At 68.4% G+C, this 230,686-nt stretch carries 201 protein-coding genes and 1 pseudogene (1 of these 202 cut by a window edge); 128 read left to right on the top strand and 74 right to left on the bottom strand.

Going from position 1 to position 230,686, the window contains the following annotated elements:
• Both CRP45_RS24680 and CRP45_RS24685 read left to right on the top strand, forming a co-directional pair.
• Nucleotides 1-8,621, top strand: an 8,621-nt coding sequence (locus CRP45_RS24680; RefSeq protein WP_143861536.1) for a type I polyketide synthase, incomplete at its 5' end; no start/stop codon positions are given.
• A gap of 11 nt (nt 8,622-8,632) precedes the next feature.
• Nucleotides 8,633-24,868 carry a type I polyketide synthase gene (locus CRP45_RS24685; protein ID WP_097247222.1) on the top strand — a complete coding sequence of 5,412 codons (16,236 nt, stop codon included), beginning with the start codon at nt 8,633-8,635 and terminating at the stop codon, nt 24,866-24,868.
• Between the two features lie 46 nt (nt 24,869-24,914).
• Here the strand turns inward: CRP45_RS24685 and CRP45_RS24690 are convergent, their stop codons facing one another.
• Together CRP45_RS24690 and CRP45_RS24695 are read right to left on the bottom strand one after the other, a co-directional pair.
• A complete protein-coding gene (locus CRP45_RS24690; protein WP_097247223.1) occupies nt 24,915-25,673 on the bottom strand; it encodes a thioesterase II family protein in 759 nt (252 codons plus the stop codon).
• Nucleotides 25,666-26,523 carry a class I SAM-dependent methyltransferase gene (locus CRP45_RS24695; RefSeq protein WP_097247224.1) on the bottom strand — a complete coding sequence of 286 codons (858 nt, stop codon included), beginning with the start codon at nt 26,521-26,523 and terminating at the stop codon, nt 25,666-25,668. The genes CRP45_RS24690 and CRP45_RS24695 overlap by 8 nt, the downstream gene beginning before the upstream one ends.
• A gap of 496 nt (nt 26,524-27,019) precedes the next feature.
• Between CRP45_RS24695 and CRP45_RS24700 the strand changes: the two genes are divergently transcribed.
• The 3 genes from CRP45_RS24700 to pgfA are packed head-to-tail and all read left to right on the top strand — an operon-like array spanning nt 27,020 to nt 29,026.
• On the top strand, nt 27,020-27,802 hold the full coding sequence (locus CRP45_RS24700; RefSeq protein ID WP_097247225.1) for an Rv1157c family protein: 783 nt from the start codon (nt 27,020-27,022) through the stop codon (nt 27,800-27,802).
• Between the two features lie 28 nt (nt 27,803-27,830).
• Nucleotides 27,831-27,998 (top strand): DUF2613 domain-containing protein, encoded by a 168-nt coding sequence (locus tag CRP45_RS24705; RefSeq protein ID WP_084482598.1) that lies wholly within the window; start codon nt 27,831-27,833, stop codon nt 27,996-27,998.
• Complete coding sequence (gene pgfA, locus CRP45_RS24710) at nt 27,995-29,026, top strand: cell envelope lipid trafficking protein PgfA (RefSeq protein WP_097247226.1); 1,032 nt, start codon at nt 27,995-27,997, stop codon at nt 29,024-29,026. Before CRP45_RS24705 ends, pgfA begins: the two co-directional genes overlap by 4 nt.
• Before the next feature lie 282 nt (nt 29,027-29,308).
• Here pgfA and CRP45_RS24715 read toward each other — a convergent pair whose 3' ends face one another.
• Together CRP45_RS24715 and CRP45_RS24720 are read right to left on the bottom strand one after the other, a co-directional pair.
• A complete protein-coding gene (locus CRP45_RS24715) occupies nt 29,309-30,292 on the bottom strand; it encodes a DMT family transporter (protein ID WP_245910411.1) in 984 nt (327 codons plus the stop codon).
• 131 nt (nt 30,293-30,423) lie between these two features.
• On the bottom strand, nt 30,424-31,011 hold the full coding sequence (locus CRP45_RS24720; protein ID WP_097247227.1) for a TetR/AcrR family transcriptional regulator: 588 nt from the start codon (nt 31,009-31,011) through the stop codon (nt 30,424-30,426).
• A 116-nt stretch (nt 31,012-31,127) separates the two neighbouring features.
• Here CRP45_RS24720 and sigK point away from each other — a divergent pair, with 116 nt between their 5' ends.
• The 3 genes from sigK (at nt 31,128) to CRP45_RS34010 (ending at nt 32,777) form a co-directional block, all read left to right on the top strand.
• Nucleotides 31,128-31,790 carry an ECF RNA polymerase sigma factor SigK gene (gene sigK / locus CRP45_RS24725; RefSeq protein WP_097247228.1) on the top strand — a complete coding sequence of 221 codons (663 nt, stop codon included), beginning with the start codon at nt 31,128-31,130 and terminating at the stop codon, nt 31,788-31,790.
• The gene (locus CRP45_RS24730) at nt 31,787-32,506 is read left to right on the top strand and encodes an anti-sigma factor (RefSeq protein WP_097247229.1); all 720 of its coding nucleotides are present in this window, start codon (nt 31,787-31,789) and stop codon (nt 32,504-32,506) included. The genes sigK and CRP45_RS24730 overlap by 4 nt, the downstream gene beginning before the upstream one ends.
• 97 nt (nt 32,507-32,603) lie before the next feature.
• Complete coding sequence (locus CRP45_RS34010) at nt 32,604-32,777, top strand: hypothetical protein (protein ID WP_179831005.1); 174 nt, start codon at nt 32,604-32,606, stop codon at nt 32,775-32,777.
• Between the two features lie 3 nt (nt 32,778-32,780).
• Here the strand turns inward: CRP45_RS34010 and CRP45_RS24740 are convergent, their stop codons facing one another.
• On the bottom strand, nt 32,781-34,430 hold the full coding sequence (locus CRP45_RS24740) for an alkaline phosphatase D family protein (RefSeq protein WP_097247231.1): 1,650 nt from the start codon (nt 34,428-34,430) through the stop codon (nt 32,781-32,783).
• Nucleotides 34,431-34,504: 74 nt separating this feature from the next.
• Nucleotides 34,505-34,756 (bottom strand): hypothetical protein, encoded by a 252-nt coding sequence (locus CRP45_RS24745; protein WP_097247232.1) that lies wholly within the window; start codon nt 34,754-34,756, stop codon nt 34,505-34,507.
• Between the two features lie 104 nt (nt 34,757-34,860).
• On the opposite strand from CRP45_RS24745, the gene CRP45_RS24750 reads away from it, so the two are divergent.
• The 3 genes from CRP45_RS24750 (at nt 34,861) to CRP45_RS24760 (ending at nt 36,912) form a co-directional block, all read left to right on the top strand.
• Nucleotides 34,861-35,538, top strand: a complete 678-nt coding sequence (locus tag CRP45_RS24750; RefSeq protein WP_097247233.1) for a PAS and ANTAR domain-containing protein — start codon at nt 34,861-34,863, stop codon at nt 35,536-35,538.
• A 79-nt stretch (nt 35,539-35,617) separates the two neighbouring features.
• Nucleotides 35,618-36,097: a Dps family protein gene (locus CRP45_RS24755; protein ID WP_097247234.1), complete on the top strand. Its 480-nt coding sequence runs from the start codon at nt 35,618-35,620 to the stop codon at nt 36,095-36,097.
• Nucleotides 36,098-36,153: 56 nt separating this feature from the next.
• Entirely contained in the window at nt 36,154-36,912 is a 759-nt protein-coding gene (locus CRP45_RS24760; protein ID WP_143861537.1) for an ATP-binding protein, read from the top strand.
• Nucleotides 36,913-36,989: 77 nt separating this feature from the next.
• Here the strand turns inward: CRP45_RS24760 and CRP45_RS24765 are convergent, their stop codons facing one another.
• Nucleotides 36,990-38,636: an AIM24 family protein gene (locus CRP45_RS24765; RefSeq protein WP_097247235.1), complete on the bottom strand. Its 1,647-nt coding sequence runs from the start codon at nt 38,634-38,636 to the stop codon at nt 36,990-36,992.
• A 509-nt stretch (nt 38,637-39,145) separates the two neighbouring features.
• On the opposite strand from CRP45_RS24765, the gene CRP45_RS24770 reads away from it, so the two are divergent.
• Both CRP45_RS24770 and CRP45_RS24775 read left to right on the top strand, forming a co-directional pair.
• The gene (locus tag CRP45_RS24770) at nt 39,146-39,442 is read left to right on the top strand and encodes a hypothetical protein (RefSeq protein ID WP_097247236.1); all 297 of its coding nucleotides are present in this window, start codon (nt 39,146-39,148) and stop codon (nt 39,440-39,442) included.
• 302 nt (nt 39,443-39,744) lie between these two features.
• Nucleotides 39,745-40,698, top strand: a complete 954-nt coding sequence (locus tag CRP45_RS24775; RefSeq protein WP_097247237.1) for a DNA polymerase domain-containing protein — start codon at nt 39,745-39,747, stop codon at nt 40,696-40,698.
• A gap of 27 nt (nt 40,699-40,725) precedes the next feature.
• On the opposite strand, the gene CRP45_RS24780 is transcribed toward CRP45_RS24775, so the two are convergent.
• Entirely contained in the window at nt 40,726-41,541 is an 816-nt protein-coding gene (locus tag CRP45_RS24780; protein ID WP_245910413.1) for an SAM-dependent methyltransferase, read from the bottom strand.
• A gap of 94 nt (nt 41,542-41,635) precedes the next feature.
• On the opposite strand from CRP45_RS24780, the gene CRP45_RS24785 reads away from it, so the two are divergent.
• Entirely contained in the window at nt 41,636-42,814 is a 1,179-nt protein-coding gene (locus CRP45_RS24785) for a cytochrome P450 (protein WP_097247238.1), read from the top strand.
• Here CRP45_RS24785 and CRP45_RS24790 read toward each other — a convergent pair.
• The 3 genes from CRP45_RS24790 to CRP45_RS24800 form a co-directional block, all read right to left on the bottom strand.
• Entirely contained in the window at nt 42,801-43,250 is a 450-nt protein-coding gene (locus CRP45_RS24790) for a MerR family transcriptional regulator (RefSeq protein WP_097247239.1), read from the bottom strand. The two genes, CRP45_RS24785 and CRP45_RS24790, sit on opposite strands and share 14 nt — an antisense overlap.
• A 32-nt stretch (nt 43,251-43,282) precedes the next feature.
• Complete coding sequence (locus CRP45_RS24795) at nt 43,283-43,837, bottom strand: class I SAM-dependent methyltransferase (protein WP_097247240.1); 555 nt, start codon at nt 43,835-43,837, stop codon at nt 43,283-43,285.
• Between the two features lie 61 nt (nt 43,838-43,898).
• Complete coding sequence (locus CRP45_RS24800; protein WP_097247241.1) at nt 43,899-45,062, bottom strand: lactate 2-monooxygenase; 1,164 nt, start codon at nt 45,060-45,062, stop codon at nt 43,899-43,901.
• A gap of 112 nt (nt 45,063-45,174) precedes the next feature.
• Between CRP45_RS24800 and CRP45_RS24805 the strand changes: the two genes are divergently transcribed.
• The 3 genes from CRP45_RS24805 (at nt 45,175) to CRP45_RS24815 (ending at nt 48,388) form a co-directional block, all read left to right on the top strand.
• Nucleotides 45,175-46,215, top strand: a complete 1,041-nt coding sequence (locus CRP45_RS24805) for an Lrp/AsnC family transcriptional regulator (protein ID WP_097247242.1) — start codon at nt 45,175-45,177, stop codon at nt 46,213-46,215.
• Nucleotides 46,216-46,377: 162 nt separating this feature from the next.
• A complete protein-coding gene (locus tag CRP45_RS24810; RefSeq protein WP_067781416.1) occupies nt 46,378-46,932 on the top strand; it encodes a type 1 glutamine amidotransferase domain-containing protein in 555 nt (184 codons plus the stop codon).
• Nucleotides 46,933-47,035: 103 nt separating this feature from the next.
• Nucleotides 47,036-48,388: a cytochrome P450 gene (locus CRP45_RS24815; protein WP_097247243.1), complete on the top strand. Its 1,353-nt coding sequence runs from the start codon at nt 47,036-47,038 to the stop codon at nt 48,386-48,388.
• Between the two features lie 128 nt (nt 48,389-48,516).
• Here the strand turns inward: CRP45_RS24815 and CRP45_RS24820 are convergent, their stop codons facing one another.
• The gene (locus CRP45_RS24820; protein WP_097247244.1) at nt 48,517-49,053 is read right to left on the bottom strand and encodes a hypothetical protein; all 537 of its coding nucleotides are present in this window, start codon (nt 49,051-49,053) and stop codon (nt 48,517-48,519) included.
• A 179-nt stretch (nt 49,054-49,232) separates the two neighbouring features.
• Between CRP45_RS24820 and CRP45_RS24825 the strand changes: the two genes are divergently transcribed.
• Both CRP45_RS24825 and CRP45_RS24830 read left to right on the top strand, forming a co-directional pair.
• The gene (locus tag CRP45_RS24825; RefSeq protein WP_097247245.1) at nt 49,233-50,009 is read left to right on the top strand and encodes an ABC transporter permease; all 777 of its coding nucleotides are present in this window, start codon (nt 49,233-49,235) and stop codon (nt 50,007-50,009) included.
• Between the two features lie 105 nt (nt 50,010-50,114).
• A complete protein-coding gene (locus CRP45_RS24830) occupies nt 50,115-51,167 on the top strand; it encodes an alpha/beta fold hydrolase (RefSeq protein ID WP_245910415.1) in 1,053 nt (350 codons plus the stop codon).
• 33 nt (nt 51,168-51,200) lie between these two features.
• Here CRP45_RS24830 and CRP45_RS24835 read toward each other — a convergent pair whose 3' ends face one another.
• Together CRP45_RS24835 and CRP45_RS24840 are read right to left on the bottom strand one after the other, a co-directional pair.
• Complete coding sequence (locus CRP45_RS24835) at nt 51,201-52,031, bottom strand: SDR family oxidoreductase (protein WP_097247592.1); 831 nt, start codon at nt 52,029-52,031, stop codon at nt 51,201-51,203.
• A gap of 37 nt (nt 52,032-52,068) precedes the next feature.
• Complete coding sequence (locus tag CRP45_RS24840) at nt 52,069-53,202, bottom strand: AI-2E family transporter (RefSeq protein ID WP_097247247.1); 1,134 nt, start codon at nt 53,200-53,202, stop codon at nt 52,069-52,071.
• A gap of 167 nt (nt 53,203-53,369) precedes the next feature.
• Here CRP45_RS24840 and CRP45_RS24845 point away from each other — a divergent pair, with 167 nt between their 5' ends.
• Both CRP45_RS24845 and CRP45_RS24850 read left to right on the top strand, forming a co-directional pair.
• Nucleotides 53,370-53,981, top strand: a complete 612-nt coding sequence (locus CRP45_RS24845; protein WP_067781434.1) for a flavodoxin family protein — start codon at nt 53,370-53,372, stop codon at nt 53,979-53,981.
• A 73-nt stretch (nt 53,982-54,054) separates the two neighbouring features.
• Complete coding sequence (locus tag CRP45_RS24850) at nt 54,055-54,381, top strand: plasmid stabilization protein (protein ID WP_067781437.1); 327 nt, start codon at nt 54,055-54,057, stop codon at nt 54,379-54,381.
• Here CRP45_RS24850 and CRP45_RS24855 read toward each other — a convergent pair.
• Nucleotides 54,378-54,965, bottom strand: coding sequence for a TetR/AcrR family transcriptional regulator (locus tag CRP45_RS24855; RefSeq protein ID WP_097247248.1), 588 nt, complete (start codon nt 54,963-54,965; stop codon nt 54,378-54,380). The two genes, CRP45_RS24850 and CRP45_RS24855, sit on opposite strands and share 4 nt — an antisense overlap.
• Before the next feature lie 62 nt (nt 54,966-55,027).
• On the opposite strand from CRP45_RS24855, the gene CRP45_RS24860 reads away from it, so the two are divergent.
• Together CRP45_RS24860 and CRP45_RS24865 are read left to right on the top strand one after the other, a co-directional pair.
• Complete coding sequence (locus CRP45_RS24860) at nt 55,028-55,552, top strand: hypothetical protein (RefSeq protein WP_143861538.1); 525 nt, start codon at nt 55,028-55,030, stop codon at nt 55,550-55,552.
• Between the two features lie 17 nt (nt 55,553-55,569).
• A complete protein-coding gene (locus tag CRP45_RS24865) occupies nt 55,570-56,115 on the top strand; it encodes an SRPBCC family protein (protein WP_097247250.1) in 546 nt (181 codons plus the stop codon).
• A 197-nt stretch (nt 56,116-56,312) separates the two neighbouring features.
• Here CRP45_RS24865 and CRP45_RS24870 read toward each other — a convergent pair whose 3' ends face one another.
• From CRP45_RS24870 to CRP45_RS24890, 5 genes are all read right to left on the bottom strand, one after another.
• Nucleotides 56,313-57,176 carry an NAD-dependent protein deacetylase gene (locus CRP45_RS24870; protein WP_097247251.1) on the bottom strand — a complete coding sequence of 288 codons (864 nt, stop codon included), beginning with the start codon at nt 57,174-57,176 and terminating at the stop codon, nt 56,313-56,315.
• A 26-nt stretch (nt 57,177-57,202) separates the two neighbouring features.
• Nucleotides 57,203-57,790, bottom strand: a complete 588-nt coding sequence (locus tag CRP45_RS24875; protein ID WP_097247252.1) for a TetR/AcrR family transcriptional regulator — start codon at nt 57,788-57,790, stop codon at nt 57,203-57,205.
• A 64-nt stretch (nt 57,791-57,854) separates the two neighbouring features.
• Nucleotides 57,855-58,379: a DoxX family protein gene (locus CRP45_RS24880; protein ID WP_097247253.1), complete on the bottom strand. Its 525-nt coding sequence runs from the start codon at nt 58,377-58,379 to the stop codon at nt 57,855-57,857.
• Between the two features lie 139 nt (nt 58,380-58,518).
• Nucleotides 58,519-58,764: a microaggregate-binding protein 1 gene (gene mbp1, locus CRP45_RS24885; RefSeq protein ID WP_097247254.1), complete on the bottom strand. Its 246-nt coding sequence runs from the start codon at nt 58,762-58,764 to the stop codon at nt 58,519-58,521.
• Between the two features lie 128 nt (nt 58,765-58,892).
• Nucleotides 58,893-60,062 (bottom strand): thiolase family protein, encoded by a 1,170-nt coding sequence (locus CRP45_RS24890; protein ID WP_097247255.1) that lies wholly within the window; start codon nt 60,060-60,062, stop codon nt 58,893-58,895.
• Nucleotides 60,063-60,276: 214 nt separating this feature from the next.
• Here CRP45_RS24890 and CRP45_RS24895 point away from each other — a divergent pair, with 214 nt between their 5' ends.
• A complete protein-coding gene (locus tag CRP45_RS24895; RefSeq protein WP_097247593.1) occupies nt 60,277-61,173 on the top strand; it encodes a bile acid:sodium symporter family protein in 897 nt (298 codons plus the stop codon).
• A 64-nt stretch (nt 61,174-61,237) separates the two neighbouring features.
• Here CRP45_RS24895 and CRP45_RS24900 read toward each other — a convergent pair whose 3' ends face one another.
• Nucleotides 61,238-63,952 carry a discoidin domain-containing protein gene (locus CRP45_RS24900; protein ID WP_097247256.1) on the bottom strand — a complete coding sequence of 905 codons (2,715 nt, stop codon included), beginning with the start codon at nt 63,950-63,952 and terminating at the stop codon, nt 61,238-61,240.
• A gap of 217 nt (nt 63,953-64,169) precedes the next feature.
• Here CRP45_RS24900 and CRP45_RS24905 point away from each other — a divergent pair, with 217 nt between their 5' ends.
• From CRP45_RS24905 to CRP45_RS24935, 7 genes are all read left to right on the top strand, one after another.
• Complete coding sequence (locus CRP45_RS24905) at nt 64,170-65,075, top strand: NADP-dependent oxidoreductase (protein ID WP_097247257.1); 906 nt, start codon at nt 64,170-64,172, stop codon at nt 65,073-65,075.
• 24 nt (nt 65,076-65,099) lie between these two features.
• Nucleotides 65,100-66,596 carry a bifunctional phosphatase PAP2/diacylglycerol kinase family protein gene (locus CRP45_RS24910; RefSeq protein ID WP_097247258.1) on the top strand — a complete coding sequence of 499 codons (1,497 nt, stop codon included), beginning with the start codon at nt 65,100-65,102 and terminating at the stop codon, nt 66,594-66,596.
• Nucleotides 66,597-66,681: 85 nt separating this feature from the next.
• Nucleotides 66,682-68,046 (top strand): glutamine synthetase family protein, encoded by a 1,365-nt coding sequence (locus tag CRP45_RS24915; RefSeq protein WP_067781465.1) that lies wholly within the window; start codon nt 66,682-66,684, stop codon nt 68,044-68,046.
• Complete coding sequence (locus tag CRP45_RS24920) at nt 68,027-68,776, top strand: gamma-glutamyl-gamma-aminobutyrate hydrolase family protein (RefSeq protein WP_097247259.1); 750 nt, start codon at nt 68,027-68,029, stop codon at nt 68,774-68,776. Before CRP45_RS24915 ends, CRP45_RS24920 begins: the two co-directional genes overlap by 20 nt.
• A 14-nt stretch (nt 68,777-68,790) precedes the next feature.
• Nucleotides 68,791-70,152, top strand: a complete 1,362-nt coding sequence (locus CRP45_RS24925; RefSeq protein WP_097247260.1) for an aldehyde dehydrogenase family protein — start codon at nt 68,791-68,793, stop codon at nt 70,150-70,152.
• Nucleotides 70,153-70,195: 43 nt separating this feature from the next.
• Nucleotides 70,196-70,960, top strand: coding sequence for a 3-oxoacyl-ACP reductase (locus CRP45_RS24930; RefSeq protein WP_097247261.1), 765 nt, complete (start codon nt 70,196-70,198; stop codon nt 70,958-70,960).
• Nucleotides 70,961-71,281: 321 nt separating this feature from the next.
• A complete protein-coding gene (locus CRP45_RS24935) occupies nt 71,282-72,553 on the top strand; it encodes an MFS transporter (RefSeq protein ID WP_179831036.1) in 1,272 nt (423 codons plus the stop codon).
• A gap of 9 nt (nt 72,554-72,562) precedes the next feature.
• On the opposite strand, the gene CRP45_RS24940 is transcribed toward CRP45_RS24935, so the two are convergent.
• Both CRP45_RS24940 and CRP45_RS24945 read right to left on the bottom strand, forming a co-directional pair.
• Complete coding sequence (locus tag CRP45_RS24940) at nt 72,563-72,928, bottom strand: hypothetical protein (protein WP_097247263.1); 366 nt, start codon at nt 72,926-72,928, stop codon at nt 72,563-72,565.
• A gap of 92 nt (nt 72,929-73,020) precedes the next feature.
• Nucleotides 73,021-73,590 (bottom strand): TetR/AcrR family transcriptional regulator, encoded by a 570-nt coding sequence (locus tag CRP45_RS24945; protein ID WP_097247264.1) that lies wholly within the window; start codon nt 73,588-73,590, stop codon nt 73,021-73,023.
• Between the two features lie 102 nt (nt 73,591-73,692).
• Between CRP45_RS24945 and CRP45_RS24950 the strand changes: the two genes are divergently transcribed.
• Together CRP45_RS24950 and CRP45_RS24955 are read left to right on the top strand one after the other, a co-directional pair.
• On the top strand, nt 73,693-74,130 hold the full coding sequence (locus tag CRP45_RS24950; RefSeq protein WP_097247265.1) for a DoxX family protein: 438 nt from the start codon (nt 73,693-73,695) through the stop codon (nt 74,128-74,130).
• A 108-nt stretch (nt 74,131-74,238) separates the two neighbouring features.
• Nucleotides 74,239-74,565 (top strand): hypothetical protein, encoded by a 327-nt coding sequence (locus CRP45_RS24955; RefSeq protein WP_097247266.1) that lies wholly within the window; start codon nt 74,239-74,241, stop codon nt 74,563-74,565.
• Between the two features lie 47 nt (nt 74,566-74,612).
• On the opposite strand, the gene CRP45_RS24960 is transcribed toward CRP45_RS24955, so the two are convergent.
• The 3 genes from CRP45_RS24960 to CRP45_RS24970 form a co-directional block, all read right to left on the bottom strand.
• Nucleotides 74,613-75,824, bottom strand: a complete 1,212-nt coding sequence (locus tag CRP45_RS24960; protein WP_097247267.1) for a transcription termination factor Rho, short form — start codon at nt 75,822-75,824, stop codon at nt 74,613-74,615.
• Between the two features lie 897 nt (nt 75,825-76,721).
• Nucleotides 76,722-77,123 (bottom strand): PaaI family thioesterase, encoded by a 402-nt coding sequence (locus CRP45_RS24965; protein ID WP_067781745.1) that lies wholly within the window; start codon nt 77,121-77,123, stop codon nt 76,722-76,724.
• Nucleotides 77,124-77,241: 118 nt separating this feature from the next.
• The gene (locus tag CRP45_RS24970; protein ID WP_245910417.1) at nt 77,242-77,607 is read right to left on the bottom strand and encodes an Rv1352/Rv1906c domain-containing protein; all 366 of its coding nucleotides are present in this window, start codon (nt 77,605-77,607) and stop codon (nt 77,242-77,244) included.
• Between the two features lie 272 nt (nt 77,608-77,879).
• Between CRP45_RS24970 and CRP45_RS24975 the strand changes: the two genes are divergently transcribed.
• From CRP45_RS24975 to CRP45_RS24995, 5 genes are all read left to right on the top strand, one after another.
• Nucleotides 77,880-78,386 (top strand): sigma-70 family RNA polymerase sigma factor, encoded by a 507-nt coding sequence (locus CRP45_RS24975; protein WP_097247268.1) that lies wholly within the window; start codon nt 77,880-77,882, stop codon nt 78,384-78,386.
• A gap of 81 nt (nt 78,387-78,467) precedes the next feature.
• Nucleotides 78,468-78,875 carry a QcrA and Rieske domain-containing protein gene (locus CRP45_RS24980; protein ID WP_097247269.1) on the top strand — a complete coding sequence of 136 codons (408 nt, stop codon included), beginning with the start codon at nt 78,468-78,470 and terminating at the stop codon, nt 78,873-78,875.
• Nucleotides 78,876-79,163: 288 nt separating this feature from the next.
• Nucleotides 79,164-80,558: an N-acetylmuramoyl-L-alanine amidase gene (locus CRP45_RS24985; RefSeq protein ID WP_097247270.1), complete on the top strand. Its 1,395-nt coding sequence runs from the start codon at nt 79,164-79,166 to the stop codon at nt 80,556-80,558.
• A 74-nt stretch (nt 80,559-80,632) separates the two neighbouring features.
• A complete protein-coding gene (locus tag CRP45_RS24990) occupies nt 80,633-81,679 on the top strand; it encodes a CobW family GTP-binding protein (RefSeq protein WP_097247271.1) in 1,047 nt (348 codons plus the stop codon).
• A 183-nt stretch (nt 81,680-81,862) separates the two neighbouring features.
• The gene (locus CRP45_RS24995; protein ID WP_097247272.1) at nt 81,863-82,054 is read left to right on the top strand and encodes a hypothetical protein; all 192 of its coding nucleotides are present in this window, start codon (nt 81,863-81,865) and stop codon (nt 82,052-82,054) included.
• 4 nt (nt 82,055-82,058) lie between these two features.
• Here the strand turns inward: CRP45_RS24995 and CRP45_RS25000 are convergent, their stop codons facing one another.
• The 4 genes from CRP45_RS25000 to CRP45_RS25015 form a co-directional block, all read right to left on the bottom strand.
• Nucleotides 82,059-83,063, bottom strand: coding sequence for an AraC family transcriptional regulator (locus tag CRP45_RS25000; protein ID WP_097247273.1), 1,005 nt, complete (start codon nt 83,061-83,063; stop codon nt 82,059-82,061).
• A gap of 95 nt (nt 83,064-83,158) precedes the next feature.
• Nucleotides 83,159-83,593 carry a molybdenum cofactor biosynthesis protein MoaE gene (locus CRP45_RS25005; RefSeq protein WP_067781504.1) on the bottom strand — a complete coding sequence of 145 codons (435 nt, stop codon included), beginning with the start codon at nt 83,591-83,593 and terminating at the stop codon, nt 83,159-83,161.
• Entirely contained in the window at nt 83,580-84,590 is a 1,011-nt protein-coding gene (moaCB, locus tag CRP45_RS25010; RefSeq protein ID WP_097247595.1) for a bifunctional molybdenum cofactor biosynthesis protein MoaC/MoaB, read from the bottom strand. The genes CRP45_RS25005 and moaCB overlap by 14 nt, the downstream gene beginning before the upstream one ends.
• 43 nt (nt 84,591-84,633) lie before the next feature.
• The gene (locus tag CRP45_RS25015) at nt 84,634-85,842 is read right to left on the bottom strand and encodes a molybdopterin molybdotransferase MoeA (RefSeq protein ID WP_097247274.1); all 1,209 of its coding nucleotides are present in this window, start codon (nt 85,840-85,842) and stop codon (nt 84,634-84,636) included.
• Between the two features lie 114 nt (nt 85,843-85,956).
• Between CRP45_RS25015 and moaA the strand changes: the two genes are divergently transcribed.
• From moaA to CRP45_RS25040, 5 genes are all read left to right on the top strand, one after another.
• Nucleotides 85,957-87,015, top strand: coding sequence for a GTP 3',8-cyclase MoaA (gene moaA / locus CRP45_RS25020; RefSeq protein WP_097247275.1), 1,059 nt, complete (start codon nt 85,957-85,959; stop codon nt 87,013-87,015).
• Nucleotides 87,008-87,250, top strand: coding sequence for a MoaD/ThiS family protein (locus CRP45_RS25025; protein ID WP_067781513.1), 243 nt, complete (start codon nt 87,008-87,010; stop codon nt 87,248-87,250). The genes moaA and CRP45_RS25025 overlap by 8 nt, the downstream gene beginning before the upstream one ends.
• A gap of 221 nt (nt 87,251-87,471) precedes the next feature.
• Entirely contained in the window at nt 87,472-87,840 is a 369-nt protein-coding gene (locus CRP45_RS25030) for an iron chaperone (RefSeq protein ID WP_097247276.1), read from the top strand.
• 104 nt (nt 87,841-87,944) lie between these two features.
• Nucleotides 87,945-88,655 (top strand): YciI family protein, encoded by a 711-nt coding sequence (locus tag CRP45_RS25035; protein WP_097247277.1) that lies wholly within the window; start codon nt 87,945-87,947, stop codon nt 88,653-88,655.
• Nucleotides 88,656-88,657: 2 nt separating this feature from the next.
• On the top strand, nt 88,658-89,962 hold the full coding sequence (locus CRP45_RS25040) for an RNA polymerase sigma factor (protein ID WP_097247278.1): 1,305 nt from the start codon (nt 88,658-88,660) through the stop codon (nt 89,960-89,962).
• Nucleotides 89,963-89,964: 2 nt separating this feature from the next.
• Here CRP45_RS25040 and nadE read toward each other — a convergent pair whose 3' ends face one another.
• Together nadE and CRP45_RS25050 are read right to left on the bottom strand one after the other, a co-directional pair.
• Complete coding sequence (gene nadE, locus CRP45_RS25045) at nt 89,965-90,789, bottom strand: ammonia-dependent NAD(+) synthetase (RefSeq protein WP_097247279.1); 825 nt, start codon at nt 90,787-90,789, stop codon at nt 89,965-89,967.
• A 6-nt stretch (nt 90,790-90,795) separates the two neighbouring features.
• Nucleotides 90,796-91,416 (bottom strand): TetR/AcrR family transcriptional regulator, encoded by a 621-nt coding sequence (locus CRP45_RS25050; protein WP_179831037.1) that lies wholly within the window; start codon nt 91,414-91,416, stop codon nt 90,796-90,798.
• 142 nt (nt 91,417-91,558) lie between these two features.
• Between CRP45_RS25050 and CRP45_RS25055 the strand changes: the two genes are divergently transcribed.
• The 4 genes from CRP45_RS25055 to nrdE all read left to right on the top strand — a co-directional run bounded on the left by CRP45_RS25055 (nt 91,559) and on the right by nrdE (nt 95,546).
• Complete coding sequence (locus CRP45_RS25055; protein ID WP_067781528.1) at nt 91,559-92,128, top strand: NAD(P)H-dependent oxidoreductase; 570 nt, start codon at nt 91,559-91,561, stop codon at nt 92,126-92,128.
• 530 nt (nt 92,129-92,658) lie between these two features.
• On the top strand, nt 92,659-92,892 hold the full coding sequence (locus CRP45_RS25060) for a redoxin NrdH (protein ID WP_067781531.1): 234 nt from the start codon (nt 92,659-92,661) through the stop codon (nt 92,890-92,892).
• A gap of 45 nt (nt 92,893-92,937) precedes the next feature.
• Nucleotides 92,938-93,399, top strand: a complete 462-nt coding sequence (gene nrdI, locus CRP45_RS25065) for a class Ib ribonucleoside-diphosphate reductase assembly flavoprotein NrdI (protein WP_097247280.1) — start codon at nt 92,938-92,940, stop codon at nt 93,397-93,399.
• Nucleotides 93,400-93,464: 65 nt separating this feature from the next.
• The gene (nrdE, locus tag CRP45_RS25070; protein ID WP_245910480.1) at nt 93,465-95,546 is read left to right on the top strand and encodes a class 1b ribonucleoside-diphosphate reductase subunit alpha; all 2,082 of its coding nucleotides are present in this window, start codon (nt 93,465-93,467) and stop codon (nt 95,544-95,546) included.
• Nucleotides 95,547-95,783: 237 nt separating this feature from the next.
• Here nrdE and CRP45_RS25075 read toward each other — a convergent pair whose 3' ends face one another.
• From CRP45_RS25075 to CRP45_RS25085, 3 genes are all read right to left on the bottom strand, one after another.
• Nucleotides 95,784-96,776, bottom strand: a complete 993-nt coding sequence (locus tag CRP45_RS25075) for an LLM class F420-dependent oxidoreductase (RefSeq protein ID WP_097247282.1) — start codon at nt 96,774-96,776, stop codon at nt 95,784-95,786.
• Nucleotides 96,777-96,983: 207 nt separating this feature from the next.
• On the bottom strand, nt 96,984-97,442 hold the full coding sequence (locus CRP45_RS25080) for a hypothetical protein (RefSeq protein ID WP_143861539.1): 459 nt from the start codon (nt 97,440-97,442) through the stop codon (nt 96,984-96,986).
• 41 nt (nt 97,443-97,483) lie between these two features.
• Nucleotides 97,484-98,257 (bottom strand): response regulator, encoded by a 774-nt coding sequence (locus CRP45_RS25085; protein WP_097247284.1) that lies wholly within the window; start codon nt 98,255-98,257, stop codon nt 97,484-97,486.
• A gap of 171 nt (nt 98,258-98,428) precedes the next feature.
• Between CRP45_RS25085 and CRP45_RS25090 the strand changes: the two genes are divergently transcribed.
• From CRP45_RS25090 to mgtE, 3 genes are all read left to right on the top strand, one after another.
• Entirely contained in the window at nt 98,429-98,641 is a 213-nt protein-coding gene (locus CRP45_RS25090) for a type II toxin-antitoxin system VapB family antitoxin (RefSeq protein ID WP_067781546.1), read from the top strand.
• A gap of 76 nt (nt 98,642-98,717) precedes the next feature.
• Nucleotides 98,718-99,242 carry a hypothetical protein gene (locus CRP45_RS25095; protein WP_179831006.1) on the top strand — a complete coding sequence of 175 codons (525 nt, stop codon included), beginning with the start codon at nt 98,718-98,720 and terminating at the stop codon, nt 99,240-99,242.
• Between the two features lie 277 nt (nt 99,243-99,519).
• Nucleotides 99,520-100,884, top strand: a complete 1,365-nt coding sequence (mgtE, locus tag CRP45_RS25100) for a magnesium transporter (protein ID WP_097247285.1) — start codon at nt 99,520-99,522, stop codon at nt 100,882-100,884.
• 4 nt (nt 100,885-100,888) lie between these two features.
• On the opposite strand, the gene CRP45_RS25105 is transcribed toward mgtE, so the two are convergent.
• The 3 genes from CRP45_RS25105 to CRP45_RS25115 all read right to left on the bottom strand — a co-directional run bounded on the left by CRP45_RS25105 (nt 100,889) and on the right by CRP45_RS25115 (nt 104,175).
• Entirely contained in the window at nt 100,889-101,812 is a 924-nt protein-coding gene (locus tag CRP45_RS25105) for a peptidase (protein WP_097247286.1), read from the bottom strand.
• A gap of 183 nt (nt 101,813-101,995) precedes the next feature.
• On the bottom strand, nt 101,996-102,955 hold the full coding sequence (locus tag CRP45_RS25110) for a peptidase (RefSeq protein ID WP_143861540.1): 960 nt from the start codon (nt 102,953-102,955) through the stop codon (nt 101,996-101,998).
• 263 nt (nt 102,956-103,218) lie between these two features.
• On the bottom strand, nt 103,219-104,175 hold the full coding sequence (locus CRP45_RS25115) for a hypothetical protein (RefSeq protein WP_097247288.1): 957 nt from the start codon (nt 104,173-104,175) through the stop codon (nt 103,219-103,221).
• A 472-nt stretch (nt 104,176-104,647) separates the two neighbouring features.
• Here CRP45_RS25115 and nrdF point away from each other — a divergent pair, with 472 nt between their 5' ends.
• A complete protein-coding gene (nrdF, locus tag CRP45_RS25120) occupies nt 104,648-105,610 on the top strand; it encodes a class 1b ribonucleoside-diphosphate reductase subunit beta (RefSeq protein ID WP_067781560.1) in 963 nt (320 codons plus the stop codon).
• A 205-nt stretch (nt 105,611-105,815) separates the two neighbouring features.
• On the opposite strand, the gene CRP45_RS25125 is transcribed toward nrdF, so the two are convergent.
• The 3 genes from CRP45_RS25125 to CRP45_RS25135 all read right to left on the bottom strand — a co-directional run bounded on the left by CRP45_RS25125 (nt 105,816) and on the right by CRP45_RS25135 (nt 108,890).
• Complete coding sequence (locus CRP45_RS25125; RefSeq protein ID WP_097247598.1) at nt 105,816-106,667, bottom strand: dioxygenase family protein; 852 nt, start codon at nt 106,665-106,667, stop codon at nt 105,816-105,818.
• Between the two features lie 261 nt (nt 106,668-106,928).
• Nucleotides 106,929-108,017 (bottom strand): ABC transporter substrate-binding protein, encoded by a 1,089-nt coding sequence (locus CRP45_RS25130; RefSeq protein WP_097247289.1) that lies wholly within the window; start codon nt 108,015-108,017, stop codon nt 106,929-106,931.
• Between the two features lie 69 nt (nt 108,018-108,086).
• Nucleotides 108,087-108,890, bottom strand: a complete 804-nt coding sequence (locus tag CRP45_RS25135; protein ID WP_097247290.1) for a VOC family protein — start codon at nt 108,888-108,890, stop codon at nt 108,087-108,089.
• Between the two features lie 263 nt (nt 108,891-109,153).
• Here CRP45_RS25135 and ctaD point away from each other — a divergent pair, with 263 nt between their 5' ends.
• The 9 genes from ctaD to CRP45_RS25180 all read left to right on the top strand — a co-directional run bounded on the left by ctaD (nt 109,154) and on the right by CRP45_RS25180 (nt 119,189).
• Nucleotides 109,154-110,896: an aa3-type cytochrome oxidase subunit I gene (ctaD, locus tag CRP45_RS25140; RefSeq protein WP_084482625.1), complete on the top strand. Its 1,743-nt coding sequence runs from the start codon at nt 109,154-109,156 to the stop codon at nt 110,894-110,896.
• 164 nt (nt 110,897-111,060) lie between these two features.
• Nucleotides 111,061-112,296, top strand: coding sequence for a phosphoserine phosphatase SerB (gene serB, locus CRP45_RS25145; protein ID WP_097247291.1), 1,236 nt, complete (start codon nt 111,061-111,063; stop codon nt 112,294-112,296).
• 143 nt (nt 112,297-112,439) lie between these two features.
• The gene (locus CRP45_RS33040; protein ID WP_179831007.1) at nt 112,440-112,877 is read left to right on the top strand and encodes a protease inhibitor I42 family protein; all 438 of its coding nucleotides are present in this window, start codon (nt 112,440-112,442) and stop codon (nt 112,875-112,877) included.
• Nucleotides 112,878-113,654 carry an aminoacyl-tRNA hydrolase gene (locus CRP45_RS25155; protein WP_097247292.1) on the top strand — a complete coding sequence of 259 codons (777 nt, stop codon included), beginning with the start codon at nt 112,878-112,880 and terminating at the stop codon, nt 113,652-113,654.
• 242 nt (nt 113,655-113,896) lie between these two features.
• Nucleotides 113,897-114,730, top strand: coding sequence for an ABC transporter ATP-binding protein (locus CRP45_RS25160; protein WP_067781767.1), 834 nt, complete (start codon nt 113,897-113,899; stop codon nt 114,728-114,730).
• Nucleotides 114,731-114,892: 162 nt separating this feature from the next.
• Nucleotides 114,893-115,663 (top strand): NUDIX hydrolase, encoded by a 771-nt coding sequence (locus tag CRP45_RS25165; RefSeq protein WP_179831038.1) that lies wholly within the window; start codon nt 114,893-114,895, stop codon nt 115,661-115,663.
• A gap of 145 nt (nt 115,664-115,808) precedes the next feature.
• The gene (locus CRP45_RS25170) at nt 115,809-116,585 is read left to right on the top strand and encodes an enoyl-CoA hydratase-related protein (protein ID WP_097247294.1); all 777 of its coding nucleotides are present in this window, start codon (nt 115,809-115,811) and stop codon (nt 116,583-116,585) included.
• 438 nt (nt 116,586-117,023) lie between these two features.
• Nucleotides 117,024-118,001: a class I SAM-dependent methyltransferase gene (locus tag CRP45_RS25175; RefSeq protein ID WP_067781591.1), complete on the top strand. Its 978-nt coding sequence runs from the start codon at nt 117,024-117,026 to the stop codon at nt 117,999-118,001.
• Nucleotides 118,002-119,189 (top strand): THUMP-like domain-containing protein, encoded by a 1,188-nt coding sequence (locus CRP45_RS25180; protein WP_097247295.1) that lies wholly within the window; start codon nt 118,002-118,004, stop codon nt 119,187-119,189.
• Here the strand turns inward: CRP45_RS25180 and CRP45_RS25185 are convergent.
• Together CRP45_RS25185 and CRP45_RS25190 are read right to left on the bottom strand one after the other, a co-directional pair.
• On the bottom strand, nt 119,186-119,725 hold the full coding sequence (locus CRP45_RS25185) for a DUF1697 domain-containing protein (protein ID WP_097247296.1): 540 nt from the start codon (nt 119,723-119,725) through the stop codon (nt 119,186-119,188). The genes CRP45_RS25180 and CRP45_RS25185 overlap by 4 nt on opposite strands.
• A 51-nt stretch (nt 119,726-119,776) precedes the next feature.
• Nucleotides 119,777-120,526, bottom strand: coding sequence for an acyltransferase (locus tag CRP45_RS25190; protein WP_067781601.1), 750 nt, complete (start codon nt 120,524-120,526; stop codon nt 119,777-119,779).
• Between the two features lie 226 nt (nt 120,527-120,752).
• On the opposite strand from CRP45_RS25190, the gene CRP45_RS25195 reads away from it, so the two are divergent.
• Nucleotides 120,753-122,084, top strand: a complete 1,332-nt coding sequence (locus CRP45_RS25195; protein ID WP_245910420.1) for an outer membrane protein assembly factor BamB family protein — start codon at nt 120,753-120,755, stop codon at nt 122,082-122,084.
• Nucleotides 122,085-122,130: 46 nt separating this feature from the next.
• Here the strand turns inward: CRP45_RS25195 and CRP45_RS25200 are convergent, their stop codons facing one another.
• The 3 genes from CRP45_RS25200 to CRP45_RS25210 are packed head-to-tail and all read right to left on the bottom strand — an operon-like array spanning nt 122,131 to nt 125,782.
• Nucleotides 122,131-123,393: a glycosyltransferase family 4 protein gene (locus tag CRP45_RS25200; RefSeq protein ID WP_097247297.1), complete on the bottom strand. Its 1,263-nt coding sequence runs from the start codon at nt 123,391-123,393 to the stop codon at nt 122,131-122,133.
• Nucleotides 123,390-124,976 carry a 1,4-alpha-glucan branching protein domain-containing protein gene (locus CRP45_RS25205; protein ID WP_097247298.1) on the bottom strand — a complete coding sequence of 529 codons (1,587 nt, stop codon included), beginning with the start codon at nt 124,974-124,976 and terminating at the stop codon, nt 123,390-123,392. Before CRP45_RS25205 ends, CRP45_RS25200 begins: the two co-directional genes overlap by 4 nt.
• The gene (locus tag CRP45_RS25210) at nt 124,973-125,782 is read right to left on the bottom strand and encodes a class I SAM-dependent methyltransferase (RefSeq protein WP_097247299.1); all 810 of its coding nucleotides are present in this window, start codon (nt 125,780-125,782) and stop codon (nt 124,973-124,975) included. Before CRP45_RS25210 ends, CRP45_RS25205 begins: the two co-directional genes overlap by 4 nt.
• 191 nt (nt 125,783-125,973) lie before the next feature.
• Between CRP45_RS25210 and CRP45_RS25215 the strand changes: the two genes are divergently transcribed.
• From CRP45_RS25215 to CRP45_RS25230, 4 genes are all read left to right on the top strand, one after another.
• Entirely contained in the window at nt 125,974-126,759 is a 786-nt protein-coding gene (locus CRP45_RS25215) for an electron transfer flavoprotein subunit beta/FixA family protein (RefSeq protein ID WP_067781613.1), read from the top strand.
• A 38-nt stretch (nt 126,760-126,797) separates the two neighbouring features.
• Nucleotides 126,798-127,754 carry an electron transfer flavoprotein subunit alpha/FixB family protein gene (locus tag CRP45_RS25220; protein WP_097247300.1) on the top strand — a complete coding sequence of 319 codons (957 nt, stop codon included), beginning with the start codon at nt 126,798-126,800 and terminating at the stop codon, nt 127,752-127,754.
• Between the two features lie 139 nt (nt 127,755-127,893).
• Entirely contained in the window at nt 127,894-128,463 is a 570-nt protein-coding gene (locus CRP45_RS25225; protein ID WP_218841190.1) for a DUF4365 domain-containing protein, read from the top strand.
• A complete protein-coding gene (locus CRP45_RS25230) occupies nt 128,460-129,614 on the top strand; it encodes a hypothetical protein (protein WP_218841191.1) in 1,155 nt (384 codons plus the stop codon). The genes CRP45_RS25225 and CRP45_RS25230 overlap by 4 nt, the downstream gene beginning before the upstream one ends.
• A gap of 17 nt (nt 129,615-129,631) precedes the next feature.
• On the opposite strand, the gene CRP45_RS25235 is transcribed toward CRP45_RS25230, so the two are convergent.
• Nucleotides 129,632-130,489, bottom strand: a complete 858-nt coding sequence (locus tag CRP45_RS25235) for a LysR family transcriptional regulator (RefSeq protein ID WP_067781618.1) — start codon at nt 130,487-130,489, stop codon at nt 129,632-129,634.
• Between the two features lie 112 nt (nt 130,490-130,601).
• Here CRP45_RS25235 and CRP45_RS25240 point away from each other — a divergent pair, with 112 nt between their 5' ends.
• The 7 genes from CRP45_RS25240 to CRP45_RS25270 all read left to right on the top strand — a co-directional run bounded on the left by CRP45_RS25240 (nt 130,602) and on the right by CRP45_RS25270 (nt 139,101).
• Nucleotides 130,602-131,873: an NAD(P)/FAD-dependent oxidoreductase gene (locus CRP45_RS25240; protein WP_097247302.1), complete on the top strand. Its 1,272-nt coding sequence runs from the start codon at nt 130,602-130,604 to the stop codon at nt 131,871-131,873.
• Between the two features lie 229 nt (nt 131,874-132,102).
• Nucleotides 132,103-132,927 carry a GNAT family N-acetyltransferase gene (locus CRP45_RS25245; protein ID WP_097247303.1) on the top strand — a complete coding sequence of 275 codons (825 nt, stop codon included), beginning with the start codon at nt 132,103-132,105 and terminating at the stop codon, nt 132,925-132,927.
• Nucleotides 132,924-134,051: a lysophospholipid acyltransferase family protein gene (locus CRP45_RS25250; RefSeq protein ID WP_245910422.1), complete on the top strand. Its 1,128-nt coding sequence runs from the start codon at nt 132,924-132,926 to the stop codon at nt 134,049-134,051. The genes CRP45_RS25245 and CRP45_RS25250 overlap by 4 nt, the downstream gene beginning before the upstream one ends.
• Before the next feature lie 1,307 nt (nt 134,052-135,358).
• Nucleotides 135,359-135,514, top strand: a complete 156-nt coding sequence (locus CRP45_RS34015; RefSeq protein WP_179831008.1) for a hypothetical protein — start codon at nt 135,359-135,361, stop codon at nt 135,512-135,514.
• 33 nt (nt 135,515-135,547) lie between these two features.
• Nucleotides 135,548-135,838 (top strand): cupin domain-containing protein, encoded by a 291-nt coding sequence (locus CRP45_RS25255; RefSeq protein ID WP_097247304.1) that lies wholly within the window; start codon nt 135,548-135,550, stop codon nt 135,836-135,838.
• Nucleotides 135,839-137,259: 1,421 nt separating this feature from the next.
• The gene (locus tag CRP45_RS25265; RefSeq protein ID WP_179831009.1) at nt 137,260-137,697 is read left to right on the top strand and encodes a nuclear transport factor 2 family protein; all 438 of its coding nucleotides are present in this window, start codon (nt 137,260-137,262) and stop codon (nt 137,695-137,697) included.
• Nucleotides 137,698-137,754: 57 nt separating this feature from the next.
• Nucleotides 137,755-139,101, top strand: a complete 1,347-nt coding sequence (locus CRP45_RS25270; protein ID WP_097247307.1) for a flavin monoamine oxidase family protein — start codon at nt 137,755-137,757, stop codon at nt 139,099-139,101.
• 85 nt (nt 139,102-139,186) lie between these two features.
• Here CRP45_RS25270 and istB read toward each other — a convergent pair whose 3' ends face one another.
• From istB to CRP45_RS25310, 8 genes are all read right to left on the bottom strand, one after another.
• Nucleotides 139,187-139,984, bottom strand: coding sequence for an IS21-like element helper ATPase IstB (istB, locus tag CRP45_RS25275; RefSeq protein WP_097247308.1), 798 nt, complete (start codon nt 139,982-139,984; stop codon nt 139,187-139,189).
• A complete protein-coding gene (gene istA, locus CRP45_RS25280; RefSeq protein ID WP_097247603.1) occupies nt 139,984-141,225 on the bottom strand; it encodes an IS21 family transposase in 1,242 nt (413 codons plus the stop codon). Before istA ends, istB begins: the two co-directional genes overlap by 1 nt.
• A gap of 76 nt (nt 141,226-141,301) precedes the next feature.
• Entirely contained in the window at nt 141,302-142,036 is a 735-nt protein-coding gene (locus CRP45_RS25285; RefSeq protein WP_097247309.1) for a TetR/AcrR family transcriptional regulator, read from the bottom strand.
• Nucleotides 141,978-142,667 (bottom strand): TetR/AcrR family transcriptional regulator, encoded by a 690-nt coding sequence (locus CRP45_RS25290; protein WP_097247310.1) that lies wholly within the window; start codon nt 142,665-142,667, stop codon nt 141,978-141,980. The genes CRP45_RS25285 and CRP45_RS25290 overlap by 59 nt, the downstream gene beginning before the upstream one ends.
• A gap of 34 nt (nt 142,668-142,701) precedes the next feature.
• Nucleotides 142,702-143,634 carry an NAD(P)-dependent oxidoreductase gene (locus CRP45_RS25295; RefSeq protein ID WP_097247311.1) on the bottom strand — a complete coding sequence of 311 codons (933 nt, stop codon included), beginning with the start codon at nt 143,632-143,634 and terminating at the stop codon, nt 142,702-142,704.
• 133 nt (nt 143,635-143,767) lie between these two features.
• Nucleotides 143,768-144,997: a PucR family transcriptional regulator gene (locus tag CRP45_RS25300; protein ID WP_097247312.1), complete on the bottom strand. Its 1,230-nt coding sequence runs from the start codon at nt 144,995-144,997 to the stop codon at nt 143,768-143,770.
• A gap of 154 nt (nt 144,998-145,151) precedes the next feature.
• Nucleotides 145,152-146,606 carry an APC family permease gene (locus CRP45_RS25305; protein WP_097247313.1) on the bottom strand — a complete coding sequence of 485 codons (1,455 nt, stop codon included), beginning with the start codon at nt 146,604-146,606 and terminating at the stop codon, nt 145,152-145,154.
• 117 nt (nt 146,607-146,723) lie between these two features.
• Nucleotides 146,724-147,590: a phytanoyl-CoA dioxygenase family protein gene (locus CRP45_RS25310; RefSeq protein WP_097247314.1), complete on the bottom strand. Its 867-nt coding sequence runs from the start codon at nt 147,588-147,590 to the stop codon at nt 146,724-146,726.
• A gap of 332 nt (nt 147,591-147,922) precedes the next feature.
• Between CRP45_RS25310 and CRP45_RS25315 the strand changes: the two genes are divergently transcribed.
• The 13 genes from CRP45_RS25315 to CRP45_RS25375 all read left to right on the top strand — a co-directional run bounded on the left by CRP45_RS25315 (nt 147,923) and on the right by CRP45_RS25375 (nt 162,813).
• Complete coding sequence (locus CRP45_RS25315) at nt 147,923-149,527, top strand: flavin-containing monooxygenase (RefSeq protein WP_097247315.1); 1,605 nt, start codon at nt 147,923-147,925, stop codon at nt 149,525-149,527.
• A 2-nt stretch (nt 149,528-149,529) separates the two neighbouring features.
• The gene (locus CRP45_RS25320; protein WP_097247316.1) at nt 149,530-150,594 is read left to right on the top strand and encodes an alpha/beta hydrolase; all 1,065 of its coding nucleotides are present in this window, start codon (nt 149,530-149,532) and stop codon (nt 150,592-150,594) included.
• A 53-nt stretch (nt 150,595-150,647) separates the two neighbouring features.
• Nucleotides 150,648-151,400 carry an enoyl-CoA hydratase/isomerase family protein gene (locus CRP45_RS25325; protein ID WP_097247317.1) on the top strand — a complete coding sequence of 251 codons (753 nt, stop codon included), beginning with the start codon at nt 150,648-150,650 and terminating at the stop codon, nt 151,398-151,400.
• Nucleotides 151,401-151,431: 31 nt separating this feature from the next.
• On the top strand, nt 151,432-152,235 hold the full coding sequence (locus CRP45_RS25330) for an SDR family NAD(P)-dependent oxidoreductase (protein ID WP_179831011.1): 804 nt from the start codon (nt 151,432-151,434) through the stop codon (nt 152,233-152,235).
• Nucleotides 152,236-152,259: 24 nt separating this feature from the next.
• Nucleotides 152,260-152,637, top strand: coding sequence for a cupin domain-containing protein (locus CRP45_RS25335; RefSeq protein ID WP_097247318.1), 378 nt, complete (start codon nt 152,260-152,262; stop codon nt 152,635-152,637).
• Between the two features lie 16 nt (nt 152,638-152,653).
• Nucleotides 152,654-153,757: a Zn-dependent alcohol dehydrogenase gene (locus tag CRP45_RS25340; RefSeq protein WP_097247605.1), complete on the top strand. Its 1,104-nt coding sequence runs from the start codon at nt 152,654-152,656 to the stop codon at nt 153,755-153,757.
• A gap of 65 nt (nt 153,758-153,822) precedes the next feature.
• Nucleotides 153,823-154,986 carry an NAD(P)/FAD-dependent oxidoreductase gene (locus CRP45_RS25345; protein WP_097247319.1) on the top strand — a complete coding sequence of 388 codons (1,164 nt, stop codon included), beginning with the start codon at nt 153,823-153,825 and terminating at the stop codon, nt 154,984-154,986.
• Between the two features lie 9 nt (nt 154,987-154,995).
• A complete protein-coding gene (locus CRP45_RS25350; protein ID WP_097247320.1) occupies nt 154,996-156,483 on the top strand; it encodes an aldehyde dehydrogenase family protein in 1,488 nt (495 codons plus the stop codon).
• A gap of 72 nt (nt 156,484-156,555) precedes the next feature.
• Nucleotides 156,556-158,121 carry a class I adenylate-forming enzyme family protein gene (locus CRP45_RS25355; RefSeq protein ID WP_097247321.1) on the top strand — a complete coding sequence of 522 codons (1,566 nt, stop codon included), beginning with the start codon at nt 156,556-156,558 and terminating at the stop codon, nt 158,119-158,121.
• A 21-nt stretch (nt 158,122-158,142) separates the two neighbouring features.
• Nucleotides 158,143-158,898: an SDR family oxidoreductase gene (locus CRP45_RS25360; RefSeq protein ID WP_097247322.1), complete on the top strand. Its 756-nt coding sequence runs from the start codon at nt 158,143-158,145 to the stop codon at nt 158,896-158,898.
• 229 nt (nt 158,899-159,127) lie between these two features.
• Complete coding sequence (locus CRP45_RS25365) at nt 159,128-161,083, top strand: oxidoreductase (protein WP_097247323.1); 1,956 nt, start codon at nt 159,128-159,130, stop codon at nt 161,081-161,083.
• Nucleotides 161,084-161,440: 357 nt separating this feature from the next.
• The gene (locus CRP45_RS25370; protein WP_245910426.1) at nt 161,441-162,073 is read left to right on the top strand and encodes an MspA family porin; all 633 of its coding nucleotides are present in this window, start codon (nt 161,441-161,443) and stop codon (nt 162,071-162,073) included.
• A gap of 74 nt (nt 162,074-162,147) precedes the next feature.
• Entirely contained in the window at nt 162,148-162,813 is a 666-nt protein-coding gene (locus CRP45_RS25375; protein ID WP_097247606.1) for an MspA family porin, read from the top strand.
• Nucleotides 162,814-163,420: 607 nt separating this feature from the next.
• Here CRP45_RS25375 and CRP45_RS25380 read toward each other — a convergent pair.
• Nucleotides 163,421-164,323 (bottom strand): amidohydrolase family protein, encoded by a 903-nt coding sequence (locus CRP45_RS25380; protein ID WP_097247325.1) that lies wholly within the window; start codon nt 164,321-164,323, stop codon nt 163,421-163,423.
• A 679-nt stretch (nt 164,324-165,002) separates the two neighbouring features.
• On the opposite strand from CRP45_RS25380, the gene CRP45_RS25385 reads away from it, so the two are divergent.
• From CRP45_RS25385 to CRP45_RS25400, 4 genes are all read left to right on the top strand, one after another.
• The gene (locus CRP45_RS25385; protein WP_097247326.1) at nt 165,003-166,394 is read left to right on the top strand and encodes a purine-cytosine permease family protein; all 1,392 of its coding nucleotides are present in this window, start codon (nt 165,003-165,005) and stop codon (nt 166,392-166,394) included.
• A gap of 53 nt (nt 166,395-166,447) precedes the next feature.
• Nucleotides 166,448-167,851, top strand: a complete 1,404-nt coding sequence (locus CRP45_RS25390; protein ID WP_097247607.1) for an MFS transporter — start codon at nt 166,448-166,450, stop codon at nt 167,849-167,851.
• A 382-nt stretch (nt 167,852-168,233) separates the two neighbouring features.
• Nucleotides 168,234-168,782, top strand: a complete 549-nt coding sequence (locus CRP45_RS25395; protein ID WP_097247327.1) for a GNAT family N-acetyltransferase — start codon at nt 168,234-168,236, stop codon at nt 168,780-168,782.
• Nucleotides 168,783-168,998: 216 nt separating this feature from the next.
• The gene (locus CRP45_RS25400; protein WP_245910482.1) at nt 168,999-169,640 is read left to right on the top strand and encodes a DCL family protein; all 642 of its coding nucleotides are present in this window, start codon (nt 168,999-169,001) and stop codon (nt 169,638-169,640) included.
• 638 nt (nt 169,641-170,278) lie between these two features.
• Here CRP45_RS25400 and CRP45_RS34020 read toward each other — a convergent pair.
• Nucleotides 170,279-170,437: a hypothetical protein gene (locus tag CRP45_RS34020; protein WP_179831012.1), complete on the bottom strand. Its 159-nt coding sequence runs from the start codon at nt 170,435-170,437 to the stop codon at nt 170,279-170,281.
• Nucleotides 170,438-171,143: 706 nt separating this feature from the next.
• Here CRP45_RS34020 and CRP45_RS33505 point away from each other — a divergent pair.
• The gene (locus CRP45_RS33505) at nt 171,144-171,323 is read left to right on the top strand and encodes a hypothetical protein (protein ID WP_143861541.1); all 180 of its coding nucleotides are present in this window, start codon (nt 171,144-171,146) and stop codon (nt 171,321-171,323) included.
• Nucleotides 171,320-171,823, top strand: a complete 504-nt coding sequence (locus tag CRP45_RS25410; RefSeq protein WP_097247330.1) for a hypothetical protein — start codon at nt 171,320-171,322, stop codon at nt 171,821-171,823. The genes CRP45_RS33505 and CRP45_RS25410 overlap by 4 nt, the downstream gene beginning before the upstream one ends.
• Before the next feature lie 50 nt (nt 171,824-171,873).
• On the opposite strand, the gene CRP45_RS25415 is transcribed toward CRP45_RS25410, so the two are convergent.
• Nucleotides 171,874-172,224 (bottom strand): hypothetical protein, encoded by a 351-nt coding sequence (locus CRP45_RS25415; RefSeq protein ID WP_097247331.1) that lies wholly within the window; start codon nt 172,222-172,224, stop codon nt 171,874-171,876.
• Between the two features lie 411 nt (nt 172,225-172,635).
• Here CRP45_RS25415 and CRP45_RS25420 point away from each other — a divergent pair, with 411 nt between their 5' ends.
• On the top strand, nt 172,636-173,058 hold the full coding sequence (locus tag CRP45_RS25420) for a hypothetical protein (protein ID WP_097247332.1): 423 nt from the start codon (nt 172,636-172,638) through the stop codon (nt 173,056-173,058).
• Complete coding sequence (locus CRP45_RS25425; protein WP_097247333.1) at nt 173,055-174,197, top strand: hypothetical protein; 1,143 nt, start codon at nt 173,055-173,057, stop codon at nt 174,195-174,197. The genes CRP45_RS25420 and CRP45_RS25425 overlap by 4 nt, the downstream gene beginning before the upstream one ends.
• Nucleotides 174,198-174,885: 688 nt before the next feature.
• Here CRP45_RS25425 and CRP45_RS25430 read toward each other — a convergent pair.
• Entirely contained in the window at nt 174,886-175,065 is a 180-nt protein-coding gene (locus CRP45_RS25430; RefSeq protein WP_097247334.1) for a hypothetical protein, read from the bottom strand.
• On the opposite strand from CRP45_RS25430, the gene CRP45_RS25435 reads away from it, so the two are divergent.
• From CRP45_RS25435 to CRP45_RS25460, 6 genes are all read left to right on the top strand, one after another.
• The gene (locus CRP45_RS25435) at nt 175,064-176,293 is read left to right on the top strand and encodes a cysteine desulfurase family protein (protein ID WP_097247335.1); all 1,230 of its coding nucleotides are present in this window, start codon (nt 175,064-175,066) and stop codon (nt 176,291-176,293) included. The two genes, CRP45_RS25430 and CRP45_RS25435, sit on opposite strands and share 2 nt — an antisense overlap.
• Nucleotides 176,293-177,408: a tRNA 2-thiouridine(34) synthase MnmA gene (mnmA, locus tag CRP45_RS25440; RefSeq protein ID WP_097247336.1), complete on the top strand. Its 1,116-nt coding sequence runs from the start codon at nt 176,293-176,295 to the stop codon at nt 177,406-177,408. The genes CRP45_RS25435 and mnmA overlap by 1 nt, the downstream gene beginning before the upstream one ends.
• Before the next feature lie 286 nt (nt 177,409-177,694).
• Complete coding sequence (locus CRP45_RS25445) at nt 177,695-178,732, top strand: methionine synthase (protein WP_245910484.1); 1,038 nt, start codon at nt 177,695-177,697, stop codon at nt 178,730-178,732.
• A gap of 70 nt (nt 178,733-178,802) precedes the next feature.
• Nucleotides 178,803-180,905, top strand: a complete 2,103-nt coding sequence (gene ligA, locus CRP45_RS25450) for an NAD-dependent DNA ligase LigA (RefSeq protein ID WP_097247609.1) — start codon at nt 178,803-178,805, stop codon at nt 180,903-180,905.
• 200 nt (nt 180,906-181,105) lie between these two features.
• Nucleotides 181,106-181,798, top strand: coding sequence for an SDR family NAD(P)-dependent oxidoreductase (locus CRP45_RS25455; protein ID WP_097247337.1), 693 nt, complete (start codon nt 181,106-181,108; stop codon nt 181,796-181,798).
• Nucleotides 181,799-181,919: 121 nt separating this feature from the next.
• Entirely contained in the window at nt 181,920-182,993 is a 1,074-nt protein-coding gene (locus CRP45_RS25460; protein WP_097247610.1) for an S-adenosylmethionine:tRNA ribosyltransferase-isomerase, read from the top strand.
• 315 nt (nt 182,994-183,308) lie between these two features.
• On the opposite strand, the gene CRP45_RS25465 is transcribed toward CRP45_RS25460, so the two are convergent.
• On the bottom strand, nt 183,309-183,662 hold the full coding sequence (locus CRP45_RS25465; RefSeq protein ID WP_097247338.1) for a hypothetical protein: 354 nt from the start codon (nt 183,660-183,662) through the stop codon (nt 183,309-183,311).
• Between the two features lie 124 nt (nt 183,663-183,786).
• A complete protein-coding gene (locus CRP45_RS25470) occupies nt 183,787-184,335 on the bottom strand; it encodes a Uma2 family endonuclease (RefSeq protein WP_097247339.1) in 549 nt (182 codons plus the stop codon).
• A gap of 191 nt (nt 184,336-184,526) precedes the next feature.
• Here CRP45_RS25470 and CRP45_RS25475 point away from each other — a divergent pair, with 191 nt between their 5' ends.
• The 3 genes from CRP45_RS25475 to CRP45_RS25485 all read left to right on the top strand — a co-directional run bounded on the left by CRP45_RS25475 (nt 184,527) and on the right by CRP45_RS25485 (nt 186,832).
• Nucleotides 184,527-185,771 (top strand): AAA family ATPase, encoded by a 1,245-nt coding sequence (locus CRP45_RS25475; RefSeq protein WP_097247340.1) that lies wholly within the window; start codon nt 184,527-184,529, stop codon nt 185,769-185,771.
• 163 nt (nt 185,772-185,934) lie between these two features.
• Nucleotides 185,935-186,279 carry a hypothetical protein gene (locus CRP45_RS25480; protein WP_097247341.1) on the top strand — a complete coding sequence of 115 codons (345 nt, stop codon included), beginning with the start codon at nt 185,935-185,937 and terminating at the stop codon, nt 186,277-186,279.
• Nucleotides 186,280-186,325: 46 nt separating this feature from the next.
• Nucleotides 186,326-186,832, top strand: a complete 507-nt coding sequence (locus CRP45_RS25485; protein ID WP_097247342.1) for a GNAT family N-acetyltransferase — start codon at nt 186,326-186,328, stop codon at nt 186,830-186,832.
• A 99-nt stretch (nt 186,833-186,931) separates the two neighbouring features.
• Here the strand turns inward: CRP45_RS25485 and CRP45_RS25490 are convergent, their stop codons facing one another.
• Nucleotides 186,932-187,582 (bottom strand): ACT domain-containing protein, encoded by a 651-nt coding sequence (locus CRP45_RS25490; RefSeq protein WP_067781705.1) that lies wholly within the window; start codon nt 187,580-187,582, stop codon nt 186,932-186,934.
• Between the two features lie 364 nt (nt 187,583-187,946).
• Here CRP45_RS25490 and gatC point away from each other — a divergent pair, with 364 nt between their 5' ends.
• Nucleotides 187,947-188,246 (top strand): Asp-tRNA(Asn)/Glu-tRNA(Gln) amidotransferase subunit GatC, encoded by a 300-nt coding sequence (gene gatC, locus CRP45_RS25495; protein ID WP_067781792.1) that lies wholly within the window; start codon nt 187,947-187,949, stop codon nt 188,244-188,246.
• Nucleotides 188,243-189,715, top strand: coding sequence for an Asp-tRNA(Asn)/Glu-tRNA(Gln) amidotransferase subunit GatA (gatA, locus tag CRP45_RS25500; RefSeq protein ID WP_097247343.1), 1,473 nt, complete (start codon nt 188,243-188,245; stop codon nt 189,713-189,715). Before gatC ends, gatA begins: the two co-directional genes overlap by 4 nt.
• A 69-nt stretch (nt 189,716-189,784) precedes the next feature.
• On the opposite strand, the gene CRP45_RS25505 is transcribed toward gatA, so the two are convergent.
• From CRP45_RS25505 to CRP45_RS25515, 3 genes are all read right to left on the bottom strand, one after another.
• The gene (locus CRP45_RS25505; RefSeq protein ID WP_097247344.1) at nt 189,785-191,029 is read right to left on the bottom strand and encodes an SGNH/GDSL hydrolase family protein; all 1,245 of its coding nucleotides are present in this window, start codon (nt 191,027-191,029) and stop codon (nt 189,785-189,787) included.
• A 91-nt stretch (nt 191,030-191,120) separates the two neighbouring features.
• Nucleotides 191,121-191,567, bottom strand: a complete 447-nt coding sequence (locus tag CRP45_RS25510) for an SRPBCC domain-containing protein (RefSeq protein WP_067781711.1) — start codon at nt 191,565-191,567, stop codon at nt 191,121-191,123.
• A gap of 161 nt (nt 191,568-191,728) precedes the next feature.
• Nucleotides 191,729-193,153: an alpha/beta-hydrolase family protein gene (locus tag CRP45_RS25515; RefSeq protein ID WP_097247345.1), complete on the bottom strand. Its 1,425-nt coding sequence runs from the start codon at nt 193,151-193,153 to the stop codon at nt 191,729-191,731.
• 30 nt (nt 193,154-193,183) lie between these two features.
• Here CRP45_RS25515 and CRP45_RS34765 point away from each other — a divergent pair.
• The 4 genes and pseudogenes from CRP45_RS34765 to CRP45_RS25535 all read left to right on the top strand — a co-directional run.
• Nucleotides 193,184-193,276, top strand: a pseudogene (locus CRP45_RS34765) (GMC oxidoreductase); the annotation flags it as partial.
• Nucleotides 193,277-193,834: 558 nt separating this feature from the next.
• Complete coding sequence (locus CRP45_RS34025; protein WP_179831013.1) at nt 193,835-193,981, top strand: hypothetical protein; 147 nt, start codon at nt 193,835-193,837, stop codon at nt 193,979-193,981.
• Nucleotides 193,982-194,182: 201 nt separating this feature from the next.
• On the top strand, nt 194,183-195,379 hold the full coding sequence (locus CRP45_RS25530; protein ID WP_097247346.1) for a sensor histidine kinase: 1,197 nt from the start codon (nt 194,183-194,185) through the stop codon (nt 195,377-195,379).
• Nucleotides 195,380-195,431: 52 nt separating this feature from the next.
• Nucleotides 195,432-196,097 carry a response regulator gene (locus CRP45_RS25535; protein WP_097247347.1) on the top strand — a complete coding sequence of 222 codons (666 nt, stop codon included), beginning with the start codon at nt 195,432-195,434 and terminating at the stop codon, nt 196,095-196,097.
• Here the strand turns inward: CRP45_RS25535 and CRP45_RS25540 are convergent, their stop codons facing one another.
• The gene (locus tag CRP45_RS25540; RefSeq protein WP_245910430.1) at nt 196,098-196,994 is read right to left on the bottom strand and encodes a serine hydrolase; all 897 of its coding nucleotides are present in this window, start codon (nt 196,992-196,994) and stop codon (nt 196,098-196,100) included. It lies immediately after the preceding gene.
• Between the two features lie 283 nt (nt 196,995-197,277).
• Here CRP45_RS25540 and CRP45_RS34770 point away from each other — a divergent pair, with 283 nt between their 5' ends.
• On the top strand, nt 197,278-200,589 hold the full coding sequence (locus tag CRP45_RS34770) for a serine/threonine-protein kinase (RefSeq protein ID WP_097247348.1): 3,312 nt from the start codon (nt 197,278-197,280) through the stop codon (nt 200,587-200,589).
• A gap of 89 nt (nt 200,590-200,678) precedes the next feature.
• Here the strand turns inward: CRP45_RS34770 and CRP45_RS25550 are convergent, their stop codons facing one another.
• The 3 genes from CRP45_RS25550 to CRP45_RS25560 are packed head-to-tail and all read right to left on the bottom strand — an operon-like array spanning nt 200,679 to nt 204,272.
• Entirely contained in the window at nt 200,679-203,171 is a 2,493-nt protein-coding gene (locus CRP45_RS25550; RefSeq protein WP_097247349.1) for an ABC transporter permease, read from the bottom strand.
• The gene (locus CRP45_RS25555) at nt 203,168-203,917 is read right to left on the bottom strand and encodes an ABC transporter ATP-binding protein (RefSeq protein WP_097247350.1); all 750 of its coding nucleotides are present in this window, start codon (nt 203,915-203,917) and stop codon (nt 203,168-203,170) included. Before CRP45_RS25555 ends, CRP45_RS25550 begins: the two co-directional genes overlap by 4 nt.
• Before the next feature lie 34 nt (nt 203,918-203,951).
• A complete protein-coding gene (locus tag CRP45_RS25560; protein WP_067781816.1) occupies nt 203,952-204,272 on the bottom strand; it encodes a hypothetical protein in 321 nt (106 codons plus the stop codon).
• Nucleotides 204,273-204,463: 191 nt separating this feature from the next.
• Between CRP45_RS25560 and CRP45_RS25565 the strand changes: the two genes are divergently transcribed.
• The 8 genes from CRP45_RS25565 to gatB all read left to right on the top strand — a co-directional run bounded on the left by CRP45_RS25565 (nt 204,464) and on the right by gatB (nt 214,152).
• A complete protein-coding gene (locus CRP45_RS25565) occupies nt 204,464-205,870 on the top strand; it encodes a sensor histidine kinase (protein ID WP_097247351.1) in 1,407 nt (468 codons plus the stop codon).
• Nucleotides 205,843-206,556 carry a response regulator gene (locus tag CRP45_RS25570; RefSeq protein ID WP_067781822.1) on the top strand — a complete coding sequence of 238 codons (714 nt, stop codon included), beginning with the start codon at nt 205,843-205,845 and terminating at the stop codon, nt 206,554-206,556. The genes CRP45_RS25565 and CRP45_RS25570 overlap by 28 nt, the downstream gene beginning before the upstream one ends.
• A 51-nt stretch (nt 206,557-206,607) precedes the next feature.
• On the top strand, nt 206,608-208,632 hold the full coding sequence (locus CRP45_RS35000) for a serine/threonine-protein kinase (RefSeq protein ID WP_281256218.1): 2,025 nt from the start codon (nt 206,608-206,610) through the stop codon (nt 208,630-208,632).
• A gap of 49 nt (nt 208,633-208,681) precedes the next feature.
• Nucleotides 208,682-209,509, top strand: a complete 828-nt coding sequence (locus tag CRP45_RS25580; RefSeq protein ID WP_245910431.1) for a class A beta-lactamase-related serine hydrolase — start codon at nt 208,682-208,684, stop codon at nt 209,507-209,509.
• Between the two features lie 93 nt (nt 209,510-209,602).
• A complete protein-coding gene (locus CRP45_RS25585; RefSeq protein ID WP_067781831.1) occupies nt 209,603-210,637 on the top strand; it encodes an ATP-dependent 6-phosphofructokinase in 1,035 nt (344 codons plus the stop codon).
• Nucleotides 210,638-210,669: 32 nt separating this feature from the next.
• On the top strand, nt 210,670-211,098 hold the full coding sequence (locus CRP45_RS25590; RefSeq protein ID WP_097247354.1) for a hypothetical protein: 429 nt from the start codon (nt 210,670-210,672) through the stop codon (nt 211,096-211,098).
• 103 nt (nt 211,099-211,201) lie between these two features.
• Nucleotides 211,202-212,581: an alpha/beta hydrolase family protein gene (locus CRP45_RS25595; RefSeq protein WP_097247355.1), complete on the top strand. Its 1,380-nt coding sequence runs from the start codon at nt 211,202-211,204 to the stop codon at nt 212,579-212,581.
• 65 nt (nt 212,582-212,646) lie between these two features.
• On the top strand, nt 212,647-214,152 hold the full coding sequence (gene gatB, locus CRP45_RS25600; RefSeq protein ID WP_097247612.1) for an Asp-tRNA(Asn)/Glu-tRNA(Gln) amidotransferase subunit GatB: 1,506 nt from the start codon (nt 212,647-212,649) through the stop codon (nt 214,150-214,152).
• Between the two features lie 198 nt (nt 214,153-214,350).
• Here the strand turns inward: gatB and CRP45_RS25605 are convergent, their stop codons facing one another.
• Nucleotides 214,351-215,454: a PQQ-dependent sugar dehydrogenase gene (locus CRP45_RS25605; protein ID WP_067781839.1), complete on the bottom strand. Its 1,104-nt coding sequence runs from the start codon at nt 215,452-215,454 to the stop codon at nt 214,351-214,353.
• A gap of 145 nt (nt 215,455-215,599) precedes the next feature.
• On the opposite strand from CRP45_RS25605, the gene CRP45_RS25610 reads away from it, so the two are divergent.
• Entirely contained in the window at nt 215,600-216,442 is an 843-nt protein-coding gene (locus CRP45_RS25610) for a DoxX family protein (protein ID WP_245910433.1), read from the top strand.
• A gap of 170 nt (nt 216,443-216,612) precedes the next feature.
• On the opposite strand, the gene CRP45_RS25615 is transcribed toward CRP45_RS25610, so the two are convergent.
• From CRP45_RS25615 to CRP45_RS25630, 3 genes are all read right to left on the bottom strand, one after another.
• Nucleotides 216,613-217,488, bottom strand: coding sequence for a hypothetical protein (locus CRP45_RS25615; protein ID WP_097247356.1), 876 nt, complete (start codon nt 217,486-217,488; stop codon nt 216,613-216,615).
• Between the two features lie 417 nt (nt 217,489-217,905).
• The gene (gene ilvD, locus CRP45_RS25620) at nt 217,906-219,747 is read right to left on the bottom strand and encodes a dihydroxy-acid dehydratase (RefSeq protein ID WP_097247357.1); all 1,842 of its coding nucleotides are present in this window, start codon (nt 219,745-219,747) and stop codon (nt 217,906-217,908) included.
• 460 nt (nt 219,748-220,207) lie between these two features.
• A complete protein-coding gene (locus tag CRP45_RS25630) occupies nt 220,208-220,756 on the bottom strand; it encodes a PH domain-containing protein (RefSeq protein WP_097247359.1) in 549 nt (182 codons plus the stop codon).
• A 347-nt stretch (nt 220,757-221,103) separates the two neighbouring features.
• Here CRP45_RS25630 and CRP45_RS25635 point away from each other — a divergent pair, with 347 nt between their 5' ends.
• The 3 genes from CRP45_RS25635 (at nt 221,104) to ilvC (ending at nt 224,728) form a co-directional block, all read left to right on the top strand.
• Entirely contained in the window at nt 221,104-223,038 is a 1,935-nt protein-coding gene (locus tag CRP45_RS25635) for an acetolactate synthase large subunit (protein ID WP_097247360.1), read from the top strand.
• The gene (gene ilvN / locus CRP45_RS25640; protein WP_067781857.1) at nt 223,035-223,538 is read left to right on the top strand and encodes an acetolactate synthase small subunit; all 504 of its coding nucleotides are present in this window, start codon (nt 223,035-223,037) and stop codon (nt 223,536-223,538) included. The genes CRP45_RS25635 and ilvN overlap by 4 nt, the downstream gene beginning before the upstream one ends.
• A gap of 188 nt (nt 223,539-223,726) precedes the next feature.
• A complete protein-coding gene (gene ilvC, locus CRP45_RS25645) occupies nt 223,727-224,728 on the top strand; it encodes a ketol-acid reductoisomerase (RefSeq protein ID WP_174554791.1) in 1,002 nt (333 codons plus the stop codon).
• A 60-nt stretch (nt 224,729-224,788) separates the two neighbouring features.
• Here the strand turns inward: ilvC and CRP45_RS25650 are convergent, their stop codons facing one another.
• Nucleotides 224,789-225,091, bottom strand: coding sequence for a hypothetical protein (locus tag CRP45_RS25650; RefSeq protein WP_143861542.1), 303 nt, complete (start codon nt 225,089-225,091; stop codon nt 224,789-224,791).
• A 549-nt stretch (nt 225,092-225,640) separates the two neighbouring features.
• On the opposite strand from CRP45_RS25650, the gene CRP45_RS25655 reads away from it, so the two are divergent.
• From CRP45_RS25655 to CRP45_RS25675, 7 genes are all read left to right on the top strand, one after another.
• Nucleotides 225,641-227,005 carry a DUF2252 domain-containing protein gene (locus CRP45_RS25655; protein ID WP_097247362.1) on the top strand — a complete coding sequence of 455 codons (1,365 nt, stop codon included), beginning with the start codon at nt 225,641-225,643 and terminating at the stop codon, nt 227,003-227,005.
• Between the two features lie 57 nt (nt 227,006-227,062).
• Nucleotides 227,063-227,269, top strand: a complete 207-nt coding sequence (locus tag CRP45_RS35345) for a hypothetical protein (RefSeq protein WP_425436966.1) — start codon at nt 227,063-227,065, stop codon at nt 227,267-227,269.
• Between the two features lie 278 nt (nt 227,270-227,547).
• Nucleotides 227,548-228,024 (top strand): hypothetical protein, encoded by a 477-nt coding sequence (locus CRP45_RS25660; RefSeq protein ID WP_097247363.1) that lies wholly within the window; start codon nt 227,548-227,550, stop codon nt 228,022-228,024.
• A gap of 95 nt (nt 228,025-228,119) precedes the next feature.
• Complete coding sequence (locus tag CRP45_RS25665; protein ID WP_179831015.1) at nt 228,120-229,061, top strand: HNH endonuclease; 942 nt, start codon at nt 228,120-228,122, stop codon at nt 229,059-229,061.
• A gap of 297 nt (nt 229,062-229,358) precedes the next feature.
• Entirely contained in the window at nt 229,359-229,487 is a 129-nt protein-coding gene (locus tag CRP45_RS35005) for a hypothetical protein (protein ID WP_281256219.1), read from the top strand.
• Between the two features lie 158 nt (nt 229,488-229,645).
• Nucleotides 229,646-230,527 (top strand): AAA family ATPase, encoded by an 882-nt coding sequence (locus tag CRP45_RS25670; protein ID WP_097247365.1) that lies wholly within the window; start codon nt 229,646-229,648, stop codon nt 230,525-230,527.
• On the top strand, nt 230,524-230,686 hold the start of the coding sequence (locus tag CRP45_RS25675; protein ID WP_097247366.1) for a vWA domain-containing protein. It continues 1,253 nt past the right edge of the window; only the first 163 of its 1,416 coding nucleotides appear in the window; the start codon lies at nt 230,524-230,526; its stop codon lies off the right edge, out of view. Before CRP45_RS25670 ends, CRP45_RS25675 begins: the two co-directional genes overlap by 4 nt.

Raw genomic sequence — 230,686 nt, forward strand, 5'->3', positions numbered from 1 at the left:
TGTCGCTCGAGGATGCGTGTGTGTTGGTGGCCGCGCGTGGTCGTTTGATGCAGGCGTTGCCTGCTGGTGGGGCGATGGTGGCTGTCGGTGCGTCCGAAGGTGATGTGCTGCCGCTGTTGACCGGTATCGATGGGGTGTCGATCGCAGCCGTCAACGGCCCGTCGTCGGTGGTGCTCTCTGGCGTCGAGGACGCGGTCCAGACTGTTGTCGACGCCTGTGTGGAACATGGGTGGCGGACGCATCGCCTGCGGGTCTCGCACGCGTTCCATTCGGCCTTGATGGAGCCGATGCTCGCCGAGTTCGCTTCGGTGGTCGAAGGTTTGGTGTTCGACCGCCCGAGCATCGCGCTGGTGTCGACGGTGACGGGTGCGCGGATCACCGAGGAGATGACCGATCCGGGGTACTGGGTCGGCCAGGTTCGTGACACGGTCCGTTTCGCCGATGCCGTTGCCGCGATGGCGGAGATGGGTGTGTCCCGGTTCGCCGAGGTCGGCCCCGACGCGGTGCTGACCCCGATGATCGCGCAGATCGCCGACTCCGGGCAGCTGACCGCGACTCCGGCGATCGTCCCCTTGGCGCGTCGGAGTCGGGCCGATGAGTCCGCGGTGTTGGGTGGGGTTGCCGCCCTGTTCGTGGCCGGTGCGGACGTGGACTGGGCCGGTCTCCATCCCGGCGGACGACGAATCGACCTGCCCACCTACGCCTTCCAGCACGAGCGGTTCTGGCTCGATCCCCGGCACATGCTGGCGAAGTCGTGGCTGGGCGCCGAACTGGGTGGGGTCGGCTCGGCCGGCCTGGACGCGGTGGAGCATCCGCTGCTCGCGGCGATGGTGTCGCATCCGGAGTCGGGTGAGGTGAGTTTCACCGGCCGGTGGTCGGTGGACTCGATGCGGTGGTTGGCCGACCACAGCGTGCTCGGCGTGGTGCTGCTGCCTGGCACCGGGTTCGTGGAGCTGGCGAGCTACGTCGGCGGCGTCCTCGGCTGCGAGGTGGTCGATGAGCTCGTCCTGCATACCCCGTTGACGATGCCCGCCGAGGGCAGCGTCGCGGTACAGGTCGTGGTGGCCGGCGCGGACGAGTCCGGTCGCAGGCGGCTGACCGTACATTCGCGGCAGACCGCCGAGGTGCCGTGGTCGCTGCACGCCGAGGGTGTTCTCGCACCGGGCGAGACGGCGGCCGATTTCGATCTGGCGGCGTGGCCGCCCGCGGGTGCGCAGCCGACTCCCCTCACGGGCGTCTACGACGAACTGTTCGATCTCGGGTACGGCTACGGCCCGTTCTTCCAGGGCTTGCAGGCGGCGTGGCGGCGCGGTGACGAGTTGTTCGCCGAGGTCACGCTGCCGGATCCGCAGGACGGCAACGGCTTCGGAGTTCATCCGGCGTTGCTCGACGCGGCGCTGCACGTCGGTATCGTGCACGGCCTTCGGGACGGTGTCGGCGACTTCCCTGCCCTGCCGTTCACCTGGAACCGCGTGGTGTTGCACGCTGCGGGCGCGGCTGCGGTGCGGGTTCGAATCGTGGTCGACGGCACCAGGTTCACCGTGCAGTTGGCCGATGACCATGGGCGCCCGGTGCTCTCGGTCGGCGCGCTGGTATCCCGACCGGTATCGGCCGATCGCCTGGGTGCCGACCGTGCCGCGGAATCCCTCTTCCGCGTGGATTGGAGCACTGTCGCCCCACCGGCGGCGCTCGCGGAGCCCGGCCGACTGGCTGCGCTCGGCTGGGGCCGAAGTTCCGGTGAAGTGCGTGGCTACGGCGACCTCGCGGCGCTGATCGCCGATCTGGACGCGAACCCGGACGCGGTCGTACCCGAGATCGTGCTGCTGGAGTGCCCGGTCGAGGACGGTGCGCCGCCGCAGGCCGCACGCAAGGTGGCGAACCGGGTCCTGGACACCGTCCAGGGTTGGCTGGCCGAAACTCGTTTCGCCGGTTCCCGTTTGGTGGTGACGACCAGAAACGCTGTGGCCGTGGACGATTCCGATTCGGTGCGGCTGGACCAAGCCCCCGTCTGGGGTTTGGTGCGCGCCGCGCAGGCGGAGAACCCGGGTCGTTTCCAGCTCCTCGACCTGGACGGCGACCACGATCCGGTCTCCGTCGCGACCGCGGCGATGGCCGCGGAACCGGAAGCCGCGCTGCGTGAGCAGGAAGTGCTGGTGCCGCGCTTCGGCCGCCACGCATCCGATGCGGTCGCTCGGCCGCTGCCCCCTGGCACGGTCCTGGTGACCGGAGGCACCGGCGGTCTGGGTGCGGTGATCGCCCGGCATTTGGTGACCGAACACGGTGTGCGCCAACTGATCCTGACGTCACGGCGTGGCCTGGATGCTCCAGGCGCTACGGAGCTGCGCGATGAGCTCGTCGAGCTCGGGGCGCAGGTCGCGGTCGCCGCTTGCGATGTGTCGGATCGGGCCGCGGTGGCCACACTGCTGGACGGCATCTCGGCCGAGCATCCGCTGGTGGGTGTCGTGCACGCGGCCGGAATCGCCGACAACGGTCTGATCGAGTCGATGACGCCGGACCGGCTCGGGAATGTCCTCGGGCCCAAGGCCGATGCCGCGTGGCATCTGCACGAGCTCACCCGGGACACAGCGCTGTCGCTGTTCGTACTGCTGTCCTCGGCGGGTGGGCTGGTGCTGGCCGCAGGCCAGGCCAACTACGCTGCGGCGAACGTCTTCCTCGACGCCCTCGCGACGCATCGTCGAGAACTCGGATTGCCAGCTACCGCAATCGATTACGGACTGTGGGCGCGGTCGACCGGTCTCGGTGCCGAGCTGTCCGAGGACGACTTCGATCGGATGCGGAGACTGGGCTTCCCGCCGTTGACCGAGGCCGAAGGCCTTGCGCTGTTCGATGCGGCGATCGCCGCCGAGGCGGCCCAGGTGGTGGCGCTGCGGGTCGACGCGGCTGTGCTGCGCACCCGGGGCGAGCAGATCCCCGCCTTGCTGCGGGCGATCGCACCCGCGCCCGTGCGCCGGGCGACTCGGACCGCGGCCGGGCAGGCGTTCGCGCAGCGGCTGGCCGGGCTCTCCGACACCGATCGCGCCGCCGCACTGCTCGAACTCGTCCGAGGCACCGCAGCGGAAACCCTCGGCCACGCCTCCGGCGCTGCCGTCGAGCCGCAACAGGCCTTCCAACAGCTGGGGTTCGACTCGTTGAGCGCCATCGAGTTCCGCAACAAGCTCAATACCGCCACCGGTCTGCAACTGCCCGCCACGCTGATCTTCGACTACCCCAACCCGCAGGTCGTCGCCGAGTTCATCGATGCGCAGTTCACCGGCACCAGCCAGGACATCGAAATCACCACTGGCACAGCCATCGGCGACGACCGGATCGCCGTGGTGGCGATGGGCTGCCGTTACCCGGGTGGCATCGCGTCGCCGGAGGATCTGTGGCGGCTGGTCGCCTCCGGTGGGGAGGCCATCGGAGAGCTGCCGGACGATCGGGGCTGGGATATCGACGGCATCTACGATCCCGAGCCAGGCAAGGCGGGTAAGACCTACACCCGACACGGCGGATTCCTGTACTCCGCAGCCGATTTCGACGCGGACTTCTTCGGGATCAGCCCGAACGAGGCGACGGTGATGGATCCGCAGCAGCGGGTGCTGCTCGAGGTCTCCTGGGAGGCGCTGGAACGCGCCGGTCTCGACCCCTCGGTGCTGCGCGGCAGTTCGACCGGCGTGTTCACCGGCGTCATGTACCACGACTACGCCCAGGGCGCGGGCACCGGCAACAACGCGGGCGGCAGCCTGGTCTCCGGTCGCATCGCCTACACGCTTGGTTTGGAAGGCCCTGCGGTTTCGGTGGATACGGCGTGTTCGTCGTCGCTGGTCGCCCTGCATCTGGCCGCGCAGTCGCTGCGCTCGGGTGAATGCGATCTGGCGTTGGCCGGTGGTGTGGCCGTGATGTCGGCACCGGATATGTTCCTCGAGTTCAGTCGCCAGCGTGGGTTGTCCCCGGACGGTCGCTGCAAGTCCTTCGCGGACGCGGCCGACGGTGTCGGCTGGTCCGAGGGCGCGGGTGTACTGGTGCTCGAGCGGTTGTCCGACGCCCGGCGCAACGGTCATCGGGTGCTCGCGGTGATCGCGGGTTCGGCGGTGAATCAGGATGGCGCGTCGAACGGTTTCGCCGCGCCGAACGGCCCGTCCCAGCGGCGGGTGATCCGCCAGGCTCTCGCCAATGCAGGGGTCTCGCCGGTCGACGTCGACGCGGTGGAGGCGCACGGCACCGGCACGACGCTGGGTGACCCGATCGAGGCGCAGGCGCTGATGGCCACGTACGGCCGAGATCGGGATGCCGCTCGGCCGTTGTGGTTGGGGTCGTTGAAGTCCAACATCGGTCACGCTCAGGCCGCCGCGGGTGTGGGTGGCGTGATCAAGATGGTCATGGCCATGCGGCACGGGCTGCTGCCGCAGACCCTGCACGTGGATCAGCCTTCTACGAAGGTGGATTGGTCCGAGGGTCAGGTCCGCCTGTTGACCGAGCCGGTGGCGTGGCCGGAGGCGGATCGGCCGCGTCGTGCGGCGGTGTCCTCGTTCGGTCTCAGCGGTACCAACGCGCACCTGATCATCGAACAGGCGCCCGTGGTGGACCTGGCTCCGGAGGTCGAGACCGCTCCGGTCGGCGGAGTGCTGCCCTGGGTGCTCTCCGCTCGCAGTGGAGCGGCGCTCGCCGATCAGGCTGCCCGCCTGGCAGCGCAGGTGGGCGACCACGAGGACGACCCGATCGATGTCGGCTTCTCCCTTGTCGATTCGAGGATGCTGTTCGATCACCGGGCCGTGGTCTTCGCGACCGACCGTGACGCGCTGCTGGCCGGAACGCATGCGCTGAGCAGGGACGAATCCCTTCCGGGTGTGGTGTCCGGTCGGGTGGTGACGGGGTCGACGGGTGTGGTGTTCTCGGGTCAGGGTGCGCAGTGGGCCGGTATGGCGGCCGAGTTGCGTGCGGTGTATCCGGTGTTCGCCGAGCACTTCGATGCGATTGTCGCGCAACTCGATCCGATGCTGGACCAGCAGATTGCGCTGAATACCGCTCTGTCGGACGAGGATTCGGTCGATCGGACGGTGTTCGCGCAGGCGGGGTTGTTCGCGTTCGAGGTGGCGCTGTTCCGGCTGCTCGAATCGTGGGGAGTCCGGGCCGACGTTGTGGCCGGTCACTCGATCGGTGAGGTTGCTGCCGCGCATGTGGCGGGTGTGTTGTCGCTCGAGGATGCGTGTGTTCTCGTGGCGGCGCGTGGTCGTTTGATGCAGGCGTTGCCTGCTGGTGGGGCGATGGTCGCTGTCGGTGCGTCCGAGGTAGACCTGCTGCCGTTGCTGTCCGGCGAGGTGTCGATCGCAGCGGTCAACGGCCCGTCGTCGGTGGTGCTCTCCGGAATCGAAGACGATGTGCTCGCGGTGGTCGCGAAGTGCACCGAACAGGGCTGGCGCACACACAGATTGCGTGTTTCGCATGCGTTCCATTCGGCGTTGATGGAGCCGATGTTGGCCGAGTTCGCCTCGGTGATCGAGGGTTTGACCTTCGGTCGGCCCACCATCCCGTTGGTGTCGACGGTGACCGGTGCTCGGATCACCGATGAGATGACCGATCCGGCGTACTGGGTCGGTCAGGTGCGGGACACGGTCCGGTTCGCCGATGCCGTTGCCGCGATGGCGGATATGGGTGTGTCCCGGTTCGCCGAGGTCGGACCGGACGCCGTGCTCTTCCCGATGGTCAACCAGATCATCGATGGGGCCACGGCGACCACGGCTCCGACGGTGGTGGCGCTGGCGCGTCGGGGCCAGGCGGACGCGTCCGCCGTGATGGCCGGGACGGCCGGGTTGTTCGTCACCGGCGCTCACGTCGATTGGGCTCGCCTGTACGCCGGCACCGGAGCTCGGCGTATCGACCTGCCCACCTACGCCTTCCAGCGTCAGCGCTATTGGATGGCCGCCGGCACGGCCACGGGTGGCGACGCCAGGTCGATGGGTTTCGCGGCCAGCGAGCACCCGCTGGTTTCGGCCGTGGTGTCGCAACCGGAGTCCGACGCGATCGCACTCAGCGGACGATTGTCGGTGCGGACGCAGCCCTGGCTGGCCGACCACGCGGTCATGGACACCGTGTTGTTCCCCGGCACCGGTCTGGTCGAACTCGCCATGCACGCCGGAGAACAGCTCGGCTGCGCGGTGCTCGACGAACTGGTACTGCGGGCGCCGCTGGTGCTGTCGGACGCGGCCGGGGTCGCCGTGCGGGTGGTGGTCGACGCCGAGGACGTGGCCGGTCGCCGTCGGGTGCGGATCTTCTCCCGCCTCGACGACACAGTCGAGACGCCGTGGACGTTGAACGCCGAAGGCGCGCTAGCACCGGAAGATGACAGTGCCGCAGTGGATCTGGTGTCGTGGCCGCCCGCGGACGCGGTCGCGGTGGATATCGACGGTGTCTACGACGCCCTCGATGCGCAGGGTTATCACTACGGTCCGGTGTTCCAGGCCCTGCGGGCGGTGTGGCGCGGAGCCGATGGGGTTTATGCCGAGGTCGAGCTGCCCGAGGCAGCGCGAGGCGAGGCGGGGCGGTTCGGTGTCCATCCGGCGTTGTTGGATGCGGCGTTGCACGCCTTGCGTTTTGCCGATGAAACCGGGTCGGAGGAGTCCGGCTTGGTGTTGCCGTTCGAGTGGTCGGGTGTGACGGTGCATGCGGCGGGGGCCGATGCGTTGCGCGTTCGGTTGACTCGTATCGGCGAGCGGGGGGTCGCGCTGGATTTGGCGGATTCGACCGGTGTCGCGGTGGCGACGGTGCGGCATTTGGCGTCTCGGCCGGTCGATGCCGCGCAGCTGACGGCGGGCACGTCGATTGCTCGCACTGCGGTCTTCGATGTGGACTGGACGCCGATCACGGTGTCCGAGAACGAGGTTGCCTCGGTGGCATGGGCGGATCTCGGAGACGTGGGAGAGCCCGTCCCACCGGCGGTGGTGCTGGACTGCCCGGCGGGAAATGACCCCGACACGGTTCGTGCCGCTACTCATGGTGTGTTGCAGGTGCTGCAATCCTGGTTCGCCGAGCCTCGGTTCGGTGAGTCGGTGTTGGTTGTTCGGACCGGTGGCGCGGTATCGGTGTCCGGGGAGGGTGTTTCGAATCTGGCCGGTGCCGCTGTCGGCGGCCTGGTTCGGGCCGCACAGACGGAGCATCCCGGCCGGATCGTGCTGATCGACAGCGATTCCGAGCTCGGCGGTCTGCTGGGCGGAATTCTGGCTGCCGGGGAACCACAGGTGGCCGTCCGCGCCGGGCGGGTGCATGCCGCGCGACTCGCGCGGGTCGTCGCCACCGACACTCCGGCCACCGGTTCCTTCGATCCGGACGACACCGTCCTGATCACCGGTGCCAGCGGCTACCTCGGTGGGTTGTTCGCCCGGCATCTGGTGGCCACGCGCGGTGTTCGCCGACTGTTGCTGCTGAGTCGACGCGGTGAATCGGCCACGGGTGCGATCGAACTGCGGGAGGAGCTGCGGCAGCTCGGCGCCGAGGTCGAGTTCGTCGCGTGTGATGTCGCCGATCGCGGCGCGCTCGCGCGGGTGCTGGTCGGTATCCCCGCCGACCACCCGCTGACCGGTGTGTTCCACATGGCCGGCGTGCTCGACGACGGTGCGATCGCTTCGCTGACTCCGGCCCGCATGGACGCGGTGTTCGGACCGAAGGTCGATGCGGCGCTGCACCTGCACGAACTGACCGCCGAGCTGCCGTTGCGGGCGTTCGTGCTGTTCAGTTCGGCGGCAGGTGCATTCGGTAATGCCGGCCAGGGCAACTACGCCGCGGCCAACGCTTGCCTGGACGCGTTGGCGGCGCACCGCAGGGCCTCCGGGCTGCCCGGCACCTCGCTGGCCTGGGGTCTGTGGAGTATGGACGGCGGTATGGCGGCGGAGCTCGGTGACACCGAGCGGCGCCGGATGTCCCGGTCGGGCATGCTGCCGCTGTCGCAGGAGCAGGGTCTGGCGCTGTTCGATGCGGCGACCGCGCTGGAGACGCCGGCCCCCATCCTTGCCCGCTTGGATCTCGAGGCCATGCGTGGCGCGGGATCCGAAGTGCCGGCGCTGTTTTCCGGGCTGGTCCCGCAGCGCCGGAAGGCAGGCGCGAATGCGTCGGCGGCGCTGCGGGCGCGGTTGGCGAGTACCCCCGACGGTGAACGCCTCGGCGTTCTGGTGGAGATCGTGCGCGGTCAGGTCGCGGCGATTCTGGGTCATCGGAATGCCCATGTGATCGCACCCGACCGGCCGTTCAGCGAGTTGGGCTTCGATTCGATCTCCGCTGTCGAGTTCCGCAACGCCCTCGCGACCGCGACAGGTTTGCGGTTGCCCGCGACCGCGGTGTTCGACTATCCGTCGCCGCAGGCGCTTGCCGAATACCTGGCAGGCCAGTTCGACGGCCATCGGGATGCGGAGCAGGTAACGGAGCTGTCGGAGAACAGCATTCGCAATGCCCTCCAGACGATCCCGCTCGCCCGTCTCCGCGAAGCGGGCCTGCTGGACGCCCTCATGAAACTCGCGAATGGCCAGGACAGCCAGGACGACACCGATCAGACCGTCACGGACGAGTCGATCGACGAGCTCGATATCGACGGCTTGATCGACCTGGCCTACAACAACTCCTCCGAGGACTGAAGGACCGATTGATGACCAAGCCCGACGACAACACTCAGAAGCTGGCTCAGGCCCTCCGTGTCTCGCTCAAGGAGACCGAGCGGTTGCGTGCCCGCAACCGCAAGCTCGAGTCGTCGCTTCGTGAGCCGATCGCGATCGTGGGTATGGCGTGTCGGTATCCGGGTGGGGTGCGTTCGCCGGAGGAGTTGTGGAACCTCGTTGCCGCGGGGACCGACGCGACGTCGGAGTTCCCGGCGAATCGCGGCTGGGACATCGAACGGTTGTACGACCCGACCGGTGAGACGCCTAACTCGGCATACACCCGCGAGGGCGGCTTTCTGCATGACGCAGGCGAATTCGATCCGGCGTTCTTCAACATCAGCCCCAATGAGGCGGCGCTGATGGATCCGCAGCAGTTTCTGCTGCTGGAGACATCATGGGAGGCGTTCGAGCGGGCCGGTCTCGATCCGGGTTCGTTGAAGGGCAGCCGGACCGGTGTGTGGGTCGGCATGATGTATCACGACTATCCGGCCAATGCGAATACGGGATCCATTGCCTCGGGCCGTGTTTCGTATGTGTTCGGTCTGGAGGGGCCATCGGTCACGGTGGACACGGCGTGTTCGTCGTCGCTGGTGGCGATGCATTCGGCCGCGGCGGCGTTGCGGTCGGGGGAGTGCGATCTTGCCTTGGCCGGTGGTGTCGCGGTGATGGCGACTCCGGAGACGCTCGTCGAGTTCAGCAGGCAGCGGGGTTTGTCGCCGGATGGCCGGTGTAAGTCCTTCGCGGACGCGGCAAATGGCGTCGGGTGGTCCGAGGGCGCGGGAATGTTGGTGTTGGAGCGGTTGTCCGACGCCCAGCGCAACGGTCACCACGTGCTCGCGGTGATGACCGGTTCGGCGGTGAATCAGGATGGTGCGTCGAATGGGTTGACCGCGCCGAATGGTCCGTCGCAGCGGCGGGTGATTCGTCAGGCGTTGGCCAATGCCGGTGTATCGCCGGTCGATGTCGATGTGGTGGAAGCCCATGGCACGGGTACGACTCTGGGTGACCCGATCGAGGCGCAGGCGCTGCTCGCCACGTATGGCCAGGAGCGTTCTGCGGATCGTCCTTTGTGGCTGGGATCGTTGAAGTCCAACATCGGTCATGCTCAGGCGGCGGCTGGTGTGGGTGGTGTGATCAAGATTGTCATGGCGATGCGCCATGGCACTCTGCCGAAGACGCTGCACGTCGATCGGCCGAGCACCAAGGTGGATTGGTCCGAGGGGCACGTGCGCTTGCTGACCGAACCCATGGCGTGGCCGGACGCGGGTCGGCCGCGTCGTGCGGGAGTCTCGTCGTTCGGTATCAGCGGCACGAATGCGCACGTCCTCATCGAGCAGGCGCCGGTGGCCGAACCGACAGTGGAACAGTCTCCAGAACGAGAGATTGTGCCGACGGGCGGGCTTCTGCCGTGGGCGGTCTCTGCGCGCGGTAGCGAGGCGCTGGCCGCACAGGCCGCCCGCTTGGCGTCTCATGTCGCTGATCAGGGCTTGGATCCAGCGGATGTCGGTTTCTCACTGGCGTCGACGCGTGCGGTGTTCGATCATCGCGCGGTCGTGGTGGCCGAGGATCGTGATGGGCTGCTGGCGGGTATGCGGGCCTTGGGGCGCGGCGAAACTGCTCCCGGTGTGGTGACCGGTCGGGTGGTGCCGGGTTCGACGGGTGTGGTGTTCTCGGGTCAGGGTGCGCAGTGGGCTGGTATGGCGGCCGAGTTGTGTGCGGTGTATCCGGTGTTCGCCGAGCAGTTCGATGCGATTGTCGCGGGGCTGGAGCCACTGCTGGGGCAGCAAATTCCCCTGAATGTGGCCTTGTCGGACGAGGATTCGGTCGATCGGACGGTGTTCGCACAGGCGGGGTTGTTCGCGTTCGAGGTGGCGTTGTTCCGTCTGCTCGAATCGTGGGGCGTGCGTGCGGATGTGGTGGCTGGTCACTCGATCGGTGAGATCGCTGCCGCGCATGTGGCTGGGGTGTTGTCGCTCGAGGATGCGTGTGTGTTGGTGGCCGCGCGTGGTCGTTTGATGCAGGCGTTGCCTGCTGGTGGGGCGATGGTGGCTGTGGGTGCGTCCGAGGGCGATGTGCTGCCGTTGTTGGCCGGTGTCGATGGGGTGTCGGTCGCGGCGGTGAATGGTCCGTCGTCGGTGGTGCTGTCCGGGGTCGAGGACGCAGTTGCCGCTCTGCTCGAGGCTTGTATTGAGCGTGGTTGGCGCACGCACCGTTTGCGGGTTTCGCATGCTTTTCATTCGGCGTTGATGGAGCCGATGTTGGCCGAGTTCGCCTCGGCGATCGAGGGTTTGGCCTTCGGTCGGCCCAGCATCCCGTTGGTGTCGACGGTGACTGGCGCTCGGATCACCGATGAGATGACCGATCCGGCGTACTGGGTCGGTCAGGTTCGTGACACGGTCCGTTTCGCCGATGCCGTTGCCGCGATGGCGGATATGGGTGTGTCCCGGTTCGCCGAGGTCGGCCCCGACGCGGTCCTGAGCCCGATGATCGCCCAGACTCTCGACGACGAGACCGCTGCGGTGGTGGCGTTGGCGCGCCGTGACAGTGCCGACGCGTCCACGCTGTTGGCTGGGGTGGCGGGGTTGTTCGTGGCCGGCGCCGAGGTGAACTGGGCCGGTCTCCACACCGGAGGTCGGCGCGTCGACCTGCCCACCTATGCCTTCCAGCATCAGCGTTTCTGGCTGGATCCCAAAGAAGCACTCACCATGTCGTGGCTGGGCGCCGAACTGGGCGGTGCAGGCTCGGTCGGGCTGGACGGGGTGGAGCATCCGCTGCTGGGTGCGGTGGTGCCGCATCCGGATTCGGGTGGCGTGAGTTTCACCGGCCGGTGGGCCGTGGACTCGGTCGAGTGGCTTGCCGACCACAGCGTGCTCGGCACCGTATTGCTGCCTGGCACCGGATTCGTCGAGCTGGCGAGTTACGTCGGCGGTGTGCTCGGTTGCGCCGTGGTGGACGAGCTGGTCTTGCAGGCCCCGTTGACGATGCCTGCCGAGGGCAGCGTCTCGGTACAGGTCGTGGTGACGGCGGCGGACGAGGTCGGTCGCAGGCGGTTGAGTGTGCATTCGCGGCAGGCCAGCGAGGGGCCGTGGTCGCTGCACGCCGAAGGTGTGCTCGCACCCGACGAGGTGGTGGCCGATTTCGATCTTGCCGCGTGGCCGCCGACCGGTGCCGAGCCCCTTGGCATCGACGGCGTCTACGACGAGCTGCTCGACATCGGGTACGGCTACGGCCCGTTCTTCCAGGGGCTGCAGGCGGCGTGGCGGCGCGGTGACGAGTTGTTCGCCGAGGTCGCGCTGCCGGATGCGCAGGACGGCAAGGGATTCGGCATCCATCCCGCACTGTTCGACGCGGCGCTGCACGCCGGGATCGTGCACGGTATGCGTGGCGGTGTCGAGGGCTTCCCGGCGCTGCCGTTCACCTGGCACCGGGTGGTGCTGCATGCGGCCGGTGCGAGCGCGGTGCGGGTGCGCATCGTGGTCGACGGCACCAGGTTCGCGCTGCAGTTGGCCGACGAGCAAGGCGGGCCGGTGATGTCGGTGGGGGCCTTGGTTTCTCGGCCGGTGTCGGCCGATCGCCTCCAGGCGGATCGGGTGGATGATGCCCTCTACGGCGTGGAGTGGGTCGCGGCCGCGCCCTCGCAGGCGAGCGTCGAGCCGGGCCGGGTGGCGGTACTGAACGGTGACCTCGCGGCGCTGATCACCGAGTTGGATGGGGCCGGGGCAACGGATGTTCCGGAGACCGTGCTGTGGGAGATCCCCGTCCACGACGGTGCGCCGCCGGAGGCCGCCCGCCGGATCGCGATCGGTGTGCTCGACACACTGCGGGGTTGGCTGGCCGAACCGCGTTTCGCCGGTTCGCGTTTGGTGGTGCTGACCAGACGTGCGGTGGCCGTTGACGACTCGGAGCGGGTGGATCTGGGTCAGGCGCCGGTGTGGGGTCTGCTGCGTGCCGCGCAAGCGGAGCATCCTGGCCGATTCCAGCTGCTCGACCTGGATCGGGACGAGGATCGTGACGCGCACGCCATCGCCGCTGTGGCCGCGACGGTCGCGCTGGAACCCGAGGCCGCGCTACGTGGTTCGACACTGCTCGTGCCGCGATTGAGTCGTCACGCACCTGGTTCGAAGCTTCGGTTGTCCGAGCCGGGCACGGTGCTGGTGACCGGTGGTACGGGTGGTCTGGGTGCGGTGATCGCTCGGCACTTGGTGGTCGGACATGGTGTGCGTCATCTGCTTTTGACGTCTCGGCGTGGCATGGATGCCCCTGGTGCAGCGGAGCTGCGTGCGGAGCTGGCTGAACTCGGTGCCGAGGTGACTGTTGCCGCGTGTGATGTGTCGGATCGGTCTGCGCTTGCCGCGTTGCTGGACGGCATTTCGGCAGAACAACCGCTGGTCGGTGTGGTGCACGCGGCGGGTACGGCGGACAACGGTCTGGTGGAGTCGATTACGGCCGAGCGGGTCGATTATGTGTTCGGGCCCAAGGTCGATGCGGCGTGGCATCTGCACGAGCTGACTCGTGACGCCGCGTTGTCGCTGTTCGTCTTGGTGTCGTCCGCGGGCGGGTTGGTGCTTGCCGCCGGGCAAGCGAACTACGCCGCGGCGAACGTGTTCCTTGATGCCCTTGCCGCACATCGTCACAGCCTGGGATTGCCGGCAACAGCCATCGACTACGGGTTGTGGGCGCGATCGACCGGGCTCGGTGTCGAGCTGTCCGAGGCCGAATTCGATGTGCTGCGCCGACAGGGTTTCCCGCCGATCTCCGAGGCTGAGGGTCTCGCGCTGTTCGATTCCGCGATCGCCACCGATACCCCGCAGCTGGTGGCGCTGCGGATCGATCGGGCGGTGCTCCGGACGCGGGGCGAGCTGATCCCGGCCCTGGTCCGCGGCCTCGTGCCGACCCCGGTGCGCCGCGCCAACCACGGCGCGGCTGGTCAGGCTTTCGCCCGAAAGCTGGCCGGTTTGTCGGACGCGGATCGTGCGCGGGCTTTGCTCGATCTCGTCCGTTCGGTGGCCGCCGCGACTTTGGGGCATGCGTCGGTGGATGCTGTGGAGCCGCAGCAGGCGTTCCAGCAGCTCGGTTTCGATTCGTTGAGTGCGGTCGAGTTCCGCAACAAGCTGAATGCCGCGACGGGTCTGCAACTGCCAGCGACGCTGGTCTTCGACTACCCCAACCCGCAGGTCGTCGCCGAGTTCATCGATTCCCAACTCGCAGGCACGAGCCAGGATGTCGCGGTCACTGCCAGCCGGGTGGCCGGCGACGATCCGATCGCGGTGGTGGCGATGAGCTGCCGCTACCCGGGTGGTGTCGCGTCTCCCGAAGACCTGTGGAGGCTGGTTGCCGAAGGCATGGACACCACGGGTGACCTGCCGTCGGATCGTGGCTGGGATCTCGAGGGTATCTACGATCCGGAGCCCGGTAAGGCGGGCAAGACCTACACGCGACAGGGTGGATTCCTCTACGACGCGGCGGATTTCGATGCGGACTTCTTCGGGATCAGTCCCAACGAGGCGACGATGATGGATCCGCAGCAGCGGTTGCTGCTGGAGATCTCGTGGGAGGCGCTGGAGCGGGCCGGTGTGGATCCCGGTGTGCTGCGGGGCAGTTCGACCGGTGTGTTCACGGGCGTCATGTATCACGACTACGCCCAGGGGACCGGCAACAGCGTCGCAGGCAGCCTGGTGTCCGGTCGCATCGCCTACACGCTTGGCTTGGAAGGTCCCGCGGTGTCGGTGGATACGGCGTGTTCGTCGTCGCTGGTGGCCATGCATTTGGCGGCCCAGTCGCTGCGGTCGGGCGAGTGTGATCTGGCGTTGGCCGGCGGTGTCGCGGTGATGTCCACCCCGGAGATGCTCGTCGAGTTCAGCAGGCAGCGGGGTTTGTCGCCGGATGGTCGGTGTAAGTCGTTCGCGGATGCGGCCGATGGTGTCGGGTGGTCCGAAGGCGCCGGAATGTTGGTGTTGGAGCGGTTGTCCGATGCGCGTCGTAATGGTCATGAAGTGCTCGCGGTGATCGCTGGTTCGGCGGTGAATCAGGATGGTGCGTCGAATGGTTTCTCGGCGCCGAATGGTCCGTCGCAGCGGCGGGTGATTCGTCAGGCGTTGGCCAATGCCGGGGTGTCGCCGGTCGAAGTCGATGTGGTGGAAGCTCACGGTACTGGTACGACTTTGGGTGATCCGATCGAGGCGCAGGCGCTCTTGGCGACGTATGGCCAAGCTCGTGATGCGGATCGTCCGCTGTGGCTCGGATCGCTGAAGTCCAACATCGGTCACGCCCAAGCGGCGGCTGGTGTCGGTGGTGTGATCAAGATGATCATGGCGATGCGCCACGGTGTGCTGCCCATGACGCTGCATGTCGACCGGCCGAGCACGAAAGTCGATTGGTCCGAAGGGCATATCCGCCTGCTGACGGAGCCGGTTGCGTGGCCCGACGTGGATCGGCCGCGTCGCGCGGGTGTCTCCTCGTTCGGCCTCAGCGGCACGAACGCCCACCTCATCGTCGAACAGGCGCCTGCGGCCGACCCGGTTCCGGTGGTCGAGTCCGCGCCGACTGGCGGGGTGCTGCCGTGGGTGGTCTCGGCGCGCAGTGCCGAGGCACTGGCGGAGCAAGCCCGGCGACTGGCCTCCCATGTCGGCGACCACCATTCGATCGACATGGGATTCTCGCTCGCCACCTCGCGCGCGTTGTTCGAGCATCGTGCCGTGGTGTTCTCGCCCGAGGACGACGCCCTGCGGGCCGGTATCCAGGCCCTCGGGCGCGGCGAAATCGTTCCGGGTGTGGTGACCGGCCGCGTGGCGTCGGGATCGACGGGTCTGGTGTTCTCGGGTCAGGGTGCGCAGTGGGCCGGTATGGCGACCGAGTTGTGTGCGGTGTATCCGGTGTTCGCCGAGCACTTCGACGGGATCGTCGCGAAGCTGGATCCGCTTCTGGAGCAGCCGGTTTCGCTGGCCACCGCGTTGTCGGACGAGATTTCGATCGATCGGACGGTGTTCGCGCAGGCGGGGTTGTTCGCGTTCGAGGTGGCGTTGTTCCGTCTGCTCGAATCGTGGGGTGTGCGTGCGGATGTGGTGGCTGGTCACTCGATCGGTGAGGTAGCTGCCGCGCATGTGGCTGGGGTGCTGTCGCTCGAGGATGCGTGTGTGTTGGTGGCCGCGCGTGGTCGCTTGATGCAGGCGTTGCCTTCGGGTGGGGCGATGGTCGCCGTCGGCGCCTCGCGGGCGGACGTGACACCGCTGCTGACCGAGGGAGTGTCGATCGCGGCGGTGAACGGTCCGTCGTCGGTGGTGATCTCCGGTGTGGAAGCCGATGTCATGGCTACCGCCGAGGCTTGTGCCGAGCGTGGTTGGCGGACACATCGATTGCGGGTCTCGCACGCCTTCCATTCGGCCTTGATGAACCGGATGCTGGCCGAGTTCGCCTCGGCGATCGAGGGTTTGACCTTCGGTCGGCCCACCATCCCGCTGGTGTCGACCGTGACCGGCACCCGGATCACCGAAGAGATGACCGATCCGGCGTACTGGGTCGGCCAGGTCCGGGACACCGTCAATTTCGCGGATGCCGTTGCGGCGATGGCGGATATGGGTGTGTCCCGGTTCGCCGAAGTCGGCCCCGACGCGGTGCTGACCCCGATGGTCGCGCAGACTCTCGACGACGAGGCCGCCGTGGCGGTCGCGTTGGCGCGCCGTGACCGTGCCGACGCGTCCACGGTGGTGGGTGGGATCGCCGGATTGTTCGTCGCCGGCGCCGAGGTGAACTGGGCCGGTTTCTACGCCGGGACGGGGGCGCGGCGCATCGACCTGCCCACCTACGCCTTCCAGCACCGGCGCTACTGGATATCCGAAGGTGCCGCGGGCAAGGGCGACGCCCGGTCGATGGGTCTCGTCGCGACCGGTCACCCGCTGGTGTCGGCGGTGGTGTCGCAACCGGATTCCGATGTGGTCGCCGTCAGCGGCCGATTGTCGGTGCGGACGCAGCCCTGGTTGGCCGACCACCGGGTCATGGACACCGTGTTGTTCCCCGGCGCCGGGCTCGTCGAACTCGCACTGCACGCCGGTGAGCGGGTGGGCTGCTCGAGCCTGGACGAGCTGATTCTGCGTGCCCCGCTGGTGTTGCCGGAGTCCGGTGGTGTCGCGGTGCGGGTCGTAATCGGCGCCGCGGACGAGGGACGCCGCGGGGTGCGGATCTTCTCCCGCCCCGACGACGACGCCGAACCGGAGACGTCGTGGACTTTGCACGCCGAAGGTGTCCTCGTGTCGGGAGCCGACGACACACCGGCGGACCTTGCGCAGTGGCCGCCCGCCGACGCCATCGCGGTTCCCGTCGAGGACCTCTACGACTCTCTCGATGCGCAGGGCTATCATTACGGTCCGGTGTTCCAGGCGCTCCGGGCGGTGTGGCGCGGAGCCGATGGGCTCTATGCCGAGGTCGAGTTGCCAGAGGCGGCGCGAGGCGATGCGGAACGGTTCGGTGTGCATCCAGCGTTGTTGGATGCTGCATTGCACGCCTTGCGTTTCGCCGATGAAGCCGGGTTGGAGGGATCCGGTCTGGCGTTGCCATTCGAGTGGTCGGGTGTCACTGTGCATGCGGCGGGGGCCGATGCGTTGCGCGTTCGGCTCACTCGAATCGGTGAACGCGGAGTCGCACTGGATTTGGCGGACTCGACCGGTGCTGCGGTGGCGACGGTGCGGCACTTGGCGTCTCGGCCGATCGATCCCGCACAGCTGACCGCGGGCACATCGATTACCCGCACCGCCGTCTTCGATGTGAGCTGGACACCGATCACGGTGAGCGAGAACGAGATCGCCTCGGTGGCATGGGCGGATCTCGGGGACATGGGGGAGCAGGTCCCGCAGGCAGTGGTGCTGGACTGCCCGGCGGGCAATGATCCTGCGTCCGTTCGTGCCGCTACCCATCGGGTTTTGGAAGCACTGCACTCCTGGATTGCCCAGCCTCGGTTCGGTGATTCGGTGTTGGTGGTCAGGACCGGTGGTGCGATATCGGTGTCCGGGGAGGATATTTCGAATCTGGCCGGTGCCGCTGTCGGCGGCCTGGTCCGTTCGGCACAGGCCGAAGGGCTCGGCCGAATCGTGTTGGTGGATACCGATTCCGAGCTCGGCGGTCTGCTCGGCGGGATTCTCGCGTCGGAGGAACCGCAGGTGGCGGTGCGTGACGGGCAGGTGTACAGAGCGCGACTCGGGCGGGTCGTCGCCACCGACGCTCCGGTGATCGGTTCCTTCGATCCGGACGAGACCGTCCTGATCACCGGTGCCAGCGGCTTCCTCGGTGGGCTGTTCGCCCGGCACCTGGTGAACGCCCATGGCGTGCGCCGTCTGCTGCTGCTCAGCAGGCGCGGCGAATCCGGTCCCGGCGCAACGGCATTGCGAGAAGAGTTGCAGCGGCTCGGTGCCGAGGTCGAGTTCGTCGGATGCGATGTCGCCGATCGCGGCGCGCTCGCCGAAGTGCTCGCCACTGTTCCTGCCGCACAACGGCTTACGGGCGTCTTCCACCTCGCCGGTGTGCTCGACGACGGTGCGATCGCATCGCTGAGTCCGGAGCGGATGGACGCGGTGCTTGCCCCGAAGGTCGACGCCGCACTGCACCTGCACGAGCTGACCGCCGACCTGCCGTTGAAGGCGTTCGTGCTGTTCAGCTCGGTCGCCGGTGCGTTCGGAAGCCCCGGTCAGGGCAACTACGCCGCGGCCAACGCCTGCCTCGACGCGCTGGCCGCGCACCGCAGGGCCTCCGGGCTGCCCGGCCTATCGCTGGCCTGGGGGCTGTGGAGCACGGACGGAGGTATGGCCGCTGAGCTCAGCGACGTCGACCGGCGCCGGATGTCCCGGTCGGGCCTGCTGCCGCTGTCGGCGGACCAGGGTCTCGCCCTGTACGACGCCGCGACGGCAATGGACACGGCGGCCCTCGTCCTCGCCAGGGTGGATCTGGATGCCATGCGCTCCGCGGAATTCACAGCGCCCGCGCTGTTCTCCGCACTGGTCCCGCAGCGCCGCAAGGCCGCCTCGGGTGCGTCGGCGGCGTTGCGTGCTCGGCTGTCGAGCACTCCCGACGGCGAGCGTTTCGACGTGCTGCTGGAGATCGTGCGCGGTCAGATCGCCACCGTCCTCGGCCACGAGAACATGAACGCGGTGGCAGCGGACCGGGCCTTCAACGAGTTGGGCTTCGATTCGATCACCGCTGTCGAATTCCGTAATGCGCTGAAGGCCGCCACCGGTCTGACGCTGCCCGCGACCTTGGTGTTCGACTACCCCACACCCGAGGCTTTGGCGCGGTACCTGGCCGACGAGTTCGCCGGGACGAGCCGCGATGTCGAGGTCACTGCCGTCAGGGCTGTCGACGGCGACCCGATCGCCGTGGTCGGCATGGCCTGCCGCTACCCCGGAGGGGTGACGTCCCCGGAAGAACTCTGGGAACTCGTGCGCACCGGCCGGGACGCGATATCGACGTTCCCGGTCGACCGAGGCTGGGACCTCAACGGCATCTACGATCCGGAACCCGGCCGCGCGGGCAAGTCCTACACGCGCGAGGGCGGATTCCTGCACACCGCTGCCGATTTCGACGCCGACTTCTTCGGAATCGGCCCCAACGAAGCGGTGATGACGGATCCGCAGCAGCGGCAACTGCTCGAAACTACGTGGGAGGCTTTGGAGCGCGCGGGTGTGGATCCCGCTGTGCTGCGCGGTAGTTCGACCGGCGTCTTCACCGGCGTCATGTACCACGACTACGCCCAGGGGACCGGCAACAGCGCGGCAGGCAGCCTGGTGTCCGGTCGCATCGCCTACACCCTCGGTTTGGAGGGCCCGGCCGTGTCGGTGGACACGGCGTGCTCGTCGTCTTTGGTGACAATGCATTTGGCGGCGCAGTCGCTGCGGTCGGGTGAATGCGATCTGGCGTTGGCCGGTGGCGTGACGGTGATGGCGACTCCGGAAACTCTGGTGGAGTTCAGTCGGCAGCGCGGTTTGTCGCCGGATGGCCGCTGCAAATCCTTCGCGGACGCGGCCGATGGTGTCGGTTGGTCCGAGGGCGCCGGAATGCTGGTGCTCGAGCGGCTGTCCGATGCCCGCCGCAACGGCCATGAAGTGCTCGCGGTGATCGCCGGTTCGGCGGTGAATCAGGATGGTGCGTCGAACGGGTTGACGGCGCCGAACGGTCCCTCGCAGCGACGCGTGATCCGGCAGGCGTTGGCCAATGCCGGTGTGTCGCCGACCGATGTCGATGTGGTGGAAGCCCATGGCACCGGTACGACTCTGGGCGATCCGATCGAGGCCCAGGCCCTTTTGGCCACCTATGGGCAGGGTCGCGATGCGGATCGGCCACTGTGGCTCGGTTCGTTGAAGTCGAATATCGGTCACGCCCAGGCCGCCGCCGGTGTCGGTGGTGTGATCAAGATGGTCATGGCGATGCGCCACGGACTGTTGCCGAAGACCCTGCATGTCGATGCGCCCAGCACCAAAGTCGATTGGTCCGAAGGACATATCCGCTTGCTGACCGAGTCGGTGGCGTGGCCGGAGGTGGATCGACCGCGTCGTGCGGGTGTCTCCTCGTTCGGTATCAGCGGCACCAACGCCCACGTCATCATCGAACAGGCTCCGGCGCCGACGGCGCCGCCGGAGCCGGTGGTCAAGTCCGCGCCTGCGGGCGGGCTGCTGCCATGGACCGTCTCGGCTCGCAGTGCCGAGGCACTGGCCGCGCAGGCCGACCGCTTGGCATCGCGTGTGGGCGAACACGATCCGATCGATATCGGCTTCTCGCTGGCGTCGACACGCGGTGTTTTCGAGCATCGCGCTGTGGTGATGGCCGGTGACCGTTCGGGGCTGTTGGCAGGTGTCGGGGCCTTGGCGGCCGGTGCGCAGGCGCCCGGTGTGGTGACCGGCCGCGTGCTGGCGGGTTCGACGGGTGTGGTGTTCTCGGGTCAGGGCGCGCAGTGGGCAGGCATGGCCGCAGAGCTGCGGGCGGCCTTCCCGGTCTTCGGCAACCACTTCGACGCGATCGTCGCCGAGCTCGATCCGCTGCTGAAGCAGCCTGTTTCGCTGAGCACGGCATTGGCGGACGCCGATCTGGTCGACCGGACCGTGTTCGCGCAAGCGGGTCTGTTCGCCTTCGAGGTGGCGTTGTTCCGGCTGCTCGCATCATGGGGCGTGCGCGCGGATGTGGTGGCCGGTCACTCGATCGGCGAGGTCGTCGCCGCGCACGTGGCCGACGTGCTGTCGCTGACGGACGCCTGTGTGTTGGTGGCCGCGCGTGGTCGGTTGATGCAGGCGCTGCCCTCGGGTGGCGCGATGGTCGCCGTGGGCGCCTCCGAGGCCGATGTTCGGCCGCTGCTGACCGGTATGGTGTCGATCGCGGCGGTCAACGGCCCGTCGTCGGTGGTGCTCTCCGGTGTCGAAGCCGACGTCGTCGCCCTCGCCGAGGCCTGTGCCGAACACGGTTGGCGCACACACCGACTCCGGGTTTCGCACGCGTTCCATTCGGCATCGATGGACCCGATGCTGGCCGAATTCGCCACGGCGATAGCGGGTTTGACGTTCGCACGCCCGCGTATCCCGCTGGTGTCCACCGTGACCGGCGCCCGGGTCGCCGACGAGATGTCGGATCCGTCGTACTGGGTCGGTCAGGTCCGGGACACCGTGCGGTTCGCGGACGCCGTCGCGGTGATGGCGGGTCTAGGTGTGGCCAGGTTCGCCGAGGTCGGCCCCGACGCGGTGCTGACCCCGATGATCGCCCAAACCCTTGACACCGCAACGACTGTCGCGCTGTCCAAACGTGACTCCGCGGACCCCGCGACCGTGCTGACCGGCCTCGCCCGACTGCACGTCTCGGGTGCGACGGTCGATTGGACGAGCTACTACACCGGCACCGGCGGCACGAAGATCGACCTACCCACCTACAGCTTCCAGCACCGCCGCTTCTGGTCCACCGGCCCGCTGCACACCGGGGAGGCGCACGCACTCGGCCTGCGCTCCACCGACCATCCGATGCTGGGCGCCCTGGTGGCGCAGCCGGAGAGCGGCGGCGTCCGATTCACCGGCCGCCTGTCCACGAGCACCCATCCCTGGCTGGCCGATCACGACGTGCTCGGCACGGTGTTGCTGCCGGGCACCGGATTCGTCGAACTGGCCGCCCACGCGGGCGACCAGGTCGACTGCCCGGAGCTGGCGGAACTCACCCTGCTCGCGCCACTGGTGTTCCAGGGGCAGGGCGGCGCCGACATCCAGGTGATCGTCGGCGACGGCGACGACACCGGCCGCAGGCGGCTCGACATCTACTCCCGGCGGGACGACGACGATCCGTCGGCGCCGTGGACGCACCACGCGCAGGGCACGGTGAGTCCGACCCGGGAAGCCGAAACACCGGACGGCTGGACGGACTTCGCGCAGTGGCCACCGGCCGGTGCCACGGACATCGAGCTGGCAGGCGCCTACGACGTACTCGCCGACCACGGCTACAACTACGGGCCCGCCTTCCGCGGACTGGGAACCATGTGGCGGCGCGGTGACGACCTCTTCGCCGAGGTCGCGCTGCCCGAATCGACCGCAACCCAGGGCTACGGCATGCACCCGGCGCTGTTGGACGCGGCCATGCACGCGCTGTCCTTCGGCCTCCCGCAGGGCGTGGACGAGCAGGCCGAGCGGCCCACCCTGGTGCCGTTCGCCTGGTCCTCGGTGCGGGTGCACGCCGACGGCGCCCGGCGGGTGCGGGTTCGATTGTCCTGGCTGAACCAGGGCGAGGTCGCCTTGGCGATCGCCGATGCCGGTGGGTCGCCGCTGTTGTCCGTCGGGTCGCTCGCGCTGCGCCCGATGTCGCTCGAATTGCTCTCGGCCGCAACTCGTTCCGCACCGGACGGGCGGTACGAGGTGAGCTGGCGGCCCGGTCCTGAACTGGGCTCGGCGGGTTCGTGGGCCGAGTGGGGGTCGTCCGAGTCGGCCTCGGTCGTGGTGTTCCGTCCCCCGGTCGACGGCGCCGACGAGCCGGTCCGATTGCGTACCGCGCTGCATCGGACACTCGTGGTCGTGCAGGAGTTCCTGCGCGAGCAGCGTTACGCGGCAAGCACTTTGGCGGTCGTCGCCGACGCCTCGTCTGGCCCGGCCGCGGCTGCGGTGTGGGGCCTGGTGCGCGCGGCGCAAACGGAGCATCCCGGGCGCATCGTGCTCGTCGAGGCCGCAGCCGAGATCACCGCGGATCACTCTGCCGCCGCGGCGATGTCGGGCGAACCGGAACTGGCGGTCCGGGAGGATGGGACGTGGGTGCCGCGGCTGGTGCGTGCCGCGCTACCCGAGTCGGCCGCGCGGGCGCCGTGGGATCCGGAACGGACGGTACTGATCACCGGCGGCACCGGCGGAATCGGCCGTCACCTTGCCAGACACCTGGTGAGCGAGCACGGTGTGCGGCACCTGCTGCTGGCCGGGCGCCGCGGACCGGATGCCGCCGCGGATCTCGTCGCGGAACTGACCGATCTCGGTGCCAGGGTGCGGGTGGTCGCCTGCGATGTGGCGGACCGAAACGCGTTGCGAGAACTGCTCGCTTCGGTCCCGGCCGAGCATCCGCTGGGTGCGGTCGTGCACGTCGCGGGCGTTGCCCACAACGGGATGGTCGAGACACTGACGCCCGAGCAGATCGACTACTCCCTCGCCGCCAAGGCCGACGCGGCCTGGTATCTGCACGAGCTCACCCGGCCTGCCGGGCTGTCCGCCTTCGTGCTGATCTCCTCGGTCGCGGGCTCCATCCTGCCCGCAGGCCAGGGCGGCTACGCGGCGGCCAACGTATTCCTCGACGCGCTCGCCACCCACCGGCACGCCGAAGGCCTGCCCGCTACCGCGCTCGCCTACGGGCTGTGGGATATCGAAACGGGCCTGTCGCAGTGGCTCGGCGAGGCAGACCGGCAGCGCATGCGCCGCCAGGGTCTGCCGCCACTCGCCGCGCACAAGGCGCTCGAATTGTTCGATGCCGCAGTGGCTTCGGCGGCTCCGGTGAGCATCCTGACCGAGATCGACCTGCCCGCCCTGCGAGCTCGGGATGTGGTGCCCGCGCTGCTGCGCGATCTGGCCAAGCGAGCAGGGCGGCGACAGAGCGCGGGAGCCAAGGACGCGAGCGCACTGCGCAGGCAGCTCGCACAGCTCCCGGAGTCCGAGCAAGAAGAGTGGCTCCGCAAGCACATTCTCGAGACCGCTGCCAGGCTGCTGGGTCATGAGAGCGTCGACGCGCTCGACCCGGAGCGGGACTTCCTCGAATCGGGCTTCGACTCACTGGCCGCCATGGAGCTGCGGACCAGGCTCAACGCGTCCACCGGTCTGACGCTGCCGACGGCCGCGATCTTCGACCACAAGACGCCGGCGGCGCTGGCTCGATACCTGCGGACGGAACTCGCCGCGACCGCACGACGCGGCGATGCGCCTGCCGCCGAGGACGACTCGCTGTACGGGATGTTCCGTGGCGCGGTGGAGAGCGGCCGGTTCGTCCAGGCCTTCGACCTGTTGCGGGTGACGGCGGAGCTGCGCGAACAGTTCACCGCCGCACCGGAACCGGACCGGCTGCCGGTGCCGACGCGGCTCGCCGCGGGATCCGCGCTGCCGCGGATCATTTGCCTCACACCGCCGCTGGCGACCGGGGGCGCGCATCAGTACGCCCGTATCGCCTCGCACCTGGGCGGTGCGCGGGACATCGTGGCGGTGTCGCCGATCGGCTGCCGAAAGGGAGAGCCACTTCCGGCGACGCCGACGGCGGCCGCGGAAGCCATCGCGCGCTCCGTCCTCGCGGCGGCGCAGGGAGAACCGTTCGTTCTGCTCGGCTACTCCTCGGGCGGCCTGCTGGCCTACCGCGTCACCGAGCACCTGGAAGCGGCCGGTGGCCCAGCGCCCGCAGGCGTGGTGATGCTGGACACCTACAAGGTGCACGACGACGGCAATTGGTTGCTGCGAGCGATGGCCGAACACATGGTGTCGGACGAAGCCACCTTCGGTCGCTTCGACCGGGATCGGTTGACGGGTATGGGCCGGTACGTGCAACTGCTACAGCAGATGATGCCCGGCTCCGTCACCACGCCCACGCTGTTCATCCAGTGCGCCGAGAGCTTCCTGGGTAGCTCGTCGGATCGCGTGGACTGGCGGGCCGAGCCGTGGGATCCGGCGCACACCGTTGTTTCGGTTGCGGCCGACCACTTCTCGATCCTCGAGGACGGTTCGGCCGATGTCGCCGAAGCGATCGAGGGCTGGCTCGCGCGCTAGGAACGACGACCGGGTGGGCGAGTCGGCCCACCCGGTCGTCGCGGCTCTAGCTGGAGAGCGCTCGGGCGCAATGATCGCGAATCAGCTGTCCTATCGGGTGCCGATTCGCATCGATGAAGAAATGACCGCCCGGAAACGATTTCGCGAAGAAGCTTCCGGTGGTGTGCGTGCCCCATGCCTCGATTTCCGCGAAACTCGCATCGGGGTCACGGTCACCGACAAGCGCGACGACAGGGCTGCTGACCATCGCGTCCGCACTGCACTCGTAGGTCTCGATGGCTCGATAGTCGTTCCTGACGACCGACAGGATCAGCTGTCGGAATTCGGGATCCTCGAGCAACGCCGCCGGTGTGCCGCCGAACCCCAGTAGGTGCTCACCGAGCTCACGATCGCTCAGCAGGTGCACTCGCAGCGCGGGCAGCGCGGCCGAAGGCGCGCGCCGACCGGAGGCGAACAGCACCCGCGCGCTCACCCCCGATTCCTGCTCGAGCCGCCTGCACGCCTCGAAAGCCACGACGGATCCCATACTGTGCCCGAACAAGGAAAAGCCCTCGGCGCCCTCGGCTGCTTCTTTCAGCTCGGGAAGCAGGCCGTCGACGAGGTCCGGAATATTGCCAACGAGCGGTTCGCGTCTTCTGTCCTGCCGCCCCGGATACTGGACAGCGAGGACCTCGAAATCCGTCCCGAGGGCTTCGGCCAATGGCCCGAAGGATATGGCGGAGCCGCCGGCGTGCGGAAAACAGAACAACTTGTGGGACCCGTCCCCTGCGGAGGGGGACAGGCGACGTAGCCAGCTATTACCCATGGGTTAGTCGCACCACCGAACTCCAAGGCTTCCAAGCGCTTCGGATCGGCTTGCGGGGATCCGGCGGCGGGAAGAGCGTCATCGGTTTCATGAACCAGGGCAGCCGGTGGAACCGGTGCGCCGCCGAGGTGAGTGCTTCCACCTCGTCGGCCGTCCAGTCGAGGTCGGCGAAGAAACGCAGCGGATCGACCGGACCGAAGTGCCAGGGAGCGTTGGCGAGCAGTTCGGTGGTGGCCTTGCTCATCCGCTTCACAATCGCCTGATTGTTGACATCCAGTGCCCACCAAGCGATTTCCGGCCGGGCCAGCGCGGCGGCCAAGCTGGTCACCTCGTCTTCGGTGAGGTAGTAGATCAAACCCTCGGTGAGCACAAGCGCCCGCTGTGCACCCGCGAGTGCCTCGTCGAGGAACCGGCTCCGCGCCTCGGGATCGGCGAGATCCACCGCCGTGCGGGTGAGCGCGCAGCGCGGCGACTCCCCGGCGAGCAGCTTGTCCTTCTCCTCGACCAATGCGGGGAGATCGGCCTCGATCCACACGAATTCGGCGGGCAGGTCGAGCCGGTAGGGGCGGGTATCCATCCCCGCGGCCATATTGAGCACCCGATCGCAGCCCTGCTCGATGGTCTTCATGATCAGGTCGTCGATGAGTTTGGTGCGGGTGACCAGATTCCAGCCGTTGTGCATCAAGAGCGGAGTGCGGCCGGCTATGGCGCGGCCCCGCTCCCCGGCGACCCGGTCGGCGAGCGGATCGTGGAAAAGCGCGTCGGGGCGGGCGGATTCGACAGCGCGGAAGGCGGCCACCCAGCGCGCGGTGTCGGAAACGTTCGTAACTAGTTCAGCGGTTTCGGCCACCGATGCAGTCTCGCACAGCGAACGAAACGATGCTCAACGGCCGGATTCGGCTGCGGCGGCGCTCAACTCGACGACCGCGGTTCGCCGACCTGTCGAGCCGCGACCGAAGCCTTCTGCGGTGTCGAGGTCGCCGAGCGGGCCGCCGCGGGCGTGTGCGAGCCGAGGGCGTTCGATCACGAGGCATTGTGAACGTTCCCAGTGCGGTTCTGGTCGGTCGATCAGCGTCGGCTATGCCGGTTGATCTGGGATTTTTCAGCCGGGTTCGGGGTCGTCGAGGCCGATCGCGACCGGTGCCGATTCGTACCCGTCAGTAGATCGGGAGCGACTGTGATGATTCACAAAGTATTGCCGACGGCTTTCTGGATCGCACGAAACGCTGGCTCGAGACGGGTCGGATGCTGTTTCATCATGGTGCGCTGGGGCTCGAGCAGCGGCGGGAAAGGACGTCCTTTCTGGGTTGCTCCACCTATCCCACAGAAAGAAGGACGGCTGACATATGCTGCCCACCCGAGGATCGCGGACCGCTGTGTCCGCTCTCGTACTAGCGGCGAGTGCCGCACTCGTCGCGCCGACGCCGAGCACGGCCGCGCCGCGGCCTGCCCCGGCACAGCAGGCCGTTCCGGCCATCCCGGAGAACGTTCCCTCCGAGGCGCTGGCCGCGCTGGCGCCGACGATCATCGGCGCCATCTCCGCGCCCGGCCCCATCGCCGACGGCGGACAAGCCGCGATCCTCGCCCAGGCGCGGGCGCTGCTCGCGACGCCCGGCATCCCCGCGCAGGTCAAGGCGACCCTGGAGCGGGTCATCACGTTCCTCGACGGTAGCGGTGGCGGTGGCCCCGAGCTCCCGCCGTCGGACGGTGCGCGGATCGCCCAGTTCCTCTACCCGACCATCGGCAAGGGCTGCATCGGACCGACCTCCGATTCCGTCGGCACCGCGCTGGCCGTCCCCGGCCCCGCCGAACTGCCGCCGCCGGGACCGAAGGCGGGCCAGACCGGCTTCGTCTTCACCGCGCTCGGCACCAAAACCCCTGCGGCCGTGCAGAATCCACCGCTGACCGTGCAGTGGGTCAACCTCGACACCCGTCGTTCGGGTGTGCAGCCGCTCACCGGCGAGGCCGAGATCAACACCGACGGACCCGCCACCCTGTCGGCCATGGTCGACACCGGCCCTGGCCGCGTCGCCGCCGTGATCTCCGGCTCGCTCACCACCACGACCGCCGATTCCGGCGCTCGTACCTGCACCTTCGCGCCGACCCTCGGGTTCTTCACCGTCGCCTGAGTCGACGCAACGTATTGGAGTCATATCTATGAAATTCGCCGTTCCCGGCTTGGTCAGCGGGCTAGCGGGCGCGACCCTCGGTGTGGTTGCCGTACTGGGCATCACCGTTGGCGCGCAACAGAATTCGATCCCGGCCCCGGAGACGATCGTCGACCCGGGTTCGTCGCCGGCCAACATGCCGTACGGCAGCCGATGAGCAACGGGCGCAGGACCATCGCCTGCTTCCTCGTCGGTCTCGGCGCGCTGCTGCTCGTGGCAGCGGTCATGATTCCCAGCTACACCGTCGGCAAGGTGGCCAAGACGCCGCTCGACCTGCGGATCACCACGATCGCCAAGAGCGTGCCCGGCGAGGAAAGCCTTGTGCTGGACGCGAAGTCGCTCACCTCGCCAGAGGGCTCGGCCAAGGTCGACACCAACGTGCCGATCGTCTCGCAGCGCTTCCTCACCGTCGAAGAGCCCTCCGACGCCGACCAGATGACGGTGCAGGCGGGCCAGACGCTGCGTCGTGACGACCGCGAGGGCGACACCGGTCTGCTCACCGCCTCGATCGACCGCGTCACCATCGACCGCAAGACGGGCGAGCCGATCCCGGTGTCCCCCAACGGTTCCATCGCCGTCTCGGTCGACAGGACGGGCGCGTCGGTGGCCGACCCGTCGCAACGGGCCGGTCTGCAGTACCGCTTCCCGATCGGCACCGAGAAGAAGTCCTACCCCTACTTCGATCTCAACGCCCGCGCCACCTACGACATCGACTTCGTGGACGAGGCCGAGATCAACGGCGTGCCGGTCTATCACTTCCGCCAGACCATCCCGGTCACGAACATGTGGGATGTGGTGCAGGCGCCGACCAACAAGCTCACCCTCCCCGCCGCCAAGTGGGGCCTCGAGGGCGAGGAGCCGGTCACGATGACCCGCTTCTACACCAACACGCGCGACGTGTGGGTCGAGCCGAGGACCGGCGCGGTCCTCAAGGGCGGCGAGCAGATCCACCTGTTCTACGGTCGCAGCGCCACACAGGTCGACGTCACCGCCCTCAAGTCGCACATCGTCTTCGACGAGAAGACCATCGATGCCCAGCTGGCCGTCACCCAGGAGAGCCTCGACCGGCTCACCCTCTTCGGCCAGACCCTCCCCATCGCCCTGGGGATCCTGGGCGCCATCGCCCTCATCGGGGGCATCGTCCTCGGCGTCCTGAGCGGCGGATCCCGGGGCCGCCGGACCTAGAGGTTCCAGCGAAACCTGTACCACCACCTCGGCCTCCCTGTGTCCAACAGGGAGGCCGAGGTGTTACGTCCCCCGGCTTGGCTTGTGCTGCGGCCCAGGGACACGACGTGAATGCTGTCGCCCCGAGTTCTGGGGTACGGACCGCGACCGCTGCGACCGTGCTTGCGGGAGGCCGGCTTTCACCTCATGCGGCTCGACGTACGCCTCGCCGTCCGGAGTGCGCTCGACAACTGTGCGGCGGACGCCCACGGGTCAACAACCGGCGGGACGTGCGCCGACCGATCACAGGCGGGCGCGTTCGAGCGCGCGATCGGAGGACGCGCGCGCCATCGTGCGTCCCCGCCACGCGGGCGAGGTGAGGACGGCGAGGCAGCCGAGGACGAGCGCGATACCGACCCAACCGAGCGGTGGCAGACGTTCCCCGACGACCACCACCGCCAGCACGGCCGCACCCGCCGGTTCCAGCAGCGACAGAGTGGTCGCCGTGCTCGCGGTGACGTGCGCGAGCCCCCAACCGAACAGGACGTACCCGGCGAACATCGGAACCACCGCCATGTACGCGCCCACCGCGGCGTTGCCCCAGGAGCCGACGAGAGGCCCGCCGGTGGCGATCAGGACGGGAACCAGACCCAGTCCGCCGAGGCCGAAGACCGCGCCCATGGCCGCGCGGGCGCGGATCCCGCCGGTGATCAGGCGATGGGCCGCCCAGGAGTACACCGCGTAGGTCGAAGCGGCGAGCAATCCGAGACCGACCCCGAGCGCGGCGGCGCCCGCCGAATCCGGACCCGACGCGTGGCCGGTGGCTTCGGCCACGCAGATCGCGACAGTGCCCAACAGGCCGAGGGCCGCGCCGAATCGCCAACGGCGCGTGAGCCTTCGCCGGTCGGCCACCCGCTCGATGACGGCCGAGGCAAGCGGCGCCATGCCGACCGAGACCGCGGTGCCCACCGCCACCCCGGCCAGCCGCATCGAGCTGTAGAACGCCAAAGGGTAGAGAGCCACCGAGATCGCGCCGACGAGTACGGTGCCACGGCGGTCGCGCAACTGCCGCGCGTGGCGGGCGATCGGTCCCGCGGCGAGCAGCGCCTGGAGCAGGCCGCCGACACCCATGGCCATCGCCCCGACGGCGAGCGGTCCCACGTCGGGGGCGAAGCTCGCCGCGGTGCCGGTGGTGGCCCACAGCAGCGACGCCGCGAGCACGCACACCGCACCCACCCGCGCCGACCCGAGCTGCGCGGCGCCCGTCGGAAACCGCGCGCGGCTCACCCTGCTACGCCGCGCCGCTGTGGCGCGCCCCGACTGATCCGCCCGGTACCCAGACCCGCCTCCCGCGTGGCTGACGTTGTCGCGGCCATCGACCTCCTCGGCGCCGGTGCGCGCCCCCTCACCGTCGCGGTTCACAGCTTGCCCAGCAGGTCGGCGGCGATCGCGCGCGCACGGTCCAGGCGGGCGCCTCCACCCTCCAGCCCGGCTCGCGCTATCGCGCCTTCCAGCAGAAACGACAGGTGCTCGGCCAAAGCCTTCGCGTCCTCGCCACGCCCGGGAAGCAACTGCTCGAGGTGACCACGCAGCAGCGACTCCACCTCTTCCTTGTGACGGCGCACCGCCGCACGACCTTCGTCCCCGGCCGGTAATTCCGCCGCCGCGTTCAGCAGCCCGCACCCCCGGAAGCCGTGCTCGTACGCCAATGCCGCGTGGTCGGCGTAGGAGTCGAAGATCGCCAGCACACCCTCGGCCGGACCCTCGGCACGCTCCAGCCGCGCCCGGTACAGCCCGAGCCATTCCTCGTGACGGGCGTCCAGATACGCCCGAACGAGCTCCGCCTTCGACGCGAAGTTGTTGTACAGGCTCATCTTCGCCACGCCCGCATCGGCGGTGATCGTGTCGATCCCGGTCGCCGCCACCCCGTCGGCGTAGAAGCGCCGCGCCGCCGCCTCCAGCAGACGCTCCCGAGCCGGTCGACGCCGCTGACCGGATATTTCCATGCCGCACCTCCAATTAGGTAGGTCAGTCTACCCAGTTAGACCTCGACTCGGTTATCCAAAACCCATCCGAATTCCGGTCCGCAGCGAAGCACCTCTTATGCGGGAGAGGTCGAAGCATGTCGGATGACGAGGAGAAACGCGGCGTCATCCGGTTGCGCAGGGACCCGGCGGCGAACGGGGCGGGACCGCAGTGCTCCACGCGCGCCGAAGGCACGGCCGCCGAACGCAGCCGCTGGCTCGCGGACCTGCTGGCGGCCGTCGCCGACGGCGACCGGGACGCGTTCACCGACTTCTACCGCGCGACCAGCTACCGCGTGTTCGGTCTCGCGATGCGCATCGCGCGCAGCAGGGCCGCGGCCGAGGAGATCACCCAGGAGGTGTACCTCCAGGCGTGGTCGACGGCCGCGACGTACGACCGCAACCGGGCCAGCCCCATCGGCTGGCTGATGATGCTCACGCACCGGCGCGCGGTCGACCGTGTCCGCGCCGAGCAGTCCACCGCCGACCGCGACATCGTGTACGGCCACAGCCACCTGGGCCGAGACCACGACATCGTCGCCGAGGAGGTCGGCCAGCGTCTCGACGAGCAATCCGTGCTCGACTGCCTTGGCACCCTGACATCCATGCAGCGCGAAGCCCTCGCGCTGGCCTACTACAGTGGCCGCACCTACCGCGAGGTCGCCGACCAGCTCGACGTCCCACTGCCCACCGTCAAAAGCCGCATCCGCGACGGCCTGCGGCGCCTCGCGACCTGCCTGTCCGGAGGTGAATCCAGTTGATCGACGCCGAGTCTCCCGACCCGGAACTGCTCGACCTGGCTTTCCCCTATGCGATGGACGCTGTCACCGACGGCGAGCGCGCGACCATCGAAGAACGCGTCGACGCCGCGGACCCGACCACGGCCGCCGCCTTCGACGACACCGTCCGCGGCGTCCGTGAGACGGTGGCCGCGATGACGGTGACCGACAGTGTCGCGCCGCCCGCCGAACTGGAGGCGGCGATCCTATCCGCGATCGACGGTCCCGCCGGAGACGGTCCGCGCCGCACAGGGACGCGATGGCTGGCGGCAGCCGCCGCGCTCGTCGTCGCGGTGGGCGTTGGGGTCGGCGCGGCGGTCTTCCTCGGCCGCGAGCCGGTCCCGACCAGCCCCGACATCACGGCCCAGCTGGTGCAGGAACAAACCGACACCAGGACCCGCGCAGCGGCGGTCGAGGGTGGCGGGACGCTGCTGGTGACCACCTCCGCGCAACTGGGCGCCGCGACGGTGGACTTCGCCGGCGTGCCCGCGCCCGAACAGGGACGGTCCTATCAGCTGTGGCTGGTGCCGCCGGAGGGCCCGCCGCGCTCGGTCGGGGTCCTCGCGCAGCTGCCGACCTCGGACGCGCCGTTCATCACGCGGTTCCACCCGTCGGACGCCCTTGCGATGACGATCGAACCGCCCGGCGGATCGCCGCTGCCGACGTCGACACCGGTCGCCACGCTCGCCCTCGGCTGATCGTTCCGGGAGGCGATCGCCGATTTCGGCTCCGCGGGCCCGTCCCCGCACGTATTCTGGCCCGAATTCGGCCGACCTCACCCACGAGGAGGTGACGATGCGGCGGCGCCTGTCCATCCTGTCGCGGCACCTGTTGCGCGGACTGCTGCTGTACGGCGCGAGTGTCGGCGGTTCGACCCGCTGCCACAGCGAATGGGTCGCCGCGGACACCGCTGCGCGGCGGTGGGATTGGTCGATACCGCACCGCTGGTACGACGCCGCGCACCGCTGAGCGTCAGCGCGTTCCCCGCGTCGGTCCCGCGACGATGTCGGAACCGGGGATCGGCTCGGCGGGAGCCTCCGGACGCCACGCTTCCCGGACACCGGGCACCCCGTCCTGCACGACGAAACTCGCGCGGGTGTCGATGGGCGCGCCCGGGCGGCGGATGTACGGCACGACACGGAAGTCGTTGCGCCACAACCCGTGATCGAGTTCGACCCGGACGTAGCCGCGCTGGGCGTTGAAGAACTCGAGATCGGGATTGGCGGCGAGCAGGCGCCGTCCGACGTCGTTCATGTCCGCGCCGTCGCCACCGCTGGTGATCGAGGTGCCCGTGAATTCCGAAGCGACCACCGGTGATTCGGGATCGGCGTAGTCGCGGCGCAGGTGGGCCGCGTGGTTCTGGTGCCGGTCGCCGGTGATCACCACCAGGTTGCGGACACCGCGGTCCGCGGCCGCGCCGAGCACGGTGTTGCGATCGGCCACGTATCCGTCCCAGGAGTCGGTGGACACCGCCAGTTCCGGTCCGGGATCGCTGTCGGTCTGGCTCATGCCCACCTGGTTGCCGACGATCTGCCAGCGCGCCGGCGAGGACGCGAAGCCGTCGAGCAGCCAATCGCGTTGCGCGGCACCGAGAATGGTGCGGTCGGGATCGAATCGATCGGTGCAACCGGCGCTGACGTTGCCGCCGCAGGCCTGCGGCGTGCGGTACTGCCTGGTGTCGAGCATGGTGATCTCCGCGAGATCGCCGAACCGGTAGCGGCGGTGCAGGTGCATGCCGGAACCGCGCGGCAGCTGCGCGAGCCGCAGCGGCTGGTGTTCGTACATCGCCTGGAAGGCGGCGGCGCGGCGGCGACGGAACAGCGCGGGAATCAAATGGATGTCGATACCGAGACCGGGCGAGCCCGCCGCCCAGTTGTTGTCGACCTCGTGATCGTCCATGGTGACCAGCCACGGGAACGCGGCGTGCGCGTCGCGCAGCGGCTGCTCGGCCTTGTACAGCGCGTAGCGCAGCCGATAGGTCGGCAGGTCGACCGCCTCGTCCTGGAACTCCGTGCCCAGCGAAAGTCCTTGGCGGCCTTGGGTCCACGCGCGCTCGTAGATGTAGTCGCCGAGGTGCACGACCAGGTCGAGGTCCTCTTGGGCGAGGTGCTCGTAGGCGGTGTAGTAGCCGGAACTCCAGGACTGGCAGGAGGCGAACGCGAAGCGCATGCGCGCGGTCGGATGTCCGTGCGGCGGCGCGGTGCGAGTGCGCCCGATCGGCGAGATCACCGACCCCGCGCGAAAACGGTAGTAGTACCAGCGATCCGGCGCGAGTCCACCGACCTCAGGGTGCACGCTGTGCGCGAGTTCACGGGTGGCGACGGCCGAACCGCGGGCCACCACCCGGTGGAAGCGCTCGTCGTCGGCGACCTCGTAGTCGATCGTCACCGGGTGGTTCATCATGCCGCCGTGGCCGTCCGGCGCGAACGGGTCCGGCGCAAGCCGGGTCCACAGGACGACGCCGTCCGGAGTCGGGTCGCCAGAAGCCACCCCGAGTGTGAACGGATCCGCCGACCAGCGCGGTGTGCGGAACCGCCCGCTGCTCGCCGCCGACGCGCCGACGAGCACCGCGGCCGACCCCGCGGCGCCGAATCGCAACAGCTGCCGCCGAGACACGCCCATAAATCACGGTACATCGGTTCGGGCGCGACTCCGCGCCGCCGATCGCGGGGCGTTCGGCGGGAAACCGGCGCGTGTCAGGCGCCTTGCAGCCGGATCTCGCTGGAGAGTTCCGCCGCCAGCTCGCTCAACTTGGTCCGGTCCGGATCGGCTCCGGCGCGGCCCGCGATCTCGTCCCTGGTCGCGATGGTCAGGCCTTCCGCGGAGCCCTCGGCTATCTCGACGCGACCCTCGAGCAGCACCAGGCAGGCGTCGGCGCTCGCTCCGAGCAGGTCGCGCAAATCGCTCTCGGTGACGGTGGTGTGCGGGCGCTTCGCGTTGTCGTCCATGCCCACCGGGTGCCCGGCCCGCCGGGCGGGAAACCCGGATGCCAAGTGTTTGCTGTGGAGGTCGGGGTCGGCCTGGCAAAGGGCATACTTGTTCCGTGACGGACATGGATGAGCTGATCCCCGAGACCCCCGCGGGTGTGGTCGCGCATGTGGTGAGCAGCGGTCGTCCGCAGGTCGCGGGGACTTTCCGCTTCTGGTTCGCCGACCAGCGCTGGGAGTGGTCCGACGAGGTCGCCCTCATGTACGGGTACACGCCGGGCAGCGTCAGGCCGACCACCCAGCTGTTGCTGTCGCACAAGCATCCCGCCGACCGCGAGCTCGTCGCCGACACGATCGCCAACGCGCAGCGCAACGCCGCGCCGTTCTGTAGTAGGCACCGCATCGTCGACACGACCGGTCGAGTGCATCCCGTGCTGGTGCTCGGCGACATGATGACCGACGGCGACGGCCACCCCATCGGCACCGCGGGCTACTACATCGATCTCACCGACGCCATCGATGAGCAACGCAGGGAGACACTGGACGAGGCGCTGCCCGAACTGTTCGAGGCCCGCGCGGTGATCGAGCAGGCCAAGGGCGTCCTGATGAGCGTCTACAGCATCAACGCCGATCAGGCCTTCCGCGTGCTGCGTTGGCGGTCCCAGGAGACCAACATCAAACTGCGCACCCTCGCCGCGCGGCTGCTCACCGAACTGAGCACGTTGCCGCCGGTGCGCCCCGGGGTGCAGACCGAGTTCGATCACCTGTTGCTCACGTTGCACCAACGCATCGCGCCGGAGTAAGGGGCGCCGGTCCGATTCGACGCCGCGAAGCTGGGTAGCCCGTCGTTGACACGGACCGACGACGAGAAAGGCACGAGCGATGACTCAGCCCATCACGAGCACCCTCGATCCGGAACAGCAGCGCATCGCGGGCGATGCCCTGCGCGGCACCGTGGTCGATCTGATCGACCTCTCGTTGATCGCCAAGCAGGCGCACTGGAACGTGATCGGCCGGAACTTCCGCTCGGTACATCTGGCATTGGACGAACTGGTGACCGCGGCACGCGAGTTCACCGATTCGGCGGCCGAGCGCGCCACCGCGGTCGGCGTGAGCCCGGACGGACGGGCCGTGACCGTTGCCGAGAAGTCCGGCGCGATCGGCTTTCCCGACGGCTGGCAGCAGGACACCGACGTCATCGACGCGGTGGTCGGCAACCTTGCCGCGGTGATCTCCCGGCTGCGCGAGCGGATCGATGCCACCGAGAAGGCCGATCCGGTGACCCAGGATTTGTTCATCGAGATCGCCGCGCGCCTCGAGCAGCTGCACTGGATGTGGCAGGCGCAGCTGGCGACGGCGTGAGCGGGATAGGCCACCGCTCGCGCGCCGCCGACCGGCGCGGGGCGGATGGAGGGCAGATGTCCGGGTCCCGTCGTGGCGCACTGCTTTGGCGCCCTTCCGAACTGGCCGGTTGCACGGTTCTCCGGCCGAGCGGAGTGCTGGACTGGGACGGATACCGCCGATTCGGCGACGACCTGGTGCGGTACGCCGTCGAGCGGCCGCGCGCGGTGATCGTGGTGGTCGACGATCTCGATCTGGTCGAGGACGCGGTGGCGACGGCGTGCGCGTCCGCCCGGGTGCGGGTCAGCGACTGGCCGCACGTGCCGATCGTGCTGGTGGCCGCCGGGCTGGCGAACCCGACGGCGACCGTCGCGGCCAGGCATCGGGTGCCGACGTTCCCGTCCATCGAGGACGCGCTGCGGAGCCTGCCACCTGCGCCGCCGCGGCGCGAGGCGTCGATCGAACTGGCGCCGAGCACGGTCTCCTCGATGCACGCCCGACAGTTCGTGACCCGCGTGTGCGATCGCTGGGAGGTCGGCCCGGTCCGCACGGACGCGCTGCTTGTGGCCACCGAACTGGTGGAGAACGCGCTGCTGCACGCCTTCGGCGAGCTGCTGCTGCGCCTGGAATGCCAGGGCAACTCGCTGACGATCGCGGTGGCCGACGCCGATCCGCAAGAGGCGATGTTGCGTGAACCGGCCGCCGGGCATCCGGCCAGGTTCGGTTTGCACGTGGTGGCCTCGCTGGCGCGGGCGTGGGGTTGCGCGCCGCGCTGGCCGGTCGGCAAGGTGGTGTGGGCGACGCTGGCGGATCAGCGGCGCTCGCTGCTGTTGTGAGTTTGTCGAATGTCGGCCCCGGCCGCCGCGCTCCCATCCGGTGAGCACGGCGGCCGGGATCGGCCCGACGGGCCGTTTCAGCCGAACAGGCCGCCGAGCACGCCGCCGCTCTGCCCGGCCTGCTGCCCGCCGCCCGCGCCGCCGATCAACCCGCCGGGCGGCAGCTCCGAAGGCTGCACGATGACGAAGCCGCGGCCCGAGAACGCCAGCGTCAGGCCTTCGCCGGTGCTGCGGCCCATCAGCCTGCCGAGACCGAACGACTCGTTGCGCTTGATGCCCGTCTGCAAGCTCGACGACCACGCCACCGCCGCCTGCGGATCGGCGTAGGTCGGCTGGTCGACGTTCAGCACCACCGGCGTGCCGTGGGTGGTGATGGCGATCCGGCCACGTCCGGTGAACACGCAGTTGAAGAGCCCGGCGTTGCTCGCGAATCCGGCCGCGCCCTGCACCATCTTGATGTCGTAGCGCAGCGTGGAGTCGAAGGCGAGCACATTGGCGCCGTTGATGGTCAGGCCGTCGCTGCCGTCCAGATCGATGATGTGCACGTCGGCGGCGGCGTTGGCCAGGAACAGGTCGCCGCGGCCGGAGACCTTCATCAGCGGAACGCCCTCGCCGGTCAGCCGCTGCTGGATGGCGCGGCCGATGCCGCCGGAGCCCAGCGCCTGGAACTGGAGTTCACCCTGGTAGGCGACCATCGACCCGGCGCGAGCCATGACCTCGCCCGCGAGGCCGACCTTGACCATCTTGCCGCCCTGTTTCTGGATGCCGACACCGCCGACCTCGGCGTGACTCGGGTTGAACAGATCGCTCTGCATCGGCAGCGCTCCTTGCTGGGGTGTCGACATCGGCGGGGGAGGTATCGCGCCGGGCGGAGGGGAGGTGGGGCTCGCGGGTGAGCCGTACGCCGGCGCGTTCGGATAAGTCGGAGGCGGGGTTGTCTGCGGGCCGTAAGCGGGGCCCGAAGGCGGGGCGCTGTAGCCGGACGGTGGGGGCGGGCTTGTCGGCGAACCGTGCGTGGGGCCCGAGGCGTTGTAGCCGCCGGACGGTGCGGGTGCGGCCGGGTATGCCGGGGGCGGACTTGTCTGCGGGCCGTACGCGGGGCCCGAGGTCGGGGCGCCGTATCCACCGGAGGCTGGTGGAGGTGCGGTGGGGTACGCCGGGGGTGGCGCGGCGGGTGAGCCGTACGCGGACGACGGCGCGGCCTGGGACGCCGCGGGCGGTGCGGGTTCGTCGTCGACGTTCACGCCGAACGCCCTGGCGATCCCGGCGAGCCCGTCGTCGTAGCCCTGGCCGACGGCGCGGATCTTCCACGCGCCGCCGCGGCGGTAGATCTCCACGCACACGACGGCCGTCTCGGTGCTGAGGCCGGTCATCGGGAAAGTGACCGTGCCCGAATCGGATCCGATCGTCGCGGTGAGCGAGCCTGCGCCCGCGAAGGTGGGCGGGCCGCTGCCGTCCAGGCTGGCGGTCACGACGACCTTGTCCACGTCGGCGGGCAGCGCGGAGGTCCGCACGTCGACCATGTCGCCCGCGCCGCGCCCGTGCCGGTAGGTGACGCCGGGCCCGACGGGTTGGTTGAAGAAGACGAAATCGCCGTCGGACCGCACCCGGCCCGCCGCGTTCAGCAGCAGCGCGGACACGTCGACGGGTGCGGTGCAGGTGACGGTGACTGTCATCCGGTCGGCGGGCGCGGGCCGGTTCTCGCCACGAACCAACGCGGTCACGCCGGGCCCGCCGTCGCGCTGGGTGGCCAGGACATCGAACTCATGGTCACGAGTGTGTCTCGCATCCGTGCCGTTCGCCACCGTGCCCCCCGGATCAGGCCGGACACACCCGCCGCCGCACCGGCTCGACGAAGCGCGGCACCGGTTCGAAGTGCGCCGCGCACTCGAGTCCCGCCGCACGGGCAGCGATGGGCGCATCGCGAGATCGGCCCTGCCGCAGGCCGATACGCGAACGTGGCGATATTCGCGCCGCGCACCCGAATGGTCTTGATGCCGGTATTGTCGGAAATAGCAAGATCGCTTTTATGTGCCCGATCGCCACATTTTCGCTGGAGTCGACTTCTAGTTAATGGCCAACCGCGTTACCTTGGTAAAACACTCTGTTAGCCAATTATTAACGGTGATAATTCGCACAATCACAGAAGTGGATTTGTGGATTTCTTTTTCATAACGTTGTTGGTGCGCGCCGCTGGCGTGACGAACCAGTCCGTGAAAGGAAAGCCCCACACATGTTCTCTCGCAAGACCTTCGCCGCCGCCGGTGCTACCGCTGTCGCTGCCACCATGTTCTTCGGCCCTGTCGCGGTCGCTTCCGCCGAGGAGTCCACCGGCTCCGGCACCGGCTCCGCCGAACTCGCCACCGGCTCGGCTGGCTCGTCCACCGGCTCGGCCGGTTCGTCCGCCGGTTCCAGCATGCTCGACTCCGGCAGCTCGGCCCTCGACGGCGGCACCTCGGCCATCGTCAACATCATCGAGGCGATCACCGGCGTCCGCGACCTGACCGCGCCTGCCGAGCCCGCTGCCTGATTCGATCGCGGTCGAGCACTGCTTCGTCGGCCTCTGGATTTCCCCGAGTCGCGACATCTCGGCGTCGCCGCCGTCATTGCAGTGGATTTGCCGTAATTGATCTTGTCATCCGCCGCTCCCGTATGGGGGCGGCGGATGATCTGTTTTCAATTGCGTTAGCTGGCAAAGAAAATGGCCCGCAGCCCTTCGGGCGCGAGGACTTCGAAACATCGGTCGAGTGCCGTCCCGCGAACCCGTCGGCGAAAGGACGACCTCGAGAGTGCGGGGTTGACCGCGTCGAGACCGCGGGGCAAGGTGGGCCGATGGGCAGCGACGAGATGCGCGCGGGCGTCACGCTGACGAATCTGGACAAGCCGCTGTTCGACGGTGCGGCGGCGACCAAACGGGATCTGATCGACTACCTGGAGTTCGTCGGTGACCGGTTGGTGAACCAGCTGCGCGACCGACCGCTCTCGGTGGTGCGGATCCGGCCGGGGCAGGAGCCGTTCATGCAGAAGAACCTGCCCAAGTACACGCCGGAGTGGGTGCCCCGGGTGACGCTCTGGGCCGAGAGCGCGCGCCGCGAGGTCACCTACGCCCTCGGCGACGACGTGCGCACCCTGCTGTGGTTCGGCAATCAGCGCGCCGTCGAATACCACCCGACGCTGCTGCTCGCCGACCACTCCGCAGGGCCGACCCACCTGGTGCTCGATCTCGACCCGTCACCGGGGCAGACCTTTCGCCACGCGGTGCTGGGCGCCGAACTGATCCGCGCGGCGCTTGCCGCCGACGGACTGGCGGGCGCGGTGAAAACCAGCGGCGCCAAAGGCGTTCACGTGTTCGTTCCCGTCGTCGCGGGCACCGACATCGAGGACGCCGCCGCGGCAACCCGGGCGATCGCGGCCCGCGCCGAGCGCCTCGACCCCGACCTGGCCACCACCGCGTTCATCCGCGAGGATCGCGAAGGCAAGGTCTTCCTCGACTCCACCCGTTCCGGCGGCGCGACGGTCGTGGCGGCCTACAGCCCCCGCATCCGCCCCGGCGTCCCGGTCTCCTTCCCGATCGGCTGGGCCGACCTCGCCGACGCGAGCCCGACCGATTTCACCCTCCACACCGCCCCCGACCGCCTCGGCGACCGCGACCCGTGGACCGAGGAAATGCCCGCGCCCCAAACCCTCCCCGAAGATCTCGTCGCCGAAGGCCACACCATCCCGGTCGCCCGGGTGCAGGCCATGCACGAAGGCAAACGGCGCGCCCGAGCCCGCCGCGCCACCTGACCGCTCCCACCGCACGGGTCGGTGGGATCAGGGGATGCGGGCGACGGCGCCGAGCATGGAGACGGCCTCCGGGCGGGGGTGCGGGCGCCAGACTTCCGGGCGCCAGGTCATCACCGAGCCGATGCCGGGACGCACCAAGTCGAAACCGGTGAAGAATTGCCGGAATTCGGCGGTGGAGCGCAATTGGAAGGGGACGCCGCTGCGCTTGTTGGCCAGCTTCGTCTCGGCGAGATCCTCGTCGGTGAGGTGATCGTTGGTCGCGTGCGTCATCACCAGGTAGCTGCCGGACGGCAGCGCCTCGCAGAGCTGGCGCACCAAACCGTAGGGCGCCTCGTCGTCGGTGATGAAGTGCATGATGGCCACCAGCATCAACGCGACCGGCTCGGTGAGATCGAGGGTGCCGGTGAGGTCGGGGTGGGTCAGGATTCGGTCGGGGTCGCGCAGATCGGCGTCGAGGTAGGCGGTCGCGCCTTCGGGCGAGCTGTTCAGGAGCTCACGGGCGTGTACGAGCACGATCGGGTCGTTGTCCACGTAGACGATGCGCGATTCGGGTGCGATGCCCTGCGCGATCTCGTGCACGTTGCCCGCGGTGGGCAGGCCGGTGCCGATGTCGAGGAACTGCCGGATGCCCGCCTCGGCGGCCAGGTACGTCACCGCGCGGCGCAGGAAGTTGCGGTTCTCCACGGCCGCGAGCCGCACCGTCGGAAACGCCTCGGCCACCGCGTCGGCCGAATCCCGGTCCGCGGGAAAATTGTCCTTCCCGCCGAGCCAGTAGTCGTACCGGCGCGCGGGGTGCGGTTTACTGACATCCACCCTGGCTGCCGCCGATTCCGAGTCCACCACGCCCTCAATTCATCTCGACTAGGGTCATCATGTCAGCTCGAGTTGCGAACCGGTAGCGAGGGTGAAACTCGCACGGCCCCCGGAAGGCTCCGTCATGCAGTTGCAGTACAGCCCGTACGATTTCGACGTCCACCGCGATCCCTATCCGTACTACGCAAGGCTACGCGCGCAGGCGCCGGTCTTCCACAACCCGGACGACGACTTCTACGCCTTCTCCCGCTACGCCGATATCGTTGCCGCACTGCGTGATTCGGACCGATTCTCCAGCGTCAACGGACTGCGGATGGAGCCCGCGTTCTGGGGGCCGCAGGCCGAACAGTTCTTCTCCTTCGTCGCGATGGACCCGCCCAAGCACACCCGCCTGCGCGGACTGGTGGCCCGCGCGTTCACCAATCGCAGGGTGCAGGAATTGCAGCCCCGACTACGGGAGATCGCGCGCGGGCTGTGGCAGCCGCTGCTGGAGCGCGAAAGTTTCGATCTGATGGCCGATTTCGCGGGCCCGTTCCCCACCGACGTGATTTCCGAACTGGTCGGCGTCCCGGAGGCGGATCGCGACATGATCCGCAAACTGGGCATGGAGATCATGTACACCGACGAGGAGTCCACCGATCTGCGCCCGGAAGCGGTGCAGGCCATCGGCACCCTGGTCGGCTACTACACCGAACTGACCATCGAACGGAGCAAGACCCGCCGCGACGATCTGCTGTCCGGCCTGCTCGACGCCGCCGACGGCGACGACCGGCTGACGCCCGAGGAGATCGTCGGCGTGCTGATCCTGCTGGTCGGCGCCGGCATCGAGACCACCATGCTCACGCTGGGCAACCTCTGGCACGTCGCGTGGCAGCACCCCGACCGGCGCCGCGAGGCCTTCGGCGGGCGCATCGACGAGTGGATCGCCGAGGGCATGCGCTACGAACCCGCCACCCAGACCCAGCTGCGCAGCACCACCGAACCGATCTCGCTGCACGGCGTCGACATCCCGGCGGGCGCGCGCATCCTGCTGTTGACCGCCTCGGCCAACCGCGACCCCGAAGTCTTCACCGACCCCGACACTTTCGACCTGGACCGCGACACGGGCGCCGCGCTGTCCTTCGGCAGCGGCCGCCACCACTGCCTCGGCGCGAACCTCGCCCAGCTGGAACTGCGCGTCGCGCTGGAGGAGATCATCGGCACGATCGCCGATTACGACATCGACGCCGCGAACCTGCGCCGCGTCCACTCCTCCAACAACCGCGGTTTCGCCAGCCTGCCCACCACGGTCACCGCCCGCTGAACGGAACGTCGACGGGGTGGCCGACCACCCCGTCGACGCCGAGCCGCAGCGCCTCGTCCACCTTGCCGCGGAAATGCGGACAGGAGCGGAAATCCAATGCGCCGCAATCCAATGCGTGCTCGATCGTGTGCAGCGCCGCGGTGGCGGCGGCGATCCGCGCGGCCAGCTGGTCGCGGTGCGCGCGCAGCAGCTCGCGGCGTGCTTCGCGATCCGCGGCGCTCTCGACAAGCCGCGCGATCTCGGCCAAGCTCAGCCCGACCCGTTTGCCGAGCAGGATGACGGCAACCGTCTCGGCGTCGTCCGCGCGATACACGCGGCGACCGCCGGAATCGCGGCGCGGCGCGAGCAGGCCGAGATCCTCCCAGTGCCGCAGCACGTGCGTGGCAAGGCCGAACCGCGCGGCCAGCTCGCCGATCGTCAACCCGGAATCGGACATACCAGCACTCTAAGCTCGACCGGTCGTCGCGATCAGGCCGCGCGTGCGGTCCACTGCGCGTACAGCCCGAACGGGTATCCGCGCGGACGCACCACCTTCCTGCGTATCGTCGGTTCGGCGAAACGCGCGCCCAGCGCGGTGCGCATCGACGCGTCGCGCACGAAGCGGAAGTCGTAGATCGCCAGCGTCCCGCGCGGGCGGAGCACCCGCCCGAGCTCGGCCGCCGCGGCGACCGGATCCGGCCACTCGTGCATGCTCAGGCTGGAGACGACGAGGTCGAAACTGTTGTCCGGGTAGGGAAGCGCACCCACGTCACCCACCGACAGTTCGACCTCGTGCCCGGTCAGATTGGTTCGGGCGTGCGCGATCATGTGCGGCGAGAGGTCCACCCCGTGCAACAGCAGATCGGGTCGTCTGCGCGCGAGGTGGGCCAGCAGCAAGCCGGGGCCGGTCCCCACGTCGAGCACCGCCTCGCCCGTCCCGGTGGACGCGGCCACCTCGTCGGCGATGTGCCGGTACAGCCCGCCGAGCAGTTTGGTGGCGCGCCGGTCGTAGCCGCGGCTTTCCTGTTCTCCGAAACCGGTCATCTCATCCCTTTCCTCAGGTCGACCCTCAGCGTGCGAGTTCAGGTCGACCTGAAGTCAAGGGCTAGACGGCGACTCGGCGCAGCGCGTCCCTGGTCAGCTCACCGAGATCGCGGTACCCGTCGACGGCCATGATCAGGTCGGCCTCGGCGAGCAACGCGCGCAGCACGTGCACGATGCCGTCGGCGCCGCCGAGCGCCAGGCCGTAGGCGTAGGGCCTGCCGACACCGACCGCCGACGCGCCCAACGCCAGCGCCTTGACGATGTGGTCGCCGCCGCGGACGCCCGAGTCGAACAGCACCGGCAGGCCGTCGGCCGCGTCGACGACTTCGGCGAGCATGTCCAGGGCGGGCAGTCCGCCGTTGGCCTGGCGGCCGCCGTGGTTGGAGCAGTAGATGCCGTCCACGCCACCGTCTTTCGCGCGGCGCGCGTCGTCGGGGTGGCAGATGCCCTTCACGATCAGCGGCAGCGTGGTGAGTTCGCGAAGCCACGGCAGGTCGGCCCAGGTGAGCGGATTGCCGAAGAGCTGGACCCAGCGCAGCACCGCGGCCTGGAGGTGTTCTTCCGGCGGGCCGGGCAGACCCGCGCGGAACACCGGATCGGTGAAATAGTTCGCCAGACAGTGCCCGCGCAGCTGGGGGAAGTTCGAGACGCCGAGATCGCGCGGGCGCCAGCCGGTGATCCAGGTGTCGAGCGTGACGACGATGCCCTTGTACCCCGCCTGCTCGGCCCGCTTCACCAGACTCGCGGCGAGATCCCGGTCGGTGGGTGTGTAGAGCTGGAAAAAGCCTGGCGTGTCACCCATTTCGGCGGCCACCTGCTCCAGCGGATCCACCGACAGCGTGGAGGCCACCATCGGGACGCCGGTGCGCGCCGCCGCGCGTGCGGTCGCCAGATCGCCGTGCCCGTCCTGGGCGCACAGACCGATCACGCCGATCGGGGCGAGGAAAACCGGTGCGGGCCAGCGCATTCCGAACAGTTCCACGGAGAGATCGCGCTCGGCGGCGCCGACGAACATGCGCGGCACGAGTCCCCACTGGTCGAACGCGGTCACGTTGGCGCGCTGCGTGCGTTCGTCACCGGCCCCGCCCGCCACGTACGACCACACCGAGGGCGGCAGCGCCGACTGCGCCTTGGCCTCGAGTTCGGCGAAGGACATCGGCAGCGTCGGCTGCACGCCACCGAGCCCGCGCAGGTAGATCTCGTTCTGGTAATCGGCGAAGGCCATTCGGGTTGCCCTTTCGTCTTCGGGCGCTGCACCGCGCCGCCGGGAGAAAGCATGCGGGCCCGGTCACTCGCCGCGACTAGAATGCAGGAATCAGGCACGATGGGAACCGCTGATGCAGGATGACGCCGCACTCCTGAGCGAGGACGAGCTCGCCCTGATCAACGCGTTGCAACTGCGACCGCGCGGTTCCTGGTCGGAACTGGGGCACGCGCTCGGCGTCGATCCGGTGACGGTGGCCCGGCGCTGGCAACGGCTCACCCGGCGCGGGGTGGCTTGGGTGAGTCCTTCGCCAGGTCCTCGGCTGCTCGACCAGATCACCGTCGCCTATGTCGAGATCGGCTGCACCGCCGACGCCGCGGCCGCGGTCAGCCGCAGCCTGTGCGAGCACCCGCACATGGTCACCGTGGAGCGGTGCGCGGGCACCTACAACCTGTTGGCCACCGTCGGCGCGCGCGATCTGGCCACCATGTCGCACTACACGCTGGACGTGCTGCCCGCCATCCCGCACGTCGCGGCGGTGCGGGCGCGGATCGTCACGCACATGTTCACCGAGGGCGGCCGCTGGCGCATCGACGCGCTCGCACCCGACCAACGCGCCGAACTGGACACCCCGCCGCCGCCACCGTCGGCGCCGGTGCGTGCGGTGAGCATCGATGACGCCGACCGCGCGATGCTCGCCCAGCTCGCCATGGACGGCCGGGCCTCGCACCAATACTTGGCGACGGTGGTCGGCGCCAGCGCCTCGACGGTGAAGCGCAGGCTGGACCGGCTCACCCGGCTCGGCCTGCTCCAGTTCCGCTGCGATTTCGCCCGCCCGCTCGGCGGCTGGCCGGTCGCGGTGACCCTGTGGCTGGACGTGCCGCCGGATCGGCTCGCCGAGATCGGCGACGCGATCGTCCGGCTTCCGCAGACCCGCAACTGCGCCGCCATCAGCGGCGGTCACAACCTGCTCATCCAGGCCAACCTGCACAGCCTGGCCGATATCCCGCGCCTGGAAGCCGGGTTGGCAGCCGCCCATCCCGCGCTGCGCATCGCGGAGCGCACCGTCACGTTGCGCCACGACAAGCTGTTCGGGCACATCCTGGATCCGCGCGGGCGCAGCAGGCGCGTGGTGCGTCCCGACATCTGGAGCGAGCCCGCGTCCGCGGGGTGATCCAGGCGTAGCGCCTTCGTTCCGGCTGTGCGCAACTCGTGCTCCTGAGGTCGGCGGTGGTGCGGAGCGGGCGCGGTGCGGTGGTGCGGCGAATGTTTAACGGCGGGGAATCGCGGCATGCCGACCAGGGGAGGGGTGCAGCGATCGCGAGAGGAGTTGCTCATGGCTGAATTGGACGGTGCGCGGGTGCTGGTCGTGACCTCGAACACCGGCGTCGAGCACGACGAGCTGCTGGTACCGCGCGACGAACTACGCGAACGCGGCGCGCGCGTGACCCACGCGGCGCCGAAATCGGAGGCGGTGCAGACCTTCCGGCACGACGTGGACAAAGACGAGGTGGTCTCGCCCGACGCCGCGCTGGACGCGGTGGACACCGACGACTTCGACGTGCTCGTGGTCCCCGGCGGCACCGTGAACGTGGACAAGCTGCGCGCCGACGATCGCGCCGTCGCGCTGGCCAAGGAATTCGCCGGTGCGGGCAAGCCGGTCGCCGCGATCTGCCACGGGCCGTGGCTGCTCGTCGAGGCGGATCTGCTGCGCGGCAAGACGCTGACCTCGTACCACTCGCTGCGCACCGATGTCGACAACGCGGGCGGCGCGTGGGTCGACGAGCCCGTGGTGCGCTCGCCCGAGAACGGCTGGACGCTGATCACCTCGCGCGCGCCCGGCGATCTGAGCGATTTCGTCGGCGCGATCTCCACCGAGTTGCGGGCGTAGCGGCGGGCGGTTCGACGCGCGCGTCGCCCGTTTCGGCCCGGCGGCCTCGGGTACGCGCTCGACGTCAGCCCTCGCGGAGGGCAGCGAAGCGGGAGGAGGCTGTATGGCAGGCACACACGGCAACCGGCTGGTGGGTGCGCGAGCGCTCGCGACTTTGGCCGACCTGGGGTTCGCATCGATCGCCTCGGGGGTGATCGCCCGCAGACGCGCGGTCATGGGCGTGCTGGAACGGACGCAGGCCGATCGGCGCGCGGTGGCGCGCATGCGCCGGTTGCGCGCCGAATTCGGCGCGGGCCCAGTCGAATTGGTGCTGCCGGGCCGTCGCGTCGTGATCGTGCTCGACCCGGACGACGTCGGAAGGGTGCTCGCGGACGCGCCGCGGCCGTTCGATCCCGCCAATCGCGAGAAGCGCGCCGCGCTGCGCCAATTCCAGCCGCACGGCGTGCTGCTCTCGGAGGGGCCGGTGCGCGCGCAGCGGCGGGCGGTGAACGAGGCGGCGCTGGACACCTCCGCGCCGTTGCATCGCCTCGCCGAACCGTTCGCCGAGATCATCGCCGACGAGGCACGCGACCTCACCGCGTCGGCGCTGCGCCGCGGCCACCTGAACGCCGACCAGTTCACCGCGGACTGGTGGCGGCTGGTCCGCAGGCTGGTGCTCGGCAGGCGCGGACGCGACGACGAGGCGATCACCGACGAACTGTGGAAGCTGCGCTCGGCCGCCAACTGGTCGTTCCTCGCGCTGCCGCAGCGCGGACGGCGGGATCGTTTCACCGAACGGCTCTACCGCTATGCGGAAGCGGCCGATCCGGACAGCCTGGTCGGCGCGCTGGCGGCGACCGCGGCGGGCGGCGCGGTGGATCCGGTCGGTCAGATTCCGCACTGGCTCTTCGCATTCGACGCGGCGGGGATCGCCACGAGCCGAGCCCTCGCGCTGCTGGCCACCCATCCGGATCAGCACGCCCGGGCGACCGCCGACGCCGTGGACCCGCACACCCCGCAGACCCGCGACTACCTGCGTGCCTGCGTCCTGGAGTCGGTGCGGCTCTGGCCGACGACGCCGGTCATCCTGCGCGACATCACCGAGGACACCCAGTGGCGGACAGGCGCGGACCGGTTCACCATCGAGGGCGGCGCGGCGCTGATGATCGTGGTCTCCGCGTTCCATCGCGACACCGAGCTGCTGCCCTTCGCCGACCGGTTCGCCCCCGACCTGTGGTTGGAGGGACTCGCGGAGCAGTACCCGCAGCTGGTGCCGTTCAGCGCGGGCCCGGCGGTGTGCCCCGGCCGCAACCTGGTGCTCTTCACCACCAGCACCCTGCTCGCCCACCTGGTGGACGCCGCCGACTACCGGCTTCGCTCCACCCCGTCGCTGTCGCCCGAAAGCACACTTCCGTTGACCCTCAACAACTTCGGCCTCGACTTCGCGATCACACCCGCGGTGACGCGCGCCAGGTGACCGGTCCTGAGCGCCGGGCGGTGCTGCCTCAGGTCCGTGGTGCGCGAATGGTTCGGAGCACTGCGCTGTGGATCACGTCCGGGCTCGCGGGTGGCTCCGCGCGGCGGCTCAGGAAACGGGGTGCCGGCTCAGGCGTACGCGGTGCGCAGGGCGAACCAACCGGTGGTCGGGTCCGCGAAGCCGTGGTAGACGAGCGGCGCGCGCTGGTCGAGAGCGAAGTGCCGGTAGACCGCGAGCATGGCCTGCCGGATGGACTCGGCCTGGAAGTCCTCGCTGCGGCGGAAGCCGATGCGGCGTTCGGGCAGCAGCGCCAGCCGGGCCACCTCGGCGCGGTCGCCGAGATCGAGTCCGAACGGATCGATGATCAGGTGGTCGTGCAGGATCGCGTGCAGCCGGTCGGGGTCGGGCAGGTGCGTGCTGCACGGGCGCAGCTCGGCGTGGATCGATGGTTCGGAGCGGCCGGGCACGGTCGGCGTCTCGAGCGAGTCGACGAGCGCGACATCGGGCCGCGGCGGCGCGTCGGGATCGTCGACGGTCGCCTGTTCCAGCAGATGCACGATGTTCCCGCCGGGCATCAGGGGTTCCGCGACGAGGAAGACGGTGACCGAGGGGCAGCGGCAACCCTGGCCGGTGAGACAGACCTTCGCGGGAAGCGGATAGGACATGTGTCCTCCTCCGGAAGCGGACGAGCGATCGGCGAGGGGCAACTGCATTGCGAGCCCACATTGCATGGTAATCCGCGACGAAGGCCGGTGACAGGGGTTCGCGGCGGGCCCGTTCAACGGCTGCGCGGCGGTCACCTCGTGTGTGATCGTTGGACGGTGAGCGCCCTCGCGGAGCACGGATGAACGCGGTGATACGGCCCGACCTCGGCCTCGCGGCGTTGTGCGTCGCGCTGGCGATCGGGGCGGCCGCGGTGTATCGGGTGGCGCGGCTGGGTTCACCGTTCGTGGCGCCCCGCGCGGCTCTTCGCGGCGCCGTGCAATTGGCGGTTGTCGCGCTCGTGTTGGCGGCGGCGCTGGCCAACCTGTGGTCGGCGATCCTGGTGCTCGCCGTCATGTTCGTCGCCGCGGTGGTGACCTCGGCGCGGCGCTCGGGTGCTGGGAAGTCCGCGCCGGGGCTGGCGCTGGCGCTTGGCGCTGGCGTCGGAGCGACGCTGCCGCCCATGTTGCTCAGCGGTGTGGTCCCGATGACGGGCGTGGCGGTGGTGCCGGTCGGCGGGATCGTTCTCGGCGGCGCCATGACCGCGACGTCGCTGGCGGCGCGGCGCGCCCTCGACGTGGTCGACCAGCGGCGCGGCGAGGTCGAAGCAGCGCTGAGCCTGGGCTTCACCGAGCGGGACGCGCGGCTGGAGGTGATCCGCCCGACCGCCGTCGACGCGCTGCTGCCCGGCGTCGACCAGACCCGCACGGTCGGATTGGTCACGCTGCCCGGTGCGTTCGTCGGCGTGCTGATCGCCAGCGGCTCGGCCATCCAGGCGGGCGCGGTCCAGATCCTGGTGCTCTCGGGTCTGTTGCTCGCCCAGACCTGCGCCGTCGCGGTCACCATCGAACTCGTCGCCCGCCATCGCGTCACCCGACAGTCGGGCGCGCACGTCGCCGGGGCGGGGAGCGGCCGGTGAAATCGGCCACCTAAATTGTAACTTCGAGTAACAGTTACTTACACTCGGTGCTGCTGGGAACGATCCGGCGATCGACTCGAATCCATCCGTGCACTGAGGAAAAGCGTGATCTTCACCGAGCTGGCGCGTGCGCTCGACAACGGCTGGGCGCTCACCTTCGGCGGTGGCGTCGAACCCGCCAACCCGACCCCCTCTACGGTGCTCTACGACGAGCCGCACCGGCAGCTGCGCCGCTACGAGGGCGCGCACGGCTCCGGCAACCCGGTTCTGCTCGTGCCGCCGCTCGCGGTGCACAGCTCCTGCTTCGATCTGCGCCAAGGGCAGAGCCTGGCCCAGTTCCTGCTCGACACCGGGCGTGCGCCCTACATCGTCGACTACGGCCGGATCACGTTCGCGGACCGGAATCTGGGCTTCGAGGAGTGGATCGACGACATCGTCCCGACCGCCATCGCCCGGGTCAGTGCCGAGCACGGCGGGGCCGAGGTCGATGTCATCGCCTGGTCGCTCGGCGGCACCCTGGCGCTGCTCACCGCCGCCGAGCACGCGGACCTGCCGATCGCCTCGGTCACCGCGCTCGGCACCCCGATCGATTACCGGCGCCACCCGATGCTCGCGCCATCCCGGCTGCTCGCCCGCGTGACCGGTGGCCGCGAAGTCGCCTGGTCCACCGCGTTGTTCGGCGGCATTCCGGCGTTCGCCGTGCAGCTCGGGTTCCGCGGCATGGCGCTGCCGCGGGAGCTCATGCGCCCGTGGTTCATCGCCCGCAATCTGGGTCGCAGCGAGGCCCTGGCGCGGATGGAGGCGATCGACCGGTTCATCGGACGGATGCCCGGCTATCCCGGCCGCCTGTACCGGCAGAACCACCGGCTGATGATCCTCGGCAACCACATGGCGAAGGGCAGTATCCCGCTCGGCCCGGATCGGGTGATCGAGATGGCCAAGGTGAGCTGCCGGGTGTTGCTCGTCGGCAGTCCCTCGGACAACATCGCGCCCGCCGCCACGGTCGCGCCGGGCGTGCGGGTGCTCACCGGCGCGGCCGAGGCCCGCTATGTCGAAGTGCCGCGCGCCAGCCACCTCGGGCTCGTCGCCGGGCCGGAGGCGGCCAGCTGGGCGGTCATCGACGAATTCTTGGGCAGTACCGTGCTCGCGAACCGCTGAGGTCTTCCCGGTCCCCGAGCGAACAGGGGACCCTCAGAGCCCCACCAGTCGGGCGCTCACCTCGTCCAATCGCTCGGCGAGCGCGTCGTCCTGAGCGCGGCGCGACGGAGTCTTGAGCGCGTTGTTCTGGAAATAGCGTCCGCTGTGCTCGGCGGGTTCCGGCGCCGTGGCGAGATAGGCGAGCCTGCGCCCGCCCTCGGCGGCCGGAAGCATGAAGAGCCGCTTGGCGATCGCCGCGAACGGCCTGCCCCACCACGGCATCGCGTCCCAGATCCCGGTCGCCACCGCACCGGGGTGGAAGGCGTTGACGGTCACCCCGGTGCCCTCCAGCCGCCGCGCCAGCGCGCGCACGTAGAGGATGTTGGCCAGCTTGGACTGGCTGTAGGCCTTCTCGCCGGAGTAGCCGCGCGACATGTTCAGGTCGTCGAAATCGAGGTTGGCGCCGTAGTGCATGACCGACGAGGTGAACAGGATGCGCGAGGGCGCGCTGCGCCGCAGCAGGTCGAGCAGCAGCTCGGTGAGCAGGTAGCCGCCGAGATGGTTGACCGCGAAGGTGGCCTCGATCTCGTCGTCGGTCAAGACGCGCTGCGGATAGAAGCCGCCCGCGTTGTTGGCGAGCACGTCGAGGCGGTCGTAGTTCGCGAGCACCTTTCCGGCCAGCTCGCGCACCGCGGACTGGCTCGCGAAATCGCACACCAGCGTGTCCACCTGTCCCGCGCCCGCTTCGCGGACCAGTCGTGCGGCACGGTCGAGCTTCTCGGGATTGCGTCCGACGAGTATCAGGTGATCGCCCGCTTCGCCCAGTTGCCGCGCGGCTTCCAGACCGATACCCGACGTCGCCCCCGTGATCAGGATCGTCTTCATGAAACCCACACTGCCACAGCGTCATGCGTCGCGGGGCTCACCGCGCGGGTTCGGTCTCCGTCTCGTCGTCCGGTTCCGGCGGCTGCGTCGCCTCGTCGATCTGCTCGCCCACGTAACGCAGCACGACCGCGACCATGGCGGCGACCGGCACCGCGAGGAACGCGCCGACGATGCCGTACAGCGAGCCGCCCGCCGTCACGGCGAGCAGCACCACCACCGCGTGCAGCTGCATGCTTCGGCTCTGCAACACCGGTTGCAGCACATTGCCTTCCAGCTGCTGCACGGCCAGGATGATGCCGAGCACGATCAACGCGGTCGTCACGCCGTTGGCGACCAACGCGACCAGCACCGCGAGCGCGCCTGCGACGAACGCTCCGACGATCGGGATGAAGCCGCCGAGGAAGGTCAGCACGGCGAGCACCGCGGCGAGCGGGACGCCGAGAATCACCAGGCCCGCGCCGATCAACACCGCGTCGATCAGGCTGACCAGTGCCTGGGTGCGGATGAAACCGCCGAGGGTGACCCAGATCCGGCTCAGCACCTCCTCGAAGTGCCTGCCGCCGCGGGACCCGGTCACGCTGTGCAGCCAGGGCATGAAGCGCGGCCCGTCCTTGACGAAGAAGAACGCCAGCACCAGCACAAGGAACAGGGTCACCAGCGCCGAGGTGGCGGTGGTGACGCCGCTGAAGACGCCGGTCGCGATCTGCTCGGCGCTGGACTGCAACCGGGAGACGATGGCGTCCACCGCGGAATCGAGCTGCTCGTCGCGGACGTTCAGCGGCGGGCCCTGCAACCAGTGCCGGACCCGGTTGACGCCCTCGGTCGCCTTGTCGGCCAACTCCGGCGCCTGATCCACCACCGAGGGCACGATCAGCGCGATCACTCCCGCGAGCAGACCGAGGAAGCCGAGTATCGACAGCGACGCGGCGAGCGCGGGCCGCAGACCGTGTTTCGTCAACCACCGGGTCGGCGGCCACAGCACGGTGGCGACGACGACGGCCAGCGCCACCGGCAGTACAACCACCCACAGGCGGGCGACGAGGAAGCCGAGCACCCAGGCGCCCGCGGCGATCGCGACTATGCACAGCGACCATTTGGCCAGCCAGAGCAGTCCGATGCCGATCACATCTCCGCGCTCGGGCGGCTCGAGTGTCTTCTTCGGCTCGGTCACGACATGCCCTCCACTCGCTGACGCCTCACCGGGCCAGTCTCGCACGATGCCGCCCGCGCGGCCGATCACCGGCCGGTCGCGGTGGCGGCGGCCCGGATTGCCCTGCGGATCTCCGGGTAGTGCCTCGAAGTAGGAGCAGGCCGAACGCGAACCGAGGAGGCCCGATCATGGCAGCACCGACCGCGCTGGCGCTGGTGTGCACGTTGAAGAAGTCACCGGGGGAATCCAGCAGCGAGCTCATCGCCAGGCAGGTGCTGGCGCGGCTGGCCGAGCACGACGTGAAGGGCGAGGTGCTTCGGCTCGTCGACTACGACATCCATCCCGGCATCACCGACGACGAGGGCGCGGGCGATCAGTGGCCGCGGGTACGCGAACAGATCATGGCCGCCGACATTCTGCTCGTCGCCACTCCGACCTGGCTCGGGCACATGTCCTCGGTGGCGCAGCGGATGCTGGAGCGGCTCGACGCCGAGCTGTCCAACACCGACGAGCAGGGGCGGCCCGCGATGGTCGGCAAGGTCGGGCTTGCCGCGGTCGTCGGCAACGAGGACGGCGCGCACAAGATCGTGGCCGATATGTTCCAGGCGCTCAACGACATCGGCTTCACCATCCCGGCGCAGGGCTGCACCTACTGGAACGGCCGCGCGATGGAGACCGTCGACTACGCGGACCTCGACGAGGTGCCCGAACCGGTCGCGAGCGCCACCGCCGCCATGGCGCGCAATGCCGCGCACCTCGCCCGGCTGCTCGCCGACCAGCGCTATCCCGCTTACAAGTAGTGGATTTCTCTCGGCGAGAGCAGGTTTCTCCGGCATATCCCGGGTATCCGATGGACGAGGAGGTGTGTGTGACATGCCGAAGGAATGGACCGACAAACAGGAACGGCAGTACGAACACATCAAGGACTCGGCGCAGGACCGCGGCGCGAGCACCAAGCGCGCCAAGGAGATCGCGGCCCGCACCGTCAACAAGAACCGCGCGCAGTCCGGCCAGAGCAAGACCGCGAGCCGGTCCTCGGTCAAGGACAAGTCGCCGCAGCAGCGCGGCGGGCAGCGTTCGGGACGCAGCGGCCCGAAGGGTCCGACCAGGGACCAGCTGTACAACGAGGCCAAGAAGCGCAATATCAAGGGCCGCTCCAAGATGACCAAGAAGCAGCTGGAGAGCGCACTCGGCCGTTAGTCCGGCGCGCCGAGCAGCGCCGCGGCGGCCTGCTCGGCGAGATCGGCGGCGTGGTCCGGAATCTCCTGTCCGGCACGTAGATACCGCCGGACCAGGGCGTAGGGCAGGTCGACCACGGCGAGCAGCACGCGGTCGGTGGCTCGGGCGCCCTCGTCGCCGGTGCGCGCGATCAACTCGGTCAGCGCGTTCTGTATCGCGGCATTGGCCCGCGCGGTGTCCGCGCGCGCCGCTTCGCTCCAGTCCAGTTCGCCCAGTTCCCGCGCCCCCGCGAGCAACACGGCCGCCTCGCGGGGGTTTCGCCGTGCCCAGTCGAGGGTCGCGCGTGCGCCGCGGCGGATCGCCTCCTCGGGCGGATCGATGGTCAACACGGCGAGCAGTTCGTCGCGGAACCGGCCCAGCGTGCGGGTCCACAGCGCGGCGAGCAGCGCGGGCCGATCCGGAAACCGGTGGTAGACCGACCCGCTCGGCGCGCCGACCGCCTTGGCCACCGCCGACATGGTGACCGCGGCAGGCCCCCCCGCGGCGAGGAGTTCGGCCGCGGCGTCCAGCAGCCGGTCGGCGTCGTGCTTCGGGGGTCTTCCCATGTATTGGAGGATATGCTCTAATTCTGTTTTAGAGATAACTCTCTAAAACGGAGGTGGATCGGATGGTGCTGGACACCGGGATCGAACCGCCCGCGTGGGCCCGATGGGCGGCGTGGGGAACCGTCGCGGCCGTCGCGCCCTCGGCGGTGTGGCGGGTGCTCGTCGGGATCGGTGTCGATCTCGGGTGGAGCGACGAGCAATTGGCTTTCCAACACATTCCCGGCGGCGGGACGGTGTACGTCATCGGGTTGAGCGTGGCGTCGTTGTCTTGTGCCGCACTGACTTTCGCGTTGGTGTCGCCATGGGGCGAGCGGTTCCCGCGCTGGTTCGGGTCCCTCGCGGGCCGTCGGGTGCCGCCCGCGCTGCCCGCGGTCACCGCGACGGCGGGCGCGGTGGCGGTGCTGCTCATCGTCGCGATGAGCGCGCGGAACTGGGACCGGGTCAGCGGTTTCGCGGATCGGCCCGACTCCGGCTGGGCCCGGTTGATGGTCGCCTGCTACGCGCCCGCCGCACTGTGGCCGGTCCTGCTGTTGGCCGTCACCGCCGACTACTGGAGGCGCCACCGCCGCCTCTCCGCGCACGGCTGAAGAAGGAGCGAAAAACCATGGCCGTCATCAATATTCACGTGCGGCGCCTGCCCGCACCCGCCGCGGAGGTCGGGGCGTTGCTCGACTCGCTGGCGAGTGAGGGCGATCGCCTGTGGCCCGCCCCTGCCTGGCCGCCGATGCGCTTCGACCGCCCGCTCGGGGTCGGCGCGGTCGGCGGGCACGGCCCGGTCCGCTACACCGTGGAGCACTACGAACCCGGGCGGTGGGTGCGCTTCCGGTTCACCGGTCCCCGCGGCTTCGACGGCTTCCACGAATTCACCGTTCAACCGGCCGATGGCGGTACCGACCTGATCCACCTGCTCGCCATGCACGCTCGCGGGCCCGCCCGCCTCACCTGGCCGCTGGCTTTCCGCTGGATGCACGACGCCTGCCTGGAGGACAGCTTCGACCGTGCCGAACGCGCTCTCACCGGCTCGGTTCGTCACCCTGCCCGGTGGACCCTGCTCGTTCGCGTCCTCCGCTGGATCGCCGAGCGGGCGGAAGGATCCGAACCGGTTGCACCCGAGTCCGTTTCGGCCATAAAGGCAGCCGCCGCCGGTTAGCGGTCGCGCCGACCCCGCCCGTCTCGAGTCCAATCCGGCGGCTCCGCTGCACAGATCGCCGCCAACCGCGTCGTCGTCGGAGGCGCAGCCCTCGTATCCGGGGATGCAGCCCAGACAGTGCTCGGGCGCGGCAGTCGGGGCCTCCGGAGCACGCTCGTGCCACGAGATCGTGCCGAATAAGCAACAGCTACAACGGTTTACATTCGCCCGGGCGCCTGTGCCCCGCCGGCTGCCGCAGCGAGCGCGTCGAGGGCTTCTGAGCATCCGGTGTCGAGTGTGTGCGTGGCGTATTCGTCGCCGCGGGTCCGGCCGCGGTTGACGATCACCACCGGACAGCCGTTCTTCGCGGCGCGACGGACGAAGCGCAGACCGGACATGACGGTGAGGGAGGAGCCCGTGACCAGCAGCGCGTCGGCCTCGTCGACGAGGTCGAAGGCGGCGGCGACGCGCTCCTTCGGCACGTTCTCGCCGAAGTAGACGATGTCGGGCTTGAGCATCCCGCCGCAGCGGGCGCAGTCGACCATGCGGAAGCTCTCGGTGTCGGCGACCACGGCGTCGGCGTCCGGTGCGACCTCGATGCCGGTGGCGGTGGCGGCCTCGGCGAAGCCGGGATTGGCCGCTTCCAGCCGGTCGGCCAGCGTCATCCGGGAGATCAGCGCGGAACATCTGAGGCACCGCACGCGAGCGTAGGTGCCGTGCAGGTCGATCACCCTGCGGTGACCCGCCTTCGTGTGCAGCATGTCGACGTTCTGTGTGATCAGGCCGGTGACGACGCCGAGCCGTTCCAGCTGGGCGAGCGCCCGGTGTCCCGCGTTGGGCCGGGCGGCGTCCATTCGGCGCCAGCCGATGTGATTGCGCGCCCAATAGCGTTGGCGGAAGGCGGCGTCGCCGACGAACTGCTGGTAGGTCATGGGATTGCGGGGCGGCGAATCGGGGCCGCGATAGTCGGGGATGCCGCTGTCGGTGGACAGGCCCGCGCCCGTCAGCACCGCGACCCGGCGATCGGCGAGCACCTCGGCCAACCGCTCCAGCTCAGCGTCGGTCGACGTGCTGCGCGACATGGTCGCATCGTAGGTGACGTCGGAGGTCAGGCGTGCACGGTGATGCTCAACCGGGGGCGCTCGGTCTCGTCCGGCGCGGCGACCCGCTCCCACACCGCCTCGACCAGCGGCGCGAGCAGCAGCTCCCCGAGCTGCCTGATCAGCATCGAGACGACCTGCGTCGACTCGCGGCGGTCGGTGGAGGCGACGCCGGCCTCGCGCAGTCCGATCACTTCGCGGCGGGTCAACTCGACCAGCGACTCGAGCAGTTCGGCCCGCGTCCCGGACGGTTCGAGCACCGCGCGCCGGATGTAGTTCACCACCGCCGGATTGGCCGCCAGCATCCGCCGCACCGCCTCGTCCCGCGCGGCGGCGACCTGCGCAGTGTCGCCCTCCACCGGCACGGCCGCGACGGTGTGCGCGAAATAGTCGACGATCAGCTGATCGACCGCAGCCTCCAAGCCCGCCTTCGTCTTGAAGTGGTGCTGGACCAGGCCGAGCGTGACGCCCGCCTCGGCCGCCACCGCGCGCAGCGACACCCGCTCCGCGCCGTACTGGGCGTACAGGTCCATGGCCGCGTTCCTGATCCGCGCCTTCGCGGTCAAATCCTCGTTGGTCGCCCGCGGATCAACCATGTGCCCTCGCCTCGTCGTGCCTGCTTCGGTGGCGGCGATTCTACGGTCGAGGGTGATCTGCGAATCAGTCGCGCACGAGCAGCACGATGGCCGCCGTGATCAGGCCGAGGGCGATCGCGGCGAACCCGTAGGCCACGCGGTAGGGGCGCAGGAAAGGCAGTGCGCTGTCGACGGCGAAGCGGCCGGGGCCGGTCAGCGCGATCGCGGCGGCCGAGCAGGCGATCAGCACTTCGTATTCGATGCCGCCCTTTTCGCCGAAGAACCCGCCGCCCCATTTGACGGCGATCGCGTTGATCATGACGCCGAGGATGGCCGCCGCGCCCAGCGGAGTGAACAGGCCGATGGCCACCGCCAAGCCGCCGAAGGCCTCGGACGCGCCCGCGAGAATCGCGGCGGCCTTGCCCGCCGGATAGCCCTGCGAGGTGAAGAACGCGGCGGTGCGGTCCAGGCCGTTGCCGCCGAACCAGCCGAAGAGCTTCTGCGCGCCGTGCGCGGCCATCGTCAGGCCGAGGGCGAGGCGCAGGACGAGCAGGCCCAGGTCGATGCCGAGCGTGCTCGCGGTTGTGGTCGGTGCTGTCGTGGTCGTCATGGCGAGGTCCTCTCTCGTCCACAAGCTGCCTGACCTAACGCAACGGTACGCCCGGGGCACTGCCCGATGTGCCGAATCCGGCCCAGAACGCGCTGGTGGGCGGGTCGTGCGACCCGCCCACCGAGCGATGCGTCAGCGATCAGTCGCCGCGCTGGTACGCCTGCTGGCGCGCCTCGTCGACCTTGGCTTCCGCCCGTGCCTTCTCCGCGGCGGCTTCCTTTTGTGCGGCCTCACGCTGGGATTCGGCCTTGTCCTGCTGGACGCGGCCTTCCTTCTCCAGGTCCTGGTTGCCGGTGACGATGCCCGCGGCCTCCTTGACCTTGCCCTTGACATCCTCGACGACGCCCTTGACACCTTCGCGGGGACCACTTTCGTGCTTCGACACGATGTCTACCTCCGAAATATCGGTTGTCGGCTGACACATGCCGCATACCCGGTCTCGAGGACCTCAATCGCCGTCCAGCTCGTCGCGCTTCCACGCGCCCGTGAGCAGCAACGGAAGCGCTGCCTGGATCATCCGAGGCGCTCGATGACGGTCGCGTTGGCCAACCCGCCCGCCTCGCACATGGTCATCAGGCCGTAGCGTCCCTGCGTCTGCTCGAGATGGTTGACCAGGGTGGCCAGAATGCGGGTGCCGGACGCGCCGAGGGGGTGGCCGAGGGCGATCGCGCCGCCGCGCGGGTTCAGCTTGGCGGCATCGGCGCCGAGTTCGTGCTGCCAGACCAGCGGCACCGGCGCGAACGCCTCGTTCACCTCGTAGGCGTCGATGTCGTCGATGCCGAGCCCGGCGCGCTCCAGCACCTTGCGGGTGGCCGGGACGACGGCGGTGAGCATCAGCAGCGGATCGTCGCCGAGCACGGCGAAGGAGTGGAACCGGGCGCGCGGGCGCAGACCCAGCTTGGTCGCGGTCTCCTCGCTCATGATCAACGCGGCCGAGGCGCCGTCGGTCAGCGGCGACGAGTTGCCCGGGGTGATCGACCATTCGATCTCGGGGAAGCGCGCCTTGTACTGCTCGTCGACGAAGGCGGGACGCAGTCCGGCAAGGCCATCGGCGGTGGTGGTGGCGCGGATGGTCTCGTCGGCGGTCAGCGTGCCCGCCGCGACCAGCTCGTTGTCGAATCCGCCCGCGGCGGCGGTCTCGGCGGCAAGCCGGTGCGAACGCGCCGCGAATTCGTCGAGCGCGGCGCGGTCGAACTTCCACCGGGCGGCGATCACCTCGGCGGAAATGCCCTGCTGGACGAGGCCTTCCGGGTAACGATGGGCGATCGGGCCGCGGTTGGCGTCCTTGCCCTGCGCGTTGGAGAACATCGGCGCCCTGCTCATCGACTCCACGCCGCAGGCGATGGCGATGTCGTAGGCGCCCGCGATGACGCCCTGCGCGGCGAAGTGCGCGGCCTGCTGCGAGGAGCCGCACTGGCGGTCCACGGTGGTGGCGGGCACCGACTCGGGGAAGCCCGCGGCGAGCACGGCGGTGCGCGAGATGTTGAACGCCTGCTCACCGGCCTGGGTGACGCATCCGCCCACCACGTCGTCGACCAGCGCCGGATCCAGATCGTTGCGCGAGACGAGCTCGGCGAGCGCACCCGCGAGCAGCGTCGCGGGATGCACGTCCGACAGACCTCCGCCCGGCTTGCCCTTGCCCGAGGGGGTGCGGACGACGTCCACGATGACGGCGGACCTCATAGCTGTCTCCGATCAACTAAGTTAACTCGCATTCTCCTCTAAGTTAACACGGATTCACCTACAGCCGTAATGGTGACCAAGGTATTGGGGGCAGCGAAGCCGCCCGGCGCGGCCGAGTAGCCGCGCGGATCTACGAGACCGGCACGTAGCATCGTGCTACACAGGTTCGGTGGCCGGCGGGGATGTTGGGCCGCATCGACATGACGAGGTGTTCGTGGACAGCTGGCCGGTCACCGTCGCGTTGCCGATGGTCTTGGCGCTCATCATGTTCGGGCTCGGGCTCGCGCTGACGGCGGACGATTTCACCAGGGTGGTGCGGTATCCGCGCGCGGTGGTCGTCGCGCTGACCTGCCAGCTCGTCGTCCTGCCCGCGATAGCGTTCGGGCTGGTGATCGCGGTGGGACTCGGCCCGGCCCCCGCGGTGGGGGTGATGCTGCTGATGGCCTCGCCGGGCGGCGCGACGGCGAACCTGCTCAGCCACCTGTTCCGCGGCGACGTCGCGCTGAATGTGACGCTCACGGCGGTGAATTCGGTGCTCTCCGTGCTCACGCTGCCGTTGGTGACCAACTTCGCGCTCGGCTATTTCGCGCCGCCCGGCGCCGACGGCATCGGCCTGCAATTCGGCAAGGTGGCCCAGGTCTTCGCGTTGGTGTTGATTCCGGTCGCGGCGGGCATGGTGGCCAGGCGGCTGCGGCCCGGTTTCGCCGACCGGATGGACCGGCCGGTGCGGATCGTGTCGGTGGCGTTCCTCGCGGTGGTGACGCTCGCGGCGCTGGTGGCCGAACGCGGGAACGTGCTCGGCTATCTGGCGGCGGTCGGCCTCGTGGTCGCGCTGCTGTGCGTGACCAGCCTCGGCGTCGGCTACTTCGTGCCGAAGGCGTTCGGTGTCACGCGCAGCCAGGCCATCGCGTGCTCGATGGAGGTCGGTATCCACAACAGCGCGCTGGCGATGACCATCGCCATCAGCGTGCTCGGCGACATCAGGATGGCAGTGCCTGCGGGCGTCTACGGCATCGTCATGCTGCCCATCGCCTACGTCGCGGGCTCGGCGATCAGCCGCAGAATCCGGCGCGAGGAGACCGTCGAGCCCGCGGTGATCTCGGGTACCTGAGTTCCCGGCTCAGTCGGAGGAACTGGAGACCTCCGATTCCGGACCCCGCGCCTGAGCTCCCGGTTCAGTCGCGGGAACCGGAGACCTCCAATTCCCGGACCCCCGGCGACGCGGCCGGGTCCGCGCCGGTCACCTCCAGCCGGACGTATCGCGCGGAGACCGGTTCGGTGAGCGCCCCGCTCGCGGGATCGGCGGCGACCGTGGCCCACTCCCGCCCGTTCTCGGACACCGCGACCGACGACGCGACCGGCGCGGGATCGGCCCAGCGGGGCAGTACCCGCTCGACGCGCGCGGCCGCGCCGAGATCGACGGTGAGGCTGCCGTGCGCGCCGTCCGGCGCCCATCCGGTCGCGGTGCTGCCGTCCACCGCGGCGTCCGGATAGCGGCCCGGCTCGGTGGAGCTGCTGGTGACCGGACGGCAGCGCGCGAGGTTGCCGGTGGGTGCGAGATCGGGACGGCGGGTCTCGATCGTCACGGGCGCGCCGGGTGCGACGGTGTGCGTACCGGACGGCGTCCGCAGCGGCATCGGCGCACCTCCGGTGAGCGTCACCGTCGTGCGTTCGGCGCCGATTTCCGCGTCGAAAGTGCGACCCTGCCAGTGCATTCCGCGGATCGTCATGCCGCGTTCGAATTGCGGCGGCAGCGTCGGGTTCACCTCGACGGCGTCGCCGCGCAGCCGCAGTCCGAGCAGGCCGCTGGTGAGCGATTGCAGGAAGCCGCCCGCCGCGGTGGCGAACGTGAACGCGGGCGCACCGGCCAGCGGGTCGCGCGCACCGGCTTTCGCGCCGCGTGCCTCGGCGAACTGCGCGAACGGCGGCCGCACGAACGGACGCGCCGCGCGGTCGAGGAAGGTGTTGGTCGCGCAGCCGGGTGCGCCGAGGTGCGCGGCGTCGATGGCGTGGACGGAGTCGGTCATCGCAGGGCCGTCGGGATCGGTTCGCGCGGAATAGTATTCGAGGACCCGGGTGGCGACGTCGGTCGGCATCGGCCATTCCAGCGGGTAGATGAGCAGCACGGTGTCGGCCTGTTTGATGGGAGTGCCGGTGTAGCCGTCGAATTGGGCGAAGACGCCGTTCGCCGCGTCGAACGGCATGCGAAGGCCGTCGGCGACGGTGGTCCACTCGGGCGGGTGTGGCGCGCCGAGGATCTCGGCGGCGCGCACCGCGTTGCGCAGCGCGAGCGCCGCGACCGCGTTGGTGTAGACGCCGTCGTCGACGCCGTTGCTGTACTCGTCGGGGCCCGCGACATCGCGCAGCGAGAAGCCGCCGTCCGGGTTGGGTGTCACGCGCGCGGCCCAGAATTCGGCGACCGCGCTCATGATGGGCCAGACCCGCTCGCGCAGATATCCGGCGTCGCCGGTGGCGAGGTAGTACTGCCAAGCGGCCAGCGAGATGTCGCCCTGGAGATGAATCTGATTCAGGCAGTGCGGCGGATCCCAGCTGTGGCACTCGTCGAGTTCGCCGTCCGTCGCGCTGGTCCACGGGTAGAACGCGCCGGGGAAACCGAGTCGCCGGGCGTTGGCCTTCGCGGCGGGCAGCGTCCGGTACCGGTACTCCACAACGGTTTTCGCCAGGTCCGGCGCGAAATGCAGGAGGGCGGGGAACATCCAGATGTCGGCGTCCCAGAACACCGCGCCCGAGTAGTTGTCGCTGCTGAGCCCGACCGGCGAGAGGCTGTTGTCCTGCGAAGGATTGCTCGCCGAATACAGCGAATACAGCGCGCCGCGCGTCCACGATCGCACGTCGGGTTCGCCGGGGATCTCGACCTCGCCGCGCCACAGGCCCGTCCACACTTCGGTGGTGTCCGTCAGCAGCGCGTCCCAGCCCGCGCTCGCGGCGCGCCGCGCGGCGGCCAGTGCGGAGGCGGCCGGATCGGCCGAGGTGCGCGCGGTGTCGACGCCGACGAACTTGGTCGCGGTGTAGGACTCGCCCTCCCGCACCGGGATCCGGGCTTGCTGGCTCGCGGTCAGGTCGTCACGCGAAGGCGACGGCGCGATCGTCGCGCCGGGCCCTGCTTCCAGGACGGACACGACCGAACCGGTGATTTCCGTTCCCGCCGTGCGGAATCCGACGCCTACGGTCGCTTCGCCGCGCTGCCCCGCGCCGGTCGGCACGATACGGCGGGCGCCCGCGCCGTCGAGCAGATCGGTCAGCACCAGTTCGCCGGACCAGCGCGGCCGCAGGCTGAGGCGCACCGCGCCGACGTGCTGATCGGAACGGGCGGCGAACACGTCGTACACCAGATCGGTGGCCCGCCCGTCCGCTGTCGTCCAGGTCGCCCTGGTGCGGACCAGTCCGCAGCGCAGGTGCAGGGTCTGCTCGAAGCCGGTGATCCGCGCGGCGGGGGTGGCGGGGGAGTACGTCTCGTCGCCGACGCCGACCAGCAGGCCCGACCAGTTCGGGATGGCCGCCGCGACTTCGCGGTCGTCGGCGACGTCCGGGCTGTGCCCGTACAGACCGGCGACGAACGCGCCGTCGTAGGCCGGGGTGTACAGCGGCCAGCCGGTGGGCTCGTCGGTGCCGAGGTAACCCGTTCCGCGCGGCGGCACGCGCAGTCCGAGATAACCGTTGCCGACGAAGGGATGACCGTCGATCGGCGCGTCCACGTCGGTATTGGACGGCGCCCATCCTGCGGTCTCCGCGACGCCCGGGCACGCCGAGTCCGACCACTCGCCCTCCTCGCGCACCACCACCAGCGCCACCCCCGTCACCAGCGCCAGCACCGCCACCAAGGCGATCACGAGCAGTATTCGTCGGAAGGGCCGGGCCGAGAACGACATCGCACCTCCCGTCGTGCGCGGCGCGCACGCTCGATTCACTCGGACGACTCGTTGGCGGGCCGGACCCCGCTCGGCCCGGTCTCGCGATGATGCCTGTGCACGAGGATTTCCCCGTTCCCGCCGATCGACACCCGGCGCGCGGATTCGGCGCGGGCATATCCTGTCGCCTGTTGTTCTCCATCGACCGCGGCCGCCTCGGCCGGGAAGGCAGGCGAGGATGCGCGCCATCGCGTTCTACGAGTTCGGCGAACCGGACGTGCTTCGGGTCGTGGACGTACCGGTCCCCGAGCCGACCGGCGCACAGGTGCGAATCGCGGTGCGCGCCGCTGGAGTCAACCCGGCGGACTGGAAGATCCGTTCGGGCGCATTGGTTTTCGGCGAGCCGACCTTCCCGCAGTTCCCGGGCGCCGAGGTCGCGGGTGTGGTGGACGCGGTCGGGCCGGAGGCGGCGGGCGTCGCCGTCGGCGACGAGGTGATCGCCTGGACGCGCGGCGGTTACGCCGAGTACGCGCTGAGCGCCGACGTCGCGGCCAAGCCCGCGGGGCTGGCCTGGGCCGACGCCACCGCGCTTCCGGTCGCGGTCAGCACCGCGGCGAAGGTGCTTGATCTGCTGCGACCACGGGCGGGCGAGACCCTCCTGGTCAACGGCGCGTCGGGGGCGGTCGGTTCGATGGCCGTTCAGCTGGCCCGCGCCGAGGGCGCCACCGTCATCGGCACGGCCGCGCCCGCCAACCAGGACCTGGTGCGCGCGCTCGGCGCGACGCCGACACCGTACGGCGACGGACTGGTCGAGCGGGTGCGCGCACTCGCGCCGGGCGGTGTCGACGCGGTGTTCGACGCCGCGGGCCACGGCGTGCTGCCCGCCGCGATCGAACTGCGCGGCGGCACGGATCGCATCGTCACCATCGCCGACGGCGCGGCCGCCGACCTCGGCATCGCGTTCCCGACCGGTCCCGGCCCGCGGTCGACCGCCCTGCTCGGCCACGTGGCGCAGCGACTCGCTCGCGGCGAATTTCGCCTGGCAGGCGCGGCGCGCGTCTTTCCGCTGGCCGAGGCCGCCGCGGCGCAGCGGGAAATGGAGCACGGCCGCGGACCGGGGAAGGTCGTATTGATCGTCGAGTGAGCCGGTCGTAATTAGGCTGGAACGATGCGACTGCCTCGGATTCGCAAACCGACGCCACCGCCAGGATTGGCCAGCAGTCTCGACGTCTGGCTGGTCGGCAGGAGCGCGCGAGTACGCCCGACGCCCGCCGACCGGATGCTGCGCGGTCTCAGCACGAGCGCGAACCACAACCGGCTCTGGCTCGGCGTCGGCGCGGGCCTCCTCCTGCTCGGCAACCGGCCGCTGCGCCGCGCGGGCGCGCGCGGACTTCTCGCGGTCGGACTCGCCAGCGGTATCGCCAACGGCATCGCCAAGCCGCTGTTTCCCCGCCGCCGTCCGCCCGACGAATCGGTGCCGTTCGTCCGTCGGCTGGTCCGGCCGCCAGTGTCCTCGTCGTTCCCCTCCGGACACGCCGCCTCGGCGGCCGCCTTCGCCACCGGCGTCGCGCTGGAGAGCCCGGCGACGGCCGCGGCGATCGCGCCGGTCGCCGCGGCCGTCGCCTACTCCCGGGTCCACATCGGCGTGCACTGGCCCTCCGACGTGGTCGCGGGCATGCTGCTCGGGACCGGGGTCGCACTGGTCACGCATCGGTGGTGGGCGGTGCGCCCCGACGAACCCGCGCTGCTCGGCCACGCCGAGCAGGTGGACCCGGTGCCGCACGGGCGCGGCCTGCTGCTGGTGACAAACCCGCTCGCCGGAAGCGGCAACGGCGCGCTCGCCTCGGCGCAGCTGCGCGCCGGGCTGCCCGCGGCACACATCGTGCAGATCGATCCCGACCGCGACCTCGACGACCAACTCGCCGAACGGCTCGACCGCGCGGACATCACCGCGCTCGGCGTCTCCGGCGGCGACGGCACGGTCTCCTCGGTGGCCGAGATCGCGGTCCGGCACGGGGTGCCGCTGGCCGTCTTCGCAGACGGCACCCTCAACCACTTCGCCAGGGACGCGGGCGTCGACGAGGCCGAGCAGACGTTCGCCGCGCTCGAGCACGGCACGGTCGTGCGGGTCGACGCCGCGGACGTGCGGTTCGACGAGGACGGCTCGCGCGTCTTCGTCAACACCGCAAGCCTCGGCGGCTACCCCGACTTCGTCCAGCTGCGGGAGCGGTGGGAACAGCGGCTTGGCAAATGGCCCGCCGCGGGCATCGCGATGATCCGGGTCCTGCTCGGCGCGCAGCCGCTGCACACCGTCATCGACGGCGCCCCGATGGCCATCTGGATGCTGTTCGTCGGCAACGGCCGCTACGACCCGGCCGACCAGGTCCCGATGTCGCGACCCGAATTGCACCGCGGCACCCTCGATGTCCGCTACCTGCGCGCCGACGTCCACTTCTCCCGCACCCGCCTGATCTGGGCCACCCTCACCGGCACCCTCGGCAACTCGGCCACCTACGTCCGCAAGGAAGTGCCGCGCCTCGAAGTCCGCGTCATCGAGGACTCGGTCTCCCTCGCGACGGACGGCGAAGTGGATTCGCGCGGAAAGCATTTCGTCTTCACCAGCCGGCCGTCCGCGCTTGCCCTTTTCCGGCCTCCGGAGGAGTAGCCGCGACCCATTTGCGTGTCCCCGCACGCGCGGTCGGTTTTTGATCTAGCGTGAGCCACGGGTCGACGCCGAGAGGGGCCGTGGGATGCGAACGGGGATGCTGGGGCTGGCGGAGTTGCGGGAGCGGGTCGAGTCCGGTGAGCTCGACACGGTGCTGGTCGCGATGACCGACATGCAGGGACGGTTGCAGGGGAAACGGTGCGCGGCACGGTATTTCGTCGACGAGGTGCTCGACCACGCGACCGAGGCGTGCAACTATCTGCTCGCGGTCGACGTCGAGATGACGCCCGTGGACGGGTACGCGATGTCGTCCTGGGACAACGGCTACGGAGACTTCGTGCTGCGCCCGGACCTGAGCACGCTGCGGCTCGTACCGTGGCTGCCCGGCACCGCGCTGGTGCTCTGCGATGTCGAACAGGTGCATCCGGAGGGCACGCCGGTGGCCGCCTCGCCGCGCCAGGTGCTGCGCAAGCAGTTGGACCGGCTCGCCGAACACGGACTCCGCGCCTACGTGGGCACCGAACTCGAATTCCTGGTCTTCGACGACAGTTACGAATCGGCCTGGGAGCGCGGCTACCGCGACCTGCGCCCCGCCAATCAGTACAACGTCGACTACTCGATGCTCGGCACCTCCAGGATCGAACCACTGCTGCGCCGCATCCGCAACGAGATGGCCGGTGCCGGAATGTATGTCGAGTCGGCCAAGGGTGAATGCAACCCGGGCCAGCACGAGATCGCCTTCCGCTTCGACGAAGCCATGGTGACCTGCGACAACCACAGCATCTACAAGACGGGCGCCAAGGAGATCGCGGCGCAGGACGGCCGCAGCATCACCTTCATGGCGAAATACAACGAGCGCGAGGGCAACTCGTGCCACATCCACCTGAGCCTGCGGAACGAGGCGGGTGAGCCGGTGTTCGCTGGCGACGGCGAAGGCGGCGCCTCCGCGCTGATGCGGCACTTCCTGGCGGGCCAGCTGGATTGCCTGCGCGAGTTCACCTACTTCCTCGCACCGAACATCAACTCCTACAAGCGTTTCGTCTCGGGCAGCTTCGCGCCCACCGCGCTGGCCTGGGGCAGGGACAACCGCACCTGCGCGCTCCGGGTGGTCGGCACGGGCGCTTCGCTGCGGGTGGAGAACCGGATTCCGGGTGGCGACGTGAATCCCTATCTCGCCGTCGCGGCTTCGATCGCGGCCGGGCTGCACGGCATCGAGCGGCGGCTGCCGCTGGAGCCGGAGTTCCACGGCAACGCCTATCGTTCACAGCGTCCCAGGGTGCCGAGGACCCTGCGGGAGGCGGCGCGGCTGTTCGGCGAGAGCGCCGTGGCCCGCACCGCGTTCGGCGCGGAGGTGGTGGAACACTATCGGAACGCGGCGCAGGTGGAGCTGGACGCCTTCGACGCCGCCGTGACCGATTGGGAGCGAACCCGTGGATTCGAACGACTCTGACCCCGCCGCCCCGCGCCCCGTCATCGGGCTGCCGACCTACGTGGAGCAGGCGCGATTCAGCACCTGGGATACCCGATGCGCGGTGTTGCAACACGATTACATCCACATGGTCGACCGGGCGGGTGGTATCCCGGTGCTGCTGCCGCCCGTCGGAGAGCCGCGACCCGAATTGATCGACCGGCTCGACGGCCTGGTGCTCACCGGCGGGGCGGACATCGACCCGGCTCGCTACGGCGCGCGCCTGACCGACGCGGCCCTCGGCTACACCCGAGCGGACCGCGACGAATCCGAGTTCGGCCTGTTCACGCTGGCCCGCGCGGCGGGTGTGCCGATTCTGGCGGTGTGCCGCGGGCTGCAACTGGTCAACGTGGCGCTCGGCGGCACCTTGATCCAGCACCTGCCCGACGCGGTCGGTCACGAAGGGCACTCGGGCGGAAGCGGGTCGTTCGACGTCAACGAGGTGCTGACCGAGCCGGGCACCCAGCTGGCGGCGCTTGCCGGGCCGCGGCTGGAGGCGCATTGCCACCATCACCAGGCGATCGACGACCTCGCGCCGGGACTCGTGGTGAGCGCGCGCTCGGGCGACGGGTCGATCGAGGCGGCGGAACTGCCTGGCGAGCCGTTCCTGATCGGCGTGCAGTGGCATCCCGAGGCCAATCGGGCCGATGATCGTCTGATGCGGGCACTTGTGGCCGCGGCCGCGGCCTATCGGCGGGCACGAGTCGGGTGAGAGGAGCGGACGACATGGCGGCAACCCAGGTGGTGAACCCCGCGACCGAGCAGGTCGTGGCGTCGGTGGAACCGACGGACGCGGCGGCGACCGACGCCGCCATCGAGCGCGCGCGGCGGGCGGCGTCGGAGTGGCGCGAGGTCGCGCCCGGCGACAGGGCCCGGCTGCTGCGTCGCTTCGCCGAAGCGGTCGACGCCGATGTGGAGCGGCTGGCGCGACTGGAGGTCGACAACGCCGGGCACACCATCGGCAACGCCCGCTGGGAGGCCGGAAACGTCCGCGACGTACTGCATTTCGCGGCCGGGATGCCGGAACGCTTGTCCGGCAAGCAGATTCCGGTGGCTGGCGGCTTGGACGTCACGTTTCAAGAGCCGCTCGGCGTCGTCGGTGTCATCGTGCCGTGGAACTTCCCGATGCCCATCGCGGCGTGGGGATTCGCGCCCGCGCTCGCCGCGGGGAACGCGGTGGTGCTCAAGCCCGCCGAGCTGACGCCGCTGACCGCGCTGCGGCTCGGCGAGCTGGCAAGGGAAGCGGGCCTGCCCGAGCACGTCTTCCAGGTGCTGCCGGGCAAGGGGTCGGTGGTCGGGCAGCGGTTCGTCACCCATCCCGCGGTGCGCAAGGTGGTGTTCACCGGGTCGACGGAGGTCGGCAAGCAGATCATGGCGGGCTGCGCGGAGCAGGTGAAGCGGGTGACCCTCGAGCTGGGCGGCAAGAGCGCGAACATCGTGTTCGCCGACGCCGATCTGGAGCGGGCGGCCGCCACCGCGCCGTACGGCGTGTTCGACAACGCGGGGCAGGACTGCTGCGCGCGCTCGCGAATCCTGGTGCAGCGGAGCGTCTTCGATCGATTCCTCGAACTGTTGGAGCCCGCGGTGCGCGGCGTGCGGGTCGGCGATCCCGGCGCGGAGGACACCGAGATGGGCCCGCTCATCTCGGCCGCGCACCGCGAGCGGGTCGCCGCGTTCGTGGAGCCGTCGACGAAAGTGGCTTTCACCGGCCATCGTCCGGAGGGTCCTGGGTTCTGGTACCCGCCGACCGTCGTGCTGCCCACCGCGCCGACCGACCGGGTGCTCACCGAGGAGGTGTTCGGTCCGGTGGTCGCGGTGCTTCCGTTCGACGACGAGGCGGAGGCGGTGCGCCTCGCCAACGACACCGAATACGGTCTGTCCGGCTCCATCTGGACCAATGATCTCGGCAGGGCGCTGCGGGTCTCCCGTGGCGTCGAGGCCGGAAACCTGTCGGTGAACTCGCACTCCTCGGTGCGGTACTGGACACCGTTCGGCGGGTTCAAACAGTCCGGCCTCGGCCGCGAACTCGGACCGGACGCCGCGCTGGCGTTCACCGAGACCAAGAACGTCTTCATCGCGACCCAGTGATCCATCGAACCCACGTGATTCACCGCACCGAGAAGGAGATGCGTTGCAGCGCTTACAGGATCGAGTAGCCGTCGTCACCGGCGGCGGCAGCGGGATCGGGCTCGCCACGGTGCGCCGCTTCGCGGCCGAGGGCGCCAAGGTCGTCGTCGCCGACATCGACGCCACCGCGGGCGAGGCCGCCGCGGCGGAGGTCGACGGCCTGTTCGTGAAGGTGGACGTCACCGACGAGACGCAGGTTCGGGACATGTTCGAGGCCGCGGTCGCGGCGTACGGCGGACTGGACATCGCCTTCAACAACGCGGGAATCTCACCGCCGGAAGACGATTCGATCCTGACCACCGGCATCGAGGCGTGGCGGCGGGTGCAGGAGGTGAACCTGACCTCGGTCTACCTGTGCAGCAAGTACGCCATCGAGCACATGCTGGTGCGCGGCAAGGGCTCGATCATCAACACCGCCTCCTTCGTCGCGGTGCTCGGCGCGGCGACCTCGCAGATCTCCTACACGGCGTCCAAAGGCGGCGTGCTGTCCATGAGCCGGGAGCTCGGCGTCCAGTTCGCCAGGCAGGGCATCCGGGTGAACGCGCTGTGCCCTGGTCCGGTGAACACCCCGCTACTTCAGGAGCTGTTCGCCAAGGACCCGGAGCGCGCCGCGCGCCGCCTGGTGCACATCCCGGTCGGTCGCTTCGCCGAGCCGGAGGAGATCGCGGCCGCCGTCGCCTTCCTCGCCAGCGACGACGCCTCGTTCATCACCGCCGCACAGTTCCTCGTCGACGGCGGCATCTCCGGGGCCTACGTCACGCCGATCTGAGGCGTTCCACCCGACCGGACGGGCTGTTCGAGTCCGTCCGGGGTCGCTCCATCGATCAGGTCACATTCGAAACCGTGTGACGACAATCACATTCGCTGATTGCCGTGCAGGTAGCTGGGTGTGCGCTGTCCGGTGGGGCGGGTCCGCCGCTGTTTGGTCCTCGCGAAACCTGGGTATCGGTTTGTTCCGTGCCCGGCCCCGTTTCCGGGGTGGGCCGGATGGACGAATCGAGGCTCGCCGGGACGGGCCGGTGAGGAGGCGGGCGTGACCGATCGTGGACAGGACTCGACGCGTCTACGGCGTTCGGTGGCCGCGTCGGCCATGGGCAACGCCACCGAGTGGTTCGACTACGGCGTGTACGCGGCGACGGCGACCTATCTCACCGACGCGTTCTTCCCCGGCGAGCTCGGCACCCTTGGCACCATGCTCGGCTTCGCCATCTCGTTCGTGCTTCGCCCGCTCGGCGGCATGGTGTGGGGTCCGCTCGGCGATCGCCTCGGCCGAAAGGCCGTGCTGGCCACCACGATCCTGCTGATGTCGGCCGCGACCGGCGCGATCGGCCTGCTGCCGACACACGCCTCGGTCGGCATGCTCGCTCCGGTGCTGCTGATCGCACTCCGTGTCCTGCAAGGCTTCTCGACGGGCGGCGAATACGGCGGCGCGGCAACGTATTTGGCGGAGTGCGCGACCGATCGGCGGCGCGGTTACCTCGGCAGCTTCCTGGAATTCGGCACGATGGCCGGTTTCGTCGGCGGTTCGGCCGTCGTGCTCGCCTGTCAGCTCGCGCTCGGTTCGGACGCCATGCACGACTGGGGCTGGCGCATCCCGTTCCTGCTCGCCGTGCCGCTCGGCCTGACCGGCTGGTATCTGCGCGCCAGGCTCGACGAATCGCCGGTGTTCCAGGAGGTCGCCGAGAACCCGCACCCGCCGACCGGGCTGCGCGAGCTGCTCACCGGCTACCGACGCGAGATCCTCACCCTCGGCGGCCTGGTGATCGCGCTCAACGTGGTGAACTACACGCTGCTCACCTACCAGCCGACCTACCTGCAGAAGACCGTCGGCATGTCGGAGTCGGCCACCACCGCCATGATGCTGACCGGTCAGCTGGTGATGATGCTGGTGCTGCCGCTGTTCGGCATGGTCTCCGACCGGGTCGGCAGGCGGCCGATGTGGTTGTTCTCGCTGATCGGTCTCGCGGTGCTCGCGGTGCCGATGTACTGGCTGATGGGGCAGGGCACCGCGTGGGCGATCATCGGTTTCGTCGTGCTCGGCCTGCTGTACGTGCCGCAGCTGTCCACCATCAGCTCCACGTTCCCGGCGATCTTCCCGACGCACGTGCGCTTCGCCGGTTTCGCCTTCGCCTACAACGTCTCCACCGCGGCGTTCGGCGGCACCGCGCCGCTGGTGAACGAGGCCGTGATCGGATCGACCGGGTGGGCGCTGTTCCCCGCCGTGTACATGGTCGGCGCGTCCCTCATCGGGCTGGTCGCCTGGGCCTACCTGCGCGAGACCGCGGGCACCTCGCTGCGCGGCACCAAGGTGCCCGATGCCGACAGCGCACCGCTCCCAGCGGTGGCGCAGCCCGCGACCTGACGCGGGCCGCTATTCCTCCTCGCGATCGTCATCGGTCGGCCAGTCATCGGCGACGATCAGTCGACCGGTGCGCAGCATCTCGTCGTACTGTTCGGCGATCAGTGCGGCCGGGTAGGTCGGCCAGTACGAGACCGCGCCGGTGGCCTTGTCGATGACGCTGACCGTCCCGCCGATCACCGGCGGCGGTAGTGGTGAACTGGTTTCCGGAATCGGTCCTCGGACCGCGACGACGACGAAGCCGCCGTCGAATTCCGTGACCCGGTGCGTGATTTCGCTGCCGTGCTCCGTGACGGACAGGTACCGCGCGGCGATCTGTTGCGCCGCAGCGAGATCCACCGGCGTGGTCGCCGAGGTGGGGTAGGCGTGGACTTCCATGGTGCGGTGGCGGGATCGACCGGCGATCGACCGCCTGCTCCTTTCGTCGTTGCTGTGCAAGAAGATACGCCGCCCGCCGTGTGGTGGCCGTCTCAGTCGAACTGGACCGTGGCCAGCATGGCGCGGGCCAGTTCTTCCGGGTCCGTCGTGTCGGCCAGCGCCGAATCCGTCAGCGCCCCCTCTCGCCACAGCGCCGCGAAGCCGTGGACCAGCGACCAAGCGGCCAACTGGGTGGCGCGTTCCCGTCCGTCGGTGCGTTCGGGGCGGAGGTCGGCGACGCCTGCGCGCAGCGCGGCGCCGGAGCGGGTGCGCGCGGCCCGCAGCTCGGGGTCGTCGGCGCGCAGCAGATCGCGGCGGAACATCACGTCGAAGTGTCCGGGATGGTTCAGCGCGAAACGGACGTACGCGACCGCGACGTCGCGGAAATCCGGTCCGGCGCCGTCGAGCTCCGCGCCGAGCAGGTCGTAGCCCTCGGTGGCCAGCGCGGTGAGCAGACCGGCGCGATCGCCGAAGTGGTGGGCGGGCGCCGCGTGAGAGACGCCCGCGCGCCGCGCGAGCCCGCGCAGGGAGATCGCGTCGACGCCGTCGGCGGCGATCTGTTCGGCCGCCGCGGTCAGCATCGCGGTGCGGAGATCGCCGTGGTGGTAACCGCTCTTCGCCATGCCTCGATAGTGGCCGACAATCTTGTCATTGACAAGTTCTCGGCGTCGGCTTTAATCTTGCCAGTGTCAAGATTGGTTCGTGTCCTACCTCGGGAGATACTCATGGCCCCCTTCGTCGTCCTCGCCGCCGTCACCGCGCTTGCCCGCCTTCTCGGCTGGTTCATCGACGTGACCTGGCTCGATTCATGGTCGGACGCGGTCCGTTTCGGCCTCGCCACTATGTTCGGGCTGACGGCGAGCGCGCACTTCCTGCAGCCGCGCCGCTCGGCACTGATCGAGATGGTGCCGCCGCAGTTGCCCGCCGCACCCGCCCTGGTCACGTTGACCGGCGTGCTCGAAATCGCGGGCGCTGTCGGCCTTTTGATCCCCGCCACCGCGGACCTGGCGGCGGCAGGCCTCGCGGCACTACTCGTGGTGATGTTCCCTGCCAACGTGTTGGCCGCGCGAAAAGGCGTGGGCGCCAAGACGATGCCGCTCCCGCTGCGCACCGTGTTGCAGGTGGTGTTCCTCGGGGCGACCGCCTTGGTGATCGCCGGGTAGTTCGAGTGTCGCTGCTGCGCCGGGTGCAGGGCGGCAGCCGATGTTCTCCGCGGGATGCGCGAGAGACCGCCCGGACGCGGTTCGGCCGACACCGGAGAGGATGTAGCGATGTCCTTCACGGTTCCCGGCGGGCCATACCTCCCGCCGGCGCACGAGGGCGCGGACAGCCTGCGCGAACATCCGGGCGAACTCGATCGCTTCGCGCATCGACTGGTGCTGGCGACCACCGCACGCAAGACCGGTGTGCCGCCCGGAAACCGCAGGGGCGCAGAACTACGCGGGCTGAGCACGCGGGACTTCGATGCCGATCTGCGGCAACTGCTCGAGCTGTCTCGGGCGTGGGCGCGTATGCGGGCTTCGGGGATGCCGTCTATCGAAAGCGCCCGGCCGACCCTGTACCCCCCTCCTGGAACAGGCCCGGCCGGGCTGAAATAAACAATGCCTTGGGGGGCTTGACAGCGGCTTAAAGGGGACTTAAGGGGTCAATTCCGGGGGAATTGGGTGAGGAATTCGGCGTTGGACTTGCTCTGCCGCAGGCCTTCCAGCAGAAGCTCGGTGGCGTGGTTGCCGTCGACGGCGGCGAGGGTGCGGCGCAGGTGGTGGGTCGCGGCGAGTTCGGCTGGGGTGAGCAGGAGTTCGTCCTTGCGGGTGCTGGACTGGGCGATGTCGACGGCGGGGAAGACGCGGCGGGCGGCAGTGGCGCGGTCGAGTTTGAGTTCGGCGTTGCCGGTGCCTTTGTATTCCTCGAAGATCACCGTGTCGGCGAGCGAGCCGGTTTCGACCAGGGTGGTGGCGACGATGGTGAGCGAGCCGCCGTTCTCGAAATTGCGTGCGGCGCCGAGGAAGCGCTTGGGCGAGGCGAGTGCGGCGGCGTCGACACCGCCGGAGAGGACGCGGCCCGAGGTGGGCGCGGCGTTGTTGTAGGCGCGGGCGAGGCGGGTCAGCGAGTCGAGCAGAACCACCACGTCGCGGCCGGTTTCGGCGAGGCGTTTTGCGCGTTCGACGGCGAGTTCGGCGAGTGCGATCTGATCGCCGGGTGAGCGGTCGAAGGTGGCGGCGGCGACATCGGCGGGGACCGTGCGCGCGAGGTCGGTGACCTCTTCCGGGCGCTCGCCGACGAGCACGAGCATCAACTCGCATTCGGGGTGGTTCTTCGCGATGCCGTGCGCGATGGCTTGCAGCACAGAGGTTTTGCCCGCCTTGGGTGGTGCGACGACCAGCGCACGCTGGCCCTTGCCGATCGGCATGACGAGGTCGGTGACGCGGGTGGTCAGCTCGTGCGGCTCGGTTTCCAGGCGCAGGCGCTGGTTGGGGTAGAGGGGGACCAGGTTCTCGAAGACGGGTCGCTTGCCCGCGTGCTCGGGGGTCTGGCCGTTGACGGTCTCGACGCGGAGGAGGGGGTCGAGTTTCGCGCCGTGCCGGGATGATTGCCCGTTGGCCCGAGCCGATCGCGCATCACGCTCGACCGATTGCGCGTCGCGCTGCGGGGGCCGCGCCAGTCCGGTGACGAAATCACCTCGGCGCAAATGGTTCTCGCGGATCAAACGAGGAGCGACGTGCAGGTCGTTGTCGCCGGGAAGGTAGCCGTCGACGCGCAGAGTCGCGGTGTTGCCGACGATGTCGAGGACGCCGGAGACCGGGCGTTCGGCTTGGTCGTCGTGCGTTGACGAATGCTGAGAAGTGTTGTTTTTCATCGGTTTTCCTTACTGGGATGCAGGTGAGGGAGATGGCGAAAGCCATGAGTGCGGTAGAAATCGCTCGACCGCGACGCGGAATCGGCGCTCTGCGTCGCCGGTGCGGTTGAGTGGGTCCCGTTCATCGCGAATCCGATATCGCGGAAAAGGGGAGATCCGAGTTCGTCCGTAGGAGACATCGTCTACAACCACCGACAGCGCCGAGGCTACCCGCCGCGATTCGATTCGCGCAAGGATGAATCCGTCGAGTGCGCGTCACGTCTCAGTTCGGACTGGCTACTCGACCCTCGCCGACCTGCTGCTTCGGCGATCCGCCTGCGCGGCAGATCAGCGGCACGCATCGAAGTCGGCGCGCAGCAGATCAGCGGCGTGCACCGGGTCGGGGCGCAGCAGAGCGGCGACCACGGTCGGCAGCGCAGACGTAATTCGGGCGCCGCCGCATGGGCTCGCGGTGGGTGGTGCCGAGGTCTCTCCGGCGCTTGGTAACCCCGGCTGGCATCGCCGGACCTGCTTCGAGTCGAGGGCCTAGGGCTGATGTCGTGGTAAGCGGCCGAAATTGGGCACTCGACTTGCTCGGCCGGTCTCGTGGCACAGCCGATCTCAGTCGCTATCGTTGCTGCGCAACAGCTTCCGCATTCAGCGCAGCGGCGTCGCCCCGCCGCGCGCAGGGGGCGAACCACCAAAGAGGCGAGCTGACGCTCAGCGCAGCACGCGGGGTCCTACCCAATCTTTGCCAACGCGGTCGGAATGCTCTCGCGGACGATCGTCCGCCTCCCTCAACGACCCGCGTCGGAACAATATTCCCGCCGCCGTTACCCCGGTACCCACCCGACCGCGCGGCGCGGTCCAGGGGCGAGCACGCCGGGCTCATCCGGCGCACGACCAGTGAAGCGACTCTCAGAGCACGGCCTGCGTCTGCGTCACCTTCGCGACGAGCTTGTCCGCGTCGTCGCGAATCTCGGTCTCGACGACGATGAACGAGCGTCCCGCGTGCAACGGCCGCGCGCTGGCGACGGCGTGGCCGGAGCGCACGGCGCGCAGGAAGTTGGACTTCGACTCCACCGTCGTGGTGCCCTGCTTGCCCTCGGGCAGATTCAGGAAGGCGCACACCGCGCCGGTCGCGTCGGCGAGCGACATCAGCACGCCGCCGTGCAGCATGCCGCCGAGCGTGCACAGCGACTCGTCCCAGGCGATCCTGCTGCGCACCAGTTCGGGGCCGTGCTCGAGCACCTCGACGCCGAGCCGCTCGGTGAAGGGCATGGACTGGTGGAAGAGCTTGGTGCCGGTCTCGTCGATCATGCCGATCATGCTGCCGTCCGGGAGCGCGCCGGTCGATTACCCCGGAGGTAATCGGCGTCGATCCACGCGCGGTTGGCGCGAATCCGCGCGTCCGACGGGGACGCCGAAACAGGCGGGATCAGAAGCCGAACGAACCGGTGGGCGGCGGGGACTGCACCATCCGCCACGCGCCGCAGTTCACGGTCTTGAAGGCGACATCTGTCGGCTTGATCTCCACGCGGACCGGGCTCAGTCGGGTGAAGTTGTTGGCGATGATGTTTTGCATGTTCGTGTTGTCGCCCTCCACTTTCCACAGCCTGCGCCAATCGCAGCCGTACGCGGGGTCGGGGGTTCCCGGCGCTTCCCATATGCCGGGGAGGATGTCGACGCCGACCATGTAGAGGCCGTCGCCCGCCATGTAATTCGCGGGCTCGGCGGCCGCGGTTCCGGCTCCGAACAAAGTCGCGGCGGAGGCCATCGCCCCCGCGATCACGAGCATGCGCATGCGCTGTGTCTCCTCGATATTCGCGCCCAACTGGACGGCTGACCTGCGAAGATCCCCGCATCTTCGTGGCCAGATCTACCAGAGTCCGTCGCGAGAGCGTGGGTGTTCGAGAGATTTCTGTCACATACACACCGCGTTCGCACGAATTCGCCGTTATCGCGGATCGGTGTGTCATCGGCTCGAACCGCCGCGATATCGATGGTGTGAGAGGTATTCGATCATTGGGTGCGCTCACGGAGCGGAGGCGTACGTGTGGCGCCCATTGTGCGGGCTTGTGCACCGACGAGGGTTTGGCTCGAGTACTCGCCGCCGATTGGGGGTTGCTGCACTGGCGCGCGCGGCGCGGTCTGGGGGATGCGGGCTTGGCGGAGCACGCGGTGCAGGAGACGCTGCTACGGGCTTGGCGCTCGTGTTCCCTCTTCGACGCGCGCCGCGGCAGCGTGCGCACCTGGCTGCTGGCCATCGAGCGCAACGTCATCATCGATATCGCGCGCGCCCGCGCGGCGCGGCCGTTCGACATCGCGTGGGACGAGATCGGCGACACCGGCGGGCCGCCGATCGCGGACCCGGATTTCGCCGACGGGCTGATCGACGGCCTGCTCGTCGCCGAACTGCTGTCCAGGCTGCCCTCGGCCCAGCGCGAGGCCGTCGTCGAGGTGATCCTGCGCGACCGCGCCTACCGGGAGGTGGCCGCGGACTTCGGCGTCCCGGTCGGCACCGTGAAGACCCGCGTGCACTACGCGCTGCGATCGCTGCGGCAACTCCCGCGCGGCGCCTGATCCCGGCGATCCGGTTCACGTTCGAACACTCGGTCCCCTTACCGTGGTCGGCAGTGTCCGAACCAGGCGGGGAGTTGACCGATGCCGACCGAAGACCGCGGTGACCTGCGAATCGACCGACGAACCGCACTGGCGGGTGCCGGTGTGGCCGCCGCCGTGACGGTGGGCGCCTGCGCGTCCGCCGAACCGTCCGCGCGCGAGGTCGCGCCGGGCACCGAGGTCGCGAAGGTGGCCGACGTGCCGGTCGGCGGCGCCGTGATCGCCGGCGGCACCGTGGTCACCCAGCCGCGAGCCGGTGTCTTCCAAGGCTTTTCGGCCGCATGCACGCACCTCGGGTGCACTGTCTCGAAGATTCAGCGCGAGACCGTCGTCTGCCGCTGCCACGGCAGCGCGTTCCGATTCGACGGCACGGTCGCCACCGGACCCGCCGAACGACCGCTCGCGCCGCGCGCCGTCCGGGTCGACGGCGACCGCATCGTGACCGCCTGACGGGCGATCGGTTCGACCGAAGGCGTCCGCGAGTCGGTCGGCGAGACCGAATGTCACCTTCGATCGGGACTTGCCCAGTGGTCTGCCTGATGTAAGCCGATTGCCGCTCGGCGGCCCTTTTTGTGGCGGTTTCGGTGCCTCTGACCAGCCTAGATATTGCCAGCAACCCAGGTAACAGTTCGGTAACTGGACTTGCCTCGCCGCGCGCCGCGTTGCAAGAGTGAACCACTGGGTTTGGTGTTACTAGTGGGAAGGGAGGGGTGCTCCGTCCCGGGGCGCCGACCGAACATGAAGCCAAGCATCATCAAGGCCGGTATCTCCACCACCGTCACGGCCGCGGTGACCGCCACTCTCGCCGGGCTGTTCCCGGTCGCCGCGACGGCCGCACCGGCCGCGCCGGGGATGGCGGGCAAGCTCGCAGGCAAAACGGTTTTCCTCGACCCCGGCCACCAGGGGTCGAATCACTCCGAGGACCTGGGCAGACAGGTGAACAACGGCCGCGGCGGCACCAAGGACTGCCAGACCACCGGCATGACCTCCGTCAACGGCGTACCCGAACACACCATCACCTGGAACGTCGCCCAGCTGGTCAAGACCTCGCTGGAGAGCATCGGCGCGCAGGTCGTGCTCAGCCGCCAGGACGACAGCGGCTGGGGCGGCTGCGTCGACGAACGGGCCCGCGCGGCCAACCAATCCGGCGCCGACGTGGCGGTGAGCATCCACGCCGACAGCGCGCCGCCCAATCTCCGCGGCTTCCACCTGATCGTGCCCGCGCTCCCGGTGCCCGACCCCAAGGTCGATCAGGTCCAGTCCGGGCCGGGTCTGGCCGTGACGAAGGCAGTGCGTGACGCCTACCTGCAGGCCGGATTCCCGGCGGCCACCTACGCCGGGGTTCAGGACGGATTGCAGACGCGCTCCGATATCGCGGGACCGGCGCTGACCGCGGTGCCGAACGTGTTCCTCGAAATGGGCAACGGCGCCAACGCGGAAGACGCCGCGCTGCTGGAGAGCCCCGACGGTCAGCTGAAACACGCCATCGCGGTCACCACCGGAGTGGTGAGCTACCTGCTCGGCACTTCGCCAGCGACGAACGGATCGGCCACCGACCGACCCGCCTCTGCACCCGCGCAGTCCGCACCCGCGGAAACCGTTCCGGCGCAATCCGTCCCCGGACAGCAATCCGTTCCCGCGCAGCAGTCCGCGCCCGCGCGGTCCGCGCCGTACGGCTCCCCCGAGGACAACGGCTCGCCGGAGAACGGCACGCTGGAAGACGTTCCCAACGGTTCGATGCCGAGCCCCAACGGTTCGGTCCCGCAGGCGCAGGCCCTGCCGGGCACCGTGGATCCGTCGACACCGGGCGGTCAGTCGAACCTGGGTTTCGACCAGGGCACTCAGGCGAGCCCCGGCAGCCGGTTGACGCCGAACAGCCCGTCGACGCCGGGAACCTACGCATTGCCCGGCACCTACACACTGCCCGACGGCCCGTCGACACCCGGCACCCAGTCGACTCCGGACTACCGGTCCAACTCGGAGACCCGCACGCTCGGCGTCCTCGCGAACACCGTGCTCGAGATGCTCATGCCGCTGGCACGGACGCTCGGCATGGACGACACGATGATCACCGCGGAGCTGATCAACCTGGCCTACACCTTGGCCAGCACCCTGTTCGGCCCCGCGAAGTAATCGCATCCGCCACCGAACGCCACCCGATCCGTCGGGTGGCGTTCGGCCGTTCCGACGCCCTTCGCGGGCCGACTATGGTGGTCCGGGTGGCTGACCGGATTCCTGTGCTGATCGTCGCCGGCTTTCTCGGCTCGGGGAAGACCACCCTGCTCAACCACCTGCTACGCAACAATCGGGGGACCCGAATCGGCGTCGTCGTCAACGACTTCGGCGCGATCAACATCGATTCCATGCTGGTCGCCGGGCAGGTGGACGCGATGGTCTCGCTCGGCAACGGTTGCGTCTGCTGCGCGGTCGACGTCACCGAGCTGGACGAGCTGTTCACCCGGCTGGCGCAGCCGAGGGCGAACATCGATGTGATCGTGGTGGAGGCCAGCGGTCTCGCCGAGCCGCGCAACCTGATCCGCATGGTGGTCGGCAGCGACAACCCGCGCATCCGCTACGGCGGTCTGGTGGAAGTGGTCGACGCCGAACAATTCCCGGCAAGCCGCGAGCGGCACCCCGAACTGCTTACGCACCTGCGGCTGGCCGATCTGGTCGTGGTCAACAAGGCCGATCGGGTCGGCGCCGCCGAACTGGAGACGCTGCGCGGCGAGATCACCGACCTGGTCGGCACGGTCCCGGTCTACGCGACCACCCGAGGACGCATCGATCCCGGCCTGCTGTTCGACGAGCCGCTGCGCGCGACCCGGCGCGGCGCCGAGCAGCTGAGCTTCGACGAACTGCTGGCCGAGCACGACCACGAGCACGACGACGAGCACCGCCACCTGCACGACGACTACACCAGCGTCTCCTTCACCAGCGAGCGGGAACTGGATCCGCGCAGGCTGATCGACTTCCTGGAGGACCCGCCGCCCGGTCTGTTCCGCGCCAAGGGCTTCGCGGCCTTCGGCGTCGCGGCCGAGCGCCGGAAGTTCCTGCTGCACATGGTCGGCAGGCACATCGTCTTCGAGCCCGGCGCGTGGCGGCGCGGCGAACCGCGCACCAGCCAGTTGGTGCTGATCGGCGCGGGCATGCCGTCCGAGCCCACGCTCTCCCGCTTGCGCGAAACCGTGCACAACGCCGACGATTTCCTGGACGAGCGAGCGATGCTCGGCGTGTGGCGGTACACACCGCACTGAACGTCGCCGCGGATTGGCGCGTTTTACCGCGACCTGGCGCGTTCGGCGCTTCCCAGACGGCCGAGTTGTCATGAGACTGTCTCCACGCCCGCCGTGTCGGGGTCGGCACTCTGCGCCGAGCGCGGCGTCGGTCAGTGAACCGTGATCGACCGTATCGATGATGTGCGACCGAGGGAGAGTTCGGTGTCCGAGACGTGGGAGAGCGCCACCGCTTACGTGATCGCCGCGCTGGAGGCCAAGGGGACCGCCACCCGCGACGATTTCGACGTACCCGCGATCGTCGCCGCGACAAGAGACCTCGCCGACGGCTGGGATTTCCGTGCCATCGAGGACGCCGCCTTCTGGCGCATCGCGGCCAGCTTCCTGCGGGTATGAGGTGTCAGTCGAACCGCTCACATCGGTGCGCGTGTTCGGCGATGCTCCAGCGTCGCGCCGCACGGCGCATCGAAGCGGCGTCGGCGTAGCCGAGCAGCTGCGCCTGCCGCGACCGGCTCAGCGAACCCGTCGAGGCAGCCTGCCGCAATCGGGCATCGCGCGCCCGGTCCAGTTCCTTGCGCCACGTCGTACCCGCCTCCATCAGCCTGCGCTGCAAGGTGCGCGGACTGGTCGCCAACCGGCGGGCGACGCGATCCAGCGAGGCGTCGCCCGTGGCGAGCGCCTCGGCCAGCGCCTCGGCCACGCGCTGCGGCCACGCCGAGGGCAGCGGCGGTGGTGGCGGCAACGCGTCGGCCAAGGGACGCAGGATCTTCGCCAGCACGGGGTCGGCGGTGGTCAGCGGGATATCCATGTCGGCGGCGCGGAAGGTGATCGAGTCGGCCTGCGCGTCGAATTCGATGGCGGCCGTGCCGAACACCTCGATATAGGCGCGGTGATCGGCGGGCGCCTGCTGGCGCAGCGTGACCCGGAGCGGCACCAGCGGTTCGCTGACCACGCGCCGAGCCCGGCTCAGTACCGCGCTCAATCCCCAGAGCTGGGTCAGATCACGTCCCACGCCCTCGCCGTCGATGATCTCGAGGTAGAGCGTTGCCTCCCGCTCATCGGCGATCAGGTCGAAGCGATGGTTGGTGGTGACCGCGGCGACGTAGGGTCCGCAGGTCGCCAAACCGGCGCCGAGGGTGGGCGCCGTCGAGAACAGATAGTCGTAGAGGCCGAGACTCGTCAGCTCGTAGCGGCTGGCCACCTGCAATGCGACGGCGGGATCGCCGAGCGTGTGCGCGCCGATTTCCCAGAGCCGGGAGAAGGTGTGGCTCGGCAGGTGCATGTCGTCGCCCGCCATCGTCCACTCCGGTAATCCGGTCTCCCGTATCAGCTTGTCCCGATCGGCTCCCGCAGCGGTGAGCTGCGAGATGACGAAACGGTGCAGCAAAACCTGGTCGGTACCCACGCGTCCTCCCTGCCCCACATCCGGTTGAAGACTCTGGGCGAGAACGCTAACGGCGCGGTGATTGATTCGTCATCCGATTCACATCACGAGATGGTCTACCCGCAGGCGTTGACCCACTCGGACATGCCGTCGGCGAACAGCTGCCGCTTCCAGATCGGCACCTCGTGTTTGATGCGGTCCACCAATTCCGCGCAGGCAGTGAAGGCTTCGGCCCGGTGCGGGGCGGCCACCGCGACCACGATGGCGAGATCGCCGACGGTCAGCGCGCCGATCCGGTGCACCGCAGCGACCGGAAGACCGGTTGACGCGGTGGCGGCCGCGCAGCACTCGCGCAGGAAGCGTTCGGCCTCCGGATGGGCCGAGTACTCCAGCGCGGAAACCGCCTGACCGCCGTCGTGATTGCGGACCTTGCCGGTGAACACCACCACCGCGCCGTACTCGGGGCCGGTGACCGCGGCCTCCACCTCGGCGGGGTCGAGCGGCTGGTCGCTGATGCGGGCCACCCGCACCGTGGTCTCAGGTGTTGTCATGAGCGCCGCCTCCGGCTACTTGTGCGAGCAGATGATCGAGGAGCGGTTCGAGCACCGCCATACCGTCCTTCACCCCGCCCGGCGACCCGGGCAGGTTCACGATGACCGACCGACCGGCGAGTCCCGCGACCCCGCGGCTGAGCGCGGCGAGCGGGAACTTCGCGGTGCCGCGCTGCCGGATCGCCTCGGCCACACCGGGCAGCTCGCGGTCCAACACGGCCAGCGTCGCCTCGGGCGTGGCGTCGGTGGGGGACGCGCCGGTGCCGCCGGTGCTGATCACCAGCGCGGGCGCGAACCGCAGGGCGTCGGCCAGGCCGACACCGACCTCGGCGTCGGCGTAGACGAGCGGGCCGCGCACCGAGAAGCCGAGTCCGGTCAGCCATTCGACGAGCACGGGACCGGTGGTGTCCACCCTGGTGCCCGCGGCCGCGCCCGTCGAGGCGACGAGCACGACCGCGGATCGGTCCGTGTCGTCGGGGCTTTCGTTCTGTTCCACCGCGGTCGTCTCGGCGTCCTGCTCCGATTCGCCTGGCCGCTGCCAGTGACCGCGTTTACCGCCCTCCTTGGTGAGCAGCCGGACACCGTCGAGCGTTGCCGCCGGGTCGACCGCCTTGACCATGTCGTGCAGGGTCAGTCCGGCGACGGCGACCGCGGTCAGCGCCTCCATCTCCACACCCGTCGGTCCCTTGGTCTTCGCGGTCGCCTCGATGGTGATGGCGGTCTCGGTGAAGCCGAATTCGACCTTCACCGAGGACAGCGCCAGCTGATGGCACAGCGGAATGAGCTCGGAGGTCTTCTTGGCGCCCGCGATCCCGGCGATCCGCGCGGTGGACAGCACGTCGGCCTTGGGCAGGTCGTCGGCGCGGACCAGCGCGACGACCTCCGCGGTGGTGTGCAGCGCACCGGCCGCCACGGCGACGCGGGTGGTGTCGGCCTTCGCGCTCACATCGACCATGCGGGCGCGACCTTCCTGGTCGACATGGGACAACTCGGTCATGAGAACCAGCCTGGCACAGTGCCGCGGTGCGGCGCGCATCCGCTCACAGTTCGTGGACGAGCACCGGTGCCCCCGCGGCCAGCTCGGTCGTCTCGGCGGGAATGTCGATCAGCACGTCGGCCCACGCCATACCCGCGATCAGGTGCGAGCCCGCACCGGAGAACGGTTCGACGCCGTCCGCGGTGAGCCGTCCGCGCAGGAACTGCCGCCGCCCCGCGGGGGAACGCACCGCCTCGCACAGCGTCACCTGGCTGGTGCGCACCGGCGGCAACCCGGACAGGTGGCGCAAGATCGGCCTGGCGAACACCTCGAACGACACCATGGTGCTCACCGGATTGCCAGGAAAGCTGAGCACCGGGACTCCGTCCAGCACCGTCAGCCCCTGCGGTCCGCCCGGCTGCACCGCGACCGAGCCGAACAGGCCGCCGTGCGCCGCGAGCACGTCCTTGACCACCTCGAAATCGCCCTTGGACACGCCGCCGGAGGTGAACACCAGATCGGCCGAACGCGTTGCGGAGGACAGCAATCGGCGGAACACCGCGGGATCGTCGGTGCTGTGCTCGACCGAGACGACCGTCGCGCCGTTGGCGGCCAGCGCGGCCGCGAGGGCGATGCCGTTGGAGTTGTAGATCTGTCCGGGGCGCAGCGGTCGGCCCGCGGGGACAAGCTCGTCGCCCGTGGTGATCACCGCCGCCCGCACCGGCTGGAAGACCGGCACCGACGGGACACCGACGGCCGCGAGCGCGGCGATGTGCCGCGGCGTCAGCGCGACGCCCGCGGGCACCAGCAGCGCGCCCGCGCGCACGTCGGTGCCCGGCTCGCGCACGAATTCGCCTGCGGAACGGCCGCGTTCGACGGTGACCGCGCCGCCGCCGTCGACGCGCGCGTCCTCCACCGGGACGACGCAGTCCGCGCCCGGCGGGATCGGCGCGCCGGTCATCACCTTCAGCGCCGCCCCGACGGGCAACGGGGCCCGGCCCGGCTGGCCCGCGGCGACCACACCGGCCAGCGGCAGCGTCACCGGGGCGACCGCCACATCGTCGGCGCGCACCGCGTAACCGTCCATCGCCGAATTGCGGAACACCGGCAGATCGATCGGCGAGCGGACGTCGGCGGCCAGTTTGCGGCCCAGCGCGGCGGGCACCGCGACGGACTCGACCGGGCGTGCCGCGAGGGGGCGCAGCAGCTGTTCGATGCCGTCGCGATAGTCGTCGACGGTCCGGGCCGCAGCGCTGGCTGGCCGAGAATTCATAGCGGAAAGCATAGTGGTCACGCCTGATCTCACGCCCTGACATGGGTGTTTGTGAGATCCACCGAACCGGGCGCTGCCCGTGATGCGGGGTGGGCGACGCGTCATACTGGAAGGGTGACGTTGGTCGAGATGGGCATACCCGCCGTGCGATCAGGGCGCCCCTCGCTCGACGGACGCCCCGACACGCCTCTGCTGATCGACCGCTTCGGGCGGGTCGCTCGCGACCTACGGGTCTCGATCACCGAGAAGTGTTCGCTGCGCTGCACGTACTGCATGCCGGAGGAGGGGCTGCCGCCGATCCCGAAGGACGAGCTGCTGACCGTCGACGAGATCGTGCGGTTGGTGGTGCTCGCCGTCGAACAGCTCGGTGTGCGCGAGGTCCGGTTCACCGGCGGCGAACCGCTGATGCGCCGAGACCTGGAACAGATCATCGCGGGCTGCCACGACCGTCTGCCCGGCATTCCGATGGCCATGACCACCAACGGCGTCGGTCTCGAGCACCGCGCCCACGCGCTCGCCGCCGCCGGGCTGAGCCGGGTGAACGTCTCGCTGGACACCGTGGACCGCGACGGTTTCGCCAAGCTCACCCGCCGTGACCGCCTCGACTCGGTGCTCGCCGGTATCCGCGCCGCTCGCGCCGCGGGCCTGGCGCCGCTCAAGGTGAACGCGGTGCTGATGCGCGAAACCCTTTCCGGCGCGGCCGATCTGCTCCAGTGGTGCCTCGCCGAGGAATGCGAGCTGCGGTTCATCGAGGAGATGCCGCTGGACGCCGACCACGAGTGGGCACGCGCCAACATGGTGACCGCCGCCCAACTGCTCGACGTGCTCGGCGCTCGGTTCACCCTCACCGAGGCCGGTCGCTCGGACCCGTCCGCGCCCGCCGAGAAGTGGCTCGTCGACGGTGGCCCCGCCACGGTCGGCATCATCGCCACGGTGACGCGCAAGTTCTGCGACACCTGCGACCGCACCCGGCTGACCGCCGACGGCATGCTGCGCTCCTGCCTGTTCAGCGATCAGGAGTTCGACCTGCGCCAGGCCATCCGGTCCGGCGCCGACGACGCCGAACTGGCCACCATCTGGCGCGGCGCGATGTGGAACAAATGGGCGGGCCACGGCATCGACGCCGAGGACTTCGTCCCGCCGGAACGCACGATGGGAGCCATCGGTGGTTGAGGTCCGCTATTTCGCCGCCATCGCGGACGCCGTCGGCAAGGACTCCGAACGCCTCGATCTGCCCGCGAGCGCCACGGTCGCGGATCTGCGCACCACCTTGGCCGCCGCGTACGGACCCGACCTGGACAAGATGCTCGCGGTCTGCGCCTACCTCATCGGCGACGAGCTCACCCGCGACCCGTCCGCGGCGCTCAGCGGTCGCGTCGACGTGCTTCCGCCGTTCGCGGGCGGATAAGGCGTACCTCCGCCTTCGCTCCGGCCGTGCGCGGCTTCCGACGGACTTCGTCCGGCTGCGTTGACTAGGCGTACCTCCGCCTTCGCTCCGGCCGTGCGCGGCTTTCGACGGACTTCGTCCGGCTGCGTTGACTAGGCGTACCTCCGCCTTCGCTCCGGCTGTGCGCAGTCCGAGGATGGCTTACGGCGCCGATCGAGCCCGCGTCCGGCTACAGTCGAGCCGTGGTGCAGAGCGAGGCGAGCGATGTGGACGGCTACCTGGCCGAGGTGCCGGAGGCCCGGCGCGCCGCGGTGACCAGGCTGCGCGAGCTGTGCCGTGCGGAACTGCCCGGCTTCACCGAGGTCATGGCCCACGGCATGCCCTGCTACGAACGCGACGGCGTGGGTGAGGTCGCGTTCGCGAACCAGAAGCAGTACATCTCCGTCTATCTGCTGCGCACCGACTTGCGCGAGGCGTTCGCCGAGCGGTTGGCGCGCCACGACATGGGCAAGGGCTGCCTGCGTTTCCGCAAGCCGGAACTGATCGATTTCGACCTGGTCCGCGACCTGATGCGGGCGACGGCGGCCACCCGGGGCGGGCCCGTCTGCTGAGCGCGCCGAAAGAATTCGCCGCCGCGATGTAGAGGAACCGGCGCGCCGTTCGTCGTCCGAGTAGAAGGGGTATCGGGCCCCTCGAGACGAGGAAGGATGACGCGATGCATTACTTGGCGACATTGGTGGGACGCGAGGAATCGGGCGTCGACCCCGGAACACCGGAGTTCGACGCCGAGGTGGCGAAGTACGCGGCGTTCGAGGAGCGCGCGGCCGACGCGGTGGCGGGCGGAGCCGCGCTCTTCCCCTCCGCCGAGGCGATGCACGTCCGGCGCGATGGCGGAAAGACTCTGGTCACCGACGGCCCGTTCGCCGAGCAGGCGGAGGTCGTCGGCGGGTTCTACGTGTTCGACGCGCCCGATCTGGACGCGGCGATCGAGCTCGCGCGCCAGCTGCCCGCCGCCGAGCAAGGCACGATCGAGCTGCGGCCGATGGTCATGTGGTCGCCGCACGAGACGCCACGCGCGGACTGGTGGCTCGCGCTGCTGTGGGAGTCGCCGGACGCGGTGATCGCGCCTGGCACGCCCGAGTGGGACGCGGCGGTGGCCGAGCACGAGCGGTTCGGCGCGAAGTACGCGGCCGCGATCCGGGGCGGCGGGGCGCTGCAACCGCCGTCGTCGGCGACCACGCTGCGGGTCCGCGACGGCGAACTGCTGCTCACCGACGGACCGTTCCCGGAATTCGCGGAGGTGGTCGACGGCCTCTACCTGTTCGCGGCGGCGAGCCGGGCGGAGGCGGCGGAGATCGCGGCCGCGATTCCGCTCGGCGAGCGCGGGCGCACCGAGGTGCGTCAGGTCGTCGACCTGGGCGACTGACGGTGAGTACCGGCCCGGCCGCGGGAATCGACGCCGTCTATCGCGCCGAGTTCGGCCGGGCCGTCGCCACCGTGGCCGGGATGGTCGGCGACATCGCCCTCGCCGAGGACGCGGTGCAGGAGGCGTTCGCCGACGCGCTGCGCACCTGGCCCGAGCGCGGCGCGCCCGCGAATCCGGGCGCCTGGATCACCACCGCGGCCCGGCATCGGGCCCTGGACCGGTTGCGGCGCGAATCGGCAAGGGCGGTCAAGGAATACGACGCCGTCGCGGCGCGGGCGCCGATCGAGGAGGTCGAGGTGTCGCCGGTGGCCGACGACCAGCTGCGGATGATCTTCACCTGCTGTCATCCCGCGCTGTCGCCGCCGTCGCAGGTCGCGTTGACGCTGCGGCTGGTGTGCGGAATGCGAACCGCGGAGATCGCCAGGGCCTTCCTGCAACCGGAACACACTGTGGCGCAGCGCCTCTCCCGCGCCAAGGCGAAGATCCGGCAGGCCGGCATCCCGTTGCGGGTGCCCCCGGCGCACCTGCTGCCCGAGCGGCTGCCCGTCGTGCTGGCGTGCGTGTATCTGGTGTTCACCGAGGGGTATTTCGCGACCTCCGGACCCTCGGCAGTGCGGGACGAGTTGTGCGACGAGGCGATTCGGCTCGGTCGGCTGCTGTGCGGGTTACTGCCGCAGGAGCCGGAGGCGCGGGCGCTGCTGGCGTTGATGCTGTTGCAGGACAGTCGGCGTGGGCAACGGCGCGGCGCGGGTGCGAGTTCGGCCGCGGAACGCGGTGCGGGGGAGATGCTCGACGCCGAAGGGAAGTCTGGCGATGCGGGGGACCGGTCCGAGCTCGTTCCGTTGGAGGAGCAGGACCGGTCGGCCTGGAATCACGCGGCCATCCGGGCCGGTCTGGCGTGCCTCGAATCCGCGGCGGCCGACGGTGCCGGACCGTATCTGGCGCAGGCCCGCATCGCCGCGGCGCACGCGACGGCCCCCAGTTGGGCCGAGACGGATTGGGACGCCATCGTCGCCGGCTACGACCAGCTGCTGCGCTACTCCGCCTCACCCGCTGTCCGGGTGAATCGCGCGGTCGCCGTGGGCTTTTCACGCGGATTCGAGGCCGGGCTCGCCGCACTGGACGAAGTGGCCGACGATCCGCGCCTGGCCGGAACCCACCTGGTCCCGGCCACCCGCGCCGACCTGCTGCGCCGAGCCGGGCGGCGGCGCGAGGCGGCCGAGAGCTATCGCGCCGCATTGGATCTCGCGGCCAACGACCAGGTCAGGCGATTTCTGGCGCGGCGGCTTGCCGAAGTCGAGGGATAGGTTCAGCGCCACCAGGTGTCGAGCGGCGTCACCGGAACCGTGCGCTTGTGCCTGGTGTTGTGGAAGATGGTCTCCACCCGCTGGGCCACCTCGGGCGTGACGTCCTTGCCCTCGAGGTAGTCGTCGATCTCGCTGTAGCGCAGGCCGAGCGCTTCCTCGTCGGGCAGCGCGGGCCGGTCGTCCTCGAGATCCGCGGTGGGCACCTTCGACCAGACGCTGGCGGGCGCGCCGAGTTCCTGGAGCAGCGCCGCGCCTTGGCGCTTGGTGAGACCGGTCAGCGGGGTCATGTCGACGCCGCCGTCGCCGTACTTGGTGAAGAACCCGGTGACCGCCTCGGCGGCGTGGTCGGTGCCGACCACGAGCAGGTTCTCCTGACCGGCGATGGCGTACTGGATCACCATCCGCTCGCGGGCCTTGATGTTGCCGCGGACGAAATCGCTCAGCTTGCTCACCTTCAGGCCGGACGCGGTCTCGGCGGCCACCGCGTTGGCGCCGGGGCGGACGTTGACCACGACGGAACGGTCCGGCGCGACGAAGGTCATTGCGATCCTGGCATCGGCCTCGTCGGACTGCACGCCGTAGGGCAGACGCACCGCGACGAAGGTCGCGTCGAAGCCTTCCGCCCGCAGCTCCTCGGCGGCGAGCTGGCACAACCGCCCGGCCAGCGCGCTGTCCTGGCCGCCGCTGATGCCGAGCACGAAACCCTTTGCGGGCGTTGCGCGCAGATACTCCTTGAGGAAATCGACCCGGCGGCGCACCTCGAGCTTCGGCTCGATCGTCGGCTGGACACCCAATTCGCTGATGATCTGTTCGCGCAGACTAGCCATGGCTCCTCACTCTACTGGCGCGGCGGCCGGGACCACCCGGCGAACGAAGGCTTCCCAGTTGTCCCCTATCCGCTTCGCGTCGTATTCGAGCACGTTCAACTGGTACATCACCAAGGGAGCGGCGAGCGTGGCGAGCAGGCTGTCGGCGAGCAGCGGAATGTCCCCCGCCGCGCCCGCCTGCCGCAGCAGCACCGAGACGTGCGTCTTGAGCAGGTTGTACGGCCTGCCCGTGTAGCGATTCTCGGCTTCGCTGATCTCGGCCGCCCGATACAGCTCGCCCTCGACCTCGATGTCGACCAACCGGGCGCGCCCGAACGCGACGAGCCGGTCGACGGGAGGCGCGCCGGGGCCGAGCGGCGGCGGTCCGAACATGAAGGCGGCCTGGTACTTTCGCTCGGAGTGGTCGAGCAGCGCGTGCATCAGGCCGGAGCGGTTGCCGAAGCGGCGGAACACGGTGCCTTTGCCGACGCCTGCTCGCTTGGCGAGTTCGTCCATCGTCAGGCCGTCGACGCCGTGTTCGCGGACCAGATCCTGCGCCGCGTCCAGCAGCAGCTGCCTGTTGCGCGCCGCGTCGGCGCGCTCGGTGGGCTCGGCGATGCCCGGCAGGGAGGCGCCGAGGCGAAGCAGCGGTCGCTCGCGCGGCGGTTCGCCTGCCGGTGGAGTGGGGTAGTTCACAGCCCTCTCACGGTCTTGTGGGAAGTAATCGGACCGCAGTCCGGTTAGTGTCAGATGTCAGTCGGACACCACATTCAGTACACCAGGAGTTGTCATGAGCAAGACCCGGATCCTCACTCTCGTCGGAAGCCTGCGCGCCGCCTCGATCAACCGACAGCTCGCCGAGACCGTCGTGCAGACCGCTCCGGACGATGTCGAGGTGACCATCTACGACGGCCTCGCCGACATCCCGTTCTACAACGAGGACATCGACGTCCCCGGCGCCGTGCCCGCCGCCGCGCAGCGTTTGCGCGACGCGGTCGCCGCCGCCGACGGCGTTCTCCTGGTGACCCCGGAATACAACGGCACGCTGTCCGCGGTGCTGAAGAACGCCATCGACTGGACCTCCCGTCCCTACGGCGCGGGCGCGCTGAAGGACAAGTCCGTCGCCGTCATCAGCGCCTCGATCAGTTCGAACGCGGCGCGCTGGGCGCACGGCGACGCGGTCAAGGCCGTCGGCGTCGCGGGCGGCAAAGTCGTCGAGGCGGCGCACGCCCACTTCGGTGTGATCGGCGAGCGCTTCGGCGCGGCGCATCCGCGCGAGGACGCCGAGGCGCTGACCCAGCTCGGCGCGACGCTGCACGAGCTCGTGGACGCCGCGCGCGGTCAGCTGGTGTCCGCCTGAGTCGTCCGGCGTCCGACGCAGCGCCAGTCCCCGATGCCGCCCCCGCTCTCTTTCGAGGCGGGGGCGGACTCGTGTTTCCGATGTGTCGCGGTGCTGCAGGAGGGGTAGACGATGCGGTGGTGACAGGTGTGACACAAGGGTTTGCTGAGAGAGCGCTACGGTACGGAATTGTGATCTGCACCACGGCCGTGTCGGGTTGCGAATCGAGCGTCCTGGTACTTCTCTCGGTGGAATTACACCTATGCGACTCGCAACATGTCGTGTCGTTTCTTTCTGTCGGCCACTAGGTGTAGTGTCTTCGGTGCTGGAAGGCGGCGCGGAACCCACCGCGAGGAGCTATCGTCCGCAGCGGCGCTAGCAGGGGTTTCGAGACCGGATCCAGGAGTTTGCGCAGCGTACGTCGGATCACGCACTGCATACGGATCACCGGCTGTGGATCAGGCTCGCGATGTGAGCTCGGGCCCGGAGGCGGAAGCCTGCGTAACCAGGCCGCGAACATCGCGGATTAGGCACAGGAGAGAGGGACATCAATGACCATCACCGTGTACACCAAGCCCGCTTGCGTCCAGTGCAATGCCACCTACAAGGCCCTCGACAAGGCCGGGGTGGACTACGAGGTCATCGACATCTCCGAGAACGACGAGGCGCGTGACTACGTCATGGCCCTCGGTTACCTCCAGGCTCCGGTCGTCGTCGCGGGCGAGGACCACTGGTCCGGCTTCCGGCCCGACCGCATCAAGGCCCTAGCCGTCGCGGCGGCCTGATCGGCGCCACATTTTTCCTGTTCGTCCGATGGGAGAGGAGAAGCGATGTCCGCGGGGACCGCGCTGGTCTACTTCTCCAGCGCCTCGGAGAACACACATCGTTTCGTCGAGAAGCTGGGACTCCCGGCCACTCGCATACCACTGCACACCGCCGATTCGCTGCGCGTCGACGAACCCTACGTGCTGATCGTCCCCACCTACGGTGGCGGTCGGCACGTTCTGGGGGGTAACCGGTCCGACAAGGACTTCGTGCCGCGGCAGGTCGCCAAGTTCCTCAACGATCCGCACAACCGCGCGCTGCTTCGCGGCGTCATCGCGGCGGGAAACACGAACTTCGGCGATACCTATTGCTTTGCGGGAGAGGTGATCTCGCGCAAGTGCGGGGTGCCGTACCTGTATCGCTTCGAACTCATGGGAACCGCTGAGGACGTCGACCGCGTCCGAGAGGGATTGGGATTGTTTTGGCAACAGCAACGACAGCGCCTGCTGGAAAGACAGCTCGCTTAGAGCAGCCCCCGGTGCGCGGCGCCGACGCCACGGGCGAGGTACTCGACTACCACGCCCTCAACGCGATGCTGAACTTGTACGGACCGAATGGCGAGATCCAGTTCGACAAGGACCGCGAGGCCGCCCACCAGTACTTCCTGCAGCACGTCAACCAGAACACCGTCTTCTTCCACAACCTGGACGAGAAGCTGGACTACCTGGTCGACGAGAACTACTACGAGGCAGAGGTTCTCGAGCAGTACAGCAGGGCGTTCATCAAGAGCCTGTTCAAGCAGGCCTACGCGCACAAGTTCCGGTTCCCGACCTTCCTCGGCGCGTTCAAGTACTACACCTCGTACACGCTCAAGACCTTCGACGGCAAGCGCTACCTGGAGCGCTTCGAGGACCGCGTGTGCATGGTGGCGCTGACCCTGGCCGCCGGTGACGAGACCCTGGCGCGTCAGCTGGTCGACGAGATCATCGACGGCCGCTTCCAGCCGGCCACCCCGACCTTCCTGAACTCGGGCAAGAAGCAGCGCGGCGAGCCGGTGTCCTGCTTCCTGCTGCGCATCGAGGACAACATGGAGTCCATCGGGCGCTCCATCAACTCGGCGCTGCAGCTGTCCAAGCGCGGCGGCGGAGTCGCCTTGCTGCTCAGCAACATTCGCGAGCACGGCGCGCCGATCAAGAAGATCGAGAACCAGAGCTCGGGCGTCATCCCGATCATGAAGCTGCTCGAGGACTCGTTCTCCTACGCCAACCAGCTCGGCGCGCGGCAGGGCGCGGGCGCGGTGTACCTGCACGCGCACCACCCGGACATCTACCGCTTCCTGGACACCAAGCGGGAGAACGCGGACGAGAAGATCCGCATCAAGACGCTCTCGCTCGGCGTGGTGATCCCGGACATCACCTTCGAACTGGCGAAGAAGAACGAGGACATGTACCTCTTCTCGCCGTACGACGTGGAGCGGATCTACGGCAAGCCGTTCGCCGACATCGACGTCACCGAGAAGTACTACGAGATGGTCGACGACAAGCGCATCCGCAAGTCGAAGATCAAGGCGCGCGAGTTCTTCCAGACCATCGCCGAGCTGCAGTTCGAATCGGGCTACCCGTACATCATGTTCGAGGACACGGTGAACAGGGCCAACCCGATCGCGGGCAAGATCACCCACTCCAACCTGTGCTCGGAGATCCTGCAGGTCTCCACCGCGTCGGAGTTCAACGACGACCTGTCCTACAAGAAGGTCGGCAAGGACATCTCCTGCAACCTCGGTTCGCTGAACATCGCCAAGACGATGGACTCGCCGGACTTCGCGCAGACCATCGAGGTGGCCATCCGCGCGCTGACCGCGGTGTCGGACCAGACGCACATCTACTCGGTGCCGTCGATCGAGCAGGGCAACAACGAGTCCCACGCGATCGGGCTCGGGCAGATGAACCTGCACGGGTTCCTGGCCCGCGAGCGGATCCACTACGGATCCGAAGAGGGCATCGACTTCACCAACATCTACTTCTACACCGTGGTCTACCACGCGATCCGGGCGTCGAACCGGATCGCCATCGAGCGCGGCGCGTACTTCGGCGGCTTCCCGGAGTCCAAGTACGCCAGCGGCGAGTACTTCGACAAGTACACCGACCAGGCGTGGGAGCCGAAGACCGACCGGGTGCGTCAGCTGTTCGAGGACGCAGGCGTGCACATCCCGACCCAGGACGACTGGCGCGAGCTGAAGGCCTCGGTCATGGAGCACGGCATCTACAACCAGAACCTGCAGGCGGTGCCGCCGACCGGCTCGATCTCCTACATCAACCACTCCACCAGCTCGATCCACCCGGTGGCGTCGAAGATCGAGATCCGCAAGGAAGGCAAGATCGGGCGCGTCTACTACCCGGCGCCCTACATGGACAACGACAACCTCGAGTACTACGAGGACGCCTACGAGATCGGCTACGAGAAGATCATCGACACCTACGCCGCGGCCACCCAGCACGTGGACCAGGGCCTGTCGCTGACCCTCTTCTTCAAGGACACGGCAACCACCCGTGATCTGAACAAGGCGCAGATCTACGCCTGGCGCAAGGGAATCAAGACGCTGTACTACATCCGGCTGCGGCAGATGGCGCTGGAAGGTACCGAAGTCGAGGGCTGCGTGAGCTGCATGCTGTGACATTTGGCGGTACCTGCGGCGCCGCGTGTTCGCGGCCTCTATGTCTCGCGGCCGAGCGATCGAGACTCGCGCCTTCGGCGCATGCGCTTCGAGCGCTCGTCCGCGAGACGGCCGCGAACGGTCGCTCGTCGGGCTCGCTCCGTGGTGGGGGAGTGGGAGCCCGCGTTGCTGTTCGGTTCAGGTGTTTCCAGCGCCAGGGGCGGCTTCCATTGGGCGGCAGCCCTTTTGGCGTGTCGATCAGGAAAGGGCCGGGATGACCTCGCGCTCGAAGAGTTCGATGCCCGAGGTGTCGTAGGCGGCTTCGGGGAAGTTCAGGATCGCGTAGCCGAGGCCGAGATCGCGGACCTTCGTGAGGTTGTCGACGATCTGCTCCGGGGTGCCGACGGCGGCGGTGCCGCGGAACAGGTCGTCGATTTGCTCGGCGGCCTGCTCGGCGCCGACGAACGGCGCCAGCCGATCACGCAGGGCGGCGAGGCGGTCTTCCACCTCGGCCTCGGTGGCGCCGATGGCGACGTTGAAGTTCGAGGAGCGGACAATGGCGTCGAAATCGGTGCCGACCTCGGCGCAGTGTCCGCGCAGGATTTCCGATTTGCGCGCGAACTCGTCGGGGTTGCCGCCGAAGTTGGTGTAGTTCGCGTATTTCGCCGCGATGCGTAGTGTCTTCTGTTCGCCGCCGCCCGCGATCCACAGCGGAATCCCGCCTTCCTGCAACGGAAGCGGACGGACGATCGCGCCGTCGACCTGGTAGTGCTTGCCGTCCAGGGTGGCCTTGCCCTCGGTCCACGCCTGCCGGAAGATCCGCACGCCTTCGTCGAGGCGGCCGAGGCGCACGCCCGCGGAGGGGAAGCCGTAGCCGTAGGCGCGCCACTCGTGCTCGTACCAACCGCCGCCGATGCCCATATCGACCCGGCCGCCCGAGATCACGTCCACCGTCGCGGCGACCTTCGCCAGGTAGGCCGGATTGCGGTAGCTGATCGCGGTACACATCTGGCCGAGCCGCACCCGGGATGTGGTCGCCGCGAACGCCGACATCAGCGTCCACGCCTCGTGCGTCGCCTCCTCGGTGGGGATCGGAACCGTGTGGAAGTGGTCGTACACCCAAATCGACTCCCACGCGTCGTTCGCGTCGGCCCGCTGCGCCAGCCCGCGCATCACCTCCCACTGCGCGGCGGGCTCGATCCCCACCAGATCCAACCGCCAGCCCTGCGGGACGAACAATCCGAAGCGCACAGACTTCTCCTTCGTATCTCCGAGCGACCCCTATACCGGCCATCCTGCCCCGAACCCGCCCCACTCTGCCGACTCCCGCCCCCGACCTCAACCATTCCCCGCAGCCCGCGCCGAAGTCCGTTTCGCCGCCGAATGCCGGAGGCGCTCCGCCCAGCGGCGCTTCCTATCGGTTCAGTCGGTCTGCAGGTCACCCCGTTTCGCGCCCATTCATTCCCCCACCGGTTCGGATACCGGCCCGAAATCGTCGTCGAGCGGGCCGGAGAGTTCGCGGGCGAGCGTGGGGTCGGCGTAAATCGCCGCCGTGCTACGCCATTCGTGCACGGTTCGCTCCAGTACCGACCATTCGCCGAGTTCGGCCGAAGCCTGGAAAGCGCGCGCGAAATCGGCGACGAAACGGACCTGTGCCTCTTCGGGAAGCACGTCCACCCAGGGGAACTCGTCGATCAGGGCGCGGGCGGCGACATCGTGGGGGAGGTGGACCAGCACGTTGCGCAGCGCGCGAGCGGCGGTGATCGACCCCTCCGACTCCGACTGGGCGCGATCCTCCCTGATCAGCAGCAGCGGAGCGCCGTCGCGGCGGCGGACGCGAACGGCTCCCTGATCGGCGAGCTGCGCGACCTGCTTGGGGTCACGTTGTAGCTCGCTCCACTGCACTTCGGTAACCATGAAACTATTCTGAATTTTTTCAGAAGTCTGCGCAAGTGCGGCTATCGGGGGAGGAGGCCGAGGGTGGCCAGTTCGCCGGTGAGGTCGGTGGGGGAGGAGGTGACGGTGCGGGCGCCTGCGGCGAGGGCCCGGTCGCTGTTGTCGCCGCAGGCGGTGTGGGCGCTGGTGAAGACGAGGATGGGGGTGGTGAGGCCGCGGGCGCGGACGGTTTCGGTGAGGCGCAGGCCCGCGTCGGGGACTGCGGTGCCGTTTTCGGTGCGGTTCATGTCGGTGAGGATCACGGCGTAGCGGCGGGTGGACAGCAGGTCGGTGGCGGCCGCGGTGGTGAGGGCGGTGTCGACGCGAATTCCGTTGCGTTCCAAGCGGTCGATGAGGAAGGCGTTGTTCGAAGGGTGGTCGTCGACCCACAGGATCGCGCTTGCCGCAGGTGATTCCGGAAGGGGGTGGGGCGGCGGGGTCGCGCCGAAGGCCGGGCCGAGGTCCAAGGAGTTGCCGACGTCCGTAGCGGCGCTGGATCGGGTGTCGCCACCAGGTGCACCAACTCGGGCCGAGCCGGTGCCGAGCGCACGTTCGGCGGTGAGCTGATCGACCTGTTCGCGCAGCCTGCGAACCTGCGTCTGCAGATCCTCGATCATGCTTTCCTGCTGCTCGCTGACCTGTTTCATGTCCAGCTCCTGCCCGCCGATGCGCAAGGTGAACTGCCTGCGCGCCGCCGAACTGATCACCCGCGCCAACGGGCCGCGAAACATACACAGCGCAGCTGCCGCGAGCAACGGCCACAGCAGCCCCGCGACAGCATCGATCGTCTCGTTCACAGCTCCCCCTTGTGACGTATCCCGAACGAGCACAACATTTTTCGCCAGAACCGCGCCCGACTATATGGTGTCCGCGCATCACTCACAACCCGGACGACGGCGAATACCCCTGTCCACGGCGCGGAAATTCGGCCTACGATTCGAAGAGGGGCCGATTTGTGGGAGGTGCGCATGTCGCAGACATCGATCGATGTGGATGATGCCGCCCTTGCGGTGGTAGGCGTGCTGCTCGGCACGACGAACACCGAGGACACGGTGAACGCGGCACTGCACGAGGTGATCGCGCAACGCAAGCGGCTGGCGATGCTGGAGCGGATGATGGTCCGTTCCCGTGAGAAGGTCGACCAGTCGCCCGACCCGTGGCGCAAGACCGCCTCCTGGTAGCCCGGAACGCGCGAATGCCCAGCGCTGGAACGAAATTCGGTGGCCGGGCAGCTCGGCCGAGGTCATGCTTGGTGCGATGAACAACGAACGACAGTATCGACTCGGCGTGGATTTCGGCCGGGTCATCCAGGGCGCCGCGCTGCCCTCCGGCGACGCCGACACCGTCTTCCTCGGCGGCGGCGACGCGGACGCCATGCGAACTCCGCCGAGCCCCAACGCTTTCGAGGTGCTCGCGCGATTGGTCGCGCTGTTCGATGGGCGCGCCTGGATCATCTCGAAATGCGGTCCGCGCGTGGAACAGCGCACCCAGCGGTGGCTCGACCACCACGATTTCTACGAGCGGACCGGAATTCCGCGCGGCAACCTCCGCTTCTGCCGGGAACGCGCCGACAAGGCGATTCACTGCGCCGAACTCGGCATCACGCACATGATCGACGACCGTCTCGACGTGCACCGGGCGCTGCGCGGTCTGGTGCCGCATTTGTACCTTTTCGGCGTGCAAACCGGACCGATCCCCGAGTGGGTCCAACACGTCCCGACCTGGGCGGAAACCGAACCCGCTGTGGTGGCCACGATCACGCCGCGACCCGCGGAAGGGTGACGACACGCCGCTCGCCGTGAAACATTGGGTTGAAACATGTATCCTTCACGAGGACGCAATCGCGTTCGAATTCTGTCGACCAGGTAGACGGCGCGCGACCGGTCGGTCGCGGCGGGAACGATCAGGAGGTGGGTTGCCATGCGCAGTGAACCTCCCAGTCGAAGGCCGCGCGGCGCCGCCCCTTCGCATACCTGGTAGGTCTGCGTCGCCCGGGTGGGCGCCTCGCGGTGTGAAACTTCGTGCACTTTTCACCCCCACGCTGTGCTGAGGACCTCCCATGTCGCAGACCGATCTCATCGAAGCACGCCCGGTTCCGGCCGAGTCCCTGCTGGACTTCGTCGCCGAGCACCGTGTCGACGCCGCCCTCGACTGGCTCGACAACCACCCACCGCACTTCATCGCCGACCAGCTGGCCAGGATGGACGCCGTCCAGGCGGGCATGGCGTTCCGCCTGCTGGACAAGGATCTGGCGCTGGCCGTCTTCGAGGAGCTCGAGCCGGTCGACCAGCAGCAGATCCTGCAGGGCCTGCGCGATCAGAGCTTCCGCGAGCTGGTCGAGGGCATGGCCCCGGACGACCGTGCGCGCATGCTGCGCGAGGCGCCCGCCAAGGTCGCCAAGAAGGTGCTCGCCGGTCTGAGTCCGCGCGAGCGGCGGATGACCGCGGCCCTGCTCGGTTACCCCGAGGGTTCCGCAGGCCAGTACATGACGCCCGAGGTGGTCGCGTTGCCGCGCAACCTGACCGTCGCGGAGGCGCTGGCCATGGTGCGCGCCAAGGGCGCGGGTGCGGAAACGGTGTACACGCTGCCCGTCGTCGACGCGGGACGTCGGCTCACCGGCATCGTCGAACTGCGCGAACTGGTGCTGGCCGGACCCGAAACCATGGTGTCCGAGCTGGTCGTCACCGAGCCCGCGTTCGCCCGCGCGACCGACTCCGCCGAGAAGGCCGCCCGCCTGATGCGCGAGACCAACGACATCAACCTGCCGGTCGTGGACAGCGAGGACCGCCTGGTCGGCCTGCTCACCATCGACGACGCCGTGGAGGTCATCGAGGCCGCCGACAGCGAGGACGTCGCCCGCCAGGCCGGTTCGGCGCCGTGGGAGGGCCACTACATGGCGGCGGGTGTCTTCCAGCTGGCCCGATACCGCGCGCTGTGGCTGATGCTGCTGCTCTTCGCGGCGACGCTCACGGTGAGCGTCACCGATTTCTTCGAGGGCACCCTGGAGCAGGCCGCGCACCTCGCGCTGTTCATTCCGCTGCTGATCGGCGCGGGCGGCAACGCGGGCGCCCAGGCGGCCACCGCGTGTGTCCGCGCACTCGCCGTCGGCGAGGTGCGAGTCTCGGACCTGTTCAAGGTGATCTGGCGCGAATGCCGGGTCGGTCTTGTCCTCGGATCCCTTTTGGCCAGTGCGGGTTTGGTGATCGGCGGGCTGTTCGTCGGTCCGCGCATCGCGGTCGTGGTTGCGATCACCCTTGTGCTGATCTGCGCGTGGGCCGCCACGATAGGCGGCACCATGCCGCTGCTGGCCAAGAAGCTGCGGATCGACCCCGCGGTGGTGTCGGCGCCGATGGTGACGACGCTGGTGGACGCCACCGGACTGATCATCTACTTCACGACGGCCAAGCTGGTCCTCGGAATCTGACCCGTCATCGTTCGGGGAACAGGGCGAGCACCTGGGCCGCGACCTCGGCGGCCACCCCGTCCGAGGCCGAGGTGACCTCGATGACGGGGACCCGAGGACCGTGGGCGGTGCTTCCCGCGGGTAGCGCCGGGCCGACTTGGGCGGTGAAGATCGGAATGGTGTTGTCGTAGAGCGAGACCGAGCGACGGACGGGGCGGCCATCGATGCGCACCTCGGTGCCGAGCCGGGCCAGGTAGTCGGGAATCCGGTACTCGTAGCCGACGGTGACGACCTCGTCCCGGTAGCGGAACCGGCACGCGGTCAGGCGCGGTTCGCCGACATCGGTGGTGCCGGACAGCCGCGTACGCACTTCGCAGGGGTCGGCGCCGAGCAGGACGGTGCGCACGGTGTCGGGTGACGTGCCCTGGACCGGCCCCGCACGCCAGCGGTCCAGCATTCCGGGGGTGAGTTGCTCGGCCAGTGCGCAGGGATCGTTGGCCGTGACGCCGAAGTAGAGGGCGGCGCCCGCCGGGAATCGAGAGGTGATGCCGCACGCTCGCGCCGGTCCGGTCTCGGTATCGGGGACGACGCGCGCGGTCACGTCACCGATCTGCTCGGTCGCGCCGGTCACCTCGGCCAGCAGTGTCGGCGACCAGTACGCCTTGACGGCACCCCCCTCGCGCTCGACCTCGGCGGTGCAGGAGTACAGGTCGGTCGTCACCTCGCGCACTTCGCCCAGGGCGGCGAGGACGTCGCGGGGGAGCAGAGCGCACACGTCGATCTGCCGGGCGCCCCTGGCGACCTCCTGCTTCTGCTGTTCGGTGTGTGCGGGCTGCGACCAGAATTCCGGAGGATGCGCGGGCGGGCCGGAAACGGCTTCCTCGCTCGAATCGCCGCCGCAGCCCGCGGCGAGCAGCATGGCGGCGGTCAGGGCGAGTATGCGGTGCATCGGATCCTCCGTCCGCGATGGCCGTGCCCGATCGAGTGCTCGCCTATCGAGTCTGCCGCCGGAGCAACCCTCGCGCAAACATCGCCGTCGTCAACGGAACGAGGCGGGCACCTGACTCGTCGTCTTTGGGCGACCCTCGTCGGTTCCCGCGCGGACGCGGCGCCGGGATCTGTCGCGGCCGGATCAGTCGAACAGCGAAAGCGCTTGCCGCATGACTTCTTTCGCCACATCGTCGGATTCGGCGTGGACGCTGACGATTGGCACCGGCGGGCCGAACACCCCCGCGGGTTCGGCCTGCGGCAGTTCGGGGCCGACCGGCGCGTTGTAGCTGCGGATCGGGTCGTTGTCGCCGGACGGATTGGACCGGTAGACGTTGTGACCGTCGAGCGTGAGGGTGGTGGCGGCGGCGGTGAGCACGCCCCGGTTCCTGTTCTCGTAGCTCAGGATCACCTCCTCGCCCCGGTAGGTGAAGGCACAGCCGTTCAGCGTGCGCTTGATGCCGAACTCGACGGTGTCCGCCAGCTTGCCGCGCACCGCGCACGGGTCGGCCCCGTGCAGCGCGGTGCGCACGGTATCGGGCGACGTTCCCTGCGGCGGCGCCGAACGCCATCGGTCGAGGATGCCGGGAACCAGGCCTTCGATCGCCGCGCACAGATCGGTCGGCGTCTTCGTCTCGATGTCGAGGTAGACGCCGACTCCGGCTGGGAACTTTGCGGTCACACTGCAGTGCTGTTCCGAGGCGACGGTCCAGGTCGTCACATCGCCGAGCTGTCGAACGGTGCCTCGGTCCTGCGGGAACGGGTCCGGCAGTGCGTTGGTGGACCACTTCAGCGCGGTGCCCTCGCCATAGCCTGCGGGTCCGAGCGCGGCGTTGCACGCGGTCGGCTGATCGTTCTCGACCGCGCGCAACGCGCCGAACGCGGTGAGTTGGCCGAGGGTCTCGCGCGGAAGCAGCGCGCACACATCGATCCTGCGGGTGTGTCGCAGCACTTCGCCGCGCTGCTGATCGTCCTGCGGGACCTTGGACCAGAAGCTCGCTGCCACAACAGGTTCCGTGACAGCCGCCGAGTTCGTCGCCGGTTCGGACTGGCATCCGGCGGCGGTCAGGGCGATCGCACCCACCAGCAGTAGTCGACGCAGCATCGAGTCCCCCTTCATCGCAACGGATCCCAGTCGGGATTGTGGCCCGACTCCCGCGAACCATCGCCGCCGAGTGTGCCCGTAGATCCGCCGTCTCGCAAAACGAGGATTGCGTTGTTCCGGAGCGAGATCCATGCACGCCTGCGGCCAAGGCGATCAGGCTTGCGGGAAATTCATTGCGGCGCAGCGCCCTTACGGACCGCCGCAGCCACAACGCCCGAGGCGGCACCGCCGTCCCAGCGCGTGCGGGTGGATTCGGCCCCGCGTCAGGCGGCGGGGAACAGCGCGGTCGCCCGGCGCAGGACCTCTTCCACCGCGGCCTCGTCTCGGCCGAACACGCTGACGACCGGGAGCTTCGGTCCCATCGAGGACGCGGGTTTGGACGAGGGCAACGGTGGGCCCACTACCGCGTTGTACGAATGGAATTCGTCGGAGCTCGGATCGCCGTACCCCGGATGCCCGTTGATGGTGAAAATCGGTTCGCCCTGGGCGATCAGTCGCTCTTTGTCATAGGTGTACCGGACTTCGATGGTGTCGCCGCGATACGGAAAGGAGCACTTCCAGTCGCGCTGGTCCGCTACCGCCGGAGTGACGCCGAGTTCGTTCGCGACCGCGCAGGGATCGCGGCCGAGCAGGACGGTCCGCGGGGTGTCGGGCGAAGTGCTGTGCCGGGGTTCCTTGTCGAGCTGAGCGAGAATGGTCGGCAGTACCGCGTCGGCGACCGGGCACGGTTCGGTGCCCAGTGGTGTCGTGACGAAGATCATCACGGCCGCGGTCGACGGGAAGCTCGCGCTCGCGGTGCAATTGCGCTCGACCAGCTTGCCCTGGAGGTCCGGGTTGGAGTCGAGATCGCTGACCGTGCCGACCGTGACGGCGCCGATCTTCGTTGTGCGCCCGCGCTCCGACCGTTGGATGCCATTCGGCGCTACGGACAGCGTCCAGCTCAGCGCGGTTCCCTTGCCGTGTTCGGTCGGGCCCATCCGCGCTTCGCACCAGCTCGGCATGCGGACATCCACCCAATTCACCGTGCCGATCCGGGCCAGTTCGGTGCGCGGGACGAGCGCGCACGGATCGATCGCCTGAACCTTGCGGAGCACTTCCCAACGCTGCTCGTCGGTCTCCGGTGCGGTGACCCAATAGCCCTCGGAACCGGCGGGCGCGGGCGGCAGATCCTCCTGACAGGCGGTGACACTGAGCAGAACAACAGCGGCTGCCGCGACCATCCCGAACCTGCGTAGCACAGTAACCCCCCTTGTGCGGCGCGCCGACTGCGCGCTTCTGGCCCAGCAGTCTGCCCGCTCCCCGGCGCGCGTCGCAACCGGCCGCTATGCGTCGCCGAATCCGGCGGGCTCCTTCGGTTCGGCTCGGCGGGTCGCGGCGCGGATTCGGTACCGGCAAACCGGCGACGTGGGGTCGACCACGGGCGCTCGTCGCTTCGGCGTCGACGGCTAACTACTGGCGATGGCTAACTGCTGGCGATCGATCGCGTCGCACCGAGGACCGCTGCGGTCGCGCGCGGGCGGGTGCCGCACAATGGGTGCCGCGCGCGGTGGTCTCACGGCGAAATGGTTGTCCGTGACGTGCGCCGCAGCGACACAAGGTGTTGTGCTGCATGGAGTTCTGAGCCACTAGGAGTAGTGTTCGGTGGTAGGAACTCCGTGACGGCAGCGTGCTCGGGAAAGGTGTGGAGGCAGGATGAAACTGATCGATCGGGTGTCGGCCATCAACTGGAATCGGGTGCCCGACGAGAAGGATGCCGAGGTCTGGGACCGGCTGACCGGCAACTTCTGGCTGCCGGAGAAGGTTCCGGTGTCCAACGACATCCCCTCGTGGAACACGCTGACCGCCGACGAGAAGCAGCTGACCATGCGGGTCTTCACCGGCCTGACCCTGCTCGACACCATCCAGGGCACCGTCGGCGCGGTGAGCCTGATCCCGGACGCGCTGACCCCGCACGAGGAAGCGGTGCTCACCAACATCGCGTTCATGGAGTCGGTGCACGCGAAGAGCTACAGCTCCATCTTCTCCACGCTGTGCTCCACCAAGGAGATCGACGAGGCGTTCCGCTGGTCCGAGGAGAACCGGAACCTGCAGCGCAAGGCCGAGATCGTCCTGGCCTACTACAACGGCGAGGATCCGCTCAAGCGCAAGGTGGCCTCCACGCTGCTGGAGAGCTTCCTGTTCTACTCCGGCTTCTACCTGCCGATGCACTGGTCCTCCCGGGCCAAGCTGACCAACACCGCCGACATGATCCGCCTGATCATCCGCGACGAGGCCGTGCACGGGTACTACATCGGCTACAAGTACCAAAAGGGCCTCGAACTGGTCTCCCAGGCCGAGCGCGACGAGCTGAAGAACTACACCTTCGAGCTGCTCTTCGAGCTCTACGACAACGAGGTCGAATACACCCAGGACCTGTACGACGAGGTCGGCCTCACCGAGGACGTCAAGAAGTTCCTGCGCTACAACGCCAACAAGGCGCTGATGAACCTCGGCTACGAGGGCCTGTTCCCGAAGGACGAGACCGACGTGAATCCGGCCATCCTCTCGGCGCTTTCGCCGAACGCCGACGAGAACCACGACTTCTTCTCCGGTTCCGGATCGTCGTACGTGATCGGCAAGGCGGTCAACACCGAGGACGAGGACTGGGAGTTCTGATCCACCGTTCCCGAGCCGGGGCTCCGCCGCTGCGGGGCCCCGCGTCGTTTACCGGGTGCACGTGGCTCAGCCGCTTTCCGGGTTCGCAGCGGGCTTCCGGGTTCGCACAGCTCAGGGTCCCTGGGTTCACGGCTCAGCGGGCTTTCACGGCGTAGCGGGGCTTTCCGAGTTTTCGCGGCTCAGCCGTTTCACCGGTGCCCGCGGCTCAGCGGCCTGGCGGCGGACCTCCGGGGCGGCCACCGGGCGGCGGGCCGAAACCGCTTCCGGGAGAAGAGTTCTCGGATTTCGCGGCGACGCCGATGGTGAGTGCGACCGTGAGACCGGAGGCGGGTGTACCGGTGACGGTGGCCAGCTCGGCGTCCCAGCCGTCACCGAACACCGTGTCCGAGGCGAGCGAGACGCCGGACATGTTGCGGATGCTCTGCGCGTAACCGGAGTCGTGCGCGAAGACGGCCTCGCACACGTCCTGGGGGAGTGCGATCTGCGAGGTGAGCCGGGCGTTGCTGCCCGCGACCGCGGTCTCCAGCGAGTCGTAGACCTCGAAGTGGATGTGCGGCCAGCGGCCCGAATAGCAGGCCGGGAAGATCGAGGTGAACGTCACCGCGCCTGCCGCGTCGGCGACCTGCACGCCGCGCAGGTAGTTCTGTTCGGTGACGCCCGGGCTGTAGAGCGAATACGCGCCGGATCGGTCGCAGTGCCAGACGTAGACGGCCATGCCAGCGCCCGCGGCGCCGTTCCCGGCGAGATCACGTAGCGAGAGTTTCAGCGTCATCGGAACACCTTCGGCCACACCGGAATACGAGCCGAAGCTGGTGGTGATGTCGGAGCGGACCACGCCGGATTCGATGAGCACATTGGGCCCGTTGGAGCCGTCGCCCGGGTACGGTCCCGCCGTCTCCTGCGGCGCCGCGCCCACCGCGCTCGCGTCGCTCGCCGCCGCGCTCGTCGCAGTGCTGGTTGTGCTCGACGCGCCTGTTCGCGTCGTCGTCGCGCAGGCGGTCACGGCCGTCGCCACTCCGACGATCCCGAGAAAACTCACCGCTCGCCGCCGCGACATCACCCGCAGATCGTGCGCCAACCCGAGATCGTGCTCATGCGCCCCACCATTCCCGTCCACCGCGTTCCTCCTCTGCTCGTTTCGCGTCGGAAGCGACGGTAGGGAGCCGTACTCGGACCGAACTGGGACAACGCTGGGAGTCCGCTGTGAGCGGTTCTGCCGACTTCGGATCAACCGACTGAATGTCACCTCCACCCCGTCGGACAGGGTCGGGGAGACATTCGGTCAGGATCTTGCAGGCGCACCAGCAGAAGCGAGCGCTCAGTCGGTGACGTACCCGTTCAACGTCTTCTGCACATCGCTGAGCAGGGCGCGGGCGGCGGTGAGTCCGTCGCCGTGCCAGACGCTGTCCTCGACCGCGAAGACGCGGCGGTCGCCTGCGGCGCCGAGTTCCTTCCATTCGTCGCCGCGCATGACCTTCTCGCCCTGTTCCTTACCGGATTCACCGGCCAGGACGACATAGACGACGTCGCCTTCGACCTTGGTGTCGAAATCGCCCGCGGCGACGTCGAAGGACGCGCCGCGCTGGGCGGTGGGGCGCTGGACACCCACGTCGGCCAAGACCCGGCCCGCGAAACTCTCGCTGCCCTGAACCTGGATGGCGTCGCCGGTGAACCGGACGACCGAAGCCTGACTCTGGTTGGCTGCGATGGCGTTTCCGATGTCGGCGGCCTCGGTGCGGTAGTTCGCCAGCGCCGTGCCGGCCGCGCCGCTGCGGTCCAAACCCGCTGCGAAGGCGCTGAATTCGGCCTGCCAGCTGTTCGACGCCCCGACGAGCACGGTCGGCGCGATGGCCCGCAGCGCGTCGAAAGTGGCCGCGCCCGAGGGCTGTTCGCCGATGATGACGTCGGGACGCAGTTCCGCGATCTTGGCCAGGTCCGGCTCGGCGGCGGTGCCGACGCTCGGGATCTTCAGCACGCCGGTGCCGAGGAAGGTGGGCTGCGGACGTTCCCCGTCCACGGTCACCGCACCGACCACGCGCTCCCACAGGCCCAGTGCACAAGTGGCGTCCAGCGCGGAGGTGGTCAGCACGACGATGCGCTGCGGATCGGCGGGCACCTCGGAGACACCGGCGGCGTGCGTGACGCTGCGAGTGCCCGACGCCTGATCGGGCGCGCTCGGCAGGGCGCAGGCCTTCGTCGTGTCCCGCTCCAGCCCGATGACGCCCGCACCCGCGATATTGGTGGTGGTGCGGATGATCGAACTCGTGTCGTCGGTCTGGCTACCGCACCCGACCAGCGCCGCGGCGCAGACGGCCGCGACCGCGACAGCGCCGCTACGGACGACGACAGCGCCGTAACGGGTGGCGACAACGCGATTTCGGGTGCGTACGAGTGCGCTCACCGGCATGCCGGAGAGGGTACAGGCGTCCGGCGGCGCGGCCGAGGCGCGGGGCCGGGCCGCGCCTCGGCGAGCGAGCTATCCGGCGACGTCGCCGCCGAGATTGAAGATCGCGCCGGTCGGATCCGCGACGGTGGCCATCCGCCCGTACGGGGAGTCCTGCGCGGCAGAGACGACCTTGCCGCCGAGCGCGACGACCTGGGCGACCGCCTTGTCGACGTCGTCGGCGCCGAAGTACACGGTCCAGCCCGCGGGCGCACCGGGCGGCAGGAAGTCCGAGGCGTCCATCACGCCGCCCAGCATCGGACTTGTCGAATGGATGGTGGTGTAGCGGAACTCCGGCGCGCCTGGCATCTCGAAGGTGTCGGACCAGCCGAACACCTCGCGGTAGAACGCCAGCGAGCCCTCGTACGAGCGGGTGTGCAGCTCGAACCAGGACGGCGCGCCCGCGTGATCGCGCCACTTGCCGCCCTCGACGAGGGCCGCGGTCTCGAGCCCGCCGAACGAGCCCGCCTGCCAGACGCCGACGCCCGCACCGCCCGGATCGGCGAGCACCGCCATCACGCCGAGATCGCCGACATCCATCGGCTCGACGATCACGGATCCGCCGTGCGCGGTCGCGGCCGCGGCGGCGGCCCTGGCGTCCGGCGCCGACAGATAGACGGTCCACCGATCCGGTCCGGTGTCGCCGTCGTCGTCCATCCTGCCCATCCCGCCCGCGACGGCCTTGCCGTCCTTGCGGAAGGTCAGGTAGCCGCCGAATTCCGCGCCCGCGCGGTCGACGGTCCAGCCGAACAGGTCGCCATAGAAGGCGATGCTGCGCTCGGGATCGGCGGTGTAGAGGTCGACCCAGACGGGGTCGCCCGGCTTCGGGGTGGTCATGATCGGTCTCCTCGCAGGTGACGAAGGGTTGTCATGGATAGAGACGACCGCGGCCTCGTGAACTCATCGGCGTAGGCCGTGGGACATCCCGCGGCTGACCGGTGACCAACGAAATACGACGCAGAGTAGGACCCGCTCTGTCGGCCGTGACGGCACCGTTTACGATCTCAGGAGCGCAAGCGAACTGTCCGCTGTCTCGGGAACGGGATGAAGGCGAGCAGCGGAGCTCGCGGAGCGACCTAAAGGCATCTTCAGGAGGATCAGTGACTGCGGTAGAGCCCAGACCAGTCCCTCAGTTGGAAGCGACTCGACCGTATCCGGCTCGGACCGGACCCAAGGGTTCTTTCCTCTACAAGATGGTCACCACCACGGACCCCAAGGTGCTCGGCACCATGTACCTGGTGACGGCGATCAGCTTCTTCATGGTCGGCGGTCTGATGGCCCTGCTGATGCGTGCCGAGCTGGCGCGCCCCGGCCTGCAGTTCCTCTCGCCGGAACAGTTCAACCAGCTGTTCACCATGCACGGCACGATCATGCTGCTGTTCTACGCGACCGCGATCGTGTTCGGCTTCGCCAACATCATCCTTCCGCTGCAGATCGGCGCCCCTGACGTCGCCTTCCCGCGTCTGAACGCGTTCAGCTACTGGCTGTACCTGTTCGGCGGCTCGATGGCGACCGCGGGCTTCGTCACCCCGGGCGGCGCCGCCGACTTCGGCTGGACCGCGTACGTCCCGCTGACCGACATCCTGCACTCGCCCGGCGTCGGCACCGACCTGTGGATCCTCGGCCTCGCCGTCTCGGGTCTCGGCACCATCCTCGGCGGCGTGAACATGCTGACCACCGTGGTCTGCCTGCGCGCGCCCGGTATGACCATGTTCCGGATGCCGATCTTCACCTGGAACATCGCCGTCACCAGCGTCCTGGTCCTGCTCGCCTTCCCGCTGCTCACCGCGGCGCTGTTCGGCCTTGCCTACGACCGCCACCTCGGTGGCCACATCTACGACCCGGCCACCGGCGGCATCCTGCTCTACCAGCACCTGTTCTGGTTCTTCGGCCACCCCGAGGTGTACATCATCGCGCTGCCGTTCTTCGGCATCGTCTCGGAGATCTTCCCGGTCTTCAGCCGCAAGCCGATCTTCGGTTACACGACCCTGGTGTACGCGACCCTCGGCATCGCCGCGCTGTCCATCGCGGTGTGGGCGCACCACATGTACGCGACCGGAGCCGTGCTGCTGCCGTACTTCTCGTTCATGACCTTCCTCATCGCGGTGCCCACCGGCGTGAAGTTCTTCAACTGGATCGGCACCATGTGGCGCGGCCAGCTGACCTTCGAGTCGCCGATGCTGTGGTCGCTCGGCTTCCTCGTGACCTTCCTCTTCGGTGGTCTCTCGGGCGTCATCCTTGCCTCGCCGCCCATGGACTTCCACGTGTCCGACACCTACTTCGTGGTCGCGCACTTCCACTACGTGCTCTTCGGCACCATCGTGTTCGCCACCTTCGCTGGCATCTACTTCTGGTTCCCGAAGATGACCGGCCGCATGGTGGACGAGCGCCTGGCCAAGTGGCACTTCTGGGCGACCTTCGTCGGCTTCCACACCACCTTCCTCGTGCAGCACTGGCTCGGTAACGAGGGTATGCCGCGTCGCTACGCCGACTACCTGCCGACGGACGGTTTCACCACGCTGAACACCATCTCGACCATCGGCGCGTTCGTCCTCGGCGCCTCGATGCTGCCGTTCATCTGGAACGTCTTCAAGAGCTACCGCTACGGCGAGGTCGTGACGGTGGACGACCCGTGGGGCTACGGCAACTCGCTGGAGTGGGCCACCACCTGCCCGCCGCCGCGGCACAACTTCTACGAGCTGCCGCGCATCCGCTCCGAGCGTCCCGCGTTCGAGCTGCACTACCCGCACATGGTGGAGCGCATGCGGGCCGAGGCGCACGTGGGCTGGGGCTCCGGCAAGCACGCCACCGCCGTCCACGAGGGCGAGCTGGCGAAGCACTAGTCCGCAACGCAACACGCATGCACCCGCTGGTTTCAGCGGGTGCATGCGCGTTTACCCGGCGTCGACGGCTCCCGGCTGATGCCCCGTTGTGCACGCTGCCGCTGCCGCGGGACCTCGGCGTCCAATACGGTAGAGCTCAGCGGCGCCGCCAATCGAACACAGACATGGAGCACACAGACTTGGCCGACACCACCGTTCTCGTCACCGTCACCGGACCCGACCGGCCCGGTGTGACGTCCGTGCTGCTCGCGGCGATGTCGCGGCACCAGGTGAGCCTGCTGGATGTGGAGCAGGTCGTCATCCGCGGCAGGCTCACCCTCGGTGTGCTGGTCACCTGCCCGAACGATCCGGAAGAACTTCAGGACGAGCTCGAAGAGGCGATGAACACCGTCGGCATGACCGTCGACGTGGAGGTGGGCGCCGCCATCGGGCGGGCGCCGATGTCCACGCACGCGGTGGTCGTCCTCGGCGCGCCGGTCACCGCACGGGCGTTCAGCGCGGTGTCGCGGCAGCTCGCCGCGCTCGGCGCGAACATCGACACCATCCGAGGCATCGCCGACTACCCCGTCACCGGGATGGAGCTGCTGGTCACCGCGACCGACACCGGCGCGGACACCGACTCCAGGCTGCGCACGGCGCTGGCCGAGGTCGCGGTCGCCGAACAGGTCGACGTCGCGGTGGAGCGGGCCGGGCTGGCTCGGCGGGCCAAGCGGCTCATCGTGTTCGACGTCGACTCGACGCTGATCCAGGGCGAGGTCATCGAGATGCTCGCCGCGCACGCGGGTGTCGAGGAGCAGGTCCGCCAGGTCACCGAGGCCGCCATGCGCGGCGAGATCGACTTCGCCGAATCGCTGCGCCAGCGCGTCGCGACCCTGGAGGGTCTGGACGAATCGGTCATCGAGGAGGTCGCCGACCGGATCGAGCTGACCCCCGGCGCGCGCACCACCATCCGCACCCTGCGCCGCATCGGCTTCCGCTGCGGCGTGGTGTCCGGCGGTTTCCGCCAGGTCATCGAGCCGCTCGCGCACGAACTCGAGCTCGACTTCGTGCAGGCGAACACGCTGGAGATCAAGGACGGCAAGCTGACCGGCCGGGTCGTCGGCGACATCGTCGACCGCGCCGCCAAGGCGACCGCGCTGCGCAAGTTCGCCGCCGAGGCCGGGGTGCCCATGGAACAGACCGTCGCGGTCGGCGACGGCGCCAACGACATCGACATGCTCAACGCCGCCGGGCTCGGTGTCGCGTTCAACGCCAAGCCCGCGCTGCGCGAGGTCGCCGACACCGCGCTGTCGCACCCGTACCTGGACGCGGTGCTGTTCATCCTCGGCGTCACCCGGCACGAGGTGGAGGCCGCCGACGCCCGCGACGGGTTGATGCGCCGGGTGCCGCTGGTTCGGTAGGCCGCGCGGCCTTGTCGTCGATGGGCGTGCCTTGGTGCGAGGGGTGCCGGTGCGACCGGGCCGAGCCGCTGTGTCCAGGGGCTCCTCGGCAGCGCCGACTACGCTGGTCGCGGACAGTGATCATTCGGCGATCGGAGAACGCGGTGCGTAAGTCCCTGGTTGTGCTGCTGCTCGGAATCGCGCTCGCCGCGTGCGGCACCGACGATCACGAAGGACACACGCCCGCGACGACCACCACCCAGCGTTCGGGAGACGCCATGGACGTGACCGAGGCCGACAGCGGGCAGAATCGCGAGCTGCGCACCGGGCAACAGCTGATCGTGACCTTGCCCGCCAACCCGTCGACCGGGTACGGCTGGCGGCTCGCCGCGCTGGACCAGAACGTGCTCCGGCCCGAGGGCGAGCCGGATTACCGGCCGGATGCCGACCGGCCGATCGCGCCCGGCTCCGGCGGCAGCGCGGTGTGGACGTTCGTCGGGAATGCCGCGGGCGTCACCGAGCTTGCACTGGAGTACGCGCGCCCGTGGGAGCACGGCGTCGAACCCGCGCAGAAGTTCACGTTGAGGGTCGAGGTGGAGTGAATGAGCAGTCCGGAGAGCGGCATCGTGGACGAATTGTCCACGGGGGAAGAGGGATTCCGCATCCGGCACGCGGAACTCGCCCTCGGCTACGGCGGCGCGGGCGATCCCGACGACCCCGATCAGGTGCAGGCGATGCAGATGGTGCTGCACCTGCCCAAGGCCGAGCCGCCCGCGCGCAGCGCGTTGCTCGCCGCCGCCGCGGCCTCGGCGGTCGCGCTGTGCCTGGACGAACGTGTCGGACCGGATGGCCCATGGGCGCGGCGGTATCTCGCGTGGAAGCGCTCCCGAATCCGCAAGGTGGCGCGGCGCGCCCGCGGTGCGCAGTGGCTGGCGGCGAACGAGGTCGACGGCGTCACCGTGCAGATCGACGGCGCGCAGGCGCGGGCTTTCGTGCCGAGCGCGGTCGGCGCGGTTGACCCGCGGATCAGGAAGCTCCAGATCGGCGGCACCGACCTCGACCACGACGACCCAGGGCCCGCGGACCCGAATCTTCCTGTGCTGTGGGTGAACTCGGCGCTCGGCATGACGCTGGGAAAGAGCGCGGCGCAGGTCGGCCACGCCAGCATGCTGCTCGCGGCGGCGCTGAGCCCCGAGGACGCCTATCGGTGGTCGCTCCGCGAATTCCATTGCGCGGTGCGCGAAGCCGACCCCGCACAGTGGCAGGCGCTGAGCGACCGGGTGCGGGCGGGCGGCGCGGTGGCCGTGCGGGACGCGGGTTTCACCGAGATCGCTCCGGGTTCGCTGACGGTGATCGCGGTGCCGCCCGAGGCCTGGTGATCGGCTCGCCGAAGCCGACCATTCCGGTGTGGGCGATAGGGTATTCGAGTGTCGGAGACGGGACAGTGCCGCGCCCTGATCGTCGCTAGGACGTTCCGGCCGACCGGTAGGCCGCCGTTGGATCGACCATGCCCTGCACGAGCCAGGTGGTGCGCCTTCGTGGCCCGCGTGGCCTTCCGGATGCCCGGGTTCCGTGCGAGCGATGTGGGTCGGTCGGACAAACCCGGCGCATGTGGGCCAAGATGGAGCGCGTGCCGCAACCGGATCCCGATCTGCTCATCGATTTCACCGACGTGACCGTCCGACGCTCGGGGCACACCCTCGTCGGTCCGGTCACCTGGCAGGTCGAGCTCGACGAACGCTGGGTCGTGCTCGGCCCGAACGGCGCGGGCAAGACCTCCCTGCTGCGCATGGCCGCCGCCGAAATGCACCCGACCTCGGGCGTCGCCCACCTGCTCGGTGAGGTGATCGGCAAGGTCGACGTCAACGAGCTGAAGCCGCGCATCGGCCTCTCCTCCGCGGCGCTGGCCAATCGCGTGCCGCTGGACGAGAAGGTCAGCGACCTCGTGGTGTCCGCGGGGTACGCCGTGCTCGGCCGCTGGCGCGAACGCTACGACGACGTCGACACCGACCGCGCCATCGACATGCTGGAAAGCCTAGGCGCCGAACACCTTTCCGACCGCACCTACGGCACCCTGTCCGAGGGTGAGCGCAAGCGGGTGCTCATCGCCCGCGCGCTGATGCCCGACCCGGAACTGCTGCTGCTCGACGAGCCGGCGGCCGGTCTCGACCTGGGCGGTCGCGAGGAACTGGTCGAGCGCCTCGGCGATCTCGCCGCGGACCCCGAGGCGCCCGCCATGGTGCTGGTCACCCACCACGTGGAGGAGATCCCGCCCGGCTTCACCCACGGCCTGCTGCTCAACGAGGGCGAGGTGGTCGCCCAGGGCCTGCTCACCGACGTGCTCACCTCGGAAAACCTCAGCGACGCCTTCCGCCAGGCCATCGCCCTCGACCGCGTCGACGGCCGCTACTTCGCCCGCCGCGCCCGCCGCGCGGGAAAGCACCGCTCCCGCTAGGGCGGCCGCGAATCAAGCGCGGTGTAGCTCCGCCTGCGCTCGCCCATACGGGCTGGGGTGGCGATACCAAGCGCGCGTTAGGGTGCAAGTGTGAGTGAGACAACGACGTCGGCTGGCGCGCAGCCGCAGGAACCCTCGGCCCCGAAGGACGCGTCCACGGTGATGTTGGTGCGCGACGGGGCGAACGGTCCCGAAGTGTTCCTGCAGCGACGAGTCGGGGCGATGGCCTTCGCCGCGGGCATGACGGTGTTCCCGGGCGGCGGCGTCGATCCCGCCGACAGCACCGTCGAGATCGACTGGGCGGGTCCGGATCCGGCCTGGTGGGCCGAGCGGTTCGCGACCACCGAGCCGCGCGCGAAGGCGCTGGTGTGCGCGGCGGTGCGGGAGACCTTCGAGGAATGCGGTGTGCTGCTCGCGGGCCCGACGGCCGACACCGTCGTCGAGGACACCGTCCCGTACCGCGCGGCGCGCGGCAAGCTGGAGCGCCGCGAACTCTCCCTCGCCACCTTCCTGGCCGAGGAGAAGCTGGTGCTGCGCGCGGATTTGCTGCGGCCGTGGGCGAATTGGATCACTCCGGTCATCGAGCCGCGCCGCTACGACACCCACTTCTTCGTCGCCGTCCTGCCGCAGGGTCAGCTGGCCGATGGCGCGACGTCCGAGGCCGCCGAGGTGCAGTGGCGCACCCCGGCCGAGGCGCTCGACCGCTGGCGCGCGGGCACCGACATCCTGCTCCCGCCGACCTGGTCCCAGCTGGACGCGCTGGGTCGCTTCGCCTCCACGGCGGAGATCTTCGCGGCCGAACCGGTCATCGACGCGATCATGCCGGAGTTCATCGATGCCCACGGCACCAAGATGCTGAGCTTCCCCGACAACGACCGCTACTTCGCCGACCTCCCCGAACCCACCAAGCTCAAGGGCTCGGCCAGGCGGTAGCAGTTCCTCGCAGGCCTTGTGCACGCTTCACAAAGGGTGCGAGCGCTGCGAGGCGTACACAACTTCTGCGAGGGCCGCGGGTCTGCGGGCGTATGGCCGGGCGGGGATGCGGGACGCGGCGGGGGTGCGAGGTAGCGTGCGTGCCATGGCCGAATTCGTGACCTTGGAGCTGCCGGAAGGGGATGGCGCGCGGGGCGTCGCCGTTCTGCGGATCGCTCGTCCGCCGATGAACCTGCTCAACGTTCAGGTGGTGCGGGAGGTGGCCGAGGCCGCGGCGGCGGTGGCGGCGCATCCGCGGGTCGCGGCACTGGTGGTGTACGGGGACGAGCGGGTGTTCTCCGCAGGTGACGACGTGGCCGAGCTGGCCGCCCTGGACGCCGATCAGGCCGAGGCCATGGCCGCCGACGTGCAGTCCGCGCTGGGGTGCCTCGCCAAGGTTCCGCAGCCGACCGTCGCCGCGATCAGCGGGTACTGCCTCGGCGCCGGGCTGGAGCTGGCCCTCGGCGCCGACCGTCGCGTCATCGGCGACAACGTCAAGCTAGGCCTGCCGCAGATCCACGCGGGACTGATCCCGCTCGCGGGCATCCGGCGGCTCTCGCTGCTGATCGGGCCGGGCCCGGCCAAGGACCTCGTCTACACCGGGCGTTTCGTGGAGCCGGACGAGGCGCGCGCGCTCGGTCTTGTCGACGAGGTCGTCGCGCCCGACGACGTCTTCGCCGCCGCGCTGCGCTGGGCCGAACGCTTCACCGACGGCCCCGGCCGCGCGCTGGCCGCGGCCAAGGCGGTCTTCGAGGCCGGCCCGCACGGTCTCGACCGCGCCCGCGGCGAGTGGGCCGGGCTGTTCGCCACCGAGGACCGCCGGATCGGCACGGAATCCTACGTCGCCGACGGTCCGGGTTCCGCGGTCTTCGTCGGTCGCTGAACGGGCGGCGTCGGCCCGGAATCGAGTCACCGCCGCCGCACCGAAGTTCGTCGCGACGCATCCGTCGAGTCCGTCGCGACGCCGTGCCGATAGCGCCGTGCGGCCAGCGTCGACTGTGCTCCGGGTCCGCGCCGAGCCCGTCGCGATGCATCCGTCGAGTTCGTCGCGACGTCGTGCCGAGGGTGCCGTGCCGCCCGCGTCGACTGCGCTCCGGGCCCGTCGCGATGCCTGTGCCGAGTGCGTCGTGGCACGCCCCGAACGGGTCGTAGCACGGAGTTGAAGGCGCCCGCCTGCACGAATGTCGATCGGTCTGAAACGGGTGTGCCAGGAGATTGCCCTGATAGGAACACGTTCTCATTCGGCCACCGGTCCGGTACCCCGCGAGAAGCACGGGCCGACAGCGGGCTTCATCTGGGGATTTATGTAGGCTAGGCGACCATGACGGTACGTCCCGACGACCCCGCGCCGAACCCGCATGCCACCGAGGCCGAGGTCGAAGCAGCGCTGAAGGATACGAAGCTCGCCCAGGTGCTCTACCACGACTGGGAAGCGGAGACCTACGACGACAAATGGTCCATCTCCTATGACGAGCGCTGCATCGAATACGCCCGTGGCCGCTTCGACGCCGCGGTGGGCCCCGCGCCGCTGCCCTACGAGAAGGCGCTCGAGCTCGGCTGCGGCACCGGTTTCTTCCTGCTGAACCTGATGCAGGGCGGCGTCGCCAAGTCCGGCTCGGTCACCGACCTCTCGCCGGGCATGGTGAAGGTGGCGCTGCGCAACGCGGAGAACCTGGGTCTGGACGTGGACGGTCGAGTCGCCGACGCCGAGACCATCCCCTACGACGACGACACCTTCGATCTGGTCGTCGGTCACGCTGTGTTGCACCACATCCCGGATGTGGAGCTGGCGCTGAAGGAGTGCCTGCGGGTGCTCAAGCCCGGCGGTCGCTTCGTCTTCGCCGGCGAGCCGACCACCGTTGGCAACTTCTACGCCCGCTGGCTCGGCCGCATCACCTGGAAGGCCACCACCTCGGTCACCAAGCTGCCCGCGCTGGCCGGCTGGCGTCGTCCGCAGGAGGAGCTCGACGAGTCCTCGCGTGCCGCGGCGCTGGAGGCGGTCGTCGACCTCCACACCTTCGATCCCCGCGACCTCGAGTCGATGGCACGGTCCGCTGGCGCGGTCGAGGTCAAGGCGAGCACCGAGGAATTCGCCGCCGCGCTGTGGGGCTGGCCGGTGCGCACCTTCGAGGCGGCCGTGCCCGCCGAGAAGCTCGGCATGGGCTACCGGATGGCGATGTACCGCGCCTGGCTCGGATTGAGCTGGGTGGACGAGAACATCATGCGCCGCGTGGTGCCGCGCCAGTTCTTCTACAACGCCATGATCACCGGCGTGAAGCCGGGCGCGTCCGCCAAGTAGGTGGGCTACCGCTTCGGTCGCGCGGACATCGCCTTCCTCGCCTCCGCGGCAGGGCGTGCCGCGCTGGCTGAGGTGGACCGGCTGGAACTGTCCCCCGCGACGCACCTGCGCGATTTGGCGCGGGTGCGTCGCGACAACGGGGAGCACGCCGCCGCCCTCGTGGAGACCGTGCGGCTGCGCCGAAAGGCCGCCGCCAAACTGCACGGCGCGGGGGAGTGGCTCTTCACCGACGACGCGCTACAGCAGGCGACGCCGACCACGGTCGCCCGGCACCGGGCGGCCCGGTTGGCGGGGCGGGCCGTGCACGACGTCACCTGCTCCATCGGCGCCGAACTCGTCGAGCTGGCCGAGGTGTGCCCGGCCGTCGTCGGCAGCGACCTGGACGAGGTGCGGCTGGCGATCGCCGCGCACAATCTCGGTTCGCGGTGGTCGCCGCTCTCCGGCCCCGGAAATGTGTTGCTGGCCAAGGCCGATGCCCTAGTGCCGAGCAGCAGCGGCACGGTGATCATCGCCGATCCGGCACGCCGCTCGGATGGTCGTCGCACCCACGACCCGGCCAAGTTGCAACCTCCGTTGCCCGACCTGCTCGACGCCTACGCGGGTCGCGACATCGCCGTGAAGTGCGCGCCCGGACTGGATTTCGACCGGCTCGACTGGTCCGGCGAGATCGAGGTGGTCTCGCTGGACGGCGCGGTGCGCGAGGCGTGCCTGTGGTCGGCCGGCCTCGCCGAATCCGGCGTCACCCGTCGCGCCACCGTGCTGAGCTCGCGCGGCGCGCCGCAGGTCCTCACCGACGCGGAGCCGGACGAACTTCCCGGCCGACCGCCCGGCGAGTGGATCATCGATCCCGACGGCGCGATCGTCCGCGCCGGGCTGGTCCGGCACTACGCGGCGAAACACGGCCTGTGGCAACTGGATCCGCACATCGCCTACCTCACCGGCGACTCCGTCCCCTCGAATGTCCGCGGTTTCCGCATCGAGGACCGGCTCGAGCTACGGGAGAAGACGTTGCGCCAAGAGCTGGCTCGCCGCGACTGCGGGACGCTGGAGATTCTGGTGCGCGGCGTGGACGTCGACCCGGACGCGCTGCGCAAACGGTTGAAACTCAAAGGCAGCGTTGCCTATACGCTCGTGATCACTCGAATCGGCCGCGCCGCCACGGTATTCGTCTGCACCGCGCACACCTAAGACTCCAGCTTCTTCACGATCCGCTGCACCGTCAACCAGGTGCGGGTGGTGATGTCCTTGCCGTAGGTCTTGTCCAGCCACGCCATGAAGTCGGGGGTCTTCGGCGTGCTGTTGTCGATGACGGTGAGAAAGGCGCGAGCCTCGGCGTCGTAACCGATGATCCTGGTCAGCTCGTCGCCGGTGTCGGGATGCTCCACGGTCGGGTTCTGGTCCTTGAAGAAGGTGACCGTGAGGTACGAGCCCCGTTCGTGGGTGAGGCCCTCGAACGGGTCGCGATCGAGCAGCTCGCGCAGTTCCTCGTAGCTGCGCACGATGGTCCCGCCCGGAATCCCGAGCTCCCGGTTCAGCGCCTCCTGGATCCGATCCTCCAGCGCCGCCGCGTCGGTATCGGCGCAGCGGAACACCACGTTGCCGCTGGACAGGATCGTCGCGACCTTCTCGAACCCGAGTCCCTCGAACACCGCGCGCAACTTCTCGTTGCGCATGTTCGGGTTGGACGGCATGATCCCGCGCAGCAGCGCCGCGTACCTGTTCATGCCGACGACCGTACTCGAGCGGACCGACGACTTTCCGTCGAACGCGGCGAACTACGCCTGCTGGGTGACGCCGTTCTTCTTGCGCTCGATGTCCTCCAGCGCGGCGATGTACTTCGCCCGCTCCTCGGCGCCAGCCTCCCAGGTGGCCTTGCGGTTCTTGACCACCTTCGCCGGTGCGCCGACGGCGATGCTGTAGTCCGGGATCTCGCCCTTGACCACCGCGTGCGCACCGAGCACGCAGCCGCGGCCGACCCGGGTCTCGCGCAGCACGGTCACCTTGGCGGCGATCCACGTGTCGGGGCCGATCCGGACGGGGCTCTTCACGATGCCCTGGTCCTTGATGGGCAGCGTGATGTCGTCCATCTTGTGGTCGAAGTCGCAGATGTAGCACCAGTCGGCGACCAGCGTCGATTCGCCGATCTCGATGTCGAGATAGGTGTTGACGACATTGTCCTTGCCGAACACCACCTTGTCGCCGATGCGCAGCGAGCCCTCGTGGCAGCGGATGGCGTTGCCGTCGCCGATGTGCACCCAGCGACCGATCTCCATCCGGCTCAGCTCCGGGGTCGCGTGGATCTCGACCCGGCGGCCGAGGAACACCATGCCGCGCAGCACGATGTGCGGGTTCGCCAGCTTGAACTTGAACAGCCGGTAGTAGCGGACCAGATACCAGGGCGTGTAGGCGCGGTTGGCGAGCACCCAGCGCAGCGACGCCACGGTCAGAAATCGCGCCTGCTGCGGATCCCGGCGGCGCGAACCCCGCCACCGCGAGCGCAACGGTGCGCCCCACATGCTCGTCACGAACCGTTCTCCCGTCGTGTTCCCGGGACCGGCGACCCGGGGGATGTCTTTGGCTACACAGCGTACTTTCGCGCTCTACCACCCCCGGCCCTACCCTCACGTTCACGCTGCGGAAGGTCCGCCATGCGAGACACCAGGGGGCCGCGAACCCGCCGTGCCGCAGGCGCGGCAAATTGAACACAGGCTAGTCTTGCGAGCGCCCACCGACCAGAGGGGAGAACAGCAGGTGCGAACCGGTAGCGTGCGGGCTGTCGCCACACAGCCGCGATCCCGGGTGCGTGCGGTGGCCGCGCTTGCCGCCATGGGCGCGCTCGCGCTGACCGCCTGCGGCACCGACGTCGACGACATCACCGTCGGCCCCGGGAAAGGTTGGCCCGCCGCGCACCACGACGGTCGCAACAGCGGCGTCAGCCCCGTGACCGGCGCGCGCTCGCTGACGCTGAGCTGGTCAAGGCCCGCCGCCGGTCCCATCGAGCAGCCGGTCACCATCGGCGCCGAGGGTCAGCTGTTCTTGACCACCCGCACCCCCAACGGTTGCGCCATCCTGTCGTTGCAGATGCCGACCGGCCGCAAGCGTTTCTGTGATGTGCTCGGCCCCAACACGATTTCCTCGCCCACCGCGGTGGACGGCGCGAGCAACGTCTACGTCGGCGACGACGGCGCGATGAACTCCTACAACTACCTCGGTCAGCCGCGCTGGCGCACACCCGTTGCGGGCGTTCCGGTTTCGGTGCAGTTCACCGGTGACAGCAGGCTGCTCACCATCACCCAGTCCGGCCAGGTGGACGTGCTCGACCGGCAGACCGGCCTGCGGACCGTGCCGACCGTCCAGCTGCTCGGCGAGCCCGACCTTTTGGAGCACCCCAACCTGACCAGGCCTGCCTCGGGCCAGGGTCTCGACGACTGTGGCACCGGCGGCCCGCAGTGCCCGGTCGCGAACATCTCGGCGATCGAGAAGTCCACCGGTCGCTTCTACGTCACCGTGTGGCAGCCCGGTTCGCCGAACGCCGCGTTGGTCGCTCTGCGCTACGCCGACAACAAGATTCAGCAGGAGTGGCGCGCGGAGATCCTGACCGAGGGCAGCGCAACCGGTCCCGCGCTGTCCGCGGACGGCGGCACCGTCTACGTCGGCGACAACACCAAGCGACTGATCGCCGTCGACACCGCCGACGGGCGCACCAAGTGGGTGCGGCCGCTGGGATTCACACCGAGCGGCGGGATCTCGGTCTCCGCCGACGGTCTGATCATCCCCGCGGGCGACGAGGGTTACCTGCTCGCCTTGCGCGACACCGGTGAGACCGCCGAAACCGTCTGGGAGCGCAAGGATCTGGTGCTGCGCGGCGTGCCGGTGCAGACCGATGGCGGCACCGGCTACACCGCGGCGGCGATCGGCGAGGGCCTGAGCCTGATCACGTTCGACACCGCCAGCGGCGCGACCATCGATGCCGATGTGCTGCCCGGCGCGCAGGGCAGCACCACCGGCACCTCGGTAAGCGCCGAGGGCGAGGTGGTGCTGGCCACCCGGATCGGCGAGGTCTTCGTCTTCAAGCCGGAGTAGGCGTACCTCCGTCTTCGCCGCAACGGTCCGCTCTCGGCGACGCCGATCAGATCGGGTTGTTCGGATCCCGTTCCGGCAGTGGACGTTCCACGATGACCGGCCTGCCGAGCGGATTGCGCACCCGCCGTTTGGCTTCCGAGTACACCTGTGCGGTCTCCGCCGCGACGACGTCCCAGGCGAAGTCCGCGGTCAGGCGCTCGCGTGCGGCGTAGGCGCGGTCCTGTGCGGCGGCGGGATCGTCCAGCGTCGCGCGCACCGCATCCACCAGACCGTCCACGTCGGCGGGTTCGAAGGAGGCGCCGGTGACGCCGTCGATGACCGCTTCGCCGAGCCCGCCCGCGGTGGAGGTGATCAGCGGGGTGCCCGCGGCGGCCGCTTCCAGCGCGACGATGCCGAACGGCTCGTAGCGGCTCGGCAGCACGATGGCGTCGGCGCCGTGCAGCCAGCCGAGCAGTTCCTGATGGTCGAGCTGACCGGCGAAGGTCACCGCGCGCGCGACGCGGTGCACCCGAGCCCGTTCTCGCAGCCATTCGAACTGGGTGCCGACGCCCGCGACGGTCAGCGTGGTGCCCGGGTGGGCGCGGCGGATGCGGGGCAGCGCGGCGATGGCGTCCTGCACGCCCTTCTCGTATTCCAGCCTGCCGACGTACAGCAGCCGCGGTGGGCCGGAACGCGGTGCGCGGGGGCGGAAGGTCCACGCGCCGACGTCGATGCCGTTGCGGATGACGGTCATCGGGATGCGCTCGGGACCGTAGAGGCGCTGCACCTCGTCCTGCATCGAGGTCGAGCAGGTGATCAGCGCGTCGGATTCGTTGGCGAGCCACCATTCGACCGAGTGCACCTGCTTGTTGACCTTGCCGGCGACCCAGCCGCTGTGGCGGCCCGCCTCGGTGGCGTGAATGGTCGAGACCAGCGGCACGTCGTAGTACTCGGCGAGCGCGATGCCGGGATGGGCGACCAGCCAGTCGTGCGCGTGCACGACGTCGGGCGTCCAGCCGTCGCCGATGCCCGGCTTACCGAGCGCGACGCCCGCGCGCACCATCGCGTGGCCCATGGCCAGGGTCCAGGCCAGCATGTCCTCGCCGAAGTCGAAGCAGGGCGGATCCTCGGCGACCGCGACCACCAGGACGCCGTCCTCGATGAACGAATGCGTCGGGTGGGTGGCGGAATCGGTGCCGGACGGGCGGCGGGACAGGACGACCACTTCGTGGCCCGCCGCGGCGAGCTCGGTGGCGAGGTGATGCACGTGCCGACCCAACCCACCGACCACAACCGGCGGGTATTCCCACGACACCATCAAGATCTTCATGCATGTCCTTCATAGGCAGGGCCGTCCGCGGCCGGGCCTTGCGGGCCCCGGTCCAGGGTCCCGGTGGGGTCGGCACTGGGGAGCCGTCGCGCATCCAATCCGGGGAAGAATCCGTCGGCCGCGTACCATCCTGCCGCCAACTGCCGCGCTTTGGCGACTTGACCCGCGCCGACCGCCGCCGCGATCTCCCGCACGGCATGCGCGTGCTGGTGGGCCCGCTCCCGCGCGTAGCCCGCCGCGGAGTCCTTGCTGACCATGAACGCCCAGTCGCTGGACACCGTCAGGATCGCCTCGCGCAGCAACTGATCCGCGACCGGATCGCGCAGCGCGGAGGTGGCTCCCGCGCGCATCTTGTCCAGGGTGTCCAGCGCCAGTCGCACGACCTCGTCGTTGAGTTCGACCAGATCCCGCACCTGATCACCGGCCCACACCCGCCAGTCCTTGCCGGACCCCCATGACGAATCGGTCAGCTGCACGGGCTCACCGACGAATCCGCGTTCGCGCGCGTCGGCCAGGGTGCCGACGGTGACGCCCGCCTCCGGCAGCGCGCGCAGGACCTGGGCCAGCCACTGCGGACCCTCGTGCCACCAGTGCCCGAACAGCTCGGTGTCGAAGGCGGCGACGACGAGCGCGGGACGGCCGATGCGTTCGGACTCGGCGACGAGTCGATCGCGCACGGTGCGCACGAAGTCGTCGACGTCGCGGACCACCGCCGCGGCCGCCAGCTCCGGGTCGTACGGGGCCTTGTCGGGCCCGGCGACCGTCTTGCCGGTGACGCGGGCGGGTTTGAGACCCGTCGCGTGGTCGTAGTGATGAAAGTCACGGTACTGCGCCTGGCCGGGATAGCCGGACTTCGGCGACCAAACCCGGTAGCTCACCTGAAGATCGCGCCCGAACGCCACGACGTCGGTGTCGCGCACCGGGCGGCCGAGGCTGCTGTCGCCGCGCAGCGCGGGTCCGTCGACCATGAAATGCGTCACACCTGCGGCGGCGTAGCCGACCTCCATGCCCGGCGTGTATCCGCACTCCGGCGCCCAGATGCCGGTCGGGGTGTGGCCCCAGCGCTGGCGGGCGTCGGCCAAGCCCTCGCGCAGCTGGAACTCGCGCAGCCGCGGGTCGAGCAGCGGCTGGAACGGGTGCGCCAGCGGGCCGCCGAGCAGCTCGATCGTCTGCGCGTCGACGAGTTCGCGCCAGACCGGCGCGGCGCCGTGCCGCCAGCGCAGCTCGAACTCGGTCAGCGCCGCGGCGGCGAGCCGGTGCTCGTGCCTGCCCAGCGCGACATTGCCCGCCATGGCGGCCTCGTCGGCGCGCAGCTGCCAGTTGCCGAGCCAGTGGTGCATGCCCGCCAGGCAGTGCGGGTCGTCCAGCTGGGCCGCGAGCACCGGTGTGATGCCGAGGCTCAGCAGATGCGAACGACCTTCCGCCGCAAGGGTTCTCAGTACCTCGACGACCGGGAGGTAGGACGCGGCCCAGGACTGGTAGAGCCATTCCTCGCCGACCGGCCAGCGGCCGTGGTTGGCCAGCCACGGCAGATGGGAGTGCAGGACCAGGGTGAACTGGCCGGGTACCGCGTTGTCGGTCAACGCTTCACCGCGATGGCCACGAGGTCGAGGCTGGCGTCGATGTCCTCGGTGATCAGGTCGAAGTCGTCGATGGTCACCGCGGCGACGTCGGCGGTCAGCTCGGCGGGCCACGGCTCGCCTGCGAGCGCGCGCTGGATCTGCGCGTCGATGAACGAGCCACCGTGCTTGGCGTCCAACGCTTTCAGCGTCGCGCCGTGGTGCACGCCGGTCATCAGCGCGACCTCGAAACCGGCCTCGACGAGCAGTTCGGTCAGCTCGTCCGCGTTCAACTCGCGGGTGTGGAACGGGTTGAGCGGGGTGTCGCGGCCGGGCGAGAAGGTGATCCGATTGGGTGTGCTGATCAGCAGCTCGCCGCCGGGCCGCAGCACCCGAAGGCATTCCCGCAGGAACTGGCTCTGGTCCCAAAGATGTTCGATGACTTGGAAATTCACCACGACATCGACCGAGGCGTCATCGAGCGGCAGGGCGGCGAGGTTGCCCTGGATCATCTCCACGCGCGGGTAGCGCGCCCGCACGTGCGCGACCGCGCTCGCGTCGTAGTCGAGGCCGATCACCTTGGTGGCCACCCCGGCGATCATATTGGCGCCGTAGCCTTCGCCGGAACCCGCCTCCAGCACGGTCTTTCCGGCGCACCGGTCGAGCAGCCGGGCGTAGACGATCTCGTGCCTGCGGAACCAGTAGTTCTCCTCGGCGATGCCGGGGACGGTGCGCTCGCCGGTCAGCGGCAATGGTTCGACGGCACCGGCGTTTTCCGCAGTTATGACCCTCGGGTCGCCCACTGCGGCAGGGATCACAGCCTCGCTCATCACACCGACGTTACTGGTAAGGGTCGCGCACGATATCGCCCGGACCGGTGTATTGAGAGAGAAGCCACTAAGTTACCCACGAGTAACTTAACGTAGGGTAGTGTCACGCCCTGAGCTACCTCAAAGGACGTACGGCCCAGCTCGTGCGACCACCAGATAACGCCCCCAGAACAGGAGGTCGACGAAGACCGATGCCGAACATCGTCGTACTCATCAAGCAGGTCCCTGACACCTGGTCCGAGCGCAAGCTGTCCGATGGTGACTACACCCTGGACCGTGAGGCCGCGGACGCCGTCCTCGACGAGATCAACGAGCGCGCCGTCGAAGAGGCGCTGCTGATCAAGGAAGCCCAGGGCGGTGAGGTCACCGTGCTGGCCGCCGGTCCGGACCGCGCCACCGAGGCCATCCGCAAGGCGCTCTCGATGGGCGCCGACAAGGCCATCCACATCAACGACCCGGCGATCCACGGCTCCGACGCCGTGCAGACCGCGTGGGTGCTGGCCAGCGCGCTCGGCCAGGTCGAGGGTGTCGAGCTGGTCATCGCGGGCAACGAGGCGACCGACGGCCGCGCCGGTGCGGTGCCCGCGATCATCGCGGAGTACCTGGGTCTGCCGCAGCTGACCCACCTGCGCAAGCTGACCGTCGACGGCGACAAGATCACCGGCGAGCGCGAGACCGACGAAGGCGTCTTCAAGCTGGAGGCCACCCTCCCCGCCATCGTCTCGGTGACCGAGAAGATCAACGAGCCGCGGTTCCCGTCCTTCAAGGGCATCATGGCGGCCAAGAAGAAGGAAGTTCAGGTCTTCACGCTGGCCGACCTGGGCGTCGACCCGTCGACCGTGGGTGTCGCCAACGCGGGCACCACCGTCACCGCGTCCACCCCGAAGCCCCCGCGCACCGCGGGCGAGAAGATCGCGGACGAGGGCGACGGCGGCACCAAGATCGCCCAGTACCTCATCGGTCAGAAGATCATCTGATCCGCCCGGCTGACGAGACTTCCTAGGAGAGAACACAAATGGCTGAAGTACTTGTGCTCGTCGAGCACGCCGACGGTGCGATCAAGAAGGTCAGCACCGAACTGCTCACCGCCGCCCGCACCCTGGGCACCCCGGCCGCCGTCGTGCTCGGCGCCGCGGGCACCGGCGAGAAGCTGGCCGACGCGCTGGCCGCCGCGGGCGCCGAGAAGATCTACATCGCCGAGTCCGACGATGTGGAGAACTTCCTGGTGACCCCGAAGGTCGACGTGCTCGCGGGTCTGGTCGAGTCGGTGTCCCCGGCCGCCGTGATCGTCGCCGCCTCCGCCGAAGGCAAGGAGGTGTCGGGTCGCCTCGCCGCCCGCATCGGCTCCGGCCTGCTGGTCGACGTCATCGGCGTCAACGAGGACGGCTCCGTCGTGCACTCCATCTTCGGTGGCGCCTTCACCGTCGACGCCAAGGCCACCGGCGACGTGCCGGTCATCTCGGTTCGCCCGGGTGCGGTCGAGGCCGTGGCGCAGGCCGGTGCCGGCGAGAAGGTGACCGTCGAGGTTCCCGCGCAGGAAGAGGGCGTCGTCAAGGTGACCTCGCGCGAGCCGGTCGTCGCCGGTGACCGTCCGGAGCTCACCGAGGCGAACATCGTCGTCTCCGGTGGTCGCGGTGTCGGCTCGGCCGACAACTTCGCGGTCGTCGAGGCGCTGGCCGACTCGCTCGGCGCCGCAGTCGGCGCCTCGCGCGCCGCCGTCGACTCGGGCTACTACCCGGGCCAGTTCCAGGTCGGTCAGACCGGTAAGACGGTCTCCCCCCAGCTGTACATCGCCCTCGGCATCTCCGGCGCCATCCAGCACCGCGCCGGCATGCAGACCTCGAAGACCATCGTCGCGGTCAACAAGGACGAAGAGGCCCCGATCTTCGAGATCGCGGACTACGGCATCGTCGGCGACCTCTTCAACGTCGCCCCGCAGCTCACCGAGGCGGTCAAGGCCCACAAGGGCTGAAACCCTTTCGGCGAGTAGCTGTTACGAACGACCCCGGCTGGAAACAGCCGGGGTCGTTCGCGTTTCACTGCGGTGCTGGTGTGCGGGCTCCGCGATGCGTTACCGTGTGCCGGTCCGGTTCGGCGGGTGCAGGGGGTGCATGGCAATCGATGACAATGGTGGTCTGCCGACCGCGTTCATGACTGAAATGCCCGACGACGGCGGGCTTCCGGTCAACGCCCGGCAGGAACAGTTCAGTCTCGCATTCGTGCGTATGATCGCCGCTGCCGCAGGTTGTTCGATCAAAAGCCACGAAACCGACTACGACGGTGTCGATATCACGATCGTGGCCTCGCGGGAGTATGAGAGATTCTATTGCCCTGAGTTCGAGCTGCAGCTGAAGTGCACTACGCAACACAGCCGGCTCAAGGCAGATCATTTGGCTTGGCCTCTGGAAAAAGGTCCGTTCCTGAAACTGGTGAGCCCGAAGCGATTCGTTCCGGCCCTGCTCGGCGTCCTGCTCATACCGGAGGAGCCTGACGAACTGCTCGATCTGTCCGAGGCTGGCTTGACCAGCTCGAGCCGCATGTATTGGGAGTACGCGGCGAAGCTGGGCGGAATAGCGGACGGCAAGTCCAGCACGACAGTCCACCTACCCAGAAGTAACCTGTTCGATGTAGCCGGGCTCCAAGAGATCATGCACAGAATCGGCGAAGGAGGCCAGTGGTGAAGGAGATTCCTGTCGGCGACCTTCGCGACATCGCGCTTGCCTTGTCGCCGCCAGCGGTATCGCAATACCTTGCCGCGCACGATTGGGAACTCGAGGCTCGCGTTCAGGACGTGAAAGAGATCTGGCGGCTGCCGGGCGAAGACGGTCCAGTGGGTCGAATTATGTTGCCGCTGGCCACCGATTACGTGGACTTTCCCCGGCGCTTCCGAGAAACGATGCAAACGCTCGCGACCATCTACGACTGGGACCCGGCGCAACTGGTCGAACGCATCGCCGCCGCACGTGCCGACCTGTTCTTCGTGCGACTCGACCAGGAAATGATCGACGGCACGATTCCCTTCCGGCAGGCGGAAACGACCTTGGAAGCCTTGTTCCGGATGATGAAGGCGGCCGCGACCACCGCGGACGACCCGACCCATTCGCACCGAGGTCGTCGATCGGCCACCGTGACGGAATTCCTCGAGGAAAACATCCGTCTTGGGCATACCAAGCGGGGCAGCTTCGTGTTCACGGTCGTATCCCGCCTCGGTGATGTGATGTCCACGGAGACAGATGGAATGCCGCAGGTGTCGTTCCCCCGCGCGGCGATGGCGACGCTCGCCAAGGGCCTGCAATCGACGCGCACGCTGGCGTTGCAGTGGGACGATCGCGCTCTGGAGCGCTCCGGCGAGTTGGGATTGAGCGCCAACTTGGTGGAGTCGGTCTGGGATCTCACTCAGTCGCCGGACTTACGGGCGTTGGACCTGTCGTTCGACTGGGCAGCGGGCGAGCCGGCGCCGACGCTGGAAAGTTCACGGATCGTCATCGATCGTGACGCGATGGCCGGATTGCCGCGGGTGCGTGAGCGCTTGGTTCGCAGCGAGGAACCGCCGCGGTACGAATCACTACTCGGTATCGTCCGAACGTTGAACCGTGACGACCTAGGGGACGGGGGCGAGGGGGCCACCAGCATTGTCCTGTCCACACACGTAGACGGACGCTCGCGGAAGGTCCATGTTCCGCTGGCCGGTACCGACTACGAATGGGCGATCGCCGCACACCAGTCCAAGAGGCCGCTCGTGGTTTCCGGCAATTTGTCGTTCGAACGGGGAGCTTGGCGTCTGACCGGCGATATCACTGTGGACCGCAGGCTTTCGGAGCGTTCCAGCTGACACCTCACCGCATTCGGTCAGCTGCTATGCAACGTGGTGAGCAAGGTGGTGAGGATGGGGGAGCGGCGGGTGTCGTCGCGGAGGACGGCGCAGACGGGGATGCGGAGGCGGTGTTCGGCGAGTTGGAGGACGACGAGTCCTTCGGTGGGGCTCTGGGCGTAGAGGACGGTCCATGCTTCCGGGCGGTTGATCAGTTCCATGGTCGCGGTGTGGTCGGGCGGGATCGGCGGGCCGAAGGTGGGGCCGACGGGCAGGTCGGCGAACGCACTGCGAATGATGTTGTGCAGCAGCACCTGTTCCTGTTCGGGCGGCAGCAGCAGCGGGTAGGAGCTGAGGTCGTTGAGGGTGACGGTGTCGCGGGTGGCCAGCGGATGATTGCTCGAGGTGGCGATCACGAGGTCCTCGACCCAGAGCTGTTCCACCATCAGCCCCGGCTGGTCGACGCGCCCGCGGATCAGCGCGAGATCGCAGTCACCGTCCGCGACGGCCGTGATGCGTTGGCGGAAGGGCTTGATCACGAACTCGATCTCCGCGTCCGGGTGCGCGGCGCGCGCGGCCGCGATGGCGGACAGCGAGCGGCTCGCGAAGGACATGTTGGCCGCCAGCCGGATTCGCGGCCCGGAGGCCCGAACCGCCGCGCGGATGGCGGATTCCAGGCTCAGCATCTGCTTGGCCAGGGGAAGTAGCCGGGTGGTCGCGTCGGTGGGGACTACGGCCCTGGTAGAGCGCTCGAACAGCGGCACGCCGAGGTCGCGTTCGAGCCGGGCGATCTGATGACTGATCGCCGACTGCGAGATGAAACATCGGGCCGCGGCCCTGCTGAAGCTCAGTTCTTCGCAGACCGCGACGAAGTACGCCAGCTGCCGAAGCTCCACGACTAGCTCCTATTCATGAGCAATCCAGATAAGAGTCATCTCCATTATGCGCCGTAACGGCTGAAATATCTGCGTTCCCGATGACGGTTGGTAATGAGAGAAGGAGGCTGTCATGGAACACGCAGATGTGGTCGTCGTCGGATCGGGATTCGGGGGGCTGGCCGCCGCCAAGCAACTCGCCAAGTCGGGAATCGACTTCGTACTCATTTCGAGCACGCCGGAGCACCTGTTCCAGCCGTTGCTCTACCAGGTCGCGACGGGTGTGCTGGCATCGCACGAGATCGCGCCGCCGATCAAGTCGGTGCTGCGCAGGCACAAGGAAGCCGATGTGCGCCTCGGCAAGGTCGTCGCCATCGATCCGGACCAGGCGATCATCACCTACGAGAACGATGGTGTGCGCCACGAGATTCGGTACGGCTCGCTGATCGCGGCCACCGGCGCCTCGCAGTCCTATTTCGGCCGTGACGATTTCGCCGAGAAGACCTTCGCCCTCAAGACCATCGACGACGCGAAACTGCTTCGCGCCCAGATCGAACGCGTCTTCGCAGAGGCCGCGACCGCGGACCCCGAGACCAAGAACAGGCTGCTCAGCTTCGTGGTGGTGGGCGCGGGCGCGACCGGTGTCGAGGTCGCGGGCCAGCTGAAGGAGCTCGCGAAAAGGTACTACCACCAGGAGGTTTCGGTCACCCTGGTGGAGGGCGCCGGAGAGGTGTTGCCGCCCTTCGGTGGTGGGCTCTCGGAGTACGCGAAGAAGTCGTTGACCGGAAGCGGCGTCGAGGTGCTCGTCGACACGTTCGTCACCGACATCGAACCGGGCAAGGTCACCGTCAAGGACAAGGCGGGCGTGGAGCGGAAGATCGGCGCCGAGACCGTCGTCTGGTCGGCGGGTGTGCAGGCGGGCGGGTTCGCGAAGATCCTGGCCGAGGCCACCGGCGTCGAGACTGACCGCGCCGGACGGCTGCTGGTCAACCCCGACCTCACCGTCGCGGGCTACGCCGACATCTACGCCATCGGCGACATGACCTCGCTCAACGGCTACCCCGGCCAGTCGCCGGTGGCCATGCAGGAGGGCAGGCACGCCGCCGACATCATCCGTCGCAAGAAGCAGCCCGGCACCCCGTTCAAGTACTGGGATAAGGGCAGCATGGCGGTGATCAGCCGGTTCAGCGCGGTGGTGAAGCTCAACGAGAAGATCACCTTCCGCGGCGTGATCGCCTGGGTCATGTGGCTCGCGGTGCACCTGCTCTACCTGGTCGGCTTCCGCAACCGCTTCGCGGCGGTGGCCTCGTGGCTGGTCGCCTTCATCGGCAGCGGCCGCCCCGGTTTCGACGAGGTGGAATCGAGCCCGACGCAGGCCCGCGCACCGGAACGCGCCGCAGCCTGAGCGCGCCCGAACCGATCGCACCGATGCGCGCGCATCGGTGCGGTTGCCGTTTCCGGGCGCTGAAAGGTTGCGTAAGCAGGGGAAAGGCGACTCCACGACGCGTCGATGCTAACGCTGTGCGTCGGGTCGGTGAACCTTGGGTGTGACCGGCGTCTCGTTAACCTAGCCTGCATCGGCGCGCAACTTCGAGGTTGCCCCGGCGCAGTGTCGGACTGGCTTCATCACGGATATGACTATTTCGTCCGTGCTGACAGCCCCGGCTCCGACGGACTCGGGGGTGGAACGGTCGCGCTATTCGCTGGTCGTCTCGTCCGACGCCGAGCACAGGGAGGCGGCGCAGCGGCTGCGCTACGGCGTGTTCGCCAACGAGCCGGGCTTCCGCATCCCCGACAACGGCACCGGGCTTGACGCCGACCGCTTCGACGAGCACTGCGACCACCTGCTGGTTCGCGACGACGTCACCGAGCAGTTCGTCGGCTGCTACCGGATGCTGCCGCCGGACAAGGTCGCCGCGGCGGGCGGGTACTACACGGCCACCGAATTCGACCTCGCCCAGCTGGATCCCGAGGGTCAGCGGATCGTCGAGATGGGCCGGGCGTGCGTGGTGCCCGACCACCGCAACGGCTCGGTGCTCACCCTCATGTGGGCGGGCATCCTGCACTACATCCAGCTCACCGGATACGAGTGGGTGATGGGCTGCGTGTCGGTGCCGATGCAGGACTCCCCGGCGGATCCGGCGGGCGTCAACGTGCGCGGCGTGCGGGACATGCTGCTCGGACGGCACGCCTCCGACCCGGAGCGACGGGTGCACCCGCACCGTCCGGTGGTCGTCGACGGCAAGACGCTCGACGAGCTGACCCCGCCCTCCCGGCCCAAGCTCCCGCCACTGCTGCGCGGCTACCTGCGCCTCGGCGCCGAGATCTGCGGCGAGCCCGCGCACGATCCCGACTTCGCGGTCGCCGACTTCGTCGCGCTGCTCGGCCTGGACACCATCAACACGCGATACCTCGAGCGACTACAGGGCGCTGCCGCGGCCCTCGACGGGGGGCGGTGAGGACCGTGGTCTTCGAGGCGCCGCCCGCACAGGCCGTGCACGCGTGGATGCCGTCGAGCCCCTGCGGGCCCGGCTGCATCGAGCCGATCGGTGAGATCGGTACGGCGCGGGTGGTCGCCCGCGCGCTCGGCGTCGCCGGGCTGCTGCTGACCTATCCGATGTGCCACCTCGCGACGCCCGCCGGACGGCGCGACAACCTCCAGCGCGAATACGCTCGGCTGCTGCTGCGCTGTCTCGGGATGCGACTGCGGGTGGTGGACAAGCGAATTCCCACCGATCCGGTGCCCGCCGAGCGCGCCATCGCCTCCCGCGTCGGCGCCGAACGCGCCGCGTCCGCGGCCGCCACCGCCGATGTCCGCTACGCCGATCGCGGCACCGGCGTGCTCGTGGTGACCGGGCACATCGGCTGGACCGACGTCGTCGCGCTGGCCGCCGTACAGCCGCTCGGGTTCGTCGCGCGCGCCGATCTGATCGACTGGCCGCTGCTCGGCGGGTTGGCGAAGCTGATGCGCGTCATCCCGATCGAACGCGAGCGGCTGCGCCAGCTGCCCGGCATCGTCGCCCAGCTCGGCGAACGCCTCGCCGCGGGCGAGCGCGTCGCCGTCTTCCCGGAGGGCACCACCTGGTGCGGCCGCGCCTACGGCACCATGCGGCCCGCCCTGTTCCAGGCCGCGATCGACACCGGTACCTTCGTGCAGCCCGTACGCCTGCGCTACCTCGACGGGCACGGCGACCGCTGCACCGTCCCCGGCTTCGTCGGCGAGGATTCCTTCGGCAACTCGGCCCTGCGCGTCTTGCGTTCCCGCGGCATGATCGCCGAGATCGTCCTCGAGCCGCCGGAGTACCCGGGCCTTGACCGCAAGGATCTGGCCCGCCGCTGCGAGCTGGCCGTGCGCGGCGACGAAATGTCCCGCCACGGAATGAACGACACCCGGTGGATCGAGGCCACCGCGACCCGGGTGGAGGACCCGGCGCCCGCCGAACCGACGGCGCCCGCGGTCACGCACAGCGGCGTGGATCGGCGCGGACTGCGCAGCCGCGCGGTCGCGGTCTTCCGCGGTCGGGGGCGTGCACCGGAGCACGCGCCGCGCACCGAGGCGGCGTCCGACAGCGCCCGCGCCTGACGCGGTCGACCGCCGCTGCGACCTCGGTCAGGTCCGCGCGGCGGCGAGTTCGAGTTGTCCCGGCTCGGCGTTCCACGTCCGGCGGCCGAGCGAACGCTCGCCATCAATTCGTCGACGGCCGCGCCGCCGGGTGCCCCACCGAACACGGTCGACCAACGGCGCCATCCGCCAGGACTCGGCCTCGGCACCTGCGGCCGCAACGCTTTCGCGATCGACCGTCCCGTGCTCGTGCTGCCAAGTGGCCCGAGTTCCGCACGCTCGACTGGACCAGCCTCGCGGCCGACGTCGACCGTGCCGTGATCGTGGACACCGAAACCTGCTAGACGAGCACCTGCTGGGCGGGACCGGTTCCCCCTCCTCGGCGCAGGTACCGGCGAGGTTTCCGGAGACGCGTAGGGCCCCGAGGCTCGGGCTGCGGGAATATCGGATCGCCGCCAGTGGTTTGCGGATTGTGGGTGAATCGTAGACAAATCGTGGAAAGCAGGGGGGACGCCCCGAAGATGTGCAGGTCAACGGTGGGATAGGCTTTGTCGGTCATGAATTAGGCACAGCATTTTCGCAGGTTCCCCAAATTGCTCGAATGTTCCCGATATTTCCCTGTTTATGCAGGTAGATGGCTATTTGGAAGTCCTGAGGCTGCTGGACCCTTCCCGAAAAGCCCCGTGCAAACCCGCGCGCAAATCGTAGGAAAATCGTAGAAATACGTCTGCGATGGAGACAGGCGGCGGGGTAGAGCTGCTGCCCGTGGTGGTAGGTCCGGTGCCTGATCGGCGACCCAGCAGCGATACCCTTCTGTTGTCATACCCCGCGGCGCCACATCGAAGAAGATCGGAACGCGTGCGAGCTTCGAATGCGTTCGAGTCGACTGGTAGTCGAAGCGGATTTCACCCTGGGTTGGGGAGGAGCGGGTGATCATCGTCGGTGGCTACTTGAAATCGCGAACCTGCTGCTGATTGGGTGACTGGGGGACTGGCTGCGTGGGGGCGGGGCTGGAGTCCCCTTAGCTCCACAGACGTAGCAGGTCATGCCCGGTCTAGGACCGGGCATGACCTGTTTTTGTGTCTGTCCCCCCGTTTATCCCCGATTTGTTGTGCGTCGTGTGTGGCCGGTGTAGCAATCCCGTTTGTGTTGGTCCTCCCGAGAGCTGTTGGTGCGGCTGGTGGCCCGCGCCTGACGCGGTGGATGTGGCACGGCGGTCGAGTCGTGTTCACCGAACACACTTCGAGGGGCCACGTGGCCTGAATTGGTTGGATCGTTCGTGGTCGAACCGTGGCCGGTTGTCGCTGAAATCATCTGGTTCGAGCGGTATGTGGAAGGCGGGGATGGTGCGCGGTTCGTCGGGAAGTGTCGCGGTTCCGTTCGACGCACCGGTCGATTCGCTCTCGGATGTGCTGGACACGATCCGGCTGCGTGGTGAGCAGCTGGCCGTGGCGCGTGGCGTCGATATCGCCGGGGTCGGCTAAGCGGCCGGGAGCCGGTCGAGCTGGAGGTGATCGGTGTGGACCGGTTGCGGCTCGAGCGCGGTGATCTGGTGTTGCTGGCCACCGCGCACCTGGTGCGGCCCGGTGATGACGGGGCCTTTGTTGGGCGGCCGTGGCGATCGGCGCGCTTGGAGTGGCCGGTTTCTGGTGGAGGAGAACGCTGCCGCGCCGCTGCTGGCGGTGTTGCCGTCAGCCAGTGTGATTCGCGCGGCCGATACGGAGTTCGACTGGCTGCCGCCCGGTGCCGGTCTACTCACCGCCGAGCTGGCCGATCCGACGGCGGGGTCGCGGGCGATTGTGTCGTGATTGCTGGATCTGCTGTTCATCCTGGTCGGCAACGGTTAGAGCGGGCCGCCGATTCCCCCGGTCCCTCCGCAATAGCTGCCACCGCCAGGCGACGGGAAACTCCGTACGCTCGGGTATGAAGATCCGGACCCACCTCCGCCGCTTGGTGTGTTGTTCTGTTGCTGCTGCGCGGCGCCGGCTGTTTCCGTCTCCCCGTGTCGGGTGATTCGTCGCACCACCGCGCGCACGGTGTAGAGGACGATCATGATAGGCAGCCAGATCCCGCCGTACAGCACCACGATTACTGCCAGCAGCCCGACCCAAACCGGCTGGCCCTCAATCCAACTCCCCATGTATCAACGGCAAGCCACGAACGTTGGCCGTGCACCAGGCAATTTGGGATCAGCGTTCACTGGTGAGGCCGGGCGGTAGCGACGGGCACGGCCAATGAAATCCCGATCATGTCATCAGGGCAACACTAGCCGGGCGGTCGAGCTCACCGATGCCGCGTTCGCGGTAGAGAGCACACCCGATCCTGGGCATCTACGCCTCCTACCAGTGCGCTGAACTGCTCGCCGTCCGCGGCGAGCATCGCCAGGCCGGGGAAGGCGCTGGCCAAGGCCGACCACGCTGCCGAGGGCGTGCCATTGCCAGCCTTCGGCTACTGGTACACCCCGGGGTTCTGGGAGTGCAGCGCGGCATCGGGTTGGCGCTGATTGGCCAAGGCACCGCCGCGCTGCGGGAGGCCGGGGCACGGATCGCTACCGCCTGCGGCGCGTCGGGCACGGGGTGGCTGACCTTGATCCGGCACACCTCGCGAATTGCGAGCAGCTACTCCAGATCCCTGGCACTTTGTATCTGCGCTGCCACCCACGTCTGTGGGACCGGCGCGAAGTAGTGGGCGTGCCGCGCGATGAACGCCTCCCGCGCAGTGGTTCGCAGGTCCGAGTCCTCGGGGGCAACGAAGATGGGAACGCGGAGGACGTGCGGTATTCGCGCGGTCAGTTAAGGATCGAAGCCAACTACGGGCTGTAGGCGGGCCCAGTGGTGAGCGTGAGATGCCCGAACTGCTGAGTGGGGGTCAGGGTGCGTTGATCGGCGCGGCGTCGCCGGAGGCAGAGATCAAGTCGACGAGGTCGGTGTGCAAGTGCTGGGTCATTGTGCCCCTTCCCGCGCGACGGTCGTGTGCCAAGACAACGGCACAGCCTCGCGGGTTGTCTCGCTCCCCCCGCTGGATGTGCAGGTTGCACCACACGCAGAATTAAATAGCAGCTAGCTGCCCTATACCGGCTTGCGCCGGGGTCCTATCGTGAGAGCTACGCCACATTGGAGGATGCGTCCACAAGGCGGACAGCGTGCGCCACCGGCTTACGTCCTTGCCGGGGGGTGATCCGTTGTTGGAAGAATTCGAACTCTCACCTCGAGGAACTCTTATGTCAAAAATGAGGAACCAGGTCGATGTCTCGACCTGTATCGAGCTGATAACCACCATGTCCGCTGCCGTGGGTGCGCGCGACATCGACGCAGTGCTCTCCTATTTCGATGACGATTGTGTCTTCGTCAATGGTGTCACGGGCGAAACGTCGGCGAAGCCCGATCTCGTCACCTTCCTTGCTGAAACATGGTCGGCCTTCCCGGACTACACGCCGAGGCCGGTCGCGACCTATCTTCAAGAGAACACTTTGGGTGTCTTGTTCGAGATTTCCGCAACGCCTGCGGGCTCCGAGGGTGGGGTATCGGCCCGCAAGGCACAGTGGATGGTGGCGGCGTTCTCCACCTTCGATCCACTTTCATTGAAGATCATTCGAGATTCGTACTACGTCGACGAAGCGATGATCGAAGAGAAAGTCGCGCACGCTCAGGGATTCGTACTCGACTGATTCGGGTGATCCGGTACTCATCGGCAATCGAACCGACATACTAAATTGGAGAAATAGGTGCAGAACTCGAATTACGACTATGACACGGTAGTCATCGGCGGCGGATTCGCCGGCGTCAGGGCATGCCGGGACCTGTCTGAGCAAGGCTATTCGGTGCTCTTGCTCGAGGCGCGTGACAGGCTGGGTGGGCGAACCTGGTCCAAGCATTCCAAGGTCGGCGTCTTCGAAGGCACGGTCGAGTTGGGTGGTCAGTGGGTGTGGCCGGATCGGCAGGTCAACATGATGGCGGAGATCAAGAGATACGGACTCACACTGACGCGCAGCGCGACACCCGAGTCGTACCCTTCCTATGTGGCCGGCGTGCACAATCCTGGGCCGCTGCCGGTGCCGCTCGAGGACATCTACGATTTCGAGCGCGCGGCGTTCGCGCTCCTGACCGACGCGCACCGGATCTCGCCAGGCATTCCGCTGGACCAGCAGAATGTCGGTGACCTCGACATTCCGTACGGCCAGTACTTGGACGCACTGGGAGTCAGCCCGGCGACTCGAGGATGGTTCACGTTCTTCGGCAGCGTCTTCACTGCCCGGTACCCCGAGGAAATCTCGGCGCTCGGCCCCCTCACCTTCATCGCGCAAATGGAACACAGTCTCATCCGTGCCTGGGGAATTCTCGACGAATACCTCGTTGAGGGCACCGGTGCGCTGATCGGTGCGATGGCTTCTGATTCACACGCCGATATCCGGTTCGAGACCCCAGTGGCCAATGTCACTCAGAATGCCGACGGAGTCACGGTCACCACCGCCGCGGGCAACGTTTTCACTGCCCGCACGGCGGTTGTCGCCACACCGCTGGCAACATGGGCGGACATTGATTTCGACCCGCCGCTAAGCGAGGCAAAGAGTTCCGCATCGCGGGAGCGGCACATGGCCTATCCGGTCAAGGTGCTGATGCAGGTCAACAACGCACCACGTTTTCCGTACCTGCTGGCGGATCCGGATAACGCCGGCGGGGCGATTCTTCTCGTTGCCGAACAGGAACTCGACCAAGGCGGCCAGATGATGACCGGCTTCTATGTCAACCATCTGGAGCGCGAAGACAGTTTCGGCACCGACTTCGCCGGAGTTGAACGGTTCTTGAAGACTCTGTGCCCGGAAGCAGAATTGGTGGACTTCCAGTGTCATGAATGGGCAACCGACCCTTGGGCACGGGGGTTCGTCGCATACAAGCCGGGTCGGCTGAGTAAATCTCACACCGAGCTGGCCGCGCCACAGGAGCGCGTCTTCTTCGCCACCGCCGATATCGCGACGACATTTATGACCTGGATGGAAGGTGCGCTCGAGTCAGGTAAGAAGGCTGCGGTGGATGCCCACCGGCACATGGCTCAGCCTGCGAGCAATCCCTGAGTTCTTAGCTGCGGGCACGCTTGTCAACGTCGGTTGAATCGTGACCCAGCTAATCCGGTTGAAGGCTGACCCACCCTTGGTTTGGTTAGTCGTTGGTCTTGGCCGCGGGAACGCGGCCAAGGTCTCGGTCCTTGAGTCGGTAGCTGTCTCCCTTCATTGAGATGACTTCGGCGTGGTGGACGAGGCGGTCGATCATCGCGGCGGCGACAACATCGTCGCCGAACACCTCTCCCCACCGGCCGAAAGGTTTGTTGCTGGTCACGATCAGACTCGCCCGTTCGTAGCGGGACGACACCAGCTGGAAGAACAGGTTGGCGGCTTCGGATTCGAAGGGGATGTAGCCCACTTCATCAACGATGATCAGCGGAATCCGGCCGAGCTTTATCAGCTCTGCCTGCAGTTTTCCGGCGTGGTGAGACTCGGCCAGGCGCGAGACCCATTCGGCGGCGGTGGCGAACGCGACGCGGTGTCCGGCCTGGCAGGCGCGGAGTCCGAGCCCGATCGACAGATGCGTTTTGCCGGTTCCTGGCGGTCCGAGGAACACCACGTTCTCCTTGGCGGTGATGAAGTCCAGGGTTCCGAGGTGGGTGATCGTGTCGCGTTTGAGGGAACGTTGATGGTCGAAATCGAACTCCTCCAATGACTTTCGGGAGGGGAATCGAGCACCGCGGATGCGTCCTTCGCCGCCGTGGGATTCGCGGGCGGCAACCTCGCGTTGCAGGCAGGCGGCGAGGAACTCTTCGTGACTCCAGTTTTCGGAGCGGGCGCGTTCAGCCAGTCGCTCGACCGCGCTGCCGAGCGTCGGTGCCTTGAGAGCTCTTGCCAGATAGGCGATTTCGGAGGCGAGATTGCGTGAACCATTGGCTGAGGTCTTGGTGGCCATCAGGCGATTTCCTCGCTGCTGCTCGCCTCGTCGAGGTCGAACATGCGGTCGTAGTCGGAGAGGCTTCGGTGCTCGACATCGGTGTCGATCGCGGGGACCGCACTCAGGCGCCGAGCGTTGCGCAGGTCAGCGGCCGCAGCCGCATGGTCGGGGCCAGTGATCGACTGGTGATCGGCCCAACACCGTTGATGCCGAGCGAGTTCGGCGCTGGCCAGAGTGATCACCACCTGGTCGAGATCAGCACGGACTTCGACGCGACGACCGATCGCGGCCGGATGCACCGAGTAGTCGTTGGAATCCAAGCGGACGTAATGATCACGAGGCAGCCGGGTGGTGAACCGCCACCCGACCACCGGATCGACCGGCGGCAGCTCGAGCATCGAGCACCGGTCGGCCTCCCACCGATCGACCGGACGACACCCCAAGCGGCGATGGTGACGCTGGTTGGCCTTCACCAACCACTCGCCGAGCTGCGCGTTGAAATCGGTCGGGCTGGTGAACAACCTGCCGGGCAGAAACGACGTCTCCAGATAGCCGTTCGCCCGTTCCACCAAGCCCTTGGCTTCGGGATCGCGAGGGCGGCACTGGAGGACCCTGATGCCCAGCGACCCGCGGAACGCGTTCATCGTCTCGGTCAGCTGCGGTTTGCCACCGCGCCAATGCCCGACCGCGGACTCGTTGTCCCACACCAGTGTTCGAGGAACACGGCCCCACCTGTCGATCAACGCCCAATGCCCGGCCAGCAGATCTGGGCTTTGGCGGGTCGGGATCATCGTCGCGGCGATCATCCGCGAATACCCTGACACCATCACCAACACCGGCGGTCGACCCGCATGCCCGAATCCCAGGGGAATATCTACCGGCGGGAACCACAGATCGCACTGAGCGAGCTCGCCAGGCTGATACTCAGTGCGCGAGGCCGGATCCACCGGCTTGAACAACGGCCGCAACTGCTGCACCCGCTCGAAGAACACCGTCCGGCCGCGCTGCCAGCCGACCCGCTCCATGATCACCGTCGTCGGCATATCCGGAAACTCGCTCAGCAACGCCCGGATCTGCGGCTCGAACTCATCCACCGCGGACCCCCGCGGCTCGCGCTGATACTGCGGCGGCGCATGCGAGGCCAGCGCCTTCTTCACCGTGTTCTTCGAAACGTTCATCCGCCGAGCTATGGCCCGGATCGCCATGCCCTCAGCGCGATGCAACCGGCGGATCTCCGCCCAGTCCTCCACGTTCAGCACCTCATGATCGTTCACAGGGTGGGTCAACATTCACCCGGAATCAGAGGGTCAGTATTCAGCCGGAAGCGACACAGATCTACCTTTGGGTGTGGTGGCACATCGCCGGGATTCCCGCGCAGAAGGAATCTGCGGAGGCAGCTACACGTGCTCGGTCCTGATGCGAGGTCCATTGCAAGACAAGACCATCGAAGACACTGAGGATAACAGATGCGAGATTCTCGATGGCCGCTGCTGACACGGACGGCTTCGCCGCGCGCCGAAGCACTTCTGTTGTAGCCCTCAGTGATACTGCGTACGACTTGGCTGCCAGATCTGGCCGGTGTCGCAACATCCACAGGTATAGATCGAACTGAGCCAACGCGTAGTCCGAATGGTCGGTTACCCATTGCACCGATTGACGGACGAGGTGTGCTGCGGTGATGTCGAGCTCGGCTGGTTCGATGGCGTCGAAAATCCTAGTGGCTTCTAAGGCAAGATGTTCGAAGACCGCGAGATAGAGGCCATCCTTGTCTCGGAAGCAGTAGTGCAGAGATGCCAGCGGAGCGCCGGCCGCGTCGGTGATCCGGCGTGTGGTCGCATTCGCGACTCCGTGCTCGGCAATGACACGGACTGTCGCCTCGATGATCTGCACAGAGCGTTCTTCTGTTGGCATATGGGCCAACTCGTTCTCCTCATTTGCTCGTCTGGAGCGTACTGGAAGCCATACCCACGGTTCGCGGGTTGTCACCCCGGCGACGAAGCGGACCTGCCATTTATCGGGGTTCGTGCCGCGACCCGCATCCTTGACGACGAGCCCGGGTGGGTAGTGCATAGTCGAGCTGTCGTGGGCCGGAGGCGGTCGCGGCGTGGGACAGCGGGGCGAGAAGGCGCAGCCACCGTTCAACCATCTCTTGGGGTGCCTTGTCTGGACGCTCACTCCACCAGGAGATGGTGGTCGAGATCGTGCTGAACCACAGTGCGTGAAGTAGTGAGCGGTCGTCACTGTCGGCGTCAGCGATGGTATCGGGCAGGCACAGCGCGCTCATGGTGGTGAGCACGTGTTGGAACTCCTGTGCCGCGGCGTAGCCGGGGCTCGACCGGGGGAGGGTGTGGTCGTAGATGGTCGACCAATACTGTGTGCGCCTCTCCAGCGCAATGAATATCGTTGCCAGCGGCGAAGGGTAATCGCCCTGAGCGCCGGAATCGGACCGGACGCGGGACAGCGAGTCGATGAGGATCGAGCCCGCCTGCCGGACACATGCGCTGTGTAAACCGTCGCGGGATCCGAAATAGGCGTATAGCAATGGCCTGGACACGCCGGCGGCCGATGCGATGTCGGTGAGTGAAGCGTAAGCATATCCACGCCGCCCGAACTCGACGGTGGCGGCGTCGAGGATCTGTCGTTCGCGTTCTGCCCGGGACATTCCCTGCGCTCCTGATGCTGAACGGCCCAGCGTGGACATGCAACTCCTCGATGATGTGGTGTCCGAACCGGCGCTAGGTGCGTGATTCTCGGCGGAGGTGACGGTAAATCGCTGACATGGCGAGGTCCCGATGTCCAGCTGTGATTGCCGATCCCAGGATGTTCGACGCGGCATCAGTGAGTGTGCCGGTCTGACCGATTTCGGCGAAGCCGGATTTCTGAATCAGGACTGTGTCGTAGTGAACGCCGATGGTGGACTGGTCAGTTCGGTAGTCGCCGGATTCGATGTGGTCTATTCCGTCGCTGAACGCACGCGCGCAAACGTCGAAACCGATGTCTGCGGTCAGGTGGTACAGGTTACGGGCGTCGATCCCATGGTGGGCAGCGTATGCGGCCGCTTCATAGAATCCGAGCACCGCAATATTGTGAAATAACGCGCCGGCCATGCCGAGTGCGTTTGCCGCTGCTGGGTTGGTGCCTTCGAATCGGGCGCGTGCCAAGATCGAGAGCAGAGTGGCGTGGTCGTCGAACGCGGCTTCGTCCCCCGAGTACAGGATCAGGGCGTCCGGCCCCATGTTGGCCGGATAGTCGAGAATCGCGCCGTCGAGGTAGCGTCCGCCGTTAGTCTCCACCCAGTCCCTGGCTTCGGTTGCTTCCTCGATCGTGCCCCAGGTGAGGTTGACGATGGTGCGGCCGAGGAGCCCACCGGCGGATTCGGCCGCGGTGCCGAGAACATCGCGGACCTGGGCGTAGCGTTCCAGACAGATGACAACGACCTCCGAGCGTTGCAACGCTTCGGTGGTGTCGACGGCGACGTGGGCGCCGCCGTCAGCGAATGGCCACGCCTTGGACGATGTCCGGTTCCATACGGTGACATCGGCGTCGGATCGCAGGAAAAGGGTGGCGAGTGCGGCGCCCATGTTGCCCAATCCGAGTACTGACACGGTGCTGTTCAAGATCGTGCTTCCTTTCTGGGGAGTGGGACCCGGGCGTTCCCGCCGCCACATCGAGATCCTCAGACGCAGTGATCACGAGTTGCAAATCACTGTGCTCCGGTACCGCGGGCGCTTCCAGGGCAGTCGTGAACACGATCCCGGCCGATTGGGGTGCACTGTGCACCGGTGCGCTCGTGGTCGGCGATCAAGCCCCGTGCTTGATGTTCAACAGGGTGAGCGCGGCGACCACGCTGGCAGGGTCCTGCGAGAGTGGTCTCGGCAGCAGCTCATCGACGCGCGCCAGCCGCCGATCGATAGTGTTTCGATGGGTGAAGAGCTTTTCAGCGGTGCCGGATCGATTGAAACTCTCGCCGACGAAGGCAAGCGTTGTCTGGTGCAGGACCGGATCGGCCGCAACCAGGTCGCCGAGCGTATCGGCGATGAACTGGTCGGCGAGGGCGATATTGGTTGACAGCAGATCGGCGAGCTGGACGTCTTCGTACCTGACGACTCGAAGGTGTGATCCCAGTCGCGCCAGCAACCGTTGCGCCGCTGCGGCATCCATATGGGTTCGACGGAAGCCCGCGATGTCTGCGGCCGGTCGGCCGAAGGCGACGCGGGCGCCGTCGAGCCCCTTTAGCCGCGCAACGATGTCCGCGACCGGGGGGACAGCGGGGATCGGCAGCCACAGCCATAATCCGGCGGTACCTGCCACCACGGTCAGTCGTTGCCCGGCACCGCAGACCCGCATGACCTGCTCGGCTGCCGTTTCGAGGTGTGTGACATCGTCTTCGGAATCGACCCAGACGATCACCGCGACATGTTTTCCGGTCAAGGCATAGCCCAGTTGTGCTTCGGCCCTTGCACGTTCGATGCTGGCGCCCTGCAGGAGCAGTTCGACAGTGGCGTAGCGCTGTAGTTGGGCGCCGCCGGCCAACTCGTCGCGGACCTTCTCGATGTTCCCGGCCATCTCGGCGATGGAGTCATCGACGAACACCGTCATCGAGTTCGCCGACACTTCGACGAGTTCACGCAGTTCATCGCGGTCCTCGGTAGCCTCGAAGCAGGCGTCGAGCCACCAGTGCAATGCCTCGCGTGAGGCGGCGCGCCAGGAATGCAGGTCATTGGTCGTCAGGCCACGCAGGACGACATCGCGCGCGTAGACCAGGGTCTCCGGACTCGAGTGCGTGGGAACCCGCATTCCGGGGTGCTGAATGTTCGAGGCGAGCCACTGCTTGAGATTGGCGCTGTTGAGACGTCGGTCGGCTTCGGCCAAGACCGGATCGTCGGCGATCACCCGGAACTCCGGGCCACGCAGCGACGCTGCCCATAGCTGCTCGAGAACCTCCTGGTATCGGCTGACGAGGTCCTCGGCGATCGCGCTGATCAGCTCACGGACACGCCGTGAGGGGATAGGCCAGAGTTGTTCCACCAAATCGGGTCATGACTTCCGTTGCGTTGTTGTTCAGGGAGTGCGGTATCGACCCCGTGAAAGTCCCAATCGCGATGAACTGGGACATCCACGCAGGTGACTGTACTGCCGTTGCCCGACGGCGGCCTGGGATCGGCCGGGTCTGGGGTGTGAATCGTTACGGTCTGGCCCGCTGTGGTTCGTCGATGTCGTCGTCTGATGCAGGAGGCCTGTCGCCGCGACGTACGTTGACCAAGATCAGGCCGATCACGAAGATGATGGCGAGCCCCGCGACCCAGATCATGGCATCTGCGGGTGGTGCGGGCGGATTGATGATCCCGTTGGCATAGGCCCAGATCATCGTCGCGGCTCCGACGGCGGCGGCGATCCACAATCCCGGCCTGAACTCCTGGCGCCGGACGGCGAGTACGATCGCGCCCACACAGATGATGATGTAGGGAATCACCCACAGGTAGACCAGCAGTGTGGCGTTCGGTGTGTATGCCGACACGATGTCGCCGGTCCAGACCATCAACGCGGTGATGGTGGCAAAGCCCGCCAGCGAGATGACCCCCACCGCGACATAGGGGCTCCGATACCGCGGATGGATCTTGGCTGCGGGGGCGGGGAGCAGCCCGTCCTCGGCAAGGGCCGCGATGAATCGGGCGCCATAGTTGACGAAACCGACCAACGACGCGAACGAGGCGACGGCCAGGACGATATCGGTCGCCGAGGCGACGGTATGGCCGAGTCCGGATTGGATGGCCAGCGCCGCGGGGGCGGAAACGCCCGCGGCGAGCTGGTCGGCCGCCGCGGTAAGTCCGGGAACCTGCAGGATCGTCATCACCGGGAACAGGCCACCGATCACCACGGGCACGGCCATGATGGCGATCGGGACGTTGCGACGCGGGTCGCGGGTCTCGGTGGCCAGCGCCGCGCAGCTCTCGAAACCGACGAGGAAGGCCGCGCCGACCGCGATTCCCCGCAGGGTGTCAGCCATGCTGAATCCCGCGAAGCTCAACTGGTTGCTCAGGTCGATTCCCGTGTGGGACGCGCTGCTGAACGTGATGACGAGCACCAGCGGCAGCGCGAGTGCGGCGAGGACGACCGCGACGATCACCGAGGTGTCCAATCCCCGAAACGCGACCGCGGCCGCCAGTAGCAACGCCGCGCCGAACACGAATATCTGAGTGCCGAGGTTCAGGGCGGAATGAACTCCCTGTGCGTACAGGAAGCTGCCGACGAAGACTCCGACCACCGCGGCCAGTGCGGCGACGCCGACGATGAAACCCGCCAGCAGCGACGCGGCGGTCACATAGCGCGCCCACGGTCCGAACACCGTTCCGACGTAGGAGTACAGCGACCCCGATGCGACGTAGCGGCGGGCGAACTCGATGACGGCGCGGCCGATGCAGATCACTGCGACAGAGGATAGGAGCGAGGCCTGCCATGCGGAGGTACCGCTGGTGGTGAACACCAGAAAAGGGACCATGGCGAAGGAGACAGCGGGGATGTAGGTCGCCAGCGAGAGAGAGATCAAGGCCGAGCGGCTCAAGCGCCCTGCGGTCTCGTCTCCGGCGCCGTCCTCGGCGGGCAGCGCACGTGCGGGCGGTTCGAAGGCATCGTTGCTCATGGCTGGCGCCTGCTTCTACTCGAGTCGAAGAAGGCCGACGTCAGCTGGATGCCTCGGCAACAACCGGACATAGGTGGACCTAGTTTCTTTGTGCGGGTATCTGGACGGGCGAGGCTGTCAGTGGGACGCCAGGTAGTCGGCGAGTTCGAGGTAGTCGACCATCCAGAGACCGGGTGAACCCTTCGGGTACTGGGAACGGAATCCGATGAGCTGCTGGACCCGGGGGGACAACGTGGCGGCGAGGTCGCGGTCGACGAGGAATGGGTAGGCCTCTTCGCCGACGAGGAATCCGGGGTTGAGAGCGAAGCCGAGCGCGCGGCGGTATTCACTCGAGGTCTGGTTCGCGCCGCCACCGTGGACGGTCTTGCCGCTGAAGAACAGTGCGTCACCAGCCTTCATCTCCGCGGCCACCGTCTGCTCAGGAGTCCCACGATCTTCGAAGTCGGGCCAGTGATTGCTGCCCGGGATGACCCGGGTGGCGCCGTTCTCTTCGGTGAAGTCGGTCAAGGCGATGAGGAAGTTGACGATGACCTCCGGCCCGGCCGGCCCCATGCCGACGAACGGAAACCAGTTCTCCAGGTCACGGTGCAGCATCTGGGCCTTGTTGCCAGGACCGATCTCGATGACCTGGGATGTTGTCATCCAGTAGGTTCCCGATTCCTCGAGGAAGACCGCATCGCACAGTGAGTGCACCAGATCGTGATCGATGATCTCTTCGCGGTAGACCTTGCTGCGGCTGATCACGTTGGTCAGCCGCTTGGTGTTGGCGCCGTGGAATTCTTTGGCGATCTCGTCGGCGTGGGTACTGCCCGGGGCGAGCTGGGCCAGGTCGGCATCGATGTCGGTGTTGAACCGGGCGACCTGATCGGCCGTGAGCAGGCCTTCGAGGATCACTCCGCCGTCTTCGTTGACGACGGTCAGAATGTCATTGATCGGAGCCGTGCTCGGAACTCGCCGCAGACCGGGCGCAGGGGTGGCGTTCATCGGAATTGACCTGTCCTTCTCTCTACCGGGCGGCTCAGGGATGGATCCGAGCGAGCCGCCATTGTGTCGTAGGTCTCACTGTGCGCCCGTTGTGTGCGCGGACTCAACGGCAACCCTCAACACGATCCGAGGCGATGCGGTGCAGATTGCACCTCGTGCGGTTCGGTTCTCCCTGCGGGGATGAGTTGACCAGCGGCGCGGCTGCCCAGCGGTTCAAAGTGCACCTTCCCTGCGGCAAAGAGGTTGCAACCCGTTATGGCGTGCCCTACACAAGCGCGGCCATTGTGATGAGCATCAACATTTCGCCGAATCCACGCCAAGGAGCATTGAGGATGAACACTCCGGCAATCGCGACAGAGCGATACGACATTGTGATCATCGGCGGCGGAATCTCTGGTATCGGCGCTGCCCGGTACATTACGGAGGCGTTCCCCACCAAGTCGGTCGTCCTTCTGGAAGCTCGCGACAACATCGGAGGGACCTGGGACCTGTTTCGATATCCAGGCATTCGATCCGATTCGGATCTGCACACCTTCGCCTACGAGTTCAAGAGCTGGCGCCACCAGACCGCGATCGCCGACGGCGAGCTGATCCGCGACTATCTGCGTGAGACGGTCGACGAGTACGACCTCGGCCGGTTGATCCGGTATCGCCACACCGTGGTCGCCGCGGATTGGGTGAGCGATGACGCCGAATGGACATTGACCGTAGATGCCGCTGTGGGCGATTCGGTCGAGCGCCAAGTGATCAAAGCAGGCTGGGTTTTCGGCGCTACCGGGTACTACCGATACGACGAGGGCTACACCCCGGAGTTCGAGGGCCGGGCCGACTTCGCCGGTGACATCATCCATCCCCAGCACTGGCCGGAGGGCTACGACTACTCGGGTAAGAAGGTCGTGGTGATCGGCAGTGGCGCCACGGCGATCACGATGGTGCCGGCTATGTTGTCGGGACCCGGTGCAGCCCATCACGTGACGATGCTGCAGCGCACCCCCACCTACCTGCTCTCGATGCCCCGCATCGATTCCGTGGCACTGGCACTGACGAAGCTGTTCGGCGAACGACGCGGCTATCTGCTCACCCGGTCCAAGAACGTGTGGACCGACTGGGCGATTGTGAAGTTCCTCTCGCGGTTCCCACGTACCGGACGCAAGCTGATCCGCTACCTGAACACCAAGGAACTCCCCGAGGGATTCGATGTCGATCGGCACTTCAATCCGCCCTACGACCCATGGGATCAGCGGCTGTGCTTGGCCCCGGACGGCGACTTCTTCGCATCGATCCGGGAGGGGCGGGCCTCGGTAGCCACCGACAAGATCGTGCGATTCACCGAACGCGGCATCGCGCTGGAGTCCGGCGAAGAACTCGAAGCGGACGTGATCGTCACCGCCACCGGGCTGAACATGCGGTTCTTCGGCGGGATCGAGCAGACGGTCGACGGACGCCCGGCCGATCTGTCGTCCTCGCTCGTATACCGCGGCATGTTGCTGTCGGGTCTGCCCAACTGGCTCATGGCCATCGGCTACACGAAGTCGTCGTGGACGCTGAAGATCGGTCTGCTCGGCCGCAACTTCTGCGAGCTCCTGCGCCACATGGACACCCACGGTTACGACACCGTCGTCCCTGTCGCCGAGCCCGGCGCCCGCACGCGCTCGATCCTCGATCTCGGCTCCGGCTATATGAAGCGTGCCGAGTCCTCGCTGCCCAAGCAGGGCGAAGCGGCACCGTGGCAGATGAAGCAGGTGTTCCTCGAAGACCGAAAGATGATGCGCGGCCCGCTCATCGACGAGAACCTGCGATTCAGCTCGGCACTCGATCGTGAATCGAAGCTCTACCGCGAGAAGACCGCGACGAAACAAGCTGCCGACATCACCCAGGAGCCAGCCGTGGCGCCACCTACTCGTCGGCGGGCCACCGCCGCGCCATCGAAGGGCTGATCATGGTGTCGACAACCTCTCGGGTAACCAGCGCACGCCATCCGAAAGCGTTGACGCTGTCCGAGCGGGTTCAGCGAGCCGCCTTCATCGCGCTGGGCCATCTTCCACCCAGACTCCTGAACAGCCTCGCCCCCGCACCCACCAACGCCGACGGCGACCGGATGGCCCCGGAAATTGCCGCGGTCATGAAGCTGGCTGAGGCGGCGGGCGACTTCAGCGACGGCAGTGTCGCCGAGGCCCGCGAACTCGTCGAAGACGAGGGACGTATCTACGCCGAACACTTCCCACCCTTTGTCATCGACGAAGATCTCGAGCTACCCGGTGGCCTGCGTGCCACTAGATACCGAGCCACCGCCGAGTCGCGCGGAATCGTGCTGTTTTTCCACGGCGGTGGGTTCGTCCTCGGCAGCCGCGCCAGCTATGACGGTCCCGCTCGGCTCATTGCCGAGCTGGCCGGAGTCGATGTGGTGTCCGTCGAGTACCGGCTCGCCCCGGAAGCGCCATTCCCCGCGGCTGTCGAGGATGCGCTTGCGGCGTGGCGATTCACGGTGGACAAGGCGGCCGAGTGGGGCCACCGGGCCGATCGGATCGTGTTGCTCGGTGACAGCGCCGGTGCGAACCTCTGCGCGGTGTTGGCACACCAGCTACGCGGGGCCGCAGTGCAACCCGCATTGCAGGTGCTGATGTATCCGGTCACCGATGTCGGTTCGGAGCTGGGCTCGCGCACTGAGTTCAGTGACAACCCAGCGCTGACGAGTAAACAGATCCGATGGTTCACCGAGCAATACGTCCCCGATCATCGGGACCGGACCGATCCGCGCGTGTCACCGCTGCGGGACGAGGACCTCTCAGGTCTTCCGCCGACCGTCGTCACCGTCGCGGGGTTCGACCCGCTGCGCGATGAGGCGATCGCCTACGCCACTCGGCTGCGCGCGAGCGGTGTTCCGACGCGGCTGCTACGCGAAGGCGGCCTCGTCCATGGATACATCTCCATGACCAAGTTCAGCCCCGCGAGCCGGGCTGCCGTCGACCGCGTCGTCGATGCCGTGGCCGACGCGTTCAACTGAGCCCTCCGTTCCTGGAACTCGCCGGGTTCCTCTCTCCTACAGAAAGTTTCGCAATGACCGACCTCACCGTCGAATTCATCGATGGCGTATACCGCCTCGAGCTCAACCGCCCGCATCGGCTCAACGCACTCAGCGACGCGATGCTCGACGCACTGCATGACGAAATCAACGCGGTTCCCGACGATGCGATCGCGATCGTCATCCGCGGTGCGGGCAAAGCATTCTGCAGTGGCCACGATCTGAAAGACGCGGCCGACGCAGGCCCGCTCAACACCGTCACCGCGCGCGCGGTGGCCGAACGCATGCAGCGCGTCGCGGTCGCGATGCGGGAGTGCCGCGTGCCGATCATCACCCAGGTGCACCGCTATGCCATCGGCGGCGGGGCGGAGATCGCGTTGAGTGGCGACATCGTCATCGCCGCCGACGACACCACCTTCCAGTTCACCGAGGCCGCCGTCGGGCGTGTGGTCACCAACGGCTTCACCAACCTCCTGCCCCGCACTGTCGGCCCGGTGCGGGCCAAACAGCTGTTCCTGCTCGGTCGGCCGATGCTGGCCGACGAAGCATTCCAATGGGGACTGCTGACCGAGGTCCACCCTCTCGACAACCTCGACGCGGCAGTCGAGCACGTCATCGCCGAGCTGCGAGAGAAGTCGGGCTGGGCACTCGGTGCCGCCAAGACTCTGGTGAACCGTGGCCTGCAGGCGAGCTTCGAGTCCTCCCTCGACTTCGAGATCGGGGCCGCCATCGAGGCGGAGCTCGGTCCCGATGCCGTCAAGGGCGCCTCGGAATTCGCCGATAAATAGCTCATCCTCACCGAACGGAGAACGACACCCCATGCCTGTCAGCAACGCCTTGACCGAATCCGAAATCAGCCGCGAGATCTTCTCCCTGAATGGACGACGCATCCTGGTGACCGGAGCGTCGAAGGGCCTCGGCCGCGAGATCGCCATCGGACTCGCGCGTTTCGGCGCGACGATCGCCCTCGTCGCCCGCAGCAAGGACGGCCTCACCGAGACCGCCGCCCTGATCGAAGAAGCGGGCGGTGCCACTCCCATCGTGCGCGCGGTGGACCTGCGCGACCCGGACAACATCGAAGAGACCGTCGAGTCCGTCGTCGCCGAATTGGGTGGGCTGGACGTGCTTGTGAACAACGCGGCCGACGACCACGACTCCCCGATCGAAGACACTTCGCTGGAGACCTGGCAGCGCGTGATCGACCTCAACTCCCGATCGGTCTGGTTGCTGTCCAAGGCTGCCGGACCGCACCTTCGTGCCTCCGGCGGTTACGGCAAGGTCATCAACGTCGCCTCGGTTCTCGGCATCGTCGGTGTTCGCGACAACACCGCTTACGTCATGTCCAAGCACGCGGTCATCGGCCTGACCAAGGCGCTTGCACTCGAATGGGCGCGCAAGGGCGTACAGGTCAACGCGCTCTGCCCGGGCTTTGTTGTCACCGAAATGACCACACATATGCACGCCGACGAGGCGGGCAACCGGTGGGTCGTCAAGCAGACTCCGATGGGCCGCTGGGGCCAGACCACCGATTTTGTCGGCAGTGTCGTGTTCCTGTCGTCACGGGCATCGGACTTCATGACCGGGCAGGCCTTGCTCGTCGACGGCGGCTACACCACCCAGTAGAGACCTCAGAACTCAGGAGCGAACATGTCCGAACCGAAAGTGACGCTGGCACCGTCGAACCCCAAGTTCAGCTTCGACAACGGACCGATGGTCGTCGACTTGCGGACACCCGGTAAGGGGTTGTCTGAACTCGGTGGCGGAATCATCCGATTCGACAGCGGCGGCAGCACGGATCCGTGGCGGCTGCCCTACGAAGAGATCATCTATGTGATCGCCGGCGAGCTGACCCTGCACATCGATGGTGGCGAAACGATCTCCGTACCCGCGGGCGAGGTCGTGACCATCGGCAAGGGCGCCAAGGTCGTCTACGAAGGCGCGCCGGGTACCCAGGGCTTCTTCGCTCTGACGCCCGCCGACTGGCACAAGACCTACCCGCACGGCCTGCCCGACGCGGAAATCTGAAACAGAGGATATGACCATGAAGGTGACAGCGGCAGTCTTCGAAGGCGTCGGCAAGGATCTGTCCATTCAGGAGCTCGAACTCGAGGACCCCAAGGCAGGTGAGGTCCAGGTCCGCTTGGCGGCCGCCGGCGTATGCCACAGCGACTACCACGTCGTCAAGGGCGAGTGGGAGGCCAGCGGTCCGCTCGTGCTCGGACACGAGGGCGCCGGGGTGGTCGAGAAAGTGGGCCCCGGCGTAGAGAACGTGCAGGTCGGCGACCACGTCGTGCTGTCCTGGTTGCCTTACTGCGGGCACTGCTCCTATTGCATCAAGGGCCGCCCCGCGCTGTGCCCACGAGTACTGGAGACCGCGTACGCGAACCTGATGGCGGACGGAACGACCCGCCTGTCACGTGCGGGCGAACCGGTGTATTCCTACCTCACCACCGGAGCTTTCGCCGATGTCGTGGTCGTGCCCGCCTCCGGTGCGGTCCCGATTCGCAAGGACGCTCCGCTCGACCGGGTCGCTCTCATCGGATGCGCTGTCGCCACCGGTGTCGGTGCGGTCACCAAGACCGCGAACGTGCGGCCCGGCGACACTGTGCTGATCATCGGCTGCGGTGGAGTCGGCCTCTCCGCGGTGATGGGTGCCGCACTGGTCTCCGCCGGTGAGATCATCGCCGTGGACCTCAGTGACGAATCACTCGAACGCGCAAAGGCTTTGGGCGCTACCGCGACTGTCAATCCCGGTCGGGACTCAGTTCCCGAGGTGGTCCGCTCGATCGTCGGTGAAGATGGTGTCGACTGGGCGTTCGAAGCCATCGGCCTGAAGCCGACGCTGGAACAGGCCTACGAACTGACCAAGCCCGGCGGCACGACCGTCGTGGTCGGACAGTCGGCCGACGGTGTCACCGTCGAGGTCAGCCCCATGATGATGTCCGATCGCGAGAAGTCGCTGATCGGCAGCAACTACGGATCCTGCCACCCGGCCGTCGATTTCCCGCGCCTGGTCGACCTGTACATGCAGGGCAAGCTCGATCTGGACCAGCTGATCTCGCGCCGCTCGTCGATCAACGAGATCAACGAGGCTTTCGCCGCGATGGGCAGTCGGCAGTCAGGCCGCACGATCATCACGTACTGATCCGATGGGGTCGCTCAGTGCCCACATCTCCTGAGCGTCCATCACGGACGAAGTAGGAGCTATCAGTGGACAAAGCGCGCATCGTCGTCATCGGTGCCGGTGCGGTCGGCCTGGCTACAGCGCTGGAGCTGTCGACATCGGATCGCTACGACGTGACAGTTCTCGACCGCGAGCACATCGCGGAGGGCTCGTTGAGCCGATCGGTCGGGATCATCGAAACCCAGTACATCGACGAATTCGATATCAGGGTCCGAGCTTTCGGCCTTCGCTTCGCCCGAGACCTCGCGCAGCGAGCGGGACTGCACCTGACTGCCAACGGCTACCTCCGGCTGGCGGAATCAGATCAGACGATGGCGGCGTTCGCCCTCAGCGTCGAACGGCAACACCGGCAAGGGATCGCTGACGCTCGGTTGCTCTCCCGCGCCGAGATCACCGACCTGATCCCCTTCCTGGACATGGCCGATCGTGTGGGCGGACTGCTCGGACCCAGCGACAGCTATGTCGACGGGCACCTGTTCGCCCATGTCATGGCCGATCTCGCCAGGCACTGCGGGGTCAGGATCAGACAGCGCACAAAGCTCCTCGGCGCATCGTCGACCGGTCACGGCGCCGTCGAATTGTCCACTGACCAGGGCGATTTCACCGCAGACTATGTCGTCAACGCGGCAGGCGCCTGGGCCGGTCAGGTGGCTGACACCCTGGGAGCACCCGTCGCTGTGCACCCGCAGCGGCACCAGGCCGTCACAGTCATCCTCGACGAACCGTTCCAGCGGCGGATGCCGTCGGTGATGGACTATGTGCCCGGCAGCGGCCGGACCGGACTGTACCTGCGGCCCGAAGGCGACCGCAGGCTGTTCGCCGGCCTGCACTCCGAAGAGTCCTTCCACGACACGGCGGACCCGGACGACTACTCGAACACCACCGACGCCGACTTCATCGAGCAGATCGCGGAAGCGCTGGACACGCGCCTCGCCGGACTGGAAACCGCCCAGCTCGGCCAAGGATGGGCGGGCCTGTTCCCGATGTCGTTCGACGCCCAGCCCGTCGTCGGGCCCCACCCAGACAACCCACAGGTCATCTGTGCGCTCGGTGCCGGTGGCAACGGAATTCAGCTCGCACCGGCGATCGGTCGCACCGTCCGCGAGTACCTCGACGGGGTGCGCCCGAGCCTGGCCGGGCCGGGATCGAAATGGGACCCCGCCCGGATGGCCAGTCCACCCTCGATTTAGGAGAACCACATGATCACCCCCGACGTCATCGCGGCCGCGGAGGATCGCATTCGCGAAGTCTCGCGCACCCACTTCATCGGCGGGCAGTTCCGCCCCACCGACAGCACCGAGACGATCTCGGTGACCAACCCCGCCACCGAGGAATCGCTGGGCGCGATTCCCAACGGCACGCGCGACGACATCGACGCGGCGGTGGCGGCGGCCAGGTCCGCGCTGCCCGACTGGAGCAGGCGAACTCCCGCAGCCCGGGCCGAAATGCTGTTCGCGCTGGCCGATGTGGTCGATGCCAACCTCGATCTGCTCGCCGCGGTCGAATCGATCAACGGGGGCAAGCCCTTCGCCGCGGCACTCGAGGAGATTCCGGTGGTCTCCGACGGTCTGCGGTTCATGGCCGGTGCCGCGCGCACGGCCCAGGCACCAGCTGCCGCCCAGTATGTGCCGGGCATGCTGTCCTACATCCGGCGTGAACCGGTCGGCGTCGTCGGCGCGGTGGCACCGTGGAACTTCCCGCTGATGATGGCCGGGTGGAAGATCGCGCCAATTCTGGCCGCGGGTAACACCCTGGTCCTCAAGCCTTCCCAGCTCACGCCGTTCTCGATCCTGGTGCTGATGGAGTTGGCAGGCGATGTCCTGCCTCCGGGCGTTCTCAATGTGGTTCTCGGGCGCGGATCCGACATCGGCAAGGCGCTGAGTGAGCATCCAGGCATCGACATGATGGCGGTCACCGGCAGTCTCGCCTCCGGTCAGGCCGTCGCGCGTGACAGCGCCGCCGGTGTCAAGCGTGTCCACCTAGAACTCGGTGGAAAGGCGCCGGTGGTCGTGTTCCCCGACGCCGACATCGACGACGTCGCCCAGACCCTGGTCGCAACCGGCTACACCAACGCGGGTCAAGACTGCGGCGCCGCTACCCGAGTGGTGTGTCACCACGACGTGCACGACCTCCTGGTCGACAAGCTGGTCACGGCGGCCGAGAACCTGGTGATGGGCGATCCCTGCGCGGAGGAAGGGGTGCAGTTGGGTCCGGTAATCGGCGCTGCCCAGCGCGATCGCATCGCCGCTATGGTCGACCAGGCCCGCAAGGACGGCGCGAAGGTCGTGACCGGCGGCGCTGTTCCCGACCGCGCCGGCTACTTCTATCCGCCGACCGTGATCACTGATGTGGCCCCTGGCACGGAGATGGCGCGCGAGGAAGTGTTCGGGCCGGTCATTTCGGTGGAGACCTTCGGTACCGAGGCCGAGGCGATCGCAAAGGCCAACGATGTCGAATACGGCCTCGCGGCTTCGGTATGGACCGCAGATCAGCGCCGGGCGCTGCGCGTGGTCGAGCAACTCGAGTTCGGATCCGTCTGGGCCAATACGCATCTGGCCTTCACCACCGAGATGCCGTGGGTGGGATTCGGAAAGTCCGGCTATGGGCGAGACAACTCGATCTACGCCCTCGACGACTACACCCGCACCAAGCACGTGATGCTTCCCATGGACGCATCCGCCGAATAATCCATTCCGCCGGACACCGGTTCCGCGCGGACAGTGGAGCCACCCATCGGGACCGACCATCGAGAGACAGCGATGACAGCATCCACCCTGCACCGCACCCTCGGCGCGACGATCACGCGCGCCGCCACCACCTGGCCGGACCGGATCGCCGTCCGGTCCAACGGTGAGGGGATCACCTTCGAGCAGTTGCATCACACAGCGTTGCAATACCTGCACCAACTCCAGACACTCGCGCTCGAGCCTGGAGATTCGGTGCTGATCATGCTCGACAACGATGCGACCGTTCCCGCGGTGTCGATCGGCGCGGCACTCGGTGGCATCGTCACCGTGCCGATCAACACCGAGTACCGAGGGGAGACGCTGCGGCACATCCTCGCCCATTCCGGCGGCGCGGCGATCGTCACCTCGCGTCGGTTCCTGCACCGGATCCTGGAGGTGCGGCCAGACACCGTGGACACCATCATTCTGGTCGACGCCGACGTCGCTGCCCCAGCGGAAAAGGGCGTCCGCCCACTGAGTCTCGGCGCCCTGGGCCACCCCGTCCAGCGCACCGAACTCGACGAGCTGGCGATCATGTACACCTCGGGCACTACCGGCCGCGCGAAAGGCGGGGTTGTCTCCGAGCGGCATGCGTTCGAATACGCGCACAGAGTCGCGGAGATCCTCGAACTCGATAGTGACGATGTGTATTACGCACCGCTACCGCTGTTCCACATCGCCGGTCTCTGGGCGGCTCTGTACGCGTGCCTGCAGCGGGGAGCGACGTGTGTGCTCGTGCCGCGATTCTCGGTCTCGCGCTTCTGGTCTGATTGTCGCGAGGTGTCCGCGACAAAGACCTTCCTGCTCGGGGCGATGGCACAGTTTCTGCACCGTGCCCCCGATGACCCCGCGGCCCAGGGAAACAACCTGCGGCGGATGATCATCGTGCCCCTGATCGACGATCTCGACGGCTTTCGACGCCGGTTCGATGTCGAGGTGACGACCTGCTACGCCTCCACCGAGGTCAATGTGCCCCTCGCGGCGCCGATCGGTGCATCGGTGTCCACGGCCGGCGGTGTCGGGCGGCCGAACGAGGGATTCAGTGTCCGCGTGGTTCGCGAAGACGGCACAGACGCGGCCGTCGGCGAGCCCGGTGAGCTGTGGGTGCGGCACCACGATGCAGGCGTGCTGCTGCTGCGCTATCACGATGATCCGGACGCCACGGCCGACCTCATCGTCGGCGAATGGCATCACAGCGGAGACACTTTCAAGGTAGACGAGCACGGCAATTACCATTTCGTCGACCGGCTCAAGGACGCACTTCGCAAACGAGGCGAGAACATCTCCTCGTTCGAGGTGGAATCCGAGGTTCGAGCGCATCCGCAGGTCATCGAGTGTGCGGTCGTCGGCGTCGCCTCCGGGGATACCGAACAAGAGGTGTACGCGTACGTCCAACTGCGTCCCGGCGCCGCGACGACAGCGACCGAGATCAAAGAATTCGTCGCCTCTCGCGCCCCGAAGTTCATGGTCCCTGACCGCGTCCATTTCGTCGCGACGTTCCCGACCACCCCCACCGGGAAGATCCAGAAATTCAAGTTGCGCGAGCACGCATCCGGATCGGTGCAGAGCCCGGCCGGACTGCAAAGTTCCGGTGCTTGACGTCGAACAGAAAGTGATCGTATGAGTACCTCCAACACTGCGATCGTGACCGGCGCCGCTCGTGGCATCGGCGCGGGTGTCGCCCGAAGGCTGGCCGCAGACGGGCTGGCCGTGGCCGTGCTCGACCTCGATGAGGCGGCATGCGCGTCAGTTGTCGAGGAGATCGAGAACAACGGCGGCCGCGCCATAGCGGTCGGGGCGGATGTCGCCGACGAGTCCGCCGTCGAGGCCGCGGTCGAGCGGGTCGGCGCAGAACTGGGCCCGCCTACCGTGCTGGTGAACAATGCCGGCGTTCTGCGCGACAACCTCCTCTTCCGGATGACCGCTACCGACTGGGACACCGTGATGAACGTGCATCTGCGAGGTTCGTTCCTCATGAGCCGCGCCGCCCAGAAACACATGACCGCAGCGGGTTTCGGCCGAATCGTAAATCTGTCGAGCACCTCGGCGCTCGGCAATCGCGGGCAGGCGAATTACGCCGCGGCGAAGGCGGGTCTGCAGGGGTTCACCAAAACGCTCGCGTTCGAACTCGGCAAGTTCGGCGTCACAGTCAATGCCATCGCGCCCGGATTCATCGAGACCGAGATGACCGTCGCCACCGCAGAACGCATGGGGATTCCGTTCGAGGAGTTCAAATATGCTGCGGCGGCGCAGATTCCGGTGGCACGCACCGGTGTGCCCGCTGATGTCGCGCACGCGGTGTCGTTCTTCGCCAGTGCGGGCGCTGGATTCGTTTCCGGGCAGGTGCTCTACGTCGCTGGTGGTCCGACGGCATGAGCACCTTCGAGAACCTCGGTGTGGCCGCAGTCGCGGCCATGTGGTCGACCTCGTCGCGTTGACAGTGCCCTGACTCGCCGCCCACATCCGTATCGAACGCCCTGTCATTGTCTGGACGGAAGGACTGAGCATCCCGACAAGTCTTTCACCTCAATCACAAATCGCCCCCGCGGCGCGTTAGCTGCGGTCCGATACCGGCCGCTCTGTCCCTGATAACGAGGAATTCCTGATGACGAACCCGACCGATGATTTCCCACTGTTGTTCTCGCCGCTGCAGGTCGGACCCATGACCTTGCGGAACCGAATCGTCAACGCGCCGCATCAGACCGGCTTCGCTCGCGACAAGGGCTACTCGCCGCAGCTTGTCGAGTATCACCGGGAACGAGCACGTGGCGGCTCGGCGCTGATCATGTCGCAAGCGACCTCGGTTGTGCCGGGCTACCTGGACATGCACAACGTCTCCGACGACATCGTCGGGCAATACGTCGATGTCACGAAAGCGGTCGGCGAATTCGGTGCCCATTACGGCGTGGAGCTCTATCATCCGGGCAGCCAGGGCAGCTACGAAGGACAGGGAACGGACGTCTTCGTCGGTCCGTCAGCGGTGGCTGCGGACTATTTCCACGCGGGCTGGCGGGTGCCGCACGCACTGACCGAAAGCGAAATCCTGTCCATTGTGGACGCTTTCGCCGCCGCGGCCGGGCGATGCGCCGCCGGAGGCGTCTCGTCGGTCGAAGTCCACCTCGGACACGGCAACCTCATCGAGCAGTTCATCTCGACGAGGACCAATCACCGGACCGACGACTGGGGTGGGTCGCTCGACAACAGACTCCGCTTCGCCGAACTGATTCTGCGCGCGGTCCGCGCGGCGGTAGGCCCCGATGTAGCCGTCGGCGCGAGGATGACCGCCACCGGCCTGGACGCGGACGATCCCGGCGTGATGGATTCCGCCGAGATCATCGGCACCGTCGGTTCGTGGGACCTGCTCGATTACGTCTCGCTTACGATGGGCCGCTACTCCGACGCGCTCAATACCGCTCGCAACATCCCGAACATGACTTTCCCACCGGGGCTGTGGCAGCGCTACGGACGCACCATCAAGAGCGTTCTGGAGGTACCCACCTTTCTGGTCGGGCGGGTCAACCATCCACGTACCGCGGAGGAGATGCTCGAGGCGGGCAGCTGTGACGCCGTGGCGATGGTCCGTGCGCTGATCGCCGATCCCTATCTACCGGAGAAATCGCGGACCGGGCGGGTGGACCACATCCGGCCGTGCGTCGGTGCGATGAACTGTCTGCACCGGCTGGATCAAGGCCGCGGCATCCGGTGCATCCACAACCCAGCGGTCGGCCACGAAGGCGATCTCTCCGAGGACGTCGGTGTATCCACCGAACCACGAAGGATTCTCGTAGTCGGCGCCGGACCCGCGGGTCTGGAGTACGCCCGTGTCGCGGCCCGTCGCGGGAACCAGGTCACGGTGTTCGAGCAATCGAAGATCGGGGGCCAGGCCTTCGCCGCGTCGAAGGCGCCTACCCGCTCGGAGCTGTCCTCGATCACCGACTGGCTGCATCAAGAGTGCCTCGATGCCGACGTCGAGTTCCATACCGACACAACGGCATCGGTGGCCAACATTCAGGCCTTCGCGCCGGACCTCGTCGCCATCGCGACCGGCTCACACCTACCGGCGAACCCGTTCGCCGACGGCCCCCTGCCGACCATCGATCCGGCACACATCCTGTCGACCCGGTCGTTCGCCGGTCGCATCGCGGTCTACGACAGTTTCGGTGATTGGCAGGGCATCAGCCTGTCCCACGCCCTGGCGCAGAAGGGTGCCGAGGTCGTGTACGTCTCGCCCACGCCGTACCCAGGCAGTGCGCTCGAGATGACCAACTGGCGTATCGAATACGAACTGCTCGCCGAAGCGGGTGTGGAATTCCATCCGATCACGCAGGTGACCGGTGTCGCTCCCACGGCGCTGAAGGTCAAGGTCGGCTTCGCCAAACGGGAATCGGATATCGGCGATCTCGACGCACTGGTCTGGGTCGGACCGCCGGTCGCGGAAGATTCCCTGTACCACCAACTGCGGGACAGCGGTTTCGTACTAGACCTCGTCGGCGACGCCTACGCACCGCGGGGAATCGAGCAGAGCATCTATGAGGGACGCCATGCCGCGCTGCAAATTTAGTCGACTACGTATCAAATAAGGGATCTCTATTTCGGCAATGGTTTGGAAAAGATGAACGAGCGACTGGTGGGTCGCCCGGTAGTTGTGATGTCTGAATACATTGCCTGACCAGGAAAAATTGATCAAAACAATTGTTGTGGAAGTCTTCTCGGATCGCTAAAGTGATGTGGGCCACGTCGGGACGATCTACCAATCGAGATCGATAATTCCCACCGTCGGCCCCATCTGCGACGCCACCGGAAATCCTTCGAACGGACCACACTCCGGAATTCTGATAAATGGATGTCGGCGTTCTGAAATCAAGAGGAGATTCTGATCAACATGAGTTCTCGTTGGGCAACGGCTCGCGCGGCCGGAATGCTGGGTGTTTCCGGCATCGTCGCGATGTCATTCTGTATTGCGACCTCGGTATCAGCGGGTGCCGATGTGGTCGTCCCGCTCCCCGACGGCGCCAAGTCGGGGAGCGGTGTCACGGTGTCACGTACCGGTGAACGCGCCGTCGTCTCGCCGTCGATGGCGTCCAATGGGGCAGGTCGGGTGGTGTGGGTATCCGGTCGGGCGAGTGCGGATGTCGCGGTCACCCCCGAAGGTGAGGTCGGCCCGACCAACGGCCCCGCCGGTGTGCCCGGGAGCAACAATTCCTCCACACACGGTGCTTCGCAGCTGAATACCGGTTACATCGTCGGCTGTCAGGTGAGCATCGCTGATGACGCGATCGGCGCCGGGATCTCCGGCGGTATCTCGACCGGAGGGGTGAGTGCCGGCGGATCGATCGGGGTCAACCTCGGTCCCGGCGAGGTGAAGTTCGTGCAGATCGACTACAAGGACATCCTCGAGCCGGGGGTGTACTCGGTGGAATACCGCGACGCCGAGATCGAGATTCAGGGCTGCGCGGGCTATGCCCAGGCCCGTGCCTACACCGTGGTCGAGATTATCGGGGACCACTACTCCAAGACCACGCTCTACGGTGCGCCCTTCAGCATCGGCTGACCGGCGATCGCTCTCGCTCGAACCAGCATCCGCCACTTCGCATCGCGAAACTCAATCCCACCAAGGTGAATTCGATGTTCAACCGTAAGTATCTCGCGCGACTCGGCTTCGGCGCCGTCGCGTCCCTCGCGCTCGGCCTGGCCACCACATCCACGTCGACCGCCGACACCTTCGTTCCACTGCCCGGGGGTGAGCTCGTGGAAACCCTGTCCGACGGCACCGTTGTGACCGTCCGGCTCACCGGCGAATCGGCGAATATCAGTCCCTCGCTCGGCTCGACCCCCGTGCATCGAAACGCCTGGGTCTCGGGTTCGGCCCAAGTCGAACTCGCCGGTACCGGCGCCGAGGTCGGTGGCATCATCTCGCCGGGGTACGTGGTCGGTTGTCAGGTGAACATCGCCGGTGGCGGTGTCGGCGGGGGAGTGGAAGGGGCCTCTGACTGGGAGGGCAACGGCAGTGCCGGTGCCAGTACGAGCGGCGAGCTGTCGCTCGGTCCAGGCCAGACGCAGTCGTTCTACATCCTCGACCGGGAGAAGGCCGACGACTTCGGCAACGAGTCGCACAAGGCCTACAACGTGTTCTCCGGTGGCAGTGGGTCGGTGACCTGGTCCGACCAGACGATCGGGCTGTCGGGCTGTGGTGGCTACGCGCAGGCGCGGGCGTTCGTCAGTGTCGAGATCGTGACCGATCGGGTAACCAGCTGGGTGACGCTGTGGGGTCAGCCGTTCAGCCTCGGCTGAGCACTGTCGGAGGGAAGTCCCGCTGCCCCGGTCCGGCGCATCGGACCGGGGCAGCGGGCTGTTCGATCAGGGGTGTGCGGGCAGCGCGCTGATCCTCTGTTCGATCGCGGCCTCGTCTACGAAATACGAGTCGCGCACGATCTTCAGCGAGACCGGGTCGAACGTGGAGAACCCGGTGGCCATTCAGCGGACCTTGCTCGCGAAAGCTGAGGATGTGACATGCGAAGGCGTCGCGGTGATCTCGGGCAAGACCCCAACGTATTGTCCTGAAAGTGGGTCGCGACCAGTTTCGGACTGTATCTCAAGGTAGGGTCCGCCGCGGATGTCCGTCCACGCCTGCACGCCGCAGGTTATGGAATCGCGTGGTGCACTGTGTACTTCGTCGTCGAAGCCGGTCTCGGCACTGCTCGAACAGGGCGAGGCGGGTGGTATTGGCCAATGCGGAGGATGCGGCACGTCGACGGAGCAAAAGCCGCAGGCGAGCGTGGAACTGTGTGGAGGTCAGGCCGAAGCGCACGAAGGCCTCGGCGTCGTTGCCACCATAGGGAGCCCACTCGGCGGCGAACTCCAACATCTCGATCTCGAGCTGGTCCACCCGTTCGCTCTCTCAGACGGATTCGGTACGGGCAGCGGCGCTTCGGCGTTCGACGAGGTCGGTTCCCCACACCTTGTCGATCAGGCTCGCCGCGTTGCCCCAGGTGTATTTGCGGTAGGATTCCGGGCTCAGCTCGAGGTAGTCGAGCTCCGGGATCAGCCGGTCGTGGCGCATCATCGGCCAGTCGGTCGCCATGAGCACCTGGTCGGCGACCATGGTGTTCATCCAGTGCGCCACCGGCTCCCAGCCGCCCTTGCTCCCGACCATCCGCTTGGGAGCGATCGCGCCGAAGTCGGCGTACACGTTGCGGTGCTTCCACAACACGGCGAGGGTTTCGGTCACCCACGGCCATCCGCCATGGCTGCACACGATGGTGAGTTCGGGATAGGCGCAGGCGATGTTGTCGATCGCGGCGGGGTTGCCGAACGAAATCGGCCCGGTCTCACTGAAGTTGATGCCGGTGTGGACTGTCACCGGATGGCCGTTGTCCTGGCAGTAGGCCAGAATCGGTGCGGCACTCGGGTCGTCGGCGGCGACCTTGAGGAAGCCGGGCTGGAAGTTCCAGCCTTTCAGGCCCAGGTCGTCGTGGGCGGCCTTCAGCACTTCGAGCGCATCGGGTCGGCGCGGATCGGTGGTGGCGATGCCGCCGAGGAACCGGTTGGGGTGGGCGGTCACGGCGTCGTGTACCTGCTGATTGATTTCGACGGGGTCACCGTCTTCCCACTCGGCCTGCATGACGCCGAAGACGTTCAGCGATTCCATCTCGGCGACCAGGTGCGTCAGGGAACGGCCAGCGGTGAACTCGTCGCCGTAGATGCGGGTGTATCCCTCGCTGTCGGTGCCGTCGAGGTCGACGCTCTTCCAGTCGCCGGCGGGCCGGATCCGGAAGTCGATGTACTCAGTCGCGTTTCCCACTGCTTCCTCGATTCGTTGTTGGTATGCGGGGGCGCTGCACCACGCGACGCCGCTCTACCTGGCGGCCGTCAGAGCGAGATGCTGCACGCGGTCGTCGAATTCGACAGCAGGACTCACCGATCACGCGCCAGCGGTCCGGCCGCGGCGCCGACTCTCGGCAGGCATCGGGCGTGATGCGCGTAAGGGATTGAGGCTAGCCTGCCGGTACCTGCTCGGTCACGGTGCACGATGCACCGGCTGGCCCGCGAATATGTAGCAGTTTTGTCTGGATGAGCACATGACAAATAGCGCAACATGGTGTGCGTCACATCGAGGTGGTGCGAACGGGATTCTGTCGTACGTCAACGCATTCTGATCGGAGCTGTCCTCGCCGAGATGGTCCGACGGCCGGTAATCACGGCCGCACGGTGACGACGAAACCCGGTCACGGTCGCCCGGCATTTATCGCGATGTCCATCGGCACGTGCGTCCGGTCTTCGGTCCGCACGTCGGCATCGCCATCGGAATGACGTGCACCGCTGAGGAACGGCATCCAGTTTTCGCGGACAGAGGAAATCATGTGATCGAGTGCGCTCGCCGTGAACGCTGCTCGATGGCGCGGCGCGGTGGCGACTGGGATCCGCGATGAATGCCGGAGACGCCGGCAAAGAAATAAAAGAGATCGATGAGGGAGTTCGCGATGAAGGTCGAGAGTCACGGCATAGAATTCATACCGGAATCCGAACGCTACGGGCATCCGCGCCGATTGTTCAGTATCTGGTTCAGTTCTAACATGCAGGTGACGGCGATGGTCGTCGGTGCGTTGGGCGTCGTCGCCGGACTCGGGCTGGGCTGGGTCATCCTGGCGTTGATCCTGGGCAACCTGGTCGGCGGGATCTTCATGGCCGGACACTCGGCGCAGGGGCCGCACCTCGGCATTCCGCAGATGATCCAGAGCAGGGCGCAGTTCGGTGTGTTCGGCGCCGGTATTCCCTTGATCGCCGTGGTTGTGGCGTACGTGTTGTTCTTCGCGGCGAACGCTGTCATGATGCGCGACGCGGTGAAGCGGGTGTTTCCTGTCGCGGACGACACCGCGCTGATCCTGTTCGGCGCTGTGACTCTCGTCATCGCCTACTTCGGCTACGAACTGATCCATCGCCTCGGCACCCTCATGACATGGGCCTCCGCCGTGTTCTTCGCGGCGGTACTGGTCGTGGTGGTCTACGGCGGAAGCGAGGGAACCGCGGTCATCGAAGCCGTTCCGGCCACCTCCTTCTCGCTCTCGATCTTCGTTCTGGTGTTCACACAGGCGATGTCGTGGTCCCTTGGATTCGGCCCGTTCGTAGCGGACTACTCGCGGTACCTGCCTTCGAGCGTTTCCTCACGAGCGACCTTCGGCTACAGCTACGCGGGCCAGGTACTCGGCGCGTCCATCGTGATGGTAGTCGGCGCTGTGGTGACCACCGCGGCGATCGATGTCCAGGCGAGCCCCGCGATCAGCCTGGCAGACCTGTTCGGGCCGTTCGGTTCCGTCGCGCTGATCGTCATCCTCCTCGGCGTACTGGTCTTCAACGTGCTGTGCCTCTACAGCGGATACATGTCCACAGTGGCGATTTTCAGCAGCATGCGCGGATCGACATCGATCAAGCCCGGAACCAAGCTCGCGATCATGTCGGTGATCGCCGCGGTGGGCACCTCTGTCGCGATCTCAGCTCAGGATGATTTCTACTCCTTCTTCGGCGACATCTTGATCGCACAGGTGTATGTCCTGGTGCCATGGACGGCGATCAACCTGATGGACTTCTACGTCGTGCGGAAGGGGAACTACCGGATCAGCGACGTGTTCGATCCCGACGGAATCTATGGCCGGTTCAATACTCCGACAATCGCCGTATTCGTGTTGAGCATTCTCGCCCAGGTGCCGTTCATGAGGATGAATGTCTATCAGGGGCCGGTCGGTGCCTTCCTCGGTGTTGACATAAGCTGTGTTGTCGGACTCGTGGTAGCGATCGTCCTTTACCTCGCACTCGCCCGCATTGTGCGATTCGATTCGGAGATTTCATCGGAGAAGGCCCCATCGAGGCAGTCGTAATCGCATTGACAGTTGTTGGGTTTATATCGTTTCAGCGCATATAGGGAGTGATGATGTCATCGGTCGAGAGCTCGACGGGGAATACCCCCATATCTTCTACTGGTACAACGAAGTTCCGTCGCAATTTCCTTATCCGGCTAACTTCGGTGCTGATCGGCGGCGCATTCCTCGACGGCTACATCCTCGGCATCATCGGACCCGCCACCTCGCCGATTCAGGATTACCTGAACGTCAATGACCTGTGGATAGGGTTGATCGCGGCCGGCACCCTGTTCGGCATCTTTATCGGTGCGCCGCTCGGCGGATGGTTGACCGACAGGTACGGCCGCAAGCCGATGTTCCTCGCTGACATGGGACTGTTCGTGGTTGCCTCGTCCCTGCAATTCTTTGTCGCCGTCGGACCCTTCACTGCTACCGTCGGCGCTGTTCAATTGTTCATCATCCGGCTGCTGATGGGTATCGCGATCGGCGGCGAGTACTCGATCGGCTTCCCGCTGATGACCGAATTTGCACCCGCCCGCCTCCGCGGGAGGCTACTCGGGCTGACTTTGGTCGGCTGGTGGGTCGGTTTCATGGTCGCGTTCATCGTGGCCCACGTCCTGATGGATGCCGCGGTCGACTGGCGCATCATCATCGGCAGCAGCACGGTGATCGCGGTCCTGGTGTTTCTGGCCCGGTTCGGTTTGCCCGAGTCGCCGCGCTGGCTGATTCAGCAGGGACGGCACGAGGAAGCTTTCGCCATCGCGAACGAATACATGGATCTGGAGGAGGCGGCGTCACTGGCCCGCGAAAGTGAAGGAGGTGCCGGAAAGCCTGTCGAGAACGGCACATTCGCCATGCTGTTCAACAAGCACAACTGGCGAGCGACGGTGTTCACCGCGGGATTCTGGTTCTGTGCCGTGACTCCCTTCTACGCCATCGCCACGTTCGCCGACGCCGTGCTCGATCAGTACGGCATGGGTTCCGGCCTGGCCAGTGGCGTCGGGCTTTCCGCATTGGCCTGCCTCGGCGGCCTCGTCACGGCGCTGCTGCTGGACAAGGTCGGCCGCAGGGTGCTGACGGTACCGACACAGTGGCTGTGCACCGCCTTGCTGGCGGTCATCGCGTTGTGGAGCGGCATGCCGGCGTGGGCCGTACTGACGATGTTCCTGATCTACTCGTTCGTCAGCGCCAGCTTCACCTCGCTGACCCAGGTATATCCGGGTGAGGTATTCCCGACCGAGGTTCGCGGCATCGGGACCGGCTTCGCTGCCGCGTTCAGCCGAATCGGTGCGGGAATGGGCACCTTCTTGCTCCCGTGGTCCATTGCGCACCTCGGCATGTCCGCCACCTTGCTAGTGGCGGCAGTCATCGCCTTCATCGGCGCCGCGCTGTCGCACTGGCTGGCTCCTGAGACCGCGGGTAGGAGCCTGGCTGTGACCTCGAACAGTCTGGCTGTCACCCTCGAGATGGACTGACATCGTCTGTCCCCCCTGATAAGCGCGGAGATCGTGGTCGCAGGTTTGTCCCCTCGGCGGGGCACATCGAAGATGGTAACGCAGGCGACCTGGGATTTCTCTCTGGGCAACTCGTGATCGACGCCGAATTTGCCCTTGATTGATGCAGCTGGTGCGCCTGGTGCCTTCAACGCCGTGCGCATTGCTCAGTTGCGCCGGGCGGGTGAGTTGCCGGAACCGGCACGTCTCGTCCATTCGGTGATCCGGCCGCTCGTCTTCGCTTCTCAGGCGGCAACGGCCGGGCGGCGGACGCACCGCCGTACTAGGCAAGTTGTGGTGCGTTTGCTATTGAGCGGAGGGGGCTGTTGTCGGAGTTCGACTCCGAACCCCGACAATCTGAGATGTGCACACCGTCACCCTGGCTCCGGCCGCCGCCGAGGAACTTGACGCCGTCGACCGATGGCTCCAGCACCCAGGGATTCTCCAATGGCTGGGCAGTTACACGACCAGGACGGACCTCGCCAGGATGACCAGGCACCCCGACGATCTCCGAAGGTTGTACCTGGCGCGCGTGGAACGACTGGTGGTTCGCGATAATCCGCACTCCGGGAATGCGCCGGTGGCCTATGTGTCCGCAGCGGTGTACGGAGTGGAGCGGTCCGATCATGAAACCGGCACCACCGAGGACACCGCGCCCTTCCATGCCGTCTTGCTGTACGCGGTGCGCCCTGACCGTCAGAAGCAACGTATCGGCACCGCCCTGATACCGGCAGTGCTGGCGTATCCCGGCCTCGCCAGTGTTGAGACGTTCTCCGCAGGCATTGCGCGAAAGAACATGGGCAGTCAGATCGTAGCGATGGCTGCCGGATTCATCGCGGATCCAGACGCGCCAGCAGACCAGACGCTGGTGTATCGGTATCGCCGTCCGGCGGCCAGCCCCATGCCCAGATAGCCGAGTCTCCTCCATACTCTGCGCATGGACCCGGTTGCCGCAGCTACAGACCGGTGGGCTCCACGTCAGCGCGTGCCGGAGTCGGCTGTGACTGCGGCGTCTTCATAAGGGGCGAGGTCATGGTGCGGCATCCGGCACTCGCGAGCATCGAGAAGAGACGCTGAGAGAGAAGCGCCACTGTCACCTGCAAATCGGAGGAGTCGAAGATTGCCTGAAGTGTGGATCGGCCCGCGTCGCTTCGCGACAAAGAAAGCCTCCCAGGAGGCTGTACAGGCGGTTCTGGGCCGCTACCAGCGCGGGCAGGTGGTGGACCAAGCAGACGACGACATGTTCCTTCGGGATCTGCTGGACATGCACCCCGACGCGGGCGAGAAGGTCGGCCCAGGGGTGGACCACTTCCGCATCATTGCCACCCCACGCGGCAACCATAAAGGCCCCCAGGCGGTTCTGGTCGATGGACGGAAGGTGCCTTTCTCCTACCAGAAGTGCCTCGACGCGCCCACACATCAGCAGCGGGTACTGGCGGCCATGCGCACCGAAATCGAGCCACAGATCAACAACTACTACGTGTCCCGGAGGGCCTCCCACACTCTGGAGTCCGACGAGAGCGGTCAGCCGCTGGCCTCCGGTGACGTGCACGTCTCCTACTTCCGTGGGCCAGGCTTTCACGAAATCGCGACGCAGTTCGTCCAGGAATACGGCGGCTTCGATGCCGTCGATCTGACTACCAGCACGGCTCGGGGACTGGCTCTGTTCACCGACCGGGCATTGGCGGAGCGTTGGAAGTTGTACCACCAGGAACTCGCGGTTCTCGGGCTGCTGTCGGTCAAGGAGAACCTGCGACGGCCGCACCCGTGAGGGCCAGGGAAGGTTTTAGTTCGCGAACAACGCCGCACCCCGGTCCGGCCCCAGGTAGGAGGGCCGGACCGGCGATGTGCTTTGGGTAATCGGCCGCAGTGGCACAGCACAAACTCGCCCTGTGCGAGTCGATGGCCAGACTACGCTCCGGTGCAGCTTTCAACCGGTGGTTGCTGGGCGCGTGAACTGCGGTTGATCACCGTGCCGGGTCGTCGTCGACCCAGGTACCACAATCGGTGAGTTCGGCAGTGCCCGCAGCGACTGCTATCGAGCGCAGCTGAGTGCGGGCCGCTGCAGCGGCCTTCTAAGCGTCCCGCTTGCCGACGGCATGTTGGGGATGTGATCGGGTCTCGGTGCTCAGGTCAGCGTCTGATGCTCGGCAAGTCTTCGCAGGAATGTGTACTTGGAGAGGTAGCCCGACTGTGCAGTAGTCGCGTGGGTGGCCAGATGTCGGGTCGTCCAACCGCGTAGCGGGTGTAGGGGATCGGCCTGGGCCGAGTCCTCAGAGCGAAACGTTCGTCGACGGGCCGCCGGGCCCACAGCGCGTTCATCGTCGGCAGCTTCCAAGGCTTCCGCGCGAGGTAGACCTCGCCAAGAACACCTAGGTGGCACCCGACCTGGAGGCGTCGGCCGCTCAGTCAGGAGACGAACTGCATTAGCCACGGGACCCCTTTCGCGACGAGATCAACCACAGCGGCGATCGCGGCCGCGGCGTAAATGCCCTCACGGATGTGTTGCCAGCGCGAGCGCGGCGGCTCAGGAAACTGTTCTGAAGATTCGATGGACGAGGTGCTCATCGCGCGGCCTCCGGTGTCGATGACGACGCCCGGCCCGGAGCCAGCAGCATTTCACATGAAGATAGTCGACCGCGACGCGCAGAAGGAAGCACGTAGCTTCGGCATCGGTACCACGGCATCGCGGACTCCTTGAGTAGAGCCCGGCCCGCGGCCAGCGGCGAATCGACGTTCGGCACCGACGATAGTTCGACCGAGAACCGAAGCCGCGCAGGCGCCGAGCGACGAGGCAAACCCGAGTCCCCCGCCCGAACGCCAAACACCGGTCAACGCCTTTGCCCGGATCGGTCACGACCGGCGACGCGGCATCGAACGAGACCGTTGACCCCAGATCGCTTGGGGTGGGGCGGGTGACCGGTGTAGAGCAAACTCTTCCTTTCGGATGTCCCGCACGGATGCGTTACGAAATGTGTGACGGCGGACACATATCGCGGATTGTGGCGATGGCCTGCGCTTATTTAGGGTGGGGCGACTGGACTCCCGGGCGTGTAGAACGCTACTATCGCCGTACACGGGCACGGGTGTGCCCAAAGCCTCAGACGCACTGCGACTGAGGCTTTCGCTGTTTCTACGTCCATACTGTTCAAGCCCTCAGCAGTTGCTGGGGGCTTTTTTGTGCCCGGAGGCGCCTGTGCATTCCCCCGTTCCCGCTGTCGTCGCATCCGTCCTTGCGGCGGGCTTATGGCCGCTGCTGATCTTGGTCCTCGCGGTGGTCACCGTGACCATCGTTGCTCTGGTTCGAGCCGAGAGGTGTGACATCCCGGTGGTGTTCGGGGCGTTCGCTCGGGCTTTCGGCTTTCACGCCAACGTCGCCGAGCGCGAGGAGAAGCTCGATACTGAGCAGATGGGTCCTGCCGAAGAGACCGACCAGCCTGGCGAGGCAGCATGACGCCCCGCCGTCCCATCCGTCGGCGCGCTGTCGAGAAGGACGCCACCGCCAACGTCGACATCGCCGACCTCTACGCAGTCGCCACCCGCCGGTACGGTTCGCCCGCGACGGCCTCCGAGCAAGTTGAACGGATGTGCACGGATCTGGAGCGGATAGCTCTCAACCCCGACGGAAGCATTGGCGCCGCCGGCTATCTCCGGGTCGTCGCCGACGAGCTGTGGCTCGACTCGGTGGACAGGCCCGACTCTGAAGATCTCGCTCGTACGATGGCCAAGATCGTCCAGCGCACGAAGGACAAGAAGGGCCTGCTCTGGTGCGCCTCACACGGCTGGCAGGAGCCATTCCTGTGGGGAAAGTGCGCCGAGTGCCCTTGTCAGATGTCCGAATACCAATCCTCGCGGACGCGGGACGCTGGTCGCCCCCGCGTCTACTGCAGTAGTGCCTGTCGGCAACGCGCGTACCGGCGCCGCCGAAAGGGACACCGCAGCGCACACGACTGAACTCCAGGCCCTGTCACCAGGGGCCACGGCGCGTTGCCCGATAACTATGTCTATCCCGCTGCCGTCAGTCTCCAGTTGTTATATCGGCTCCACCATTCAGCGGTCAGGCCCGTACCCTCCTCGCGGGTGCTACCGCGCAGGCGGCCATCATCGAACCAGGATCCCTGGTAGACACCGGTTTTCCCATCAGACCACTTGATAGTGAATCTGATCAACCGCCCCTGGATCTGACCGTTCTTGAAACTTCCGGAATTGGTCAGGGTGTTGACGTCGCCGTGGAAGGTCAGAATCGTGTTAGCCGCGTTGGTCTCGCGATGGGTGACCTTGACGTGGAATCCGAGCGGGTCATCGGTCGTACCCGCCGGGCGCTGATACACATCCCATTCGGTCTGCAGCTCCACTGAGCTGGGTGGTACAGCCGGGGCGGGAACGGTCCCGGCGATGGTGAGAGCAGTAGTCGCGCCGAGCACGAAAAGCCAAGCACACAGCATACGTTTCAGCTGGGAAAACTTGGTGACTCCTCAGATGGACCCGAGCCCGGATCGATTATCACCGAATGACGTGATGCTGCACTCGGTTCACGGGCGACGGTGAACCGATGCCGTGTCGGAAAACGATCGATTCCTCGACAGCCAGGGTGGGGCCCTCCGGTGTCGCGGCCGGTGGCGTGGTCTGGCCCGGCGGTAGGCAGGCAATGGCGGGTTGGCTGAGCTCGAGGAGGGATCGTGATTTGCGGTGCTGATCCGGGGGGTGGTTCTACGATGGCCTGACTCGGCGGCGAGTTGGCCGCCACGGGGTATTCGAGGTGGGTAATGGACCCGATCGTGATGGCCGCCGGAACCGCGTTGGTGAGCGTGATGGCCACCGACGCCTGGGCCAGGGCCAAGGACGTTGTGGTGGGCTGGTGGCGGCGGGTCCGCCCGGACCACGCCGAGCAGGTCAGCGTCGAACTCGAACAGCTGCGCGCGGATGCCGTAGCTGCCCGCGGCTGCGGTGATACCGCGACCGAGGATGCGTTGGCCGGGGTGTGGCGGCTGCGCCTACACCGATTGGTCACCGAAAACCCCTCCCTGCGTGCAGAACTGGAACGACTGCTGCGCAACGACCTGACACCGCTGCTGAGCGCCGGGGACCAGAGCACCGTCGCCGCCATCACCCAGACCGCGAACGTCAAGGGCAAGAACAACACCACGATGCAAGCCGGACGCGACGCCACCGCCACCCCCTCGCCGTGAGCCAAGACCGCGCCCGCGCGCGGCAACCCGACGATGAACATCCCGAAGTGGTCGATCAGACGGTCACCGTCGACGGGAATGAGAACACCACCGTTGTCGCCGGACGCGACGCCCATGTCATCGTCAACCAGCCCTCCGCACAGGCCCGCGCGGAACTCGTCAAGTATCTGGCGCCGTTCCTGCTGTCGGTTCTGCTGCTGTTGACCTTCGGCCAGCAACTGGGGTTGCCCGGCAGGATCGCTGTGTCGGTGGCCACTGTCGCATGGATGGCGTGGTCGGCCGCCCGCGACACCTACCTTCGGTTGATCCAACGCATCGCAATGCCGGTCATCGCCGTCGCCTACACCACCAGCCTCACCATCTCGACGGCCATCCCGGATATCCCCACACCGCTGCAGATCGCGGTTCCCGCGATCTTGTGGGTCGCGGCGGCGGTCATCACCCTGCGACTCATCGAATCCGAACACAGACCTCGTGTCGCACAGCAATACATGGGAATTGCAGAAATCGGCGTCGGGGTGGCGTCAATTGGCTTCGGGGTCGCGGTGATCGGAGATGGAAGCAGCCTGTACGGGATTGCGGCGATCGGTGTCGGCGTCGCGGTGATCGGTCTTGGTGCCGCGGTGATCCTCGACCGGAAGATCCTGTACGGACTCGGGCCGATCGGCGGCGGTCTCGCGCTGGCTGGCCGCGGCACCGAGATACTCCTCGGCGGAACCACTCTGTACGGGGTCGCGGCGATCGGCCTCGGGATCGCGGTGATCGGTCTTGGCGCCGCGGTGATCCTCGACCGGAACACCATGTACGGAGTCGCGCTGATCGGCGGCGGGATCGCAATGATCGGCGTCGGGGTCGCGGTGATCCTCAGCGGGACCACCCTGCGCGGGGTCACGGTGATCTGTGCCGGGATGGCCATGATCGGCCTCGGCACCGCGATGGCCGGCGTCGGGGTCGCGGTGATCCTCGGCGGGACCACCCTGCCCGGGGTCACGGTGATCGGCGGCGGGATCGCGTCGGTCAGTGTCGGCGGCGCAATGATCCTCGCCGGGATCCACTTACCAGGGGTCGCGGTAATCGGCGGAGGGATCGCGATAATCGGCGTCGGAGTGTCCCTTCTCGCCGAGAACAGGTCTCCGTAGCGGTCAGCCACCGTCGCCGAAGCCGAACACCTTCGGTGATGCGCCCGACTATGGCCGACACCTAGTTGCCTGATAACTACGGTTATCGGGCAACATCGCCTGGAATCGATTTTCCAGCGAGCTGGCCGGACGCCGTCCGGCGCGAACCGTTCGATTTCCGGTTATCGGGCAACGTTGGAGGTTGGGGTGGACTTCGAACGCGAAACCGCCAAGCGCCGCACCGCCGTGGCGGCGGCCGGGCAGACCGAGTGGGGCCGAGTCGGTTCGGGTGCAGACCATCAGCGGTCACGGCGTGCTCAGGGTCTGGCATCTCGACGACCGCGAACACCAACTTGCCGGTCGTGCCGATTCGGACCCGATCACCCACCTGTAGCACGCTCGCGAGTTCAATCGAACGTATGAGCGATACTCGTCAGCCGGTGTGAACGTTCGACGGCCGCGTCGCTGACCCGGACCGGCTTTATCGCACCCGCCGCGGCTGGGGTCATCCCGCGCCGGACGGCCTGCCCCGCCGGTCACCCGCTCGGCCCCAGCCAGGTGATCGTCAGCGCCATTCCCTGCCACCTGCGCACCCACCACCGCTCCTACGCCTGCGCGAGTGCGGCAATGGTTCCGAGTGGGGTTGCGCCTAGAAGTTCTCCGGGTGGCGGTGTTTGTCGCCGCTAGGGGGCATCGTGAGTGTCCCCTATCAGTCCCCGCTGCGGCCGGTCGTCTCGAGCGGATCGACGGTCCCTGCACCGTCGATCCGGGAATACCGATTAGCGATGTAGGTGTTGAGGATCCTGGGTAAATCGTAGAAAAATCGTAGAAAGCAGGGGTGGACCCGAAAAATGCCCAGGTCAGCGGTGGTATAGGCTTTGTCGGTCATGAAGTCGGCTTTTTCGGGTCCGGTCACCGGTGCTGCGCCCCAGACGGTCTACCTCGATCACGCGGCGACCACACCGATGCTGCCCGCGGCGATCGAGGCGATGACGGCTGCCATGGCGCGGCCGGGGAACGCCTCGTCGGTGCACGGCTCGGGGCGGGCCGCGCGCCGGTTGCTGGAGGAGGCGCGGGAGTCGATCGCCGCGAATCTGGGCGCCCGGCCGTCCGAGGTGATCTTCACCTCCGGCGGAACCGAGAGCGACAATCTCGCTGTCAAGGGCATCTACTGGGCGCGCAGGGACGCCGAGCCGCGCCGCACCAGGATCATCGCCAGTTCGATCGAGCACCACGCGGTCATCGACACGGTGGAATGGCTCGAGCAGCACGAGGGCGCGCAGGCCACCTGGCTGCCGGTGGACGCCGACGGCGTGGTGTCGCCGCGCTCGCTGCGGGCGGCGCTGGCCGAGCACCCCGACGAGGTCGCCCTCGTCACCGTCATGTGGGCGAACAACGAGGTCGGCGCGATCCAGCCGATCGCCGAATTAGCCGCGGTGGCACAGGAATTCGGCGTGCCAATGCACAGCGACGCGATCCAGGCGGCGGCCCAGCTTCCGATCGATTTCGCCGTGAGCGGTCTGTCCGCGGCGAGTTTCGCCGGTCACAAGGTCGGCGGACCGCACGGTGTCGGCGTGCTGCTGCTCGGCAGGCAGGTCGGGTGCGTGCCGCTGCTGCACGGCGGCGGGCACGAGCGCGACCTGCGCTCCGGCACCTCGGACACCGCGGCCGCGGTCGGCCTTGCCACCGCGCTCGACGCGACGGTGGCCGAATTGCCCACGCGCACGGCCGAATTGGTCGCGCTGCGGGACGCGCTCATCGCGGGCGTGACGGCGGCGGTGCCGGAGGCCGTGCTGAACGGCCCGGTCGGCGCCCAGCGCTTGCCCGGCAACGCGCACTTCACTTTCCCCGGCTGCGAAGGCGATTCGCTGCTGATGCTGCTGGACGCGGCGGGGATCGAATGCTCGACCGGCTCCGCCTGCAACGCGGGCGTGGCAACGCCGAGCCACGTGCTGATCGCCATGGGCGTCGAACCATGGGTGGCGCGCGGTTCGCTGCGATTCTCCTTGGGGCACACGTCGACCCGCGCCGACGTGGACGCCCTCCTCGATGTCTTGCCCCAGGTGGTGGAGCGGGCCAGGGCTGCTGGTCTTGCCGGTGCGAAAGGTGGTGTGTGATGCGGGTACTCGCGGCGATGAGCGGTGGTGTCGACTCCGCCGTAGCGGCGGCGCGCGCCGTCGACGCCGGGCACGAAGTGGTCGGCGTGCACCTCGCGCTTTCGGCCACCCCCGGCACGCTGCGCACGGGTTCGCGCGGCTGCTGCTCGAAGGAAGACGCGGGTGACGCCCGCCGCGCCGCCGACGTGCTCGGAATCCCCTTCTACGTCTGGGATTTCGCGGACCGCTTCAAGGAAGACGTGATCGACGACTTCGTCGCGGCCTACGCGGCGGGCGAGACGCCCAACCCGTGCCTGCGCTGCAACGAGAAGATCAAGTTCTCGGCGCTGGCCGACCGCGCGGTGGCGCTCGGCTTCGACGCCGTCGTCACCGGCCACTACGCCCGGCTCGAGGACGGCGTGCTGCGCCGTGCGGTGGACGCGGACAAGGACCAGTCCTACGTCCTCGCCGTGCTCACCGCCGAGCAGCTGTCCCGCGCCATGTTCCCGGTGGGCGACACCCCGAAGCCGCAGATCAGGGCCGAGGCCGCCGAGCGCGGGCTCGCGGTGGCCAACAAGCCCGACAGCCACGACATCTGCTTCATCCCCTCCGGCGACACCCGCGCCTTTCTCGGCGCGAAGATCGGCGTCCGGCCGGGTGCGGTCGTCGACGCCGACGGCCAGGTGCTCGCGCAGCACGAGGGCGTGCACGGCTTCACCATCGGCCAGCGCAAGGGCCTCGGACTCGCGGGCCCCGGTGCCGACGGCAAGCCGCGCTACGTCACCGACATCGATCCCGACTCCGGCACCGTGCGCGTCGGCTCGGCCGAGGACCTGCGGGTCTGGACGGTGCGCGCCGAGCGCGCGATCTGGACCTCGGGCACGATGCCAGAGGGGCCGATCGAGTGCGTCGCGCAGGTGCGCGCGCACGGCGGCACCGCGCCCGCGGTCGCCGAGGCGGTGGGCGACGGCCTCGAGGTGCGGTTGCGTGAACCGCTCACCGGCGTCGCCCGCGGACAGGCCGTCGTGCTGTACCGGCCCGACGCGCAGGGCGACGAGGTGATCGGCAGCGGCACCATCAGCGACACGTCGCGCGAGCCGCATTCGGCCGACGCGGCGCACGTCGAGGCGCGGTAGCGGAGCGGGCCGCCCGTTCCGGTTGGCCGGGGTAGCCGCTGCCGCACCGAGGCGCAGGCCGCGGCCTGGCAGGCATACGCGGTGATCGCCCCGGCTTCGGTGCGGGGTAATGTCACGATGCCGCGGCCGGGCGGGATCAGGACGGATCTCGGCATCAGTCGTCGAGCCGCCGGTGCGCGCGGCGGCATCCATCACACATCGACATGGGTAGGACGTGGTGAGCGAAACCGGTAGTGACGCTGCGGCTTCCGTCGATGGCGGTGCGGTCGACCCGCTTCCCGGTGGTATCGCGACGGCCGTTGGCTCCTGGCCGGGCACCGATCCGCGCGAAGCGGCGAACACCGTGCTCGGCGAGCTTGCCGAGCTGGCCCACCTGCCCGAGCTACCGGGCCGCGGCCTCGGCGCCGACATGATCGGCCGCATGTCGGCCCTGCTGGTGGACATGCGCTTCGACACGAGCACCCGCGGCTACCGGCTCGCCGCGCGTCCCGGCGCGGTCTCCCGCCGCGCCCGCGATCTACTGCGCGCCGACTTGGACGCGCTCGAAGAGGCTTGGGAGACATCGGGTTCGGCGGGCACCGGTCGGGTCGTCAAGGTGCAGGCCGCCGGCCCGCTCACGCTGGCCGCCGAGGTCGAGCTGCCCGGCGGGCACCGCGCGCTCACCGATTCCGGTGCGCTGCGCGATCTTTCGGAATCCCTGGCGGAGGGCTTGGCCCAGCACGTGTCCGAGGTGGGCAAACGGCTCGGCGCGCGGGTCGTGTTGCAACTCGACGAGCCGTCGCTGACCGATGTGCTGAACGGTTCGCTGCGCGGGGTCAGCGTGCTGGACACCGTGCGCTCGATACCGGCTCCCGAAGCGCTCGCGGTGCTCGACGCCGTCATCGAGGCGCAAGGCGTGCCGGTCCTGGTGCACAGTTGCGCCGAGCCGCCCGCGCTCGCCTTTCTGCGCCGCAGCGCGGCCGCCGCGGTCGGCTTCGACGTCGCGACGATCCGCACCCGCGATCTCGACAGCATCGGCGAGACGCTCGACGCCGGGAAGCGTTTGGTGCTCGGGCTGGTGCCGACCACCGACCCGGCGAACGGAACCGCCGCGTCGGCGACCGCGCCGCAGCCGCCGGTCACCTGGCGCGAGATCGCGGAACCGGGCGTGCGGCTCGTCGACCGCCTCGGCTTCCCGCGCGCCGCGCTCGCCGACCGCGTGCTCGTCGCACCGGCGTGCGGGCTCGGCGGTGCTCCGTTGTCCTGGGCCCGGCGCGCACTGAAGCTGGCGAACGAGGTGGCCCGCGCCTTCGCCGAGGACCCGGAGTCGCTGACCTTCTCCTGACCGGTCCCGGCCCGGCGACAGGGCGTCGACGTGCGGGAATGTGTCGGTGTCCTCGACTATCGTGCCTTTCGTGAGTGAGAGCGAGAGTGTGGCGGTTCCGGCGACGGCAGAGCAGCGGGTGGAGTGGCAGCGGCTCGCGGACGAGGTTCGCGAACACCAGTTCCGCTACTACGTGCGCGACGCGCCGATCATCTCCGACGGTGAGTTCGACGTGCTGCTGCGGCGGCTCGAAGCCATGGAAGAGGAGCACCCGGATCTGCGGACGCCCGATTCCCCGACCCAGCTGGTCGGCGGCGGCTTCGCGACCGACTTCACCGCGGTCGACCACCTGGAGCGGATGCTCTCGCTGGACAACGTGTTCAGCTACGACGAGTTGCGCGCCTGGGCCGCGCGGGTGGAGGCCGAGACCGGCCCGAACCTGCACTACCTGTGCGAGGTGAAGATCGACGGCGTCGCGCTCAACCTGGTCTACGAGAAGGGCAGGCTGGTGCGCGCCGCGACCCGCGGCGACGGTCGCACCGGTGAGGACGTCACGCTCAACGCGCGCACCATCGACGACGTTCCGGCCGTGCTGACCGCCACCGACGAGTTCCCCATCCCCGACCTGCTCGAGGTGCGCGGCGAGGTGTACATGCGGCTGGAGGACTTCGAGACCCTCAACGCGTCCATCGTCGCCGAGGGCAAGCCGCCCTACGCCAACCCGCGCAACACCTCGGCCGGTTCGCTGCGGCAGAAGGACCCGTCGGTCACCGCGCGCAGGCGGCTTCGGATGATCTGTCACGGCTTCGGCCGCATCGAGGGCTATACGCCGACCTCGCAACACGACGCCTACCTCGCACTGGCGGCCTGGGGGCTGCCGGTCTCCGAGCACACCAGGCGGGTGCAGGGCATCGACGCGGTGATCGAGCGGGTGGCCTACTGGGGCGAGCACCGCCACGACATCGAGCACGAGATCGACGGCCAGGTCATCAAGATCGATGAGATGTCGCTGCAGCGTCGCCTCGGTTCCACCTCGCGCGCGCCGCGCTGGGCTATCGCCTACAAGTACCCGCCCGAGGAGGCCACGACCAAGCTGCGCGACATCCAGGTCAACGTGGGCCGCACCGGGCGCGTCACGCCGTTCGCGGTGATGGAGCCGGTGTCCGTCGCGGGCTCGACCGTCGCGATGGCGACGCTGCACAACGCCTCGGAGGTCAAGCGCAAGGGCGTGCTCATCGGCGACACCGTCACCATCCGCAAGGCGGGCGACGTGATTCCCGAGGTACTCGGCCCGGTGGTGGACGCGCGCACCGGCGAGGAACGCGAGTTCGTCATGCCGACGCACTGTCCGGAGTGCGGCACCGAGCTGGCGCCCGAGAAGGAGGGCGACGCCGACATCCGCTGCCCGAACCAGCGTTCCTGCCCCGCGCAGCTGCGGGAGCGGGTGTATCACGTCGCCAGCCGCAACGCCTTCGACATCGAGGCGCTCGGCTACGAGGCCGCCATCGACCTGCTCAAGTCCGGCGCCATCGCCGACGAGGGCGATCTGTTCGACCTCGACGAGCCGCGCCTGCTCACCACCTCGTTGTTCGCCAACAAGAACGGCACCCTCTCGGCGAACGGCAAACGGCTGCTCGACAACCTCGACTCCGCCAAGGACCGTCCGCTGTGGCGGGTGCTGGTCGGCCTGTCGATCCGGCACGTCGGCCCGACCGCGGCCAGGGCGCTGGCCGCCGAGTTCGGCAGCATGGAGCGGATCGAGTCGGCCACCGCCGAGGAACTCGGCGCCGCCGACGGCGTCGGCCCGACCATCGCCGCCGCGGCGGCCGAGTGGTTCACCGTCGACTGGCACCGCGCGATCGTCGACAAATGGCGGGCGGCCGGTGTGCGGATGGAGGACGAGCGCGACGAGTCGATCGAGCGCACGCTCGAGGGCTTGTCGATCGTCGTCACCGGTTCGCTGCAAGGCTTTTCGCGCGACGGCGCCAAAGAGGCCATCCTGATGCGCGGCGGCAAGGCGGCGGGCTCGGTCTCCAAGAAGACGGCGTTCGTCGTGATCGGAGAGTCGCCCGGTTCCAAGGCGGCCAAGGCCGAGGAGCTCGGTGTGCCGATTCTGGACGAGGACGGATTCCGATTGCTGTTGGCGGGTGGGCCGGAGGCGGTGACTCCGGCGGCGTCCGATGCCGAGGAGTAGAACCGACGGCGGTGATTTTCTCGCGAGGGTGAACGGCACTTGACCTGAACCTTGCTTCAGGTATGACGATCGGTGGGTAGGCGTACCTCCGCATTCGCTCCGGCCATGCGCGGCGTACCTCCGCATTCGCTGCGGCCGTGCGCGGTATGCGGACGGACCGAGTCCGACAGCGCCTACTGGGCAACTAGCAGGAGGCCGTCATGACCCACCGTCCCACCGCCCTCATCACCGGCGCTTCGGCCGGGCTCGGCCGCGCGCTGGCACGCGCGTTGGTCGAGCGCGGCTGGCGGGTGATCGGTACCGCCCGCCGCGCCGACCGGCTCGAGGAAGTCCGCGCCGAGCTGGGCGCCGCGTTCGTCGCCGTCGCCGGCGATGTCACCGATCCGGCGCACCGCGCGCGGCTGGCCGAAATCGCCGAGGGCGCAGGACCTCTCGACCTCGTCGTGAACAACGCCAGCACGCTCGGGCCGAGCCCGATGCCCCGGCTGGCCGACTTCCCGCTCGACGAGCTCGAGGCCGTGTATCGCACCAATGTGGTGGCGCCGCTGGCTGTCCTGCAAGCGGCGCTGCCCCTGCTCGGCCCCGACGGGGTGATCGTCGACATCAGTTCCGACGCCGCCGTGGAGCCGTATCCGGGGTGGGGTGGATACGGTCCGGCCAAGGCGGCGCTGGACCAGCTCACCGCGATCCTCGCTGCCGAGCATCCGGAGCTGGCCGTCTACTCCTTCGATCCGGGCGATATGCGCACCGAGATGCACCAGGCCGCGTTCCCCGGCGAGGACATCTCCGATCGGCCGGAGCCGGAGAGCGTGGTGCCCGCGCTGCTGCGGATGCTCGACGAACGTCCGAAGAGCGGCCGCTACACCGCGGCGGATTTCGCGGTGGCGCGATGAGTACCGGGGCGTCGAGCGCTAGCGAGGTGCGGGCGTGAGTGGCGGGGCGTCGCGCAGATCCGCGAAAGACAGATCCTCGGGAAGCGCGGTGCCGTTCCTCGACGGGTCGCGGCATCGCTCGTTGTCGAAGCACGGGAATGTCAGGGCGGCAACGGAATCCGCCGGCTGGGCGCGATCCTTCGAGCTTCCGGATCGACACAACGCCGATTCGCCGCCGGAGGCGCGCGGGTTGGCGCGAGACGAAGTCCGGCTGTTGGTTGCCGGAGACCAGTTGACACACGCGCGGTTTCGGGAGCTGCCACGGTACCTACGGCCGGGCGATCTCGTGGTGGTGAACAATTCGGCGACGACCTCCGCGGCCGTCGACGCCACCCTCGCCGACCTGCCGATCACCCTGCACTTCGCCACCTGGTTGGACGACGGCGGTTGGGTGGTCGAGGCGCGCACCCGCGACCGCACGCCGCTGCCCGACCGCGAACTGCGCGGCGGCACCGTGTTCGAGCTGGCGGGCGGAGCGCGCGCGACGCTGCGCGAGCCGTGGCTGCCGGCCGCGCGCCGGTTGTGGATCGCCGACGTCACCGTGGATCCGCGCGTTCTGATGAGTGAGCACGGACGGCCCATCACCTACTCCTACGTGCCACGGCGATGGTCGCCGTCGTACTACACGACGGTGTTCGGACGGATTCCGGGCAGCGCGGAAATGGCCAGTGCCGCACGACCGTTCACGCAGGACGTGGTGCTGGATCTGGTGACCTCGGGCGTGTCCCTCGCGCCGATCACGCTGCACACCGGCGTTTCGTCACCGGAAGCCGGGGAGCCGCCGAGCCCGGAGCGTTTCGCGGTGCCCGCCGCGACGGCCCGGCTGGTGATCGACACCAAAAACGCGGGAGGGCGGGTCGTCGCGGTCGGCACCACGGTCACTCGGGCGCTGGAATCCGCCGCAGACGAGGACGGCCGGGTACGTCCCGCCGGCGGGTGGACCGACCTGGTCCTCGGCGCGAACCGTCCGGCGCGCGTGGTCGACGGACTGATCACCGGCTGGCACGCCCCCGGCGCCTCCCACCTCGATCTGCTCGTCGCGGTCGCGGGGGAGACCACCGTGCGCCGCGCCTACGCCGAGGCGCTCGACACCGGATATCTATGGCACGAATTCGGCGACAGCGCACTGCTTTTCCGCGACGACGGCCGCCACTAGACGTACCTCCGCCTTCACTCCGGCCGGGCGCAGTCTTCGGAGGGACTTCGTCCGGCGGCGTTTATGTACCTTCGCGTCGGCCGTGCGCAGTCTTCGGCGGGACTCCGTCCGGCTGCGTCTAGGCGTACCTTCGCTCCGGCGCCCGTGCGCGGCTTATGGAGGGATCTCCGTCCGGGCTGTGCCTATCTGGCGTACCTCCGACGCCAGCCATGGGCGGTCCCACGGAGGGATCTCCGTCCGACTGCGCCCACTGGGCGGGAGGAGTCGGACTATGCGAAACCGTCGAACGCGAACCTAGCCCAGCGGCAGCGCGGGTCAGGCGGGGGTGGCCGTGACGGTCGCGCTCTCCTGGCCCTCGATCTCGAAGCGCGCGCAGTGCCCGCCCGGCTCGAGTTCGACGTGCCGCCGGTTGACGCGGCGCGGACCGGTGGTGTCTACGACGACCTTGGTGCCGCTCGTCGAGCACACCTTCGAGATCGCGGGGCGCGCGTTGTACGTCGCGGTGCCGCTCTGGCACAGGTTGGTGGCGTTGTTCAAGAACACCCGCGCGGTACCGTCCTGGCACGGCGCCTCGGCGATCGCCGTCTGCGGCACCGCGACCACCGCTCCCGCGGCGATCGCCCCGATCACCGCACCGCGGATCGCGAGCCGACGAAGCATCCGTGTCATCGCTGCACCTCATCCCTGGGAGACGTTCCGAAAAGCCATGCCCCCACAGGGCCTAGCGCCAGCATGCTAACCCTGATCGTCCCCGCTGTCCGCGCGTTCGTTGGTGCGGTCCCGGCACCGATGGCTAGTCCGGGTACAGCAGATCGTCCACAGCCAAGGCCGTATCGGCGTAGTGGACTGGGATGAGCTCGCCCGGGCGAAACTCTCGTTTGGTTTCGTAACCGCCCGGAGTCGGATCGGTGTGCTCGTAGATCGCGTCCCCGGTGACCACCCAATAGACCGGATATCCGGCGCTCCCGTACAGCTTGGCCTTGATGCGCAGGTCATGCATGACCGTCTCGTCGGAGACCTCGACGATCAGGGCGACGTCCTCGGGATCCCATATGAACAGCTTGGCGCCGACCTCGGCGATCGGCTGGGCATCTGCTCGCCGCGCCCAACAGTCGGGATCGGGCAGGGACTCACCGGTCGGTAACGTGGCCGTGGAGATCCTGAAACCGTCGCGTGGCAGCAGGCGCACTATCTGGCCCACTGTCTCACCGTGCCAGTTCCCGATGACCACCGGCCAGACCTCCCCCTCCACGAGTTCGACTCGGCGATCGAACGCGCCGGCGGCCCACGCGCGCAGGAATTCGTCGCGGGTCCATCGCTCGGCGATCGAAGCCTCGGTCATAGCGACAGGCTACCTTGTCATCGCGGTCGCGGTATCCGCGATCAGTGGTATTTCCACAGGTGGCAATGCCTTTCGTGGGGTTATCCACAGGCTGCTGGCGCGTATTGGCGCTGTCGTCCCCGAGGACGGCACGTCGGGTCACGGTGCGGGTTGGTGTCGCGCAGGGGCGGGCGGGACGGAAGTATGGCGGCATGCTGCGGAGTTTTCAGGTGACGAACCACAGATCGCTGGCCGAACGGCAGGAGTTGCGGCTGACCAAGGGGAGCGGGCCGGTGGCGGTGCCGGTGACCGCGGTGCACGGGGGAACGGCGGCAGGGAAGACGAGCCTGATCGACGCGCTCGGGCACATGCGCGAGGCGGTGCTGCATTCGGTCACGGGGTGGGATCCGTACGCGGGTCCGGTTCGCGCGCCGCACTTGGGTTTTCCGGATCGGCCGTCGGAGTTCGTCGCGGGGTTCGTCGCGGAGGGCTGCCCGTTCACCTACGGCTTCCGGTTGGACAACGCCGAGGTGACGGCCGAATGGCTGTACAGCCATCCGCGCTCGCGCAAGCGAATCGTGTTCGAGCGCAACGGCGAACAGATCAAGATCGGGCCCATGTTCGAGGCCGCACGCTACGGCATCGCCGCGCTGGTGCCGCTGGTGCGCCCGAATGCGTTGCTGCTCAGCCTCGCCGGGCAGATGTATGCCGAGGCGCTGGTGCCCGCGTACCGCTGGTTCTCCTCGATGCTGGAGGTACAGCGCGGTGCTGCCGAGCCGAACGAGATCGCGCACCGGCTCGGCGGCCACATCTCCCGCTCCCCGGACAACGCGGCCCGGTTGCTGCTGTTGCTGCGCGCCGCGGAACTGGGCATCTCGGATCTGCTGATCGCCGAGAACGACCCGCTCTACGCCGACTACCTGCGCGAACTCGACGCCGACATCGAGGGCGCCGCCAAGCAGGTCGAGTTGTGCGCCACCTCGTCAGCGCACGCCGACCGACTACTACAGGACACCGGCCTCACACCGCTGCTGCTGGAACGCGAGCTGAGCAACCTGCGCGCCGCCCGTGACGCGCTCTACACCCGCATGGTTGCCCGGCGCGGGGTGGGTCTGAGCCTCGTGCACGCGGGCATCGACGCCCCGTTCGACATCACCGACGAATCCGCCGCGACCCTCTCGCTGCTTCGCCTGCTGCCCACCATGCTCGACGCGCTCGACAATGGCAGGGTGCTCGCGGTCGACGACATCGGCGCGCAACTGCCCGCCGAACAGGCCGACCGGCTGATCCAGCTGTTCCAGAACCCGGAGACCAATGCCCATGGCGCCCAACTGGTTTTCACCACCGACAACCGCTCGCTGATCGATCGGGGCAACGGGCGATCGCAACGCACCCGCACGGCGGTCTGGCAGGTCCGCCGCACAGACCGTGGAACAAGCGAACTAGCCGCGCTCTGACGCCCCCGCGAGCACCTACCGCCAACCCCGTCCTCGCAGGTCGTTCGTACGCTTCGCAGGCCAAGCAACCTTTGCGAAGCGTGTGGACGGTCTGCGAGGACGGAGTCGGCGGGGCGCGGGTGCGGGGCGGAAGGTGTGCTCGTGTGGGCCATACGATGGGCTCATGCTGGAAATCGCGATGCTGGTGATCATGGTCACCCTGCTTGTGGCGCTGCTGGTGTCCTATCGCCGGGGGCGGCGGGGGTTCCAGCTGGCCGAACCGGAGTCCGGCACGCTGTACGTGACCGGTGTGAGCCCGCGCCCGGACGCCGAGGGCGAGCAGTACGTCACGATCACCGGCAATGTGACCGGCCCTTCGGTGCCGGGCACCGTGGTCTACGGCCGCTTCGCCTGGGACGTGAACCGGTGGCCCGCGATCGGCGACTACATCCCCGTGGTCTACCCGCCGGGGAAGCCCGAGCGGTGGCAGATCGCGAACCCGGGGAGCCGTCCGGGGCTGGGTTCCTGAACTGGTCAAATGTCAAGGTCGCTCTCGGCGGTGGCAGGATGCCGGTATGGGCGCGAGCGAGCTGATCATCCGGACGGCGACCCCGGAGGAATACGCCGCGGTCGGTGAGCTGACCGTCGACGTATACGTGGGCGAGGGTTATGTCCATCCGGACAGTCCGTACGTCGCCGAGCTGGCAGGCACCGAGCGCAGGGCCGCCGCGGCGCAGGTCTTGGTCGCGGTGCACGACGACCGCGTGATCGGCTCGCTCACCGTCGCCCGCTACGGCACGCCCTACGCGGAGATCGCGCGGCCCGGCGAACTGGAGTTCCGCATGCTCGCGGTCGCCAAGCGGGCCAGGGGCCTCGGCGCGGGAACGGCGTTGGTGCGCACCGTGATCGAGATGGCGATTGCGGAGTCGTGCGAGGCGGTCGCGCTGACCACCATGTCCGCGATGGCCGACGCCCGCCGCATCTACGACCGCTTCGGTTTCGTCGCTGTGCCGGAACGGGATTGGACGACGCAGGCGGGGGAGCTGCTCACCGTCCTGCGCTTACCGCTGATTGCGCACTGACGCCGTTCGCGTACGCGGCAAGGGACGCGGAGAATAGGGCCGGAGCTCGCCTCCGCCATGCCGGAAAGCGTCGCTGTGCCGGGAAACCCTCGGCGAGCTTCAGCCGAGCACGGTGGCGACGATGCCCGCCAGATACCCGAGCCGCGCCACCTCCGACGGCCGGAAGTCCGGCCCGCCCGGCCTGCCGAGCAGCAGCACCTTGCCGGTGTTGCCCAGCGGCGCCGCCGCCAGCTTGGTGTCCATGTCGCGCCAGATCTGCGGCACCCACTCGGCCTCCGGGTCGAGCACCGCGGGCTTCTCCAGCGGCATCCACGGCGCCGAACCGGCCTGGGTCTGCGGCGCGCTCTGGCTGCCGACGAGCCGGTAGGCGCCGTGCGGACCGAGATCGATCACGGTGCTCCAGCCGACGCGCAGCACCCGGGGGACGCCGTCGACGAGCACTTGCAGCCGGTCGTCGCGGGCGCTGGCCACCTGGTCGATGAGCTCGAGCTCGCGGTGTGTGTCCAGCACGCCCGAATAGGGGCGGATCGAGTCCACGTGCACGTCGCCGATCGACTCCGCCGCGGTGATCAGCGTGTCGGGGAGTGCGTTGGGTGGAACTTCCACGACGAGATCGTCCACGGCGAAGCCTGCCCCTCGTTCCACCACATCCAGCGAGAGGATGTCGGCGCCGACGGAACCCAATGCGAGCGCGAGTGCGCCGAGGCTTCCCGGGCGATCCGGAAGTTGCACGCGGAGCAGGTAAGACACGCGCGTTCCTTTCCTCTGGCCGGCCGAGCCTGGTGGTCGGATACCCGGGTCTGGCAATACTTACACCCCTTGCGGCCCGTTATCGACTCGAAGCGCGGCCAGTGACGAACGCCACACGGCAATTTCGCGCCACTCCGGCGTGTCGCCCTAGATTCGGTGGTGTGTCGTCGGAGTTCTTGCTGTCGGAAGGGCGGTGAGTCGCGCGGCGTAGTGTCTATCTGTCCACCGCAGCCCCGGCAGCGACCGGGTGGGCGGAGCGATCCCGGTCGCGGACTAACATCTGCCGTGCACGATGTGAGCCGAGCGCCAGCGCGGTCGTCGTGCACGGCCACCCATGCACAACCATGCCGAAAGGGGTCCCGCGGTGCCCGCCATCTCCCGCGACGAGGTCGCACACCTCGCCCGGCTGTCCCGGCTCGCGCTGACCGACGCCGAACTGGATCAGTTCGCCGGTCAGCTGGATTCGATCCTGAGCCACGTGCGGACCATCTCCGAGGTCGCCGCCGCCGACGTCCCGGCTACGGCCTCGCCGAATCCGGCGACCAATGTGACGCGCCCCGACGAGCTCGTGCCCGGCCTGACGCCGCACGAGGCGCTGGCGGCCGCACCGGCGGTCGAGGAGCAGCGGTTCATGGTGCCGCAGATTCTTGGAGAGGGCGAATGACTGAGCTGACCAGCCTCAGCGCGGCCGAGCTGGCCGCGAAGATCCACGCCCGCGAGGTGTCCTCGGCCGAGGTCACCCAGGCGCATCTGGATCGGATCGCCGAGGTGGACGGCGAGCTCAACGCGTTCCTGCACGTCGCGGGCGAGCAGGCGCTCGCGGCGGCGAACGCGGTGGACGCGGCGCTGGCCGACGGCCAGGCGCCCGCCTCGCCGCTTGCCGGAGTTCCGTTGGCGCTCAAGGACGTGTTCACCACCACGGACATGCCGACGACCTGCGCCTCGAAGATTCTCGAGGGCTGGATGTCGCCGTACGACGCGACGCTGACCACCAAGCTGCGCGCGGCGGGCATCCCGATCCTCGGCAAGACCAACATGGACGAGTTCGCCATGGGCTCGTCCACCGAGAACTCCGCCTACGGCCCGACCCGCAACCCGTGGGACACCAGCCGGATCCCGGGCGGTTCCGGCGGCGGCTCGGCGGCCGCGCTGGCGTCGTACCAGGCGCCGCTGGCCATCGGCACCGACACCGGCGGCTCGATCCGGCAGCCCGCCGCGGTGACGGCGACCGTCGGCACCAAGCCGACCTACGGCACGGTCTCCCGTTTCGGCCTCGTCGCCTGCGCGTCCTCGCTGGACCAGGGCGGCCCCTGCGGTCGCACGGTGCTCGACACCGCGCTGCTGCACGAGGTGATCGCCGGGTACGACCCGCGCGACTCCACCTCCCGCGACGTGCCGGTGCCGCCGGTGGTGGCCGCCGCGCGCGCGGGCGCCGAGGGCGATCTGCGCGGCGTGAAGATCGGCGTGGTCAAGGAACTGCACTCCGACAGCTACCAGCCGGGCGTGCTCGCCTCGTTCGACGCCGCGGTCGGCGTGCTGAAGGAGCTGGGCGCGGAGGTCGTCGAGGTGTCGTGCCCGCACTTCGAGTACGGCCTGCCGTCCTACTACCTGGTGATGCCGTCGGAGGTGTCGTCGAACCTGGCGCGCTTCGACGCCATGCGCTACGGCCTGCGCGTCGGCGACGACGGCACGCACAGCGCCGAACAGGTCATGGCGCTGACCCGCGCCGCGGGCTTCGGCCCGGAGGTCAAGCGCCGCATCATGATCGGCACCTACGCGCTCTCGGCGGGCTACTACGACGAGTACTACGGTCAGGCGCTCAAGGTCCGCACCCTGATCGCGCGCGATTTCGACGCCGCCTACGAGAAGGTCGACGTGCTCGTCTCGCCGACCAGCCCGTTCACCCCGTGGAAGCTGGGCGAGAAGGTCGACGACCCGCTGGCCATGTACCTGTCGGACCTGTGCACGCTGCCGACCAACCTGGCGGGCCACCCGGCCATGTCGGTGCCGTCCGGGCTGAGCAAGGACGACGGCATGCCGGTCGGCTTGCAGATCATGGCGCCCGCGCTGGCCGACGACCGCCTGTACCGGGTCGGCGCGGCCTACGAGGCCGCCCGCGGACCCGTCGCCTGACGGACCGGACAACGGCGAGCGGGCCGGGCGCGATTCCCCGGCCCGCTCGCCGTTTCGGTGCGTGAGTTCTCAGCGCAGATCGGCGAGATTCACGGCCTGCGCCATCGCGCGGAAGCCCGCGTCGTTGGGGTGCAAGCGATCTCCGCTGTCGAAGGCCGGGTTCAACCGGCTCGGGTTCGCCGGATCGGCGAGCACGGCGGCGGTATCGACGACAGCGTCGTATTCGCCGGAGGTGCGGATCCACTCGTTGACGGCCGTGCGCTTGGCCTCGCCTTCCGGCGTGTCGTACGGCGAACCGCCGAACGGCAGGATGGTCGCGCCGATGACGCGCAGTCCGGCGGCCCTGGCCCGGCCGATCAGCTCGCGGTGCGCGGCGATCAGCTGCTCCGCGGAGACCGGCACCGGCGGCTCGCCCAGGTTGGCAGCGCCGGCGCTGAGACCGATGTCGTTGGCGCCCTCCAGGATGATCACCGTGCCGACGCCGGGCTGGTCGAGGACGTCGCGCTGGAAGCGGTGCAGCGCGCTCTCACCGAGCCAGTCGGAGTCGACGGTCACCCGGTTGCCGCCGATGCCCTGGTTCAGCACCGCGCGCGGGGCGCCCGCCGCGGCGAGGCGTTCGGCGAGTTCGTCGGGGAAGCGGTTGTCCGCGTCGGTGGTCGATCCGACGCCGTCGGTGATGGAGTCGCCGAAGGCCACGATGGCGGGCGGGTTCGGCAGGAGATCGGCCACCTCGACGCCCGCCAGGTAGTACCAGGTCGGGGTGGTCTCGGTGAACGCGGCGGCGGTCGGGTCGGCGCGGTGATCGCCCGCGGCGCGGTAGGTGGTGGCGATGGACTGCGCGTGCTGCGTCGCGGGGCCAGTCGGTTCGGCGAAGTACAGCGTGATGCTGATGGTGTCGAAGGCGTTGAGCGGCAAGGCGACCGGATCGGTGACGAGGTCGGCGCCCGGCGCGATGACGAATGCCGGCGACAGGCCGACGGTCAAGTGCGACAGGCTCTCCGGCTGGATGCCGCCCGCTCCCTCGGTGCGGGCGATGGTCGCGCCCGCGATCTTCAGCGGTGTCGCGCCGTAGCGGTTGGTCAGCCGGACACGGGTGGAGAGTCCGCCTTCGCTGACCCGAATCTCTTGGCGCAGTGTCTGATTCGCGAACCCTTCCAGCGCCCAGTTGGATACGAAGGCGCGGCTCGGTTGGTGCGGAGACGTCGCCCACGCCGCGGTCCACCCTGGCGGATCCGCTGGACGGGCCGCCGCGCCCGCGGCGGTGAACGGTAGCAGGATCAGCAGCAGCGCCAGCAGGGCGCGGAGGATGCGCACGACGGAATCCGTTCTCTCGTGGTCGAACTCGGCGAAGCGCCGAACAGGACGGCACAACCACGAAAGCCGCGCGACGATTCCCGGCGCGAAATCAGCCGGTGCGCAACATCTCGGCGCGGCGCTGAACGCCCGCGGTCATGCCCTCGAAACCGCGGCGCAGATTCGCGCCGAGCGCCGCGGCGACCACGGGGTGGAACCAGCCGCCGAGTTCGAAATGCGATTCGTAGCGGGTGCGTTCGGGACTCACCGCGGTGACGGTGTGCGAGCGCAGGCTGTGCAGCGCGCCGAGCGGCACCGGCTTCATCGAGTAGCTCAGCTCACGGCCCGGGGTGTGGCTGCGAATCCATTCGCGCTGCCGCCGCGGGGTTGAGCCGTAGACCTGCACGAGCATGTCGATCGGGTCGCCGGGCGTGAGCGTGCTCTCGCATTCGGTGACGAAGGGGTTCCACTCGCCGTAGCGGGGGAGGTCCGTGATCACTTGCCACACCAGGTCGGCCGGTGCGTCGATGTACACGGCCACGTCGATGACAAAGCCCATGCGAGCAAACTAGAACAAGTTCTACTGCCGCGTCAACGGAAACCCCGGCCGGGAACCCTGCGGTACCGGGGGCCTCGCAGGCCTTCTCTACGCTTCGCAGAGGTTGTAAGCCCTGTGAAGCGTGCGAGGCCTCTGCGAGGTCACCGGTGTCGGGGTGGGGGTCAGCAGGAGCCGAGGGCTGTGCCCTGGTCGGTGCCGTAGCGGTGGCCGTGGCCTGGGGGCGCGTCGAGGGCGGCGAGCAGGTCCGCGGTGGTTTGCAGGAAGCTGACCACCGGAAGCCAGCGCGGAATCGGGGCGTCGACTCGCACGCCGGTCAGGTCGGGCGCGCGCCACAGCAGGGCGGGCGACCAGTGCACGACCGGATCGGAGCTGTTGGCCAGCACGGTCGCGCCCGCGCGGTGCACGTCGCCCGCGGGCGGACCGGCCCAGAGCGCGGCGCAGGTGCGGCGGTCCTGCTCGGCGTCGTCGGTGAAGATCGCGCTGCCGCCGAGGGCGCCGAGGCTCTGGCCGTAGACGAACAGCCGGGGCGGTCGGTCCATGGCGCTCAGGCGACGCTCCACGGCGTCGAAGAGGGCGCGGGCGGCCCGCACCGCGTCGGCGCGGCCGAAGACGAACGTCACCCAGCTCGGCGCGTAGGAGTACTGGAGACCGACCACCGCGACGTCACCGCCGAAGCGTTCGGCGAACCCGGTCACCGCGTTGGCGTCGATCCAGCCGGAGCCCGTCGGCAGGGCGACCACGAGATTGGACCGGTACAGCCCGCCCGAGTGCTCCAGCTCCCGGATGGCCAGTGCCACACGGGAATCCAGATCCGGCGCGGAATCCACCCCGACGTACACCCGGACCGGTCCCTCTGGCGTTCCGCTGACGAACTTGCGGCCCTGAGCGCCGAGCGACGGCCAGCTGACCGTCGACCCGGCGCTGCCCGATCTGGTGTGTGAAACGGGCTGTGTCAGAGCGGGATCCATCGCGACGTTGGCCGCCGCGTACACCTGCTGCCGCCACCCCACCACCGCGGGCGTCAGCACGAGGTAGCCCACCGCCGCGGTGACCAGACCCAGGACGAGTCCGCGGAGCAGGCCGAGTTTGCGCAGCGCCCAGCCGAGCGCCTTAGTGATCCCGATGACGATGCCGGTGAGCAGTGCGGTGGCGAGCGCGCAGTGCAGCCAGTAGCCGGGGCCGATCGCCGGGGTTCCCATGGCGGCACGCAGATCGTTCTGCCAGTGCCCGGCGCGCCAAGCGGCGACCGTCACGGCCAGGGCCACCACCACCAACAGCGGTCGGCGGTAGCGAGCGAAGCGCCGATCGACGTCGAAGTCCCACCGGCCGAACAAGAAACGCAATACGCCCGCGAACCCGAGTGCACAGCAGATCAGCAGTGCGGTGAGCACGGCTTGGGCACCGGGCGTGCGGGGTAGTAGACCCGGCGCGAGCGAGAGGAGTGTTCCCGCACCGACCGCCGCCGTCGTCCCGATGCGCGGTGCGGTCCGCGAGGCGGCGATGGCGGCCCAGCTCCGGTGGTCCGGGAGCGGTGTTTCCGGGTCCGTGCGAGGGCTTTCGGGGAATCGCCGCGTCGTCGTGGTCATGCCGAAACCCCTGCGGCGACGGAGTTGTACCGGATGGGCGCCGACCCGGCCAACGTCGTCACGCTGCGGCTCGAAGTTCTCGGCGTGCGAGGACTTCGGGTCGCTGACGCGTCGGTGATGCCGCTGGGCGCGGCATCCTCGGATCGACCGCCGGACGCTCGACGCAGCGCGCCGAGAAGGAGAGCGAGCAGCGTACCGAGCCCGAGCGCGCCGAGTCCGGCGGGACCAACCTGCCAGCCACTCCATCCGGTCGCCGCGCCGCCCGCGCCAAGCATCGTCTCGACGACGGGAGCGCCGTAGTGCTGGCGGCGCGAGTTCAGATCCACCACGGTGTCGGCGATATCGGCCATCGCGTAGCACCTGGCCCGACCCCACGGCTCGGTGCGTGCGTCGCACGCCTCCCGCATCCGGCGGTCCAGGGCCGCGTCCACGGCCTGGCGAGCCCACGGGCCGAGCGGTTCGCCGCGCCGATCCGCGTAGCGCAGCAGGTCGTAGCCGAGATCATGTGCCTTGCATGCGGTCTCGAACTCCGTGGGCAGCGGGACGGGGGAGGAACAGTCGCCGTCCGGGTTGGTCAGCAGGCCGCGTACCGGGACCGGACGATAGCCGAGCACCGCGGCGAAGTCGTCGGGAAGCGCTGCGGCCGAGGCAGTTTCGTTCACGATCAGCGCGGCGACCGCAGTGGCGGCCGCGACATTCTCGATGACGGGCGGTGCGACGGTGGCCGCCTGCGCGGCGGGAGCCATGGCGACGGTGGCCGACATCGTGGTCAGCGCCGCGGCCGTCAGTGCGGCGACCCGGCGCAGCCCGAGCGGTGCGGTCGGGTGACGGTCGGTGGCGGCGGTGGTCTCGGTCCTCATGGGCCTCGACGCTAGGAACGGCGCACACTCACCGGCCTCCCGCCGAGGTGGGGTTTGCGCCGCCGTGCTGCCGGGGGATCGGGCGGGTCGGCTCACCCCGGAGTACGGGGTCGGAATTCACCCGTGGGTATGAGGCACGCGCCGGGCCCGGGTTTCTAGGGTCGTAACCATGAAGGAGAAGACCCGTGACCTGGCGAAGCGGCTGGACGCGCGCGGCTGGTTCGACGTGTCCGTCGTGCTGACCTCGCTGATCCTCTACGCGGTCGCGTGGCCGACGCTGCACCTGACGCACGCCGTGTCGCCGGGGGCACAGCCGTTCATCGCCGCGTTCGCCGCGTTCCCGATCCTGCTCGTGCGGGTCAACCCGGCGCTGGGCTGGTCCATCTCCGCCGGCTCGGCGCTGCTCATCGCGCTGGCCATCCCGCATCAGCCGAACAACGATCTGCCGTTCCAGGTGGTGCAGGTGATCGCGCTGATCGCGCTGCTGTTCGCCGTGGGATTGCGGGCGCCGGTGCAGATCGTCGCCGTCGCATGGGGCGCGACCTCGTTGCTGTTCGGCACCACCATGCCGGGCGAGGGCGAGGCGTTCGCCAACGCGGCGTGGGGCTGGCCCATCGCGCTGGCGGCGGTGGTGCTGTTCGCCCTGCTGGTCCGGTGGCTGGTGCTCTCGCGCCGGGCACTGGTGCGCCAGGAGGAGGAGAACGAGCTCGAACGGGCCCGCCGCGCGATCCTCGAGGAGAAGGCGCGCATCGCCCGAGACCTGCACGACGTGGTCGCACACCACATGTCCCTGGTGGTGGTGCAGGCGCAGACCGCGCCCTACCGGGTCGAGGGCGTGACCCCGGCCGCCCGCGCCGAGTTCGAATCGATCGGCGCCACCGCCCGCGAGGCGCTCAACGAGATCCGCGGCATGCTCGGCGTCCTGCGCAGCGACGGCCAGCTGCCCGAACACGCGCCCCAGCCGAAGGCCGAGGACGTGCTCGCGCTGTTCGACGGCGCCCGGCGCGCAGGCGTCACGATCGACTGGGCCGTCGAGGGCGACCTGGGCTCGGTGCCCGAGACCACCGGGCTCGCGCTGTACCGGATCGCGCAGGAGTCGCTGTCGAACGCCTCGCGGCACGCGCCGGGTGCGCCGGTGCGGGTGGAGATCGTCTGCGGGTTGGAGCTGCACCTGCGGGTGGTCAACGGTCCGGGCGCGACGCCCGCGCGGCCGGTCGGCAACGGCGGGCACGGCATCGCGGGGATGCGGGCAAGGGCGTTGGCCGCGGGCGGCGAGGTGACGGCGGGTCCGAGCGACGACGGCGGATTCGAGGTGCAGGCCCGGCTCCCGCTGGGCGCCGTGCTCGCGACGCCCACAGCGCAGTAGGGCATACCTCCGCGGTCGAACCGGTGCGGGGCGCGGCAATTAGGGTGGGCGCGTGGCAATAACGGTTTTGATCGCCGACGACCAGGCGATGGTGCGCCAGGGTTTCGGCGCGCTGCTCGCCGCCCAACCGGACATCAGCGTCGTCGGCGACGCCCCCGACGGCAAGGTCGCGGTGGCCGAGGCCAAGCGGCTGCGCCCGGATGTCGTGCTGATGGACGTGCGCATGCCCGAGATGAACGGGCTCGACGCGGCGCGCGCCATCCTCGCTGCGGGCTTCGACCCGCCGGTGCGGGTGCTGATGCTGACCACCTTCGACATCGACGACTACGTGTACGAGGCGCTCAGCCTCGGCGCCAGCGGGTTCCTGCTCAAGGACGCGCCCGCCGAGGAGTTGGTGCGTGCGGTGCGGGTGGTCGCCGAGGGGCAGGCGCTGCTCGCGCCGACCGTCACCCGCAGGCTCATCGCCGACGTCACCAGCCGCCGCGCCACCGCCCGCGCCAAACCCGCGCCGCAACTGGCCGCCTTGACCCCACGGGAACGGGAAGTGCTGGAGCTGATCGCGAAGGGCATGTCCAACACCGAGATCGCCGAGGCGCTGTTCGTGGCCGAGCAGACCGTGAAAACCCACGTCTCCAAGGTCTTCTCGAAGCTGAACCTGCGCGACCGCGCGCAGGCCGTCGTGCTCGCCTACGAATCCGGGCTTGTCACGCCCGGCTGATCAGGCCGGGCACTTGCCGCCGCGCAGCTCGTCGACGTGGCGGCCGAGCAGCGCGGCCAAACTGTCAAGCAGCGCGGTCGCGTCCGTGAAGGTTCCCGAATCCGCCTGTGCCGCAAGGGCGACCGCGACCAGACCGGAGCGGGACGGCAGCAGACCGAATTGGCGCACCGTGTAGATGCCGGTCTCGTCGTCCGGGCCCCAGCCGCCCTTGAACTCGGCGCCCTCCAGCGTGCCGAGTCCCCAACCCTGGTCGGGGGTGATCTCACCCATCAGCCGGGTCACCGTCTCGGTCTGCGGCAGGCACGGCAGGCGCGAGGCGAAGCGGACCTGATCGGTCAGCGACCACTCGGTCGCGCCGAACGCCTTGTAGTCCAGCCGGGTACGCGGGCCCGCCACGCCGGTGACCGCGTCGCCCGCCTCGTCGAGCACCTGCTGCACGGCCTGCGCCGCCTCCAGCCCGTCGCCCAGCGAATTCCACAACGCGTCGGCGGCGTCGTTGTCGGACCACGTGATGGCCGCCTCCGCGTCGTGCATGGCGCCCTCGGGGTCGTGGCGCAGCGCGGCGATGGCCAGCGGAACCTTGATCGTGGACCACGCGATGCCGGTGGTCCAGTCCCCGAAGACGGTGATCCGGTTGCCGCCGACCGGCATGATCGCCAGGCCGACCTGGCCGTGCAGGCCGGGCTGCAACTGGGTGAAATCGGCGGCGAGCGAATCAGGCAGGCTTACCGTGCGCCCCGCCTTCCAGGTACCCACCGTCTGCGCCGTCACCGTCGCCGCGGCGGGCCGCTCCGCCCGCTCGGGAATCAGACCGCACGAAACCATGGCAAGCATCGTCGCCGCGACGGCCCCGCGCAGCACCGGACGACACGCGGAAGCGATTCGAGCCGACTTCACCACCGTCAACCTCCCCACCGCCCCGCGCATGTCGCGGCCCTCGGCGGTGCCATCTACCCGTCCAACCCGTCCGGGTGATTCACCGGCCGAGAACCCACCACCGTGCTCGCTCGTGGGAAGTGACGCGATGATGATGTGCTGTACATAGTTTGCCGATCCCGGCGCGGAACGCGAAACCGCGGAGATCTCGGGGATGTAGCTGCGCATTCGCTGCTGTCCGCGGCGGGCTTCGGGCGAACCGTGTCGATTACGCTTGCTGTCCTGGACCGGAAGGGGGTCGCCTTTGCTCACCAGCGGTGAGGTGTTCGCGGGATTCACCGTGGAACGGCTGCTCGGGCAGGGCGGTATGGGCTCGGTCTACCTGGCCCGCCATCCGAGGTTGTCCCGGCTCACCGCGCTCAAGCTGCTCAACCGCGATCTGTTCCTGGACAACGAGGTGCGGGCCCGCTTCGAGCGCGAGGCCGACCTGGCCGCGCAGCTGGATCACCCGAGCATCGTGGCGGTCTACGATCGCGGCTCCGAGGACGGTCAGCTGTGGATCTCCATGCAGTACGTCGACGGCGTCGACGCGGCCGCGGTGAACCCGATGACGTTGCCGCCGGAGCGTGCCGTGCAGATCGTCGAAGGCGTCGCGGACGCACTGGATTACGCGCACGGCATGGGTGTGCTGCACCGTGATGTCAAGCCCGCCAACATCATGCTGGCCAGGTCGAGCGGCGGCCAGGGGGAGCGGGTCTTCCTGACCGACTTCGGCATCGCCCGCCTGCGCGAGGACTCCACCCACCTGACCCAGACCGGCATGTTCACGGCCACCCTTGCCTACGCCTCGCCGGAACAGATGACCGGCGCGCCGCTGGGCAACCGCTCCGACCAGTACTCGCTGGCCTGCGCGCTGTACTGGTTGCTGGCCGGGGTCGGGCCGTTCGACTCCGCCAACCCCGCCGACATCATCAACGGCCACCTCCAGCTACCGCTGCCCTCGATCCGCCTGCGCCGACCGAACCTCAACCCCGCGCTGGACGCCGTGCTCGCCGCGGGCATGGCGAAACGCCCGGAACACCGCTACCGGTCCTGCACCGAGTTCGCCGCCGCCGCCCGCAAGGCACTGACCGCGGTGGGCCCGCCCCCGCTGCCCGTCCTCCCCCCACTCACCTACGCGCCTCAGCCGTATCCCGCACCGCCCGGCTACCCCCAACCGGTGCCGTCCGCACCGGTACGACCGATGCCGCCGCAACCCGTTCCGCCGCAGCCGATTCCGATGCAGGCGCCACACGGGCTTACCCCGCCTCCGCCTGCGCCGCCTGCGCCGCCTGCGCCGCCTGCGCCGCAGCACATGGCCCAGCCCTCGGTGCCTCCGCCCGGGGCGGCCCCGCTGCCGTCGAATTCGCCGCACTCGGCAGCCCCGCCCGCCGCGTTGCCACGGCAAGCGGTCTCGTCCCCGAATCCGCCGCAGCCGGTAGCTCCGCCACCGCAAGCGGTTCCGTTGCCCGCGAATGCGCCGCAGTCGGCAGCCCCGCCCGTCGCGTCGCCGCAGCAAGCGGTCTCGGTGCCCGCGAATGCGTCGCAGTCGGCAGCTTCGTCCGGCGGGTCGCCGCAGCAAGCGGTCTCGGTGCCCCCGAGTGCGTCGCAGTCGGCAGCTTCGTCCGGCGGGTCGCCGCAGCAAGTGGTCCCGTTGCCCCCGAGTGCGTCGCAGTCGGCAGCCCCGCCCGCCGCACCGCAAGCGGTCTCGGTGCCCGCGAATGCGCCGCAGTCGGCTGCCCTGCCCGCCGCACCGCAAGCGGTCTCGGTGCCACCGAATGCGCCGCAGTCAGCAATTCCGCCCGTCGCGCCGCCGCCGCAAGCCGTCCCAGTGTCGCCGCCGGGCATGTCCCCATCCGGCGGTCCTCATCCGATGCCGCATCCTCCGGGGGTGCCGCATCCCGCCCCGAGCGCACCGGCTCCGTCGCAATCCGCGCCAACAACGCTGCCGCCTTACGCGTCTCCGTCCGGCGCTCCAGTGTCTCGGCAAGATGCCGCTGCGCCGGTGCCGTCGAACGCGCCTGGAGCTGCCCAACCGGGCGCACCGCAGCACTTGGCTGGGCCGGTGCCGCCGCTGCCCGCCGAGGCCGGGTCCGAGGTGCCGCCAACTCCATCCGAAATGGTTGCGCCCCAGCCTCCTTCGTCATTTTCGGAGCCGACCGCGCCCGCTGCGGGGCAGCAGGTCGAACCTCCAATCGCGTCTGCACATTCGGCTTCAATTGGTCCAATCGTGAATCCGGGTACGGAAGCTGCTGCGTGCGAGGGCAATTCGGCAACAGCCACAAAGCCCACCGGAGTGTCGCCGTCGACAAGAGACGCCGGCACCGCGTCGCCGTCGATCAGCGAACGAAATTCCGATACGAAGAGCGCGGCCGCCGAAGAGGAACAGCCGCTACCACCGCCCGGACAGGGTGCTTCGGACCAGGGTGCAATCGCATCGGGGCCGGGCGATAAGCCGCCTGTGCCGAATTCATCTGGCGATTCGCCGTCGAAAGACATTGCGGGCGCCGAGTCATCGCTTCGCGCGGCAGCTGCTCAGCCCGGCGCCGGGGCTGCACCGCTCCGAGATAGTGCGACCAAGGCCGACGCTGGGGGTGCGACCAAGGCCGACACTGGGGCTGCGGCCGAAAGTTCGGTCCGCGAATCGGAAGTCGTTGCAGACGATGTGAAGTCGTCTGCCGTGCGAGGTGCCATGCCGGGCCCCGCAGGCGCACCCTCGGGTCGGCGCGCGGAGGACGCTGGGCGGCAAGGCCAGGCAGCTGTGCCGCCGCTCGCCGGTCCACCCCCGGTCGCGCCGCCGATGTCGGGCCCGGGTAACGGCCCGTCCGGTCCGCCACCCGGCTATCCGCCGCACGGCCCGAATCCTGGTGGACCTCAGCCGGTACCGCCGCGCCGCGGTCTCGCCGGATTGTTCGGTGCGCTGGCGCTGGGCCTGGTGGTGGTCGTCGCGTTGGTGGTCGGCATTGTCGTCGTGGTGGCGTCGCGGTCGGATTCGGGAGGCGGCACCGCGGCGTCCCCGGCGACCGTGCCGCCGAGAGCGGCGTCCCCGGCTCCCGCCCCCGATCCGCTGGCGGCGAGCAGGCGGGCGTTCCCGACGCTGCTGCCGCAGGAGACCGGCACCATCGGTGAGGGGTACGAGGACGCGACCTGCTATGCCGAAAAGCGGGGTGACCGTTTGAACATCGATGAGGAAGTGCTCACGTCGAGCCCGTGGATCCTCGCCTGGGAGTGTCGCCGCGATGTCGACAACCCGTTCGGCATGAGCTACACCGTCCTCGAATACCAGTCCGCCGCGGCGGCGCGGTCGGTGGTGGACGCGTTGCCGATCAATGCCGCGACGCCCGGGCGCAAGTCGGGTGTGCCGTTCACCCAACATCTTTGGATCCGCGCGGATCCACCTGGCCCGGTGCCGTCGCACTACTACACGGCGAAACTCGTCGTGAGCTTCTCCGGCGAGACCGCCCACGCGAACTACCTCGTGTACGCGAGCCACCGAGGCCCCGCCCGCGACGAGCGGGCTCCCGTGCCGCCCGCCGAGGACGAGCTCGCGGACTGGTGGACGACCGCGCCGTTGTGAGTCACCGCGCCGTTCTAGGTGACAGCGCCGCTCGTAAGTGACGGCGCCGTTGTAAGTGACAGCGCCGCTGTGAAGGTCGCCCCGCCCACTCAGTCGACCGCCAGCGCCTCCACGATCGGCATCCGCGCCGCGCGCAACGCGGGCGGAATCGACCCGAGCAGCGCCAGCGTCAGTGCGGCGGCGCCGTAGACAAGCAGCATCGGGCTCGGCTCGTAGACGATGTCGATGGTCATGGCGTGACCGATGGCGACGGTCGCCAGATACTGGATCGCCGCGCCGACGACGAGGCCGATTGCGGCGCCGATGAATCCGATGCCCGCCGCTTCGGCGAGCACCGAACGCAGCAGGAACTTGCGGCTGGTGCCCATGGCGCGCAGCACGCCGAGTTCACGGCGACGTTCGAGCACCGAGAGCATTAGGGTGTTCAGCAGCGCGATGGTGGCGACGAGCACCACGATCCACAGGATCGCCCTGCTCATCACCGAACCCTGTCGCATGCTCGACGAGATCGCGGTGACGGCGTCCTGCCCCGAGCTGACGTGGAACTGTTCCGGCACGGCGGCGCGGATGGCGGCCTGCACCGCGGCCGGGTCCGCACCGGGCGCCATCTGGACGGACAGGATGGTCTCGCCGGGGCGTTGGTACCACTGGCGCAGGTGCTCCAAGTCCATCATCACGATGCCAGAGATCGCCGACACGTACGGGATCACCTGCAGCACCTCCACCCGGTGCGGCCCGGTCGGCGTTTGCAGCGTCAGCTCCGCGCCCGCGTTCACATCGAGCGATCGGGCCACATCGCGGGAGATCACCACGCCCTCGCCGGAGGTCATGCGCGGCAACAGACTTCGATCGACGGCGTTCGACCGGATATCGCCCTGCGCGGTCGGATAGCCCTGCAGCATGACCCGCCCGGTTCCCAGGGTGGCGAAGGCCATCTGCGCCGGGCTGACCTGCTCGACACCCGGGACCTTCGCGACGATGTCCTTCAGCTCGTCGGGTAGCAGCGGCCCGGTCGGGAACTGCTCCATCGCGGTCGGACTGACGTAGACGTCGGCCGTGCCCAGATCCTCGAAGGTCGCGGTGGCCGAGTCGACCATGTTCGCCGATGCGCCGCCCATCGCCACGGTGGCGGACACGCCGATCATCACCGTCATCGCCGTCGCCCACACCCGGCGCGGCGCGCGTTCCAGCGTGGTGGAGCCGAGCGCCCCTGGCGCGCCGAAGCGGCGGGCGATCGCGGCGGCGGTGCGCACGATCGGTCCGGTGGCCGCGAAACAGACGAGCAGCGTCGCCGTGAACGCCAGCGAGATGGAGGCGAGCGAGAGCCTGCCGAGATCGGCCCTTGCGACCAGGACGGCGCCCACTGCGAGTCCGATACCGAATACTGCTGCAGACCAACGCAATAAGGGACGCGCCGTGTCGGCTTGTCCGACGCCGACCGGGGCAAGCGCCTCGATCGGCTGCACCTTGTAGACCTGCCGTGCGGCGAGTGTCGCGGCCGTGACGCTGGCCAGTACGCAGGCCGCCACCGCGGCCGGAACGGCGTAGCCGGGCACCATGTACTCGGTGCGCGCCTCCACCGACTGCACCATGGCGGCCGGTAGCCGGTCGATCGCGGTGCGGCCCATGAAGATTCCGAGGACCGCGCCGATCGCGCTGCCGAGCAGGCCGAGCAGCGCGGCCTCGGCGAGCAGGTCGCGCACCATGGGTCCGCGCTTGCCGCCGATCGCGCGCAGCAGCGACAGCGTCGGCCTGCGCTGGGCGACCGCCATGCTCATCGCGTTGTAGATCAGGAACGCCGAGACGATCAGCGCCGCGGCCGAGGACATCAGCGTCGAGTAGCGGACGATCTGGATCGCCCCGCCCGCCTGCGCGGTGCGCAGGTCCGGATCGGCGACGACGGCGCGTCCGTCCACCGCCGCGGTCAGCGCGGCGCGTAGTTCGCCGAGATCGGCGCCGTCGTCGGCGATGATCTGCACCGAGTCCAGCTTGCCGACGCGGTCGGTCAGGAACTGCGCCAAACCCAGTGGCGCGGCGACGATGTGACCGCCGTTGAGCTTGTCCGAGGTCTCGGTGTCGAGCACGCCCGCCACGGTGACGGTGCCGATGCCGAGCGGAAACTCCTCGCCCTCGGCGTAACCCATCGCGGCGCCGACGAGAACGCCGCGCGGCGTGGTGATCAGCTTCGTCGTGTGCGCGCCCATCGGCCCCGCCAGCTCGCTGTCGAGCGCGGTGATGTTCGCCTCGGCGCCGAGCAGCAGCGCCCGATCCTCGCCCGACCCCAACTGGGCGCGCAGCATCGGCACCGCCTGGTCGACGCCCGGCGTCGCGGTGATGCGCTGCAGCAGTTGCTGATCGAAGCCCGCGTCGGTGATGCCGGTGATCTCCAGTGCCGCTTTGCCGCCGAGCGCTTTGGTGAGCCGATCCACCGATCCGGTGACCGAACCGGAGATGCTCAGCACCGCGACGAGCAGCGAGGCGGACACCGCCATCACGGTCATCGACATGACGGTCCGGCCGCGGTGTGCGAGCAGTTCGCCGAAGTTGAACAGCCGCAACCGATCCCACGCCGCCCGGATCATGCGCGCACCGAACCCTCGTCCAGCGCCGCGCCCTTGTCCGAGGCGGCGCTGCGGCGCTCGACCCGATCGTTGGAGCCGATCTTGCCGTCGCGCAACGTGATCACCCGGTCGCAGTACTCCACCGCGCCCATGTCGTGTGTCACCATGACCACGGAATTGCCGTTGCCCGCGATGTCACCGAGCAGTTCGAGGATCGACGCGCCGGTCTTGGAATCCAGATTGCCGGTCGGCTCGTCGGCGAGGATCAGCGGCGGATCCATGGTCAATGCCCTGGCCACCGCCACCCGCTGCATCTGGCCGCCGGACAGCTCGGCAGGGCGATGGTCGGCCCGGTTGCCGAGCCCGACCCGATCGAGCAGTTCCAGCGCCTTCGGCTTGGCCTTGCGTAACCCCGTGCCGTCCAACAACTTCGGGATCGCGACGTTCTCCCATGCGGTCAGCGTGGGCAGCAGGTTGAAGAACTGGAAGACGAAACCGACGCGGTGGCGGCGGAATTCGGACTGCTGGTCCTCGTTCAGCGCGCCGATCTCCTCGCCCTGGAAGCGGATCGACCCCGCGTCCGGGCTGTCGAGCGCGCCGAGCAGATGCAGCAGCGTGCTCTTGCCGGAGCCGGACGGACCGATGATGGAGGTGAATTCGCCCCCCTCGATACGCAAACTGACGCCGTCCAGCGCGCGGACGGTCTGTTCGCCGACCCGGTACTGCTTGACGATGTCCGACAGTTCCAGCATGGCCGGGTCCGACATAGTGCTTCCCCCAATCGCTTTCGTTTCTCAGGTGCTATCTCGCCAGCGCTTCGACGGCCAGGTGGCGGCGACGATACTGGCAATCGAGCACTGCGCGCAGCGCGGGCTGCTCCGCGGCGAGCTCGAGGTAGGCCTCTACGGCGGACTGTCCCTGCGTCAAGGCTTGCTCCATTTTGACGTCCAAATGCAGCTGCCACCGGTAATTCAAGGCGAGAAGTACTCCCTCCGGGCCGCCGAACAGCCGATCCAGCCCCGGGATCCCCGTGAACAGGTCGGGACTTTCCGGATCGACCGCGGCGCGGGCGAGCACGGTGTGCACGATTTCGGTCCGAGCGTGTTGTTCTTCCCAGGACATGTCATCGGCCTTTCGTGAGGCGTCCGCCGCACCGCCGGTCGGGCCGCGCGACGAGATTGCAGCCAACGCTACGGCCGGGACGGGCCGGTGTCGTCGTGCCGAGGACGCGAATCGATCTCCTACCGTGGTAGGAGGCGCGGACCGTTCCCGGAACGATGCGTCGGCCCAGGTCCGCCGACTAGCCTGACAAGATGGATGTGACGCAGGCCATCCCTCCGCCCGCGGGCGCCAGGAAGGCGGTTCCGTTCCGAGAGCGTGGGCGGGTGCGGGATCGGCTCGCCGCGTTCGCGCGCGATCCGATCGGCACCTTCCGGCGAAGTCTGACGGAGCTGCCGTTCGACTATCCGCCGAAGGTGATCGTCATCGCCGACATCGCCACCTTCGTCATCGGCGTCGCCGCCACCGTGCAGCGGCACGCCTATTTCCCGACCGCGGTGCCGCTGCTCGCCATGCTGTTGCTGTTCATCTCGGTCCCGGCGTTCTGCCTGTTCGGCGTGGTGCCGAATCCGGGCACGCTCGGGCTGTGCGGGATGGGCGCGGCGGCGCTCTTTCTGCTGCAACCGGTCGCGGCGGATTTCGCGCCGTTCGTTCTGGTCATCGTCGTCGGCGAGGTCGCGGCGATCGCGTCGGTGCGGGTCGGCGCCGCGGTGGCCGTAGGCGCGATCGCCGAGTTGGTGGCCTTCGACATCGCGGGCAATGTGTGGTGGAGCGCCGACACCGAGCGCTTCGACGGGTTGCCGATGTACGGCATGGGCATCGTGCTCGGCTTCATGTGCGGGCTGATGCTCCAGTACCAACGCCGGTTCCTCTACCGGGAACGGCACTACCAGGAAATGCGCGCGGCACAGGCGGCCGAGGAAGAACGGCGCAGGATCGCCCGCGAGGTGCACGACGTGATCGCGCACTCGCTGAGCATCACGCTGCTGCACCTCACCGCGGCGCGACACGCGCTAGAGACCGATCGAGACGTCGACGAGGCGGTGGAGGCCCTGGTCGACGCCGAACGACTCGGCCGCCAGGCGATGGCCGACATCCGGCGCACCGTCGGCCTGCTGGACAAACGCCCCTCCAGGCTGGCCCCGGAACCGAGCGTCCGCGATATCGAGGACTTGGTCGGCGATTTCGTGCGCGCCGGACTCGACGTGCGCTACCGGTGCACCGACGACCTGTCCCCGGTGACGGCGGCGGTGGGCCTCGCGCTCTACCGGATCGGTCAGGAGTCGCTGGCCAACGTGGTCAAGCACGCGCCGGGCGCGACGGCGACCGTCCTGCTCACGGTGGACGACGCCGCGGCGGCGCTGACGGTGGTCAACACGCTGCCCGATGGGCTGCCCGCGCAGCGCGGCCACGGCATGGGCCTGACCGGCATGTGGCAGCGCGCCGAACTGCTCGGTGGACGGCTGACCGCGGGACCCGCCGAGGACGGCTGGTCGGTGCGAGCCGAGTTCCCGCTCGTCGCGTCCAAGGCGTGGCTGCACTGTCCGCTGCCCGGTCTGTTCCTCGACGCCACGACCGCTGTGCGCGAGGGCGCGACACGGCGCGAGCAGTCGCCCTCCCTCGGCGCTGCGGCATGGCGCACCCTGCGGGAGGGCGCGTGACGGCCGCCGCCCCCGACACGGACGCCATCGCCGTCCTCGTCGTCGACGACCAGGAACTGGTGCGCGGCGGCCTGCGCCGGATCCTGCGCCGCCGCGACGGTTTCCTGGTGACCGAATGCGCCGACGGTGACGAGGTGCCCGCCGCGGTGGCCGCCGACAAGCCCGACGTGGTGCTGATGGATCTGCGCATGAAACGCGTCGACGGCATCGACGCCACCCGCCTGCTGCGCGCGACCGAGGGCGCGCCACCGGTGCTGGTGCTCACCACGTTCGACGACGACCAGCTGCTGTCCGGCGCGCTGCGCGCGGGCGCCGCCGGTTTCATCCTCAAGGATTCGCCCGCCGAGGACCTGATCCGCGCGGTGCGGATGGTCGCCGCGGGCGGCGCGTGGCTGGACCCCTCGGTGACGGGTCGGGTCCTGTCGGCCTACCGAACCGTCCGTCCGGTATCCGCGCGAGCCGACAGCAGACTAGCGGATTTGACCGCGCGCGAGTACGAAGTGCTCGAACTCATCGGCCGCGGTCGCGCGAACGCGGAAATCGCCAGGCAGCTGGGCATCTCGGAAGTCACCGTGAAAAGCCATGTCGGACACATATTCGGCAAGCTGGACCTGCGAGATCGGGCCGCCGCGATCGTCTTTGCGTTTGACCACGGGGTGGTCTCACCCGGAGAATCCACTCTCTAACGGGCAACCCGGAGCAGTGGGTCGCCGCCCGGGATGTGGAGGTTGCACGGGGTGGACGGACCTGGATGGCGGGTCGGCAGTCGGTTCGGGCCGTACGAGTTGCGCTCGCTGCTGGGCAAAGGGGGAATGGGCGAGGTCTACGAGGCCTATGACACGGTGAAAGACCGAGTCGTCGCGGTCAAGCTGCTGTCCGAGGAACTCGCCAAAGACCCGGTGTACCAGGTGCGTTTCCGCCGGGAATCGCAGGCCGCCGCCCGGCTCGCCGAGCCGCACGTCATCCCGATTCACGACTGGGGCGTGATCGACGGCGTCCTGTTCATCGACATGCGGCTGGTCAACGGCGTCGACCTGCGCACCATCCTGCGCGGGCAGGGGCCGATGAGCCAGGAACGCGCCGTCTTCCTCATCGAACAGATCGCCGCCGCGCTGGACGCCGCGCACGCGGACGGGCTGGTGCACCGCGACGTCAAGCCCGCCAACATCCTGGTCACCGACGCCGATTTCGCCTACCTCGTCGATTTCGGCATCGCCCACACCGAGGGCGATTCGGCCGTGACCCAGGTGGGCATGGCGGTCGGTTCCTACATCTACATGGCGCCGGAGCGTTTCGACGTCGGCCCGGTGACCGGGCGCGCCGACATCTACTCGCTGGCCTGTGTGCTGCACGAATGCCTCACCGGGGCAACGCCCTTCCCGGCGGCGAGCATGAGTGTGCTGATCAAGTCCCATCTTTCCGATCCGCCGCCGCGCCCGAGCGCCGAGCGCCCCGGTATCGCGCCCGCCCTCGACGACGTCATCGCCCGCGGCATGGCGAAGGACCCCGCCGACCGTTTCGCGACCGCGACCGAGTTGGCCCGCGCGGCCCGCGCCGTGGTCGGCTCGGCGTCGCCCGCCGCGACCGCGCCCACGTTCGTCGTGCGCGCGCCCGATCCCGCGAGGTTCGGGAAGTCGGATCCGACCGTGCGCGGGGCGGTTCCGCCGGAATCTACCGGGGAGCTATCGGTTCCGGCCGTCATCCACCCCACGGCGCCGACCGAGATCCGTCCCGCGGATTTCCAGTTCACCCCCCTCCCGCCGCAGCAGGCGCAGGCTCCGCCGGCTACCGGACCGTTGCCGCAGGTGCGGCCGTTTCCCGACGCGCATCTCTACCCGGAATCCCAGCGCTATGCCGAGCCGCGATTCGGCGAGAGCCAGTACGCCGAAACCCAGTTCAACCAGCCGCAATACGCGGAGCAGCAGTATCCAGCGCCGGAGACACAGCGCTATCCGGTGCCGGACGAGCGGCCGTTCGCGCCCGAGACTCAGCGCTATCCGGAGCCGCAGCAAGCCGCACCCGAAACCCGGCGCTACCCGTTCCCTCCGACACCCGAAGCGCAGCAAGCCGCGCCGGAAACCCAGCGCTACCCCGAAGCGCCGTTCGCCCCGCCGCCGCAGCCGCGGCACGGCGCGCAACCGGTCCCGCAGCCGACCTACGCCGACCACGTCGCGCAGGGGCCGGGCGGCGAATCGTATCCGCCGCACGGGTACGGCGCCGACGCCTACGACGCGCGCTACGCCGGAGCCGATCCCTACGCGCCTCGGGAGCGGCGCGGGTCGGTCGTGCTGCCCCTGCTGTTCGCGGTGGTGGTGATCGTGGTGGTCACCGTCTCGGGCGCGGTCGCCTGGCAGGCGACCGGCTCGCGCGATTCCGGCATCGACAACGCCGCCGAAGGCAGGACCGGTGTGTCGCTGACCTCGGCGCGCGCGCCGAGCGCGGCGGCGACTCCCGCCGCGCCCAAGACCGCCCCGACCTCGACGTCCGCGACCCCGGTCCGGCTACCCGACGGTGCGACGCCCTGCGGCGCCACGCAATCGTCCGGAGCCTTCGCCAGGGCCGCGATCGGCAACACGGTCACCAGTTGCCCCTTCGCCGAGGAAGTGCGGAGGGCCTACTCCGCGGCGGGAAGCGCGGGCGGATCCCGGTCGGTGGTGGCCACGAGCCCGGTCACCGGCCGGACATACACGATGAATTGCGCAGCCGAAGGCCAGCTCGTGGTCTGTACCGGCGGTGAGAACGCGGTGGTTTATGTTTACTGATCGAATCGGGCGCCTCGGAAAGGCGCTGGGTGCCTGCACGCTCGCAGTGGTGTTGCTGACCTCGTGCGGCGCCGACTCCAGTGGCGACGCCGCCGAGGCGACGACCATCACCGAGGCGGCATCGCGCAGCGATCAGATGAATCTGGAATTCACGCTGCCCGGCACGCTCGCGGCCGGCTTCCAGGAGTTGCGCGCCGGTGTGCGCGGCCGTTTCGGCATGGCGATCATGCCGGTGGGCGGCAAAGAACGCATGCTGACCTTCGGTGACTGGACCACAGGGCCCGCCTGGTCGACCATGAAGGTGCCGCTGGTCATCGCCGCGCAGCGCCGCAATCCGTCCACCTCGACCTACGCGATGACGGCCGCGATCACCTCCTCCGACAACACCGCCGCCGACACGCTCTGGCAGGGTCTCGGCAGCCCGCAGGAGGCGGCGAAGGCCGTCGAGGCGGTGCTGCGCGAGGGCGGCGACAGCCAGACCGCGGTGCCCGCAACGCGCAGCCGCGCCGAGCACTCGGCGTTCGGCCAGGCGGAATGGTCGCTGACCGAGCAGGCGCGGTTCGCCTCCCGGCTGCCATGCCTGCCGGAATCGGAGACGGTGCTGGAACTGATGGCCGAGATCGTGCCGAACCACCGCTGGGGCCTCGGCGCCTTCCGCGGCGCGGAGTTCAAGGGCGGCTGGGGACCGGACGCCTCCGGCGACTATCTGGTCCGGCAGTTCGGCATCATCGACGGACCGACCGGAAAGATCGCGATCGCCTTTGCCGCCCAGCCCGATTCGGGCGCGTTCTCGGACGGCATGAGCGTGCTCGACAAGATGGCCACGCTCGTCTCCGAACACCTCGACGAACTGACCGGCGGAAAGTGTCCGTCCTGACCCGAGCGGCGAATGCGGCGCTGAGCGGGACGTAACCAAGGCTTCACGGGGGTGGGGCTGCCAGGCCTCGCGAAGCGGGGCAAGATAGCGGCCATGCGCATCGGAGTCTTGACCGGAGGCGGGGACTGTCCAGGACTGAACGCGGTCATCCGCGCCGTCGTTCGCACCGCGAACGGACGGTACGGAGACGCGATCGTGGGCTTCCAGGACGGCTGGCGCGGCCTATTGGAAGACCGCAAGATCAACATCCTCAACGACGACCGCACCGACCGGCTGCTCACCAAGGGCGGCACCATGCTCGGCACCGCACGCACCAATCCCGACACACTGCGCGCCGGGCTCGGCCAGATCAAACAGACCCTCGACGACAACGGCATCGAAGCACTCATCCCCATCGGCGGCGAGGGCACCCTCACCGCCGCCAGCTGGCTGGCCGACGAGGGCGTCCCCGTGGTCGGCGTGCCCAAGACCATCGACAACGACATCGACTGCACCGACGTCACCTTCGGCCACGACACCGCGCTGAGCATCGCCACCGAGGCGATCGACCGGCTGCACACCACCGCCGAGTCGCACCAGCGCGTGATGTTGGTCGAGGTGATGGGCAGGCACGCGGGCTGGATCGCGATCAACTCCGGCATGGCCGCGGGCGCGCACCTGACCCTGGTGCCCGAGGTCCCGTTCGACGTGGACGAGGTCTGCGCCATGATCAAGCGCCGTTTCCAGCGCGGGGACAAACACTTCATCTGCGTGGTGGCCGAGGGCTCGCATCCGGCGCCGGACTCCGGCTTCGCGTTGCGCGAGGGCGGCATCGACGAATTCGGGCACGAGCGGTTCACCGGCGTCGCCCAGCAGCTCGGCGCCGAGATCGAACGCCGCATCGGCAAGGAGGTGCGCACCACCGTGCTCGGCCACGTCCAACGCGGCGGCAGCCCGACCCCCTACGACCGCGTGCTCGCCACCCGATTCGGTCTGCACGCCGCCGAGGCGGTGCACGCCGGGCAGTTCGGCCAGATGGTCGCCCTGCACGGCACCACGATCGGCCTCGTCCCCCTCGCGGAGGCGACCAAGCAGCTCAAGCGGGTCCCGGCCGACCGCTACCGCGAGGCCGAGGCGTTCTTCGGCTGACACCCGTCCGCGCGGCAATTACCCTGGCCGCCATGGGTCTTGCGATCGATGATCTGCCCGCCGACACCGCCGCTGTGCTGCGCCGCCGGGCCCGCGCCGCCGAACTTCCCGTCGCCGACTACCTGCGCGCGGAGCTCGTCGCGCGGGCCGGGGCACGCGCACCGGAGGATGCCGTCGCCGAGTTCCTCGAATCGGAAGGGCGCGACACCGCGCCCGAGATCGACGCGGACGCTTCGGCGCTCGTCACGGTCTACGACCTGCCCGCCGAGACGCTGACGGTGCTCGGTAGGCGGGCCCGCGCCGCCGGGTATCCGCTCGGCGACTACGCGCGGCGCGAGCTGATCGCCTCGGCCCGGCGCGCCACCCTCGAGGACGCGATGCTCGAGTTCGGCGAGGTCGCGGACCCCGGGCTGGACATGGCGGCGGTCGCCGCGGCGGTGCGGTACGCGCGCGGGGAGTGATCGTCGTCCGGGATTGCCTGGAGCGCAGATCATTCCCAGGACGTACGGTGCGTGCGACTCGCGGTTGATCCCGATTCGGCCACGTCGTGGGTACTGTCGCTGCATGCGTACCGGTCGAGTGCTCGCCGTGGTCCTGTTCGTGGTCGCCGCGCTGGTGGCGAGCTGTACGGAGGAATCCAATCCGCCGGAACCCACCACCGGTGACTGGCACGGTGGGATCCAGATCCCCGGCCAGCCGCTGGAGATCGGGGTGACCTTCGCCGGCGACGGCACCGCCACCATCGACATCCCGGTGCAAGGCGTGCGGGACGAACCGCTGAAAGACGTGAAGTCCGATCGGACCGGCGTCGCCTTCGTCATTCCGAACGTCCCCGGCGACCCCGCGTTCAAGGGCAGCTACGACGAAGGCTCCGACCGGATCCCCGGGGATTTCACCCAGTTCGGCCAGTCGTACCCGTTGACGCTCGAGCGCGGCGCCGTCGCCCAGCTCGACCGGCCGCAGGAGCCGAAACCGCCGTTCCCGTACCGCTCCGAGGACGTGAGCTACCCGAGCGGCGACATCACCGTCGCGGGCACTCTCACCAAACCCGAAGGCGCCGGACCGTTTCCGGCGGTGCTGCTGATCACCGGCAGCGGACCGCAGGACCGCAACGAAGAACTGATGGGCCACAAGCCCTTCCTGCTGCTCGCCGACACCCTCACCCGCGCGGGCTACGCCGTGCTGCGCACCGACGACCGAGGCGTCGGCGGCACCGGCGGCAAGCTCGAGGAGTCGAACTACACCGACCTGGCCAACGACGTCGCCGCGGGCGTGAGCTACTTGCGTGGCCGCCCCGACATCGACCCGGCGCGGGTCGGCCTGCTCGGCCACAGCGAGGGCGGCTACCTGGCGCCGATGGTCGCCGCGCGACCCGACAGCGGCGTCGCCTTCGCGATCCTGATGGCGGGGCCGACGGTGCCCGGCGGCGATGTCCTCATCGAACAGACCAGGGCGATCCTGGCCGCCAACGGTGTGCCGCCCGAGGAGATCGACAAGCAGGTCCGCGACACCACCGAGATGGTGGCGCTGCTGAAGGCCGGTGATCTGGAAGGGGCCAAGGCCTTGGCCAAGCGCAACAACGCGGCGCTGCCGGAGGGCGAGCGCGTGCCGGACGACCAGGCCGGCGCCGAGATCACCCCGTACTTCGCCGCGCTGATCGGCTACGATCCCGCGCCGGCGCTGTCCGCGCTGCGCATCCCGGTGCTCGCCTTCTTCGGCGAGAAGGATCTCCAGGTGCTCGTCACCCAGAACGAGCCGCCCGCCCGCACCTTGCTCGCCGCGGGCCCGGACGCCACCGTGCACGTCTTCCCCGGGCTCAACCACCTGATGCAGCCCACCCAGACCGGCCTGCCCAGCGAGTACACCGCCATCCCGACGACCATCGATCCGCAGGTCCTCACCTACGTGACGAACTGGCTGACCCAGCGGTTCCCGCCGAAGTAATTCGCCGGAACCGAACCGCGGAGGTCGGCGCGGTGTCCACCGACCTCTTCCCTAAACTGATCGGCATGAGCACAACCACCGTCGAGCTGATGGACTACAGCGACGTCATCGCCCGGTACGAGCCGGTGCTCGGCATGGAGGTCCACGTCGAGCTGTCCACGGCGACAAAGATGTTCTGCGGCTGCGCCACCGAATTCGGCGCGCAGCCCAACACCCAGGTGTGCCCGGTGTGCCTCGGGCTGCCCGGATCGCTGCCGGTGGTGAACCAGCAGGCGGTGGAGTCGGCGATCCGCATCGGCCTGGCGCTGAACTGCTCGATCACCCCGTGGGGCCGGTTCGCGCGGAAGAACTACTTCTACCCCGACCAGCCGAAGAACTACCAGATCAGCCAGTACGACGAGCCGATCGCCACCAACGGCCACCTGGACGTGTTGCTCGACGACGGCAGCACCTTCCGTGTCGATATCGAGCGCGCCCACATGGAAGAGGACACCGGCAAGTCGGTGCACGTCGGCGGCGCCACCGGCCGAATCCACGGCGCGAGCCACTCGCTGCTCGACTACAACCGCGCGGGCGTGCCGCTCATCGAGATCGTCACCAAGCCGATCACCGGCGCGGGGGAGCGCGCGCCCGAGGTGGCGCGGGCATACGTGACCGCGCTGCGCGATCTGCTCAAGGCCCTCGACGTCTCGGACGTCAAGATGGAGCAGGGCTCGCTGCGCTGCGACGCCAACGTCTCGCTGATGCCCATCGGCGCCACCGAATTCGGCACCCGCACCGAGACCAAGAACGTCAACTCGCTCAAGAGCGTCGAGGTCGCGGTGCGCTTCGAGATGCGCCGCCAGGCAGCGATTCTCGCCGACGGCGGCAGCATCGTGCAGGAGACCAGGCACTTCCACGAGACCGACGGCACCACCTCGCCCGGCCGCCGCAAGGAGACCGCCGAGGACTACCGCTACTTCCCCGAGCCGGACCTCGAGCCCATCGCGCCGGACGCGGAGTGGGTCGAGAAGCTGCGCGCCACCATCCCCGAGTACCCGTGGCTGCGCCGCGCGCGGATCCAGGCCGACTGGGGCTGGTCGGACGAGGTCATGCGCGACGTGGTGAACGCGGGCGCGCTGGACGCCATCATCGCCACCGTCGAGGCGGGCGCGCCGGCGAACGAGGCGCGCTCCTGGTGGGTCAACTACCTCACCGAGAAGGCCAAGGAGCGCGAGGTCGGCATCGAGGACCTGCCGATCACCCCGGCGCAGGTGGCCGAGGTGACCAAGCTGGTCGAGGCCAAGACCGTCAACAGCAAGGTCGCCAAGCAGGTCGTCGACTTCGTCCTCGCCGGTGAAGGCGAGCCCGCAGCGATCGTCGAGGCCAAGGGGCTCGGCATGGTCAGCGACGACAGCGCCCTGCAGGCCGAGGTCGAGAAGGCGCTCGCCGCCAACCCCGACATCGCCGAGAAGATCCGCTCCGGCAAGGTGCAGGCCGCGGGCAAGATCGTCGGCGACGTCATGAAGGCGACCAGAGGCCAGGCCGACGCCGCGCGCGTCCGGGAACTCGTTATCGCCGCCTGCTCCTGATCGAAGACCTCGCGCCGCCCGCAACCATCGGTAGCGGGCGGCGCGGTCGTTTACGGTCCCGGTTGAGGCGTCGGACGAGCGGCATCGCGGTCGCGCCGCGCTCGGTACTCCTGGTCGTACGGCGTAGCGGCGCGAACGGTTTCGAGCACCGCGGCGCGGCCGGCGCACGCTTGCGCTCACGGCCGCGCCGTATTCCGGCTAGTCCGGTCCGGTGCCGCTTGCGCTCTGCGGCGGGATGCGGACGACGCGGTCGTCGTTGGGGCCGGGTTGGCCGTCGGTCTTGTTGACGGTGCCGACCCAGATGTTGCCGTCCGGTCCCACCGTCGCGCCGCCGAGCTGGCCGTAGCGGTCCTGGGCGAGCAGGCTGGGGGCCGCGGTCACCGCGTGGGTGTTCTCGTCGGCGGCGGCGATGGCCAGCGCCTTGGCGTAGGTCAGCGAGACCGCCACACCGTCGGCCGCGGCCGCGCATCCCGCGACACCGGGCCGGTCCGGCCAGGTCCAGGCGACGCTGATCGAGCCGTCGGCACCCAGGCGTTGCAGCCGGTCCTCGACCGGTGTGCGGTCGGTGAACCAGACGTTGTCCTTGCCGTCGCGGCACAGATCGCCCGCCACACCGATGCCAGAGGCCGCGACCTCCGGCGCCGCGGCACCGCCCGGCGCGGGCGAGTTCACCCGCAGCAGCTTCCCGGCCAGCGACGAGGGGGTGGAGGCCAGGCCGGGGTTGCCCGCGTCGCCGGTCAGGACCAGCAACTGGTCGGGACTCGCCCATTCGATCGCGCCGTGATTTCCCGTGGCGCCCTTGGGGATTCCGGTGAGGATGTCCTTGGGCGGCCCGCCTTCGGCGATCCGGACGACCCGGTTGTCGCTGGCCGTGGTGATGTACGCGTAGAGCAGCCCGTCCTCGCGGTAGGTCGGGGAGAGGGCGATGTCGCTGAGCCCGCCGTCGGCCGAGCCGTCCACGTCCAGGCGCGCGATCTCGATCGGCGGCTGGTCCGGGTCGATCACCTTGAGGATGCGCCCGGTGCGGCGCTCGGCGACCAGCGCGCCCTCGGCCACGCCGACCATGCCCGCTGTGGTGTCCAGGCAGGTCGCCACCACGGCCGGATCGGGGTCGATGCACGGCCCGCTCGGGCGCGTCGTCGACGGCGGCGCCTGCTTGGGGGACTTGGGATCCGCGGGTTCGAACGTCGGCTCGGGGGTGAACGGGCTCGACGCGGAATCGTCGAACCTGGCGCACCCGGCGAGCAGAGCTGATCCGAGCGCCACACTCATGGCGAGACGTCCCACGACAACCAACCTCATGCCCCAGACGTTACGGAAATACCGTCGCCCGCGCCGCTCCCGGGGGCGTGTTGACACGCCGCCGGGCTTCGACTCCCGTGGTCGCGCGGGGCGACATAGGGTGTACATCCATGAGCGAACGACGTATCGGCAGCGAGGCGCGGCCGTGACCGACAAGCCGACTCAGCTTCCCACCGGCCCGATCACGGACGAGCAGCACACCACCAGCCGCCAACCGGTGACCAGCCCGTTCGATTCGCCGACCCAGCAGCTCCCCGTGGTGGACATGTCCAAGCCGCGTCCCGCCGACGTGCCGCGCACCGACGACGAGCTCGGCCTGGATCCCGACGTGCCCACCGTCGAGCAGACCAAGGCGGGCACGCCCGCGTACTCCTACGCCAGCATCCCGCCCGCCGCCAACCCGCCGAACGAGCCGAGCAAGGCGGCCCGCCGCCGCACCGCCGAAAATCGACGCGGCACCCTGTATTTCGGCCTGTTCCTGCTGCGACTGGTGGTCGGCGGCACCTTCATCTATCACGGCTTGCAGAAGCTCACCGGCTGGTTCCACGGCCCCGGCCTTGACGGCACCCGCGACATGATGGCCGACGGCGGCTGGGACCACCCGAGCGTCGCCACCATCCTCCTCGTCGCCGGCGAGCTCGGCGGCGGCATCTTGCTGATCCTCGGCCTCGCCACCCCGCTCGCCGCGGGCGCGGTGCTCGCCGTGATCCTCACCGCGTGGGCGTGGAAGCAGGGCATGATCCCCGGCTTCCAGTACAAGGGCTCGGTCCCCTCCGGCGTCGAACTCGAGACCATCCTCGCGGGCACCGCCGCCGCCGTCATCCTCGTCGGCCCCGGCCGCTGGTCCCTCGATCGCAACCGCGGCTGGGCCACCCGCCCCGCCTGGGGCTCCTTCGCCGCCCTCCTCGCCGCCCTCCTCGCCGCCGCAGGCACCTACTGGTACCTCCACGGCGGCAACCCCCTCACCGGCATCGGCCCCTTCAACTGACCCCCACGCCGACAACACTTCTGGACATACGAAGGCCCCGGTTCATCAGCACCGGGGCCTTCCATATTCGGTCTACGCCCGAGACGCCGACTCAGCTATCGGACCGTACCGCGGTCTGCGGAGTCAACGCGACTCGATCGCTCGGCCGACTCGGCGTCGGGTTCTTCGGATCAGTCGTGGAACAGGTCCTGTGCATCGGTGACCACCAGCGCCCGATCGAGCCAGGTGTGCAGCGTGTCCCGATCGGTGCATCCCACGATGCGATCGTGCGCCTCTTCGGAAACGTCGACACCGCGGCGCTCGAGCACCCGCAGAATGCTCCCGCACACGCCTTCGACGTGCCCTTCGGCGTGTCCTTCGGCCCGAAGGCGCTGGGAGCTCTCGGAGCGGAAGAACGACAGATCCAACGACATCAGCTTCCTCCAGGTTGTGGCGGCCGGGCTGGTTCCGAGCCCCATTTCGGTGAGTTCGGCGAAGATGGACCGATCCTCGTCGAACCCGTGCAGAGCGGTAGCCAACGCCTTCAGTATGGCATTGATATCCGGCTCGTTGGCGTGGGTGACCGCGGACAACGTGGCCAGCGGGATGTCGGCCGCCGCATCGGCGACGTCGGTCACGGCGGGGACGTTGTGCGGACCGAGGACGATGGGGGCAAGGATGAGACTGCGCCGGAACGGCGTACCGATCGCCGGTGGTCTACGCGCCCAGCGTGCCGTCTGCTGGTCCTGACACACGATCAGCAGTACCGGCGGGAGCTTGTACTTGGCGTGCAGGTGCGACAGATAGTAGGCCCAAGCGCCGGGCTTGGCGTGGTCGATCTTTCCCTGTGCCTCGACAAGCAACAGGAAGGCTCCGTCGACCGTGGTGATCCGCAGCAGAGTGTCGACTCGGCGTTCCACCGGTCGGTTCTCGGTCAGATCGGTGGGTAGTAGCGCGACCTCGACGGGGTCTAGGAAGGGTAGGCCGAGCGCGCGGACGGCGCGCGCGAAGACGCCTGGGTCGTGCTGAAAGATCCGGTGCATCGCCTCGTGCTGTGAACCGACCATGGCGGAGACCGTAGGGCAGCGATCGGCAGCGATCGAATGTGTGTTCGGCGTTTCGTCGACGCTCGACCCTATAGCGGCGTGTCCAGGGCGACTCCCCGCGATCAGTCCAGGAACAGGTCTCGCACATCGGTGACCACCAGCGCCCGATCGAGCCAGGTGTGCAGCGTGTCCCGATCGGTGCATCCCACGATGCGTCGTGCGCCTCTTCGGAAACGTTGACACCGCGGCGCTCGAGCACCCGCAGAATGCTCCCGGACACCCCTTCGACGTGCCCTTCGGCACGCAGACGCTGGGAGCTCTCGGAGCGGAAGAACGACAGATCCAACGACATCAGCTTCCTCCAGGTTGTGGCGGCCGGGCTGGTTCCGAGCCCGCGCGGGCCCCCGAGCCGGAACTCGGGGGCCGCGCGTCCGGTGGTCAGGGGACGCGGCGGACGGCGCCCTTGTCGGCGGAGGTGGCGAGGGCGGCGTAGGCGCGCAGGGCCGTGGTGACGGGGCGCTCGCGGTTGGCGGGCTGCCAGGGGCGCTCGGAGGCTTCCATCTTGGCGCGGCGCTCGGCGAGCACGGCGTCGTCGACGAGCACCTCGAGGGTGCGGGTGGCGACGTCGATGCGGATCTGGTCGCCGTTCTCGATGAGCGCGATCACGCCGCCGCTGGCCGCCTCGGGGGAGATGTGGCCGATCGAAAGGCCCGAGGTACCACCGGAGAAGCGGCCGTCGGTGATCAGTGCGCACTGCTTGCCGAGCCCGGAGCCCTTCAAAAACGCGGTGGGATGCAGCATTTCCTGCATGCCCGGCCCGCCTGCGGGGCCCTCGTACCGCACGACGATGACGTCGCCCGGCTTGATCTGCTTGCCGAGGATGACCGACACGGCCTCCTCCTGCGATTCCACGACGACGGCCGGACCCTGGAAGGAGAACAGATCCTCGTCGATGCCCGCGGTCTTGAGGATCGCGCCGTCCGGCGCGATGTTGCCGCGCAGCACGACCAGACCACCCTCGACGGTGTAGGCGTGCTCCTTGTCGCGGATACAGCCACCCACGGCGTCGGTGTCCAGCGAGGACCACCGGTTGTTCGTGGAGAACGGCTCGGTGGTGCGAACCCCGCCCGGCGCGGCGTGGAACAGCTCGACGGCCTCGTCGGATGCCTTGCCGGAGCGGATGTCCCAGGTGTCGAGCCACTCGTCGAAGCTCGCGGTGTGCACGGTGGTCACGTCGGTTTCGAGCAGTCCGGCGCGGCGCAGCTCGCCGAGGATGGCGGGGATGCCGCCCGCCCGGTGCACGTCCTCCATGTGGTAGTCCGAGTTCGGCGAGACCTTGGACAGACAAGGCACCGTGCGGCTGATCTCGTCGATGGTGCTCAGATCGAAATCGATCTCGCCCTCCTGCGCGGCGGCGAGGGTGTGCAGCACCGTGTTGGTCGAACCGCCCATCGCCACGTCCAGCGCCATCGCGTTGCGGAACGCCTTCTGGTTGGCCACGTTTCGCGGCAGCACCGAGGCGTCGTCCTCGCGGTACCAGCGGTTGGCGATGTCGACGATCACCCGGCCCGCCTTCTCGAACAGCGCGCGGCGGGCGGCGTGCGTTGCCAGCGTGGATCCGTTGCCGGGCAACGCGAGACCAAGCGCCTCGGTGAGGCAGTTCATCGAGTTGGCGGTGAACATGCCGGAGCAGGAACCGCAGGTCGGGCAGGCGCTGCGCTCGACCTCGTCCAGTCCCTCGTCGCTGACGGCGCTGTTGGCGCTTGCCGAGATCGCGGTGACGAGATCCGTCGGCGCCTGAGCGACACCGCCGACCACCACGGCCTTTCCGGCTTCCATCGGCCCGCCGGAGACGAACACGGCCGGGATGTTCAGCCGCATGGCGGCGTTCAGCATGCCCGGAGTGATCTTGTCGCAGTTGGAGATACACACCAGCGCGTCGGCGGTGTGCGCGTTGGCCATGTATTCGACCGAGTCGGCGATGATTTCGCGGGAGGGCAGCGAGTAGAGCATGCCGCCGTGGCCCATCGCGATGCCGTCGTCCACGGCGATGGTGTGGAATTCGCGCGGCACGCCGCCCGCGGCGCGGACCGCTTCCGCCACGATCTCGCCGACGTCCTTCAAATGCACGTGGCCAGGCACGAACTGGGTGTAGGAGTTCGCGATGGCGACGATCGGCTTGCCGAAATCGGAGTCGGTGAGGCCGGTGGCCCGCCACAGCGCGCGTGCGCCTGCGGCGTTGCGTCCGGCGGTGGTGGTGCGTGAACGAAGCGGTGGCATGGATGGTCCTCGAAGGGGTCGCGGGGGCTGTGGTGCGACTGCGCGGAGTTCGTTCGGCGTACCCGGAACTCGCTCGGCGGCTGTTCCACGGTACTCCCGGGGGTGCCGGGCCGATGTCGCCGGTCGAGGTAGTCGATGCGTCGCGCGTCGCGTGCGTCGTGTCGCCGCGGGTGGTGGTCGTCGGCGCGGACGGTGTCGTCGAGTGTGTGTCGGTACTCGAACCGTCCAGCCGCGCGGGCGGTTTCCGTCAGCGGCGCGGCTACGCCAAGACTAGCGTCGCGTGTCCAACCGATATTCCGTCGCGGTGCGAACCGGAGTCGGCGATCGTGGCGCGTCCGCGGGCTGTGAAGGCCGATGTGTCGGGCGTCCGCCTTCGCGCCTGTGTCGGGCGTCCGCCTTCGCGCCGACCGCGCGCGGTTCGGCTGCTCGAGCCTCCGGCCATCCGCGGTGGCAAGCGCCCCTAGTCGTCGCCGGACTTGCGCTCCGCCTCGGGCGTCTCCTGCGCCTCCGACTCCGCGCTCGCCCGCTCCTCGGCGTCCCGCTCGACCTCGGCCGCCGCGGCCGCGCCGAACAGATCGGGCAGCCGTCCCTTCGACGCCGTGATCAGCGTGCGCAGCTGGTCGTAGCTCACCGCGGGCAGCCGCACCGACGACTCGTCGGTCAGGTGCGCCCGCACGAACCCGCGCTTGGGAATGCTCACGCCCTTGATCCGGTCCCAGTCGATGTGCCGGGAACCGAAGAGGGTGCGCAGGTCGAGCCCGGCGTCGGAGACGACGGTCCGAGTGCGCGCCACCCACGCGGCCACCACCACGGGCAGCACAAGCAGCCACCACAGACCGGCGGGCCAGCCGACGAAGAACAGGAACACGCACAGCGCGAGCACGACAACGCCGAGGTAGGCGAGCGGCTGAATGCGGATGACCTTGGCCTCCGGCCGACCCGTATCCGATCCCGAGTCGGAGGTATGGGACGATTTAGCCGGTGGCACGGACTGATGCGGTGATGACACACCACCATCCTCGCATCCTGGTAATCGGACACAAGCAACCACTGGAGTCCCACATAATGGGACGTACTGGGTCATCTGTTTGACTCATCGCTTCACGCCCGCTTAACGTCGTGCGCGTGAATCGAAACGAGTTGCTCGTAATCGGCCGGCGCGTCCAGCGTTGAGCCTGACTACCTAGGTCGAATACGTCAGCTCGCGTTGCGACGCGCCACCCTCGAACAGCCATGCGCTGATCGGGGGCTTTTTTGTGTTCGGGCAGTTTCCGGCGCGGCGGGTCGCGAAGACCGGCCGCGTCGAGCACAGCAGTTTGTCCGGGGTCAAGAACGACAAGTTAGGAAACGAAGACGGTGAGCGCACCAACCGCACGGCCCGGGCCCTCGGCCCGCAGGTCAGCGCCTTCGGCTACTCAGCAGGCATCGCCCGCTGGCAACCCGACGACCACGGCGAACCGCCGCCAGGTCCCGCCCGAGCGGGTCACCGGCGCGCAGTCCGTCGTCCGGTCGCTCGAGGAGCTCGGCGTCGACACCGTATTCGGCATTCCCGGCGGCGCGATTCTCCCGGTGTACGACCCGCTCTTCGACTCCACCAAGGTCCGCCACGTGCTGGTGCGCCACGAGCAGGGCGCCGGTCACGCGGCCACCGGTTACGCGCAGGCGACCGGCAAGGTCGGTGTGTGTATGGCCACATCAGGCCCGGGCGCGACCAACCTGGTGACGCCGATCGCCGACGCCCAGATGGACTCGGTGCCGATCGTCGCGATCACCGGCCAGGTCGGCCGCGGCCTGATCGGCACCGACGCCTTCCAGGAAGCCGACATCTCCGGCATCACCATGCCGATCACCAAGCACAACTTCCTGATCACCGACGGCGCCGACATCCCGCGCATGATCGCCGAGGCGTTCTACCTGGCCGCCTCCGGCCGTCCCGGCGCCGTGCTCGTCGACATCCCGAAGGACGTGCTGCAGGCGCAGACCACCTTCAGCTGGCCGCCGGAGATGCGGCTGCCGGGCTACCGTCCGGTCACCAAGCCGCACGGCAAGCAGGTGCGCGAGGCCGCGCGGATGATCATGGAGGCCAAGGCCCCCGTGCTGTACGTGGGCGGCGGCGTGATCAAGGCCGACGCCTCGGCCGAGCTGCTGGAACTGGCCGAGCTGACCGGCATCCCGGTGGTCACCACCCTGATGGCGCGCGGCGCGTTCCCCGACAGCCACCAGCTGAACATGGGCATGCCCGGCATGCACGGCACCGTCGGCGCGGTTGCGGCCCTGCAGAAGTCCGACCTGCTGATCACCCTCGGCGCCCGCTTCGACGACCGCGTCACCGGTCAGCTGGACTCCTTCGCGCCCGGCGCCAAGGTGATCCACGCCGACATCGACCCGGCCGAGATCGGCAAGAACCGGCACGCCGACGTCCCGATCGTGGGCGACTGCCGCGAGGTCATCACCGAGCTGATCGAGACCCTCAAGGCAGACCCTGCCGCAGGCGAGGCTCCGCTGCTCGACATCTCGGAGTGGTGGTCCTACCTGGACGGCATCCGCAATCAGTACCCGCTCGGCTGGACCCCGCCGAAGGACGGCTCGCTGTCGCCGGAGTTCGTCATCGACGCGCTCGGCCGCCTTGCCGGACCGGACGCGATCTACTGCGCGGGCGTCGGCCAGCACCAGATGTGGGCCGCCCAGTTCATCAAGTACGAGAAGCCGCGCACCTGGCTGAATTCCGGTGGTCTCGGCACCATGGGCTACGCCGTCCCGGCCGCCATGGGCGCCAAGATGGGCGCGCCGGAGAAGGAAGTGTGGGCGGTCGACGGTGACGGCTGCTTCCAGATGACCAACCAGGAGCTGGCCACCTGCGCCGTCGAGGGCGTGCCGATCAAGGTCGCGCTGATCAACAACGGCAACCTGGGCATGGTCCGGCAGTGGCAGACCCTCTTCTACGAGGAGCGCTACTCCAATACCGACCTGGGCACGCACACCCTGCGCATCCCCGACTTCGTCAAGCTCGCCGAGGCGCTCGGCTGCCACGGCATCCGGGTGGAGAAGGAAGAGGACGTCGAGGCCGCGATCCGCGAGGCGCAGTCCATCAACGACCGCCCGGTGGTGATCGACTTCATCGTCGGCAAGGACGCCCAGGTGTGGCCGATGGTCGCCGCGGGCACCAGCAACGACGAGATCATGGCCGCCCGCGGCATCCGCCCGCTGTTCGACGAGGACGAGCAGGCCGCCGAGCCCGCGGTGATCCACGAGGCGATGTCGCACGAGAAGAACAAGGGGACCGAGGCATGAGTAGCACCCACACCCTGAGCGTCCTCGTGGAGGACAAGCCGGGCGTGTTGGCGCGGGTGGCGAGTCTGTTCTCGCGCCGCGGGTTCAACATCGAGTCGCTCGCGGTCGGCGGCACCGAGATCCCCGAGATCTCGCGCATGACCATCGTCGTGACGGTCGAGGACCTGCCCCTCGAGCAGGTCACCAAGCAGCTCAACAAGCTGGTGAACGTCATCAAGATCGTCGAGCAGGACGCCGACGCGTCGGTGGCGCGCGAGCTGATCCTGGTCAAGGTGCGCGCCGACGCCAGCGTGCGCACTCAGGTGATCGAGGCGGTGCAGTTGTTCCGCGCCAAGGTGATCGACGTCTCGCCGGACGCGCTGACGATCGAGGCGACCGGAACCCGGTCCAAGCTGGACGCGTTGCTGCGCATGCTCGAGCCGTACGGTATCCGCGAGATCGTGCAGTCGGGTGTGGTGGCTGTCGGGCGCGGGCCGAAATCGATTACGGCGACGCGCTAGGGGTCCGATCGGCCCGACCGCGACGACCCGGCTAACCTTGCTGCGATCGACGGTCGGCGGACCACCCCGTCCCCGCCTGGCGGGGAACCGAGTTGATCTGAAATTTCACATCCAGCACCTGCGCGAGCACGGTGCTCCCCGCCGCGGCGGGGATGATCCTCCAGAAGGGAACCAAAGTGGCAGTCGAGATGTTCTACGACGACGACGCCGACCTGTCGATCATCCAGGGCCGCAAGGTCGCTGTCATCGGCTACGGCAGCCAGGGCCACGCGCACTCGCTGAGCCTGCGCGACTCCGGCGTGGACGTCCGCGTCGGTCTCGCTGAGGGTTCGAAGTCGCGCGCCAAGGCCGAAGAGGCCGGCCTGACCGTCGGCACCCCCGCCGAGGTTTCGGAGTGGGCCGACGTGATCATGGTGCTGGCGCCCGACACCGCGCAGGCGTCCATCTTCACCAACGACATCGAGCCGAACCTGAAGGACGGCGACGCGCTGTTCTTCGGCCACGGCCTGAACATCCACTTCGGCCTGATCAAGCCCCCGGCGAACGTCACCATCGGCATGGTCGCGCCGAAGGGCCCCGGCCACCTGGTGCGCCGCCAGTTCGTCGACGGCAAGGGCGTTCCCGCGCTGATCGCCATCGACCAGGACCCGAAGGGCGAGGGCCAGGCGCTGGCGCTGTCCTACGCCAAGGGCATCGGCGGCACCCGCGCGGGCGTCATCAAGACCACCTTCAAGGAAGAGACCGAGACCGACCTGTTCGGTGAGCAGGCCGTGCTGTGCGGTGGCACCGAGGAACTGGTGAAGACCGGTTTCGAGGTCATGGTCGAGGCCGGTTACGCGCCGGAGATGGCCTACTTCGAGGTGCTGCACGAGCTGAAGCTGATCGTCGACCTGATGTACGAGGGCGGCATCGCGCGGATGAACTACTCGGTGTCCGACACCGCCGAGTTCGGTGGCTACCTGTCGGGTCCGCGGGTCATCGACGCCGACACCAAGGAGCGGATGAAGGCGATCCTGAAGGACATCCAGGACGGCACCTTCGTCAAGCGCCTCGTCGCGAACGTCGAGGGCGGTAACAAGGAGCTCGAGGGTCTGCGCAAGAAGAACGCCGAGCACCCGATCGAGGTCACCGGCGCCAAGCTGCGCGGCCTGATGAGCTGGGTCGACCGGCCGATCACCGAGACCGCGTAAAGCGTTGTAGTACACAACGGCCCGGCACCTGGTTGGTGCCGGGCCGTTCTGTTTTCGCTACTAGCTGCTGCCGAACCAGCCGCGCGGCCAGCCCCAGTGACCGTTGCCGTGCCAGCCGTTGTTGTTCCAGCCGTCGCAGCGATCCCACTGGTTCCAACGGTTCCAGTCGTTGTCCCAGAAGTCCCAGCCCCAGTTCCCGTGGCAATCCTTCGGGTGATGGTGGCGGACCTCGGTGATGGTGGGGGTTCCCGGCTCGGCCGACGCGGGTACGGCCAAGGCGGCCAACGGTATTGCGGCGGCCGCGCCTGCGACGGCCACTCGGGCCAGCATGCGTCCGGTCGCGGACTTGCGTGTGGTGGACAACGTGAATCCTTTCACTCTGCGGCGAACCGCTCGTTCGCCATCCCCTCGCGGAGATCCGTCCGACTGAGCTGGGCGAACGGGTCGGGATATGACGTGCCGTCGTCGTCGCGGGACGCGACCCCCTGGACATACCGCCGTTCCGGCGACCGCACGCCTTCACTCTGCCCCACTCGAGCCGAAAGGTCACTGGGCGAGCGGCATTCCAGAAAAGTTTCAGTCTGAAGTACTACGCCGATAGGGGAATACCCTGAGGGTGCGGCTGGGGTCGCGCCCGGACGTGCCGCGACAGTTCCGCGTCGGGCGGTCGGCTTCGATGCCGCGCCCCGGCGATTGGAAGGGCGCGGGCGTTGGGGCGCAACCTCATCCATCGTTGCCGGGCAGCGGCGTGCCCGGCGTTCCATGGCCGTGCGACCGTCGAAGCCCTCTGTCGCCAAGGGCGAATTTCGAGCAACCGGGACCGCGTGAGGTCGGTCCCTGGTTCGGTCTCCGGACGCGCCGCCGGGTCCGGAGAACCTTGCCACCCCCTTCGTGGCCCATCACACTGGGCAAATGACGACCTCGCCCGCCGCTGCCCCCGAGTCGACCGCCGCCTCGCTCGGCCGCGCGGCGCGCAAACGGGTCTCGCGCTCCGCGCTCGGCGTCTGGCGGGCTCCGGCCGACCGCATCGATCCGGTTACCATCCTGGAACGCCAGGCCGCCACCCGCGTCCCCGAGCTGGTTCCCATCCGCTACGCGCGAATGGCCGCGGGGCCGTTCCCGTTTCTGCGCGGCGCTCCCGCCATCATGGCCGCCGACCTCGCCGCGTCGGAGAGCACCGAGCTGACCGTGCAGCTGTGCGGCGACGCGCACCTGTCGAACTTCGGCCTGTTCGCGTCACCGGAACGCGCGCTGGTGTTCGATCTCAACGATTTCGACGAAACACTGCCGGGTCCGTTCGAGTGGGATGTGAAACGCCTGGCCGCCAGCGTCGCGGTCGCAGCGCGTGAGAACGGCCGCCCCGACACCGACGTCGAGCAGGCCGTACTCGCCGCGGCCCGCGGTTATCGCGAGTCGATGCGCAGGTTGGCCCGGCTCGACGGGATGACGGTCTGGTACGAGCGGATCGACGCCGACGAAGTCGCGGCGTTGATTCGCAAACCCAAGCGGCGCAAGAGGGTCGAACGAACCCTCGATGCCGCCAGGGCCCGCACCAGCTTGCAGGCGCTGGCCAAGCTCACCGAGCCCGACGCCGACGGCATCCCGCGCATCAGGCACCATCCGCCGCTGGTGACGCCGCTGCGGGAGGCGGAGGGGGACGCCGTCTCCGCGGTGTTCGCCGACTATCGCCGCAGCCTGCCGGAGGAGCGCCGGGTGCTGCTGGACCGGCACCGGTTCGTCGACGTCGCACGAAAGGTGGTGGGCGTCGGCAGTGTCGGGACTCGATGCTTCATCGTCCTGCTCGCCGACCGCGACACAGCCGGCCCGCTGTTCCTTCAGGTCAAGGAGGCCGAAGAGTCCGTGCTGAGCCCGCATCTCGCGCCGAGCCGGTTCCGGCACCAAGGCCACCGGGTCGTGCACGGCCAACGACTCACGCAAGCAGCCAGCGACATCTTCCTCGGCTGGGCCACCGGCCCCGAGGGGCGCCACTACTACTGGCGCCAGCTGCGAGACATGAAGGGCTCCGCGGTGATCGAGAACATGTCCCGCCCGGTGCTGACCGACTACGCCAGGCTGTGCGGGCAAACTCTGGCCCGCGCCCACGCCCGCTCCGGCGACCGCGTCGCCATCGCCGCCTACCTCGGCACCGGCGACGCCTTCGACCGCGCGATGGCGGATTTCGCCCTCGCCTACGCGGACCAGACCCTCGACGACCACAGGGCGTTGCTCGCGGCGATCGAGAGCGGACGGGTGCAGGCCGCCGCGCCGGGGGCGTGAAACGGCGCCGCGCGTCCGAGGTCCACCGGGGCGCGGACAAACCGATAGATTGGATCAATGACCGACGGAACGCCAGCTCAGCGCCTGCGTCGTGCGTTGGAGATGTCCCAATTCGGCCTCGAGATATACCGCGCGCGCATGCGACGCACCTTTCCGGACGCTTCGGAGAGCGAACTCGAGAAGAAGGTTCACCCGTGGCTCCTGTCCCGCCCGGGTGCCCCCCTTGGTGACGCGCTTGGTCACTCGTCCACCCGCTTCGCGTGAATCCGCTCGAGGCGGCACTGCGTCGCGCGGCAACTGATATCGACAAGTTCGGCTACCGCTGGGCACTCGTCGGCGGCTTCGGGTTTCCGCGCGCCCGACTCCTCGGTTCACGCGCGACATCGCCGTCGCGATGCGGACGACAATACGGCGGAATCCTTGGTGCGGCACCTTCGAAGGCGGCTACGTCATGACGGCTCGGTCGAACACGACAATGGCCGACTGAGGCCGCATTCTCTCGACGACGCACGCCTGTTCGCTCCACGAACCCCGACATCCTGGTGCACTGGCTCGAATGCGAATTCATCGACCGCATCGGCAAACTCGACGCCGAGGGCGAGCCGTCGCTGCCGGACTGGCGGACATGGCATTTCAAGCTCGATGACAACCCCGTGCTGTCTGGCCAAGCGGAACCATCAGTACAAGCGGGAGTACTGGGGGCTGTAATACCGCCGCTTCATCCTCGGGCACTGGGTGGCCGCCGACGCAGCTTGTTCGACTCCTGGGACGACGATCACATAATCGACTGGGCCACACTGCTGTTGATGCCGGAGCCGATCGCGGGAGGATCGACTACGGCACCACCGACCCCACCCACCCACATGGCACTCCTGGGCGTCGGCGTCCTCTACGCGGTGGACGAATACCGCTACGACCCCACCACGATCAGCCGACGCAAAACCGACGCCGAACTGTCCACCGAGCTTGCGAAGGAGCAGTACCGTGGGGTGGACACGTCGCGCCGCCGGGCCGTGTGAACGTCGCTGATGCAGGTTGATGTCGGTGGGAGGTCGTAGCCTGTCTGGTCGAGTCTATGCGACCGGCCGTGAATACAGGTGCAGAGGAGAAGGCGATGCTGGCGTGGGCGTTCAAATCGGTGGGCGACAACCGTGATTGGCACAGCAACGACGGCTATCCCGATGTCGACGGTTCCCAGTACGTCTACAGCAACAAGGTCGGCAACTCTCAGAACGTCGCTCGCGGCGACATCGTGGTGGTCCACGATCGCGACCGAGTCCACGGCACCTCCCGAATCGAAGACCTCAAGATCGAGCCCGATGTCGAAGTCCGAGTCATGCTGTGTCCGAGGTGCCATAAATCCGGACCCTCACGTCGCACAACGAGGGAGCGGGTATACCTGTGCAAGAAGTGTCGTCACGAGTTCGACGACCCGTTCATCACGCACGAAACGCGCACTGTCTACACTGCGATCTTCGGGACCGAGTGGCGCGCCCTGGATGAGCCGGTATCAGTTGAAGCGCTCAAGTCGGTGCTGATGGTCTCAGACCGGCAGAGCTCGATCCGCCGAGTCGACCCGGTCAAACTCGCAGACCTGCTCAACGAAGTAGCCGTCGACCCTGAACTTTCCGACGAGGCGCCCGATGACACCGTGCCTGAGAAGTCGATAGCCGGTGGTCGACGCCGATTCATGGTGACCGTCCGCAAAAACCAAGGTATGTTCCGCCGCGCGCTGATCCGACGAGACGGCTTGGTCTGCGCCATCACCGGACCCGCACCTGCAAGTGCGCTGCACGCAGCCCACCTGCGGGCCTTCTCGAAGCATGAAACCCACGACCCCGACGAGGGATTGATGCTGCGCACCGACCTTCACGGACTCTTCGACACCGGCCTGCTCGCTATCGATCCGAAAACCATGCGGGTTGTCGTCTCACCCGAACTCGCGGAGTATCCGCTCTACTGGGATCTTCGAGGAACGAAGGTCAAGTCCGGTCCATGGAGGACAGCGCTGGCCGATCACTTCACGGCAGCGACGCAGATGTGGGCCCACTCGTGACGGTGCTGACACCATCGCCAGGCTTCACGGTAGTGGTTCGGTCGCAACTCAGGTTGCGGTAGTGCGTCGATCGGACCATCGCCCTGGCCACTGGGCCGCGCAACTGTTCGCTTCGCTGCAGTGGCTTCTGTGATGTGGCGTTACGGTCCTGCGCCAGCGGGGCAAGTTCATTTTGCTGAGGCTTCGCCGTGGTTTCGCTGTTCGCCACTGCGCGCTGGTCGGCTCGCAGGCCGCTTCGGATGCGTTGCACGTCGTCGAGTAGCCATGCCGCCACTGGCTTGACCTCGACTTCGATCGGTGCGAGCTGCTCGAGGCCTCGATTCGCTGGTACCGATCACTGTGCCGCTGCCGCCGTTGCGGGATGTCCGCGACGGCTACGCCGCGCTGTCGCTGGCGTTGCGCAGCCTCTCGGAGCCGCGCGTCTGATCACCGAACGCGGATTCCATCGAGATCGAGATCTAGAAGCCGGTCTCGATTCGCTCATCGCGGCTCGTTGATCAGCTGATCCATCACGTCGAGTGGTTACTGCGGCTCCCGCACACGGGTGCCGACCGGCTCAGGGTCACCACGTAAACTTGCTACCGATGAGTAAGTTCTTTGAGTCGGTCGATGCGGTGAGCCGGCGATTGACCGACGCGGGCTACCTGCCGTCGCTGGATATCGCGACGGCCGTGTTCCTCGCCGGGCACCTCGGCAAGCCGCTGCTGATCGAGGGTCCGGCGGGCGTCGGGAAGACCGAGCTGGCCAAGGCCGTCGCCGCGGCGACCGAGGCGGAGCTGATCCGCCTGCAGTGCTACGAGGGCATCGACGAGGCGCGCGCCCTCTACGAGTGGAACCACGCCAAGCAACTGCTGCGCATCACCGCCGCCGACAGCGCGGACTGGAACCGGACCCGCGATCACGTCTTCACCGAGGAGTTCCTGCTCGACCGCCCGCTGCTGGCCGCCATCCGCAACCCCGACCCCACCGTGCTGCTCATCGACGAACTCGACAAGGCCGACGTCGAGCTGGAGGGTCTGCTGCTCGAGGTGCTCGGCGACTTCCAGGTCAGCATCCCCGAACTCGGCACTGTCACCGCGACCCGCAAGCCGTTCGTCATCGTCACCTCCAACGCCAACCGGGACCTGTCCGAGGCGCTGAAGCGGCGCTGCCTGTACCTGCACATCGACTACCCGACGGCCGAGCTCGAGCGCGCGATCGTCCGGATGAAGGTGCCCGAGCTGGACGAGGCGCTCGGCGAGCCGGTGGTGCGGGTGGTCGGCGCGCTGCGCGAACTGCCGCTGCGCAAGGCGCCGTCGATCGCCGAGACCGTCGATTGGGCGAAGACCCTCGTGGCGCTGGGGGCGCGGAATCTGACCAACGGTGTGGTGCGCTCGACGCTGGGTGTGTTGCTGAAATACCAAGCGGACCATCGGATCGCGGTCGAGCGGCTGGCGTTGTCGGATGCGGAGAGCGACCGGCGATGAACGGGTATGGCGGCCGTGACTTGCCTTCCGGGTCGAGCGAAACGCTCACCGACCGTCTCGTCGATTTCGTCGGCCTCCTGGGCGAGCACGGAATCCACGCGGGCCCCAGCGAAACCGTCGACGCCGCATCCGCGATCGTCGCCCTCGGCGTCGAGAACC

The organism is Nocardia amikacinitolerans, from assembly GCF_900215415.1.
GTDB lineage: Bacteria > Actinomycetota > Actinomycetes > Mycobacteriales > Mycobacteriaceae > Nocardia > Nocardia amikacinitolerans.

Coding starts and splice junctions, on each gene's coding strand:
- CRP45_RS24855 (WP_097247248.1), bottom strand. CDS start 54,965: ATGGGAAGACCCCCGAAGCACGACGCCGACCGGCTGCTGGACGCCGCG.
- CRP45_RS25290 (WP_097247310.1), bottom strand. CDS start 142,667: ATGTCCACGCTGGGCCGTTCAGCATCAGGAGCGCAGGGAATGTCCCGG.
- CRP45_RS25470 (WP_097247339.1), bottom strand. CDS start 184,335: ATGACCGAGGCTTCGATCGCCGAGCGATGGACCCGCGACGAATTCCTG.
- CRP45_RS25115 (WP_097247288.1), bottom strand. CDS start 104,175: ATGGTCGCGGCAGCCGCTGTTGTTCTGCTCAGTGTCACCGCCTGTCAG.
- CRP45_RS25330 (WP_179831011.1), top strand. CDS start 151,432: ATGCCTGTCAGCAACGCCTTGACCGAATCCGAAATCAGCCGCGAGATC.
- CRP45_RS25285 (WP_097247309.1), bottom strand. CDS start 142,036: ATGCACTACCCACCCGGGCTCGTCGTCAAGGATGCGGGTCGCGGCACG.
- CRP45_RS25390 (WP_097247607.1), top strand. CDS start 166,448: ATGTCATCGGTCGAGAGCTCGACGGGGAATACCCCCATATCTTCTACT.
- CRP45_RS25550 (WP_097247349.1), bottom strand. CDS start 203,171: ATGATCCGGGCGGCGTGGGATCGGTTGCGGCTGTTCAACTTCGGCGAA.
- CRP45_RS24950 (WP_097247265.1), top strand. CDS start 73,693: ATGGCCCCCTTCGTCGTCCTCGCCGCCGTCACCGCGCTTGCCCGCCTT.
- CRP45_RS25435 (WP_097247335.1), top strand. CDS start 175,064: ATGAAGTCGGCTTTTTCGGGTCCGGTCACCGGTGCTGCGCCCCAGACG.
- ilvC (WP_174554791.1), top strand. CDS start 223,727: ATGTTCTACGACGACGACGCCGACCTGTCGATCATCCAGGGCCGCAAG.
- CRP45_RS24845 (WP_067781434.1), top strand. CDS start 53,370: ATGGCAGCACCGACCGCGCTGGCGCTGGTGTGCACGTTGAAGAAGTCA.
- CRP45_RS25310 (WP_097247314.1), bottom strand. CDS start 147,590: ATGAACGCCACCCCTGCGCCCGGTCTGCGGCGAGTTCCGAGCACGGCT.
- CRP45_RS25350 (WP_097247320.1), top strand. CDS start 154,996: ATGATCACCCCCGACGTCATCGCGGCCGCGGAGGATCGCATTCGCGAA.
- nadE (WP_097247279.1), bottom strand. CDS start 90,789: ATGGCTAGTCTGCGCGAACAGATCATCAGCGAATTGGGTGTCCAGCCG.
- CRP45_RS25175 (WP_067781591.1), top strand. CDS start 117,024: ATGACGGTACGTCCCGACGACCCCGCGCCGAACCCGCATGCCACCGAG.
- CRP45_RS25370 (WP_245910426.1), top strand. CDS start 161,441: ATGCTGGGTGTTTCCGGCATCGTCGCGATGTCATTCTGTATTGCGACC.
- CRP45_RS24890 (WP_097247255.1), bottom strand. CDS start 60,062: ATGAGGTCCGCCGTCATCGTGGACGTCGTCCGCACCCCCTCGGGCAAG.
- CRP45_RS24760 (WP_143861537.1), top strand. CDS start 36,154: ATGTCCGGGTCCCGTCGTGGCGCACTGCTTTGGCGCCCTTCCGAACTG.
- CRP45_RS25295 (WP_097247311.1), bottom strand. CDS start 143,634: ATGTGGCGGCGGGAACGCCCGGGTCCCACTCCCCAGAAAGGAAGCACG.
- nrdI (WP_097247280.1), top strand. CDS start 92,938: ATGTCCGCGGGGACCGCGCTGGTCTACTTCTCCAGCGCCTCGGAGAAC.
- CRP45_RS25385 (WP_097247326.1), top strand. CDS start 165,003: ATGAAGGTCGAGAGTCACGGCATAGAATTCATACCGGAATCCGAACGC.
- serB (WP_097247291.1), top strand. CDS start 111,061: ATGGAGCACACAGACTTGGCCGACACCACCGTTCTCGTCACCGTCACC.
- CRP45_RS24795 (WP_097247240.1), bottom strand. CDS start 43,837: ATGACCGGTTTCGGAGAACAGGAAAGCCGCGGCTACGACCGGCGCGCC.
- CRP45_RS25095 (WP_179831006.1), top strand. CDS start 98,718: ATGAACAACGAACGACAGTATCGACTCGGCGTGGATTTCGGCCGGGTC.
- CRP45_RS25665 (WP_179831015.1), top strand. CDS start 228,120: ATGCTGGCGTGGGCGTTCAAATCGGTGGGCGACAACCGTGATTGGCAC.
- CRP45_RS24700 (WP_097247225.1), top strand. CDS start 27,020: ATGCTGCCCACCCGAGGATCGCGGACCGCTGTGTCCGCTCTCGTACTA.
- CRP45_RS25055 (WP_067781528.1), top strand. CDS start 91,559: ATGAGCAAGACCCGGATCCTCACTCTCGTCGGAAGCCTGCGCGCCGCC.
- CRP45_RS25185 (WP_097247296.1), bottom strand. CDS start 119,725: ATGAACAGGTACGCGGCGCTGCTGCGCGGGATCATGCCGTCCAACCCG.
- CRP45_RS24810 (WP_067781416.1), top strand. CDS start 46,378: ATGGCTGAATTGGACGGTGCGCGGGTGCTGGTCGTGACCTCGAACACC.
- CRP45_RS25570 (WP_067781822.1), top strand. CDS start 205,843: ATGGCGCACCCTGCGGGAGGGCGCGTGACGGCCGCCGCCCCCGACACG.
- CRP45_RS24940 (WP_097247263.1), bottom strand. CDS start 72,928: ATGGAAGTCCACGCCTACCCCACCTCGGCGACCACGCCGGTGGATCTC.
- CRP45_RS25360 (WP_097247322.1), top strand. CDS start 158,143: ATGAGTACCTCCAACACTGCGATCGTGACCGGCGCCGCTCGTGGCATC.
- CRP45_RS25585 (WP_067781831.1), top strand. CDS start 209,603: ATGCGCATCGGAGTCTTGACCGGAGGCGGGGACTGTCCAGGACTGAAC.
- CRP45_RS25555 (WP_097247350.1), bottom strand. CDS start 203,917: ATGTCGGACCCGGCCATGCTGGAACTGTCGGACATCGTCAAGCAGTAC.
- CRP45_RS24990 (WP_097247271.1), top strand. CDS start 80,633: ATGGTGGTCCGGGTGGCTGACCGGATTCCTGTGCTGATCGTCGCCGGC.
- CRP45_RS25035 (WP_097247277.1), top strand. CDS start 87,945: ATGCATTACTTGGCGACATTGGTGGGACGCGAGGAATCGGGCGTCGAC.
- CRP45_RS25365 (WP_097247323.1), top strand. CDS start 159,128: ATGACGAACCCGACCGATGATTTCCCACTGTTGTTCTCGCCGCTGCAG.
- nrdF (WP_067781560.1), top strand. CDS start 104,648: ATGAAACTGATCGATCGGGTGTCGGCCATCAACTGGAATCGGGTGCCC.
- CRP45_RS25160 (WP_067781767.1), top strand. CDS start 113,897: ATGGAGCGCGTGCCGCAACCGGATCCCGATCTGCTCATCGATTTCACC.
- CRP45_RS25355 (WP_097247321.1), top strand. CDS start 156,556: ATGACAGCATCCACCCTGCACCGCACCCTCGGCGCGACGATCACGCGC.
- CRP45_RS25595 (WP_097247355.1), top strand. CDS start 211,202: ATGCGTACCGGTCGAGTGCTCGCCGTGGTCCTGTTCGTGGTCGCCGCG.
- CRP45_RS25210 (WP_097247299.1), bottom strand. CDS start 125,782: ATGAGCGAGGCTGTGATCCCTGCCGCAGTGGGCGACCCGAGGGTCATA.
- CRP45_RS25410 (WP_097247330.1), top strand. CDS start 171,320: ATGACGCCCCGCCGTCCCATCCGTCGGCGCGCTGTCGAGAAGGACGCC.
- moaCB (WP_097247595.1), bottom strand. CDS start 84,590: ATGACCGAGTTGTCCCATGTCGACCAGGAAGGTCGCGCCCGCATGGTC.
- CRP45_RS25530 (WP_097247346.1), top strand. CDS start 194,183: ATGAAGGAGAAGACCCGTGACCTGGCGAAGCGGCTGGACGCGCGCGGC.
- CRP45_RS25560 (WP_067781816.1), bottom strand. CDS start 204,272: ATGTCCTGGGAAGAACAACACGCTCGGACCGAAATCGTGCACACCGTG.
- CRP45_RS24775 (WP_097247237.1), top strand. CDS start 39,745: ATGGGCAGCGACGAGATGCGCGCGGGCGTCACGCTGACGAATCTGGAC.
- CRP45_RS25165 (WP_179831038.1), top strand. CDS start 114,893: ATGTTGGTGCGCGACGGGGCGAACGGTCCCGAAGTGTTCCTGCAGCGA.
- CRP45_RS25220 (WP_097247300.1), top strand. CDS start 126,798: ATGGCTGAAGTACTTGTGCTCGTCGAGCACGCCGACGGTGCGATCAAG.
- CRP45_RS24900 (WP_097247256.1), bottom strand. CDS start 63,952: ATGTCGTTCTCGGCCCGGCCCTTCCGACGAATACTGCTCGTGATCGCC.
- CRP45_RS24925 (WP_097247260.1), top strand. CDS start 68,791: ATGGCGGCAACCCAGGTGGTGAACCCCGCGACCGAGCAGGTCGTGGCG.
- CRP45_RS25430 (WP_097247334.1), bottom strand. CDS start 175,065: ATGACCGACAAAGCCTATACCACCGCTGACCTGGGCATTTTTCGGGTC.
- CRP45_RS25225 (WP_218841190.1), top strand. CDS start 127,894: ATGGCAATCGATGACAATGGTGGTCTGCCGACCGCGTTCATGACTGAA.
- ilvD (WP_097247357.1), bottom strand. CDS start 219,747: ATGCCACCGCTTCGTTCACGCACCACCACCGCCGGACGCAACGCCGCA.
- CRP45_RS24745 (WP_097247232.1), bottom strand. CDS start 34,756: ATGGACGACAACGCGAAGCGCCCGCACACCACCGTCACCGAGAGCGAT.
- CRP45_RS24850 (WP_067781437.1), top strand. CDS start 54,055: ATGCCGAAGGAATGGACCGACAAACAGGAACGGCAGTACGAACACATC.
- CRP45_RS24820 (WP_097247244.1), bottom strand. CDS start 49,053: ATGTCCTATCCGCTTCCCGCGAAGGTCTGTCTCACCGGCCAGGGTTGC.
- CRP45_RS25420 (WP_097247332.1), top strand. CDS start 172,636: ATGGACCCGATCGTGATGGCCGCCGGAACCGCGTTGGTGAGCGTGATG.
- CRP45_RS24960 (WP_097247267.1), bottom strand. CDS start 75,824: ATGAAAAACAACACTTCTCAGCATTCGTCAACGCACGACGACCAAGCC.
- mnmA (WP_097247336.1), top strand. CDS start 176,293: ATGCGGGTACTCGCGGCGATGAGCGGTGGTGTCGACTCCGCCGTAGCG.
- CRP45_RS25655 (WP_097247362.1), top strand. CDS start 225,641: ATGACGACCTCGCCCGCCGCTGCCCCCGAGTCGACCGCCGCCTCGCTC.
- CRP45_RS24685 (WP_097247222.1), top strand. CDS start 8,633: ATGACCAAGCCCGACGACAACACTCAGAAGCTGGCTCAGGCCCTCCGT.
- CRP45_RS24750 (WP_097247233.1), top strand. CDS start 34,861: ATGGATGAGCTGATCCCCGAGACCCCCGCGGGTGTGGTCGCGCATGTG.
- CRP45_RS24965 (WP_067781745.1), bottom strand. CDS start 77,123: ATGATCGACGAGACCGGCACCAAGCTCTTCCACCAGTCCATGCCCTTC.
- sigK (WP_097247228.1), top strand. CDS start 31,128: ATGTCGGATGACGAGGAGAAACGCGGCGTCATCCGGTTGCGCAGGGAC.
- CRP45_RS25335 (WP_097247318.1), top strand. CDS start 152,260: ATGTCCGAACCGAAAGTGACGCTGGCACCGTCGAACCCCAAGTTCAGC.
- CRP45_RS24790 (WP_097247239.1), bottom strand. CDS start 43,250: ATGTCCGATTCCGGGTTGACGATCGGCGAGCTGGCCGCGCGGTTCGGC.
- gatA (WP_097247343.1), top strand. CDS start 188,243: ATGACTGAGCTGACCAGCCTCAGCGCGGCCGAGCTGGCCGCGAAGATC.
- CRP45_RS25155 (WP_097247292.1), top strand. CDS start 112,878: ATGAGCAGTCCGGAGAGCGGCATCGTGGACGAATTGTCCACGGGGGAA.
- CRP45_RS24835 (WP_097247592.1), bottom strand. CDS start 52,031: ATGAAGACGATCCTGATCACGGGGGCGACGTCGGGTATCGGTCTGGAA.
- nrdE (WP_245910480.1), top strand. CDS start 93,465: ATGCTGAACTTGTACGGACCGAATGGCGAGATCCAGTTCGACAAGGAC.
- CRP45_RS24720 (WP_097247227.1), bottom strand. CDS start 31,011: ATGGAAATATCCGGTCAGCGGCGTCGACCGGCTCGGGAGCGTCTGCTG.
- CRP45_RS24870 (WP_097247251.1), bottom strand. CDS start 57,176: ATGTCGCGCAGCACGTCGACCGACGCTGAGCTGGAGCGGTTGGCCGAG.
- CRP45_RS25015 (WP_097247274.1), bottom strand. CDS start 85,842: ATGAATTCTCGGCCAGCCAGCGCTGCGGCCCGGACCGTCGACGACTAT.
- CRP45_RS25305 (WP_097247313.1), bottom strand. CDS start 146,606: ATGAGCAACGATGCCTTCGAACCGCCCGCACGTGCGCTGCCCGCCGAG.
- CRP45_RS25215 (WP_067781613.1), top strand. CDS start 125,974: ATGCCGAACATCGTCGTACTCATCAAGCAGGTCCCTGACACCTGGTCC.
- CRP45_RS24690 (WP_097247223.1), bottom strand. CDS start 25,673: ATGGGTAATAGCTGGCTACGTCGCCTGTCCCCCTCCGCAGGGGACGGG.
- CRP45_RS24755 (WP_097247234.1), top strand. CDS start 35,618: ATGACTCAGCCCATCACGAGCACCCTCGATCCGGAACAGCAGCGCATC.
- CRP45_RS25325 (WP_097247317.1), top strand. CDS start 150,648: ATGACCGACCTCACCGTCGAATTCATCGATGGCGTATACCGCCTCGAG.
- CRP45_RS24935 (WP_179831036.1), top strand. CDS start 71,282: ATGGGCAACGCCACCGAGTGGTTCGACTACGGCGTGTACGCGGCGACG.
- CRP45_RS24800 (WP_097247241.1), bottom strand. CDS start 45,062: ATGGCCTTCGCCGATTACCAGAACGAGATCTACCTGCGCGGGCTCGGT.
- CRP45_RS24915 (WP_067781465.1), top strand. CDS start 66,682: ATGCGAACGGGGATGCTGGGGCTGGCGGAGTTGCGGGAGCGGGTCGAG.
- CRP45_RS24825 (WP_097247245.1), top strand. CDS start 49,233: ATGAACGCGGTGATACGGCCCGACCTCGGCCTCGCGGCGTTGTGCGTC.
- pgfA (WP_097247226.1), top strand. CDS start 27,995: ATGAGCAACGGGCGCAGGACCATCGCCTGCTTCCTCGTCGGTCTCGGC.
- CRP45_RS24860 (WP_143861538.1), top strand. CDS start 55,028: ATGGTGCTGGACACCGGGATCGAACCGCCCGCGTGGGCCCGATGGGCG.
- CRP45_RS25125 (WP_097247598.1), bottom strand. CDS start 106,667: ATGTCGCGGCGGCGAGCGGTGAGTTTTCTCGGGATCGTCGGAGTGGCG.
- CRP45_RS25475 (WP_097247340.1), top strand. CDS start 184,527: ATGCTGCGGAGTTTTCAGGTGACGAACCACAGATCGCTGGCCGAACGG.
- CRP45_RS25455 (WP_097247337.1), top strand. CDS start 181,106: ATGACCCACCGTCCCACCGCCCTCATCACCGGCGCTTCGGCCGGGCTC.
- CRP45_RS25465 (WP_097247338.1), bottom strand. CDS start 183,662: ATGACACGGATGCTTCGTCGGCTCGCGATCCGCGGTGCGGTGATCGGG.
- CRP45_RS24875 (WP_097247252.1), bottom strand. CDS start 57,790: ATGGTTGATCCGCGGGCGACCAACGAGGATTTGACCGCGAAGGCGCGG.
- CRP45_RS25080 (WP_143861539.1), bottom strand. CDS start 97,442: ATGGTTACCGAAGTGCAGTGGAGCGAGCTACAACGTGACCCCAAGCAG.
- gatB (WP_097247612.1), top strand. CDS start 212,647: ATGAGCACAACCACCGTCGAGCTGATGGACTACAGCGACGTCATCGCC.
- CRP45_RS25590 (WP_097247354.1), top strand. CDS start 210,670: ATGGGTCTTGCGATCGATGATCTGCCCGCCGACACCGCCGCTGTGCTG.
- CRP45_RS24705 (WP_084482598.1), top strand. CDS start 27,831: ATGAAATTCGCCGTTCCCGGCTTGGTCAGCGGGCTAGCGGGCGCGACC.
- CRP45_RS24865 (WP_097247250.1), top strand. CDS start 55,570: ATGGCCGTCATCAATATTCACGTGCGGCGCCTGCCCGCACCCGCCGCG.
- CRP45_RS25315 (WP_097247315.1), top strand. CDS start 147,923: ATGAACACTCCGGCAATCGCGACAGAGCGATACGACATTGTGATCATC.
- CRP45_RS25135 (WP_097247290.1), bottom strand. CDS start 108,890: ATGACCACCCCGAAGCCGGGCGACCCCGTCTGGGTCGACCTCTACACC.
- CRP45_RS25090 (WP_067781546.1), top strand. CDS start 98,429: ATGTCGCAGACATCGATCGATGTGGATGATGCCGCCCTTGCGGTGGTA.
- CRP45_RS24805 (WP_097247242.1), top strand. CDS start 45,175: ATGCAGGATGACGCCGCACTCCTGAGCGAGGACGAGCTCGCCCTGATC.
- CRP45_RS25245 (WP_097247303.1), top strand. CDS start 132,103: ATGACTATTTCGTCCGTGCTGACAGCCCCGGCTCCGACGGACTCGGGG.
- CRP45_RS25340 (WP_097247605.1), top strand. CDS start 152,654: ATGAAGGTGACAGCGGCAGTCTTCGAAGGCGTCGGCAAGGATCTGTCC.
- CRP45_RS25265 (WP_179831009.1), top strand. CDS start 137,260: ATGAGGAACCAGGTCGATGTCTCGACCTGTATCGAGCTGATAACCACC.
- ilvN (WP_067781857.1), top strand. CDS start 223,035: ATGAGTAGCACCCACACCCTGAGCGTCCTCGTGGAGGACAAGCCGGGC.
- CRP45_RS25240 (WP_097247302.1), top strand. CDS start 130,602: ATGGAACACGCAGATGTGGTCGTCGTCGGATCGGGATTCGGGGGGCTG.
- CRP45_RS25485 (WP_097247342.1), top strand. CDS start 186,326: ATGGGCGCGAGCGAGCTGATCATCCGGACGGCGACCCCGGAGGAATAC.
- CRP45_RS34010 (WP_179831005.1), top strand. CDS start 32,604: ATGCGGCGGCGCCTGTCCATCCTGTCGCGGCACCTGTTGCGCGGACTG.
- CRP45_RS24740 (WP_097247231.1), bottom strand. CDS start 34,430: ATGGGCGTGTCTCGGCGGCAGCTGTTGCGATTCGGCGCCGCGGGGTCG.
- CRP45_RS25200 (WP_097247297.1), bottom strand. CDS start 123,393: ATGAAGATCTTGATGGTGTCGTGGGAATACCCGCCGGTTGTGGTCGGT.
- CRP45_RS25565 (WP_097247351.1), top strand. CDS start 204,464: ATGGATGTGACGCAGGCCATCCCTCCGCCCGCGGGCGCCAGGAAGGCG.
- CRP45_RS34015 (WP_179831008.1), top strand. CDS start 135,359: ATGTGGAAGGCGGGGATGGTGCGCGGTTCGTCGGGAAGTGTCGCGGTT.
- mgtE (WP_097247285.1), top strand. CDS start 99,520: ATGTCGCAGACCGATCTCATCGAAGCACGCCCGGTTCCGGCCGAGTCC.
- CRP45_RS25130 (WP_097247289.1), bottom strand. CDS start 108,017: ATGCCGGTGAGCGCACTCGTACGCACCCGAAATCGCGTTGTCGCCACC.
- CRP45_RS25110 (WP_143861540.1), bottom strand. CDS start 102,955: ATGCTGCGTCGACTACTGCTGGTGGGTGCGATCGCCCTGACCGCCGCC.
- CRP45_RS25670 (WP_097247365.1), top strand. CDS start 229,646: ATGAGTAAGTTCTTTGAGTCGGTCGATGCGGTGAGCCGGCGATTGACC.
- CRP45_RS24985 (WP_097247270.1), top strand. CDS start 79,164: ATGAAGCCAAGCATCATCAAGGCCGGTATCTCCACCACCGTCACGGCC.
- CRP45_RS24905 (WP_097247257.1), top strand. CDS start 64,170: ATGCGCGCCATCGCGTTCTACGAGTTCGGCGAACCGGACGTGCTTCGG.
- CRP45_RS25510 (WP_067781711.1), bottom strand. CDS start 191,567: ATGGGCTTTGTCATCGACGTGGCCGTGTACATCGACGCACCGGCCGAC.
- CRP45_RS25005 (WP_067781504.1), bottom strand. CDS start 83,593: ATGACAACACCTGAGACCACGGTGCGGGTGGCCCGCATCAGCGACCAG.
- CRP45_RS25515 (WP_097247345.1), bottom strand. CDS start 193,153: ATGACCACGACGACGCGGCGATTCCCCGAAAGCCCTCGCACGGACCCG.
- CRP45_RS25105 (WP_097247286.1), bottom strand. CDS start 101,812: ATGCACCGCATACTCGCCCTGACCGCCGCCATGCTGCTCGCCGCGGGC.
- CRP45_RS25615 (WP_097247356.1), bottom strand. CDS start 217,488: ATGGTCGGTTCACAGCACGAGGCGATGCACCGGATCTTTCAGCACGAC.
- CRP45_RS24770 (WP_097247236.1), top strand. CDS start 39,146: ATGTTCTCTCGCAAGACCTTCGCCGCCGCCGGTGCTACCGCTGTCGCT.
- CRP45_RS25170 (WP_097247294.1), top strand. CDS start 115,809: ATGGCCGAATTCGTGACCTTGGAGCTGCCGGAAGGGGATGGCGCGCGG.
- istB (WP_097247308.1), bottom strand. CDS start 139,984: ATGGCCACCAAGACCTCAGCCAATGGTTCACGCAATCTCGCCTCCGAA.
- CRP45_RS25375 (WP_097247606.1), top strand. CDS start 162,148: ATGTTCAACCGTAAGTATCTCGCGCGACTCGGCTTCGGCGCCGTCGCG.
- CRP45_RS24815 (WP_097247243.1), top strand. CDS start 47,036: ATGGCAGGCACACACGGCAACCGGCTGGTGGGTGCGCGAGCGCTCGCG.
- CRP45_RS25320 (WP_097247316.1), top strand. CDS start 149,530: ATGGTGTCGACAACCTCTCGGGTAACCAGCGCACGCCATCCGAAAGCG.
- CRP45_RS34020 (WP_179831012.1), bottom strand. CDS start 170,437: ATGAGCACCTCGTCCATCGAATCTTCAGAACAGTTTCCTGAGCCGCCG.
- CRP45_RS24785 (WP_097247238.1), top strand. CDS start 41,636: ATGCAGTTGCAGTACAGCCCGTACGATTTCGACGTCCACCGCGATCCC.
- CRP45_RS24945 (WP_097247264.1), bottom strand. CDS start 73,590: ATGGCGAAGAGCGGTTACCACCACGGCGATCTCCGCACCGCGATGCTG.
- CRP45_RS25480 (WP_097247341.1), top strand. CDS start 185,935: ATGCTGGAAATCGCGATGCTGGTGATCATGGTCACCCTGCTTGTGGCG.
- CRP45_RS24880 (WP_097247253.1), bottom strand. CDS start 58,379: ATGACGACCACGACAGCACCGACCACAACCGCGAGCACGCTCGGCATC.
- CRP45_RS35345 (WP_425436966.1), top strand. CDS start 227,063: ATGACCGACGGAACGCCAGCTCAGCGCCTGCGTCGTGCGTTGGAGATG.
- CRP45_RS24910 (WP_097247258.1), top strand. CDS start 65,100: ATGCGACTGCCTCGGATTCGCAAACCGACGCCACCGCCAGGATTGGCC.
- CRP45_RS25605 (WP_067781839.1), bottom strand. CDS start 215,454: ATGAGGTTGGTTGTCGTGGGACGTCTCGCCATGAGTGTGGCGCTCGGA.
- CRP45_RS24970 (WP_245910417.1), bottom strand. CDS start 77,607: ATGCGCATGCTCGTGATCGCGGGGGCGATGGCCTCCGCCGCGACTTTG.
- CRP45_RS25060 (WP_067781531.1), top strand. CDS start 92,659: ATGACCATCACCGTGTACACCAAGCCCGCTTGCGTCCAGTGCAATGCC.
- CRP45_RS24955 (WP_097247266.1), top strand. CDS start 74,239: ATGTCCTTCACGGTTCCCGGCGGGCCATACCTCCCGCCGGCGCACGAG.
- CRP45_RS24980 (WP_097247269.1), top strand. CDS start 78,468: ATGCCGACCGAAGACCGCGGTGACCTGCGAATCGACCGACGAACCGCA.